Source organism: Pseudomonas ficuserectae (assembly GCF_024584585.1).
Taxonomy (GTDB): Bacteria; Pseudomonadota; Gammaproteobacteria; order Pseudomonadales; family Pseudomonadaceae; genus Aquipseudomonas; species Aquipseudomonas amygdali.
Genome location: NZ_CP085684.1, coordinates 1,497,523 through 1,728,208, shown reverse-complemented (window position 1 = coordinate 1,728,208; position 230,686 = coordinate 1,497,523). Strand labels below are relative to the sequence as shown.

The window sequence follows — 230,686 nt, the reverse complement described above, 5'->3', positions numbered from 1 at the left end:
CATGTCCATTCGCGGCGGTCAACGTAAGCAGACCAGCCGTCACCTGGGTAGCGAGTTCACCACTCCGGATGGCCAGCCGTACTCACCGGACTTCGAAGCACTTGGCAAAGCGTTCGGGCTGAAGTCGTTCAAGGTCAACAGCAACGAAGAACTTGAGCCGATTCTGCAGCAGGCACTGGAAGCGAACGAAGCCGTCCTGATTGAGGTACCAACCGACCGTGACGCCGCCGGCCCGTGGGTTCCAGGCTGGTGGGACTTCCCGGTACCGGAATACATCACTGACGAACGTCAGGATGAATACTGGCAAATCCGTAATACCGAACAGCACCTGTAAGCACTAGGGCAGAAAAGATGAGCAGCGATCTGATCTCAACTCATTCAGCTTCTGCCCCTCTGGAAGGAGCGCCGGCCAGCCGGCGCTTCATTCAGACCGCGGAGCCGGATGAACATGGCAAAATCGAATGCGACGTCCTGATCATCGGATCAGGCATGGGTGGGTCTACCCTGGCCCACGCCTTGGGACAAAAAGGGATCAATGTCCTGATCGTCGAGCGGGGTGATTTTCTGCCCCATGAAGTACAAAACTGGGAAGCGGAATCGGTATTCGGCCAAGGCCGCTATCGAAACGCCGAGCAGTGGCTAGACCGGGACAACAACCCCTTCTCTCCTGGGGTGTTCTACTACGTTGGCGGAAACACCAAATTTTACGGGGCAATGCTTCCTCGCTTTCGCGAGGCGGACTTTTTGGACGTACAGCACGCTGAGGGTGTAGCACCAGGTTGGCCGATCTCCTATGCGGAGATGGAACCCTTCTACTGCCAAGCCGAAGCGCTGTACAAGGTACATGGTAATGCTAACCAGGATCCGACTGATCCGTGGCGTTCCGAACCGTATCCGTGGCCCGGACTGACTCATGACCCCGCGTTGGCACGACTCGAAACGTCGATGCGCCGAAGCGGCCTGCGTCCTTTCGCTATGCCAGCGGCAGTGGATTACGGCGCGGATCGTGGCTGCGTTTTGTGCTCCACGTGCGACGGCTATCCTTGCATGCTCGACGCGAAAGCCGACGCCGAGATGTCCGCGCTCAGACCCGCGCTGAATCAAAACAACGTGCAGCTGATCACCCGTACCAAGATCGATCGCCTGGTCACCTCTGAAGATGGCAAACGAGTCACCGCTGCCATGGGCCAGCGGGATGGGAAAGCGATTCATATCGTGGCGAGGCGTGTGGCTGTGGCTTGCGGGGCAGTTAACACTGCAGCACTGTTGTTCAAGTCTCGCACGGAGCAGCACCCCAACGGATTGGGCAACAGCTCTGATCAGTTGGGCAGGAACTACATGGTGCACAACAGCACGTTCATGATCGCAGTCGATCCGCTTCGCAAGAACAACGTGCGCTTCCAGAAAACGCTGGCCATCAACGATTGGTACCACGCTGGCTCAGAGAACGCCTTCCCGCTCGGAAACGTGCAGATGCTCGGCAAGATTCGGGAGCCGATGATCAGCCCGATGCGCCCCTGGATTCCAAAGATCGTTTCTCAGTTCATTACCAATCACAGCGTTGACCTGTACCTGACCTCGGAAGACATCCCTACGCAAGAAAACCGCGTGGTTTATGACGAGAGCCGGAATTCGATCAAGGTTCATTGGACACCGAACAACCTTACCGCGCATGAGCGCCTGGTTGAGAAAACTACCGCCGTGATGAAAAAGGCGGGTTACCCACTGGTTCTTACTGAACGCATGGGTATTGCCACCAATTCACACCAGTGCGGGACTGCAGTGATGGGCACGGACAAATCCAAAAGCGTTGTCGACACCAACTGCAAGATGCACGACCTCGACAATGTCTGGATTGTGGACAGTTCGTCCTTCCCATCATCGGCAGCCGTGAACCCTGCGCTGACGATTGCCGCGAATGCTCTGAGAGTGGCTTCCACATTCGAAGGACCCGAATAAACAACTGACCGGCGATTTCCGAGTGTGAGCTCAGGTAACAGACAAGGCATTTCAGCTAGGAACTATCAACATGACTACAAGAGATAACGCTCTGGTCACACCACGCATCCGCCGCGCGCGGATTGCTACGTTCGCCGGCTTCATGATGGTCGGCGCCATGATGTACATCTGGTCGACTGGTGTGACTGCATTCCGCGAACAGCTGGGCTTGAGCGGAGACGCCGGCGACGTTGACTTTGGGATCATCGCCTTCGGGATCGGCGTGGGCAGTGCTGCAGGCTCATTTCTGATCGGGAAATTCCTGGACGTTTTCGGCTCCAAGAAGGTGATCTACGTGACAGCGGTCGGGTACCCGCTGTCCATCATCCCGCTCGGCTTCGCAACTGGCTTTCACTTTGCCTTGGGTTGCGGAATCGTGCTTGGCCTTCTGCGAGGCGCCATTGATACCGCGTTCAACACCCACGGGGTACAGGTGGAGCGCTTCTATCGCCGCCCCATCATGTCAGCGTTTCATGCCTTCTATTCGCTGGGAGGCTTTCTCCTGGGGATGATTGGTAGCGCCTTCGCCGAGCACTTCACCAACAGCGCTCAAGTACCGTTCAGCGTGCTGGGCGGGGCCATGCTGGTGATCGGTCTGGTCGTAGGACACTTCATGCTCGACAAACATGATGTCGCGCCTGAGTTCTCCGAGGAAAGCGCACCGGTTCAACAGCCCTCCTCCAGCACTGGTACTCAAGCAAAAGCCATTATTCTGCTCATGATCGGCTTCGGGGTTCTGTTGCTGGGAAGTATGGTTGGTGAGTCTGCCATTGCGGACTGGGGGCAGGAGTATATTCGTCGAGTGCTTGAAACGCCAGTCTCCACAGCCGGCATGGCCGTCTCGGTGTTTATCGGCGCAGAGTGCTTCGGTCGCCTCATCGGTGATCGTCTTGCTGAGAAGATCGGTGCCTCAAAGGTTGTGTTGCTGAGCGCTGTCCTTGCGATCGGGGGACTGATCATCACTGTGGTTGGTCACAGTGTCGTCTACGGCGTCATCGGGTTCGCGCTTTTCGGCCTTGGCCTGTCCTGCATCGCCCCGCTGATGCTATCCAGCGCTGGACGTAAAGACCCGCTCAATGCAGGTCGGAACATCGGCATCGTGAACTGCATCGGGTACTCAGGCATGCTATTGGGGCCTGCCGCGATCGCTACGGTCGTGAATTTCTTCGGTATTGAGCGCTTGCTGTTCTTCCCGATGGTGTTGCTCGTACCGCTTGCGCTTTTTGGCCCGGTGCTGATGCGCAATCACTTGAAGAGCGATAGCCAGGCGAAAGCGGCCAAGGCTTCGATACCAAACCCCAATCGCTAAGGAAACTCTGAAAAAGACTTCCTAATTTGGCAAAATCTCCGGACACCAGTCGCCGAGCTTTTCGATGATGAAACAGATGACCTTCGCCGACGCCGAGTATGCCGGCAAGCGCAAGCAGACCCGTAAGGAATTGTTCCTGATCGAGATGGATCAGGTGGTGCCCTGGAAAGGTTTGATTGCCCTGATTGAGCCCTATTATCCAAAAGGAGAAGGTGGCCGGCCCGCCTACCCACTGATGGCGATGCTGCGTGTTCATCTGATGCAGAACTGGTTCGGCTACAGCGATCCGGCGATGGAAGAAGCGCTGTATGAGACGACCATCCTGCGTCAGTTTTCAGGCCTGAGCCTGGAGCGAATTCCAGACGAAACCACCATTCTCAACTTCCGTCGTCTGCTGGAAAAGCACGAGTTGGCGACCGGGATTCTCGGCGTAATTAATGGTTATCTGGGCGACCGTGGCTTGTCGTTGCGTCAAGGCACCATCGTCGATGCCACGCTGATTCACGCGCCCAGTTCGACCAAGAACAAGGATGGCAAACGCGATCCTGAGATGCATCAAACCAAGAAAGGTAACCAGTACTATTTCGGCGCCAAGGCTCACATCGGCGCCGACGACGAGTCAGGCCTGGTGCACAGCGTGGTAGTAACAGCGGCCAATGTGGCAGACGTCACGCAGGTTGCCAAACTGCTGCACGGCGAGGAAAACGTAGTCTGCGCCGACGCAGGTTACACCGGGGTCGAGAAGCGCGAAGAACACGCTGGGCGCAAGGTCATTTGGCAGATTGCCGCCCGCCGCAGCACTTACAAAAAGCACGGAAAACGCAGTATTTTGTACAAGGCGATCCGCAAAATCGAGAAGGCCAAGGCCCAGGTTCGCGCCAAGGTCGAGCATCCGTTTCGGGTCATCAAACGCCAGTTTGGCTATGAAAAAGTGCGCTTTCGGGGCTTGGCCAAGAACACCGCGCAGATGGTGACGTTGTTCGCCCTGTCAAACCTGTGGATGGCCCGTCGACATTTGTTGGCGAGCGCAGGAGAGGTGCGCGTGTAATGCAGGAAATGGTTACCGCAAAAGGCTTTGCAGCGGCCGAAAGAGCTAAAAAGCGAAGATAATTGAGCAAATTTCGACATGCATCGTTTTTTGAAAAGTGCTGAGGACTCGGTAGCCGGAAAACATCCGGCTACTTCAGACCTTCCTTAAAGGACGCAGATGGTTTTGTACAGCCTGATGCACGCGCTTACAACAATGCGACCGACATGGATGCTGCGCGCAGTCTTTATCGGAAAGCGCAGGAGCTTGGCATTCCACTTCGTATAGTGACAAAGGAGGCGGCCTATAAAACGGCGGTTTCGCCTTCATTTTACGAAGGGATAGCGGGGAGCGGACATCCAGTAGGCCACTACCTGAGAGACGTTCAGAAGAGTGCGTTGAAAGGCCTCTGGGAAGGTATTCAAGCTGGATTGCTTCCCGGGTTGGATGACTCATGGTTCTTTCGGACGTTCATGCCGAATGCACAGATTGAAGCAGCACAACTGGATAAAAATAAAGAGAGTTCGTTTGAAGATATCTGGCCTAAGGTGACGAAGCTAAACCTGTATGATCCTCTGACATTACTGGCCTCAGTGCCAGGGGCGGCAAAACTGCTATTTAAACCAAAAGCTATACACACAGAGGGATTTGGTGTTGTAGAGCAAGTAGGTCCAGATGATGTGACGCATCCAGAGAAAGCAAAGTTATTGATGTCCGCTTTAGCCAAATCTGCGCTTGTCCAGTCGACGGTAGCCCCAGATTGACCCGTAGTGCCGACAAATGTGGGAGCATCCGCGATGGCGAGGGTAGCACGGTGAAAAACCATGCTACCCGCCTGACTGCTGCTCGTGAAGTCCAGTAGGTCGCGTCGACTATGATTCAGGGTGCGGGCTGCCGCGACGTGTCGGGCACAGCCAGGTCTTGATACGGAATACGTTCGGCCAATGGAGCCTCACCGTATCCAAGCTTCCGAACCAGGGCGGGAATTGCCTCAAAGCTGGCATTCATGCCGTTGACAATCGCAGATCCCACATGGCGCAGGAACTCGCTCCGGGGAGCCAGCATTTGATGTAGCTCCTCTGCGGAAATGTCACGGTCTCCAGCTTCCATGTGCTGGCTGGCCCGCGCAAGGATGGTTTGTGCCACGCGTGCATGCTTGGCATTGTCGGAATCAAATAGCCCGGGAACGTTGACACGCCCGCCAAGCGCCAACGCGTTCAGAGCGATGGCTTCGATTGGATTGAAGACGGCGCTCCGGAAAATACGCAGTACCTGTTCCGACAGCAGCCCGGTTGCCTTGTTGCTGGCAATCAGTGGAATCATCCCGACAATCGATGCGAGCCCCATAGACTTGACAGCGGTGCTTTCGCCCGGAGCGATATCCAGCGCATGGCGCGTCATCCGCTCAATCGTCTTTTTGGTGTCCGCCCCCTCGCCTGGATGAGCCATCACGCCGTCCTTCATGCTCTGGAATAAGCCAGCACGCATCAGCTCTTCACTTTCCTTGACCTCGGGTGGAATACCGGAGGCGGCGCCAAAGATGGCCGCTTCAGTTGTCATTGAGTTTGCCGCAAGATCGCCGACTTTGGATTTGAAACCTGCGTACTGCAAAACATTATTGGGGAATGACACCACCGAGGAAATGGCACCGGCCTTCAACGCCTTGGGAAGTAGATCGCTCATGGACCACTCCTCACCTTTCATGCCCTTGATGATGGCAAGTACGCACATGGTGTCCATGGACTCGATAATCAAAGGAGGCACTGAATCGATTCCAGCCAATTGCAGGGCATATTGGCTCGGTGAGAAATTTTTGCCGAAGATGGCATTTTTCAACAGCTCAGAAGCGCCAAGCTCCCATGCCGAGCCGAGTATGCTGCTGACCCCGATGCTGCCGGCTAGACCGCCGAGCTGGAATTCCTTCTTGGTGGCTACATGCAACAATTCCTGTGCGCCCAAGCGAACTTGAAGATCGTCATCCCCCTTGAGTTTCTGGTTGATGAACTCGGAGAGGAAATCGTCATTGGACGTGATCTTGGGAGCACATGAGGCGAGAAACGCTTTCGCGCTATTCCGGTCGATCGATGCGTTTGGACCAAATGCCGCAGCCCCCCGCTCGATGGCCTTGAGCAATAAAGGGATATGGATGTCTGCGTTGACATCCTCATCTACCCGCTCCGACGAGTTGGTACCGGACATCAGTTGCGCCTTCTCCACCGTGAAGGCGCCTTTGAATTCCTCAAGTGCTTTCTCAATATCCCGACGTGGCCGCATTTCCAGCTGGACCCCGGCAATGCTCGCGGCCTGTGGTGGAAATGCCTGGTCGGCCTGCGCAAACGATAGCAGGGCCTGTACTACCGGGTTATCGGAAACAAGGCTACCAGAGTCCCTGCGGACCGACCCGATATGCACGGGCTTTGGCTGTGATGGCGGACGAGAATGGTCTGGCGAGCTCGGAGTTTCCAGGCTACTGCTGTCTACTGCATCTTGTGAGAGAACGCGACTCATACCTAGATGGGTCCGTTCACTCAAGACAGAAGATGCTGAACCATGTGCGGGCGGGGGGCTGGGTACGTCGAAGGATATGGCTTTCGAAGAGCCATGCAAATGTGCGCTGACGATGTCGTACTCCGATTGATCATTTAATCGGGCCTTAACCGTCAGTTCGTTATTAATCAAGTGGTCGGTTCTCACGGTATCGGTGTCAGCTGGCAGACAGATTGACGCTTTATAGGTTACTTGCGTGTCGTTACTGGATTGGAATTGAAATGTGCCATCCTGCAGAGCGTTGCGTACCAGTGATGCAAGGCGTTGGTGTTCGGCATTAGCTGAAAGGCGTTCTAGAGCCTGGTGAGCGCTTTGGCTCAATTGAGAAGGTGAAATCCTTTCAGGATGGGATTGCTGGGCCTGAGGGCCCACCGCGTCTAATGGCTGACCGCCACTGATTGGGGGAGTTGTAATGTTGTGTTGAATAGATTGTAGAGGATTCATAGCTCTATTAGCTGTCCCGGATGAATTAATCGGATCCATTGTGTGGTCGCAAGGGCTCTTGGGTTCCAAAGACAGACTCAAAACCGGCGAATGCGTCGAGTGGGAAGCACACCACTGACATGGACACACTGCGCGACGAAATGCTCGCGGCGGATTTGCCGATCTGCCCCGCTCATTTTCACTCGCAGCTAATGTGAGTTGCCAGCGATGTAATGCAAGCAGACGCAGTTGAATGCAAGCTCGCTCGCAACTAATTTGAGCCAGAGGGCTGCGTCAGTCGCAGTTAATCTGAGCCGAAAAGTGTGCTGATTGCGAGCACGGTCGTTTTCGATTGCAAGCCGCTACATCTAGGCTCCCCTATTAGACGCGTGGTGGCGGGCTGACTGTCTGCTGAAAACCGCCACCCTCCGGCAACTGGCTCGGTACCTTGAGTGCATCCCTTGCCTACACGCAACGAGCCAGAAAGGGCCCATAAACGCGAGCAAGCGGGTTTTCGATTGCAAGCCGCTACAATTCCTGTCGCCCATTAATCCAGTCCATCAGCATGAGCGCAGCACGCCAAGGCGCAAGTGTTGAAGTATCCAGGCAAATATGGTTGATGGCCTGTATGGACGCCGCATAGTTATTGTTATCCCGCAAAATGTCCTCAAGGCATGTCCGACTGTTGACCTTTCTGAATGCTCGTCGGTCTTCATTCTCCGCCCTATCGAGCAGATGCTCGTTGGCAGCCGTAAGCTGAACAAAATAGGGAATCGTCTGGTATTTCTGGCACAGCACCTTCAGGGCGTCGATGTACCAGTCGTCATCAATACCACGGTAACAAAAAGTTGTTACGACAACCCTGTCGTCGCATTCGAGCAACAACTCCATCGCGCTAAGCCGAAGCCTGCACGTGAACCGCTTGCAGTCCTCAAAGCTGCTGTCCGGCGGGAGCAAATTGGCGACCACGTCGAATATCAAGTGGTTGTGAAAAAGAATCGCGGATAGGTGCTGCGTCAGCTCCTTGCTCACGGTCAACTTGCCAACAGCGGGCGGGCCATAGAGAAGAACCAGTTTTTTAGCATCACGTGCTTTATGGGTCGTCATCACTGAACGGTACTCGTTGTGCCCGGCTCGTAGTAGGTAATGTTAAGCGTATTGCGGGTAACAACTTCTTTGCCCGACAAACGCGTCACCTCATGCCACGTGTCCTCGTAGTGTCCGTCGCGGACTATCATGCTGGCATTGCCAACCAAAGGAAAAACGGTGTGATGGGCTTTGCAATGATCGCAAGGATCGAGAATGCGGAACAATCCACCCCAGTCTGCCTCCCAGCGTGCATTGAAATAGACGATCAAACGAAAACCGCGAGGCAGCGAAGCATCGACGTGCGGCAAGTAGTGCGCATCGCGCCCGCTGCGAAACGCAACGGCTTCCATCGGATAGTCAGTGAGATCAACTCCGCAAAACTCGGTCATGGCCGCCCGAAACGAATCAGATAAAAGTTCGTTACTCATATCGACCCATGCGGCAGATAAGGTCGCTGGTTCGCGAACGTGGTGCGATGCAAGTGGAATAATAGTACGTCGGTAGAAGTGGCCTCCGTTACGTTCCCGATAACTGAAACCCTCAGTCGGGAAATCGCCAGCAAGCTTATTCGCAATAGTGTCGTCACACCATATGTTGCACAGCTGTCCCCACCTGAACGGCACGTCATGTAGAGTGCCATGTGCAATCCGTTTTAGCGCCAAGTATCCAGACACTTGGAACCTCCTTTATTACTATCAGAACCTGGGAGCTTACTGTTGCGAAACACTGCGAATTGAGCTGACCAGGCGATCGGTCAACTCGTCCGCTTCGGGTTCGCTGATCAAGAACGATGGCGCCAACTTCAGATGCCGATCGGCGGCCCCCACAATAACCCCCTGTCTGCGAACGGCAAGTTGGGCGCGGGTGCACGCTTGCGACGTTTCGAATGTAATCGACAACATAAGCCCTTTCCCCTGCACGCTCACGATACTGTTCGTCGTCTGCAAGTTCTCGCGAATTCCCTGCAGCAGTCGCGAACCACCCGCAGCCACTACCTCATAACTACGATGACTGTCTAGATAATCGATAATGAACAATGCTGCACGACAGCCAAGGAGATTGCCTGACTGCGTATGCCCATGCCTGAAAAGTGGCATAGATTGCGCAGCAAAACTGTCGGTCATGTCAGCCGTCGTCACCACTGCGGTAATCGGAAAACCGCCACCAAGGCACTTGCTCAAAATGACAATATCCGGGCTAGCACCTTGGTTAATGGATTCACAAAATGCACCTGTGCGCCCTACCCCGCAATACACCTCGTCACAGATAAACGGGATATCGTACTTCTTTGCTAGCGCAGACAATTCCCGTAGAAACCCATCCGGAAACTGCCGGGTCCCGGCCATCGCCATAACAGGCTCGACGACGATTGCAGCTATGGTCGTTTCCTGTTCGGCCAGCAGCGCACGCCAGTGTGAAATATCCTCAAGGCCTGATGGAATAGGCATCGCAATCGAGTGAGCGGCAAGTAACGGCGCTGCCCCTTCATTGATGAATTCACGACGCGTGGCTATCATCGCACCCAGCGTGCAGCCGTGGTACGCACCATCAATCGCAACGACTTTGGTTCGCTGAGGGCACCCGCGGTTAATCTGATACTGCCACGCCATCTTGAGGGCGGCCTCGACACCTTCACTTCCACTCATGACGAGAAACGTATGGACAAGTCTGGCCTTCACCAGTTTGCCACTGATTCTCTCGGCAAGCGCTTCGGGGAGTACCGTATTTGAAGAAATATTACACGCATGAACGAGTGTATCAACTTGCTCCTTCACCGCCGCGATAAGCCCGAAGTGCGAGTGTCCGAGGCAATGATTATAGCTACCAGAGATACCATCAATATAGCGTCGCCCCGTATCATCGTAGAGATAAACCCCCTCACCACGAACAATGCTCGGCCTGCAATCATCCATTTTCATCGGTGTGTAGGGAGGCCAATACAGTCGCGGCGTATTAGATATAGCTCTCATATTTAGTACCTGAAAGTTCTGACTTCAATTGATCGATGTTGTTGACCACCGCCGAAACCGGCGCCTTCTCCTTCTTACCTGTTCCGGACTGAAGCATTGCAGCTGACACACCAAGAAACTTGAGCATACGGGCGTGCACAACTTCTGGAGTCGCGAGTAACTCTTCGTAAGTGATCGGCAATATGTCGTGCCCGTGAAAGTGGTCGCAGAATTGCGCCCGATTTACAAGATCGCGGTCAATGAAGTCGACGAGTTCATGAAGCGGAACCGACAGTTCCACATGCGGCCTCAACCTCTTATCTTCACGGCCAACGTACCAAACGTGATCGCACAGGCTTTTCTTTAGCGACACAAGTCGCTCCAGCCGGTTGCGTCGGTCGAGCAGGATTATTTTTAGGTCGCGGACATCTGCTAAGGCACCCCACACGTTCTGGCCTGCCCAATGGGTGTCGAGATCGCGAAAGAGCACGAAACCGACGGCTTCGACATATTCGAAATACGGTCGAAATAGATGCCTTTCAAGAACCCCGGCTGCCGTCGTGTCCTGCACCGAATAAGGCAAAAGGTGCTGACCGAATCGATTAAACGCCTCACCGTGGACCTCAATACACGGATGCGAGCCAAGCAGCGTACGCAGCAGATGTGTTCCTGAACGCGGCGTAGATACGATGGCAAATCGCCGATATTGCAACTGCGCTGCCATGACATTGCTGTCTAAGCTGCCGCCCATCCATTTATCTTTCTCTGCCTGTGCGATCTTCGTACGAACGAGTTCAAACAGTTCAGGGGCGGTATCCCTGACGCCGAGCATTGGCGCCATGACCTCGTCGCCGCGCATTCCCCTCTCGCTCCAGCCCCGACCGCCCCTCCGATATTCGCGAACAAATTCAACGATGACCTGTTTCATGTCGTCGCTTAATGAGTAGGCGTTAAGGTCGGTCTGGATCCGCGACTTAAGCTGACTGGCGCGACACGATATCCATGAGGCCCACTGCGCCCCCGCAGCTTGCTCCGGCATATGTGACATCCCCTCAGTCAAGATTGGCTACCTCGGGTACAGACCAAGTCTGTTGGTGCACCAGAATCGCATGGTGAGGACAGAAAGAGTCCTCGAAACAGGATTCGAGGCCTGGCAGGGTCGTCGACATATGAGCATCGACCATGCGACAGCTGGTCGTTTCGTATAATCAGCACCTGCCCTTTATGCAACCCAAACTTCAGAGTGTAATCGCTGTTTTCGGAGGCGAGCCGGATGAGATACGCCGCTGCGTCAATCACCCGTGCGTCCATACGACGCGAGTATTCCCAGTCAGCCGTGATATCGAGCGTGAAGCCGCCAACAATATCTCCGTCTTCGCGACGAAGAAACATCGGCCCAATGTGTTGATACTGCCTACCCGAACGCGTACTAGTAGATCGGCGCCTGAACACATTATCGGCGAGCAAGGACCGAGCAAGATCAGGATGATCCTCGCTCAGTGCTCGAAATGCCGACACGCTATCGAACAGAATGGACTCCCCGCCGAGAGCCGCAGATTCTCTACAAAAGAGGATCGACGTCTTGATGGTGCCTATAGGTAAATAGGAACCATCGGTATGAAGCGGCACGTCTGTAGCGCCGTTGAACACGACATGGCTGCCGCTCGACAGACCTCCGACCTGGTTAATTCCCGATGATGCTATACCTTCTGCATGCTCAAGCCGGTTGAAATCCGACTGGTACATTGGGCCCAAGCCGTAAAGTGCGGCCATGCGGTCAAAATCAGACGCATCGAATCTCCATTCCCCCGAAACGATCGCGAAACCAAACTGATCAATATGTCGACCAACCGCTGCCGTATCATCCACCTCAAGAACCTGCATTGACCATCCATTGAATCGGCTTTGCATACCTATCCCATATAAAAAAGTTAGTTTAGAAGCGCTTGCATGGATTGCCTCATGATCGAAAACCATTAATTGAGTGCTCGTTCGCTTTCGTAGGCTCCAAAGGCCAAGCACGCGAGTACCGACTCTATTTACACCCCTCTGGAATAAAGTCCCTGCTTGGTCATCACGCTGTCATATGTCAGCTGAGCCGGTGACGGGGCATCTGATTTTTCTAGCTGCTCTCCCACTGACCCCGGAATCCCTGGTCAAGATATTTTCCATTGTACGTCGCTTCCGCTATCGAATTGGGTGGAACATTCATGCCCATCAAACTAATTTCAGCCCCTGAGACCTTTATTATTAGGGCATGACCATGCTCTAGAAGGCAGGAAGTCTGTCGCACCCCTAACATGTGGTGAGCAAAAAGTGCCACAATACCTCCATGAGAAACAACAATAACCCGGCCTTGGTGATTATTTTTAATAGTATGTATTCCACGGACAAAACGCTCCAACGCTGAACGACCCGACTCCCCTCCGGATGGGGTATACTCAAGTGTTATTAACTTTCTCGATAATTCAGGATCAGCAGATATAAGAAGCTCCTTAGACTTACCGTCCAGTGCGCCCAAGTGGCGCTCCGAAAAGTCTGTGGAAACAAATCTTCTCAAGTTAACGTCAACTGTCAAAAGATTTGCGGAAACCAGTGAGCGTTTATAGTTAGAGCTATAAATAGCATCCCACTTCTCATTCTTAAGCGTTCTGGCAGTTTCCTTGAACCGATCTATCCCTACGTTATCCAGCTCAGGATCAGACTGTCCCTGAAAAACGCCAAGCAAATTTTGTGGCGTTTCACCATGTCGGATAATGACAATGATCATCGAGCGTCGTCACTTAGCATTATTATTAGATGCACAGAACTTCTATATGACGCGCAGTTATCAAAGCCTTCATTTGTGACCTCAAAAGACGACAGAGCGTTTCCCAAGGCGGCAATACGAATGTTCATGTTGCACCCCTATGTACTATTCGCGAAATAATCTACCTATGATGTATAGAATAAGCTACTGATAAAGTTTAATTTTTTCGGGAATCAGCAGCTGTTTTTCCGAAAATATACTAAAGGGGTGATAGATGCGCAACTGAACTAGAAAGGGTGATACCATTCATATATCCAGCCACTTCCGCTACTCGCCAGCTTTTATCCTTTACTGAAACAATATTAGCACGCTTTAGTTCGGTTACTAGTAATCGAGTCGCCGCTATGCGCTTTGCGGGATTCTCGGCGATAATATTCAAGCTCCTCATCCATAAGGTGTTTGATTCACCACGAGTCAAACCAACGAGTTTATAAAGAAGTGCTTGCGCTATTTGTGCGTGACTGACAAGTGAATCTACGGGGTTCATAATGTTAGGGTAATTAGCCTCGATTCCGCCAGGTGAAAAATGGCGCTCTTTATCATAAGCGACAAAAAGTGTTGATATGGCGTTGAGTGGCGAGTAAAAAATAATATCGTCGATGAATTGAGTGCGATTTTTAAAATGTAGAGAATAACAAATTTTCTCGGCACTATCCTTAACGGTTTCGATTTCGTGAGCGGCTGCCATGATGACCTCCAACTGAACTGTCATCGTGCCAACGTTACCACCGAAAATTAAATACGCATCGCCTTGGGAGTCCAATCCTTGGCTTTCTTTAGTTATTTTCGCATTGATATTACGTAGATCTTCTTCAGGTTTATTTCCGGCCTTGATAGATATTCTTTTCACCCAGCAGTGGTCAATGCTTTTGAAGCTATTCAGTAGAATACCCTGGGTTAAATTAGTTGAAATTGTCAATGCGCCAATGGTGCTTAAGTGCGGTACTAGTTCACTACTACCGTTCTTTTTTGACCAATTGGCTGGGTAGCTAAGAGTTATATTTGCGTCCACTGCACTTTCGGTGAGGTTAACATGTCTAGCACTATACTCCACATGTTTGAAACCATCGCCAAAGAAACGATCTTTAGCGGGTCCTAAATGATTTTCTATATTGCTAAAACTAAGGTCTTGCATGGATACATTCCTTATAAACCATTCTTTGCTGCTTTTGAAGTTTTTCGACTGCGGAAGCTATACAGCTACCAATTTTTATAAAAATGTTGGCTCTGTGTGGCCTTTGGGACGGATTTGGTTCCATGCAAACGTAGGTCAACGCCAAAGCTTTATTTGGCGCAGTCCCCCGGTGTCAGCATAGTTGTCGCCTCTCCGGTTTTTCCTAAAAAAGCATATCGGGGGCGGAAAGAGACTGATCGTGCCGTACTATTCACCTGAACGCAGAGCCGCATTGCTCAAAATGCTGCTTCCCCCGCTGAACCTGTCGATGGCCGAGGTTTCTCGCCGTGAAGGGGTCAGTGAAATGTCTTTGTCCAACTGGCGCAAGCAGCTCGGTGCCGAAGGAAGTGCAGTGTCTGAAAACAAGCCGTTGACCGAGAACTGGTCAGCCGAAACCAAGTTTGCTGTCGTGCTTGAAGCCGCCGGTTTGTCCGAGATCGACCTGGGTGAATACTGCCGCCGCAAAGGCCTTTACCCCGAGCAAATCAAGGCCTGGCGACAAGCCTTCATCACCGGCCAGAAATCGGAAAAGGCCCTGCAAAAAGAAGAACGAGACCAGGCGCGCAAAGACAAGAAACGCATCCAGGAACTTGAGCGCGAACTGCGCCGCAAAGACAAGGCGCTCGCTGAAACAGCCGCGTTGTTGGTGCTGCGAAAAAAGCTCAACGACTATTGGGGGACGACCGACGACGAGGACAACTAACGTCTCTGCCAGAGCGGCAGCTACTCGTGGCCTGTCTGGGCGAAGCGGTCGCGGCGGGAGCCAGAAAAATCAGGGCCTGTCGGGAAGTTGGTCTGTCGCTGCGCACCTTGCCACGGTGGACTCAAACAGACGCTATCCAGACCGATGCGCGAACGACTGCCAGACGGCCAACGCCGCCAAATGCGCTGAACGAGGCAGAGCGACAGACCATTGTGATGCTGTGCAACAGCCCGGAGTACGCTCACCTGCCGCCGAGCCAGATCGTGCCGCGCCTGGCCGATCAAGGGCGCTATCTGGCGTCGGAAGCGACGTTTTATCGCGTTTTGCGAGCGACGTGTTGCCGCTGATGCAGAATTGACCCTGCTGCCGACTTGGCGTTGCCCCATAAGTATTAAGTCCAAAGTAAGACCTGCTAACGCTTTACGAAGTATAAGCTTGGGTCAGCGAAATTTCGGCAGCAGGGTCAATTCTGCATCAGCGGCAACAGACCGAGCTCTAAACTGGTCAATACGCATGGTTTCTGGAGCTATGGTAACTGTTAAATCATTTTTATCTCATAGAAATCAATTGCTTACTAAACCTAATTCTTTCAGTTTTTTTTAGTGCATATTTAGAGAACAAATCGCCGCAGGTCGAGACGACGCTCGACCATACGGAGGCCAGATTAATATCCCTGACTGCGCTTTGCGTGAAAATCTTTCACCTCATCCCACGTCATCTTGATTGCCATGTTTCTCGCAGCCGACTCATCGACGAGGTAGACCTCCACATCAGGATCACTGATAGGCGATACAAGCCTAAAGGGGTGTTCCAAACGGCCAGCGCCCACCATCCCATCTTGGCTAAAGATTACCGCTGGACAATGGTCTCCATTTTCAAATAGCGCCTTGATACCGGACTTGAGCCACTCCCAATCTATCCATACATGAAAAGGGGGGCGTGTCGTATGGAGTACAACAGGGATAACTGAATCTACACCTCTGACGATTGCCCCGCAGAATCCTGAGAGAAGTTCTTTGTCATCAATGGCATCAATCAGCACACTTACTGCTTCATCATCTCCAAGGTCTATGCCAGAGCTTAAATGCGGTTCTAGGAATGCCATGAACTCGAGGAACCCTGAAGATTGAAACATCTGGCCCTGACTATCCTCCGCACGTGCTAGCACGCCCTTGAGGATGCTACGCACGATAAAAGCCGCTGCCCTCGGTTCTTCCGGGCTGAGGCGATCAATGGCTTGCTCACTAAGTAGGTTGAAGAGCAACGCATGACGGTAGCCAAGGTCGAAGCAGGCCTGGTGAAAGGGATGACGTCTACTGATCAGATCAGTCCTTACCCACTGGGCAAGCTCTTCCGTGGCCTGCAATCGCTTAGCAGGATCATTGGACAGCATCGGCATTGGCGTCACGACTTCCTCAGTGATGTCGTACATTTGCTTCATCTCAATCGCAAAGCGCAGCGCCTCCAATTGGGCCCATTCAACCATGGGCTCAATCCTTGCGGCATGCTCTCTGTCGGGAGCGGCATTGAAGGCGGCGACGGCTAGATCCCCAAGTACTCGCCCAACTAAAAAAGCATCGCTGCATTTGATTACACCTCTAGGAAACGGTGCGCCGAGCGAGAGGTTGGCTACTAACGTCATCGCAACCGCAGGATCAGTCCAATCCAGCTGATTAAGACCAACGAATGGCATGTAGTTATTGCGAACGGACGGGTTGCAAACAAATTCTCGGGCATGCTGCCCGAGGCTGCCCCAGAAATCGAACCGAGTAGGCACGACTCGATTTCGGTACTGACTAACCTTTAACTGCCAGTGGTAATCGCCGCAAAACTCAGGATCGAAATGCTCTTTCAGCAGAGGAAATGCTGTTTTAGCAATGTCGTACACCGTCTGCGGGGTCTGCCCTAGGAGGTCATCTCTTCGATTGTGCAGGAAAGACGCAGCCTCGGACTCCCTCTGCGACAGCCCATGATCACGGCACCATGCGTGCATTGCGTACGGGTCAATGGCAGTTAGGGTAATGCACCATCGACCACGGCCAAAGCCGTTAACTTCACGCCAGAGCATCATAAAGCCATGCGAGCCTGCTCTGTCCCCCTCCCGAGCGATCACATCCATGGCGGTAATTACTATTTTCGGAGGCCAGCGTTCGTAGCCTTCATTTTGACCATCCGAGTCGGTCTCTTCGAGGTTTCTTTCGGGATCATCAATCCCTTTATAAGCTAGATAGAGATCAATCGACGGGAGCGCTTCGACTGGAAGATTGGTACTACCGGTCAGGTGCCAAGCCTCAGGTAGGTGCGCTAGGAGTCCAAACCCTGAATCATCGCTGGTCAACTTCAGTGCTAGGCATTGCTTACCCGACCATGCGTTCATGCTGCCGACGGCATGAGCCAGAAGCGTCGACCAATCTGCCGCGACTACTACGAAGCAAACGTCGAAATTACCCAAAAAAGGGAGCATATTCCGGAGTTCCTGCTCATAGCCAGCAAGCTCCGTGACAGTCTGTCGCTCCGTTTCGCTGGCCCTTTTGACCTCAAAAACTACGAGCGTCTTCGTCTCACTATTGAAACAAAGTATGTCTGGGCGCAGCACCTCTCCTGTGGTCATTGAGATACTGGTGTTGATCGAGACGATCTCCAATACGCTCAAACGACCCAGTACATGCTCTGCCGCCTCTGCTGAAGCACGTCGAGAGATGTAATCAATACCGAAGGATGGAAGGAAATTCTCCTGTTCTACCGAGTTCGTCAAAGAGGTGATAGCTTCTTGCCCTTGGATCGACTCAAGCAGTTCCTCCTTTTCAATGAGATGTTGTAGCCAGGATACGACTTCGGATTCTGGGGGAAACTTGGTCTTGTGTAGTGGTCTAATGGTTCCGGACACTCATTTAGGCGAGAATATCGCCAGATAGAGGTGTCTGATGACCAAACAACGCCGTACCTTTTCCGTTGAATTCAAACGCGAGGCCGCAGGCCTCGTGCTCGATCAAGGCTATAGCCATATCGAAGCCTCCCGCTCGCTTGGGGTGGTCGAATCTGCGCTGCGTCGCTGGGTCAACCAGCTTCAACAAGAGCGCAACGGTGTCACTCCACAGAGCAAAGCCCTCACGCCCGAGCAGCAAAAAATCCAGGAGCTCGAAGCCCGGATCGCCCGTCTTGAGCGGGAGAAATCCATTTTAAAAAAGGCCACCGCGCTCTTGATGTCGGAAGAGCACGAGCGCATGCGCTGATTGATCAGCTCAGTGTCCATGAGCCAATCGAATTGCTGTGCGAAGTGTTCGAGGTACCTCGCTCGTGCTACTACAACCATTGCCTGCGGCGTCGGTCTCCAGACGCCGAGCGGGTTCGTTTACTTAGCCGAGTCAATGAGCTGTTCGGGCAAAGTCGAGGCGCTGCCGGCAGCCGCAGTATCGTGTCGATGATGCAGGCGGATGGCGAGCAAATCGGTCGGTTCAAGGTGCGTAGCTTGATGCGGGAGCTGGGATTAATCAGCAAGCAACCAGGCTCGCATGCTTATAAAAAAGCAACAGTGGAGCGGCCTGACATTCCGAACATTTTGAATCGGGAGTTCGATGTACCCGCGCCCAATCAGGTCTGGTGTGGCGACATCACCTACATCTGGGCGCAAGGAAAATGGCATTACCTGGCGGTGGTTATGGATCTTTACGCGCGTCGGGTGGTGGGCTGGGCGTTTTCGAACAAACCGGATACGGACTTGGTGATCAAGGCGCTGGACATGGCTTATGAGCAACGCGGCAAGCCTCAGGGCCTGCTGTTTCATTCCGACCAGGGCGTCCAATACGGGAGCCGACAGTTTCGCCAGCGGCTTTGGCGATACCGCATACGCCAGAGCATGAGCCGCCGGGGTAATTGCTACGACAACTCGCCGATGGAGCGTGTGTTCCGCAGCTTGAAAACTGAGTGGATACCGACCGTGGGCTACATGACGGTCCAAGAGGCTCAGCGGGATATCAGTCATTACCTGATGCATCGTTACAACTGGATTCGGCCACACCAGTTCAATGATGGAATGGCGCCCGCTCAGTACGAGAAAAACCTTAACGTCGTGTCCGGGATCAGTTGACCACTACACTTGGCCATAAATCTTCCTTGAGTTGGATACAGTTGCAAGCAATGCTAGATTGGCCTAGCCACGTGGTCTTCTTATAGATAAATCGATCACTGTACGGTCGTTCATTTTTGACTTGAGTGTACTGTTCTCGTCCACTAACACCTCATTGAGAGAGGCGAGATTGGATATCTTGGCTCGCAGTTCTGCGATCTCCTGACGGTAAGCTGCTGATTTCTCTCGCTCGGCAATCAAGTCCTGATGTTTCACGTCCCGCATTGCACGACTGGAGCGTCCCTGAGCCTCGCGGATAGCCTCGGCGATGTTCGGGTAGTGGTTATGTATCAATGCTGTCGATACCCCGGCTTCGCGAGCTACCGCGGAAATGGTTACCTTGATTTCCCCGGTGCGCGCGCGGCCCTTCTGAATGCGATAAAGAGCAAGCCTCAACTCCTTTTCGCGAGCATCAGCGGTTTTGTATTTGACGGGCTTCTGCTTAATCGTCATGCAATTCGTGTCTCCGGGTCAATGCCAAGCTGGATCAGTACGTCGCGGCTTCGCGCCATGTCGCGTAGGATGCGCTGGCGGCCACCCTCGCCAATGCCGGGGCAGTCCAGCAATCCTTTCAGATCGTCGTACAGCCGCTGGTAGATGCCTGAATGGCTGTGGCCGATCACCGCATTGTCGCAGTCGCCGCAGCGAGTGCGCTCAAGGGTGTTGCCTACGCAGCCGTCATTGTCGGCTGTGCACCAAGCATGGCCGTTGCTGCGGATTGAGGTGCTCTCTGCAATCGACTTCACCATGGCAGCGTGGTCTTTGAAAATGGCGAGATTCTGCGGATCGCGCTGCCAGTCCTTGATGGAGCGACCGTAGCCACCAGCCAAGATGTCGTCGCCCATCCAAACCTCGGCCACGCCGAGCTTGATGTCGTCCAGTTCGTCCTGAATATCCAAGAACAACTCAGCGTCGAGGTGCTCGCCCCAAGAGGCATCCATCGCATAGCCCAAAGTCATATCCAACGACCAGTGAGCGTAGTGTTCCTTAAGGTAGCGCAGGTCGCCAAAGCGGCTGTGCGCAGCGTAGTTGGCGAACTTTCGGCGGAACTGGTGGCTGGCTAGATTCCAGTCCAGCCCACAATCCCTGGCGAATGCCTTTAGGTTTTGGTTCCATCCCTTATTAGAAAGTGCCCGCGCTTGCTTACCCTTCTTCAAAGACACACCGAGAAACAGCGTCTGGCGGTGCTTTTGCGCCTCAGTGATCTGCGGGTCATGTGGGTTGGCCCGGCGCAACTCTGCGAGCTCGACAGCGATCATGCTCTGATAAGGCGCAGCCCAGCGTTCCATTAGCCGGAGGGCGCGTACGGATGTCTCGGGGATCATCCAGTCATGAATGCCGGCATCGGTCTTATCCGACCTTGAGCGCATCCAGTGGTAGACGGTGCCTTCATCGTCATGGGTACGGAGGTGCGCGTTCGACTGGACGTTGGCTAGTTCGTGGTTGCGGCAGCCGGAGGTGCTTGCCAAAACGATGTAGCAGGCAGTGCGCAGTTCAACCAGCGCATGGTTGAACGCGTCTAGGCCGCCCACCCGTCCATGGGCGGCCAAATAGCTGTTCTTGGCGGCCCAGACAGTCCATTTTGTCTGCGTCTTAAGCTGTATCGCGATTGCATCAATTGCGTCCCGCAGGTCGATCAGGGCCTTGCCGCACTCCACGATCCGATGAGCCCGCTCGAACAGGGCGCAGAATACGGCATCGGGGATCAATGGCGTCTTGCCGCTCTGATTGTGAGGCGAACCACTTCCGACGAGTCCAGCCATTGCCATTGCAGAGGTCTCGGGCCATGGGTGCTGTGGCATCATATCTTCTGTGTACTGGCTCAGTTCATAAAGTGCTTCCACAGCGACTAAGCGCTTGCGAAGTACATCTTGAGACAGTGCTTTGCCTATGCTCCGGCCTGTTTGTCGGTGCGCCCGGCAGGCTTCTACGTAGCTAGCGCAGGCGAAGGGTGTCGCCGCACCCAAATGATCAACTCCGAGCGTCAGCAAGTGACGTAGAAAAAGCTGCGCGTTGTGGAAGCTTCCGAACGCCGTCGCACCTTTAAGCCGCTGCTGGCCTGCACGGCCTCGCCTCAGGTAGCGAAAGAACATGGCCTTCATCACCGCTCGAAACGCCTCCGGCACAGCACTGAAGTCAAGCCGCCTCCTGTGGACTTGGACATTGCTTGTGAAGCCGTCGAGTTCCCAGATGTCATCACTGTATTGGCTAAGGATGACCCACTGCCCATCGACCTGTATGGCGGTGATGATCAGGGCGTTGCGCTCGGATTCGGGCAATCCGCGTACATCGCCGGGCTGCAAGGCGAGGCGAGCCCAAGGTAGCGCCTGTACGGTATTGTCGCTCATGCAAAGACCTCCAGACTGTCGATCAGGTCAACCGACCAGAATGGATGCGGTTGTGAGCGAGCACGCTCTCGGTTCGCGTCCACGTCAGCGGACTTGAAGGTGCTGCGTCGCAAGCCCTCGGCGACGATGTAATTGTCGATCAACCGGGGGATGTGTGCGTACTCTTGTACCCAGCGCCGCTTGTCCATGCGCGAGCGTTCGGCCAGTACGCGAAAGTAGAAACTGAACAGCTTGTACAAGTCGTCGGCGGTCACCGCGTAATGTTTGCAGCGCAGGCAGTTGGTGAAGGCGAAGCAGGACGCCCCATCTCGCTTGGGCGCGTATTGGCCTGCTATCGGGTCAGCGCAGCGCCCCATTGGGGTTTCCGTGTAGGTCGCCCCGATGGTCTGAGACAGCAACTCCTGTACCAGTAGCTCCCCCATGAACCGCCAGTTACGGCGAGTGTCCTCGCCGGGCGCTAGGTAGTTGCGGTCGGCCACTTTCGGGGTATTGCCCAGCGCAATGGCTGTAGTCGCCAGATCGCCGTCGGCTAGTTCGTAAATGCGGTTGCCGAAGGTTTTGCGCAAGCGCGAGATATTGATGCGCAGCGGCTGGTCGTTGCTGTCGGTAAGCTGATGATTGGCCACGAGCCGCTTGATCGCTACGTTCAAACTCCGGGGAATTAGCGTCGTGACTTGGTCGACATTTCCGCTGCTACGACTGCGATACAGCCACACGCGCCCTTTGATGTCAGCAGGGGCCTCTGCATTCAGGGGTTCGGTTAGAGTCAGCACGCGGCAGATCAGGCGTTCGACGTTGGTTCTCACTGTCGGGGTGGATTCCAGGACGCGTTCGGACTCCGACTCGGCACGCAGTGCCACTTTGCTGCTGTTATGTCCGCGCCGCTTCCACAGCACCAGGAAGACGTTGTTGTCCTTGGGGTGTGGGCGCAGGCAGTCGCGCCGCATTTCCAGCAGCGGTGTGGTATTGCGCCCGGTGTGCAAGGCCACCATCATCAGGGCATAGACCAGCAACTCGCTAGTCAACTGAACCCCATCGCACCATAGCGGTATCAGTGCCTGCCTGAGCGTCGCCGCAAACGCCTGACGCTCGTGCTTATTCAGGGCAGTCTCGCCCTTCATCTTGCGGTTGCTGTTCGGGAAGGGATTTCGCGGGAAGGTAGCAGCATCGCCCGAGGCGATCAGGTTTATCAGCCCGCGTCTCCCCAAGGCGAGCAGTACCGACTTAGCCCCATTGTAATTGTTCCTCTGGCTGGTGGGGTTTACGCCCAATCCGGCCAGATGCCCCAGGTAACCGTCGATTAGGTTGCGATCCAAATCGGTCAGGGTCAAATCACGGCCGAAGGCAGTCGCCCGCAGTATGGAGTAATCAAGGAAGTGTCGTAGTCCGCTGTGGCAGAAGTTCGTTACCGTGCTGGCTTCGACAGCACCATCCATCCCGGCCAAGAAGCGCCTGATCTGCTGTTGGCAGGCATAAGTGATGGCGTCGATATAGGCACCATACCAAGGCGCGAAGTCGAAGGTTCGGCATGAAGAAGCATTGCGACCGAACTCGACCGTCGTGTTCGCTGGTGGTATTGCCTCTGGTAGAACTACGACATTGCCCGCTGCGTCACGACTGTGCTCTACCTGGGGGATACTGAGGTCGGTCTTGGTGAATAACTTGCGCCTACCCATCAGACCTCCTCTGCCAAGTCGTTGAGTTCATCGCTGTAGGCCAGCACAACATCGTCGGCCAGTTCGTTGACCAGGTGCAGGTAAACCATGGTCGTCTGGATTGAGCTATGGCCGAGTTGGCGCTGAAGGAACACGAGCGGCTCTATCCCGCTACCGGGGTTGCTCCGAAGACTGATTAAGGTGTAGGTGGCGTATGTATGACGCAGCATATGGGTGTGGGCTTTGACGTTGGCCCGCTTGCCGGTGTCGCGGATGATGCGGCAGAGACTTTTGCCATCCTCGGCGTAGGGCTCCCCGAACTGATTGAGGAACAACGGCTGGTGAGGGGTTTTACTCAGAGAGGCGCGTTCACCGCGACGCTGCACGACGTAACGGTGGAGGTCGGTCATGAAACGTCGGCTGACGTAAATGTACCGAGGCTTGCTGCCCTTCGTGCACATGCCGCTGCCATCGAACGGATTGAGATGAATGCGGTAATTGCGCTCGTGCCTGCCCGCCTTGTCCGGATCGAAGACGCAGGCTAGTGGGAACGAGGCGATTTCCTCGCGGCGCAGTCCTGTATGCAGGGCCAAGAGCATCATCATCCGATGGTGGGGATTCTCTGCCGCCCTCAAGAGCGCATTGACCTCCGCCATGGTGAGAAACTTGGGCAGGGCCTTGTGAACTCGGGGCATCACATCGTTCGCCATGGCCTTGCCTCCACTAGCATTGACATGGGCAAGGAAGCTGGTTTCGCGCTTGACGGTGCGCTCGTCCTGGCAAAAGGGTAACCGGCTCACCCACCTCTGGCTCAACGCGTACTCGTAGAACTTGCAGATGTAGTGCAGGCGCTGCCGGATGGTGGTCGGGGCCAGCTAAGCAGAAGTCGCGATAGGCTGCCACAAGGCTCTTGGCCTCGCCACGATCAACGTCACGCCACTCAAGTTCATGGGCTTGGAGGAAGGAGAAGAAGTCGTACAGTGCGCGTCCGGTGCTGGGCCAGGATTTCTTTGAACCAATGGCACCACGTAGAAGGTAGTGGCGAAAGAACTGATTGGCTACGACGCAACTCTCCATTGAGTCCCACAGCAGAATCGGAAACCCCGTATAGGGTTGCCCTGCGATCACCAGGTCATCACTAGACCAAACAAGCTCCACTGACTTCATCCCCCTGCACTTATCAGACAAACCGTTCCCTTTGACTCGCTCATGCAAACTCAAGGGTGTTTCCAGCACGCATCGGAGGCATTGTTTTCAGACCAATGAATTGGTAAGTGCTTGTCTATAAGCTAGCTAGAATCTAACAAGATTCAAGCCCCGTAACACAAGGGGCAAGCCTTTGAACTGGCGTTCAAGCACCGTGAGGTTAATTGTAACGACCTGCAATCGAAATGGCCCCGACCTGCAATCATCGCGTTTTTCGACCGGGATTGATTGCGTCTATCCGAGCCAGCAAACCGGGATTATTTGCGAATGAACCTGCGTTCATCTGGTTCGACCTGCAATCAACCGTCATGAACCGGAATTATTTGCAAGTGATTGCTCGCCGTTGATGTCTCAGTTAAGTACACCCTTGTGAGACGTATGGCCGAGACGCTTTTTGCGTCTCAATAGGGCGGCTTTTAATTTTTGATACAGTACGCTCACAAATTCTAGAGTCTAAAGAGACAAACTTGACGATGGCACCTTACGGAGGTAAGAGGTTGGAGCTTCCAACAGCAGCGCTACCGGGCTACCGGACTGAATCGTGTGATCGCAGTACAGGGTGCGGAGCAATGAAACAGAAAGTGCACTAAGCCGAGTGCATCCGCGTAAACCCCGCTAAAATCATTGGTTTTCAGTCGCATTTAATCCTGGTCGGCCGCTCTCGATTGCAGGTCGAAGTGGGTGGGTGCAGGTTCGTTTGCAGTCAATGCTGGTTCGCGGTGCCGGATAGACGCAATCAATCCCGGTCGAAAAACGCGATGATTGCAGGTCCGGGCCATTTCGATTGCAGGTCGTTACAGGTAGCCGTTAATGACCTCGAGGATTGCAGGTGCGAGCTGATGCCTTTCCAGCAAGTGCCGGAAGTTCATGATCGTGGTGTCTTCCGGCATCGGCGCGCTCAACGTCAATCGTGCGAACTGGCGCATGGGCGTGATTTCGTAGAGCGCTTCTTCCATGGCTGGATCGCTCAGGGAGAACCAGTTTTGCAACAGGTGAATGCGCAACATGGTTTCCAGCGGGTAGGGTTTTCGACCGCCACCGGCCTTGGGGTAGAACGGTTGGATCAGCCCCAGCAGACCCTTCCAGGGTACAACCTGATCCATTTCGGCAAGGAAACGCTCGCGGCGGGTTTGCTTGCGTTTGCCTGCGTACTCAACGTCGGAAAAGCTCATTTGGCTCATGGGCGGCTCGGATCAGGTGGTCAGGCGATTTTCGCATATTTGAGACTTGTTCGGAGGTTCCCTAGGTCGCTCCGTGTGGGAAGATAGTTACATCCTCAATAGGCTCGTTTCAACAGAGCCGCTGTCGCCTTGGCTGCTCGCAGGTCAATTAGCCCTGTAACTGTAGCGGCTTGCAATCGAAAACGGCCGCGCTCGCAATCAGTGCAAGTTTAGGAGCAGATAACTGCAACTTTCTTTGACTTATATTAATAGTTGGTTGATCTTGGCTAGCGGACATTAACCATCCAGAGCGATGGCAACATAATCAATCTGGACGCACTCTGGACTGGAGTTGGAGGGTGAGGAAAATTCATTGTGGAACTCTACGCTTGGCGACGACCACGTATAGCTTTGTAAAACCATCTAAGGAAACTCTGAAAAAGACTTCCTAATTTGGCAAAATCTCCGGACACCAGTCGCCGAGCTTTTCGATGATGAAACAGATGACCTTCGCCGACGCCGAGTATGCCGGCAAGCGCAAGCAGACCCGTAAGGAATTGTTCCTGATCGAGATGGATCAGGTGGTGCCCTGGAAAGGTTTGATTGCCCTGATTGAGCCCTATTATCCAAAAGGAGAAGGTGGCCGGCCCGCCTACCCACTGATGGCGATGCTGCGTGTTCATCTGATGCAGAACTGGTTCGGCTACAGCGATCCGGCGATGGAAGAAGCGCTGTATGAGACGACCATCCTGCGTCAGTTTTCAGGCCTGAGCCTGGAGCGAATTCCAGACGAAACCACCATTCTCAACTTCCGTCGTCTGCTGGAAAAGCACGAGTTGGCGACCGGGATTCTCGGCGTAATTAATGGTTATCTGGGCGACCGTGGCTTGTCGTTGCGTCAAGGCACCATCGTCGATGCCACGCTGATTCACGCGCCCAGTTCGACCAAGAACAAGGATGGCAAACGCGATCCTGAGATGCATCAAACCAAGAAAGGTAACCAGTACTATTTCGGCGCCAAGGCTCACATCGGCGCCGACGACGAGTCAGGCCTGGTGCACAGCGTGGTAGTAACAGCGGCCAATGTGGCAGACGTCACGCAGGTTGCCAAACTGCTGCACGGCGAGGAAAACGTAGTCTGCGCCGACGCAGGTTACACCGGGGTCGAGAAGCGCGAAGAACACGCTGGGCGCAAGGTCATTTGGCAGATTGCCGCCCGCCGCAGCACTTACAAAAAGCACGGAAAACGCAGTATTTTGTACAAGGCGATCCGCAAAATCGAGAAGGCCAAGGCCCAGGTTCGCGCCAAGGTCGAGCATCCGTTTCGGGTCATCAAACGCCAGTTTGGCTATGAAAAAGTGCGCTTTCGGGGCTTGGCCAAGAACACCGCGCAGATGGTGACGTTGTTCGCCCTGTCAAACCTGTGGATGGTCCGCCGACATTTGTTGGCGAGCGCAGGAGAGGTGCGCGTGTAATGCAGGAAATGGTTACCGCAAAAGGCTTTGCAGCGGCCGAAAGAGCTAAAAAGCGAAGATAATTGAGCAAATTTCGACATGCATCGTTTTTTGAAAAGTGCTGAGGACTCGGTAGCCGGAAAACATCCGGCTACTTCAGACCTTCCCTAATGGCCAGAAGCACATAGGATACCTAGATTATGCAAATAAAGAACAGTCATCTCTCTTCAGCTTCAAGAATGGTGCAGAATACTTTTAATGCATCGCCTAAGATAGAAGCAACTAATACAATAGCAAAAAATAATGAACCCGCTGCGCTGAGCGCTACGCAAACCGCAAAGACACACGAAGGCGATTCAAAAGGCCAATCCAGCAATAACTCTAAATTGCCCTTCCGCGCCATGAGGTACGCTGCATACCTTGCAGGCAGCGCCTACCTCTACGATAAAACTGCCAATAATTTTTTTCTTTCTACCACTTCTCTGCATGATGGCAAATGTGGTTTTACCAGCGATGCCAGGCTTAACGATGCACAAGACAAAGCGCGAAAGCGCTACCAAAGCAGCACTCTTGAAAATAATAACTCGCTTTTAAGCCCGCTTAGGCTTTGCGGAGAGAATCAATTTTTAACGATGATTGATTATCGTGCGGCAACTAAAGAGTACCTATCTGACCTAGTCGACACCGAACAAGCGCACTCATCAATTCTGAAGAATATTATGTGCCTGAAAGGTAAACTTACCAATGAAGAAGCAATAAAAAAACTCAATCCGGAAAAAATACCAAAAGACTTTGACCTTACAAATAGCGAGGCCTATATAAGCAAGAACAAATATTCTTTGACTGGCGTTAGAAATGAGGAAACGGGATCTACTGGTTATACATCTCGCTCTATCACAAAGCCATTTGTGGAAAAAGGCCTGAAACACTTCATAGAAGACACTCATGGCGAAAAAGCTCTCACGCCCAAGCAGTGTATGGAAAATCTTGATAACTTACTTCGAAAGAATATCACGCTCAACAGTGATTCCCAATTCGCAGCAGGCCAAGCACTTTTGGTTTTCAGACAGGTCTATGCGGGTGAAGACACTTGGGGTGATGCGGAACGGATCATATTGAAAAGTCATTATAATCGAGGCACTGTACTCCAAGACGAAGCTGATAAAATAGAACTAAGTAGGCCGTTCTCAAAGCAAGATTTAGCAAAGAGTGTGTTTAAGAGGAATACCAGCATTGCAGGACCGGTGCTCTACCATGCATATATTTATATACAAGAAAAAATCTTCAAGCTACCCCCCGATAAAATAGAGGATTTGAAACATAAATCAATGGCAGACTTGAAAAACCTACCTTTAACTCATGTAAAACTTATTGATTCAGGGGTAGGATTTGAAGACGCCTCTGGATTAGGAGACTCGTTTACAGCTCTCAACGCGACGTCCTGTGTTAATCACGCAAGAATAATGAGTGGTGAGGCCCCCTTGTCAAAAGATGATGTTGTGATTCTGATAGGTTGCCTAAATGCCGTATACGACAATTCGAGCGGAATCAGGCATTCTCTCCGCGAAATTGCGCGAGGGTGCTTTGTGGGTGCTGGTTTTACTGTCCAGGACGGTGACGATTTCTACAAACAGATATGCAAAAACGCCTCTAAGCAGTTTTACAACGGCTAAAGTGTGGGGACGGTCGACAGAAAGAATGCCGATAGTCCCGCCGGTCTCAGGATGGTTGTCGCCTCTCTGGTTGGGGGGCCCGCAGAATTCGGAAAAAATCGTACGTTAAGTGTAGCGGCTTGCAATCGAAAACAGCCGTGCTCGCAATCAGCGCAATTTTCGGCTCAGATTAACTGCGACTGACGGAGCCGTCTGGCTCAGATTAATTGCGAGCGAGCTTGCATTCAGCCGCATCGACTTGCATTCCATCGTTTCCGGCTCACATTAGCTGCAACTCGAGACATCACCGTGAACAGGGCAGCCTGCGGCTGCAAATTGTGGGATTTTGAAATCGGTTATCATAGCCGAAATGGAGTCGATCCCTCCTCAGCACAGGCTTACACATGGCGTCAGAAACCAAAAAACGTAAACGGGCGAGCCGGGCAAAAGCCAAGGCAAAGCAACCCGTCTCCAACGCGCCGGGCATACTACCTTCGTGTCCGATACCGACTTTTCCTTCGATATCGATCCTTTCGGTGATGTCGATCTTTGTAGTTGCTGCCAGACAACGTATCTGAACGACAGGTTTCCCGACGCTTCTTGCGTAAGCGTTTCGATGAGAGAAGGGCCAGGCGGATTCGCCATCACCGCCGTCATTCACCACGATGAGGAGCCTCCCTGCTGACGTGGCCTCTGCACCGCCTGTTTACACACCTCGACCGCTCAAAAACCTCTTCACGGCCAACGGCTGCTGGGCAGATTTGCTGGAAGCCGGCGGTCTGCGCCAAATCGAAGTGGAGTCGATCAGCAAAATGCTCGCCTGCGGCACCTCGATACTGGGCGTCAAACACTACACCTGTGGCAATGAGCATTGCCCGCACGTCAAATACCTGTGCAACACCTGCCATTGCCGGGCCTGTCCCTCCTGCGGCAAAAAGGCCACCGACCAGTGGATCGCCGTGCAAAACAACCGTCTGCCCGACTGTCCCTGGCAGCATCTGGTGTTCACGCTGCCCGACACGCTGTGGTCCCTGTTCTTCTACAACCGCTGGCTGCTCGATGCGCTGTTTCGTCTGGCGGCCGATAACCTGCTCTACACCGCCAAACGGCGCGGTTTGCGGGTCGGGATTTTCGGTGCGCTGCACACCTATGGCCGGCGGCTCAACTGGCATCCCCACGTCCACCTGTCGGTGACCGCGGGCGGCCTGGATGAGCAGGGCGTCTGGAAAAATCTGTCGCTCCACAAAGAGGCCCTGCGGCGGCGCTGGATGTGGTTGGTGCGCGATTACCTGCTGGGACAGCCGCTTTCGCAACTGACGATGCCGCCTCAACTGGCCCACATCCTCTGTGAACGCGACTGGCGCCGTTTGATACTGACCGCTGGCGGCCAGCACTGGCACATCCACTTGTCGAAGAAGACGGAAAACGGGCGAAAGACCGTCAATTACCTGGGCCGCTACCTGAAAAAACCGCCGATCTCGGGCAGTCGTGTGGCGCATTACACCTGCGGGGCCACGTTGAGCTTCACCTACCTGGATCACCGCACGCAGACCTATCAGCAGGAAACGCTAAGCCAGGCCGACATGCTGCGCCGGGTGGTGCAGCACATCCCGGAGAAGCATTTCCGGATGATCCGGTATTTTGGTTTTCTGGCCAATCGGGTCTGCGGGCAGTACCTGCCAAAGGTCTATGAAGCACTGAAGATGGCGACGCCAGGACCAACACCGAAGCTGTATTTTGTGCAGATGGCCAAAGCCTTTCTAAACGTCGATCCGTTCCGTTGCGTGGCTGTGTGGCGCGCGGATGGTATACACGGCGGCAATCAACGGGCTGACGGTGCAGGGACTGATCCTCAACGCTCAGGCGATTGCGCAGATAAGGTACGTGAAGCCCTGACAGGGGGTAGGTGCGTCCGCACCTAGGCTTCGCGGTGAAATAACCTGCATTAACGCTTACTGATAGGGATTTTCACTGCATCAGCGCTTCCTACACATCGCTATGAAGGCATGACGCCTCCTTCCATAGCGTCAGCCTGATGCATAGGCATTTTGAAATTCCTATGCATGAACTTGGTGACGGTCTCACCCGTCTTTGTAGTGGTCAACTGATCCCGGACACGACGTTAAGGTTTTTCTCGTACTGAGCGGGCGCCATTCCATCATTGAACTGGTGTGGCCGAATCCAGTTGTAACGATGCATCAGGTAATGACTGATATCCCGCTGAGCCTCTTGGACCGTCATGTAGCCCACGGTCGGTATCCACTCAGTTTTCAAGCTGCGGAACACACGCTCCATCGGCGAGTTGTCGTAGCAATTACCCCGGCGGCTCATGCTCTGGCGTATGCGGTATCGCCAAAGCCGCTGGCGAAACTGTCGGCTCCCGTATTGGACGCCCTGGTCGGAATGAAACAGCAGGCCCTGAGGCTTGCCGCGTTGCTCATAAGCCATGTCCAGCGCCTTGATCACCAAGTCCGTATCCGGTTTGTTCGAAAACGCCCAGCCCACCACCCGACGCGCGTAAAGATCCATAACCACCGCCAGGTAATGCCATTTTCCTTGCGCCCAGATGTAGGTGATGTCGCCACACCAGACCTGATTGGGCGCGGGTACATCGAACTCCCGATTCAAAATGTTCGGAATGTCAGGCCGCTCCACTGTTGCTTTTTTATAAGCATGCGAGCCTGGTTGCTTGCTGATTAATCCCAGCTCCCGCATCAAGCTACGCACCTTGAACCGACCGATTTGCTCGCCATCCGCCTGCATCATCGACACGATACTGCGGCTGCCGGCAGCGCCTCGACTTTGCCCGAACAGCTCATTGACTCGGCTAAGTAAACGAACCCGCTCGGCGTCTGGAGACCGACGCCGCAGGCAATGGTTGTAGTAGCACGAGCGAGGTACCTCGAACACTTCGCACAGCAATTCGATTGGCTCATGGACACTGAGCTGATCAATCAGCGCATGCGCTCGTGCTCTTCCGACATCAAGAGCGCGGTGGCCTTTTTTAAAATGGATTTCTCCCGCTCAAGACGGGCGATCCGGGCTTCGAGCTCCTGGATTTTTTGCTGCTCGGGCGTGAGGGCTTTGCTCTGTGGAGTGACACCGTTGCGCTCTTGTTGAAGCTGGTTGACCCAGCGACGCAGCGCAGATTCGACCACCCCAAGCGAGCGGGAGGCTTCGATATGGCTATAGCCTTGATCGAGCACGAGGCCTGCGGCCTCGCGTTTGAATTCAACGGAAAAGGTACGGCGTTGTTTGGTCATCAGACACCTCTATCTGGCGATATTCTCGCCTAAATGAGTGTCCGGAACCATTAGACCACTACAAAGTGCTACCGCGCATCACTATTTGACTTGAGAGTCCCTTTCTTCGAGCGCGTCTAAGGCCAAGCTCATTAGATCACCAAGGACTCTGATGCCGCGTCTTTCGGCCATCTCATAGAAACGATCATGACAAGCTTCTGTCACCTTGATGTTGAGCTGTTTTTTTGGCGAACTGGAGTTAAACCGTGCACGCTTTGCAGGCTTGGCTTCCGGCGCCGCCCGCGAAGGAAAATTGTTATCTTTAGATATCTTTTCGATAACCTCATTGTCTACCGGACGCTGCTCCTCCCCTTTCGGCTTGAAATTACCCAAGTTCGCAAAAGGGTCGATTCGTTTATCAGTCATCACTCACCTCGCCCACCGGCTGGAGTTTTGATACGAGTTCTGCAGCGAATGCATCAGCGTTAGCGACAGCCTTATCGATGCCTGGTACCTCAGAAGCATTCAAGTCACCCAAAGGCTGTTGAAAGGAGAACATCGCTCGAAAGGCTTCACGCTCTGTCATTACCGTTTCGAACATAGGAATCTGCTTCTCCACAAGACTCCTACGTAGATTGGACATAGTTCGGGTTTGATAGGCAGGGGGTGTGCGTGTCAGCAGAATTGAGAATGGCAGGCTATAGCCTGGCAGATGCCTTCTCATAGCTAGCTCTTGATCGTGTATCAGAGAAACCGCCCTGCCCGCCTGCTCTGCGTCCAGTAAAGACCCTTGCATCGGCACAACGACAAAATCTGCCTCCTGTAACGCTAGCACCACAATTTTGGCGGCAGTACCTTCCAGGTCGACAATTACGAACGGATCGAGATTGGCAGCTTCACGAATTTTGCTCGCGATGTTGTTTTCCGTCACTCCGGAGATAACTGTCATATTGGAAGGACAATGCCCACCCGCCGCCCATTTGGCGATCGGGTAGTTAGGGTCAGCGTCGATTACTGTCACACCTACTCCTCTGGCGGCTAGCTGGGTAGCCAGAGCTAGGCATGAGGTGGTTTTACCTACCCCACCCTTGGGGCTGACAAAAGGGATTGTTGGCATATCGATATCTCCGGATACCTGTGGCTATCAAAAGCTATCTAATGATAGATATTCAGCCAAGCATAACAAGATACCTGGAAGTATCACAAGATATCCGAAGCTATCTCAAGGTAGGAAAAGATATCAAGACGTATCACCTAGCTAACTGAGCGTAATGGACTACCAAGGGCTGTAGAGGCAGACTCGATGGTAACCGCACTGGCCACACTGCTCAGGATTAGGAAATGGGGTTTGGGGAGCAACGGAGCAAAATACCAACGTAAGACCTGCCTCGGGCGTTCGGTGTGGCTCAAAAGGGTAGCTCACCCCGAAATGGCTCTTTAGGATTGCTTTTAGACCAAGTGAGCCATGGCTGATAAGCTCGGCTTATTTGGGTATACTCGAATGAGACAGAAACGGCGTGCGCTCACTCGCAGCCAATTCCGGTTCATGACGGTCGATTGCAGGTCGAATCAGATGAATGCAGGTTCATTCGCAAATAATCTCGGTCTGCTGGCTCGGATAGACGCAATTAAACCCGGTCGAAAAATGCGATGATTGCAGGTCGAGGCCATTTCGGTTGCAGGCCGCTACAGCTACTGATAGTCGCAATTAATGCGAGCCCGCGGGTTTTCGATTGCAAGCCGCTACATCTAAGGAAACTCTGAAAAAGACTTCCTAATTTGGCAAAATCTCCGGACACCAGTCGCCGAGCTTTTCGAGGATGAAACAGATGACCTTCGCCGACGCCGAGTATGCCGGCAAGCGCAAGCAGACCCGTAAGGAATTGTTCCTGATCGAGATGGATCAGGTGGTGCCCTGGAAAGGTTTGATTGCCCTGATTGAGCCCTATTATCCAAAAGGAGAAGGTGGCCGGCCCGCCTACCCACTGATGGCGATGCTGCGTGTTCATCTGATGCAGAACTGGTTCGGCTACAGCGATCCGGCGATGGAAGAAGCGCTGTATGAGACGACCATCCTGCGTCAGTTTTCAGGCCTGAGCCTGGAGCGAATTCCAGACGAAACCACCATTCTCAACTTCCGTCGTCTGCTGGAAAAGCACGAGTTGGCGACCGGGATTCTCGGCGTAATTAATGGTTATCTGGGCGACCGTGGCTTGTCGTTGCGTCAAGGCACCATCGTCGATGCCACGCTGATTCACGCGCCCAGTTCGACCAAGAACAAGGATGGCAAACGCGATCCTGAGATGCATCAAACCAAGAAAGGTAACCAGTACTATTTCGGCGCCAAGGCTCACATCGGCGCCGACGACGAGTCAGGCCTGGTGCACAGCGTGGTAGTAACAGCGGCCAATGTGGCAGACGTCACGCAGGTTGCCAAACTGCTGCACGGCGAGGAAAACGTAGTCTGTGCCGACGCAGGTTACACCGGGGTCGAGAAGCGCGAAGAACACGCTGGGCGCAAGGTCATTTGGCAGATTGCCGCCCGCCGCAGCACTTACAAAAAGCACGGAAAACGCAGTATTTTGTACAAGGCGATCCGCAAAATCGAGAAGGCCAAGGCCCAGGTTCGCGCCAAGGTCGAGCATCCGTTTCGGGTCATCAAACGCCAGTTTGGCTATGAAAAAGTGCGCTTTCGGGGCTTGGCCAAGAACACCGCGCAGATGGTGACGTTGTTCGCCCTGTCAAACCTGTGGATGGCCCGCCGACATTTGTTGGCGAGCGCAGGAGAGGTGCGCGTGTAATGCAGGAAATGGTTACCGCAAAAGGCTTTGCAGCGGCCGAAAGAGCTGAAAAGCGAAGATAATTGAGCAAATTTCGACATGCATCGTTTTTTGAAAAGTGCTGAGGACTCGGTAGCCGGAAAACATCCGGCTACTTCAGACCTTCCCTAAGGATAGCGTCTAGTGAAAGAACATAGTTTATCTGCACTGTTTTTCGAGCTTACCCTGAAAGATGCTCGGATCGTGATTGATAGGATCTCTGATTCCTCAAACGAACAGGTTCTAGAAACACAAGCTGCATATGCAGCTGGGTATCTACATTGTGCGCAAGATCAGATGCTGATCACAGTTGATCAATGGATGGCCTTGCTCGACGAAATTGAGACTAAGAAGCATTTTTGGAAACGTCGTCGAGCCTGCCAAGAACAGTAAAAGCATTCCATGCCCATGAAACTGCGGCCCCAATAACTGAGCGGCTTTCTCTGGCTGGCCCCGTCGCCCTAATGCATATGGTGACGGCTGTGCGAGCGTGGTATAAATCAATAGCATTTTTGGCAAGGCAAGTTCGCAGAGCGCTTATCGGCTGCTCAAAAGCCGTTGAAGCAACATCACCAACCGCGATCCTGTCGGTACTTCTGCGGCGAGAAACGTTGAGATATTTTGGCCACGTCCAGTGAGCCCATGATACCGTATACGGAACGATTCAAAAGAAAGCTTTATCTGATAGGACGCACATGAGATTTTCCAATACCAACCCAGATAAACCTGTGATCACCGCGGCCGAATTCTCCGCTATCGCTGAAATTGAAGCGACTACTAGCACATTGCAATTGGTCAGCCGCCTTACTCAGATGAGATTCGTGTCCATTGCCAAGTTTACAGAAAGCGACTGGATTGCGTGTGCAGTTCATGATGCCGTGCATTTTGGCATCGCACCAGGTGATGCTTTTGCTTTGGAGGAGAGCCTTTGCAATGCAATGCGTTTTGATCACAAGACTCTAGTGATTCCGAGGTTGAGCCAAGATCCGAAATACCGCGATCATCCGAACGTGAGCCTGTTTGGCTTCGAAAGCTACGTAGCAATACCTATATTTTTTTCTAATGGAACGCTTTTTGGGAGCCTGTGTGCCATAGATTCACAGCCAGCGCTGCTTGATGACCCAGATGTAATTAGCACTTTGGAAATAATTGCCAAGCTGATCGGCGTGATTTTTTCTATGCGTATAAACCAACAAGAACATGCGTCGTAGCCATGGCGAAAAAGTTCATCTTTACAGCACGCTGAGACTGATTTTTCTCCTCGCAGTACATAGTCCCGGAATAACAGTTAGCAGCTTAAGAAGGCGGCCAGACAGCAATACTGGCGGATCAGCTCTCGTTCTGTTCGTCCGAAACGGAGACTTATAAATGCTGAGCAATCCAGTTCTTCATGTACTCCAGCACTCGAGTCGCACCTTCATCAGATTCAGCGAGTTCAATTGGTCGCTTATCGTCTAAATAGGGTTGGGCTTTTCCAACCATTTGAAAGCTGCAACCTTACTCCCGCGCACAGGATTCGCCAATTTCAGGATTTCCTGCAGCAGTTCAGGTTGCCCGTACCAAGATTCTGGCTTGGTTGTCGGCTTACTGTTTTGAACGACGCGAGGCAACTGGCAAGCAGCGAGTTCGCTTGCGTTGACTTACTCTCGCTTCCAATGTGCGAGCTTCACGAGATCAGTATTTGGTGGCCGAGTCTGATCAGTAGTTGGCACGACCACGCCAATCAGCACGTTGGTATGGGCTCTGATCATTTCTAGGGCCGCTGCCCTCCAGGCCGGGCGCGAGCTAAACCAACTGGCTCTAAGTTACACATTTGGCGATCGCAGCGACCAACGTCGGCATATCGAAGGGTTTGACCAGCACCAGCGTGTCTGGCGGGAGACGTTTCTCCAAGTCGTCTCCGGCATAACCGGTGACAAGCAATACGGGCATATCGTCGTACAGCACTCGGCATTGATAGGCCAACTCGCAGCCATCCATTGGGCCGGTCAAGCCGATATCGCTGATCATCAAATCGAAGGATTCAGCAGCTTCGCGCATGCGCTCTAGTGCACCGGAAGCGTCGCTGGCGACGATAACCTCATGACCCAACTGCTTTAGCCAGGTCGCCATCGTTTCACGCACTTCAAACTCATCATCTTGAATCGCCCCGGGTTTCGTAGACACCTCCATGCCTTAAACTGAGGCCAATCAGGAGGTGCCATGAGCAACCCACGTTATCCCGAAGAATTCAAAATCCAAGCGGTCAATCAAGTGACCGAAAAGAAGCTGCCTGTCGCTGATGTGGCGGCGCGTCTTGGCGTGTCGACGCATAGCCTCTATGCCTGGATAAAGCGCTACAGCAAACCTCAGGCAGAACGGCAGCAAGACGATGATCAGCACGCTGAACTGCGTCGTCTGCGAGCGGAACTCAAGCGGGTCACTGAAGAGCGAGACATCTTAAAAAAGGCCGCCGCGTACTTTGCCAAGGAGTGCGGCTGAAGTACGCCTTTATCAAGCAGCGCGCGGGCGACTACTCCATTCGACGGCTTTGCCTGACGCTGAAAGTCCATCCCAGTGGTTATTACGCTTGGTTGTCTGAGCCGCAATCTGCACGCGCTAAAGACGACCAGCGATTGCTGGGTTTGATCAAGCACTCGTGGCTGGAGAGCGGCGGAGTTTATGGCTATCGCAAAATCCATGACGACCTGCGCGAGGTCGGTGAAGATTGTGGTCGGCATCGTGTGGCGAGGTTGATGCGTCTTGAAGGTCTGCGCTCTCAGACAGGGTATCGACGTCGCCCTGGAAAGTACGGCGGTAAGCCAGCGGTCGCCTCACCCAATTTACTGAAGCGCGAGTTCGATGTCGTGGAACCCAACAAGGTTTGGGTCACCGACATCACCTACATTCGTACGTATGAAGGCTGGCTGTATTTGGCGGTGGTGCTGGATCTGTTTTCTCGTCAGGTCGTTGGCTGGTCAATGAAGTCGCAGATGACCAGTGATTTGGCCATTGATGCGTTATTGATGGCGGTTTGGAGGCGAAAACCGAAACAAGAGGTGATGGTTCACTCCGACTAGGGCAGCCAGTACAGCAGCTCCGATTGGCGCAGTTTTTTGAAGGCAAACAATTTGGTTGCCAGCATGAGCCGCCGAGGCAATTGTCATGACAACGCCGTGGCTGAGAGCTTTTTCCAGCTTCTGAAACGGGAACGAATCAAGCGGAAAATCTACACCTCACGGCAAGATGCTCGTAGTGATGTGTTCGATTACATCGAGATGTTCTACAACCCAAAACGCCGCCATGGTTTCAACAATCAGCTGTCACCGGTAGAGTTTGAAAAACGTTACGCAATGAGCTTGCAAGGTGTCTAGAGAATCCGGGGCGATTCACTTCTACGGCCCTCGTAACCGGTTTTACCTCACCTGCATCGGCGCAACGCTAAAGAGGTTTTGTCAGAGCTTGGATCAAGAGCTTTTACACGCTGTACGTTCGGTACAGTGCCCGTCTGCTCAACTGTATAACTGGCTGGCTCAGGGGGATCGCACGCGTCGGCTGCAAGCCTTGAAAGCGCAACCTGTACTCATTCCAGTGCTGGTCATTGGCCGTGGCATGCCCTGGCCGAAAATTGCAGACAGCCTCCTTCTTGAACAGTGTCCATGGAGAGACCTGCAGGAGTACTGCGGCTCTTGGGATGATGACTGCACCAGGGACGGATCTGGCTTCCTGGGACACGCAGCGGATACGGGTTTGCCTTTGAACAAGGTGCTAGCGTGGTTATTTTCCACCCCCATGTCTGCCATCCGCTACCTTGGCCAGCAGCGGGTGTACGACACCGGAAGTGCGCTGAGCCGCTTGAATGCTGAGGGGCTTGAGGCCGGCTGGGGCGATTTGATAGCGGGTGCTCGACTAGGTAATCGTCGCCCGAGCACCAAAGCCCAATGGCGCTCGTTTTATACATTTAGGTCGGCAATCCCGTGGTCATTGCTTCGAGCATTACCTGACATGAACGCTCTTTTGGCGGGCTGCCCAACTGACTGGGCGGATCCTGCCTGGTCGAACATGGCAGCCAAATTGGTCGACCTTAGAGAGATGTTCGGCAGCCTCGACAGGGCTGGCAGTCGTGCCGCGATAAACACGAAGAAGCGTCTATATGCATTTGTGGGTGGCTTGAGCTTTCGTCAGATATCAAATGTGACCGATGCTTTCCACGACGAACTCGAAGCGATCAGGGCCAGGCTGGAGAAGGTCATCCCACCTGAGCCGTCGGATGCCTTCACTCGCTGGCCGGGGCTGATGCCCAACACGGACACCATCACCTGCTGTGAAACAGGCCTACACATCGTCGAATTACGCTGCGCTGATGACTTGGACCTAGAGCATCGCGCCTTGGGTCATTGCATCGACACATACGACTACCACGCCTTTTTAGGTAACTGCCGACTCCTGTCGATCCGCTCGAGTGGAATCCCCATGGCGTCGGTCGAGCTCACACTCAGGGCACACGGTCGTGAACACAAGACGGAACAATCGGGTAAATGGACTCCAAAGCATCTGCACGTTGTTCAAATCAGAGGCCACCACAACGAAACCCCGGACACCCTCTCACCGGTGATGATAGCTTTCGAGAGGTTCATCGCAAAAGTAAGAAGCGGTCGTATTCCGGTGAACCTTGAGTGGCCCAACATAGCGGTGAAGATGGATCGCTACGCCGACAAAAACTCACTCTACAATATCCGATTCGGGGAAGAGGTTATCGGATGGGCTGAGCGATTTATGGACAAGGGGCTCTGATCATGACCGCGCCCAGACTGATGAACAAGCGACCGGTCCTGCTGCGTAAAGCCGTCTACGATGGCTACGACTTCGGGCTTTCCCTGAGTTATCTTGAAGGTGCCAACAAGCTGTTGTTACGCAGAGGTGGATTTTTCATACGCCGGTCTGATCACCCCTTGAATCAGTTCTGGCGCGTGCCCAAGGCCAAGCTGCTCGATGACTTGGACGTGCTGTATAGCGAACTGGCGGAGCTCGCGGATGGCAAACACATCGAAAGCTGGCAAGCATTCAGGGACAGGATTACCGGTGCCCAGTCAGACACTCACCGTGACGCATTCACTTGGGGGATGAAGTTCCGGCTCGCGCCGCTGGCTGAAGGCGGGGTGATCCTGTCAGGAGATTTTCATCCGGGTGCTGTCGCTATCGCGAAACGCATGCGTGGGGTGTTCCTCTCGGCAGGCAAAGCCTGGCGGGTAACAGGCACTGCCGAGTTGGTGCGTAGCAACCTGATTCTGGAACTGGGCTTGGCGGAGGATCAGTTCGAGATTCTGGATACCCTGCAAGAGCTGCTTGCCGACGGGTCGGTTTCGGCGGTGCGTGAGGTCACCAGCATCAGTCTAGGCGGTTACTCTCCGGAGTCGACGAAGACTGGGGAAGAAGTTTCAGATTCAGGTATCTACCTGGCATCTGTCCCATCCATCAAAAACACCGAACTGACCAGCGCCGATATCGATAAGGCGCTGGGAGGGTTCTCGCTGATGGAACATCAGCCGGCAGGTATCAGGCACCTGCTGCAGCGCACGAGTGCGCTGCTAGCCGACGATATGGGGCTGGACAAAACTCGCCAGGCGGTGATTGCAGCTGGTATACGCGCCCGGGGCAAACCGGTGCTGGTGATTGTGCTCAACAGCCTGATCATCAACTGGCAGCGCGAGATCCTCATGGTGTTTCCCCAAGCTCAGATCGCCATGCAAACCTTTGATGCCAGTGCTGGCTGGATCATCGTGAACTACGAGAGGCTGGGTGATTTTGTCATGCACGCGAGCCGTTTCGCGGTGATGGTCATTGACGAGGCTCACCGACTCAAGGAACCCACTGCAGCGTGGACACGCCACGGCTTCGACATTGCTGCCCAGGTACAAAACCGCTACCTGTTGACGGGCACGCCAGTGCTCAATCGCGAAGCGGAGCTGCACACACTGCTGAGGCTTTCGGGCCATCCAATCGGACAACTGCCCCTCAATGAGTTCTGCGAGCGATTCGCCGGCAGTCCTGAGTTTCGCAAAACGCTTAGAGATGAAATATCTGACTGGATGCTTCGACGCCGCAAGGATGTGCTGCCCAACCTGAAGGGGAAGCAGCGCCAGACTGTGCCGGTGATACTCAGCCAGGTAGAACGTGACGAGTACAATCAGATCATGCGTAGCGACCAGCACCGATTCGCAAGGCTGGGCGCACTGCGCCAACTGCTCGAGCGCGTGAAGGTACGGATCCTCGCGGATCTGATGGCCGAGCTGGACGTGGACGGCAAGGTGATCCTCTTCTGCGAGTATCAGGAGTCCGTGGCCACGTTGCGTGAGCACTGCCTCAAGATGGGCGTGGGGTGCGTAACGTTAGTAGGTAGTGACTCGCCCAAGAAGCGACAGAAGGCGATTGATGCTTTTCAGCAGGACCCGGACTGCAGGGTGTTTATCGGCACCCGGTCGGCCGCCGGCACTGGTTACAACCTGACAGCCGCGAACTATGTCTTTTTTCTGGGGCTTCCATGGACACCGGGGCTGCAGGACCAAGCTGAGGATCGAGCCTATCGCAATGGGCAGTTGCGCGTGGTTGTCGTCAAAATTCCCCTAGCTGAGGACACCATCGACCAGCAGCTGTGGCAGATGCTCATGGACAAGCGCGCCCTGGCCAGCGATCTGATCGATCCGGACGCGGAAGAGTCGAGTAAAAGGCTCTTGCCGAGATTCTCTGAGTGATGCGTGCGGCACCATGGCGGGCGATTCCAAAGCAGCTACATGCGTAATTGCATGGATTTGACCACCCATTTGCACTCGACTTGACCAGTTGTTTGCATCGAATTTGACCAGCCCACGGGTTCAGCTTTGATTGTATGGTGCTAATCCCGAACCGCACTGCTCACCATTGCCGAGTATGAATACTTTTACGTGCGAGCCAAGGACATTCTGGTACGCAGCGATATTTTTCACGCTTATCGAAAAGAGGGATTTCAGCGATTCCTCACAGCAACGCAGCTGGAACGCCAGATTGAGAATTCATCATCGCCCTTGGCCCCACCCCGTCGCGGGATCATGAGCGCGGCTAATATTTTATTGAAATCAATTCGTTTTTATTCATACAGGCTCCCCGCATAAAATGCGCCCAGCTCTTCACGACCGGCAATCTAAAAGCCGTTGCGTGAGAAAACGGAACGATAGCCGCATCTGAAAAGCAATCAGCAGATTCAGATCTGGCGCGACGAACAGGGTGCTAGGCACGATGAACAAAGAATTCACTTTTTCCATCAACAGCATCAGCTTTGATGAACACTACACTCCTTCCGACAATACTCGGATCACGACCAACTTCGCCAATCTGGCCAGAGGTGCGAGCCGTGAGGAGAACTTGCGCAACACGCTCAAGATGATAGATAACCGCTTCAACGCTCTGGCGCATTGGGACAACCCGACGGGGGATCGTTACACGGTCAAGCTAGATATCATTTCCGCTGAAATGAACATCGATGCGCAAAGCCGTGACCATGTCATTCCGTTGATTGAAGTGCTGAAAACGACGATTGTCGATCAAAAAACTGGCGAGCGAATCAACGGCATCGTCGGTAACAATTTCTCCTCTTACGTGCGGGACTACGATTTCAGTGTGCGGTTGCTGGAGCACAACAAGAACCAGTCCGAGTTCAGTACGCCAGAAGATTTTGGCGATTTGCACGGCAAGCTGTTCAAGTCGTTCGTCAACTCAAGTGCCTACAAAGAGCATTTTGACAAGCCGCCTGTGATCTGCCTGAGCGTGTCGAGCACCCGAACCTACCATCGCACAGAGAATCAGCATCCTGTGCTGGGCTTCGAGTACGAGCAAGACGCGTACTCGTTGACCGATGAGTATTTCAAGAAGATGGGCTTGCAGGTTCGCTACTTCATGCCGCCCAACAGCGCTGCACCGTTGGCCTTTTACTTCTCGGGCGATTTGCTGGGTGACTACACCAACCTTGAGCTGATTGGCACCATCAGCACCATGGACACCTTCCAAAAGATTTACCGGCCTGAGATCTACAACGCTAACTCGGCGGCTGGAAAATCCTATCAGCCGAGCTTGCAGAACCAAGACTTCTCGTTGACTCGAATTGTGTATGACCGAGAGGAACGTAGTCGGCTGGCTGCCGAGCAAGGAAAGTTTGCGGAAGAACAATTCATCAAGCCTTATCAAGCCGTGCTTGAGCAGTGGTCGCTTAGCTGCGCTCTTTGATTATTTAGAAATTAAGGACTTTACGCATGAAAAAACTGTTGCCCACTTCGACAGCTGGCAGCTTGCCTAAACCTTCCTGGCTTGCTCAACCCGAGACACTCTGGTCACCCTGGAAATTACAAGACGATGAGCTGATTGAGGGCAAGCAAGATGCGCTGCGCCTGTCGCTGCATGAACAACAGCTGGCCGGAATCGATATCGTCAGCGACGGTGAGCAGACTCGTCAGCATTTCGTAACGACCTTCATTGAGCACCTTTGCGGCGTTGATTTCGAAAACCGCGAGACGGTCAGGATTCGTGATCGTTACGACGCCAGCGTGCCGACTGTGGTGGGCGCCGTCGCTCGGAAAAAGCCGGTCTTCGTTGAAGACGCCAAATTCCTCCGTCAGCAAACCTCACAGCCTATCAAATGGGCTCTGCCTGGCCCGATGACGATGATCGACACCCTTTACGATGCTCATTACAAAAGCCGTGAAAAACTGGCTTGGGAATTTGCCAAGATCCTCAACCAGGAGGCCAAAGAACTGGAGGCTGCTGGCGTCGATATTATTCAATTCGATGAACCGGCCTTCAACGTGTTCTTCGATGAAGTGAACGAGTGGGGCGTTGCCACGCTGGAAAGGGCAATCGAAGGGCTGAAATGCGAGACAGCCGTGCACATCTGCTATGGCTACGGCATCAAGGCGAATACTGACTGGAAAAAGACCCTGGGCTCAGAGTGGCGGCAGTACGAAGAAGCCTTCCCCAAGCTGCAAAAATCCAGCATCGATATCGTCTCGCTGGAGTGTCACAACTCCCACGTGCCCATGGATCTGATCGAACTCATCCGAGGCAAGAAGGTAATGGTCGGCGCCATTGACGTGGCCAACCATACCATTGAAACGCCCGAAGATGTCGCCAATACCTTGCGAAAGGCACTGCAATTCGTCGATGCCGACAAGCTTTATCCATGCACCAACTGCGGTATGGCGCCCCTGCCTCGTCGAGTCGCCAGCGGCAAGCTGCACGCGCTGAGTGCCGGCGCAGAGATCGTCCGTAGAGAGCTTTTGAACGGACGCTAATCCGCACTGCGCGGTGTCGTACACAGCTTGTGTGAGCGTGAGGCCTCTTTTGATCAACGGTTCACTTCCCGGGGACTGTCAGAAATTTTGTGTTCGGGCATCACATGCGTTTAAGGTGCATGACATGCCTAGCAAAAAGACCCCGGCCGGCAAGGCCAAGAAAGACCTCCCTGAAATCCCCAAGGAGCTGGTCGAACAGTTCGTCAAAGGCCCGATGACAGCCGAGGCGATTCAAGACATCTCGATGGCCTTCAAGAAGGCGTTGGTCGAGCGCGCACTCGGTGCCGAGCTTGGCCATCATCTCGGCTACCCGCCAGGTGCGGAGCGCCCCGAAGGCATCGAGAACCAGCGCAACGGCAGCAGTGGCAAGACTGTCCTGACCGACGATGGCCCGCTGAAACTGGATATTCCTCGAGATCGCGATGGCAGCTTTGCCCCGATCCTGATCCCCAAGCATGAGCGCCGCTTCACCGGTTTCGACGACAAGATCATCGCCATGTATGCCCGTGGCATGACGGTGCGCGAGATTCGCGCGTTCCTGTTGGAGCAATACGGCACGGACGTTTCCCACGACTTCATCAGCTCGGTGACTGACGCCGTGATGGAAGAAGTGGGTGCGTGGCAACAGCGGCCGCTCGAGCCGATGTATCCCGTGATTTTCTTCGACGCCCTGCGCGTGAAAATCCGCGATGAAGGCATGGTGCGCAACAAGGCGATCTACTTGGCACTGGGTGTTTTGCCGGATGGTACCCGCGATATTCTGGGCATCTGGATCGAAAATACCGAAGGCGCCAAGTTCTGGCTCAAGGTGTTCAATGACCTGCGCAACAGAGGCGTCGAAGACATGCTGATCGCTGTAACCGATGGCCTCAAGGGCATGCCGGAGGCGCTGGCAGCGGTTTACCCTGAAACGACCCTACAGACCTGCATCGTCCATTTGATCCGCAACAGCCTTGATTACGCCTCCAGGGACAAGCGCAAGGGCTTGGCCAAGGCGCTGAAGCCGATTTACCAGGCACTGAACGCAGAGGCTGCGGAGCAAGCGCTGAACGACTTTGAGTCCGGGCCTTGGGGGAAACAGTATCCAACCGTCGTTGCCGCGTGGCGTCGGGCTTGGGATCGCGTAATCCCGTTCTTCGTGTTCCCGCAGGCGATACGCAAAGTGATCTATACCACCAACGCCATCGAAAGCGTGAACGCGCAACTGCGCAAGATCATCAAGACGCGCGGGCACTTCCCGAATGACGAAGCGGCTACCAAGTTGATCTGGCTGGGGCTGCGTAATATCACGGCCAACTGGAGCAGAGCCGCGCATGATTGGAAGGGTGCGATGAACCAGTTTGCGATCCTTTACGGAGATCGCTTCACCAGGCCCGCCTGGTGATTACAGTGTCCGTCAGGTGACGGGCGTTAACCGCCCGCACACAAAAAATCTGACAGTCCCCTTTCGAAGATGCCAGCCGCTCGTTTTATTTAGGATCTGTCATGTCACTTCTTGGTAATGCCATTGACCCTCTGACGGCGAGCCTCAGAAGGTGCCACCCACATCGCTTTTTTAGCTTAACAACACTGCGTGCTTCGGGTGGTCAAATCCGATGCAAGCAGATGGTCAAGTGCAATGCGAACGCTTGGTCAAGAGAGGTGCAATTTCCCAGCTGAAGCCTGTACCTCGCTGAAGAGCGCTATGCTCTGATCAACTGGCGGGCTGACTGATGAGGAGGGTTCCTGTATCCCCACGCCTTCTCAAATAACCAGAATCGATCCGTTAAGGGTTTAGCAGTGCTTTGCAACCTGAGCGCTGGCACCTTGGCCACCATCAAGAAATGGGGTCAAGGCACACATGATCAGGCAGCTTTCCACACTTTCCATACTCGCGCTGTTCGCCGGATGCACATCTGTAGCGGACAAACCGGTTGGGCCTGCTTTCGACAGCAGCCAGAATCCTGAGCTGCTCTCGCCAGACCTGTACTCAAGCGGCGCAAAGTCCGGTCAGGAGCCGATGGTCCGCTATGGTCGATACGCTCTGGTGAATACCGCCCCAGAAGCCGAACAGCGTGACCTGATGGCCCAGATCATCGATGTCAGCATTCCGGCCAATATGCATCCGTCCGTCCAGGATGCGATGCAGTATGTGGTCAGCCGCTCAGGCTACACCTTGTGCCCACCGAGCACCGGTCACGTAAACATCTTGTTCACACGCCCTCTTCCTGCTGCCCAGTACAAGCTCGGACCAATGAGCCTGCGCAACACGCTGCAGGTACTGGCCGGTCCGGCATGGCAGGTCAAGGTCAACGAAGTCACGCGCGGTGTCTGTTTTGTACTGCGGCCAAGTTACCAACTGCCGGAGACGTCTAAGCCCGTGGCACTGGCTCAACCTGCGCAACCGGCGAGCACTGGATCAACCTCGGTAGCCAGCACCTCCCCAGCCGTTACCGTTGTAACTGCCCCGGCAACAGGAACCCCATTCAGCAAGGACACATCCCCTGCAGGGCAACCGCAAACCACGGTCGTCACGCAGGCAAAAGCGCAACCAGCTGCATCCATCAGCACCCCAGCCAAGGAAGGCCCCCCTACACAGCAAAAGCCGACTCCTGTGAGCGCGGCTCCGGCGACGGCCACATCTCAGACCACCGTCACCAAGAGCATCGCTTCGACCAGCCAGGCTCCGACAAAACCTGAACCTGCAGCGAAACCCGTCGCAACGGTTGCGTCACAGCAAACGTGGAACGCGCCTGTGGGCAGTACCTTGCGTCAATCGGTCGAAGACTGGGCCAAGCGGGCAGGCTGGCAGGTTATCTGGGTGCCGGAGGATCTGGACTACCGCATCGAAGCACCGTTGAGTTTTACAGGCTCCTTCACCTCGGCAGTCAGGCAGATATTCCCACTGTACGACAACGCCAAACGGTCCTTTGTGGTGGACGGTAATGAAGGAAATGGTCAGCAGGTTCTGCACGTATCGGAGAGGAAAAAATGAGCATGCCCTTCATGCGTCAGACCGCTCTGTGCCTCGCTGTTTTGTCGGCATCAGCCTGCTCAGTCCAACGGGTGGATGAAGCTGCTGCACGGGCAGAGGCTACCGCCGATTCTGCCGGCCGTTACGCAGCTATCCAGCGTAACAAGCAGCAGCAGGAACGCCGCGACACAGTGATATTCAGTGATAAACCCTGGGTTTCAACGCAGCCAGTTGTTGCGAGACGAGGCATCCCATCCAAGTATGACTGTGAGGTCGCCTACCGGCCTGCTGGCAGTGTCGGAATCGCTGAAATTGCCCAGTACATTTCCAGCCAGTGCGGCATCCCCGTACTTGTCTCGCCGGATGCGCTCAATCCTGGCCTGCTGAACGCCAATGCACCTGCCCAAGGCAACAATGCTCCTCCGATCAGCACAGCCCCCAACCCTGACAGCCTGGCCGGGCTTTTGCCTGCTGGCATTACAGGCGACTCCAACCTGGAGCAGGCCTCTCAGGGCAGAAGCTCTGACTTCGCATCGATGCTGACACCGAATCTCGTCAGTGGGTTGCGCTACTCAGGGAAAGCTTCGGGTCTGCTGGATGACGTCACCGCGCGGCTGGGACTCACCTATCGATTCAATCCCAACTCACGGTCAGTGCAGGTCAGCTATTTCGATACCAAGGTGTTCGACGTCTACGCATTTGGTGACGTGCAGGAAATCAAAAGCACCGTCAGATCCGGTATGACCACCTCCTCAGGTTCGGGCAGTGGTTCGTCGAGCGGATCGTCCTCAGGAAGCAGTTCTTCGGGCGTTTCAGGTGACTCGGGCAGCAACCAGAGCACGACAGTCACACTCAACACATCGATCCTGACTGACATCCAGAGCAACGTGAGGGCAATGCTGAGTACCTCGCCGCCTGGTCGCATGTATCTGTCACCGTCGACAGGGACGTTGACCGTGACGGACCGGCCTGACGTGCTTTCGAACGTTGAGACCTATCTGGCCAAGACCAACCACGCGCTCACCCAACAGGTGCTGTTCAATGTGAAGGTGTTTGAGGCGACTCTGACCGACACCGATCAACTGGCTTTGAACTGGGCGGCCGTCTACAACTCGCTGAGCACAAAGTGGGGCCTGTCTCTGTCGAATACTGTGCCAGGCATCAGCTCCAGCGCTATCTCCGGCTCGGTAGGCATTGTAGATACAGCCAACTCCGCCTGGGCAGGTTCCAACGCGATCATCCAGGCAATCGCAGAACAGGCCCGGATCTCGAATGTTCGCTCGCCGTCCGTGACCACATTGAATCTGCAGCCTGCTCCACTGCAGATCGGTAACGTTCAAGGCTACATCCCATCGGTTCAAACCAACACCACTGCATCAGTGGGCTCCAGTACGGCAATTACTCCAGGCACGATCACCTCCGGCTTCAACATGACGCTGCAACCACGCTTGATGGACGACGATGAGATGCTGCTCATGGTTTCGATCAACATGAGCTCCAAACCTACCTTCGAGCCATTCACCAGCAACGGCTCCAGCGTTCAGATCCCCAACTACGATGCGAAAAGTCTGTCGCCAAAAGTGAAGCTCCGCAGCGGTCAGACATTGATCCTGTCGGGCTTTGAGGAGCTCAGCGACAACACGGACAAGATCGGCACAGGTTCACCTGGATTCTTCGGTCTTGGCGGTGGTCGTAAGCGCACCTCGTCAAAGAGCATTCTGGTGGTGCTGATCACCCCGATTGTGACCAACTGACATGGCGAACCCGTTCTCTCTGTTCCGAAAGCGCGCCCCGCGCGCTCAATTGCCCAGCGACGGCAAAGTTCAGATTCTGACTTATCACGGTAGATCTTTCGTGACAGGCCTACTGTGGCACCCGTTGGGTAGCCTTACTGGCTACATGAAAGAAGCACGACAGTTCGGTCGCGCCCAAGAAATGGACATTGTCGCCATCAGGCATACCGAGTTGGTGATTCAGGCCGGGTTCGTTTCGCAGAATGACGGCGCAGTCAAAGGCATGTATTCCCTTGCAGCATCACTCGCTGGGCAACTGGGCGCATCGTGGCTGGCTGCCTGGAGGATCGAGGACGCCGATGACAGATACGCCTTGGTCGCAGTGTACCGAGGCGCGGTCATCCCGGGAGCAGACCTGGTAGGCAGCAGTGAGGAAATAAAAAAGAAGGTGGCTCAGCAGCTGAGCCGCTCGATGAGCTTCGACAAAATCTTTCTCCCGCCGGAGTTTGCTCGCGGTGGCGAACGATTCGACCCAGATACATTGTTGCAACCTTCAAATCTGAAGCGCGAATACAAGCTGACACCGCTGGCATTCGGCCTGTCCAGACAGGAACTACTGAAAGCCGCGGTGATTGGTTCGTTGGTCGTGGCCGGCCTGATTGGGTGGCAGCAATGGAACGAACATAAGCTGCAACTTGCTCGCCAGGCGCAGGAAGCGGCAGAGGCGGCAAGGCAAGCTGAACTGGATGCACTGAACCAGCGAACAAACTCACCAGTTGTGATCGAGGCGCTTGTGCATCCGTGGGTAAAACAGCCTTCTGTCCCAGTTTTTCTTGAAGGTTGTAACGGCGCAATCGACCAGTTACTACCGGCAATCGAAGGGTGGCTATTCGTCTCCGCTAAATGCGACGGGACGCTGATGTCGGCCAACTACAACCGCACTGGCAACAGCACCACGATGGCTTTCACCGCTGCTACTGCGGGCTACTTTGCTGATACGCCCGCGTTCTACGACGAGGGCAACATGGCCGCTGTGAAGCTCACCTTCGAGCTGCCGCTTGCGGGTGATGACGTTCTGAATCCTGCAACGCAGGCCTTGGACAGCATCACTTCATGGCTGCAAGCCCAAGACCTGCAGCCCAAGATCACGGAAGTACCTGTGACGGTTGTCCAGCCACCAGCGTTGCCTGGCCAACCAGCGCCTCCACCACCACCGCCCCCGGATTATCGACACTTCGAAATCCGCTACACGAGCCTGTTGCCGCCAGCGATTGTTCTCCAAGGCGTGCAAAGCACTGGAATGCGCCTGCGTGAAATCAAAACCGACTTTCAAGACGGCAAATTAACCTGGAACGTCATAGGTGACCTCTATGTGCATTAACACTCGCGCTTCAATTCTGCTGACCTTTCTGTTGTCCTGCGTAGCCGCCGGCAACATGGCTGTCGCGGCCGATCCATCTCCCACCGACATCAGTCGGATCAACATTGGCGAGCTGTCCCAGGTGCAGAGTGAAACCCTTCTCTTCAAAGCACAGGCGGCGCGAGCTCGTGCCAAGGAAGACATCGTAAACGGGGGCAAGACATCTACGTCTGCGCCGGTTCAAGTAACGCAGACCGCTTACACGATGCCCGCCCCGGTCAGCAATACCGCACCGCAGTTGCCGGTGGTCAAGACCGTGTTCAGGACGAATAACGCCCTGTATGCCACGTTGCTGTATGGAAGTGGTTTCGAGGTCGATGCATCAGTTGGCAATGCTGAGCTGCCAGGCGGATTCAAGGTAATCAGCGTGTCCCTCGACAGCGTTGTACTGGGCCATGACGGACGCCGATATCCCCTAGGGTTCTCGACCAGGGCACCCATTGGTTCGGTTGACGCGCCCCAAATGTCACTGCAGACACTCAAGCCTATAACTCCCGGCCAGCCCTCGGCTATGAGTCCGCTGTCCAGCATGTCGCAGGAGTTACAGCGATGAGCGGCGCGGTACGAATTGAGCCAGAAATTGAGGCTGATCCGTTGGCACATCAGGTCACCCGACCGACTGCGCTCGTGCAACCGATAACCATCGCCATGCAGTCTGACGTGGTCGGAACGGTCCTGACTGCGGAGGGACAGCGGTTGGGGGATATCACCAGCGAGTTGCGTCAGCTGGTTGCCCTGTTAGCACCTGCCACTATGGCCGAGGAAGCAGAACTGCTCGTGTCGTCTCAGCACATGCACGACCCTTATGTGATGGCATTTATGGACCGCCTTGACCGAGCCGGAGTGCCGTTTCAGATCATCAGCAGCACGCTCAGCGAGATAAAGTCGCTGTACCAAAACGCCGGCAAAGCTTTCGCCGGATCTGTAGACAGTACTCAGCGCCAGCAAGAGGTGATTCGTATCATTGGCGCGGCCCATGCACGACGCGCTTCCGACGTGCATTTCATCGTTGGCCACGAAATCACCTACATCAAGTTCCGTGAGGACGGTCTCTTGCGGGAGTACGGGCAGATCCAGAGCGCCGTAGGAAATGAGCTCTGTTCTTCACTCTTCAACTCAATGTGTGACGTCAAATCCGAGGGCTACTATCAACCGGAGTTGAAACAGGATGCGCGCATAGCTCGCACCTTCCTCGATCAGTTGGGACTGTCCGGAGCCCGTGTAGCCACACGCCCTTTGGTCGACGGGCCCCTAATGGTGCTGCGTCTGATCTATGACGATCAGGAGAAACAGTCAGTAGACGATCTGGGGTTTCTGCCACAACAGAATTTGCTGTTCAAGAGGCTTCGAAGCCTCCCTTACGGCGTGATCATATTGACAGGGCCGACTGGATCGGGGAAATCGAAGTCGCTCCAGGTGCAGATCAACCTTCTGGCTGAAGAATGCAAGGGCACGAAACATATCCTTACCGTTGAGGACCCGCCCGAATATCCGATGCGTGCAAATCAGTCCCCTCTTGCCAGCAATGAGACATGGGGAGAATCCATTACAAACTCCGTGCGACTCGACCCCGACATACTTATGTACGGGGAGATTCGCGATCTGGAATCTGCTCAGGGAGCATTGCGCGGTGGTATGACTGGCCACCTCGTTTTAACAACTTTACACACCAACAACGCTGTAGCAGCAATCCCTCGGCTGATCGACATGGGGGCTGATACAAGCCTGGTCACCGACCCAACACTCATCGTCGGCCTTATCAACCAGTCTTTGCTGCCTACGTTGTGCAGGAAGTGTCGCGTGCCTGCGCACAGCCAGATCAGTACCTTGGATCCGCAGCTGGTCGAGCGGCTTGAAAAGATGACCGTGCTGGATCAGGTCTATCTGACCGGGCCTGGTTGCTCTCTATGCCGTGACGGGGTGAACGGCAGGGCCGCTGTCGCAGAAATTATTCTCCCGACCCACCGGTTCATGGAGGAGATCCGAAAGAATGGCCCAAGCGCTGCGCGTCAGTATTGGGTCAAGCACATGGGTGGTATCACGAAGGTTGCTCACACGCTCATCAAGATTAATGCGGGGCTGATTGACCCGCGTATGGCGGAGGCCGTAGTAGGTCCACTGGATTTTGACAGCTACATGCTGGATGCCGAGTCAACCGAGGCAGAAGCCTATGCTCAGTAAGGTGATGGACGCTTGGACTGGGTTTGTAGATAGCTTTTACAGAAACCAGTTCGGAGGCAATGAGCGTATCCGGCTGTACGACAGCATGACCGCTTTGCTGGAGAATGGGGTGCCACTCGACCTGGCCCTTGATCGTATTGGATCAATCTACAGTGATGGTGGCCGCCGTGCTCGACATCCGATCGCCCTTGCCAGCTATGGCATAGGCAAAGCTGTGGACGGCGGCAAGACGCTGGCCCAGGCATGCCTTAACTGGGTGCCTTATCAGGAGCACGCCGTCATCAGCGCCGGTGAGAAGTCAGGGAACTTGATCCAGGCATTCAGCGACTGCGTGCGCATCATCGAGGCTCGGCAAAAAGTGATGAGCCTGGTGCTCTCAACGGCCTTGTACCCGATATTTGTCTGGAGCTTGATGGCCTACTTGCTAAACGTAGTCGCCACTCGGGTGGTGCCTGCCATGAGCCGCTCATCCAACCCAGAAGCCTGGTCCGGCGCACCAATGGTTCTGAACATGATCGCCACCTTTGTGACTAACTGGGGGCTGCTGACTTTGTGCCTTGTAGTGGTCCTGGTTGTCACCAGCGTCGTCACTCTGCCTTATTTCCGTGGGCCTTGGCGGACACGGCTGGAGATCTTGCCTCCTTGGTCAATCTACAAAGCGCTCCACGGCTCAACTTTCCTCCTCAATATCGCGGTCATGCTGCGAGCAAATATCGATCCGCTCGGAGCGTTGGACACGTTAAAGCGCGGGGCAAATCCGTGGCTGCGTGAACGCCTGGAAGCCGCTCACTATGGGGTTCGGATGGGTAAAAACTTCGGCGAGGCTTTGGATCTTTCCGGGCATGAATTTCCAGGCCACGAAGCGATTCAATTCCTGATTGTTCTCTCCACCACGCAGAGCTTCTCAGCAGCAGTGCACCGCTACAGCCTTCGCTGGTTGGAGATATCACTGAAACAGGTCGAGCGTTACGCAAAGACACTGTCCCTCGTATCCATGGTTCTGATCGGCCTGTTGATGATGCTGGTCATGGTCGGAGCATACAGCATGACCGGCAATGCCACACAGGGCATGACGCACTGAGCACTACACCCGTTACCCACATACCCAGGACCACACACATGCAAAACATCACTCAATCCGCTCGGGCGAACCAGATCGGCTACATAACGGTTGAATTGCTATTCGCTCTCATCGTTATTCTGATGGGGATGGGCTACGCCCTCTACAACGGTTGGAGCGCGATGGGCAGTTCGGACGTCAACAACGAGCAAGGTAACGTCGGTCAACTGATCGCCAACACTCGCAAGCTCAAAGGGAGTGCCGGTTACGGAGCGTCAGGGACCGATCTGATCGCCCAGCTCAGCTCTATTAAGGGCCTTCCTAATATGTCCTTCTCCGGCGGCAAGATTTACAACGCCTGGAGTGGGCAGGTCACTGTGGTTGCCAATGGCATGACCTTCACAGTCACCGAATCGGGCTTGCCCCAAGATGCCTGCGTAACGCTGGCCACGACGATTGGACGCGGGCATAAGGTCACCACCGCTATCAATGGCGGCACGGCTGTGAGCGGCGAGGTGAGTTCTGCTAATGCTACTAGTGGCTGCACTACAGACAGCAACACCCTCGCTTGGACGGCCTACTGAGCATGAGCCCGATCATCGACACGCCCTTTGTAGACCTCTATCTGGGGCCGGATTTCACGGACGTAAAAGGCCTGGATGGCCAGAGCGGACGTGTCGAGGCTCCGGAGAACTGGAAAGAAAGCGCCCAGCTTTTACGAGAGGAATGCTCCAAGCATTTTGAAGTGCATCAGGATCCTGAGTTCTCGTTGATCAAAGACGGGACGGTGCTTCGCGTCACTCAGATACCCGATGCCTTCGGCCAGGCTGTCTTCGTACTGCGCAAATCAAATGCGCAGGTGCGGCAGTTCGACCAGTTGGGTTTTCCAGAAGACCTGGTCGAATCGTTGCTTACAAAGCATGTGCGCGGCCTAGTGATTTTCTGTGGCGAGATGGGCACTGGAAAGACCTCAAGCGCGGCTTCGCTAATCATCGCCAGGCTAATTGCGTGTGGTGGGATAGCGTTGGCTGCAGAGGATCCTGCCGAGACAGATTTGAACGGTCGTCACGGACCTGGTCGCTGCATCCAGATGCAAGTTTCAAGACGCAATGGGGGTTATGAGGAGGCTCTGATGAGGGGCCTTCGCTCTGGCGCGGACATGATGCTTATCGGGGAGATCAGAGACACCCCGACAGCAGTTCAGGCGGTACGAGCGGCGATCAACGGCCTGTTTATCATCACCACAGTCCACGCGGGAACCGTACCGCAGGCGATTGAGCGAGTAGCAACTCTTGCGGAGCCGGCAATCAGCAACGTCCGATCAATCCTGTCGCAGGGTTTGGTGGCGGTAGTCGCGCTTGCCCTTGAAGGTGAAGGTGCAATGAGGCATCTGAAGATCCAAAGCCTTTCACTCACTGGACATGACGGCCCTGGTATTCGCGAGAAGATCCGATCGAATCAAATCGCAATGCTTAGCCAGGATGTGGATCAGCAATCGAACAGGAGCATCTGGGGATGAATCTTTTCAAGCCCGGCCGGACCAGAACAAACGGTTTCGTGATAGTCGAGCTGCTCTTCGGCTTGATCATTTTTGCCATTGCGTCGGCCATTGGCGTTTCGCTGGTCGCAGACAGAATGGATGCGCAGAACTATCAGATCGCAGCTCAGCAACAGCAGCAGATCGCAGAGGCCGCTTCTAAATACCTAAAGGACAATTTCTCAACGGTCTATGGATCCGCGGGTACAACCACACCCGCAACGATTACTCCACAGATGCTACGGAACACCAACTATCTGCCAGCCAGCTTCAGTGACACAAATGCATTCGGTCAGCGCTTCGTGGTACTTGCCCGAAGGGTAAACGTCAACCAGCTAGAATCCATCGTGATCACTACCGGCGGACAGGCTATCGATGAGATCGGTACACGGACGATTGCGGAAAATATGGGCGCGCCGGGTGGCTTCATCCCGTTCAACAACACCGGCGTTATTCAGGGAGTACGAGGCGGCTGGCAACTTGCGCTGAGCAACTACGGCATCAACCCAGGTGTTGGCCACACTGCGAGCGCCTTGTTCCTCCAGGATGGCACTCTCTCCAACGACTACTTGTACCGCAACGCCATCCCAGGCAAGCCCGAACTCAATCGCATGAACACGGCGCTCAGTATGGGAGGAAACAATGTCAACGATGTGGCTGCATTGAACGCCTCTGGAACAGTGACAGTTGGGGGGAATGTCGACACTGCTGGATCAGTGAACGCCACTGGTAATGTGAATGCGTCGGGATCTGTCACAGCCCAGGGCAATGTGAGTGCGTCCGGGAGCGTCACAGCTCAGAGCAACGTTGTCGCCGCAGGCGATGTGTACGCCCAGTCGGTGAATGCCTCGGCCAACCTCACGGGCGCTGCTGCCCGAATATCAGGCGAGACTGTCACAGGCGGCTGGTTTCGCACTCAGGGCGACACTGGCTGGTACAGCGAAAAATGGGGTGGTGGCTGGTACATGAGTGACTCGGACTGGGTCCGGGTCTACGGCGACAAGAATCTCTACACAGCCGGGAACATTCGGGGTGGGACAGTGACATCGGAGGGTCGCGCGACCGTCGGTGAGTACCTGCAGCTCAATGGCGTGGCGACTGCCGGCACAGCCTGTGCTGCAAACGGTATGGTTGGTCGCACCAGTACGGGTCGGTCGCTTTCATGTGATAACCAGGTCTGGGTGGTGAACGGTTCCAGTGCCCCTACCTGTACAGCGAAGACTATCAACGGTTACGACGCAAACGACGCGACTACCTATTCCTGCCCAGTCGGCTACACGAAAGTCGGGTGGGACACCACTGGCTCCGGCCAGCGGAACAGTAGTACCCCGGGAATCGTGATAGGCCAGAACGACTACGCCACCATTTTCTGTTGCCAGTTTTGAGCAGGCTCATAGCAGTCATCGAGGACGTGGAGTGAACATTTACTGGCTTGCAATGGTGGTCATCACAGCAGTGCTCGGAATGGTTTATGAGAAGACCCACAAGGCAGAACAGAGCTCCCAGACCGTGGAAATATCTCTGATTGCTCATAACATCCTCGTCTACAGAAATGCCTTGGCCGAGTATGCATACACTCACAAAGCTGAGTCAGGCACGGTAGCCGATAACCAGTTGGATCTGCCCACTTGGTACGCTCGTTACCCTGGAGTGAATGGAGTGATCGATGCTGGACGAAGTTACGCTTTCTTCGGATCCCCCCCTCCTGGTCTTGTTTCAACGATGATCGAGTTGACTGGGGGCTCGCTGGCTATCGGCACAGCTTCCTCAGGTAGCCTGCTCACACCAAGCGCGGGCTACGTGGGTGTCACTCTGCCTGCGTCAGTTCCAGTTGGAGCAGCTATCGCTTACCAATGAGGAAGTGTGACATGCCCCCTGACCATCACAGGCCACCAAGCCGAATACGCGGTAGCATTTTCCTATATCACCGCATAAGCACCGGCGATAGGTCCTCACGGAGACCTACTGCTGACTCTCGTTGGAACGACAGCGAGTTTACGCCAATCCTGATAGAGAGTCCCATGACAGCCAAGACCCGTCGTGCGCCATCCCTTCGACCTAGTCAATTCTCGCCGTGCTCGAATGACTCATCAAGTTAGGGAGCAATACCTTGTGCTTTTCGGCGCCGGATGCATGATACCGGGAGCCCTGAATGCCTCGAGCAACGAGCGGCTGGAAGCATGCATTGGTTCAGCAAGCGCATCGCCACCTAGGCAACAAGCATGAACACGATGGTCCTCTAATGGGACTAGCAGTGTGGCAACAATACGCCGGACGACTCGCTAACCAGCCATAGGAAAATATTCTAGTGTAGCCAAAACTCAGAAGTTCGATCTGTCGACATGCGGAGCAGTCCAGCCTCGCAGAAATAGTAATTTGAAAATCCCTTGAAAATTATTTTCATAATGAGCGGTTGTAACAAAACACTCAGATACGTATCGCCTTGTAGTTTCGCGCTATAGAGGCAAAGAAAAACAACCGCCTGTCGGATTGCAAAAAAAAACCTACAGAAAAACTAAATATGTCCGACACAAAAGACACTGGCCATGGATTGGCATTCGCGCCTTTCTAAGAGTTATTGCCCATGGCTAACACACGCCAGCTTGCGTATCACAACCTCCGTACCCACTCAAGAAATCGATCTCAGTCAAGATCGCCCGAAAGGGCAGCCTATATGTATGACTGAGAATTTCCTCAGTTAATCGTTATCATTCATATCTTTTTTTGACTCTGAGATTTCTGATACCAACCTTCTTTAAAGGATGCACTCAGCTTGTTATTTCATGCTTGTATATCGGCGGTTTTTTAACAGCCCGGTATAGAAAGCGGTTCTCTACAAATGACTATAATTGAAATAGGAAAACAAATGCCCAACGCCAAATCGAGTTTACTTAGCAACATGACAGTCCGAGCTAAATTATTCCTGGGCTTTTCTCTGTTGATATGCATGGTTCTGTCAATGGCCTATACCGGGTGGAAAGCAACAGAGGTTTTGAGAGATCGGAGTGAGAGAATTGGGGACATATCTCTCTTCAGCTCGATGGCTCGGGATATGCGTATCGAAAGGTTAGTTTATTTCTTAAAAGCAGATGACGCCCAAGCGGCAAAATGGATGGCAGCGTTAGAGCGTACAGAATTGCAATTAAAAACTATAGCTCCTCGTTTTAACTCGGCAGCCAATGTCGCTTTGCTCCAAGAAGCGGAGACAACGATGCAGCGCTACCGCAGCTTTTATGACCAGGCAGTGGGAGCTACGCGAAATCGGGAGAAATTGCGTATTGTTGCTGCTGCGGCCGAGTCTGCTAATGAACTTCTCATAAAAATTGCAGACTCCGCAAACGCTGAGAATGGAGTGGTTGAGGAGCGTCGGCGTCTAACTCTACTCTTCATCTCCGTTCAAAAAATGCGTACAAGCTTTCGCGCTTACACGGCCGCTCCCAATACTAACGCTGAGGAGACTGTTCGTCAGGCTATAGGTGAAGTAATTGCTCAAACTGATGAGTTCAAGAATGTAAGCATGTCAGATGTAGCCGTTCAGAAACTAGCAAGCGTATTTTCCGATTATGGCAAGCAATTAGAGGCGTTGGTTGCGGCCCAAGCTAACGTTGATGAAGCACAAGCAGGTATTACCTCATCCATTACTAAAATACTCGATATATCGGATGAAATGACTGCAATTCAAAACGAGTTCCGGGTGTCCGACGCGAGTGACGCTCAGAACAAGATTATGCTTTGGCTTGTTTTGTCCATTGTGTCCGGAGTTCTAGCCGCGCTGCTGATTACTCGCTCAATCGTTCAACCTCTCAAAGAAACGGTAGCGATCGTTGAAATCGTGGCTCGGGGTGATTTTACCTACAATGCGTCGGTTTCACGCAAGGATGAACTGGGTATCTTACAGGGTAGCATGCTGCATATGACTTCAAGACTTCGAAATCTGATCGGAGAAATAAAAGATGGCGTTGTTCAGGTGGCAAGCGCTGCAGAGGAGCTTTCCGCAGTCACAGAGCAAACTAGTGCTGGAGTAAATGCTCAGAAGTTGGAAACCGAACAGATCGCTACCGCTATGCAGCAAATGACAGCGACCACGCATGAGGTCTCTCGAAATGCTGCACATGCTGTAAATACAGCACAGAACGCCAGTAGTTTGGCTGTTAAAGGTGGACAGGTCGTTGATAAGACCCGTGTTCAAATAGAATCGCTTGCTCTTGAAATGGATACTACTAAAACGGCAATGGCTGCGCTTAGAGGAAACGCCCAAAGCATCGGTGGAGTATTGGATGTCATAAAAGCGGTGGCTGATCAAACCAACCTCCTGGCGCTTAACGCCGCTATTGAGGCCGCCCGGGCGGGTGAAGCCGGACGCGGCTTTGCAGTGGTTGCAGACGAGGTTAGGGGGCTTGCTGTGCGAACCCGAACTTCGACGGATGAGATCGCTGTTCTGATCAGCGAGTTGCAGGTCAGTACAGATCATATGACTCAGGTTCTGGAGCAAAACCTGCAATTGACTGACAGCAGTGTCGACCTCTCAAGGCAAGCCAGTGAAATGCTTCAGAGCATTACCACATCAGTTCATGAGATTGAACTGATGAATGAACAGATAGCCGTTGCTACCGAGCAGCAAAGCAGCGTTGGTGAGGAAATAGGGAAAAGCGTAACCAATGTCCGGGATATTTCAGACCAAACTGCTGCGGCTGGCGAGGAAACAGCGACCTCAAGTATTGAACTTGCTAAAGTCAGCGCCCGTTTACAGGAGATGACCAGCAGATTTACCGTATAAGCTAGTTACGCGACCATGCACAGCTAAGGAAGGTCTGAAGTAGCCGGATGTTTTCCGGCTACCGAGTCCTCAGCACTTTTCAAAAAACGATGCATGTCGAAATTTGCTCAATTATCTTCGCTTTTCAGCTCTTTCGGCCGCTGCAAAGCCTTTTGCGGTAACCATTTCCTGCATTACACGCGCACCTCTCCTGCGCTCGCCAACAAATGTCGGCGGGCCATCCACAGGTTTGACAGGGCGAACAACGTCACCATCTGCGCGGTGTTCTTGGCCAAGCCCCGAAAGCGCACTTTTTCATAGCCAAACTGGCGTTTGATGACCCGAAACGGATGCTCGACCTTGGCGCGAACCTGGGCCTTGGCCTTCTCGATTTTGCGGATCGCCTTGTACAAAATACTGCGTTTTCCGTGCTTTTTGTAAGTGCTGCGGCGGGCGGCAATCTGCCAAATGACCTTGCGCCCAGCGTGTTCTTCGCGCTTCTCGACCCCGGTGTAACCTGCGTCGGCACAGACTACGTTTTCCTCGCCGTGCAGCAGTTTGGCAACCTGCGTGACGTCTGCCACATTGGCCGCTGTTACTACCACGCTGTGCACCAGGCCTGACTCGTCGTCGGCGCCGATGTGAGCCTTGGCGCCGAAATAGTACTGGTTACCTTTCTTGGTTTGATGCATCTCAGGATCGCGTTTGCCATCCTTGTTCTTGGTCGAACTGGGCGCGTGAATCAGCGTGGCATCGACGATGGTGCCTTGACGCAACGACAAGCCACGGTCGCCCAGATAACCATTAATTACGCCGAGAATCCCGGTCGCCAACTCGTGCTTTTCCAGCAGACGACGGAAGTTGAGAATGGTGGTTTCGTCTGGAATTCGCTCCAGGCTCAGGCCTGAAAACTGACGCAGGATGGTCGTCTCATACAGCGCTTCTTCCATCGCCGGATCGCTGTAGCCGAACCAGTTCTGCATCAGATGAACACGCAGCATCGCCATCAGTGGGTAGGCGGGCCGGCCACCTTCTCCTTTTGGATAATAGGGCTCAATCAGGGCAATCAAACCTTTCCAGGGCACCACCTGATCCATCTCGATCAGGAACAATTCCTTACGGGTCTGCTTGCGCTTGCCGGCATACTCGGCGTCGGCGAAGGTCATCTGTTTCATCATCGAAAAGCTCGGCGACTGGTGTCCGGAGATTTTGCCAAATTAGGAAGTCTTTTTCAGAGTTTCCCTAGAGCATCAATCCAAGATTGCGTGTTTGGAGCATATTGGTAAAGATTTTCCCCACCCAACAACCCAATCGGATCCTGCGTTATAAACCGCCCAATCTCCGGGTCATAATACCTAAACGTGTTGTAGTGCAGTCCCGTCTCGACATCAAAATACTGCCCCTGAAACCGCAGGTTCTGCTCAACCTCGTTCACCACCATCTTCTCAACCGCACCCCAGGCCCGGTACTTCGCCTGCCAGACGATCTGCCCTTCGGCATCGGTCATTTCCAGCGGTGTGCCGATCTGGTCGGTGTGGAAGTAGTAAACCTTGTTTTCGACTTCGCCTTCTTTCTCGTCAACACGGGCCAGAGGCGCATAGCTGCCGGGTTCGTAAAGGTACAAGCTGCTCTGGCCCGGACTTTCCTCACGCAGCATGCGCAAGCCTTGCCAGAGGAAGCGTTTGTGAGCGGTCTGGCCTTTGATCTCGGACTGTTTGGCAACGCGTCGGCCCAGGCTGTCGTATTGGTAGCTACTGGTGCTTTCCACCTGCGTGTCGGCCATGGTTTCGGTTTTGACCAGGCGGTTTTCGCAGTCGTAGGTGAAGGTCTGCCAGCGCACGATGCCGACGACTTTTTCGATCAGGTTGCCCCACACGTCATATTTGTACTCGTGGTTCGCCCACTGTTTGAGGCGGTTGTCTTTGACGTGGTCGAAGCGGCTGGTGTTGAAGTTCAGTCGGTTGGCGGCGGCGTCGTAGCGGAATTCTTCGCCGTCGACTACTCGACCGGTGTTACGCGCCAGCAACTGGCCGTTGGCTTCATACTCGTACTGGGTTTCGCCGCGCAGTTTGTCGAGGGTACGGCTCAGTTCGCCGGCCGGGTCGTATTCGTAGCGGCGGTGAATCGGGTTGTAGGCGTGTTCGACGTAGCGCTCGGGCTTTATGAGCGGGTTCTGGATCTGCGACAGTTTTTCTGCAGGCAGGGTTGTGGCGTACTGCCAGGCCTTGCGGACCATGCTGTCGTAGCCGAAGCAGCTCGTGAGTTTGCCCTGGGTGCGGTAGACCTCGCGATGCAGGTCGTCGCGCTCCACGTCGCTGATCAGTTGGCCTACAACAAGAGACATGTAGCGCAGGCTCGCCCAGACACCGCTTCTTAAAGCTTCTGACCTCGTTCTTTAAGAAGCGGCAACCGAGCTCAACTGTAAAACCACCAAGTTTTTAAAAAGCAGTAATCCGACATACTCGCCTAGCCGGATAGTACCCACTCACTACTACCTAACAATTAATCACGCTGTGTGCAAAAAACAGCCCACTGCCTGAGCCATCTTTTTTCAAAAGAAGACATCCAACAGCATCAGTAAAATAAAGTATATCTTTAAATAGGTTGTAAAAAATTTTGCGGGCGACCTGCTCAAAGAAAATATTTGGTAGTTGATGAAAAAGTGGCTGCGTTATGGTGCGCAGCCACTTTGAAATATATAACTTTTAAAGAGCAAAATAAATGCAAAAGTTAATCTGTTATTCAGTCATATTTTTTGGATTCTCCTCTTAAACGGTTGCTCTCCACTCTTCGAATTCAACTGCCTCACTTGTTGGGTTTAAAGATCTAATCCAAGAGGTTTCTAGGGATATGTCGTCGAAGTCAGTAACAGCAAAAACAAATATTGAATCATTAAATCTATGCTTGAATTCTTTAAGAATAGTTACGCAGCTTTCGAAAACTTCTTTCCTATAGCGCTCAAAGCTTTCGCCCTCTCCAACGGACTCACTAAGATTTTCTAGTTCTTTTGATACGTCGTCAAAGAAATCAGCACGATAAAACTCATGACTCCACTCAGCTGGTGACCATTTATAATAGGCCTTATCTTCCGGATCCTCAGCCTGCATACTATTTAAATGAGCTTTCAGGTTAAACGAAGGTGCTAACGTTCTTGCATCAGAATCGGAATAAAGAGCAAACGCGCATATTTGGTCTTTAGGGAACTCAGATAAGATCTGATCAATGATTTTATCAACGGCTATCCTGATATTTTCTTTTAATGCGTCAATACCTGGCTTATTCATAAATATACTCTACGGTAGAATATCAATCGTTTCGTCGGCAAAATGCTGACCCATTTTTCTAAGAGCAGATACAACGTCAGATCTAGTGCCCAGTCCACCTGCGTCAGCATTTTCTAAAGCGTCGTATACTTTTTTAGCATTTGCTGTAGTGTGGCCTTTATTTGGCGCCCAGATTAGATTTTCTTTGCCTTTGTACCAATCTATATCGTGCTTTTCTAGGATTGCTTTACTTTTCGAAAGATAAGCCTTCATCAGCTTGCCGCGGCCCTCTTTAAATACTATATGATGCGCATGAGGGTTGCGCATACCCGCAGGTGCGGCGCCACCACCAATTTTCCTTAGGTGATTACCCCACTTGACGTTATCACCACATAACCCCCATGGATCAACCCAAACATTAGGGTTAGATGCGTAGATATATAAATTATCCCCACCCAACAACCCAATCGGATCCTGCGTTATAAACCGCCCAATCTCCGGGTCATAATACCGAAACGTGTTGTAGTGCAGCCCCGTCTCGACATCAAAATACTGCCCCTGAAACCGCAGGTTCTGCTCAACCTCGTTCACCACCAGCTTCTCAACCGCACCCCACGCCCGGTACTTCGCCTGCCAGACGATCTGCCCTTCGGCGTCGGTCATCTCCAGCGGTGTGCCGATCTGGTCGGTGTGGAAATAGTAAACCTTGTTCTCTACCTCGCCTTCTTTTTCATCCACGCGCGCCAGCGGCGCATAGCTGCCGGGCTCGTAGATATACAGGCTGCTCTGTCCCGGGCTTTCTTCGCGCAGCATGCGCAAGCCTTGCCAGAGGAAGCGTTTGTGGGCGGTCTGGCCTTTGATCTCGGATTGTTTGGCGACTCTTCGGCCCAGGCTGTCGTACTGGTAGCTACTGGTGCTTTCCACCTGCGTGTCAGCCATGGTCTCGGTTTTGACCAGGCGGTTTTCGCAGTCGTAGGTGAAGGTCTGCCAGCGCACGATGCCGACGGCTTTTTCGATCAGGTTGCCCCACGCGTCGTATTTGTATTCGTGGTTCGCCCACTGTTTGAGGCGGTTGTCTTTGACGTGGTCGAAGCGGCTGGTGTTGAAGTTCAGGCGGTTGGCCGCGGCGTCGTAGCGGAATTCTTCGCCGTCAACGACTCTACCGGTGTTGCGTGCCAGCAGCTGACCGTTGGCTTCGTATTCGTACTGGGTTTCGCCGCGAAGCTTGTCGAGGGTGCGGCTCAGTTCTCCGGCCGGGTCGTATTCGTAGCGGCGGTGAATGGGGTTGTAGGCGTGTTCGACGTAACGCTCTGGCTTTATGAGCGGGTTCTGGATCTGCGATAGCTTTTCCGCGGGCAGGGTTGTGGCGTACTGCCAAGCCTTGCGGCCCATGCTGTCGTAGCCGAAGCAGCTGGTGAGTTTGCCCTGGGTGCGGTAGACCTCACGGTGCAGGTCGTCGCGCTCCATATCGCTGATCAACTGGCCATCCAGGTTCAACTGGTGCAGGTGACCGCTGCCGTAATACAAGTGGTTCAGGTGCTGGCCGGTAGGAAGGGTCAGTGTGGTCAGGTTGCTGAGCGGGTCGTACTCGTAGGCCAGCGCGCCTTGGGGTGTGGTCTCTTTGACGAGGCGGCCCAGCAGGTCGTAGACAAACTCCAGTTTTTCGGCGGTGACGCCGAGTTTTCTGCCGGTGTCCGTCGGTTTGCGCTCGATTGACAGCAGTCTGTCGCCGTCGTCGTAGGCGTAGTCCTGACGCGCATCGTCGTTGAGTTTGGCCAACAGGCGACCAATCGGGTCGCGCTCCAGATGGGTGCTGCGCCGTGGCTGTTCGCCTTTCTCGCCGTAGCCGATTTCCTCGACCTGTGTCAGGTGTCCGCCGAGGTTGTAGCTGAAACGGCGGGTCAGGTTGTCGATGCGCTTTTCTTCGATCAGACGGTCTGCGTTGTCGTAGTCAAATCGGTAAGTGGCGTCGTTTTCGTTGGTCAGGGCGACGAGGCGAATGGCCTTGTCGTATTCGTAGGTGATGGTTTGCCCTTTGGCATCCTGTCGCCATTTGGGCAGGCCACGGCCATTGCGCAGCAGCTGGGTGGTCTGGCCTTTGCCATCGGTGTGGGTCAGGACCTGGCCCAGTTCGTTGTAGGTAAAGGTCTCGTGGGTGCCATCCGGGTGGTTGATGCGCAGCACTTCGCCGTCGGGCTTGCGTTCCAGCGTGGTGGTGTTGTTCAGGGCATCGGTGACGGCCACCAGGTGGTGGCGCTCGTCATAGCGGTAATGCGTGCTTTTGCCCGAGCAGTCCTGAAAGCGCTGCACTTGCGCCAGGTTGTTCCACCACAGGTATTTGGACTTGAGCGTCGGGTCGACGATGGTGTGCGGCAAGCCGTCCTCGCCGTTGAGGTATTCGGTCTTGTGGCCCAGCGCATCGATCTCGGCGACGAGATTGCCTTTGGCGTCGTAGCGGGCTTTCCAGGTACTGCCATCCGGGTAATCGACCTGAGTGATCAGCGTCGTCAGGTGGTGGTACTGGTAGCGAATACTGCGGCCCAGCGGATCGGTCTCCTTGAGCAACCGGGCGAACTCGTCGTACTCGAACGCCAGCTGGTTGCCATCGGGCAGGGTCAGCCCGGTCATGTTGCCGGTGTCGTCGATCTCGATGACGTAGTGATCGCCGCTGTAGTCGCGGCTCGAGGTGACGCGGTGGTCCTTGTTGTAGTGAATCTCCAGCTCGCGTCCCAATACATCGGTGACCCACGTAGTACGGGCCTCGCGGTCGTAGCGGAAGAGGAAATGCTCGCCGTCGCTGGTCTGGTGTTCTACGACACGTGGCTGGCCGTCGATGGTTTCCCAGCGGTACTCGCAGGTCAGGCCCAGTGCGTTGCTGTGGCGGGTCATGACGCCGTCGGTGTAGCTGAAGCGGCGCACGGAATCGCCGTTGCGGTTGAACACTTCTGCGAGCTGACCGTTGCTGTCGTAGTGGTATTGGACCAGGGTTTCGACAGCCTCGTTGTCGACGATGCGCTTGACCGAGGTCAGGCGCGTGGTCACTTCGTCGTAATGCAGGTGCACACGCACGCCGCCCGTCGCGCTGATGTCGGTCAGCGTGCCTTGTTCGGTGCGGGTGAAATGCAGGAAGTGACCGAGTGCGTTTTCGATACGATCCAACGGAACCGGTTTGTTGTCGTCAGGCACTTCGCCGAAGTAGAAGAAGATGTTGTCCAGCGTCTGCAGCAGGTAGTGACCACCCTGCGTGCAGACCAGATAAACCTGTTCGTGAGGGTTGTAGATGCGCTGGCCGGGCGCTATGTCCACGAACGGTACGGTGCGGCCCTGGTTGTCCGTAAGGTAGAGGAAGCTGCCGCGCTTGCGCAGGCTTTGCTCCCACGGCAGCACCCAGCCTTTGCCGAGCACGCTGTCGACATTCAGGTTGCTGGCGTAAAAACGCGACCATTCGATGGGCATCAGGCCCGGCAGGCTGAAGTCGATCTCATCCGGGATCAGCTTGCGGCCAGTCGTGGTGTCGACCGGATTGCCGCTCAGGCCGCCGATGGCACTGCGCATCACAGGCTCAACCACGTAGCGACTGCCCACTTCGCCGGCGACGAAACCTGCGGTGAACTTCATGGCGCAGGGCAGCACGGCTTTCATGCCTGCCTGCGTACCGGCTTTGATCAGTTGGGCAATACCGCCCGCCGCGCCGGCCACCGCCATCAGCACATCGACGGTGGTGCGCAGCCAGCCAGGAATTTCGTCGTCTACCGGCAAATAACGGTATCTGCCGCCGCCGATGAACACGTTGTTGGAGCCGCTGGAGATGGTCGCGCCGCAGGTGAGTTTGTCACCCTTGCGCGCCGCCGCCACGCTGTTGATGAAGACGTTGGTCGAGCCTTCGGCAATCCTGATCGGCCCCGGATGCTTCTCGCAGGCACCGATGCTTTTTTCAACATGCGCCGCCTTGCGGTTGTTGATGTACACATTGGGCGAGGCCGTGAGAATCGTACCGGAGGGGGAGGAAAACATACTCCCTATGGCCTCTCCTGCGGCGGTGAGCAGGCTACCTCCGACGCCTGCTGCAAGTCCTGCCAGAAGAGCCACGCCGAACCCGCACGTGAAGGTCGCGATCGCCACCGTCGCGATGAGCGCAATACCGAGCACAGCTCCGATCAGGAAGCCTCCCAGGGCGCTGGAGTGTGATATTTCGTCACCGAAGCGTGCTGCTTCAAACATCGCGCCTACTCCCGCCAGGCCGGAACAGAAGAAACAATGAGGCAGCCCGATGGGCTGATGATGTATTGCGGCGTTTGATAGTCCATGTACGTTGTCTGTCCTTGAACTCTATCGGTCTACGGTCGGTCAGCGTCAGGCCAACTTCATCTACTGCGACATACTTTACGCGACTGACCCACTGGATTTCTGCGACACAGTTCGAAAAAGATACAACAATCGCATCGTGCCTACTCGAAAAAATGCCATTTCCTACGCTTCAGACCCACACTCTTGCCACCCCACCCTCACCACGCTAACCTCCCCGCCGTTCGCTGCCAAATCAGCGGCCGGATTTGACGATCTGAATCGCCCCGGATTCTCTAGACACCTTGCAAGCTCATTGCGTAACGTTTTTCAAACTCTACCGGTGACAGCTGATTGTTGAAACCATGGCGGCGTTTTGGGTTGTAGAACATCTCGATGTAATCGAACACATCACTACGAGCATCTTGCCGTGAGGTGTAGATTTTCCGCTTGATTCGTTCCCGTTTCAGAAGCTGGAAAAAGCTCTCAGCCACGGCGTTGTCATGACAATTGCCTCGGCGGCTCATGCTGGCAACCAAATTGTTTGCCTTCAAAAAACTGCGCCAATCGGAGCTGCTGTACTGGCTGCCCTGGTCGGAGTGAACCATCACCTCTTGTTTCGGTTTTCGCCTCCAAACCGCCATCAATAACGCATCAATGGCCAAATCACTGGTCATCTGCGACTTCATTGACCAGCCAACGACCTGACGAGAAAACAGATCCAGCACCACCGCCAAATACAGCCAGCCTTCATACGTACGAATGTAGGTGATGTCGGTGACCCAAACCTTGTTGGGTTCCACGACATCGAACTCGCGCTTCAGTAAATTGGGTGAGGCGACCGCTGGCTTACCGCCGTACTTTCCAGGGCGACGTCGATACCCTGTCTGAGAGCGCAGACCTTCAAGACGCATCAACCTCGCCACACGATGCCGACCACAATCTTCACCGACCTCGCGCAGGTCGTCATGGATTTTGCGATAGCCATAAACTCCGCCGCTCTCCAGCCACGAGTGCTTGATCAAACCCAGCAATCGCTGGTCGTCTTTAGCGCGTGCAGATTGCGGCTCAGACAACCAAGCGTAATAACCACTGGGATGGACTTTCAGCGTCAGGCAAAGCCGTCGAATGGAGTAGTCGCCCGCGCGCTGCTTGATAAAGGCGTACTTCAGCCGCACTCCTTGGCAAAGTACGCGGCGGCCTTTTTTAAGATGTCTCGCTCTTCAGTGACCCGCTTGAGTTCCGCTCGCAGACGACGCAGTTCAGCGTGCTGATCATCGTCTTGCTGCCGTTCTGCCTGAGGTTTGCTGTAGCGCTTTATCCAGGCATAGAGGCTATGCGTCGACACGCCAAGACGCGCCGCCACATCAGCGACAGGCAGCTTCTTTTCGGTCACTTGATTGACCGCTTGGATTTTGAATTCTTCGGGATAACGTGGGTTGCTCATGGCACCTCCTGATTGGCCTCAGTTTAAGGCATGGAGGTGTCTACGAAACCCGGGGCGATTCAATCCGCTCTATCCAGGCGTGTCAGCGCCCCACCCACTGCATCAAGCCAGACTTGAGGCACGTGCTATGGCGGCTGTGCGTCGGAGACCCTCGGGTCTGCCGGTTTCCTGGATACCGGTTCGTCAACCTTCGCACAGCTGCCACCCATTCGTTTGACGACGTCTTGTGGCAGTCTCATATCCAGGAGCTGCACCCATGTTCAACGTAACCCCCTGTACGCCACGAACACCCCACTTCGAAGCCACCCTATTCCTCCGTCACAGCCGCATGCTGCGCGCCATTTTTACCGACGCCCAGGCATGGTTTTGCCTGGCCGACCTTGCCCGTCTGATGGGCAAGGCGCTGGACGAGCGTGCCACGCTCAAGCTTGATGCCGATCAGCGTCGCGAGGTCTGGTTGCAGGCCAATGGCGAATGCCAGCGGCAGCTGATGATCAGCGAATCCGGCGTGCTGGCGTTGCTGGTTCATCATTACGTGCCGGAAAACCGCGCGTTGCGTCATTGGCTGACGCATGAGGTGCTGACGGTGTTGCATGATCAGCAGAACGTGACGCTGGACAACCCCAGAATGAGTCAATTGCAGTGGCCGGGCACCTCGCTGAGCGTGCTGCACTGGCGCAGTGAAACCTGGATTCGCTTACGGGACATGCCGAATGTGGTGACCGAAGCAACACCCCGGCCGAAGTGGGCGCTGTGGCGCAGGGTCTTGAAGCGGATTAGCCACAAGCGTTCTGCGGCCTGACACCGGACAAACAGCGTTGACACCCCGCCCGCCAAAAAACATGATGCATCCACCCTCAAAAACCGGAACGCACTCATGGGCGACAAGAAAAAGCTGTTGCTGACTGGCGCAAGCCGGGGGATCGGTCATGCCACTGTCAAGCATTTCAATGCCGCAGGCTGGGAAGTGTTCACGGCGTCCAGGCAGAACTGGGTGGATGACTGTCCGTGGGCTGAAGGTCTGCTCAATCATATCCATCTGGACCTGGAAAATATCGACAGCGTCAGCGAGAGCATGGCGGCGATCAAGGACAAGCTCGGCGGGCGTCTGGATGCACTGGTGAACAATGCGGGAGTTTCGCCGAAGACTGCGGAAGGCGGACGCATGGGCGTTTTGGAGTCTGATTACAGCACCTGGATCAAGGTGTTCAATGTCAACCTGTTCTCCACGGCGCTACTGGCTCGCGGGCTGTTTGACGAGTTGAAAGCGGCCAAGGGCAGCATCATCAATGTCACCTCGATTGCCGGCTCGAAGGTTCACCCGTTTGCCGGGGTCGCCTATGCCACGTCCAAGGCGGCACTGTCGGCGCTGACCCGGGAAATGGCCTTCGATTTCGGCCCGCATGGGATACGGGTCAATGCCATTGCGCCGGGTGAAATCGACACGTCGATTCTGTCACCCGGCACCGCCGAGATTGTCGAGCGGCTGGTGCCGATGCACCGGCTGGGCAAGCCCGAGGAAGTCGCTTCGCTGATCTACTTCCTGTGCACGGCTGGCGCGTCGTACGTGAACGGTGCGGAGATTCACGTCAACGGCGGCCAGCACGTCTGACTCAACGCGTGCCGGAAACGCTCTCCGGCACACGCCGCACGCCCAGGCGACTGATCCACACCGACGCCACGATCACCCCGCCACCAATCAGCAGGCGGGTGAAGTCTTCATGCTGGTTCCAGATCAGCAGATTGATCAGCAGTCCCAGTGGCACATGCAGGTTGTTCATGACTGCCAGTGTGCCTCCATTGACCATGCACGCGCCTTTATTCCACCAATACATGCCCAGCGCCGTCGAACACAGGCCGAGAAACAACAGTACGATCCATTGGGTCGGCGCTTCGGGCAGGTGTTGCGGGTTGCCGAACATCAGGAACGCGGGCAATACCACCGCCAGTGCGCCCAGGTAGAAATAGCCGAAACGTCGGTAATGCGGCAGATCGCTGGGGTGGCGCGCCACCAGATGTTTGTACAGCACCTGCCCGGCGGCGTAGGTGAAGTTGGCCAGTTGCAGTAGCAGGAAACCGCCGAGGAAGTCGCCGTCCAGACCGTCGTAACGAATCACGCCCGCACCCAGCACAGCGACCATCGCCGCCAGCAAGGCCCAAGGATTGAGTCGCCGGTTCAGCGCGTCTTCGATCAGTGTCACGTGCAGTGGCGTGAGGATGGTAAACAGCAATACTTCGGGCACGGTCAGCACCCTGAAACTCAGGTACAGGCAGACATACGTCACGCCAAATTGCAGCGCGCCGATCAGCAGCATGCCCCGCATGAATCGCGGTTCGACCTGACGCCAGCGGGTCAGCGGGATGAATACCAGACCGGCGAGCACCACGCGGATCAGCACCGCGAAATAACTGTCGACGTGCCCGGCCAGATAGACACCGATCAGGCTGAACGAAAACGCCTGAATCAGTGTGACGATAAGTAGATAACCCATGCCTGCCCCCATTTTTGAAGGGCGCGACCATAGCGGTTGCGTCACTCACTGTCCACTCGACGGCCGCCGCTTTTTGACGCCAACCCGTCGCCGCGCCCCGCGTTACCCGTCACAAATATGACAGCCGTATTTTTGACGCACATGTCGTCGGTTTCGCCGAAAATATAGCCTATATCACGCAACTTTTCCTTAATGGAGGGTCTTACTCCGGGGCGCTGCAATATTGACTTCATCACCTAAAATCCTCGTCGCCCGGAGTAACACCATGATATTCAACACAAAAGACTTTGGTGCAGTGGGCGACGGCGTCACGGACGATACAGCAGCCATTCAGGCCACTATTGATGCAGCTGCAGCGGCGGGCGGTGGAGAAGTTGTGCTGGCAGCCGGGACCTACATTGTGTCCGGTGGCGAGGAGCCTTCCGACGGCTGTCTGATGCTCAAAAGCAACGTGACCCTATCGGGCGCGGGCATGGGCGAGACAGTCATCAAGCTGGCGGATGGCTCGGACACCAAGGTCACCGGCATCGTGCGTTCCGCCTACGGCGAAGAAACCCACGACTTCGGCATGAAAAATCTGACACTGGACGGTAACCGGGACGCCACCACCGGCAAGGTGGACGGCTGGTTCAACGGCTACATTCCAGGTTCTGACGGCAAGGATTCGAACGTTACGCTCGACAGCGTCGAGATCAAGGACTGCTCGGGCTATGGCTTCGACCCGCACGAGCAGACCGTCAACATGGTGATCAAAAACAGCGTATCCCATGGCAACGGCCTGGACGGTTTCGTGGCCGATTACCTGAGCGACAGCGTGTTTGAAAATAACATTGCTTATAACAACGACCGTCACGGCTTCAACGTGGTGACCAGCACTCACGATTTCACCCTGAGCAACAACGTCGCCTACGGCAATGGCAGCACCGGCATCGTGGTGCAGCGCGGCAGTGAAAACATCCCCTCGCCTGCCAATATCACCATCACCGGCGGCGCGGTCTATGGCAACGGTGCTGAAGGCGTGCTGATCAAGCTGTCCAGTCAGGTCTCTGTCAGTGGCCTGGACATTCACGACAATGGCAGTGCCGGTGTGCGCATCTACGGCAGTTCCGGGGTGGATGTCTTTGATAACACCCTGAGCAACAACTCCCTCGGCGCCCCGGTGCCGGAGATTATCATCCAGTCTTATGACGACACTTCGGGCGTTTCCGGCAAGTATTTCAACGGCAGCGACAACCTGATCCGCGGCAACGTGATCACCGGCAGCGACAACTCCACCTATGGCGTTGCCGAGCGCAACGAAGACGGCACAGATCGCAACAGCATCGTGGGCAACACCATCAGCCACACCAGCAAAGGCCTGACGCTGGTTTATGGTGACGGCAGTTTTGCAGGCGATTCGTTTCCGCTGATCACCGTGCAGGGTACCGACGCCAACGATGCGATCACCGGTGGCGCAGCCAATGAAATGATTCTCGGTCTGGCTGGCAAGGACAAGCTCAACGGCGCTGCGGGCGACGATATTCTGGTCGGCGGTGCGGGAGCCGACAAGCTCACCGGCGGCGCGGGTGCCGATACTTTTCGCTTCGACCAGCTGACCGATAGCTATCGCACGGCGACCACCAGCGTCACCGACCTGGTCACTGACTTCGACGTCAGCCAGGACCGCATCGACCTGTCAAACCTGGGTTTCAGCGGGCTGGGCAGCGGCAAGGGTGGCACGCTGAACATCAGCTACAACGCCACACTCGACCGCACTTACGTCAAATCACTCGACGCCGATGCAAGCGGCAACCGATTCGAGCTGGGCCTGAGCGGCAACCTGAAAGACACGCTCAATGCCAGCCATTTCATCTTCCAGCGGGTCATCGAAGGCACTGCGGGCGGCGATACCCTGACCGGCACCGACGGCAACGACGTGATGAACGGCAACGCCGGTACAGACCGCATCAATGGCGGTGCCGGTGCAGATCTCATCAATGGCGGGGCTGATGCCGATATTCTGACCGGTGGCGCGGGCGCGGACCTGTTCATCTACAACTCGCGTCTGGACAGCTACCGCAATTACAACGCCAGCGGCACTAAGCAAAGCGACACCATCACCGACTTCAACCCGGCCGAAGACCGGATCGACCTGTCCAGCATCGGCCTGCGAGGCCTGGGCGATGGCAGTGCCAACACTATCTATCTGTCCATCAATGCCGACGGCAGCAAGACCTATATCAAGACCAATGCGGTCGACACCACCGGCAATCGCTTCGAGATTGCACTGGAAGGCAACCTGCTCGACAAACTGAGCGCGTCCAGCTTCATCTTCTCTACAGCCTCAGCCACCAATCAGGCCCCGGTACTCAATACACCGCTGATGGATCAGAACGTTACCGAGTTGAAGGCGTTTTCCTACGCGGTACAACCGGGCAGTTTCAGTGATCCGGACAGCAACACGCTGACCTACAGCGCGACCCTGGCCGATAACAGCGCCCTGCCCGACTGGTTGAAGTTCGACAGCAAGACCCTGACCTTCAGCGGCACGCCGGGCGGCACGGCATCCGGGCTTTACTCGGTATTGCTGACCGCAAGCGATGCCACCGGCGCTTCGGTGGCCGACAGTTTTGCCATCACGGTAGGCAACGTTACACCGGGCGTTCTGACCGGCACCGAAAATGCGGAAGCGCTGTATGGCACCGAAGGTGACGACACCATTCTCGGGCTGGGTGGCGACGATACGCTGCGTGGCGATACCGGTGCCGACATCATCAACGGTGGCGCTGGCCGCGACGCATTGTACGGTGGAGACGGTGCCGACACGTTCGTCTACAGCACACTCACCGACAGCTACCGCGATTACGATGCTGGCGGGCTGACGGCCACCGACACAATCTATGACTTCACCCCCGGCCAGGACAAAATAGACGTCTCTGCTCTGGGTTTCCTGGGGCTGGGCAACGGTGAAGATCACACCTTGTACATGACCCTCAACGAAGCCGGCGACAAGACCTATGTCAAATCCGCCACGGCGGATGCCGACGGCAATCGCTTCAAAATCGCCCTGAGCGGCAACCTGATCGACACCCTGACCGATGCGGACTTCGTGTTCGGCCAGCGCGAGGCTCAGGAGATTCTCTATCTGCCGACGCTGGGCCAGTCCAACGCGCGCCTGCTGCGCATGACCGAAGACGACAATCAGTCCGGCACCTCGGAAATGGTCAAGGACCTGGCCCATTACACCGATTACGACGTGCGCAGCCAGTTCACCGACGCCAACGGTGATGGCATCGACCTTGCCGTAGGCGGCAGCACCGTGGTCGGCTATTCGACCGGCACGCAGGAAGAACAGCGTGTTTCGTGGTGGCTGGTGGATACCGATCAGCCAGGCCCTGCGCTGCTGCGTGCGACCGAACTTCTCAAGTCGCAACTGGCGTCGCTGACGGCTATCGATAAAGTGACCACCGGGATTATCTGGGGTCAGGGTGAAGAAGCCGCGCAGGAAATAGCCCGCGCCACGGACAAGCAGGCTGCAGCCGACCTGTACAAAACCTCGACCCTGAAGGTGTTCGATTACCTGCACGCGCAGATAGGCGACTTCACCGTGTACATGGCCGAAACCGGCCACTATCAGACCGAAGCGGCCAAGGCGCGCGGCTACACCGAAGAAAAGATCAACGCTATTGTCGAGGGTGCCGGATACGTCAGAAACGCTCAGGAAGCCATCGCCAATGAGCGTGCCGACGTCAAGCTGGCAGTTGACTACACCGACCTGCCCTTGCGTTACGAGGTCAACCCGCTGGTCTACCCCGATGACGTCTGGCACCTGCACGAAGAGTCCGCCGAAATCGTCGGTCAGCGCCTGGCCGACTTCATTGCCGATGACCTGGGTTTTCGTGGCGATGCCAGCGACAACAACGACCCGGCCGCCATTTTCGAGAGTGGCCAGAATGAAGGCGGCAACATCTTCGGCACCAGTGATGACGACACCCTGGTGGGCAGCGCCGGCAATGACGTGCTGGATGGCGATCAGGGCGCAGATGACATGACCGGCGGGGACGGCAACGACATCTATGTGGTCGATAACGCACTCGATACCGTCACCGAGAGCAATGATTCGCCATCACAGGTTGATACCGTGGTGTCTTCCGTCAGTTGGCAGCTGGGGGCGAACGTGGAAAACCTGCTGCTTACCGGCGTATCTGCCATCAACGGCACCGGCAATGCGCTGAAAAACGTCATCACCGGCAATGCCAGCAACAATATTCTCGACGGCGCAGCGGGTGCCGACCTGCTGACCGGCGGCGACGGATCGGACAGTTATTACGTTGACGATGCAGCCGACCGAGTGGTCGAGACCAACGCAGATCAGCAGGTAGGCGGCATCGACACGGTGCTCAGTTCGCTGGCCAGCTACACGCTGGGCGCCAACCTGGAAAACATCGTCATCACCGGCACAGGGGCGGCGAACGCAACCGGCAACACCCTTGATAACCTGATCTACGCAGGCGCTGGCGACAACGTCATGGACGGTCGTGACGGCAATGACACGGTGTCTTATCTGTTTGCCACGGCAGGCGTTACGGTTGCGCTGAACACCAGCGCTCAACAGGCCACCGGCGGCTCCGGGTTGGACACGCTCAAGGGTACAGAGAACCTGACTGGCAGCCAGTTTGCCGACACGTTGACCGGCAACAAAAACGCCAACGTCCTGAACGGCGGCAGTGGCAATGACACCTTGTCCGGCGGCGCGGGTGACGACGCACTGATCGGCGGGTCAGGCGCTGATACGCTGATTGGCGGCACCGGTGCAGACCGTTACGTGTTCAACAACAGCAACGAGACAGGCCTGGGCGGCCTGCGCGACATCATCAACGGCTTCAAGGCAGCCGAAGGCGACAAGCTGGACTTCACAGGCTTCGATGCCCGACCGCTGACCGATGCCCACGATGCGTTCGTGTTCATAGGCAACGCGGCGTTCAGCGCCAACAACACCGGCGAGCTTCGCTTTGCCGATGGGGTGCTGTACGGCAATCTCGATGACAACATCGGCGCGGACTTTGAAATCCAGCTGACTGGCGTGCAGAGTCTGCAAGCGGCCGATATCATCGTCTGATTGTGCCCAGCGTATTGCACAAGTCCTGAAAGCCCGGAACAAGTAGCTTTCAGGCTTCTGCCCCAAGGGCGTGGGAACGAAGCGGCGACGCTTCGCCTGTTCGCGAAGACGGTATTTCAGCCGATGCATTTTCGGCGATCATACCGGCCCTTTCGCGAACAAGTTCGCTCCCACAGTCTCCGGCCACAATTGCGCATAACGCAACGCGGACCCCGTTATAAATCGATTTATCGATTAAAAACTTCAAGCCCCTTGCCTGACCCATCCATAAATTTGTTTTATCCATAAGAGCGCTCTACTCTCAGGCTGGCTGGCAGGTGAGCCTGATTCGCAACTTGATGATGCTGCGATTGAACGTGGATGAAGCGTCGACACTCTGACCTGCGCCAACCTGCACACGCCGGGTTCGCGGCGCCTCTGGCCCGTTGACGAACACCACCGAACATTTGGCGTCTACATCCCCGTAGTTGCTGACGGTGATTGACCCGATGTTGTGATAAACGTCGTGCGTCACGTAATCGATCTTCACGCCCTGATACTGCTTTTCGACCTCGATGGGGTACGCAAAAGCCGTCACAGGCAACATGACCAGCAGTACACAGCACAGTCGATTCATTCGGCGATCTCCGAAGCGGGATTGTCAGAGTAGAACAAATAGCCAGCACATTAAGAGGAATTACAGCATGAAAGCGCCCCGCGTGACTCTCGACCAGTGGCGCACATTACAAGCCGTAGTCGACCACGGTGGCTTTGCTCAGGCCGCCGAGGCTCTGCACAGGTCGCAGTCATCGGTGAGTTACACCGTGGCGCGCATGCAGGAACAACTCGGCGTGCCGCTGTTACGCATTGACGGACGCAAGGCTGTGCTGACCGACGCCGGTGGCGTACTGCTGCGCCGTTCACGGCAACTGGTCAAACAGGCCAGCCAACTGGAAGACCTCGCCCACCATATGGAACAGGGCTGGGAGGCAGAAGTGCGGCTGGTGATTGATGCGGCCTATCCTTCGGCACGCCTGGTCAGGGCGTTGACCGCGTTCATGCCGCAAAGCCGAGGCTGCCGGGTGCGGTTGCGTGAAGAAGTGCTTTCGGGTGTCGAGGAGGTGTTGCTGGAAGGCGTCGCGGACCTGGCCATCAGCGGCTACAGCATTGCCGGGCATCTGGGCACCGAGATGAGCTCCGTCGAGTTCGTCGCCGTCGCTCATCCGGACCACGCCCTGCACCAGGCCAATCGCGAACTGACCTTTCAGGATCTGGAAAGTCAGCTACAGGTAGTGATTCGCGACTCAGGCAGACAGCAACCGCGGGATTTCGGCTGGCTGGGCGCGGAGCAGCGCTGGACGGTCGGCAGCCTCGGTACAGCCGCCACCTTCGTCAGCAATGGCCTGGGTTTCGCCTGGCTGCCTCGCCACATGATCGAGCGTGAACTGCGCGAGGGGCTGCTCAAGCCGCTGCGCCTGGACAAGGGCGGCAGCCGCAACCCGACCTTCTATCTTTACTCCAGCAAGGACAGGTCGCTGGGCCCGGCCACGCAGATTCTCATCGATCTGATCCGCACGTTCGACACCGCACCACTGACCACGGCACTCACTGCTCCACAACACGCCTGACAGGAGTAGGCACATGGCTTTTCTCGAACACGACGACTGTTCGCTGCACTATGAAGAGTATGGTCTGGGCGAACCCGTCCTGTTGTTACATGGCCTGGGTTCCAGCTGTCAGGACTGGGAATATCAGATCCCGGCACTGGCCAGTCAATACCGCGTCATCGTCATGGACATGCGTGGCCATGGTCGCTCGGACAAACCCTACGGGCGCTACAGCATTCAGGCCATGAGCAATGACGTGGAGGCGTTGATCGAACACCTTCGTCTGGGTCCGGTACACCTGATCGGCCTGTCGATGGGCGGGATGATCGGCTTTCAGTTGGCGGTCGATCAACCGCACCTGCTCAAGAGCCTGTGCATCGTCAACAGCGCGCCACAGGTCAAGGTCAGAAGCGCAGGCGACCTTTGGCAATTGGCCAGACGCTGGACCCTGTCACGCATCGTCAGCATGCAGACCCTGGGCGAGGCGCTGGGCAAGCTGTTGTTTCCAAAGCTGGAACAGGCCGACCTGCGGCGCAAGATGGCCGAGCGTTGGGGCAAGAATGACAAGCGCGCCTATCTGGCCAGTTTCGATGCCATTGTCGGCTGGGGCGTGGAAAACAAACTGGGGCGCATTACCTGCCCGACGCTGATCATCGCGGCCGAACACGATTACACACCGGTCTCGCTCAAAGAGGCTTACGTCAAACGCCTGCCCAATGCGCGGCTGGTAGTCATCAACGACTCCCGGCATGCCACGCCGCTGGACCAGCCCGAGCAATTCAATCGCACGCTGCTGGAATTCATGGCCAGCATCGGAGTCTGAAAACCTTGTGCAGCACCATAGGTGCGCTGGCTGATGGCATGAAGCCGCGCAAACCCTCTAACGCGCTGGGCAAAGAACGCCAAACGTGGTTACCTTGCCAGCCACAGTCGATATCTCTTACCGAAGGACCTGTTGCCACATGCTGAAAAAAATCGCCCTCACCGCCTGCTCCGTATTGTTCGCCGCCAACCTGATGGCTGCCCCGGATAAAGCCACGCACGTGGTACTCGATACCAGCTTCGGCCAGATTGAAATCGAACTCGCAGACACCAAGGCACCGGTCAGCACCCAGAACTTTCTGGGTTACGTCGACAGCGGCTTCTACAGCAACACCATTTTTCACCGAGTGATTCCGGGCTTCATGGTGCAAGGTGGCGGTTTCACCCAGCAACTGGTTCAGAAGCCGACCAAGGACCCGATCAAGAACGAAGCACAGAACGGTTTGCACAACGTGCGTGGGACCATTGCCATGGCCCGTACTTCGGACATTAACTCGGCTACCAGTCAATTCTTCATCAACACCAACGACAATGCCATGCTCGACAACGGCACACGTGACTTCGGTTACGCGGTGTTCGGTAAAGTCGTCAAGGGTATGGACGTGGTCGACAACATCGTCAACGCCCGCACCACTACTACGAAAGGCATGCAAAACGTGCCAATCGACCCGATCCTGATCAAGTCCGCCAAACGCGTCGACTAAGCAGGAAAACTGCACCGCATAAAGCCTTCGGGCTTTGTGCGGGCTGGACGGGAGAGCCTCCACTTATCAAGGAGAACCCACGTCGCGTGGGTGTGATAGCCAATGCTTTATCGTCGTTTTGAAAAACTGATCGATATCTTCAAAGACGCCCCTACCCCTGCCCCTCCCAACACCGTCTTCGCGTTTTACATTTATTACCTGCGTCAGGTATGGCCGACGTTTCTCGCGCTTCTGGTCGTGGGACTGATCGGTGCGCTGATCGAGGTGTCGCTGTTCAACTACCTGAGCCGCATTATCGACCTGGCGCAAACCACGCCGCCCAAGGATTTTTTCAGCGTTCATGGCCCGGAACTGATCTGGATGGTGGTGGTGGCCCTGCTGCTGCGCCCGATCTTCGTCGGCCTGCACGACCTGCTGGTGCATCAGACCATCAGCCCCGGCATGACCAACCTGATTCGTTGGCAAAACCACAGCTACGTGCTCAAACAGAGCGTCAACTTCTTCCAGAACGATTTCGCCGGGCGTATCGCCCAGCGCATCATGCAGACCGGCAACTCGCTGCGCGACTCGGCGGTGCAATCGGTGGATGCGCTGTGGCACGTACTGATCTACGCGATCAGCGCCATGGTGCTGTTCGCCGAGGCCGACTGGCGCCTGATGATCCCGCTGGGCACCTGGATCGTGGCGTTCATACTCTCGCTGATGTACTTCGTCCCCAGGGTCAAGCAACGCTCGGTGGAGTCGTCCGATGCGCGCTCCAGGCTCATGGGCCGGATAGTCGACGGCTACACCAACATCACCACATTGAAACTGTTCGCGCACACCAATCATGAGCAGCAATATGCGCGTGAAGCGATGCGTGACCAGACCGAGAAAAGCCAGCTGGCTGGCCGTGTCGTCACATCGATGGACACCACCATCACCACCATGAACGGCGTGCTGATTGTCACCACCACCGGGCTGGCCCTGTGGTTGTGGACCCAGTCGATGATCTCGGTGGGGGCCATCGCGCTGGCCACAGGCCTGGTGATTCGTATCGTCAACATGTCCGGCTGGATCATGTGGGTGGTCAATGGCATTTTCGAGAACATCGGCACCGTGCAGGACGGCCTGGAGAGCATCTCGCAGCCTGTCACGGTGAATGACCAGCCCGGCGCGCTGCCGCTGAAGATCGAAAACGGCGGCGTCCGGTTCGATGGCGTTGATTTCCATTACGGCAATGGCAACGGGATCATTCACAACCTCAACCTGGACATCAAACCGGGCGAGAAAATCGGTTTGATCGGGCCTTCAGGCGCCGGCAAGTCGACGCTGGTGAACCTGCTGCTGCGCATGTATGACGTTCAAGGCGGCAGGATCCTGATCGACGGTCAGGATATTTCCGAGATTACCCAGGAAAGCCTGCGTGCGCAGATCGGCATGATCACTCAGGACACGTCGCTGCTGCACCGTTCTATTCGCGAAAACCTGCTGTATGGCAATCCTGACGCCACTGACGAACAGCTCTGGGAATCGATCCGCAAGGCCCGTGCCGAAGAGTTCATCCCGCAGTTGTCGGATTCCGAAGGCCGCACCGGTTTTGATGCCCATGTGGGAGAGCGCGGCGTCAAGCTGTCCGGTGGTCAACGCCAGCGTATTGCGATCACCCGTGTGCTGCTCAAGGACGCACCGATCCTGATCATGGATGAAGCCACCTCGGCACTTGATTCGGAAGTTGAAGCAGCGATTCAGGAAAGCCTGGAAACCTTGATGCAAGGCAAGACCGTCATCGCCATTGCCCACCGCCTGTCGACCATCGCCCGCATGGATCGTCTGGTGGTACTGGAAAAAGGCCAGATCGCCGAAACCGGCACCCACACCGAACTGCTGGCCCGCGGCGGGCTGTATGCGCGGTTGTGGCAGCATCAGACCGGCGGGTTTGTGGGGGTGGATTGAGGATGGGGAGATTGCTGGCCTCTTCGCGAGCAAGCTCGCTTCCACAGGATCTTCAGAGGCCAGTGATCTACCCGCTGCCGTGCCTGACATCCACTTATGACTATCGTGCCGATGCTCCACGCGCGAAGGCCTATCCCCCGCTACTCCGTCTGCCGATACGGCAACGCACTCCTCGCCTCATCGGCATACGCCAGTACGCCGACGCGTTCCTGCTCGAGAAACTCGCTGACCGCGTCTTTCAACCCTGGGTGCATCAGGTAATGCCATGACCGGGTGATCTGCGGTTCGAAGCCACGAATCAATTTATGCTCACCTTGAGCGCCGGCATCGAATCGTTGCAGACCATGGGCGATGGCGTAGTCCATGCCCTGATAGAAACAGGTCTCGAAGTGCAGTCGGTCAAACTCGGCCAGGCAACCCCAGTAGCGCCCGTAGAAACTATCGTCACCGATCAGGCTGAAAGCCATCGCCACAGGCCGTGAGCCCTGCAAGGCGATGACCACGCGGATCGATTCGGGCATACGCTCGGCCAGCAGACTGAAAAATTCGCGTGTCAGGTATGGCGCCTGCCCGCGAATTTCGTAGGTATTGGAATAGCAGGCGTAGACGAAGTCCCACAGCACTTCGCTCATCTGCGCGCCTTCGAGCCATTCAAACTCGATGCCCTGCCCCGCCACCTGTTCACGCTCCTTGCGCATCTGCTTGCGCTTGCGCGAACTCAATGCGTCCAGAAAGTCCTGAAAGTCGCGGTAACCCCGGTTATGCCAATGAAACTGACAACCAAAGCGCTGCAGCCAGCCCGGTTGCGATTCAAGCAAGGCATCGGCAGCCGGGTCGGTGAAATTCACATGGGCGCTCGACAGCCCCTCGCTCTGCAGATAGGCTGGCAGCTCGCTGAGCAACTCCATGCCGCCTTGAGGCGTTGCCGACAGGATGCGTGAGCCGCCAACCGGGCTGAACGGCACCGCGACCAACAGTTTGGGGTAATAGGCGATTCCGGCACGACGGCAGGCGTCTGCCCAGCCGTGATCGAACACATATTCGCCGTACGAGTGCCACTTCCGGTAGGCCGGCAATGCCGCAACCAGTTGATCGTTTTCGTAGTGCAGCACATGTTCGGCACGCCAACCGGAGCGTGGCCCGAGGCTGCCGCTGTCTTCCAGTGCGCTGAGAAAGGCATGCCGCAGGAACGGCTGATTGCCCGGCACCAGTGCGTCCCATTGAGCAGGCGCAACGGTGCTTAGGTTGTCGATAACGTGAACGGGCATGCAGATTCCCCGGATTGTCAGGCGTTATGGAGAGTATCCCTTATTGAGGCCCTGCGTTCACAGCATCCGAAAGCTGTATGGAAAGTTTGATCGCACACGCCTTGATCGCACGCATGCGTTCCTTGGTGATTTGTTTTAGCCGGTCAAGGTATTGTTGATCGGATTGCATGTCCGGCGACAGCTCATCCAGAACGGCGAGACGCTCAGCAAAAGGGCGCTTTACCGGCTCAAACTCGTGGGCGTAGCGGATTTCCAAATAATCCATCCAAAACTCCCTGGCAATCAGTGACTCGAAAAACGCAGGAGTACTTTCACGCGCAATTATCTCGCGGTAGGCGGAATCCAGATCGGCGTCACTCACCCCCGCCAGAGTCCTGAACAGCATGGATCTGGACCGGCTGGCCAATCCAAGCCGTACCTGCAAACCCGTTCGATAGGCCAGTCGTACTTCGGCTTCATCTACCGTTTTATTGCTTGTCATCCGAAGAGCAATATCGCGACGGGCAATTTTTTCCACCTCATCGAGACGGTCGAGACTGCGGGTCATCTTGAACAGCTCCAGTGGCCGTGAGGCTTCCGGCGTGGATGACGTAATCGCGAACACCCCAACGCGAACTTCCATGTCCCCGAATATTAACGCCAGACCATCGCCACAGGTTTGAGGATGGGCGGCAAGATCAAACAATTGCCGACGCAGCTCCCCATTTTCAGCAGCCGCTTCCATCATCGTCCAGACCCGTGTCGTGAGCGCTTTACGATCGTTGAAAAAGTCTGCTGAAGTGGTCAGGTCGCTCAGCACCTGAAAAAAATCTGTAGAACCGGAACAGTCCTGCACGTTATGCCAAAGCTCTGTCCGTGCAGCCAGTTGCTCACCACTCGCACTGCCAAGCCAGGTCTTAAGGGCAGGCGTTTCCTGATGCAACAAGCGGTTATGGCTGATACCCAAACGGGACTGATACCTTTGCTCACGCAGCACTCTGATCCGTTCATGCGTCTGCACACTCAGCGGATTACCATTCAAATGTATATTCAGACGATTATCGCTGAGGGAGCGATCAATAAGGGCGAGCGCCTGGGTGGTTATGTCCGAGATATGGTTGTCACGAAGGTCGAGAAGCATCAGATCAGAACTGCGCCAGTTCCACTCTGGCACCCTTTCAATACCTGTAGAACGTAAAAAAAGCATGCGCAGTGCGTTGAGCGGACTCAGCCGCGTGTTCCGCCCAAGCGAGCAAAAACTGAGGTCCAGAACTTCCAGTCGGCTCAGATTTCGCAAACCGGCGTTGCACTGGTCGGTCCAGACCAGCGGGTTGTGTCTGAGTGACAACTCTCTGAGTCGAGTCATCCGCCCTATCGACTCTGGCAGGGATTGCAGCGCATTGAAATCCAGGCTCAATGAATGCAGGTTGCTGAAATGCTTAAGTAATACATCAGCCTGTGAATGGGTAAGCCGCATGTTTCGAGCGTTTAAAACCGCCACATGACTGAAGTCAGCCAATACCTCCGGCATGTTTCCTATCCGTAGACCCTCCAGATCAAGCGAATACCCCAAAAACTCACCCTGATAGTTTCTGCAGTGAGCGCTCAGGCGCCTCCAGCAATTGCGAATTCGCAACGCCGCGATTGCCCTCGGTCTAAGCAGTGACGAGGGCTCAGCTTGCAGTACCCAATTGTCCAGGCCGGTTTGCAAAGTGCTCAGTTCCTGAGCGAGGCCTTGCAGCCTTTGTCGAACAAAGTTCGTCAATTGCGAGGCAGAACCTGTGTGCTCTGCACGCAGAGCCTGAAGAAACGTCGTAACCTGCTCTTCGGAAAAATCCGGATACAGGCTTTTTACCGCAAGCTCTGGCGAGTGGCTGGGCGCACCAATCCCAAGCCTGCGGAAGAGGCCACGCAAACGTCCGCTCAGGGGATAACCCACACGGCCATCGTGCAGTCGTTGCGGCCATTTGATGCCAGGCTTGATCGGCTGCAACTGCAGGATTTCCGCTATCCGGTCGCGTCTGTCAGATGCGATACGACACAAAAGACTGCGCAGGTGCTGCTCATCCGCATTCACTGGCAATTCGATGTTGACTCGCACGTCATCAGGAAGCGCGTTCAGCAGAGCACTGAAAAAGCTCTGACCAGCCTCACCTATAGACTCACCCAACTGATTGAAGGGCTGAAATACTTCTTCGGTTCTGATCAGAACCCGATGCACGACAGTCGTCTGGTCACTTTCAAGGCTCGCGATCTCATCGCCCTCCAGCGTGTCTTTCAGCAGATCGATTGAAACGTCGCCACGCCAGCCCGGCGTGTACGGCAACATGCCAAGCCCAGTCGCACAGGTGTCCGGATTACCCGACGAGCGTCGGTAGAAGCCTTCGATGGCCCTGTTTATTCGCAGTTGCTGCTGATACTCACGAGCATGCTCGGCAAGCTCAAGAGGGATACGTTTTTCCGAGGTCATCCGTGCGGTGTCTGCATCGCTCGCCATCTCGATGAGTTCCAAAGCGATGCTGTCCGGCACACTGCTGAAATCGCGTTGAATCAGCTTGACCAGCGGCTCACTGCTGCGGTTGTGCAGTGCATAAACCTCGTCAAGCAACGGCCCCATGTGAAGTTGCGCACAGTCGGCCAGATAACGTTTGAAACCTTGAACCTGCGAAGTTTTATCTGCACCGCTGGTTCCCGTCAGATGACTGACTTCATCGGGTGTCAGCCCTTCCAGCAATTGGCCGAGCGCCTGCGTGAGGTCTTCTGTCGCGCCCACGACACTGGATGAAAATGTCATATGCGCCCCCACGTTCCAGGCGTCGAGCATGGTTCCGTCTGCGTCTAACACTAACAACCCTCGGCTCTTGTGCCAGTGCGGCGACGACACCAGCAGCTTCATCCATGGCTCGATATGAGTGACAGGCACTGGCGAGGACTCTTATGCCTTGAGGGCGTCTATGCAGGCTTGCAAGCCCCGCTCGATTTCCATGCGCTGGATGGCATCTCTCAGCAGAGCTGGAAGCGGGTGACTTTCGACATGTATCTGACGCAACAACGCCTCGTTGCTGCCCGTAATGCTCAAGACCCGCGAGATCTCTTCTTCGGTGAACGCATCACACGTCACATTAAGCCGCCTGAACGCTGTGACTTCATCCCAGCCCATGGGGTTTTCCCACTCGTGACGCCAGGCACCGGCCCCGTTGTGCTCAAGCTTAGGCGAGTAGGCGTGCTGATCCTGCGGGTGCCTGATACGCCAGTTTTTTCCGGTTGCGTCTGCTTCAACGCGGTACAGCTTGCCGTTCATTGGCAGCCACGTCTTGCTGTCGAATTCGTAAAGCCCCAGCGGGTTGGCACGCAAACCGTCAGGCACCGTAACCGTATCCGCATAACCGCCAACAGTCGGCTTTCCAAGACGAACCGATCCATCCACCCTCTTCTGCACCAGGCTTTCGATAAACATCGACGGTTCCAGCCGATCGAGCGCGCCAATGACGCTGCCCACCACTACTGTCTGAGCGACGTTTTCGGCGATGTTATAAACATGTTGCATGGCCTCTTCCACTTCCCCGTGCGTCCAGTCTTCGTAGGCAACGAACGCTTCGCGGACAAGCTGATAGAGAGCAACCACGGCCATGACTTCACCCAGCACAGGCACAAAGAGTCCGGCCGCATTGAGTATGTCCATGCCACTGTTTTTCAGGTTGTCGAGCAGCGCATCCCTGGCTAGCTGATCAGCCTCACCGCTATGGTCCGTGAATCAACGTAGGTTTTGGCCAGCAGGTGCTCGTAAAGCAACTCGAATGGTGGCTTGGAAAATGGCTGCGCCTGCAACACCAGGTCGGCATTGACGTCCAGCGTGTGTTCCTGGACCGGGTAGAGCCGCGATTTCAGCTTCGCAAAAAACTCCGGACTTTGGCCAAGGCTGACGAAGCGGCTGAAATAGCGCCTGTAACTGTCACTGTCGAGCGCTGCCACGAGGCTGTCGTTGAAAGCCCGGAGTGAGGCGAACTGTTTGAGCGGGTGTGACGGCTCTGAAGGCATATAGACAAGACAAGGCCCACTGTCAGGGTCAGCAATATCCTGCTGAATCAGCAAAGCCCCGTATAACAGGCAGCCCGAAAAAGCGTAGGTATCGAGCATGTGCAACTGACAATAGCGCAACCCCCTGCCCCCCCATTGCGCATGGACGTGGGGCTTCACTACGCTCAACAGCATCTGGTAAGCGGCTTCGCTGATATCGCCCTTCATCATGGCAATGTGCGCAAGCACCTCGACAGCATCGCGCTCACCGTCGATAAAAACAGCGGCAACCGCTTTCGCAGCGCCTGGCGTGGAAGGCTTGAATACACTGTCCAGATGCGTCTGATACTGGCCACCAAGATCCAGTTCATGACAAAAATCAGCGAATTGCTCAAGGTCGATATCAAGACGGTCCTTGTATTCCACCTTGTACCTGCGCTGAGCACTGTCGATAAGCCAGTAACGCAGACCTCCAGTACGAAGTATTGCCGAGTACGGATCGAAGCGGCTTCGGTTACTGGAGGCGAAGTTCTGCAAGGCGGCCTGCAACAGCGTCTGTTCAAGGGGATTCGGCTTCCAGGAACCGTCATAACGCCAGGTCATCAGTTGAAAGGCTTCGACATCCAAGGGACGTTCGAAGCGTTCGAAAAACGCTTGCGTCAGCAGAGGCGCTGCGAATGCTTGTGCTGATAAAAGACGATTGCGAACGGGCCCGAGCGCATGCTTGGAACGCAGGGTTTTCTGATGACTGGCGTGCAGTGCCTGGCGCAAGGTCGCCGGGGCGTTCAAATACCAGTCAGGCAGGCTGCCTCTGATGAATCCGGCATTTGGATGCTCAACGTCGAATGGCGCAGAGTCGAGTTGTCGTGAGGAAGGCAGGGAACCAGGCGAGGCTGGCGTTCCAGACGTGGTGTAGGCGGTAAACATGATCGATACCCGTGATGGCTTGGTAAAAAGCCAACACGATAAAGATCCGCCGGGGTGCAGGTGACATAACGGGATATGACAGGCAGCGTCTGATATCCAGACGCTGCCCATAAAGCGCTATCAGCGCTTGCGCAGAATCACGCTGCCAATCGAGTAACCGGCACCGAACGAGCTGAGCACGGCCAGCGCGCCCTCGGGCAAGTCATCCTGATAGGTATGAAACGCAATGACCGAGCCTGCCGAGCTGGTGTTGCCATAAGTGTCGAGAATCACTGGCGCTTCCTCTACGGTGGCATCACGACCCAGCAGCTTCTTGACGATCAACTGGTTCATGCTCAGGTTGGCCTGATGCAGCCAGAAGCGTTTGACGTCGGTGATGTTGATACCGTTGTCCTGCAAATGCGCCGCGACCAGCTCGGCGACCATCGGGCAGACCTCGCGGAACACCTTGCGGCCTTCCTGCACAAACAGCTTGTCCGGCGCATTCTGGCCCTCGTCCGAGGTACGGTTGAGGAAACCGAAATTGTTGCGGATGTTGTTGGAGAATTTGGTCAACAAACGAGTACTGACGATATCGAACTGGTAAGGCGAGGTGGCGAGATCCGCGCGCTCGACCACAACGGCTGTGGCCCCGTCGCCAAAAATGAAATGGCTGTCACGGTCACGGAAATTAAGGTGCGCGGTGCAGATTTCCGGACTGATCACCAGCAAGGCGCGGGCCTGCCCCAATTGCACGCTGTTGCAGGCTGCCTGGATACCGAAGGTGGCCGAAGAACAGGCCACGTTCATGTCGAAACCATAGCCCGCGACACCCAGCGCTTCCTGAATCTCGATGGAAATCGCCGGATAGGCGCGCTGCAAGTTGGAGCAGGCAACGATTACACCGTCGATATCGGCAGCGGTTTTGCCTGCACGTTGCAAAGCCTGTTCGGCCGCAGCAACCCCCATCTGGCAGAGGATCGACCGTTCATCATTGCCGCGCTCCGGCAGGTTGGGCTTCATGCGCTGCGGGTCGAGAATGCCTTGCTTGTCCATGACAAAGCGGCTTTTGATGCCCGATGCTTTTTCGATGAACGCGGCGCTGGATTCACTGAGTGCTTCCACTTCACCACGTTCGATAGCCGCTGCGTTGTCGCTGTTGAACTGTGCGACATAGGCATTGAAAGACTGCACCAGCTCTTCGTTGGAGATGCTGTTGGCCGGGGTAAACAGGCCTGTGCCACTGATGACGACGTTGTGCACGGTCGTTCCTCTCTTATTGAGTTGCAGGTAAACACCTGCTCAGGCACGGTGTTCGGAGGCCCTCTGTTTTTGGGACCAACGTACCAGTGCGACTGTAAAAGCTGCCCGCAACAGAGAGCAGCGTTTCATGACACGGTGAAGACAGGCGCGGAGTGTGCCACAGAGCCCGGTTTTGGCGCTATCGGGCCAATGAATATAGGCCTGATAGCGACAATTGACTGTGCTGAAGGCCGACGCAGGATCAGCCCTCCACCTGACTCCACTGCTTGCTCAACCGTTTGTCCGACACCGGCATTTTGGTGCCTAACTGCTGAGCGAACAGCGACACGCGATACTCCTCCATCCACCAGCGATACAGCGCCAGTTCCGGGTCGCGCTTGCCTTCCTGGGCGTGCTTGTCGGCACGTGTCTGGTATTGCGTCCACAGGCCTGCCAGCTCGATGCTCCACACCCGGTCTTTCTGCACCTGACCTGGCAGTTTTTCCAGACGCATCTCGATAGCCTTCAGGTAGCGCGGCAGTTCCTTGAGCCACACCGCCGGGGTTTCACGCACGAAACCGGGGTACACCAGTTTGCTCAGTTGCGCCTTGATATCGTTGAGGGCAACCGCCTGCGACAGGTCAATCTTGCCTTTGAAGCGCTTTTGCAGTCCGTGCCACAGCTTGAGAATCTCCAGCGTCAGCTTCGCCAGCCGTTCGGCGTGTTCGGTCCAGTCGGCGCGCTTGCGCTCAGCCAGCGACAACAGGCCGGCACCGTCGCGCGGCAACTCGGCTTCACCTTCCAGCACGCAACTGTCGAGGCTGGCCAGCAGGATGTCCTCTATCAACGCATCGATGCGGCCCAGCTCGCGGTGCAACAAGGCCAGCTCGGTCTGCCCCGGCAATTTGTTACGCAGGAACTTCGCCGGTTCAGCCAACTGTTGCAGCAGCAAACGCTGCAAAGCACGGCGATGCTGATATTCAGCTTCGGCCTGTGTGGAGAACCGGCCTTCCTTGACCGCTCCGCCCTCTTCGACCAACGCGGGATAAACCGTCATCGACAACCCAGCGATGTTCTGCTGAGTCTTTTGCGCCACCGCAGCAAAGGCCTTGGCCTGCACCGGCTGCTGGCTTTTCGCGGTTTGAGGTACGGCCAGTGCGGCCTGGCTAGCCTCGGCAAAGCGCGCCGTCAGCTCGGCCAGATCACGCCCCTCACCGAGAAACTTGCCGCTGCCATCGACGATTTCCAGGTTCATCTTCAGGTGGCCTTCAAGCTGCTGCGCGGCTTCAGCCCAGCCCTCGTCGCTGACCCGCACGCCGGTCATGCGCAGAAGCTCACGCCCCAGCGCCTGGGGCAATGAGCCCTCGCCGAAGGTAATACGTTGCAACGCGGCCTTGATGAAATCCGGGACCGGCACGAAGTTCTTGCGCACCGCCTTGGGCAGGTTGCGCACCAGCGCAATGCTCTTGGTCTCGAGCAAGCCCGGCACCAGCCACTCCAGGCGCTCGGCAGGCAGCGACAGCAACAGGGGCGCAGGGACGCGCAAGGTCACGCCGTCACGTGGGTGGTTGGGCTCGAAGTGGTAACTCAGCGACAGACTGAGGTCGCCCAGGTGCAAGGTATCCGGATACTGCGCGGCGGTAACTTCACTGGCCTCGCGGGCCAGCACGTCCTCTTCGCGCATGATCAGCAGTTGCGGGTTCTTCTGGCTTTCAGTCTTGTACCAGCTGTCGAACGTGGCCGTCTGATGAATCTCGGCCGGGATTCGCGCTTCATAGAAGCTGAACAAGGTGTCTTCGTCAGCCAGAATATCGCGACGTCGAGCCTTGGCCTCCAGCTCATCGAGCTGCTCCAGCAGGCGGGTATTGGCACTCAGGCATTTGGCCCGCGACAGGATGTCACCGCGCACCAGGCCTTCGCGAATGAACAGCTCACGCGACACCACCGGGTCAATCGGCCCGTAATGCACCGGACGGCGACCAACCACGATCAGGCCGAACAGCGTAATCTGCTCGAACGCTACGACCTGCCCGCGCTTCTTCTCCCAGTGCGGCTCGAAATGATTTTTCTTGATCAGGTGGCCAGCCAGCGGCTCGATCCAGTCCGAATCGATCTTGGCCACCATGCGCGCGTACAGCTTGGTGGTTTCCACCAGCTCGGCGGTCATCAACCACTGCGGGCGCTTCTTGCCGAGCCAGGAAGACGGGTGAATCCAGAAGCGCCGCTGCCGTGCGCCAAGGTAGTCACCCTCGTCGGCCTTTTGCCCGATCTGACTCAGCAGACCAGAAAGAATGGCCTTGTGGAATTTCGGGTAATCGGCCGGTTCCTTGTTGACCGTCAATTGCAGATCGCGGCAGATCAGGCTCAGCTGTCGATGGGAATCACGCCACTCGCGCAGGCGCAGGTAATTCAGGAAATTGCGCCTGCACCAGTTACGCAGCGGGCTGGCCGTCAGGGTCTGGCGCTGCTCTTCAAAACCACGCCACAGATTGACCAGCCCGGCGAAGTCCGAGTCGGCGTCTTTCCATTGCGCATGGGCCTGATCAGCCGCCTGCTGACGCTCGGGTGGACGCTCACGCACATCCTGCACGGACATGGCACTGGCCACGATCAAGACTTCCTGCAGGCTGCCCTGCCTCGCAGCTTCCAGAAGCATGCGACCCATGCGCGGGTCCACTGGCAGGCGCGCCAGTTGACGGCCCAGCGGGGTCAGCTGATTTTCGCGATTGACCGCCGACAGCTCCTGCAACAGGTTGAAACCGTCGCTGATCGCTTTGCCATCCGGCGGCTCGATGAACGGGAAATCGGTGATCTCGCCCAGACGCAGGTGCAGCATCTGCAGGATGACCGCTGCCAGGTTGGTGCGCAGTATCTCGGGGTCGGTGAATTCAGGTCGACCGTTGAAATCCTCTTCGCTGTACAGACGCACGCACAAACCGGGCTCGACACGCCCGCAACGGCCTTTGCGCTGGTTAGCGCTGGCCTGCGATACCGCCTCGATCGGCAGGCGCTGGACCTTGGCGCGATAGCTATAGCGGCTGATGCGCGCAGTACCGGTATCGATCACGTAGCGGATGCCCGGCACGGTCAGCGAGGTTTCGGCCACGTTGGTGGCCAGCACCACACGACGACCCGGATGGGACTGAAAGATACGCTGCTGTTCGGCAGGCGAAAGGCGTGCGTACAGCGGCAGAATTTCGGTGTGCCTGAGCTGCGCCTTGCGCAGTACCTCGGCGGCATCGCGGATCTCGCGTTCGCCGGGCAGAAACACCAGCACGTCGCCCGGGCTCTTGCGCTCGCTACGCTCAAAGGCCGCCAGCTCATCCAGCGTGGCCAGAATGGCCTGATCGACTGTCAGGTCTTCCTCGACGCTGTTACCTTCCTCGTCCTGCTCGCTGGTCAGCGGGCGATACCAGAGGTCGACAGGGAAGGTACGCCCGGACACTTCGATCACCGGAGCATCGTTGAAGTGCTCGGAAAAGCGCTGCAGGTCGATGGTCGCGGAGGTGATGATGACCTTCAGGTCCGGGCGACGTGGCAGCAGGGTTTTCAGGTAGCCGAGCAGGAAGTCAATGTTCAGACTGCGTTCATGAGCTTCGTCGACGATGATCGTGTCGTAGCGTTCCAGAAAGCGGTCATGCTGGGTTTCGGCCAGCAGAATACCGTCGGTCATCAGTTTGATCAGCGTGTTGCTGTCGCTCTGATCTTCAAAGCGCACCTGATAACCGACCAGCGCGCCCAGCGGTGTGCCCAACTCATCGGCCACCCGGCTGGCCACGCTGCGTGCGGCGATCCGGCGCGGCTGGGTATGGCCGATCAGACCGTGCTGGCCGCGACCGATTTCCAGGCAGATTTTCGGCAATTGGGTGGTCTTGCCGGAGCCGGTTTCACCGGCAATGATCAGCACCTGATGCTTGAGCAAGGCCTCCTTGATCTCATCGCGTTTGGCGGCGATGGGCAGGTTGTCGTCATAACGGATCGTCGGCACGCTCTCACGCCGCGCCGTCACCTGCGCACAGGAGGCTTGAACCCGCGCTACCCATTGCGCCAGCTTCGCCTCGTCAGGCTTTTTGCGCAGGTCATGCAACTGACGGCGCAGGCGATGACGTTCGCTGATCATCGCTTGGTCGAGGTTTTTCAGAAGTTGGTCGATAGAGGGCGATTCGTCGGTCATCAGGCGCGCAGGGTCTTTTTTCAAATGGCAGGTGCGGATTGTCGCAGATTGTGGCGGGTCGTGACGAATGGCCTGAATGCCAGGCTATCCATCGCGGCCATGGTTTGCCGGCAGCACGGCTCAATTACAACAAAGTATGAGGTACGAAATACCGGACGCTCCGCGTCCTTTTTGCGACGCAGAGCGTCGAGACCTGCATTCCCACGCTGGAGCGTGCGGAACGATAATCTCAACTATCGTGCGGCGCTCCAAGTCGCATGCCTTTCCGGACGCTCCGCGTCCTCATTGCGACGCAGAGCGTCGAGACCTGCATTCCCACGCTGGAGCGTGCGGAACGATAATCTCAACTATCGTGCGGCGCCCCGCGTCGCATGCCTTTCCGGACGCTCCGCGTCCTTTTTGCGACGCAGAGCGTCGAGACCTGCATTCCCACGCTGGAGCGTGCGGAACGATAATCTCAACTATCGTGCGGCGCTCCAAGTCGCATGCCTTTCCGGACGCTGCGCGTCCTCTTGCGAAGCAGAGCGTCGAGACCTGCATTCCCACGCTGGAGCATAGGGGACGATAATCGCAACTATCGTACGGCACTCCGCGTCGCATGCCTTTATGGACGCTCCGCGTCCTTTTTGCGACGCAGAGCGTCGAGACCTGCATTCCCACGCTGGAGCGTGCGGAACGATAATCTCAACTATCGTGCGGCACTCCGCGTCGCATGCCTTTCCGGACGCTCCGCATCCTCTTGCGACGCAGAGCGTCGAGACCTGCGTTCCCACGCTGGAGCGTGCGGAACGATAATCTCAACTATCGTGCGGCGCTCCGCGTCGCATGCCTTTCCGGACGCTGCGCGTCCTCATTGCGACGCAGAGCGTCGAGACCTGCATTCCCACGCTAGAGCGTGCGGAACGATAATCTCAACTATCATGCGGCGCTCCGCGTCGCATGCCTTTCCGGACGCTGCGCGTCCTCATTGCGACGCAGAGCGTCGAGACCTGCATTCCCACGCTGGAGCGTGGGAACGAGAATCCAACTATCGTGCGGCGCTCCGCGTCGCATGCCTTTCCGGACGCTGCGCGTCCTCATTGCGACGCAGAGCGTCGAGACCTGCATTCCCACGCTGGAGCGTGCGGAACGATAATCGCAACTATCGTGCGGCGCTCCGCGTCGCATGCCTTTCCGGACGCTCCGGATCCTCTTGCGACGCAGAGCGTCGAGACCTGCGTTCCCACGCTGGAGCGTGCGGAACGATAATCTCAACTATCGTGCGGCGCTCCGCGTCGCATGCCTTTCCGGACGCTGCGCGTCCTCTTACGACGCAAAGCGTCGAGACCTGCATTCCCACGCTGGAGCGTAGGGGACGATAATCGCAACTATCGTGCGGCGCTCCGCCCTACTTCTTCACGCCCAGGTTCTTCAATTCCTCATCACGCAGCTCGCGACGCAGGATCTTGCCGACGTTGGTAGTGGGCAGGACCTCCCGGAATTCCACGCTACGCGGCACCTTGTAGCCGGTCAGGTTGGCGCGCATGTGCTCCATGACCTGTTCCTTGGTGAGGGTAACGCCCGGTTTGGCCACGACGAAAACCTTGATGGTTTCGCCTGACTTCTCGTCCGGCACGCCGATCGCCGCGCATTGCAACACGCCCGGGAGCGTGGCCAGCACGTCTTCAAGTTCGTTGGGGTATACGTTGAAACCGGAGATCAGAATCATGTCTTTCTTGCGATCGACAATCCGGATGTAGCCATCGGGCTGGATGATCGCGATGTCACCGGTCTTGAGCCAGCCATCACTGTCGAGCATTTCATCGGTGGCTTCCTGGCGCTGCCAGTAGCCTTTCATGACCTGAGGGCCCTTGATGCACAACTCGCCGGTTTCACCGAACGCCAGCTCGTTGCCAGCATCGTCGATAACCTTGCACAGCGTCGACGGCACAGGAATACCGATAGTGCCCATCTGCACGTCTTTAGCGGGATTGACCGTAGCCACCGGGCTGGTCTCGGTCATGCCATAGCCTTCGCAGACCTGGCAGCCAGTGACCTGCTTCCAGCGTTCGGCAGCGGACTGCTGCAGGGCCATGCCGCCGGAAAGGGTAACTTTCAACGCCGAAAAGTCGAGGTTGCGGAAACCCTCGTTATTGCATAAGGCCACAAACAGCGTGTTAAGGCCGACAAAGCCGCTGAACTTCCATTTCGAAAGCTCCTTGACCATCGCTGGCAGATCACGCGGGTTGCTGATCAGGATGTTGTGATTGCCGAGCAGCAGCATCGCCATGCAATGAAAGGTGAAGGCGTAGATGTGATACAGCGGCAGGGGCGTGATGATGATTTCACACCCGTCGCCAAGGTTTGAAGCCATCAGCGCCCGGCACTGCAACATGTTGGCGATCAGGTTGCGATGAGTCAGCATTGCGCCCTTGGCCACACCGGTGGTGCCGCCGGTGTATTGCAGCACAGCAACATCGGCGCTGCCGGGCGACACGTCGGTCACTGGCTGGCCACGCCCCTTGCCGAGCACATCGTTGAATTTGACGGCTTTAGGCAAGTGATAGGCCGGGACCATTTTCTTCACGTACTTGATGACGCTGTTGATCAGCAAACGCTTGAGCGGCGACAGCATGTCAGCCACTTCAGTGACGATGACATGCTTGATCTGCGTTTTGGGCACGACCTTTTCGGCCAGGTGCGCCATGTTTGCCAGACACACCAGCGCCTTGGCGCCGGAGTCATTGAACTGGTGTTCCATTTCCCGCGCGGTGTACAGCGGGTTGGTGTTGACCACGATCAGCCCGGCGCGAATGGCACCGAAGACGGCAATCGGGTACTGCAACAGGTTGGGTAACTGCACAGCGATGCGATCACCCGGCTGCAGGTCGGTATGTTGCTTGATCCAGGCGGCGAACGCGCCGGACAGCTCATACAGTTCGCCGTAGGTGATGGTCTTGCCCAGATTGCTGAACGCCGGTTTGTCGGCGAAGCGTTGGCAGGACAGCTTCAGGACAGCCTGGACATTGGGATACTCGTCAGGATTGATATCGGCGGGGATACCAGACGGATATTTGTCCTTCCAGAAGTTTTCAATCATTCAGTCGGCTCCGTAGCGATAGCGAATTCTTCACATCGCCTGAAGCGATGATTTTCTTGTGCTTGGAATTATGCAGTAGACGCTTTTTTCGCTTTATGACTGATCAAAAAGCGCGCCGAGAGTAGCAGCTTTGCCAAACGTCGACTAGAGGCATAAGAAGGCCACGCAGTCACCAAAAAGACCATAATCTATAAATCAGTCATTTTAAAAACATTAAAAGAATATTAATTACCACCTCGAAAGCACCGGAACAGAGCGGTCAACCTCATAATTAGCGGCTTTTCAAAAAAAAGACCCCGCATGCAGCACTCTGCAAACGGGGTCATTTACACAATTCGAGACGATTAGGGGGAATCAGGCAATGTCACGAAGCTCCCGGCGCAGAATCTTGCCTACCGGCGTCATCGGCAACGATTCCCGCAGGACAATATGCCTGGGTACCTTGTAAGCCGTGAAATTCGCCTTGCAGAAGGCCTTGAGCTCTTCAACGCTCAACCCCGGCTCTCGCGCCACCACAAACAGTTTTACGGCCTCCCCCGAACGCTCGTCCGGCACGCCGATACAGGCGCAGTTGGCGACTTTCGGGTGGGCCATGACCACGTCTTCGATTTCGTTGGGGTAAACGTTGAAGCCGGACACGATGATCAAGTCTTTCTTGCGGTCGACAATACTGACGAATCCGTCGGTGCCAATCACCGCAATGTCACCAGTCTTGAACCAGCCTTGCGCATCCAGTGACTCGGCGGTGGCAGCCGGCTGGTTCCAGTAGCCCTTCATGACCTGCGGCCCTTGGATGCACAGCTCGCCTCGCTCGCCGAAGGGCAATTCGGCACCGTCGTCGTCAATAACCTTCATCGCAGTGCCCGGCACCGGAATACCGACCGTACCCAGACGAGCCAGAGCACCGTAAGGATTGGCACTGGCGACAGGCGAAGTCTCGGTCAGGCCATAACCCTCGACGATTGTGCAGCCGGTGATCTGCGCCCAGCGCTCGGCCGTGGCCTTGACCAGCGCAGTACCACCGGAATTGGTGCTTTTCAGCGCCGAGAAATCCAGACTCCTGAACTGTGGATGATTCATGAGCGCCACGAACAGTGTGTTGAGGCCGATCATGGCGGTGAACTTCCACTTGCCCAGCTCCTTGATGAAGCCGCCGATATCGCGAGGGTTGGTAATCAGGATGTTGTGATTGCCGCTGATCATCATGCACATACAGTTCGCCGTGAATGCATAGATGTGATAAAGCGGCAACGGCGCGATCATCACCTCTGTGCCCTCTTCAAACAGCGAGCCGCCTTCGGGACGCTGCTGGCGCATGCAGGCATAGACTTGCTGCATGTTGGCGACCAGATTGCCGTGAGAGAGCATCGCGCCCTTGGCCAGCCCCGTGGTGCCACCGGTGTATTGCAGCACGGCAACGTCGTCCAGACCTCGTGGTACGACCTGCATACGGCTATCACGCCCCAGGCGAAGCGCACGCTTGAAGCCGACGGCTTGAGGCAAATGGAATGACGGGACCAGCTTTTTGACCTTGTCGACGATGGTATTGACCAGCCATCCCTTGGCAGGTGACTGCATGTCGCCCATTTTCACTTCGATCAGGTGTTCGATTGCAGTGTCGGGGAGCACTTCCTGCACCAGCTTGCCGAACAAATTGAGGTACACCAGCGCCCTGGCACCAGAGTCCTTGAATTGATGGCGCATCTCGCGTGCGGTGTATAACGGATTGGTGTTGACCACGATCAGACCTGCACGCATCGCACCAAATACGGCAATCGGGTATTGCAGGATATTGGGCATCTGTACGGCAATACGGTCACCCGGCACCAGTTGTGTATGCTGCTGCAGATAGCCTGCGAAAGCGGCAGAGTGACGCTCAAGTTCGGCGTAGGTCAGAGTCACGTCCATATTGCTGAATGCAGGTCGGTCTGCAAACTTTCTGCAGCAGCGCTCAAATACTTCAATGACCGACTGATAGGTCTGTAAGTCCACCTCGGAGTCGACACCTGCCGGACGCTTGTCATCCCAGAAATCACTTTGCATTATTTTTATCCTCTTCCCTGCGTAGGCCTGGCCCGACGTTAGCAGTTAAAACGTCTCAGGCAAATAATCGGCCGAGCGTCATCAGCAGCATGAATCTTGCCTCCGTTCAGACTGAAATCTGCCGACGACGATACACTTCCAATTGCAGATGGCCTGCTAATCAACAGACTCTCGATACCGCAACAGCAGTATTCTCATGACATTCGCTTATTATTTGCCTTGAATGTGATCCGGGCAGCCCCGGCAAGCGTCTGAATGATCTTGTCCGCGCAATGGCGGCGGCAGGTCATCAAGTGTTACAAATCAAGGCTAAGTCGGATTGCACGAACCGGCCCGCTTCAATCCATTTTATTGTCAGGACAGCCACATGACTCAAGTCACCAACACGCCTTACGAAGCCCTTGAAGTCGGTCAGACCGCCAGCTATAGCAAGACAGTGGAAGAACGTGACATTCAACTGTTCGCCGCCATGTCCGGCGACCACAACCCGGTTCACCTGGACGCCGAATATGCCGCCAAGACCATGTTCAAGGAGCGCATCGCTCACGGCATGTTCAGTGGTGCGTTGATCAGTGCGGCCGTTGCGTGCGAGCTGCCTGGGCCGGGCACTATTTACATCGGTCAGCAGATGACTTTCCAGAAACCGGTAAAACTGGGCGACACCCTGACTGTGCGCCTGGAAATCCTGGAAAAACTGCCAAAGTTCCGAGTGCGCATCGCAACGCGCGTTTTCAATCAGAACGATGAGCTGGTTGTAGACGGCGAAGCCGAGATCCTCGCCCCGCGCAAGCAGCAGACCGTCGACCTGACCGTATTGCCCGAGATCACCTTCGGCTGATACCGCGCATGGGCGTGCGCCACACAATGCGCACGCCAGACTCGCCAGTGGCCTGAACAAAAAAACTCATGATGCATCCGGAACTGCTTTGCTGCGCTTTCCACTCAGGAAACCAGCGGCACTCTCTATCCGGATCACGAATTGTTCATCCTACAGGCGGGGAAATCAGCCATGAATATGATCAACAGAAACTATTACCCCGTCTCCGGGATTCCTGCGCAGGATGCCACTGCACAGACCGATCAAGCACAGTCGCAAGACCAAGGCATCAAGCCGGGCCACAATAGCAACCTGATCGACTTCGGCCTGACACAACAGGCCAATGGTCCGCACTCCTCGCTGAACACACTAAGCTCCAGAGTCCAGCCGACTGACACAAGCGCATTTTCAAACATGCTGGGCGGTAACAGTGAGCAAGTACTGAACAAACTTGTGGAAGCCATTCGTAACTTCCTCAAGGAACTGTTCTCTCTCTTGCGCGGCAATCAGCAACAGGACGTTACGCCGCCTGCACAGACTCAACACGAACAGGCGCCGACGCTCGCTCAATCGCCCTCTTCCTCATCGTCATCGTCGTCTTCAACGCCTCAGGGCAACGCAGAAAAACCCTTTGTAGTGCAGAACGATCACCCTTCAGAAAAACCTGTATCACTGCAAAAAAATACAGAGTCGACGCCCACCGCACCTTCACAAATAGCACCTTCACAAACACCACCGTCACACACAGCCCCCCGCACCGCCGAGCGAAGCAGTGCTCCTCCAGAGACACCGACCAGGCCCGATGCGGTAAAACCAGCAGTGGTCCATGAACCTGCGTTGCCGAAAACCTCGACCGCCACCACCGCCACACCGGATAACACGGTTAAAGCAGCAAAAACCGCCACACCGGCTGCGCACGGCCAGGGCGCGGACATGTCGGGCATCGTGGGTTTCGCCAAAGACGCTGGCACGACCGGCGGTAACGGCGGTCAAGTGGTCACTGTGAATACCGTGGCGGAACTCAAGAAAAACATGGAAGACGACACGGCTCGTACGGTGCGTCTGGGAGCCAACCTGTCTGCCGACAGCAAAGTGACCATCAATTTCGGAGCCAACAAAACCCTGTTGGGCACCGATAAGGGCAACACCCTGCACAATATCTATCTGGCCAGTGGCAAAACCGCGAGCAATGATATTTTCCAGAACCTCAACTTCAACCATGACAGCCGTTACCGTGAAAACGGTGACATGCAAATGTTCATCAGCAGCGGCAAGAAGTACTGGATCGATCAGAACACCTACACGGGCACCAAGGATCAGGACCCCAAAGGGCTGGATAAGCTGCTCTACGTTGGCGGGACGGCAGATAAAGTCAGCCTGACCAATTCAAAATTTCAGAACAACGAATATGGGGTGATTCTGGGCAAGCCCGATGATTCTGCGGCGGCCAAAGCCGCCTACAAGGGTTATCCGCAAATGACCATTGCCAACAACGTCTTCAGCAACCTGGATGTCCGGGCCCCCGGCCTGATGCGTCACGGGCAATTTGACGTGTTCAATAACTCCATCGACAAATTCCACCTCGGCTTCACTGCGACGGGGGATGCAACGATTCTGTCGCAGTCCAACTATTTCGCAAAAGGCGTGGATGTCTCCAACAAGGCAAGTAACTCCGGCGTGCTGGATGACTACGGCGACGCCCACTTCAAAGACATCGGCAGTAACGTCAGTTTCACTCAGAAATCACCGCTGACCGCTTGGTCACCGAGCTATAACCGGGACGTGAAAACAGCCGAAGAGGCCAGAGCCTACAACCTGACTCATGCAGGCGCAAAAACAGTGGCCTAAAGGCCTGGGTTGAAATACGGACGAAAAAAAGGGCGACCTGGGTCGCCCGAAATGCCTTGCGTGCTCACTGACAGAATGACTGGCCCTGGCCAGTCGTTCTTTTTGTGCCGCCGATACTGCGCTGGCGACGACTGGCTGGTCGTCATGTTGCGCCGTATTCGATGGCATCAGGTTAAACGCAGCTGCACGAAGGCACCTTGACCCAGATCAATGATGCAAAAAGGAGTTATCAGCGTTTTTTAGGCTTTTTCTTTGGCTTTTTGCTGCTTAAAGGCATCGCCTGTTCGAAGGCATTGCGCACTTCGTTGAGGCGTTTGTCGTTCAAATCGTGAACGCGTCTGGCGCGCTCTGCGCCCAGGTCGATCAATTTTTCATCGTCGCTCATGGCTTGCCGCTCTCGAACACTGGAAATCAATGCCAATAATGCTTAATCGCAGCGGCCATGACCAGCGAAGAACCGGGCTTTCCCGCTTATCAGATCTGAATATCCACCCAGAGACCCTGACGCGGCTCGTCGTCGATGAGCGGTACGACAGGAACGGTGTTGTCAGCGTTCAGAGAATCCCCTGGAACGACCAACCCCTGATATTCCTCGGCCTCTTCAGAGGTTCGACCCTGCTGCTGTTGCTGACGCTGCTGTTCTTCGCGCAACAGCAACGCGCTGCGTTCGGTATCTTCGTTGCGCAGGTCGATGGAGGTCTCGTTGGAGCTTTGCTGCACCGGTGCGACAGGCGGGATGTCCGGCATGCGTTTGGCCGGGTCCATCTGTGATGTCACAGGCACCACACTTAGCGGAAGCATAGGTTGCAGCATGATTTTATCTCCTCTTACCGGGGTGTCGGCCGTGCACGAGGCAACTTGAACCGGGCTAAAATAGTCAGCAAATGTTTATAAGATCTTTTTCGACCGCTGACAGTGAAATTAGTGTCATGGAACTAAAAATTCGATGGGTTATCAGCGCTGAAGATGAGTTTTTTCACGCTGCCTTTGGCCTTCGGTGCGCGTTCCGTTAACATACTCAGCTTTTTCAAGCGGGAGACAGGCAGCATGGCGCAGCAGTATCAACCGGGGCAACGCTGGATTAGTGACAGCGAAGCCGAGCTGGGTTTAGGCACCGTTCTGGCACAGGACGGCCGCTTGTTGACCGTGCTCTATCCGGCCACTGGCGAAACACGTCAGTACGCACTGCGTAATGCGCCGCTGACTCGCGTGCGCTTCTCCCCAGGCGATGTGATCACACATTTCGAAAACTGGAAGATGACCGTACGCGAAGTCGACGATGTCGATGGCCTGCTGGTCTACCACGGCCTGAACGCGCAGAACGAAGTGGTGACACTGCCGGAAACCCAGCTGTCGAACTTCATCCAGTTCCGCCTGGCTACCGACCGTCTGTTCGCTGGCCAGATCGACCAGTTGTCCTGGTTTTCGTTGCGCTACAACACGCTGGAGCACACCAGCCGCCAATTGCAGTCCTCGCTGTGGGGCCTGGGTGGCGTGCGGGCACAGCCTATCGCCCACCAGTTGCACATCGCTCGCGAAGTCGCGGACCGTATCGCGCCGCGCGTTCTGCTGGCCGACGAAGTGGGTCTGGGCAAAACCATCGAAGCCGGTCTGGTGATCCATCGCCAACTGCTGTCGGGCCGCGCCAGCCGCGTGCTGATTCTGGTCCCGGAAAACCTCCAGCACCAGTGGCTGGTGGAAATGCGTCGCCGCTTCAACCTGCAGGTCGCGCTGTTCGACGCCGAGCGCTTCATGGAAAGCGATGCAGGCAACCCCTTCGAAGACACCCAGCTTGCACTGGTTGCCCTGGAATGGCTGGTCGAAGACGAAAAAGCCCAGGACGCCCTGTTTGCGGCAGGCTGGGACCTGATGGTAGTCGACGAAGCCCACCATCTGGTCTGGCACGAAGACAAGGCCAGCCGCGAATACTCGCTGGTCGAACAACTGGCCGAAGTCATTGCCGGCGTACTGCTGCTGACCGCGACCCCGGAGCAACTGGGTCAGGACAGCCACTTCGCCCGCCTGCGCCTGCTGGACCCGAACCGCTTCCACGACCTCAAGGCCTTCCGCGCCGAAAGCGAGAACTACCGTCCGGTGGCTCAGGCCGTTCAGGAGCTGCTTGATAAGGGCAAGCTGTCCGCTGCGGCACAGAAAACCATTCATGGCTTCCTGGGTGCCGAAGGCGATTCCCTGCTGGCGGCCGTGAATACCGGCGACGACGAAGCCAAGGCGCGCCTGATTCGAGAACTGCTGGACCGTCACGGCACCGGCCGCGTGCTGTTTCGCAACACCCGTGCCGCCGTGCAGGGCTTCCCGGAGCGCAAGCTGCATCAATACCCGCTGCCCTGCCCTGTGGAATACCTTGAGTTGCCGGTTGGCGAACACGCCGACCTTTACCCGGAAGTCAGCTTCCAGTCGCAGTCGGAAGTCAGCGAAGAAGAGCGCTGGTGGCGCTTCGACCCACGCGTCGACTGGCTGATCGACACACTAAAAATGCTCAAGCGCGTCAAGGTGCTGGTCATCTGTGCCCACGCCGAAACCGCCATGGACTTGGAAGACGCGCTGCGCGTGCGTTCCGGCATTCCAGCCACGGTCTTCCACGAGGGTATGAACATCCTTGAGCGCGACCGCGCGGCTGCTTATTTTGCGGACGAAGAATTCGGCGCTCAGGTCCTGATCTGCTCGGAAATCGGCAGCGAAGGCCGCAACTTCCAGTTCTCTCACCATCTGGTGCTGTTCGACCTGCCGTCGCACCCGGACCTGCTGGAGCAGCGTATCGGACGTCTGGACCGGATCGGCCAGAAGCACACCATCGAGCTGCACGTCCCCTTCCTGGAAACCAGCCCGCAGGCACGCCTGTTCCAGTGGTATCACGAGGCGCTCAATGCGTTCCTCAATACCTGCCCGACCGGCAACGCCCTGCAGCATCAGTTGGGCCCGCGCCTGCTGCCGCTGCTGGAAAGCGGTGACGACGACGAGTGGCAAAGTCTGATCGACGAAGCCCGCACCGAGCGCGAACGCCTGGAAAGCGAACTGCACACCGGTCGCGACCGCTTGCTGGAACTCAATTCCGGCGGCGCCGGCGAAGGCGAAGCGCTGGTTGAAGCCATTCTGGAACAGGACGATCAGTTCAGCCTGCCGATCTACATGGAAACCCTGTTCGACGCCTTTGGCATCGACAGCGAAGACCATTCGGAAAACGCTCTGATCCTCAAGCCAAGCGAGAAAATGCTCGACGCCAGCTTCCCGCTCGGCGACGACGAAGGCGTGACCATCACCTACGACCGCAATCAGGCGCTGTCTCGCGAAGACATGCAGTTCATCACCTGGGAGCACCCGATGGTTCAGGGCGGTATGGACCTCGTGCTGTCCGGCTCGATGGGCAACACCGCCGTGGCACTGATCAAGAACAAGGCGCTCAAGCCGGGCACTGTCCTGCTGGAACTGATCTACGTCAGCGAAGTGGTTGCTCCTCGCTCGTTGCAGCTGGGGCGCTACCTGCCTCCTGCCGCGCTGCGTTGCCTGCTCGACGCCAATGGCAACGATCTGTCGAGCCGTGTGTCGTTCAACACCCTCAATGATCAGCTCGAAAGCGTGCCTCGTGCCAGCGCCAACAAGTTCATCCAGGCGCAACGTGACCAGTTGACCCCGAGAATCAATGCGGGCGAAGAGAAAATCACCCCAAGACACGCAGAACGCGTGGCCGAAGCACAGCGTCGTCTGGCAGCCGACACTGAAGAGGAACTGGCTCGCCTGACGGCATTGCAAGCGGTCAACCCGACCGTGCGCGACAGTGAACTGGTCGCCCTGCGCAGCCAGCGCGAACAAGGCTTGGCCATGCTTGAAAAAGCAGCCCTGCGCCTGGAAGCGATCCGGGTACTGGTTGCGGGTTGAAGCCTTGATACGCTCCGCGTCCGGTCTTGAGTGTGCGGCGCGGCGCAGATTTGTGACGCAGAGCGTCACGCACGGCATTCCCACGCGGGAGCGTGCGGAACGATGACCTTAACTATCGTGCGACGCTCTGCGTCGCATGCCGTTCTGGACGCTCCGCGTCCAATCCTGCGTTTGCAGCGCGGCGCAGATTTGTGACGCAGAGCGTCACGCACGGCATTCCCACGCTGGAGCGTGCGGAACGATGACTTTAACTATCGTGCGACGCTCTGCGTCGCATGCCGTTCTGGACGCTCTGCGTCCGATCTTGCGTTTGCAGCGCGGCGCAGATTTGTGACGCAGAGCGTCACGCACGGCATTCCCACGCGGGAGCGTGCGGAACGATGACCTTAACTATCGTGCGACGCTCCGCGTCGCATGCCTTTCTGGACGCTCTGCGTCCGGTCTTGAGTGTTCGGCGCGGCGCAGATTTGTGACGCAGAACGTCACGCACGGCATTCCCACGCTGGAGCGTGCGGAACGATGACCTTAACTATCGTGCGACGCTCTGCGTCGCATGTCGTTCTGGACGCTCTGCGTCCGATCTTGCGTGTGCAGTGCGGCGCAGATTTGTGACGCGGAGCGTCACGCACGGCATTCCCACGCTGGAGCGTGCGGAACGATGACCTTAACTATCGTGCGACGCTCTGCGTCGCATGCCGTTCTGGACGCTCTGCGTCCGGTCTTGCATCAGCGCGATCACTGCCTGGCCACCACAATCCCCTGCGCCAGCTCCTCCACCGGCTCGTCAGCCGCCATTCTCGCCTTCATCCGCTCGGCATCCCGGCTGAAACAGCGCGAAGCCTGATACAGGAACAGCAAGGTCAGAAACAGCGCTGCCGGAATCAGGTACATGGCATCGTGCAAACCGATGGCTTTAAAGCTTTCGCTCATCACCTCGACACCTGCAACGCCCATCGCAGCATGGGCAAAGTGATCAGACAGCAAACCGACCACCACCGGCCCCAGCCCTCCACCCAGCAAATAAAGCCCGGCAAAGAACAGCGCCATGGCCGTGGCCCGCAGGCGCGGTTCGATTACGTCCTGAATAGCGGTGTAAACGCAGGTATAGAAGTTGTAAGCGAACAGCCAGCCCAGACTGAACACCCCCACGACCACACCGATCCCAATCTGCCCTGCATGCAGCGCATAGCCTGTGGCCAGTGCGGCGATCAACATGCTGATGGTCGCAAACAACAGCCGTCCATTGGAAAAGCGCTGATGCAGTTTGTCGGCTATCCAGCCCCCAAGCGTCAGACCGATCAGCCCGGTTACGCCGACAATAACCCCGGTCGCCACTGCAGCTTCCTGCAAGGGCAGCAGAAAATAGCGCTGCATGCAGCATCGGCACCATGAATGAATTGCAGGCGTAAGTCGCAAAGTTGAAGGTCAGACCGCCCAGCACCAGCCAACGAAAGGTCGGAATCGACAGCACACGGCGGATCGGCTTTTCAATCTTCGCCTCTGACATCCGCACGCTTTCAGCCGCGCCGCGCCTGGGCTCCTTGATGAAAAAGATGAACACGGCCAGCAACAGACCAGGAACCGCAGCGATAAAGAACGGTGCGCGCCAGCTGTCAAACGCCTTGACCATAGCGCCGATGGTAAAGAACGCCAGTAGTAGACCCAAAGGCAGACCCAGCATGAAAAGCCCCATGGCCCGCGCACGCCGATGGGCTGGAAACAGATCACCGATCAGTGAGTTGGCAGCAGGCGCGTAGCTGGCCTCACCTATGCCGACGCCCATGCGCACCAGCAGGAAGGTCCAGAAACTGCCCACCATGCCATTGACCGCAGTCAACCCGCTCCAGACCGCCAGACCGCAGCCCATGAGTTTCTTGCGCGACCCGTTATCGGCCATGCGCCCCAATGGCAGACCAGCGAAAGCGTAGACCAGCGTGAATGCGGTCCCCAGCAACCCCAGTTGAAAGTCACTCAAATGCCATTCCAGACGAATGGGCTCGACGATAATCGCCGGGATGGTGCGATCAAAGAAGTTGAACAGATTGGCCAGAAAAAGCAGGAACAGCACGCGCCAGGCATTGGCAGCCTGAGTAGCGTTTTCAGCCTGGAGCGTGTTCATAAGGCATCCATCCCTTGACTCTCAGTCACTTCAATCTAGAAGCAGAAGCGCTATCTGTCTGTAAACATTCGTAACTACGCATAGGACATGATGGCCTTTTATAACTATTCGTTATTGAGTCAATATCAAAATGGCCGCTCGCAGGGGTGGCAGGTTGTAAACAGCTTCTATACTCAGCTCAAATCGCCAGGTCCTGAGGCTTGGCGCTCTTGTAGTGAGAATAGGGCGCGCTATGGAGTGGCTGGGTTTGAACGTATTCGCTGGCCCCCCAGCGGACGGGCAATTATTAATCGACTGCAGTCATAACCTGTTTCTGGTAGCGCTGGCTTACGGTGTGGCTTGCGCCGCATCCTTCGCCACGCTGGATATTGCCGACCGCGTCATTCAGGTCGACGCCATCAAGAGCCGTCGCCTGTGGAAAGCACTGGGCGCGTTATGCCTGGCGGGCGGCGTGTGGGCGATGCATTTCATCAGCATGCTGGCGTTTGAGGCCCCGCTGAAAATCTCTTACGACCTGACCGTCACGCTGGCTTCCCTGCTGATCGTGCTGATCACTGCACTGGTGGCCATGAGAGCCCTGACCATCCCAGAGCTGACGCTCAGGCGCTGTCTGATCAGTTCGCTGGTCATGGGGACCGGCATCAGTGTCATGCACTATCTGGGCATGTCGGCGATGCGCTCCGCTGCCACGCAGTACTACGAACCACGGATGTTCGCGCTGTCGATCGTGGTTGCCGTCCTTTCCAGCATTGCTCTGCTGACACTGTCCCGGCATCTGCGTCAGTACAACGGCATGTTTCATCAGATGTTCCGCTACGGGGTGAGTCTTCTGCTGGGTGCGGGTTTGCTGACCATGCACCTGATGGGCATGAGGGCACTGCGACTGGTCATGCCCGAAGGCGCTGCGCTGCACATCCCCGGCACCGAAAACAGCCAGCAGCTTGGGCTTACCATTGCCGCCATCACCCTGCTTATCATCGCCGGCAGCATCAGCGCGGCAATGGCCGACAAGAAACTGCAAGGCAAGGAGCACGACCTGCAACGCGTCAACGCGCTGCTCAGCCAGCTGGATCAGGCCCGCGTCTCGCTTCAGCAGGTGGCCCATTACGACCCGTTGACCAACCTGATCAACCGCCGGGGCTTCAATCAGATATTCGCCGAAAAGCTGCAGGAGCACACCTACAACAACGGCATGCTTGCAGTGATGTTTCTGGACATCGACCACTTCAAGCGCATTAACGACAGTCTGGGCCATGACGCCGGTGACGAACTGCTCAAGGTGATTGCCGAACGCATCCGCAGCGCCACCCGTGTGCAAGACGTGGTCTCCCGTTTCGGGGGCGATGAATTCTGCATCCTGCTGAGCATTCCGGACTACGAGGAGGCACGACACCTGGCCTATCGGGTCATGCAAAAAATGAAGGAAACCATCGCGCTGGCAGGAAGGCGCATGGTCATGACGACCAGTATCGGTATCGCCGTGTTCCCGCGTGACGGTTCGACCTGTGATGAACTGCTCAAACACGCAGACCTCGCGCTTTACCAGTCCAAGGGCAACGGACGCAACAGGGTCAATTTCTTCAGCCCCGCGCTCAAGACCAGGGCCAGCCTGGAGCTGCATCTGGAGGAGGAACTGCGCAATGCCCTGCGCGAAGAGACCGGCCTGCAGGTCTACTATCAGCCTATCGTCGACATGCGTACTGGCCACGTTGCCAAGCTGGAGGCACTGGTGCGCTGGAATCACCCGCAACACGGTTTGCTGGCTCCCGGGCGCTTCATCGGTATTGCCGAGGCCAACGGGCTGATCGCCGAGCTGGATAACTGGGTGCTGCGCCGCGCCTGTCACGACCTGCGCACACTGCGTCAGGAAGGGCTGGAACAGCTGATCATCACGGTCAACTGCTCGGCACTCACGCTGGGCCGCGACGAACTGGTCGAAGAGGTCGAGCAGGCACTGGCCGACGCCGACGTTGCACCTGGCCGACTGGAACTGGAGGTGACCGAAAATGCGTTGATGGGCAATATCAGCAATACCATTCTGATGCTCAAGCACATTCGCAGCCTGGGGGTCTCCCTGTCGATTGACGACTTCGGCACCGGCTACTCATCGCTGGCCTATCTCAAGCGGCTGCCACTGGACACGCTGAAGATCGATCGATCATTCATCATTGATATTCCCCAATCTCCACAGGATATGGAAATCGTCCAGGCGATTCTCGTCATGGCTCATACCCTGCACCTGAAAGTCGTCACGGAAGGCGTGGAAACCCCGGCTCAACTTGAGTTTCTCAGCCGGTTCGGCAGTGATTATGTACAAGGCTATCTGTTCAGCAAGCCTCAGCCACTGGAGCGAATCCTGCCCCTTGCCAGACAGATGAACGAGCGCGAACCGACTACCCGTTGGTCTGCCCTGCCACCACCGCACATGCACGGCCCGGACATCGACGTTTCAGAACCTGCCGATGTGTTTGCCGACCTGACCGACAATGACGAATTTGCCAGTCACAGGCCCGTCCGTACCTGACGCTACGCTCTGTAGTCACTGGTCGGCAGGTGTGGTTTTACGCTACGTCGACGCCGGGACAGTTACCTTCCAACTCACTCCGGCAAATCTTCAGGCACCTCAATGGTGCGTAAATCAATCCTGCGCTCTGTTTTGAATCAGAACCCAAGGTGCCACCACTACAGCCCAGAGCGAAGGATCGGTCTCCACCAGCTCAAGCGCCTTGCTTTCCGAGACCTTGCCGACCTGTCCTTCAGCCAGCCATGCAGACACCCTCACTGCATCATTTTCGGCCACGGCCTCGGCAACTTCGATCAAATCCAGAGGCAGCTCGACCCACAACAGGGCACCCTTGGCAAAGAATGGTTGCAATTCAGTCCAGGTGATTGATGCGGTTTCGCCAAGCAGTTTGGCATAGAGGGTGCTAGGTTCTTGCGTCATGGGTTTTCACCAGAAAGAAAATCGGCGCAATGATAGCGCTGACTTTCCCATCGGCAAGCCCAGAAGCAGGTGATTTATCGCGGGAAAGTGCAGATAACCTTATGGATCTGAAGCGATTTCAGGGCTCAGGCGGTTTGATTCTGTAACTTTCTTTCGATTAAGCGACACGCATCGGTTTGTCCCCAAACGCCCGGCTTTCCAAGCCAACGAGAGGCACTCTAAACTGTTCCGGTACAGTTGGCGGCGTGGGAGAACCGGTGATCGAATCCGGTCCTGGAGCCTTGGCCATCAGGATTATAAAAACTACAACGCAAGAGTGGAGCATCATGACTAAGGGTACCAATAAGCTTTCAAGGCTGTTTGCCGCACTGGTTATGGCGGGGGTTGCCAGCCATTCGTTCGCAGCTGACACCATCAAGATCGGCATCGCCGGCCCCAAGACCGGCCCGGTTGCCGAATACGGCACCATGCAGTTCAACGGTGCCAAAATGGCCATCGAGCAGATCAACGCCAAAGGCGGCGTGGATGGCAAAAAGCTTGAAGCCGTCGAATACGATGACGCCTGCGATCCGAAACAGGCCGTTGCGGTCGCCAACAAGGTGGTCAACGACGGCGTGAAATACGTGGTCGGTCACCTGTGCTCCAGCTCCGCCCAGCCAGCGTCCGACGTTTACGAAGACGAAGGCATCATCATGGTGACCCCGGCTGCCACCAGCCCGGAAATCACCGCACGCGGCTACAAACTGGTATTCCGCACCATCGGTCTCGACAGCGCCCAGGGCCCGGCCGCAGGCAACTACATTGCCGACGTCGCCAAGCCGAAAATCGTTGCTGTGATTCACGACAAGCAGCAGTACGGCGAAGGTATCGCGACAGCAGTCAAGCAGACGCTGGAGAAAAAAGGCGTCAAGGTTGCTCTGTTCGAAGGTATCAACGCAGGTGACAAGGACTTCTCGTCGCTGATCGCCAAGCTCAAGCAAGCCAACGTCGACTTCGTCTACTACGGCGGCTACCACCCGGAGCTGGGTCAGATCCTGCGCCAGTCCAAGGAAAAAGGCCTGAACGCGAAGTTCATGGGACCTGAAGGCGTGGGCAACGAGTCCATCTCGCAGATCGCCGGCGATGCTTCGGAAGGCCTGCTGGTCACCCTGCCAAAATCCTTCGACCAGGACCCGGCCAACCAGGCGCTGACCGAAGCCTTCAAGGCCAAGAAAGAAGACCCGAGCGGCCCGTTCGTCTACCCGTCCTACTCCGCCGTTCAGGTCATTGCTGATGGCATTGCCGCCGCCAAGTCCGAAGACACAGCCAAGGTGGCTGCTGCCATCCATGCTGGCACCTTCAAGACCCCGATGGGCGAGCTGAGCTACGACGACAAAGGTGATCTGAAGAACTTCCAGTTCGTGGTTTACGAGTGGCACTTCGGCAAACCGAAGACCGAAGCCGCCAAATAAGCTGCTTGCGTTAACCCTCAAAGCCCACTGCCAGCGCAGTGGGCTTTGTTTTACGAATCCAGGCCCGTACGCACGTTTCGGCCACCCGAACTGCATGCACGAGGCCCCCTGAAAATCTTAAAACCGTCAACAGCGGTTCCCTGACAGCGCAACAGGCTACGCATCGACAGAATGCCACCCCGGCGCAGGTCAGAGAAATGCAGATCAGGTTTTTAGGAGCGCGGTAAATGCCCGAGTTATTCCACTACATGCAGCAGCTGGTCAATGGCCTGACCATTGGCAGTACGTATGCATTGATCGCCATCGGCTACACGATGGTGTACGGCATCATAGGAATGATCAACTTCGCCCATGGCGAGGTGTACATGATCGGTTCCTATGTAGCTTTCATGGCGCTCGCCGGTCTGGCGATGCTGGGTATTCACAGCCTGCCGTTGCTGATGATTGCCGGTTTCGCCGCAGCCATCGTCGTAACCAGTGCCTACGGATACAGCATCGAGCGTGTGGCCTACCGTCCGTTGCGCAACAGCAACCGTCTGATTCCACTGATTTCTGCAATCGGCATGTCGATCTTCCTGCAGAACTCGGTTCAGCTTTCTCAGGGCTCCGGCAACTTCGCCATCCCCAACCTGCTGCCCGGCAGCCTGTCGTTCGGGCCCGGTGGCGCTCAGGAAGTGCTGATCTCCTACATGCAGATCGTGGTCTTTGTCGTCACCCTGCTGGCCATGACCGGCCTGACACTGTTCATCTCCCGCTCACGCATGGGCCGTGCCTGCCGTGCCTGTGCCGAGGACATGAAAATGGCCAACCTGCTGGGGATCAACACCAACAACATCATTGCCCTGACCTTCGTGGTCGGTGCTGCACTGGCTGCCGTCGCGGCGATGCTGCTGAGCATGCAGTACGGCGTGATCAACCCGAGCGCCGGCTTTCTGGTCGGCCTGAAAGCCTTCACTGCTGCCGTACTGGGCGGTATCGGTTCGATCCCGGGCGCTGTGCTCGGTGGCCTGGTACTGGGCGTCGCCGAAGCCTTCGGTGCCGACATTTTTGGTGATCAGTACAAGGACGTCGTGGCCTTCGGCCTGCTGGTTCTGGTGCTGCTGTTCCGACCGACCGGCATCCTGGGTCGTCCGGAGGTTGAGAAAGTATGAGCAAGTCTTTCAAACAGGCGCTGTTCAGCGCCGCACTGGTCTGGGCCGTGGCCTACCCGGTGTTCGGCCTGAAACTGGCCTTTTCCGGCGTCACCCTGCAAGTGCAGAACGCCAGCCCGCTGACCCTGACCATCATTGCCTTCTGTTCGGTCATGCTGTTCTTGCGCGTACTGTTCGCAGAACAGATCGGCAGCATGCGCCGCGGTACCGAAAAGCCGTTGATCTCGCAGAAGACCAGCGATTTCCTGACTCAGCCGAAAACCCAACGCTGGGGTCTGGCCGCATTGATCGTGCTGGCGTTCATCTGGCCATTCTTCGGGTCGCGCGGTGCGGTGGACATCGCCACGCTGATCCTGATCTACGTCATGCTCGGCCTGGGCCTGAACATCGTGGTTGGTCTGGCCGGTCTGCTGGACCTGGGCTATGTCGGTTTCTATGCAGTCGGTGCCTACAGCTACGCCTTGCTGTCGCACTACTATGGGCTCGGCTTCTGGATCTGCCTGCCGATTGCGGGACTGATGGCGGCGCTGTTCGGGTTCTTGCTGGGGTTCCCGGTGCTACGCCTGCGCGGTGACTATCTGGCCATCGTGACGCTGGGGTTCGGCGAGATCATCCGCATCTTCCTGCGCAACCTCACCGAGCTGACCGGTGGCCCGAACGGCATCAGCAACATCGACAAGCCGACGTTCTTCGGCCTGACGTTCGAGCGCAAGACCGCCGAGGGCATGCAGACCTTCCACGAGTTCTTCGGCCTGCCTTACAACTCGATCAACAAGGTCGTCTTCCTTTACCTGATCGCCCTGCTGCTGGCGCTGGCGGCACTGTTCGTCATCAACCGCCTGCTGCGCATGCCGATCGGCCGGGCCTGGGAGGCGCTGCGTGAAGACGAGATCGCCTGTCGCGCGCTGGGGCTGAATCCGACCGTGATCAAGCTCTCGGCGTTCACCCTTGGCGCTGCGTTCGCCGGTTTCGCAGGCAGCTTCTTTGCCGCACGTCAGGGTCTGATCACCCCGGAATCGTTCACCTTCATCGAATCGGCAATCATCCTCGCCATCGTCGTGCTCGGCGGTATGGGCTCGCAGCTGGGCGTGATCCTGGCCGCCATCGTGATGATTCTGCTGCCTGAACTGATGCGCGAGTTCAGCGACTACCGCATGTTGATGTTCGGCGCGCTGATGGTGCTGATGATGATCTGGCGCCCTCAAGGCTTCCTGCCCATGCAACGGCCTGAAATGAAATTGAAAACGGAGCTGCCGAAATGAGCCGCCCATTACTGCAAGCCACCGGCTTGAGCATGCGTTTTGGCGGCCTGCTGGCGGTCAATGGCGTTGCCCTGACCGTCAATCAAGGGCAGGTCGTGTCGATGATCGGCCCCAACGGCGCGGGCAAGACCACCGTTTTCAATTGCCTGACCGGTTTCTACCGGCCAAGCGCAGGCACTATTCTGCTGGACGGCGAGCCCATCCAAGGCCTAGCCGGTCACCAGATTGCTCGCAAGGGCGTGGTGCGTACGTTCCAGAACGTGCGCCTGTTCAAGGAAATGACCGCTGTAGAGAACCTGCTGGTTGCCCAGCATCGGCATTTGAATACCAACTTCCTGGCCGGTTTGTTCAAAACCCCGGCGTTCCGTCGCAGCGAACGCGAAGCCATGGACTACGCCGAGCACTGGCTGGAAGCCGTCAACCTCAAGGAATTCGCTAACCGCCCTGCCGGTACACTGGCCTACGGTCAGCAACGCCGTCTGGAAATCGCCCGCTGCATGATGACGCGCCCGCGCATTCTGATGCTCGACGAACCGGCAGCCGGGCTGAACCCCAGAGAAACCGACGACCTGAAAGCCCTGATCGGCGTGTTGCGCAGCGAACACAATGCTACGGTCCTGTTGATCGAGCACGACATGAAACTGGTGATGAGCATTTCCGACCACATTGTGGTGATCAATCAAGGCACGCCTCTGGCAGACGGAACGCCGGAACAGATTCGTGACAATCCTGATGTGATCAAAGCCTATCTGGGGGAAGCGTAAATGCTGCAGTTCGAAAACGTTTCCACTTTCTACGGCAAGATCCAGGCGCTGCACAGCGTCAACGTTGAAGTACGTCAAGGCGAAATCGTCACCCTGATCGGCGCCAACGGCGCAGGCAAGTCCACGCTGCTGATGACCCTGTGCGGCTCACCACGCGCGCACAGCGGCAGTATTCGCTACATGGGCGAAGAACTGGTCGGGCTGGAGTCGTCGATCATCATGCGCAAGAGTATCGCCGTAGTACCGGAAGGCCGTCGCGTGTTTGCGCGTCTGACCGTTGAAGAGAACCTGGCGATGGGCGGTTTCTTCACGGAAAAGGCTGATTATCAGGAGCAGATGGACAAGGTCCTGCAGCTCTTTCCGCGCCTCAAGGAACGCTTCAATCAGCGCGGCGGCACCATGTCCGGTGGCGAACAGCAGATGCTGGCCATCGGTCGTGCGTTGATGAGCAAGCCCAAGCTGCTGTTGCTCGACGAGCCTTCGCTGGGCTTGGCTCCGATCATCATCCAGCAGATTTTCGAGATCGTTGAACAGTTGCGTCGCGATGGTGTGACGGTGTTTCTGGTCGAACAGAACGCCAATCAGGCGCTGAAAGTCGCCGACCGCGCTTATGTACTGGAAAACGGTCGTGTGGTGATGCAAGGCACCGGCGAAGAACTGCTGGTCGATCCGAAAGTGCGGGATGCGTATCTGGGCGGGTAAGCGCTGCGAAGCGCATTAACGTTCAGAACCAGGATGGGCCACGATGATTCTCATTACCACGCTCTGCGTGGTAATGCCTTTCGTGACGCTCCGCGTCACACTGCGGCGCAGGTCTGGCCGTTCCCCCTTGTGATGCACCTCCAGTCTGAGTAACGTGGCGACACTTGTCTGGAGACCACACCATGTTTGCTGCCCGTTCCGTCCTCGTATTTGCCCTTCTGCCACTGTTCGCCGGGTGCCAACTGCTCGGCAAACAGACCGAGGAACCCAAGGTTTCCACGGCAGGCATGCTCCGTATGCAGGGCGACCTGACGGGCAGCAATGGCCAGTTGCTGTTCAAACCGTGCAACGAGCAGCGGCGCTATGTGGTCAAGGATCGCGGCAATACCGGCATCTTGCAGGAAGCTGCTTCACTGGCAGACAGCAAGGGCACGGTATTCGCCGATCTGCGCGGTAACTTTGTTGCGAGCAAAGCGGCCAACAGCGATGGTCAGCTGGACCTGCATCAGCTGTACCGCGTCGAGCGTCCCGGCCAAGCCTGTGAAGACGCCAATTTCAAACGTCTGACCTTGCACGTCAATGGCAATAAACCCGCCTGGAACGTCAACGTCAGTGGCAAGGGCATGGTGCTGGAGCGCGAAGGTCTTGCACCGCTTGCCTTGCCTTACGTGGAAGAGAAACTGCCCGACGGCAGCTTCAGCGTCAGCAGCGAAGCCAACAACCAGCGCATCGAGATCTGGGTGGCGCCACAACGCTGCGTTGACAGCGTCAATGGCTCGGTACAACACCTGACGGCCGAACTGCGTATCAACGGCCAGGCCCAGCGTGGCTGCGGTTATTATGGCGGTTCGCGCGACGAGTGATCAGGCAGGCTCGCCGCCAAAGGGGTTCAGCGCTTATAATCGCCGGTCTTGTAGTGCTGTCGGGCTGAACCTGCGGCCCGAAAACTGGACCCCTTAATGTTACGAATCACCGAACTCAAGCTGCCGATCGATCACCCGGAAGAAGACCTGCGCGTTGCACTCTTGCAGCGCCTGGGCATCGACGGCAGCGAACTGCTGGACTTTACCCTCTTCAAACGCAGTTACGACGCGCGCAAAAAGTCATCCGAACTGTGCTTTATCTACACCATCGACTTTCAGGTCAGTGATGAACAGGCACTGCTGCGCAAACTGGGCGATGACCGCCACGTCGGCCCTGCACCTGATGTCAGCTATAAAGTGGTCGGTCACGCTCCCGAGGGGCTGACAGAGCGCCCGATCGTCGTGGGTTTCGGCCCATGCGGTATCTTTGCCGGGCTGCTGCTGGCGCAGATGGGCTTCAAGCCGATCATCCTCGAGCGCGGCACCGAAGTTCGCCAGCGCACCAAGGACACTTGGGCACTGTGGCGCAAAAACGTGCTCAACCCAGAATCCAACGTGCAGTTCGGTGAAGGCGGTGCCGGGACCTTTTCCGACGGCAAGCTTTACAGCCAGATCAAGGACCCGAAGTTTATTGGCCGCAAGGTGCTGCACGAGTTCGTGAAAGCCGGTGCACCGGAAGAAATCCTCTACGTCAGCAAGCCGCATATCGGCACGTTCCGTCTGACCGGCGTGGTCGAGAACATGCGCCATCAGATAGAAGCGCTGGGCGGCGAAGTGCGCTTTCAGCAGCGCGTGACCGACCTGATGATCGAGGACGGCCAATTGCTGGGCGTCCAGCTCGACAGTGGCGAGCAGATCGAATCCCGGCACGTCATTCTGGCGCTGGGCCACAGTGCCCGCGACACCTTCCGCATGCTGCATGGCCGTGGCGTGTTCATGGAAGCCAAGCCGTTTTCGGTGGGGTTCCGTATCGAGCACCCGCAGTCGCTGATCGACCGCGCGCGGCTGGGCAAATACGCCGGGCACCCGAAGCTGGGTGCAGCTGACTACAAACTGGTGCACCACGCCAGCAACGGTCGCTCGGTCTACAGTTTCTGCATGTGCCCTGGTGGCACTGTCGTAGCCGCCACTTCAGAGCCGGGGCGCGTGGTCACCAATGGCATGAGCCAGTATTCGCGCAACGAGCGTAATGCCAACTCGGGCATTGTGGTCGGTATTTCTCCGGAACAGGATTTCCCCGGCAGTCCGCTGGCCGGTATCGAGTTGCAGGAACGCCTGGAGTCTCATGCGTATCTGCTCGGCGGCAGCAGTTATGAAGCGCCGGCGCAGTTGGTCGGCGACTTTATCGCTGGCAGGGCCTCGACAGCACTGGGCAGCGTTGAGCCCTCATACAAGCCGGGCGTGAAACTGGTGGACCTGGCCGACGCCCTGCCCGCCTTTGCCATTGAAGCCATTCGTGAAGCATTGCCTGCGTTCGACAAGCAGATCAAAGGCTTCTCGCTGCACGATGCGGTGCTGACCGGCATCGAAACCCGTACCTCGGCCCCGCTGCGCATTACCCGCGGACCGACCCTGCAAAGCCTGAACACCAAAGGCCTTTACCCGGCCGGTGAAGGCGCTGGCTATGCGGGCGGGATTCTCTCGGCTGGCGTAGACGGCATTCGGGTTGCCGAAGCATTGGTGCGGGACATGCTGGGGATTGAGGGCTGACCTCAGAATGACCATCGTTATACATAAGTCTTGTGGGAGCGAGCTTGCTCGCGAAGAGGCCGCGACACCCCCAAGAAATAGGGCGTTCGATACATCGTATTCGTGAGCATTGGCACGATATTCACGCCTGGCAATAAAAAACCCCGAGCATTGCGGCTCGGGGTTTTGCTGTGCGGTGCTGCAAATCAGTGAGTGACGCGGCTTGTGCCGTTGACACTCATGATGCGTACGCGCTCGCCGACACGGAAAATCTCGTTTTCCTGAACCTGCTGCACATAGGCACGCATGCTGCCGTCATCTTCACGCACGGTGATTTCAACACCCTGCGTACGGGTCAGGCCTTCTTCGGTCGCTGAACCCAGCAGACCACCGGCCACCGCGCCGATTACCGCAGCCACGATGCTGCCGCGACCGCCACCGATAGCGCTGCCACCTACGCCGCCGACGACCGCACCCGCAGCCCCGCCAATCGGAGTCTTGGTGCCTTCGATTTTAACCGGACGCAAGGATTCGATAGTGCCCATGCGGACGGTCTGTACGGTCCTGGCCTCATCGCGGGAATAGGAATCACCGGTCAGGTTTGAGGCACAGCCGCCCAGCATCAATGCCATGGCAGTGAACGAAGCAACCAGAAGAGCGGACTTGCGCATAAGGGAATCTCCAGAGGAATCAGTGGCCATTAGACTACCTGACAAAGGTGCTGTCACGGCCCCGATCCTGCAATTTAAGTTCATTCAGGCGGCATACAGCGGCCCACCTGCATAACGCTCAGACGATGGCCCGGACGAATAATTCAATCAGGGCGCAAGGCGCTCGCGCGTCCACCTGCCGTCTACCGAACGATAGTTCAAACGGTCATGAAGTCGACTGGAGCGACCCTGCCAAAACTCGATTCGCTCAGGCAAAAGGCGGTAGCCCCCCCAGTGCTCGGGGCAGTGTGGCTGGGTGTCTGCGAAGCGTTGTTCCGTCTGTCTGATCAGACCTTCCAGCTCGTCACGATCTGCGATCACGCGACTTTGGGGTGAGGCCCATGCCCCCAAACGGCTGCCCAGAGGACGCACCTGGTAATAAGCATCGGACTCCTGCGCGCTGACTTTCTCGACCCGGCCTTCGATACGCACCTGACGCTCCAGCGTTGGCCAGAAGAACGTCATGGCCGCGAATGGACGTGCAGCCAGTTGCTGGCCCTTGGCGCTTTCGTAGTTAGTGAAGAACGTGAAACCCTGCGTGTCCAGCCCCTTGAGCAGCAAGACACGGCAATGCGGACGTCCTTGCTCATCAACCGTTGCCAGGGTCATGGCATTGGCCTCGACAGGTGGTTGTTCGGTCTTTACAGCGTCGTCAAACCAGGTATGGAAGAGCGCGAAGGGCTCGTCCGGTGATTGCGCTTCGGTCAACCCGTCGCGGGTGTAATCACGGCGCATGTCGGCCAGGGTCTGAGTCATGGTTTCATTCCTGCGCAGATATCATGAACGTTAGCTAACTCTCGTTACGAGGCTCGGCGCTCGCCGTTATCACACATTCGTTTTTGATTCTGGCCGAAGGCCGTGGGAGCGAACTTGTTCGCGAAGACGGTGATTCAGACGATACGTTTCGGAGACTGTACCGACCTTTTCGCGAACAAGTTCGCTCCCACGCCCTCCGGGCAGAAGCCTGAAAGCCTTGTTTTTCAGGCTATTCAGGACTTGTGCACAACGCAAAGCGCGGAGCGTGGAGACGAAAGTCGTGAGGTAACCGGGCCTCAGTTACTGGCCTGGCTGTCATCTTTCTTGGCGGGCGCCTTGGCCGAGGCCTTGGTCGCTGCCGGTTTTTTAGCTGCTGCGGTGGTCTTGGCAGGCGCGGCCTTTTTGGCAGTGCTGGCCTTGGCCGGCGCTTTCTTGGCCGTGTCTTTCTTCGCCACGGCGGCTTTCTTGGCAGGCGCGGCAGCAGGTGCTGGCGCTACTGGCTTGACGTCCTGGGTGGCAACCATGACTGGAGCAACCGGCGGCAACGCATAACGGGCCATCAGCGCGCGCATGGTGTCCTGCGGCGTCATGAGGATTTCAACACGACGGTTGAGTGCACGGCCTTGCAGGCTGTCGTTGGCGGCACGTGGCATCACGGCACCCATCCCACGCTGGCTCAGACGATTACGCTCCAGGCCACTGAGACGGAAAATCGCGGCAACAGACTGCGCGCGTTCCTGGCTGATCTTCTGGTTGGCTTCGGTAGGTCCCGATGTGTCGGCATGACCGAGAATCAGCACGGCAGTTTTCTGATCGCCTTCGACCACCTTGGCCAGTCGCGTGATCGGGCCCAGCGTGTTGGGCAGCAGCATCGCAGGACGGTCAGGGTTGAACGAGCTGTCGACCGGTGCAGTGATTGCCAGCAGGTCTTCGCGACGCTCCAGCTGGAACGGGCTGTCCTTGATTGCAGCGCGCAGACGCGGCTCGTACTCGTCCAGCCAGGCCTGGGTCACTTTCGGATCAGGCATCGGCAGCGCTTTAGGCTCGTCCTTCTTGCCCTCGCTACCGAACGGCCACCACCACTTGCTGTCGGTTTCCGACTTGGCTACCAGCGCAGGCGCAGCTGACTTGTCGGCAGGCTTGTCGGCCACGGCATCAGGTTTGACCTGCGCGTTATCTTTCGAGCCGAACGGCCAGTACCAAGGCGCGCTGTTTTCAGCGCCAGCGGCAGGTGCTGCTGGTGCCGCAGCGGCCTTGGCGACCGGAGCAGGTGCCGGGCTTGGTGCCGGAGCCTTTGCAGCAGTACCAGCAGAGTCGGATTGAGGGGTTTGAGCACAGCCGGTAACGGCGATACACAGGGCGAGAACGAGGCTTTTATTAGACGACATGGATAACCCGCAACGGTTTTGATCAGACAGAAGGACGTGACTACGCCGGTATAACATGCATAAAGATGCAGTTGGAAAAAGAAACCGTCGTACGGTTCCTGTTACAGCCATTTAACTGACAGTCGGTATGAAACAAGCACTTATGGCCGATACTTACTGCAAACACTCACGCAGGATTCCGACCAGTTTCTGCGCACGTGGGTCCATCAGAATGTACGGCCCCAGGGTGTTGGTAACGAAGCCAAAAGCAACCTCGTAATCAGGATCGGCGAACCCGACCGAACCGCCTGCCCCGGGATGGCCAAACGCCTTGGGACCAAGACCATAGGTCGCATTGGCAACGGTCGGTTGGTCAAGCATGCAGCCCAGGCCCAGGCGGGTCGAGGTCAGCAGAGTCCTGTCCTGACCGAGGCTGTGCTCACGGGTCAGCTCGTTGAGCATGTCTGCTTCAAGCAGGCTGCCATCCAGCAAACCGTTATAGAAACCGGCAAGACTGCGCGCATTGCCGTGGCCGTTGGCCGCCGGTTGCTGCATGCGGCGCCATTCGGGTTTGTTGGTGCTGGTCATGATCGACGGCGGATTAGTGAACGCCTTGGCAGTGATGGAGGCTGGCTCACGCATCGTCGCCTGCAACACGCGCTGGGCAGCGTCGTCACCGGCATTGCCTTTGCCGCGCGCGATATGGGCGACACGATGAAACTGGTCATCAGCCAGGCCCACATGAAAATCCAGCCCCAGCGGGCGAGAAATACGCGCGGCAATGGATTCCCCAGGGCCTCGACCGTCGGCCCGACGCAGCATCTCGCCCACCAGCCAGCCATAGGTGATTGCCGCGTAACCGTGACCCTGCCCCGGCGTCCACCAAGGTTCTTCGGCCGCCAGCGCCGCCGTCATGGTGTCCCACTGGTAAAGCGCTTCGGCAGGCAATTGCTCGCGCAGCGCAGGCAAACCGGCCTGATGGCAGAGCAGCTGACGCAAAGTGATCGATGCCTTGCCCGCCGCGGCGAATTCGGGCCAGAGCCTGGCGACGGGTTCGTCCAGCTTCAACTTGCCTTCTTCAACCAGCTGCAATACCGCCACGCTGGTAAAGGTCTTGGTGCAGGAGAACAGGTTGAGAATGGTGTCGGTGTGCCACGCCTCGGCACCGTCCTTGTCGGCCGTGCCCGCCCACAGATCAATGACGGTCTGGCCGCCGACCTGAATGCACAAGGCAGCGCCGCGCTCCTGAGGGTCGTCAAAGAGCGCCGCAAAGGCTTCACGTACTGCTTCGAATTGAAGTTCGTAATGACCCTGAATCTGCAACGGTTGACTCCTGACTGGCAACATGAGCCTGACGACAGGCTAAATGGCGCGTATTGTTTCAGCGATCGAGCGCTTTGGGAACAGATGTGAAACGCTCTTCATCTTTGGCTCAGGTTATTTCCCGGCGGAACGGTGGCAGCGCATTGAGAATCGCCTTGCCATAGCGCTGGGTGACGACACGTCGGTCCAGCAACGTGATAGTGCCGCGGTCTTCTTCGGTACGCAGCAGGCGGCCACAGGCCTGTACCAGACGCAAAGAGGCATCCGGCACGGCGATCTCCATGAACGGGTTGCCACCACGCGCTTCGATCCACTCGGCCAGAGCGGCCTCGACCGGGTCATCCGGCACCGCGAACGGAATCTTGGCGATGACCACGTGCTCGCAGTACGCACCGGGCAAGTCCACACCCTCGGCGAAGCTGGCCAGTCCGAACAGTACGCTGGACTCGCCGCTGTCGACCCGCGCCTTGTGCTTGTTGAGGGTTTCCTGCTTGGACAGGTTGCCCTGGATGAACACCTGCTTGCGCCAGTCCCGGTCCAGGCCGTCGAAAACGTCCTGCATCTGCTTGCGCGACGAATACAGCACCAGCGTGCCTCGCGAACCTTCCACCAGCCCGGGCAGGTCGCGAATGATCGCTGCGGTATGGGCCACCGAGTCACGCGGGTCGGCCTTGAGGTCCGGCACGCGCAGCACACCAGCGTCGGCGTGATGGAACGGGCTTGGCACCACGGCGGTAACAGCCCCTTTGGGCAGACCCGCACGCATGCGATAGCGGTCGAATTTGCCCAGCGCGGTCAGTGTCGCAGAAGTCACCAGCGCCCCATAGGCGATGTTCCACAAGTTGCGACGCAGCATTTCCGCCGCCAGGATCGGGCTGGCATTGACCTCGATATCGAACATTGCACCGCTGTCGGCCAGGGTCAGCCAGCGCGCCATGGGCGGGCTGTCTTCCGGGTCTTCGGCGGTAAAGGCGGTCCACAGTTCCCAGTTACCGTGGGCGCGGGCCAGCAGGCTGCCGAACAGCGGGTACCACTCTTCAGCCTGATGGCTGGCGATACCGATGTTGACTTCGCCATCCATGCCTTCCTTGAGCAGCTCGGTCAGGCGCGTGAACAGATCGTCCAGGCGCGCAAAGCCCTTCTTGAGCTCGATGCCCATCTCGCGGATGTGCTCGGGGATCATGCCGCCGACAAAGCGGTGACGGGGCCGCTCGCGACCCTGCATGTCTTCACCGGCGCGGAAATCTGCCAGTTGCTCGCAGGCACCGAACATGAACTGCTGATGCCCCTTGATCTCGCGGGCCAGCTCCGGCACCTGCTCGATCAGCTTGCCCAGATCGCCGAGCAGCGGGTGTTGGGCCAGCAGCTTGGCGAGGTTCTTGGCTGTCTGTTCAAGCCAGTCAGCGGTGGACTTCAGTCGGGTGTAATGAGCGAAGTGGCCGATGGCCTTGTCGGGCAGGTGATGGCCTTCGTCGAACACGTACAGCGTGTCACGCGGGTCGGGCAGCACGGCGCCGCCGCCCAGCGCGAGGTCCGCCAGCACCATGTCATGGTTGGTGACAATCACGTCAACCTTACCCATGCCTTCGCGCGCCTTATAGAAAGCACACTGTTGAAAGTTGGGGCAATGCCGGTTGGTGCACTGGCTGTGATCGGTGGTCAGCCGCGCCCAGTCCTGATCGGCGAGTTCCTGAGGCCAGCTGTCGCGATCACCGTCCCACTTATTGCCCGCCAGCTTCTGCAGCATGCTGGTGAACAGCTTCTGACTGGCTTCATCGACCTCGATCTTGAAGCCTTCTTCCTCGAAAAGCTGCGCAGTCGCGTTGGTCGCGTCGCTCTCCTGCAGCAACGCGTCGAGTTTCGACAGGCACATGTAACGGCCGCGGCCCTTGGCCAGAGCGAAGGTAAAATTCAGACCGCTGTTGCGCATCAGGTCCGGCAGGTCCTTATAGACGATCTGCTCCTGCAGGGCGACGGTCGCGGTGGCGATCACCAGCCGCTTGCCTGCCGCCTTGGCAGTGGGAATCGAGGCGATGGCATAGGCCACGGTCTTACCGGTACCCGTCCCGGCCTCGACGGCCACTACCGCAGGATCGCCCGAACGACGGCCCTCTTCATCGGTGTCAATGTCCCCCAGCACCTTGGCGACTTCAGCGATCATCAATCGCTGGCCATAGCGCGGCTTGAGGCTTTTGGCTTCGAGGAAACGCGAGTAAGCGCCCTGGATCTGGGTTTTGAGTTCGGTACTGATCATTGGCTTCGGTTCGGGGGCACGGCTAAAAAGGCTGGATAAATTTTCAGTAGTTCTGAGTGGGCGCTATCATAGCGCGCTAAATCCATCCGCGCAGAACGGAGTGTCCGATGACCGCTTTTTCTACTGTCTATACGCTGCATCTGCTGGCTGCCCTGGTGTGGGTTGGCGGGATGTTTTTCGCCTGGATGGTCTTGCGTCCAGCAGTCATTGCAGCACTTGAAGGCCCTTCTCGCTTGAAAGTGTGGGTCCAGGTGTTTCCACGCTTCTTCGTCTGGGTCTGGGCAGCCGTGGTGCTGCTGCCGATTACCGGCATCGGCATGATCCAGCTGAACTTCACCGGCTTTGAAACTGCGCCGCGCTATGTGCAGATCATGATGGGCCTGTACGTGGTGATGGTTGCGCTGTTCCTGCGTATCCATTCATTGCAGTTGCCGGAGTTGCGTCGCGCCGTGGACGCCGAACAATGGGCCGAAGGCGCAGCAGCACTCGGTCACATTCGCCGGCTGGTCGGAATCAATCTGATTATCGGCCTGGAAGTGGTGATATTGGCAGCCGCCCGTCCGGGCCTTTGAGGCAAAACGGAACATCGCGGGGCACTGGCGGTGACACCGCGCACAGCTTGCGGGCAGTTTCCTGCCCGATCGGTCATCTTCTGTGCCTGATATCCAAGCCATTCAACATCTTGAAACACTTTGGCATGGGCTGTGCAAACGTTTGCGATCAGCAGTACGCGCCCACGAAAAGGAGCTTCAATGCCACAGCCGCCATTCACTCGATCCGCAACGCCCTCAAGATTCCTCATGCCTCTGTTGTTCGCCGCCGCTGCGGCGTTGCCATGCACCAGCGTCCTGGCACAGCCCGCCGCCGAAGACTCGGCTCAAGGCGAAGCACTCAGCCCGCCCGCCTCGCCCAAGGAAGGCAAAGGCGCGTACTTTTCAGACTGGTTCAACCAGGACCTGACGCTGATCGGCAGCAAGGACATCAGCTTCGGCCCCAAGCCCAACGATGACATTTATCTGGAGTACGAGTACTTCGGCCGCAAGGGGCCGTTTGAGCTCTATGGCTATGTCGACGTGCCGAAGATCCTCGGCATCGGCAATGATAATGACAAAGGCGTCTGGGATCATGGCTCGCCATTGTTCATGGAGCATGAGCCACGTATCTCCATCGACTATCTGGCCGGGCGCAGTCTGGCCGTCGGGCCGTTCAAGGAATGGTACGTCGCCTTTGACTGGATCTACGATCACGGCAGCAACTCGGCCAACCGTGCAAACACCCTGTACAGCGGCCTTGGCACTGACATCGACACCCACTCGCGGGTCAATCTGTCGGCCAATTTCTATGGCCGCTACCAGTGGGAGAACTACGGTGCCAGCAATGAGTACTCGTGGGATGGCTATCGCGCCCAGCTCAAATACATCGTACCGATCAGCAAATTCGACAACGGCGCTTCGCTGACGTACATCGGCTTCACCAACTTCGATTTCGGTTCGGACCTCAAGAACGATCCGGCACGCACTGGCAACTCCACAGTCGCCACCAACGTGCTGCTTTACGCCTTCACGCACCTGCGCTTCACCCTGGTGGGTCGTTACTTCCACAACGGCGGCAACTGGCAGGACGGCAGCGAGCTGAACTTCGGCGAAGGCAACTTCCGTGCGCGCTCCGACGGCTGGGGATATTACGCAGGCGTGGGTTACCAGTTCTGAAACTGATTATGACGACAGGAGTTTTCATGAAACACATCACCCGCAACACACTTGGCGCCACACTGGCCCTGCTTAGCCCTGCCCTCTGGGCAGCCACCGCGCCGGTTACGCCAGTCACGCCCAAGGTCATGCTGGTCGCCATGTTTGCACCCGAAGCGCAGAACTGGATCGACCGGCTGCATCTGACCAAGGAGATCCAGGTGCCCGGCCTTGCCGCCGAGTATCCGGCCATCCGCTGCAACGCTCAGGACGTCTGCCTGATGGTCACCGGCATGGGTCAGACCAATGCCGCAGCATCGACTCTGGCCCTGGCCCTGTCGCCGCAATTCGACCTGCGCAAGACTTACTTCATCGTCGCGGGCATTGCCGGCATCAACCCGCACCACGGCACGCTCGGCACCACCGCGTGGGCGCATTATCTGGTGGAGTTCGGCACGCAGTGGGAAATCGATTCGCGCGACGTGCCCAAGGACTGGCCGACCGGTTACCTGGGTATCAACACCAAGGGTCCGAACGAAAAGCCGCCGCTGGACTACAAGACTGAAGTCTTCGAGCTGAACCCCAAACTTCAGGCCAAGGCCTTCGCCCTGTCGCAAAAAGTGACGCTCAGCGAGAGCAAGGAATCCGCCGCCTGGCGCGTCAAGTACCCTTACGCCCCAGCCAATCAGCCGCCGCAGGTGACGCAGTGCGATACGCTGGCGGGCAACACATGGTTTTCCGGAACGCGTCTGAGTGAGCGGGCGGAAGTCTGGACCAAGCTGCTGACCGACGGCAAAGGCGTGTATTGCACCACCCAGCAGGAGGACAACTCGACGTACGAAGCCCTGTTACGCGCCAGCAAGGCAGGCAAGGTAGACGTCAATCGACTGGCCGTGGTGCGCGCAGGTTCCGATTTCGACCGTCCGTATCCGGGTTACAGCGAGGTGGACAACCTGCTCAAGTACGCCGATCAGGGCGCCTTCGTACCAGCACTGGAAAATCTGTACCGCACCGGTAACCCGCTGGTGCAGGCCATTGTCGGTGATTGGAAGAACTGGGAAAAAGGCGTGCCGCAGTAAGCGCGCTGCCGTAATGACTGCCCGGATCATGGCCTTGCGCCTGATCCCGGGCAGTCTCTAGAAGGACGACAGCTGGTGAGGTTACAGGCGCTGCAGAATCAAACTGCCTGCTGGCCCTGCAACGCCTGGCAGACCAGGTTCGCCCGGTCTGCCAGGCTTGCCGCCATCCGCGCGGTAGACGATGCAGCCCTTCGAAGCGCCGCCCTTGCCTGCCTTGCCGCCTTCACCTCCCTTGCCTGCCGCGCCACCCGCAACATTCACCTTGATACGTTCGGCCGGAAAGCTCTGTGGCAGCTCAAGACGAACCTGCGCACCTGCTGCGCCGTCGTGGCCGTTGCCGCCACTATCGCCGTTGTAACCACGCCCAGCCTGGCCCCAGGTACAGCCTGGCTCTTCGCCCGTGCCGCCATCGAGCCCGGCGTAGCCTGGGCTGCCCGCGCCGCCGCGTGCATCGATCGACAGTTGTTCGGCATTCAGGCTCTGTAGACGCAGGGTCAGATTGCGCCCCGGCAGTGCCGGCTTCTCGAAGGTACCCGGAGCGCCTCGCGCAGTGATCTGGCTGCCGGTGCCGAATTCACCATGCACCACGACGAGGTTGAACGCCTGTACACCGGGGACGATGGCAATCCGCGCTTCGTGCCCTAGCACCAGTTCGCCGATCTTCACGTCATCGATACCGGCCGGGATCAGCAGGGTGCCGTAGTCGGCCACTTCAAGGCGCTCGACCTGCAGAACGCTGCTGTTGCCAGGCAGACGCATGAGCGAGTGTGGCGCGACGATAATCGCCTGAGCCATGGCCAGAGGGCTGAACAGTGCTGCCAGCAGAACGAGCTTACGCATGAGAGTGCCCTGTGGCCGAACGGCCGATGGATTGAACATGAAAAATGCCGAACAGGATGATTTTGCCCCGGTCGCGTCAGGGATGCCTGCGACCGCGCAGGCTGCCGTTGAACAGGATCAGTTCGAGCAAGTGAGTCAACAACAGTACGGCACCCGCCATGTCGATCATCACGCCAAACGGGCTGGGCGCTTCAATGACCGCATTGGCCAGGACTACCAGCCAGAAGCCCAGCATCAAGATTTTTCCCAGCCCCCAAAACACCTTCATCGCCTGCCCCCCTTGTCATGATCCGTTACGAAAGCGCAGTCTGCGCGCGCTTTTCGTCGCCGCACAGTAGACGTGCTGTACGCCGAATATGCCAGCAGTGTATTGAAAAAGATCAAGCATAGATCGTTGTCGTCAGTCTGTGGGCGTTCGCCTGATACTGACGGCTGTTCAGAGCGGGTCCGGCAGGCTAGTCTTGTCAGTCAACCAGAGGACTTTCGATGACCGTCGGCTACTCATCCCGCACGCCGCAGCAAGCGCTGGCGGCCCTGCTCGACCGTTACGCCCCCCAGCGTCTGCTGTTGATCGGCGCTCAGGCGTTCCCTGCGTTGCAAGCCTTTCAGGAAGCACACCCGCAGACCGAGGTGGCGCTGGCCGAACCCGGCCCCCTGCCCGCAAATCTGGCGGCGCAACGTTTCGACCTGGCGCTGGTGGTCGATTGCCTGGAGCACATCCCCAAGCGCACCGGTCTGGAGCTGCTGGGCGGTATCCGCAACCTTAACGCCAGCCGCATTGCGGTGCTGGCCGACTTGCAGGCCTGCGGCTGGCAGGAGACCGACTTTTTCTCGCTGGCCCTGCAATCCAGCGAACGCTTCACCCGCGACGAACAAGTGCTGAACCTGTTCACCTACGACCTGCGCGAATACAAACAGGTGCATGACTGGCTGAACGCGAAGTATTGGGCCAACCCGGAGAATTTTGGAAAGTATTGGTGGTGACCTATGAGTAGTGCTATTTGCCCGTGCGGCAGCGGCGATCTGTTGCTGGCCTGCTGCGGTCGCTATCACGCAGGTCAGCCTGCGCCTTGCGCGGAAAAGCTGATGCGCTCGCGCTACAGCGCCTACGTGCTGGGGCTGACTGATTATCTGGTCCAGACGACGCTGCCTGTTCAGCAAAGCGGGTTGAACCGTGAGGCCATTGCCCAGTGGAGCGCGCAGAGCACCTGGCTGGGGCTGGAAGTAGAAAGTTCGGAGGTATTCGGCGGCAAGCCCGAGCATGCCTTTGTGACCTTCACTGCCCGCTGGCACGACGGTAACGGTGAACACAGCCACAAGGAACGCTCGTCGTTCGTGCAGAATCAGGGCCGCTGGTATTTCATCGATTCCACGGTCCCGCTCAAGGCCGGCCGCAATGACGCGTGTCCGTGTGGCAGCGAACAGAAATTCAAGAAATGCTGCTCGCCTTACGTGGTTTGAGATAGTCGAGATGATCGTTCCGCACGCTCCAGAGTGGGAATGCCGTGGGTGAGCCCTGCGCCGCACCGTCACGCTCAAGACCGGACGCAGAGCGTCCAGAACGGCATGCGACGCGGAGCTTCGCACGATAGTTGAGATTATCGTTCCTCACGCTCCAGCGTGGGAATGCCGTGCGTGACGCTCCGCGTCACAGATCTGCGCCGCACCGCACAGTCAAGATAGGACGCAGAGCGTCCAGAACGGCATGACGACGCGGAGCGTCGCACGATAGTCAAGGTCACGCTCCGGTGGACACAAGTCGACCTAGAACTCCAATTGCGCCGAGAACGCTACAGTACGCGGGTCGCCCAGGTAGCTGCTGTTGAGCCAGTATTCCTTGTTGGCCAGGTTGCTGACGTTGACCCGCAGGGTCAGGTCGTTTTCCGAGACGCGCATGCGGTAGCGGGCACCGGCGTCGAAGGTGGTAAAGGACGGCAGGTCGTTTTCGTTGCTTTGGTCGGTGTATTGCTTGCCGGTATAAAACGCTCCACCGGTTACCGCCAGCCCAGGCACCGGATTGATGTCGTACTCGGCATAGACCTTGGCCAGTTGCTTGGCGACGTTGGTCGGTGCGTTGCCTTCATCCGCGGCGATGCCGGTTTTCTTGATCTTCGGGTCCAGCAAGGTAAAGCCGCCGACCAGTGTCAGCTCCGGAACGACTTTGCCGGTCACGCTGAACTCCAGACCATTGTTTTCCTGACGCCCGTCCACTACGTAAATATTCGAGGCCGTGGTGTAGCCGTTGGGCTTCTCGATGTTGAACAGCGCCAGGGTAAACAGGGTTTCACCCAACGTCGCCTTGGCACCGATTTCATATTGCTCGCTGACTTCCGGTGCGAATGCCTGGCCGGCATTGGCTGCGCCGCTCGGTGCGACACCGCCGGATTGCAGACCTTCTATATAGGTGGCGTAAGTGGTCAGCCACGGCAGTGGCTTGTAGACCAGCGAGATATTCGGCGAGGTCTTGCTTTCGTTGTATTTGGTCTCGGTCTCTGCGGAGCCGAAAGCCTTGGCGTAAACGAATTCGTTGGCGTAAGTCTTGATCTGCGTGTTGGTCACGCCAAGAATCGCCGACCATTGCTCGTTGAAGGTAATGATGTCGCCGATCAAAAAGTTATTGCTCTCCGAGCTATTGGCCAGACGCTGGTTGCCGTGGCCAATCGAGTACGACGGTTTGCCGACCTGAGGTGTCTGGTCGAGCGGTATCGTGCCGACTGGCGAGGTGTATTGCGGACCAGGCTGACCAGGCGTGTACGGGATGTGGTCTTCGTACTGCTTCTGGCGAGATGTATTGCCCTGGTACCCCATCGTGACTTTGTGGCCGAGAAAGCCGGTATCGAATGCTGCATCCAGAAACAGCGAGCCGGTCTTTTCTTCGGTTTCGATCGGTGCGAAGGCGTACAACGGCTGCGAATACAGACCCGCGCTGTAAACCGTCGGCCCGGTGTAGGTGTTTTCCGAAGTGTACTGCTGGGCTGCAAAGGCCGCGCGCAAGGTGAATGTATCGTTCAAGCGCCATTTGGCGCGTACGCCCGCCTTGTCGGATTCATAATCGGAAAACGACCACTTCTGGCTGTAGAGTTTGTCGTTGTCCAGCGAGGCTGCGCTTGGGCGTAATGACTGATCACCAAAGTACCAATAGCTGGTCAGGCCGCGAATTTCGGTCTTTTTGTGTGAAGCGTCGAACTGCACCAGCAGGTCGTCGGAGACGTTCCAGTCCAGCGCCAGGGAAATCATTTCGCGACGACGCTTGTTCATGTCGACAGCGGTTTCGCCATCCTGAGTCAACACGTTCAGGCGATAGGCAAACTTGCCCTCACTGTCGATCGGCCCGCCGAAATCGCCATGCAGGTAGTAGTTCTCGCCACCGGCATTGCCCAGCGTGACGCTGTTATAGCGTTCGTAAGTGGGGCGCTTGATGACGTAGTTGACCAGCCCGCCTGGCGAGGCCGGGCCATACAGGAAACCGGTCAGGCCGGTGATGACTTCCAGCTGTTCCATCTCTTCAATGTAGTTGCTGCCATCAGCACCATTGGTAAAGCGCAAGCCGTCATTGGCGATGTTCAGGCTGCCCGCGCTGCTGAAACCACGAATGTTGACGGCGCTGGCATAACCGGCGCTGGTCGGCGAGTACATCTGGGTGAACGGGTTGTGCTTGATGACATCGTCCAGCGAGGTGGCCTGAATGTTTTTCAGTAGAGCCTGAGGCGTCACGCTGATGGAATAAGGCGCGTCCTGCAGTTTCATGCCGCCCAATGCACCGACGCTGCTGATGTTCTCACTGCGATAACCGGCTGCTTCCGAACCTTCGGCGGGCGCGCTGTTGGCATTGATGTTCACATCCGACAGGTTCAAGGCGTTTTGTTCCATGACCATCAGCGTGTAGGTCCCGGCGCTGCTCTGCACCAGTTGCAGGCCGCTGCCACGCAACGCCTCACGCAAGGCTGTCGCAGCGTCGAAATTCCCCTTTACCGCCGCGCTTGTTTTGCCAGCAACCAGCGCAGGATCGAGGCTCAATGCCAGACCACCCTGGCTGGAAATCTGGTTCAGCGTGGTCGCCAGAGGGCCTGCAGGCAGGTCATAGGCAACCACGCTGGCCTGCTGCGCGGCCATCAGCAGCGGGCTGACCAGAGGCGTGCACAGTGCAATCGCCACGGCCAACAGACTGGGACGCAGAAGGGTGTCTAACGAACGGGACATCGGGCAACTCCTGATGGAATATTTCTCAATGCCTGTTAGCCGAGCGAAAGTTCGAAAGTAACAGAGCTGATTGAAAATAATTCCGTTTCAGGATTCAGTTGGCCTGCGGCATTACTCCGCAATGACCTTCAGGTGAGAAGTATCGGGAGCAGCTTGTGACTCGGGCCTTTCGACATGGCCCATGTCGCTGCCCACCGGTGCCAGGCTAAATCGGGAAAGATCCAGCAGCGGCGCAGCGGGCCGAGGTTTGGCAGGCAACAGGTCGACCCCCGCTTCGGCCACCGAATAATCCGGCGCATCGACACTTTCGAAAGCAGCCATATACGCGTCACGCGGTTTGATCTGCAGACGGCCCGTACCCGACTGCGGGGTGGCCTGGGATTTACGCAACCAGGTAGGAGCGTCGGGCGGCGGTGCCAGTTCGACCTCTTCCATGGGCAGCGGGGTATTCATTTCCAGCACATGGACCCGTGCGCCTGCACGCTCCAGCGTTGCGCGGTATTTTTCAGCGGTTGCCGCGTCGAGATTATTTTTCAGGACCAGTCGGCGCCCGGAGAACAGAAGCTCCAGACGCTCGGCATCGGCATTGAATAGCTTGCCAAGGTTGGCCCTGACCTTCTCGGGCTGGGCTCCGGCGACCAGTTCGGCACTGAAGACAATTTCGTAGACACTCATGGAGACACCGGTAAGCACGTCAATAAAAAGTATGGCGTAGCGTCAGACAGCGCAACAAGCGCGTTACCCTTGACCGTCGAGTTGGTAGACTCAGGCGTCAAACGGAGCACATCCATGTTTTTTCAGGCGCACATTACAAGAATCATTAGCCTCGCGCTGGTCATGTTCGGTCTCAGCGGATGCTCGTTACTGAGCTTTGACAGCGTCCAGGATCCGGAAGTGCATTTGCTCAAAGTCCAGGTGGTCAAGGCAAGGCTGACACAACAGGATTTCAAGCTGTATTTCGAGGTCGATAATCCCAACGACTCGGACCTGTTCGTGCGCGGCCTGAACTACAAGATCTCGCTTAATGACGTTGTGCTCGCAGACGACCAATTCAGTGATTGGTTTTTTGTCGATGCGCATAGCCGGAAAACCTTTGTGGTGCCTGTTCGTACCAACCTTTGGCGGTACGCGAAATACATCGCTCAACTGCTGAAAAAACCTGATGAGCTGATCCATTACCGGCTTGAAGGCAAGCTCAAGACCGGCATGCTGTTCAGGCACAACGTACGGATCGGCAAAACCGGCGATGTTGCACCAGAGGAGCTGATTCAACGCAAATAAGCAGGCGGCCTAACCGCCCAGCTTGCCCTTGATCAGCTCCAGCAGAAACTTCCAGATATCCGCCGCCCACAATGCGCGATTGATTGCGCTGATCAGCGCTCCACCAAACGAGCCCAGCAGAAAGCCCACGCCTGTGGTGTTGCGAGGGTCGGCCACGCCCAGATAATCACTGGCAATGCCGGTGAGAAACACCGCACAGGCCACGCCAGTGATCAAGAAAACCAGCCAGGCACGCCAGTCGAGCAAGCCTGCCTTATGCCACCAGCCAGAGATGATTGCACCCACCAGACCGGCGACCAGCCATTCGCCCCTGTCTGCCAAACCATTCAAGATATCCATCGGACCTGACTCCGCTCAAGAGATACAGCCGTTCACGAACACAGAAATTCAGACGCTGAGAGCCTGCCATTCGAATGGCAGGGAACGGGTTGATGAGGGTCATCCTGGTTGACGTTCGGGCCCGCCCTGCCCTTGATCGCTTCCTTGCGCGTATTGCGGGTCGATGCGGCGGCGGTATGTGAAGCTGGAACCAAAAATTAAGCATGCTTAAAAATAAAGTGAAACGCTTGCCATCAAACGTGGAGCAGTACCTTATAAACCCTCAGTTATCGATATAGCGCTGCCAGCCGATCCTTACCGAACCGTCTGGCTGAGGATCGACCTCGATACCTTCGGTTTCTTGGATTTCCCGGAGCACCACGTTCCAGCTGTCCTCAGGTTCATCGTCGCGTCGGGCTACGATGACCCACTGGGTCTTTTGAACATTCGGCGCAGATACCAGCCGTTGAATGCGCTTGCCGATCTGTTCATAAGACGACGCGCCCGTCGGCCCATTACGAGTGCCAGTCATGACTGCCTCCCGGAAATAACTGTATATAAATACAGTATTCCAGCTGCAAGACCTGCGCAAGCACTTCGTAGGACGCGCTCCGCTTCACGTCGCGACGGATAACGTCCGCAAGCCTTGTACAACAAGGCTCATAGCCTGGCGGTCATTCTCACGGCTACGCCAATGATGCGACAGTCGGCACCGCACTCGATCATTTTGTACGCAGGATTCAAGGGCTTCAGGTAACGCGTGCCGCCGTCCTCGACCAGCTTCTTGAAGGTCGCCTCGTTGCTGGCGGGCAGCTTGGCGATAACGAGCTTGCCGGGCTGCACGTCGGCTTCTGTATCAACCAGAATCATCATCCCCTCTGGCACGCTGACGCCAGTGGGTGCAGTCATCGAGTCGCCCTTGACCTCAAGCCAGAATGCCGGCCCCTTGGAGTCGTAATCGGAGATTTCATAGCGATCGGAAAAACCGTCGGGGTAAGGCTCGACGGCTTCCTCCCAGGAACCTGCCGACACCCAGCTGATTACCGGATAACGAAAGGACATGTTGGGTTGATCGATCAGAGCAACGTTGGCGTCAAAGGGGGCGTCCTTTTCAGGCCCTTCGCCAATCGCCAGCCATTCGGCACGAAAGCCCGTGGCCCGCGCCAGTGCATAGAGGTTTTCTGGCCGCAGGCTTTTGCTTTCGCCGCTGATCCATTGAGTGACGGCAGAATTGGCAACGCCGCACTGTGCGGCAATTTCCCCTTTCTTCATGCCGCTGGCGGCAATTGCCCTGGCAATACGCTCTTGTCGGGTCATAAGGTTGGCTCTGCGCATGAAAATACAAAGACGCTGAAAAACGCCCGAAAAAAAATAAGCATACTTAAATTTGCAATCATATGTGAATCGAAATATGCCGATACTGCTTCGTCCCGATTTGCTGGATAATGCGCGCCAGATTTATTTGCGGAGTAAAACCGATGAACCAGCAAGCCCATGTTCATGGCCCCGATTGCAACCACGACCATGATCACGATCATCACGACCACCAGCATGGCCATGTGCACGGTCCGAACTGCGGGCACGCCCACCAGGAACCGGTGCGCAACACCCTGAAAGATGTGGGTCGCAACGATCCTTGCCCGTGCGGCAGCGACAAGAAATTCAAGAAGTGCCACGGCGCGTAAAGCGTTGAGCGTTCTTCTGACGGCCTGCATAAGCAGGCCGTTTTCATTTGCGCGCATCTTCAAACGCGGCGGAACAAGAGGCGTGTGGCCAGCTTCTGCAAAATCCTGAAATAAACTCGCCCTCCCCGCTTGCGCGCTGACGGCCTGCTCTCTAACGTAGCGACTTTTGTACGTTACCCCTCCAGGAGCTTGCCCATGGCCTCGCCAGCCCTTCGTCATTTTCTACCCCGATTCGGCGCTGCCGCCGCTGCGGCGAGTTTCCTGAGCCTTGCCGGCTGCCAGTTGGGCGGCGGTGATCCCGAGACCGTACTGCCTGCTTCCGGGACGTTCCCGCTCAAAGGGCTGGCGCAAAACGTTTCCGTGCGCCGCAACAACATGGGCATGCCGCTGATAGAAAGCAGTACGTACCACGATGCGCTGTTCACCCTCGGATACATCCATGCCGGTGATCGCATCGGTCAGATGCTCGGAATGCGCCTGCTTGCGCAGGGCCGTTTGTCGGAAATGGCCGGGGCGGACGCGCTGGAAGTCGACCGTTTGATGCGCTCGGTCAACCTCAAGCAAAACGCCAGCGACCTGTATAACGCCGCCTCGCCTCGCTTGAAGCGCTTCTTCGACGTTTATGCGCGCGGCGTTAACGCTTACCTGTTCCGCTACCGCGACAAGCTGCCGGCCGATGTCGCCAGTTCGGGCTACAAGCCGGAATACTGGAAACCGGAAGACTCGGCGCTGATCTTCAGCCTGCTCAATTTCAGCCTGTCGGTGAACCTGCAGGAAGAGCTTTCGGCACTGGTGCTGGCGCAGAAAGTCGGGGCAGACAAACTTGCCTGGCTGCTGCCGACCTACCCTGACGAAGAACTGCCATTTGCCGAAGCCGACAAGCTCAAGGGCCTGAACCTGAATAATCAGGTCAACGACCTGAGCGACCTGAACAAGATCGCCTTGCAGCTCTCGGACCTGAACATGCTGGGTGTTGCAGCCTCCAGCAACTGGGCCATCGCGCCACAACGCAGCCGAAGCGGCAAGAGCCTGCTGGCCAGCGACATGCAACTGCCTGCCGGGCTCAACTCCGCCTGGAGCTTCGTGCAGATCCGGGCACCGAAATATCAGGTGTCCGGTGTTTCCATCGCAGGCTTGCCGCTGGTCCTGAGCGGTTTCAACGGCAAGCTGGCGTGGAGCATGAGCAACGTCAAGGGCGACAACCAGGACCTGTTTCTGGAGAAGATCAAGCGCGAAGGCAACCGCGTCTCTTATATGGCTGACGGCAAATGGCTGCCTGCCACTGCCCATCAGGAGACCTTTCTCGTCAAAGGCGGTAGCCCGCTTCGCGAAACCGTATACGAAACCCGCCACGGCGCGCTGCTCAACGCATCCGCAACGCCACCGGGCAATGGCTTGAGCCTGGCGCTGCAAGTGCCGAACTTCAAGGACGACAAGAGCCTGGACGCATTCTTTGATCTGTCCCGCGCACCTAACGTCGAGAAGGCGTTCGACACCAGCCGCGAAATTCGTGCGATTACCCTGAACATGATCTTCGCCGATGCCTCGAATATTGGCTGGCAGGTCACCGGCCGCTTCCCGAACCGCCGTGAAGGCCAGGGCCTGCTGCCTTCGCCGGGCTGGGATGGCAAATACGACTGGGACGGTTTCGCCGACTCAATGCTCCATCCTTACGACCAGGACCCGCGTCAGGGCTGGCTCGCGGCGGCCAACCAGCGCACGATTCCGAAAGGCTACGGCATGCAGCTCTCCAACTCGTGGGGCTACCCGGAGCGCGCCGAGCGCATTGCCGAACTGGCCAACAGCGGCAAGCAGGACCTGCGCAGCACCGTCGCCATGCAGTACGACCAGACCACGACATTCGCAGCCAAACTCAAGACCATGTTCCAGGCACCGGGCATGAGCAAGCCGCTCAAGCAGGCTATCGACGCCCTGCCGGAAGCGGATCGCAACAAGGCCCGCGAAGCGTTCACGCGCCTGATGGCATTTGATGGCAAGCTCAGCGCAACGTCGGCTGACGCTGCGCTGTACGAGCTGTTTCTGCAGGAAAGCGCCAAACAGATTTTCCTTGATGAGCTAGGCCCGGAAACCAGTCCTGCCTGGCAGGCGCTGGTGGCCAACGCCAGCTCGTCGTATTCGCCGCAAGCCGACCATTTGCTGGGCCGTGATGACAGCCCTTACTGGGATGACGTCAAAACTCCGCAGAAAGAAGACAAGCCAGCCATCCTAGCGCGCAGTCTGGCGGCTGCTGTCACCAGTGGCGACAGCCTGTTAGGCAGCGATCACAAGGCCTGGCAATGGGGCAAACTGCACCGCGACAACTGGACCTCGACCAGCCCGCTCGCCAAACAGTTGGGTGGCGGCGAGTTCAATCGCGGTGCCTCACCGGCAGGTGGTGACCACAGTACGCTGAACGTGTCCGGTTTCGAGTGGGGTAAAGGTTTCGATACACACGTGGCCCCCGGCCTGCGCATGATCGTCGACTTCAGCCTTGTCGAGCCTATGACCGGCCTGATCAGCACCGGCCAGTCCGGCAACCCGGCCAGCCCGTATTACGCCAACAGCATCGAGCCGTGGCAGAAGGGGCAATACATGTCGATCCCGCTGCAACAGCAGAACTATGAGAAGGGCTACGGCAAGCAACGCCTGACGCTGACGCCGGGCAAGTAAGCGCCGAAAACCGGACGCGGAGCGTCCAGAGCGGCGTACCTACGCGGAGCAGGCTCCCGAACGCCTATCGTTCCCACGCTCCGCGTGGTAATGCATTTCGTGACGCTCCGCGTCACACCGTTCTGCGATTCAGTGAGATTCAGGCTCGACTTGAGTCACCTTTTCGCCCCTCGGCGACCTACTTTGATGGGGCCAAAGTAGGCAAATCCCCTCGCTCCTGTTTCCGGCCCGACTTCGTCGGGTTCCTTCGCCCTGACACTGATCCGGGGGTCGCCGCAACGGGCCATCCATGGCCCGGTGCGGCTAGCCTGGCGTCCTGCCAGGCTACCCCCGGATCAGCGCCAGGGCTCAGCCGTCACTAAGGTCGCACTCTGCGTCGTCAGTGCCATCGTGATAAAAAAGCGCTTTTATGCACAACAGTGCTCTCCAGAACATCATCTCCATACCAGAGCATGGTGACGGTAGCGAGCTGTTCTCTCGTACACATGTCGCGACTCACGCTCCGCAGCCCTCACGCAAACTCCCCGAACTTCCCGCCCTGCCCCGGCTCATAGCTAACAAGCCCATCCATACGGTTGCCTCATGGATCTTGTCGTTGCTCGTCCCGAAGGTTTGTACTGCCCACCCGGTGATTTCTATATCGACCCGTGGCGCCCGGTCGAACGGGCCGTCATTACCCATGCGCATGGCGACCACGCCCGTACCGGCAATCAGCATTACCTGTCGGCGGCCAGTGGCGAGGGCATTCTGCGTTCGCGCCTTGGCCAGGACATCAACCTGCAGACCTTGGAATACGGCGAAACCATCACCCATCACGGGGTAAAACTCAGCCTGCACCCGGCCGGGCATGTGCTGGGGTCGGCGCAGGTGCGGCTGGAGTACCAAGGCGAAGTCTGGGTTGCTTCCGGGGATTACAAAGTCGAACCCGACGGCACCTGCGCGGCGTTCGAACCGGTGCGCTGTCACACCTTTGTTACCGAATCGACCTTCGGCCTGCCGATCTATCGCTGGGCACCGCAGTCGCAGATTTTTGAAGGCATCAACCAGTGGTGGCGTGGCAATGCGGCTCAGGGCAAGGCCAGCGTGCTGTTCGCCTACTCGTTCGGCAAGGCGCAACGCATTCTGCATGGCATTGATTCGCAGATCGGGCCGATTCTGGTGCATGGCGCTGTCGAGCCGTTGAACCGGGTCTATCGCGAAGGTGGCATTCGTATTCCGGAAACCCAATACGCTGGCGATTTCAAAAAGACCGATCCGGCCCTGCGTCAGGCGTTGATTCTCGCCCCGCCCTCGGCCGGTGGCAGCAGCTGGATGAAGCGCTTCGGCGAATACAGCGATGCGTTTGCCAGCGGCTGGATGATGCTGCGCGGCACGCGACGTCGGCGTGGCGTGGATCGCGGCTTTGTGCTATCCGATCACGCTGACTGGCCGGGCTTGCTGTGGGCCATCGAACAGACTGGTGCCGAGCGGGTCATGGTCACCCACGGTTCGGTCGGCATATTAGTGCGCTATCTGCGCGAACTGGGGCTGGATGCGCAAGGCTTCAGCACCGAATACGGCGATGAAGAAGACAGCAATCCGGCGACGGCAGAGCCTGAGGCGGTAACTGCGGGGGAGGCTCAGTCATGAAAGCCTTCGCGGAGCTCTACGCACAACTGGACGCAACCACATCGAGCAACGCCAAACTCGCCGCGATGCGTGACTATTTCGAGAAAGCGGCTGCAGAGGATGCTGCCTGGGCCGTGTACTTCCTGTCCGGTGGACGCCCCAGGCAATTGGTGCCGACCCGAGTGTTGCGCGAGCAGGCAATGACTCTGGCGAATCTGCCGGAGTGGCTGTTCGAAGAAAGCTATCAGGCGGTCGGCGATCTGGCGGAGACCTTGTCGCTGTTGCTGCCCCAGGCCGATCACAGCAATGACGAGGGCCTGGCCACCTGGATGGAAGACAAGCTGCTGCCGTTGCGCGCCCTGCCGCCCGAAGAGCTGGCAGCACGCCTGCCGATGTTCTGGTCGCAACTGGACCGCAGCAGCCTGATGGTCTGTATAAAACTGATTACCGGCAGTTTCCGGGTTGGCGTATCGAAACTGCTGGTGACGCGCGCACTGGCTGCGCTGGCGGACATCGACAGTAAGCGCGTCGCCCAAAGGCTGGTGGGCTATACCGACCTGTCGCATCGGCCCAGCGCAGAGCGCTACCTGAAACTGATCGCGCCCGAATCCGAAGATGAGCACGCACAACGTGGCGGTCAGCCCTATCCGTTTTTTCTTGCCCATTCCCTGCAACAGCCCGCCGACCAGTTCGAGGAGTTGCTCGGGGCGGCCGAGAACTGGCAGGTGGAATGGAAGTGGGACGGTATTCGCGCACAACTGGTCAAACGTGACGGACGCTTATGGATCTGGTCGCGTGGCGAAGAGCTGGTCACCGACCGTTTTCCCGAGCTGCACAGCCTGACGCAGTGCCTGCCTGACGGCACGGTGATAGACGGCGAAATCGTCGTCTGGAAAGCTCCCGAGCCGAGCCCCGATGGCAGCGCTGAATTTGCGTTGAACGGTAATGCCACCACAGCTTCACCTTCGGTTCAGCCCTTCGCCCTGTTGCAAAAGAGGATTGGCCGCAAGACACTCGGCAAGAAGATCCTCGCCGACGTTCCCGTGGTAGTGTTGGCCTATGACCTGCTTGAATGGCAAGGCGATGACTGGCGCAGCCGGCCGCAACATGAACGTCGCACGCAACTGGAAACCTTGATCGAAAGCGTCCAGAGCGAGGTGCTGATGCCCTCCCCGGTACTCACTGGCAAGGATTGGCTTGATCTGGCGACGCAACGTGAAGCCTCTCGCAGTCTGGGCGTCGAGGGCATGATGCTCAAGGCCCGCGACTCGCTGTACGGCGTCGGTCGCACCAAGGACATGGGCGTGTGGTGGAAATGGAAAATCGACCCGTTCAGTGTCGATGCCGTGCTGATCTACGCGCAACGCGGCCACGGCCGACGTGCCAGTCTGTACAGCGACTACACCTTTGCGGTGTGGGACGGCCCGCCCGACGCCAGTGAGCGCACGCTGGTGCCATTCGCCAAAGCCTACTCAGGGCTGACCGACGAGGAAATGCGTAAGGTCGACGCCATCGTTCGTAAAACCACCGTGGAAAAATTCGGCCCGGTGAGCAGCGTCACGCCGACGCTGGTATTCGAACTGGGCTTTGAAGGCATTGCCTTGTCAAAGCGCCACAAGAGCGGCATTGCGGTGCGCTTCCCGCGCATGTTGCGCTGGCGGCAGGACAAGCCGGTGGCCGAAGCCGACAGCCTGGCGTCATTACAGGACCTGCTGAACTGACGCACCGAAGAAGTGCGCGCAAATTGACGTGCACCTTTTTAAAACACTGCCTGCCACCAGGGTTTGCCTGCCCGCAACAACCGTTCTCTTTCGTTACCATTCTGCCGCTCGCCGCGAGCCTAATGGGGGTGTGGTTTAAGTCACAGAGAACAACATCCCGCCCATAAACATGCCAAGGCGGCAGATTGCCAGCCATTTATACGAAATAGCGACAACGCCTTACATTTCAAACGCACGTTCATCGCTCTGGTTCGGAAATTGCTACCTTCTGCCAGTCTGGCACTTGCCGGTAGCAAGCTTCGCGTGTTCCCAACGCCCCATTTAAGGTTTTAAGGACTGAACAATGAAAAAAGCATGGCTGACTCTTTCTGCACTGGCTCTGTGCCTCGCCGCCGGTAATACGATGGCCAAGGAATACAAGGAACTGCGCTTCGGCGTTGATCCGTCCTATGCGCCGTTTGAATCCAAAGCCGCCGACGGCACCCTGGTCGGCTTCGATATCGATCTGGGCAACGCGATCTGCAAAGAGCTGAAGGTCACCTGCAAATGGGTTGAAAGCGATTTCGACGGCATGATTCCCGGCCTCAAGGCACGCAAGTTCGACGGCGTGATTTCCTCGATGACCGTGACCCCTGCTCGCGAAAAAGTCATCGACTTCTCCAACGAACTGTTCTCCGGCCCTACTTCGCTGGTGTACAAAAAAGGTGCAGGCTTTACCGCCGACCCGGCCAGCCTGAAAGGCAAGACCGTTGGCTATGAGCAAGGCACTATCCAGGAAGCCTACGCCAAGGCCGTACTGGACAAGGCCGGTGTATCCACCAAGGCCTACGCCAACCAGGATCAGGTTTACGCCGACCTGACTTCCGGTCGTCTGGACGCTTCGATCCAGGACATGCTGCAAGCCGGACTGGGTTTCCTGAAATCGCCAGCCGGTGCTGATTACGAAGTCAGCAAGCCTATCGACAGCGAATTGCTGCCAGCCAAAACCGCCATCGGCATCGCCAAGGGCAACAAGGAGCTGAAAGCGCTGCTGGATAAAGGCATCAAAGCGATGCACGACGACGGCACCTACGCCGAAATCCAGAAAAAGCACTTTGGCGACCTGAACCTGTACAGCGGCAAATAACACCCCGACGCCCATCGATTTCGGCGATGATTCGCCGCCCAATCGATGGGCGTCTCTGTTTTTGAAAGCAAGGCCTATCCATGCTCGATGCACTCATGCAAAACCTGGGACTCTCGGCGTTCAGCCTGAAGGGCTTTGGCCCGCTGTTGCTGGAAGGCACCTGGATGACCATCAAACTGGCTGTGCTGTCCCTCGCACTGAGCATCCTGCTCGGGCTGATCGGGGCAAGTGCCAAACTGTCGAGCTCGGCGCTGCTGCGCGTGCCGGCACAAATTTATACAACACTGATCCGCGGTATCCCGGATCTGGTGTTGATGCTGTTGATTTTCTACAGCCTGCAAACATGGCTGACCATGCTCACCGACGCGATGGAATGGGAATACATCGAGATCAACCCGTTTGGCGCGGGTGTCATCACTTTGGGCTTCATTTATGGGGCATATTTCACCGAGACGTTTCGCGGCGCGATTCTGTCCGTGCCTCGCGGTCAAGTGGAAGCGGCAACCGCCTACGGCTTGAAGCGCGGCCAGCGCTTTCGCTACGTTGTGTTCCCGCAAATGATGCGTTACGCACTGCCGGGGATCGGCAATAACTGGCAGGTACTGCTCAAGGCTACGGCGCTGGTATCGATCATCGGCCTGGCTGATCTGGTCAAGGCCTCGCAGGACGCCGGCAAAAGTACCTATCAGTTGTTCTACTTTCTGGTGTTGGCGGCATTGATCTACCTGCTGATCACCAGCGCCTCGAACTTCGCCCTGCGTTGGGCTGAACGGCACTATGCCGCAGGCAGTCGGGAGGCACAGCGATGATCGAATTGTTACAGGAATACTGGAAACCCTTCCTTTATACAGACGGCGTAAATATCACTGGGCTGGCCATGACCATGTGGCTGCTCAGCGCCTCTATCGCCATCGGCTTCTGCGTGTCGATCCCGCTGTCGATTGCACGGGTGTCGAAAAACCGCTGGGTACGCTGGCCAGTGCAGTTCTACACCTACCTGTTTCGCGGCACGCCCCTCTATATACAGTTGCTGATTTGCTACACCGGCATTTACAGCATTGCTGCGGTGCGTGAACAGCCGATGCTGGATGCGTTTTTTCGCGATGCGATGAACTGCACACTCCTGGCCTTCACCCTGAACACCTGCGCCTACACCACGGAGATCTTTGCCGGAGCGATCCGCAGCATGGCCCATGGTGAAGTCGAAGCGGCCAAAGCCTATGGCCTGAACGGCTGGAAGCTTTACGCCTACGTGATCATGCCATCGGTGCTGCGCCGGTCGCTGCCGTACTACAGCAATGAAGTGATCCTGATGCTGCACTCGACCACGGTGGCCTTTACCGCCATGGTGCCGGACATATTGAAAGTGGCGCGGGATGCCAACTCTGCGACCTTCATGACCTTCCAGTCCTTCGGTATCGCCGCCGTCATGTACCTGACCGTGACGTTCATTCTGGTCGGGCTGTTCCGCCTTGCCGAACGCCGCTGGCTGGCCTTTCTCGGCCCGGCCCATTAATCAGGACTGAACATGCACCATCACACCCATGACTTACTGTCGCCAGTGCCAGGCACTGCCCGGCAGGTCCACAGCTTTCACTACGGCCCGCAAAACGGTTCCGGCAAGGTTTATATCCAGGCTTCGCTGCATGCGGACGAACTGCCGGGCATGCTGGTTGCCTGGTACCTGAAGCAGCGTCTGGCAGAACTGGAAAGTGCTGGTCGCCTGCTGGGTGAAGTCGTCGTGGTGCCGGTCGCCAACCCGATTGGTCTGGAACAGGTCCTGATGGACACACCTTTGGGCCGCTACGAGCTGGAAAGCGGCCAGAACTTCAATCGCTGGTTCAGCGACCTTGGCGCGCAGGTCGGCGATGATATCGAAGCCCGGCTGACTGCTGATGCAGAGCACAACGTCGCACTGGTGCGGGGCAGCCTGAGAGCGGCGCTGGATGCCGTACCCGCAAACACCCAATTGCAATCGCTGCGCCTGACCCTGCAGCGCCTGGCTTGCGATGCCGACATGGTGCTGGACCTGCACTGTGATTTCGAATCGGTCGAGCATCTGTACACCACGCCCGAAGCCTGGCCGAAAGTCGAGCCGCTGTCGCGCTACCTGGGCGCGCAAGCCAGCCTGCTGGCGACCGACTCGGGTGGCCAGTCGTTCGACGAATGCTTCACGCTGGTCTGGTGGCAATTGCAGCAACGCTTCGGTGAGCGCTTTCCGATCCCCATGGGCAGCTTCTCGGTGACACTGGAGTTGCGCGGGCAAGGCGATGTAAACCATGCCCTCGCCAGCCGTGACTGTCAGGCCATCATTCATTACCTGATCGACGCTGGCATCATCGACGGCGAACGCCAGCCGCTGCCCGAACTGCTCTACCCCGCGACGCCATTGGCAGCGGTCGAACCGGTGACCACGCCAGTCGGCGGCCTGCTGGTGTTCTGCGCGATGCCCGGCGAACACGTCGAGGCTGGCCAACTGATTGCCGAGGTCATCGACCCGATCAGCGACACCGTGGTCTGCATCCATGCCTTGAACGCGGGCCTGCTGTACGCCCGCTCGCTGCGCCGCATGGCGACTGCCGGCATGGTCATTGCGCACATCGCTGGCACCCAGGCCTATCGCAGCGGCTATCTACTTTCTCCTTGAGGACCTGTCATGTACAAACTGACCATCGATGGCCTGCACAAAAGCTATGGCGACAACAAAGTGCTCAAAGGCGTATCGCTCAAGGCCAGCAGCGGTGACGTGATCTGCCTGATCGGCGCCAGTGGCTCCGGCAAGAGCACCTTTCTGCGCTGCATCAACTTTCTCGAACAGCCCAATGACGGGGCAATGAGCCTGGATGGCAAGCAAGTGCGCATGGTCAGCGACAAGGACGGCATGCGCGTTGCCGACGCGGATGAACTGCAGCGCATCCGCACGCGGCTGGCGATGGTGTTTCAGCATTTCAACCTGTGGGCGCACATGACCGTGCTGGAAAACATCACCATGGCGCCGCGCCGCGTACTGGGCGTGCCCAAGGCCGAAGCCGAGGCGCGCGCGCGCAAGTACCTGGAGAAGGTCGGGCTGCCGGAGCGCGTCGCCGATCAGTACCCGGCGTTCCTGTCCGGCGGCCAGCAACAGCGCGTGGCCATTGCCCGTGCGCTGGCAATGGAGCCGGAAATCATGCTGTTCGACGAACCTACCTCGGCACTGGACCCGGAACTGGTCGGTGAAGTGCTGAAGGTCATTCAGGGCCTGGCCGAGGAAGGCCGAACCATGATTCTGGTGACACACGAGATGGGCTTTGCGCGCAAGGTTGCGAGCCAGGTGGTGTTCCTGCACCAAGGCCAGATCGAAGAATCCGGCCACCCGGACGAGGTGCTTAACAATCCGAAAAGCGAGCGCTTGCAGCAGTTTTTGAGTGGAAATCTGAAGTAGCGCTTTTTGTGTATGAAGCCGGAAACGCCTGGTAACCGGAACTGAAATATCCACGACTATAGTCCCCACGCCAGCGTGGGGATGCAGTGCTAGAGGCTCTGCGTCGCCAAGAGGACGCGGAGCGTCCGGAAACGCATGCGACGCGCAGCGGCGCACGATATTGAGATCATCGTTCCGCACGCTCCAGCGTGGGAATGCAGGTCTCGACGCTCTGCGTCGCCATGAGGACGCAGAGCGTCCGGAAACGCATGCGACGCGCAGCGCCGCACGATCGTTGAGATTCCGCATGCTCCAGCCATATAACCATTTAAAACTATTACCCTTTCTTCGCTGTCTCTGACTTAACGCCACTCAGAGCACACGCAAACGGATGAGCAGACCCACCGATTTCGCTCGACGATGGTTTCTCGCCCGGGGCTGGAAGCCGTTCGCTTTTCAGAAGGAGGTCTGGGCGGCGGTGAAGAAGGGTGAGTCCGGCCTGCTGCATGCCAGTACTGGCTCGGGCAAGACCTACGCCGTATGGTTCGCCGCGCTCAACCGCTTCGCCAAAGCCAATACGCTCACCGCTGACAACAAACCTCGTAAACGCAAACCGCCCGCTGAACCGCTGAGTGTCCTGTGGATCACGCCCATGCGCGCCTTGGCCGCCGATACCGCCAGAGCCCTTGAAGCACCATTGGCCGAATTGGATATCCCGTGGTCGGTGGGCTTGCGCACCGGCGATACCAGTGGCAGCGAACGCGCCCGCCAGAGCCGGCGGCTGCCCTCAGCGCTGATCACCACCCCAGAGAGCCTGACACTGCTGCTGACCCGTGCCGACGCTCAGGTCGCCTTGTCGACACTGAAGATGGTGGTGGTGGACGAATGGCACGAGCTGATCGGCAACAAGCGCGGCGTGCAGTTGCAACTGGCCCTGGCGCGCCTGAGGCGCTGGAATCCGCAACTGATCGTATGGGGCATTTCCGCGACGCTGGGTAATCAGCAACATGCGCAGCAGGTGCTGATCGGCGACGGCGGCGTGACCGTGCAAGGCAAGATCGTCAAGGACTTACAGGTCGATACGCTGTTGCCGCCTTCCATCGAACGCTTCCCGTGGGCCGGGCATATGGGCTTGCGCATGTTGCAGCAGGTCGTCACCGAGGTGGACAGCAGCGCCAGTTGCCTGGTGTTCACCAACACACGGGCACAATCGGAAATCTGGTATCAGGCGCTACTGGAAGCTCGCCCCGACTGGGCCGGGTTGATTGCCCTGCATCACGGGTCGCTGGCGCGAGAGGTCCGAGACTGGGTCGAGCGCGCGTTAAAAGAAGGCGCACTCAAGGCTGTGGTGTGCACCTCCAGTCTGGACCTGGGCGTGGACTTTCTGCCGGTCGAGCGCGTGCTGCAAATCGGCTCGCCAAAAGGCGTCGCACGCCTGATGCAACGTGCCGGACGCTCAGGCCATGCGCCGGGCCGCCCTTCGCGTGTCACGCTGGTGCCGACCCACAGCCTGGAACTGGTCGAAGCAGCCGCCGCCCACGACGCCGTCGCCGCGCGGCTGATCGAGCCACGCGAATCGCCGCAGCAGCCGCTGGACGTTCTGGTCCAGCATCTGGTCAGTATCGCACTGGGCGGTGGCTTCCTGCCCGATGAACTGCTGACCGAAGTGCGTAGCGCCTGGGCCTATCGAGACCTCAGCGACGAGCAATGGCAATGGGCGCTGGCCTTTGTGCGCAACGGCGGTCACTCACTGACGGCCTACCCCGATTACCGCCGCGCCGAACCGGATGAACAGGGTGTCTGGCGTGTACCCGATGCGCGTCTTGCCAGGCGACACCGCATGAGCGTCGGCACCATCGTCAGCGAAGCTACCGTTAACCTGAAGTACTGGAAAAAAGGCGGCGGTGGCGGCTCGTTGGGCAGTGTTGAAGAAGGTTTCATCGCCCGGCTCAAGCCTGGTGACGGCTTTCTGTTCGGCGGGCGCTTGCTGGAGCTGGTCCGAGTGGAAAACATGACCGCCTACGTCAAGCGGGCTACTGGCAAGAAAGCCGCCGTGCCACGCTGGAACGGTGGGCGAATGCCCCTGTCCAGCGAACTGGCAGACGCCGTGGTGGAGAAGTTCGATGCGGCGGCGCGGGGTGAATTCACCAGCCCTGAAATGCAAGCCATCAAACCCTTGCTGGAGGTGCAGCAACAATGGTCCGGGCTACCGCAACGTGACACGCTGCTGGCCGAAACACTCAAATCCCGCGAAGGCTGGCACCTGTTCCTCTACCCGTTCGCCGGCCGACACGTGCATTTGGGGCTGGGCAGCCTGCTGGCCTGGCGCCTGAGCCGGCATCGGCCGCTGACCTTTTCCATTGCCGTCAACGACTACGGGCTGGAGTTGCTCAGTGCCAGCGAGATCGACTGGGCCCAAGCGTTGCGGGCTGACCTGTTCAGCGAGACGGATCTTTTGACCGACATTATTGCCAGCCTGAATGCGGGCGAACTGGCACTGCGGCGCTTTCGCGAAATCGCTCGCATTTCGGGGCTGGTGTTTTCCGGCTACCCTGGCGCGGCCAAGAGCAATCGACAGCTTCAGGCATCCAGCGGACTGTTCTTCGAGGTATTCAAGCAATACGACGCTGACAACATGCTGCTGACCCAGGCCGAACAGGAAGTGCTACGCCAGGAGCTGGATCTGCAGCGTCTGGAGCTGACATTACGCCAGATCAACAGTCGCAGGCTGGACCTGCATGCGATAAAACGCGCAACCCCGCTGGCGTTTCCACTGCTGGTCGAGCGCTTTCGCGAAAGTCTCAGTTCGGAAAAACTCGCTGACCGCATTGCGCGCATGGTCCGTGATCTGGAGAAAGCCGCAGGTCCGGAGCATGAGCAATGAAACCGTACGTCGCGATAACACTGGCGGGAGAAGAGCTGTGGCTGCTGGCCGACAAGGCCATCTACTACCCCGCAGAACGATCCTTGCTGATTGCCGATGCGCACTTTGGCAAGGCAGCGGCCTACCGCAAGCTGGGTCAACCAGTGCCACACGGCACCACTCAAGCCAATCTGCGACGACTGGACAGCCTGCTCGATGCGTATGCCTGCGATCATCTGATCTTTCTGGGCGACTTTCTGCACGCGCCGGAATCACACGCAGCGGGCACGCTCGCGGCACTGGAACAATGGCGGGGCGAACACCCGGCGTTGCGCATCACTCTGATCCGCGGTAACCATGACAAACGGGCGGGCGACCCGCCCGCCTATCTGGGCATAGATGTAGTTCCCGAACCCCTGACGCTGGGGCCCTTTGCCTTGCAACACGAGCCTGACCCACACCCGCAATTGCACGTACTGGCCGGGCACGTTCACCCGGTTTACCGGCTGCACGGGCGTGGCAGGCAGAGCTTGCGACTGGCGTGCTTCTACCTGGGCCAACGCGTCAGCCTGCTGCCAGCGTTCGGTGAATTTACGGGCGGGTTTCAGATTCGTCCGGCGCAGGACTGCTCAGTTTATGTGACAGGCGGTGATGCCGTGTGGCGAGTGGTATAGCGTCGCTAGCCGCCGCATACGAGGCCCTGCCCCTCACAAGGAGAAGCAGGGAACTGGTAATCAGGCAACCGGCGCAGGTGGCGGCTCGTCAGGAACGGTAGGTCCACCTGGCTCAGTGGGCTCCGGATAGGGAGTATCTGGCCCTGGATCACCCGGAATGCCACCACCGACCACATTAAGCTCGGGAAGCAGATCCGAATGAGCCATCAATGACCAGGCAAGCAACCCGATCTCGTTAAGCGGAGATTGAACCTGTTCAGAGATTTTGAAAGTAGTCTTCATAGGGCACTCCAGATCAAAGGCCGTCGCGCATATCGATTATGCGAAAGCATGTGAGCAGATAGAGTGCGAAATAGAGTATTAATTCAATTCCACTAATCACCTGACCGGCAAATCAGGTACGTGGCAGGGTGACGCCACGCTGGCCCTGATATTTGCCGCCTCGATCCTTGTAGGACACTTCACATTCCTCATCGGACTCGAGGAACAGCATCTGTGCCACGCCTTCGTTGGCGTAGATCTTGGCCGGCAATGTCGTGGTGTTGGAGAACTCCAGCGTCACATGGCCTTCCCACTCTGGCTCAAGCGGCGTGACGTTGACGATAATGCCGCAGCGCGCATAGGTGCTTTTGCCCAGGCAGATGGTCAGAACGTTACGCGGAATGCGGAAATATTCGACGGTGCGTGCCAGCGCGAACGAGTTGGGGGGGATGATGCATACGTCGCTCTTGATATCGACGAAGCTTTTTTCATCAAAGTTTTTCGGATCGACAGTGGCCGAATTGATGTTGGTAAACACCTTGAATTCGTCTGCGCAACGCACGTCGTAGCCGTAGCTGGACACGCCGAAGGAGATCACCCTGTCAGCTCCTTCGCCACGTACCTGGCGCTCGACAAAGGGCTCGATCATCCCGTGTTCCTGCGCCATGCGGCGAATCCACTTGTCCGATTTGATGCTCATGGCGGTGTCCTGAATAGCGAGGTAAAAAATATATCCGGCATCTTACCGGGCCGGGGCCGACGGTTCAAAGGCAACAGATAGCGAGTTTGTGTGACGAGCCGGGCTCTTTCGCTGCGAATGGAAATAATCATCAGCAGACCATTGGCACGTTCGGAAAAAAGGGTTAAGGTGGCGTCACTGTGTTGCTTGTGTCACTGAGAATCTCTACACGATGTTGAATTTCGATCCAACCATCTCCATGAATTTTCCAGCTCTTTGCACTCAGTCTCGGCCAGGGCTCTTCCTACGCCGCAGTTAACTTTGTCCAAGGAGATATACTATGTCCAATCGCCAAACTGGTACCGTTAAGTGGTTCAGCGATGAAAAAGGCTTCGGCTTCATCACTCCACAATCCGGTGACGACCTGTTCGTGCACTTCAAAGCTATCCAATCCGACGGCTTCAAAAGCCTGAAAGAAGGCCAACAGGTTTCTTTCATCGCTACCCGCGGTCAGAAAGGCATGCAAGCTGAAGAAGTTCAAGTTATCTAACTTTGTACTGATTCGCTTAAAAACCCCGCCCTTAAAAGCGGGGTTTTTTATTGCCCGTCTTTTGACCTCTCGCCGACTGAGCACCTGCTGTACAGCTGACCGGGACGAGAGAAGCAAAGCACCTCCCCCGCCCGATCATCGCTATCCAATCAGTCGTCGCTTACCGAAATGGTCGGCATGGCTGGACTTGCAGCTTCCTGCAACACGATCCGTGCACCGACATGACGTGCCAGCTCTTGATACACCATCGCAATCTGACTTTCCGGCTCGGCAATAGCGGTAGGCTTGCCGCCATCTGCCTGCTCGCGAATCAGCATCGACAACGGCAGTGATGCCAGCAACTCGACATTGTACTGCGACGCCAGCTTCTCACCGCCGCCCTCACCAAACAGATGCTCCGCATGGCCGCAATTGGAGCAGATGTGTACCGCCATGTTTTCCACAACGCCCAGCACCGGGATGTTGACCTTGCGGAACATCTCGACACCCTTCTTCGCATCCAGCAAGGCCAGATCCTGAGGCGTGGTGACAATCACGGCACCGGCAACCGGGACCTTCTGCGCCAGCGTCAACTGGATATCGCCCGTGCCGGGCGGCATGTCGATAACCAGATAGTCGAGATCATTCCAGGCAGTCTGCGTGACCAGTTGCAGCAACGCCCCTGACACCATAGGCCCGCGCCAGACCATAGGCGTGTTGTCATCGGTCAGAAACGCCATCGACATCACGTCAATGCCATGAGCCTGGACCGGCACGAACCACTTCTGGTCCTTGATCTTCGGCCGCGTGCCTTCGGCAATACCGAACATCACACCCTGACTCGGCCCATAGATATCAGCATCGAGAATACCGACCCGTGCGCCCTCGCGAGACAGTGTCAATGCCAGATTGGCCGCCGTGGTGGACTTACCGACACCGCCCTTGCCCGACGCAACGGCCACGATGTTTTTCACATTGGCCAGACCGGGGATCTGGCTCTGTGCCTTGTGCGCGCTGATCACGCTTTTAATGGCAACCGTGGCCGAGCTGACGCCGTCCAGGTTCTCGATGGCGGTTTTCAGCACTTGCGCCCAGCCGTTCCTGAACAGGTCGGCGGCATAGCCCAGTTCGAGTTGCACGCTGACCTGTGCACCCTGGATATCGATGGACCGCACGCAACCGGCACTGACCGGGTCCTGATTCAGATAAGGGTCGGTGTACTGGCGAAGAATCGTCTCCACCGCTGCGCGATTGACTGCGCTCATGGGCTTACTCCGTAAAAGACTGAGTGAAACAGCCGACTATCGTACCTGTTCTGTCCGTAGCCGACATGATTTCACTGAACCCTGCCCAACCACTCAGGAGTATTCCCATAACCGAGCGGGGTGAAAAAAATCGCTCAGACCTTTATAGTGGCCGGTCTCCGTTTCACTTCAAGTAGCCGAGCCCCATGTCCGAGCCACGCAAGATTCTCGTTACCAGCGCCCTGCCCTATGCCAATGGCTCCATCCATCTTGGCCACATGCTCGAGTACATCCAGACCGACATGTGGGTGCGCTTTCAGAAGCACCGCGGCAACCAATGCATTTATGTCTGCGCGGACGACGCTCACGGTTCGGCAATCATGCTGCGCGCTGAAAAAGAAGGCATTACGCCAGAACAGCTCATCGACAACGTCAAGGCCGAACACAGCGCCGACTTCGCCGACTTCCTGGTGGATTTCGATAATTTCCACTCGACGCACTCGGACGAAAACCGCGAGCTGTCGAGCATGATCTACACGCGTCTGCGCGACGCAGGTCATATAGCAACCCGTTCGGTGACCCAGTATTTCGACCCGGAAAAGAAAATGTTCCTGGCCGACCGCTTCATCAAAGGCACCTGCCCGAAATGTGCGGCTGAAGATCAGTACGGCGACAACTGTGAAAAGTGCGGCGCAACCTATGCCCCGACCGACCTGAAAAACCCCAAGTCGGCAATTTCCGGGACCACACCGGTACTCAAGGACTCGAAGCACTTCTTCTTCGACCTGCCTGCATTCGACGCGATGCTGAAAAGCTGGACGCGCAGCGGAACCCTGCAGGACGCCGTCGCCAACAAGATCGCCGAATGGCTGGACAGCGGCCTGCAACAGTGGGACATCTCCCGCGATGCGCCGTATTTCGGCTTTGAAATCCCCGATGAGCCAGGCAAATACTTTTACGTATGGCTGGATGCGCCGATCGGCTACATGGCCAGCTTCAAGAACCTGTGTGCACGTCGTCCGGACCTGGACTTCGACGCGTACTGGGGCAAGGGTGCGACCACCGAGCTCTATCACTTCATCGGCAAGGACATCGTCAATTTCCACGCCCTGTTCTGGCCAGCCATGCTGGAAGGTGCAGGGTTGCGCACACCGACCGGCATCAACGTTCACGGCTACCTGACCGTAAACGGACAGAAAATGTCGAAGTCACGTGGCACCTTTATCAAGGCACGCACCTACCTCGACCATCTGCCACCCGAGTACCTGCGCTATTACTACGCGTCGAAACTGGGTCGTGGCGTCGACGACCTGGATTTGAACCTCGAAGACTTCGTGCAAAAGGTCAACTCTGACCTGATCGGCAAGGTCGTGAACATCGCCAGCCGTTGTGCCGGGTTTATTCACAAAGGCAACGCCGGTGTGATGGGCGAGGCCAATGCAGCGCCCGAATTGACCGATGCATTCCTGGCGGCCGCGCCGAGCATTGCCGACGCCTACGAAGCCCGCGACTTCGCCCGCGCCATGCGTGAAACCATGGCTCTAGCGGATCGCGCCAACGCCTATATCGCGGAAAAAGCCCCGTGGGCGCTGGCCAAACAGGAAGGCAAACAGGATGAAGTCCAGGCAGTTTGCTCGCTGGGTATCAATCTGTTCCGCCAACTGGTCATTTTCCTCAAACCGGTATTGCCGAATCTGGCCGCCGACGCAGAGAAGTTTCTCAACGTCGAACCATTGACCTGGGAAGACCACAAGACCTTGCTGGGCAATCATCAGCTCAACCCGTTCTCGGCACTGATGACCCGCATAGATCCACTCAAGGTAGAAGCCATGGCTGCTGCTTCCAAGGAAGACCTGACCGCTACCGACGCTACCGCGAGCCGTGCGCCTGCCGGTAATGGCGAACTCGCCAAAGACCCGCTGTCGGCGGAAATCGACTTTGACGCTTTTGCCGCTGTAGACCTGCGCGTTGCCCTGATTCTCAAGGCCGAACATGTGGAGGGTGCCGACAAGTTGCTGCGCCTGACTCTGGACATCGGCGACGAGCAACGTAATGTCTTTTCCGGCATCAAAAGCGCCTATCCGAACCCGTCCGAGCTCGAAGGCCGTCTGACCATGATGATCGCCAACCTCAAGCCAAGGAAAATGCGTTTCGGCATTTCCGAAGGCATGGTGATGGCGGCAGGCCCTGGCGGCGAGGAGATCTATCTGCTCAGCCCGGACAGTGGTGCAAAACCCGGCCAGCGCATCAAGTAAATCCGGACAAGGCCCGGTATCCAGCCATCAGGCGGATACCGGGCCTTTGCGCATTCGCAAACCTCCCGATCTGTCCGATAATGCTGCACCCTCGATAGACAGAACACCTGTTGGTCACCTGGCAAGATCATGACTGAATTGATTCGCCTGCTTCCCGACGTGGACCTTATCCGCAGCATCGACGCCCTTCTGCCGCAGACTCAGTGCGGCAAGTGCGGCCACCCCGGCTGCAAGCCCTACGCAGAGGGCATTGCCGGCGGCGAAGCCATCAACAAATGCCCACCGGGCGGGGACGAAACAATAGCCCAACTGGCAGAGCTGCTTGCTGTTCCGGTTCTGAGGCTGGATATGGAACGCGGTGCAGCCCCTGCGCAGGTTGCGTTCATTCGCGAAGCAGAGTGCATTGGCTGCACCAAATGCATTCAGGCCTGCCCCGTGGACGCCATTGTCGGCGCTGCAAAGTTGATGCACACCGTGATTGTCGATGAGTGCACTGGCTGCGATCTGTGCGTTGCGCCATGCCCGGTAGACTGCATTGAAATGCATCCGCTGCCGCTGGCGAGTGTCACGCCCATCATAGGCGGCCTGGCACCCACCCCTGATCTGCAAAAAGCTCGTCTGCGCAAGCGTACCCACGCCCGGCTGCGTTTCGAAGCACGCAATGCACGCTTGTACCGCGAGCAACAAACCCGGCTGGCCGAGCGTATCGCCCGGTCACAGCGCGCTGAACCAAGTCGTGACGCTTTACAGTCCGCCGCCAGACACGCCCAGAACGACAAGCCTGCCACGCCGGACGAGGCCCTGAAAAAAGCCCGGATTGCCGTGGCCATGAGTCGTGCGCAGCTCAACAAGTCGCTCAAGGCTTTCGGCCATCCGCCGATTGCCGAGCAGGCCGCCAGGCTCGTGGAGTTGCAACGCGAATATGAAGCAGCCGAACAGACACTTGCAGCGCTTCTGCAAGCCCCCGCACAGACTCATCCTGAGGAAAATCTCCGCCCATGAATGCTGCAAAACGTCAGGAAATCTTTCGCAGGCTGCATGAGGACAATCCGGACCCGAAAACCGAACTGGCCTACACCACGCCTTTTGAGCTGTTGATAGCCGTTATCCTTTCTGCCCAGGCCACTGACGTGAGCGTCAACAAGGCCACGGCGAAGCTGTACCCGGTCGCCAACACGCCACAAGCCATATATGACCTGGGCGTTGAAGGGCTGTCCGAGTACATCAAGACAATTGGCCTCTACAACAGCAAAGCCAAAAACGTAATTGAAACCTGCCGGATGCTGGTGGAGTTGCATAACAGCGAAGTACCGCAGACCCGAGAAGCGCTCGAGGCCTTACCGGGCGTAGGGCGCAAGACTGCCAATGTCGTGCTCAACACCGCTTTCCGTCAGGTCGCGATGGCTGTAGACACTCACATCTTTCGCGTCAGCAACCGTACGGGCATCGCACCAGGGAAAAATGTGGTGGAGGTCGAGAAGCAATTGATGAAATTTGTGCCCAAGAACTATCTGCTCGATGCGCACCACTGGCTGATCCTGCACGGACGCTACGTTTGCCAGGCACGCAAGCCCAGATGCGGCAGTTGTCGTATAGAAGACCTGTGCGATTACAAGGAGAAAACGTCCGACGATTGAGCCAGCCAGGTAATTGCTGCCCTGTCGATTGAAAAAATCTTTTTTACCCGCTTGTGGATTGTCGATATAAGAAGCGCCAGAGAGCCCAAGCCCTGGAGTCGACTTCATGAGCACTGACAACGAGCAACTGGATGTGGACGATGACCTTGTTGCCGTCGATACGGACGAAACCGAAACTGCGACCGTAGAGCCGGCAAAGACCAATCTGAGCAAACGACGCACCATCGACAACCTGCTTGAAGAGCGGCGCTTGCAGAAACAACTGGCCGATTACGATTTCGACTTCTAGACAAGCGCAAAACCTCGCACCGGCTTCCTGGCACCTAACGTTCGACTCTGGCATTTGAAGCCTCTCGCAGAAGAGGCTTCAATACGTGAGATGGCTGCTCGTCACTCGCTCCACACACGTGGACATCAGGCACACGCCCTTCTCAAACAGGCCGACTACTCAGACCAGCCCGTTACGCTGGGCGAGCTCGATCAGATCGACCAGTGAATGCGCGTTGAGCTTGAGCAGCAAACGCGTTTTGTAGGTACTGACGGTTTTATTGCTCAGAAACATACCGTCTGCAATTTCCTTGTTGGTCTTGCCTCTGGCCAGTTGTTGCAGAACCATCATCTCCCTGCCGGAAAGTCGGTCAACCATGTCCGACTCGCTCGCGTTGCCCATACTGGAGCGAACAGTATGCAACGCCTGATTGGGAAAGTAGCTGTACCCCGAGAGTACCGCCTTGATAGCGCTGAGCAGCTCGGTCAGGTCCTGTTGCTTGCAGACATATCCGGCGGCCCCTGCCTGCATGCAGCGCATGGAAAAGTGGCCGGGTGCCTGAGACGTCAGAATCAGGACCTTGAACGGCAATGTCATGGCTGACAGGCGGGCAATGACTTCCAGCCCGTCGAGCTTGGGGATACCAATATCAAGAATGACGATATCAGGAAGGTGCTCACGAGCCAGTTGCAGCGCATCCACACCGTTGTCAGTCTCCGCGATGACCTCATAGCCATGACGCTCCATCAGCATGCGTACAGCAAGGCGAATGACGGGATGATCATCCACGATCAGCACTTTATTCATGGGCAGTCCATTTTTCGCTATTCGAATTTTCAGAGCCAGCACAATAACTTAGTCGTTTACTGCTTTGCATGGCGCTCACCCTTGTGGACTGACAGCCAAAGACCATTCCTACAATTACAGCAGAAACTTCCTACAAAACTCGGCAGGAACGTACATTTTTTATTAATTTTCACAGAGCCTTCCTTTTCGGAATCTGGTGATTTTTTATTGCTGGCGGCTACGGCATAAGCATCGCAGCGCCAGTCAGTAAATGCATGCAGCAAAACCCGGCCAAACTTTTACGTTCAAAAATGACCTTGCTGCATCTGTTAAAAGTATCGCCACACTATTTTTGCATCACCGTCAGAACACGCCTGACACATGGCTTATCGCCAGCAAAAACAGCTGAAAACCCTTGAGCTGAATCATTTGAAGGCAGGCCACTACCTGTACGCCAGGAAAATGCAGGACTGCCATCAGTTTTCATCGATCTTTGTCTCGCCGCTCGCACATCGATATAGGGCGCTGGCAGGCATTACAGCCTTTATCCAGATAGCCAGCCAACTATAGAGGCCTTGCATCCGGATGCCTTACCCGAAACCCCATGATGGAAAATCAGTGAATACACACCACGCATTACATACGTAAACGGGGATTAAAAATTACACATCCATTACGGAATTTCGTACAAATATTTATTTAAGGACACACCCTACAGGCCTGAAAGAAAAGTCCTACAACGGAAGCGCACAACATAAACGCGGCCTGCCATATTGGGCCACTGTCGACAAACGCTAAATAATGGTAATCCACCAACCTTTGCACTGTCACAAAATCTTACACACACCATAGCATAACCCTACATCATTCAAGACCATAAGTAGCTCTTTCGGCAAGTAGCAAATACCATTTTTTATTTCAGGTCCAGACACAGGGAATCGAATAGGAAACGTACTACAAAATTCACGGACGCAACATTACAACACGTAAGACTTTATAAAGAACGACACATCAATTCTGGAGACACGCCATTTTTCACTTGCAAATTTTATTACCAGTCGTTACTTTTTTAACAGAAACTTTATTATTTACTGCCATTAACTATGTGCAGCCCTATGAAACCCTAGGAAACTCTGAAAAAGACTTCCTAATTTGGCAAAATCTCCGGACACCAGTCGCCGAGCTTTTCGATGATGAAACAGATGACCTTCGCCGACGCCGAGTATGCCGGCAAGCGCAAGCAGACCCGTAAGGAATTGTTCCTGATCGAGATGGATCAGGTGGTGCCCTGGAAAGGTTTGATTGCCCTGATTGAGCCCTATTATCCAAAAGGAGAAGGTGGCCGGCCCGCCTACCCACTGATGGCGATGCTGCGTGTTCATCTGATGCAGAACTGGTTCGGCTACAGCGATCCGGCGATGGAAGAAGCGCTGTATGAGACGACCATCCTGCGTCAGTTTTCAGGCCTGAGCCTGGAGCGAATTCCAGACGAAACCACCATTCTCAACTTCCGTCGTCTGCTGGAAAAGCACGAGTTGGCGACCGGGATTCTCGGCGTAATTAATGGTTATCTGGGCGACCGTGGCTTGTCGTTGCGTCAAGGCACCATCGTCGATGCCACGCTGATTCACGCGCCCAGTTCGACCAAGAACAAGGATGGCAAACGCGATCCTGAGATGCATCAAACCAAGAAAGGTAACCAGTACTATTTCGGCGCCAAGGCTCACATCGGCGCCGACGACGAGTCAGGCCTGGTGCACAGCGTGGTAGTAACAGCGGCCAATGTGGCAGACGTCACGCAGGTTGCCAAACTGCTGCACGGCGAGGAAAACGTAGTCTGCGCCGACGCAGGTTACACCGGGGTCGAGAAGCGCGAAGAACACGCTGGGCGCAAGGTCATTTGGCAGATTGCCGCCCGCCGCAGCACTTACAAAAAGCACGGAAAACGCAGTATTTTGTACAAGGCGATCCGCAAAATCGAGAAGGCCAAGGCCCAGGTTCGCGCCAAGGTCGAGCATCCGTTTCGGGTCATCAAACGCCAGTTTGGCTATGAAAAAGTGCGCTTTCGGGGCTTGGCCAAGAACACCGCGCAGATGGTGACGTTGTTCGCCCTGTCAAACCTGTGGATGGCCCGCCGACATTTGTTGGCGAGCGCAGGAGAGGTGCGCGTGTAATGCAGGAAATGGTTACCGCAAAAGGCTTTGCAGCGGCCGAAAGAGCTAAAAAGCGAAGATAATTGAGCAAATTTCGACATGCATCGTTTTTTGAAAAGTGCTGAGGACTCGGTAGCCGGAAAACATCCGGCTACTTCAGACCTTCCCCTATCATTAGGTAATACAGCTTTGCAGTTCATGAGCGGCGCGTTTACACGAACTCGGTGTATTACGCGAACCGGCTGAATTCAGGTGTTACGTACACGGCTCATCACGCGAGCTGCTGCGTGACAAACACTGAGTGCCTGGCAACTCTTTTGAATGGGCTCTGTGTATAACCATGTTCAAAAAGGGACACACCATGAATACTAGATATGCGCGCACGCGCTCATCAATACCCACCGCCTCTGAGTTAATCACCGCTGTGGAAAACTTTGTTGCCAAAGGCGGTATTATTGCAGTCATACCCGATGGAGAGGTGGCAGGCGCATCAAACCCTTCCTCAACTGATACAGCACCAACCCTGCCAGACGGGCCTGAACACGCTGGCAAGCTTGAACAACTCAAATACCTGGCCGCCAAGGGCGCAGGCTTCACAGCGCTGCAATATTCATTACGCATGAATAAAAAAGACGTTCGCCAACTGGCCACCGAAAACGGTGTGACGATCGCTGTCAGTCAGCCCATGCTCACCACCCGCAGGGACGCCCGTCATGACACTACGGATATCGACGACGTGGTGGCCGGCCACGCCATGCATTACTCGGCGCTGGGCTATACCGCAGCCGAGATTGCCCAGGTACTGGACCTGAGCCTTCGCCAGGTATGGAATATCGGCAAAGCCTATCGATTCGAGTTCAGGCAGCAACGCGAGAGCGACACGCCCTGAGGCCAGACTCTAAAACAGGTACCGAGTGCATAAGTTTCGACTGCCACGCAGAAAGCACCAGGGCCCCTGCTTTTAACTTCGACAGCTACTGTAGGAAAAAACCAAAAGCACACCTGCGCTTTTCGCCATGAACGGTAAGAACGGATTTAATGAGTACATAGGCGGTGGTACATGATCGCCTGCACCCGGCTAAAGACTTCTTACATGACTTGCCGAAGGAAATACGCTGTCAATATCAAACGCGCACTGCAACACCGAAAACACATTGAGTGTCCGGCAGGACGGTTTCGAAACACTCATGAACAATGAGTAACTTGTCAGGGAGCCTGAATTCGAGAAATGGCTACAGGCGTTGACGCTTTACAGGCGTGACGGGGAACCCGGGTTTAAAGTGCAGCCCCGCAAGGGCTGCACTCATCGAATAACCAGCAGCATCAGAACAGCTTGCGGCCTTTATTCGCAGCAATACGCATACGCAAGGCATTGAGCTTTATGAAGCCTGCCGCATCAGCCTGATCATAGGCGCCTGCGTCATCTTCAAAGGTAGCAATATTGGCATCGAACAACGAATCGTCCGACTTGCGACCGGTGACGATCACATTGCCCTTATAAAGCTTCAGACGTACAACACCGTTCACATGGGCCTGAGACGCGTCGATCATCTGCTGCAGCATAAGACGCTCCGGGCTCCACCAGTAACCGGTGTAGATCAGGCTGGCGTACTTGGCCATCAGTTCGTCCTTGAGGTGGGCGACTTCACGGTCCAGGGTGATCGATTCAATAGCGCGGTGAGCGCGCAGCATGATGGTGCCGCCCGGTGTCTCGTAGCAGCCACGGGACTTCATGCCCACGTAGCGGTTTTCAACGATATCCAGACGTCCGATGCCGTTTTCGCCACCTATGCGGTTCAGGGTCGCCAACACAGTGGCAGGCGTCATCTCAACGCCGTCCAGCGCAACGATGTCGCCATTGCGGTAGGTCAGCTCCAGATAAGTTGCAACGTTCGGCGCGTCCTCAGGGGACTTGGTCCAGCGCCACATGTCTTCTTCGTGCTCGGTCCAGGTGTCTTCCAGCACGCCGCCCTCATAGGAGATGTGCAGCAGGTTGGCATCCATCGAGTACGGGGATTTCTTCTTGCCGTGACGCTCGATCGGAATGTTGTGCTTCTCGGCGTAGTCCATCAGCTTTTCACGAGAGAGCAGGTCCCATTCACGCCACGGAGCAATCACTTTGACCCCTGGCTTGAGCGCGTAGGCACCCAGTTCGAAACGCACCTGATCGTTGCCTTTGCCGGTGGCACCATGGGAAATGGCATCAGCGCCCGTTTCGTTGGCGATCTCGATCAGGCGCTTGGCGATCAGCGGGCGAGCGATGGAAGTGCCCAGCAGGTACTCGCCTTCATAGACGGTGTTGGCACGGAACATCGGGAACACGAAATCACGCACGAACTCTTCGCGCAGGTCATCGATGTAGATTTCTTTCACGCCCATGGCCTGAGCCTTGGCGCGCGCCGGCTCGACTTCTTCACCCTGACCCAGGTCAGCGGTAAAGGTCACCACTTCGCAGTTGTACGTATCTTGCAGCCACTTGAGGATTACCGAAGTATCCAGGCCACCGGAATACGCGAGAACTACCTTGTTTACGTCCGCCATGCCATCACTCCACCGGGTTGTACGGAAAACCGCTGATTCTACCGTTCAAACCGGCAAATTTACAGGGGCGCGACAGCTTGTGACGACAAGGCGACGTTTGGCAGGAGCGTTATGCAGCCCTCAGGACGTGTGCGCTGCACTGACCGCAGAGGCTACAGGTACCGGACGCTCATCGGGCGCAACACGCTCCAGATGCACGTTCACGCGGCGGTTGCGCGCACGATTGGCCTCATTGGTGTTGGGCACCAGCGGGTAGCGTTCGCCGTGAAACCGCAGGGTGATTTGCTGCTCGGGGATACCCTGAGCCTTGAAGTAGTCCATGACCGCCAGCGCACGGCGGCGGGAAAGATCACGGTTGGTGAGTCGATTGCCACTGTTATCCGAATGGCCGTCAAGCTCGATACGGTTAACCGTCGGGTCGGCCTTCAGATAGGCCACCATATTGTCCAGACGCGCCTTGGCACGGGCATCCAGTTCAATACCGCCACCGGGAAATCCTACTTCAGCCTGTTTGACCTGATCGAAGTTCATCGGCAGAAGTTTGGCTGTGCACGCCTGGTAATCGCTGAACGCCTTGCTGAACTTGACCGGTAGCAGGCGCACTTCCATCTGGCCACCGTCACGGGTGTAGTGACGGATAAGCGGGCTGCGACCGTCCATCAGACCACTGATCAGGCGCCCGGCCTGTGCCTGGGAAGTATTGAAGGGTATGTCGCCATTGCTGACGCGCACCGAACCCAGATTGATATCACCGCGCCCCGGCTGCCACGGTGCTGCGGCGGCCAGCAGCGTTGCGGAACCGTTGCCCAGCATGTTGTATGAAGCCTTGAGGCGAAACGTCGCCTGCTCACCGGCACGGCGCACGAACTCACCGGCACCGAAGTCGGTGATCGGCTGAGTCAGGCGGCATTCGAACTGATCGCCTTCGACCTTCCACTCGATGCTCTCCAGACGTGTCTGGAAACTGATAGCCATCGCCGGGAGGCTGGCAAACATGCTGAGCAAGGCTAAATATCGCTGGCGCACGGGAGGCTCCACTGGAAATAAACGCGAAACAAAAAATGACTGACTGACAAGGGGGCTATCGGTAACTTCGTGCAAAACTTGATAGCGGATGCCTGAGAGAGTCTTTTCCGGTAGCATTCCCAGCGAGTTTGACCCGCCTGGAATCCCCAATGTCTGACCGCCTGACCCTCCTGCGTCCCGACGACTGGCACATTCACCTCCGTGACGGAGCTGTCTTGCCTCATACCGTTGCTGACGTAGCGCGAACTTTTGGCCGCGCAATCATCATGCCCAACCTCGTGCCTCCGGTGCGCAACGCGCAGCAAGCCGATGCCTATCGTCAGCGCATTCTGGCTGCACGCCCGGCCGACAGCCGCTTCGAGCCGTTGATGGTGCTGTACCTCACCGACCAGACCACGCCTGAAGACATCCGTACCGCGAAAGCCAGTGGCTTCGTGCACGCCGCCAAGCTGTATCCGGCCGGTGCAACCACCAACTCCGATTCCGGTGTCACCAGCATCGACAAGATCTTCCCTGCCCTCGAAGCCATGGCTGAAGTCGGCATGCTCCTGCTGGTACACGGGGAAGTGACGCGCGGCGAGATCGACGTATTCGATCGCGAAAAGGTTTTCATTGATGAGCACCTGCGTCGTGTAGTCGAACGCTTCCCGACGCTAAAAGTGGTGTTTGAACACATCACCACCGGTGAAGCGGTGCAGTTCGTCAATGAAGCATCGGCCAATGTCGCGGCCACCATCACCGCGCATCACCTGCTGTACAACCGTAATCACATGCTGGTTGGCGGCATTCGCCCGCACTTCTATTGCCTGCCCATTCTCAAGCGCAATACGCATCAGGCCTCCCTGCTCGACGCCGCCACCAGTGGCAGCGGCAAGTTCTTCCTGGGTACGGACTCGGCACCGCACGCCCAACACGCCAAGGAAAACGCTTGCGGTTGCGCCGGTTGCTACACCGCCTACGCGGCCATCGAATTGTATGCAGAAGCTTTCGAGCAGCGTAACGCTCTGGACAAACTGGAAGGCTTCGCCAGCCTTCACGGTCCGGCGTTCTACGGCCTGCCCGCCAATCAGGACACCATCACGCTGGTGCGTGACGAGTGGACCGCCCCTGCCAGCCTGCCGTTTGGCGAGTTGACCGTTATCCCGCTGCGCGCTGGTGAAAAACTGCGCTGGCGTCTGGAGGAACACGCGTGAGTGAAGATCATTTTGACGACGAACACGAAGGCCACGGCGGTGGCGGCGGTTCTCGTCACCCGATGGCAGCACGCTTTCGCGGCTACCTGCCCGTGGTCGTCGACGTAGAAACCGGCGGTTTCAACTCAGCCACCGACGCACTGCTGGAAATTGCTGCCGTGACCATCGGCATGGATGAAAGAGGCTTCGTGTTCCCGGAACACACCTATTTCTTCCGCGTAGAGCCGTTCGAAGGTGCCAACATCGAAGCCGCTGCGCTGGAGTTTACCGGTATCAAGCTGGATCACCCGTTGCGCATGGCGGTCAGCGAAGAAACCGCAATGAACGACATCTTCCGCGGCGTGCGCAAGGCTCTCAAGGCCAATGGCTGCAAACGCGCCGTGCTGGTCGGCCACAACGCCAGCTTCGACCTCGGTTTCGTCAATGCCGCTGTCGCGCGAATGGACATGAAGCGCAACCCGTTTCACCCGTTCTCAAGCTTCGACACCGCTACCCTCGCAGGCCTGGCCTACGGTCAGACCGTGCTGGCCAAGGCCTGCCAGGCTGCCGGAATCGACTTCGACGGCCGCGAGGCCCACTCGGCTCGCTACGACACCGAGAAGACTGCAGAGCTGTTCTGCGGCATCGTCAACCGCTGGAAGGAAATGGGCGGCTGGGAAGACTTCGACGACTAACGTCGGCACGCCAGTGAACGGACCGGCTTCGCGCCGGTTTTTTCATGCCTGTCTGGAACGGGATATCTGGATACGCTGACTCTGAAAACAACCACTCATCGTTCTACCTGAATCGAACCTAAAACAGTTTTGACAAGCATTCTCATTAACATTAAGCTCCTCGGCACCAAGCAATAAACCAGCGACGGTCAATAGCTTATGTATGTTTGTCTTTGCCAAGGTGTCACAGACGGTCAAATCCGGGATGCAATTCTGGAAGGCTGCTGCAGTTATCGTGAAGTCCGTGAAACGCTGGGTGTTGCGAGTAAATGCGGAAAATGCGCCTGCCTTGCGAAGGAAGTGGTGCGTGACACGCTGACAGAACTGCAAACCACTCAGGCATCGCTGGCCTATCCAGCAGAATTTTCAGCCGCCTGAATACCCCTCTTTTAAAGAACCGGGCACCCTGCCCGGTTTTTTTATGCCTGTAATTCAAGCGCTTAGCGTCAAGATGCGGAACTCAAACATTCTTATTCCTATTTAAATTCACTTATTATTCAACAACTTAGGTTTGACAGGCGTTTAAGCGCGGCTCACACTCGGCGCTTATATACACAAGCCACCGGCAGGACCTCGAACATGAAAGGCGACATTACAGTCATCCAGCATCTCAACAAGATCCTCGGAAACGAGCTGGTCGCCATCAATCAGTATTTCCTGCATGCGCGCATGTATGAAGATTGGGGTCTGAAAAAGCTCGGCGGCCATGAGTACAAAGAATCCATCCATGCGATGAAGTATGCCGACAAGCTGATCAAGCGCACGCTGTTCCTTGAAGGGCTGCCAAACCTGCAGGATCTTGGCAAGATCCTGATTGGCGAGCACACCAAGGAAATGCTGGAGTGCGATTTGAAGATCGAGCAAAAAGGTCTGGCCGATCTGAAAGCCGCGATCGCTCACTTTGAGACAGTTGGTGACTTCGGCAGCCGTGAGCTGCTGGAAGACATCCTTGAGCCCAAGGAAGAGCAAATCGACTGGCTGGAGACTCAGCTGGGGCTGATCGTCAAAGTCGGTATCGAGAACTACCTGCAGTCGCAGATGGGCGACTGATTTACCGGTTGCGCCGCAATGAAAAAGCCCGCCTCAATCGAGAGCGGGCTTTTTCTTGTGCGTAAAACCATGCTTGAGCGCAAGGCACGATAATCTCGACGATCGTGCCCACGCTGCAGCGCAAGGCTTTACTCGGCTTTGGCGGCCGATGCTTCCTTGACCAGCGTTTGCAGCGAACCATCAGCCATCATTTCGGTGATGATGTCGCTACCGCCGACCAGTTCTCCAGCCACCCACAGTTGCGGGAAAGTCGGCCAGTTGGCGTACTTTGGCAGGTTGGCGCGAATTTCAGGGTTTTGCAGAATGTCGACGTAGGCAAATTTTTCGCCACACGCCATCAATGCCTGGGAAGCCTTGGCCGAAAAGCCGCATTGAGGGGCATTCGGAGCGCCTTTCATGTAAAGCAGAATGGTGTTGTTGGCAATCTGCTCTTTGATCGTTTCGATGATATCCATGGAGCACCTCGGCTGAAATATCCGACTCAGTTGTCGGCACGGTGGCGCATTGTAACGAAATCCCGAGCATGACGCTCTGTCTTGAGCCTTAACAGGCAGCCACCTGTACCGGCACACCGTTCAACGCCGCATTGCCGGAGAGTACGTCGAGTTGCCGTTCGTCGGTCAGGTCATTGGCGCTCACCCCTGGCTGACTCCGGGCAATATCCATTTTCACCCCCGCACGCGAATGCCCCCAGCCATGCGGCAGGCTGACCACTCCGGGCATCATGTCCAGACTGCCCAACACCTGCACCTCGATCGTCCCGACCCGGGAGCTGACCCGAACCTGCTGGCCATCGCTCAAACCACGACAGGCAAGATCGTCAGGGTGCATCAGCAATTGATGCCGGGGCTTGCCTTTTACCAGCCTGTGATAGTTATGCATCCACGAATTATTGCTGCGCACGTGTCGACGACCAATCAGCAACAATGCTCCGGAATCGGGAGCGGGATAGGCAGCGAAGCGCGCCAGGTCGGCCATGATGACCTCTGGGGCCGCCTGAATCCGCCCATTGGCGGTTTTCAGGCGCTCGGTGAGGTTAGGCTTCAACGCGCCCAGATCAAGCCCATGCGGGTGGCTGGCCAGCGTTTCCAGTGACAGTTTGTGCGGCGATGCATCGCCATAGAAGCCTGCGCGCAACCCGCGATCAATCATCTGCGCGGGTGGCAGGGTCGGTTTGAGTTCACGCTGCGCCTGGGCTGCAAATGATCTGGCCAGACCGACAAAGATCTCCCAGTCATGCAGCGCACCTTCGGGCTTGTCGAAAATGGCCTGATTGAAGCGAGTGACGTTGCGCACTGCCAGGGTATTGAAGGTGGTGTCGTAGTGATCGTTTTCCAACGCTGAGGTGGACGGCAGGATCAAGTCGGCGTGGCGGGTAGTTTCGTTGATGTACAGATCAATGCTGAGCATGAACTCCAGACCTTCGAGCGCCTGTTCCAACTGACGGCCATTGGGGGTGGACAGAACCGGGTTACCCGCGACAGTCACCAGCGCGCGAACCTGCCCTTCCCCGTCCACGAGCATTTCCTCGGCGAGCGCTGAAACCGGCAACTCGCCGCCGTACTCAGGCAGGCCGGACACCCGGCTTTGCCATAGATTGAAATGGCCGCCCGAAGTCGAACTGACGAGGTCAACTGCGGGCTCCGTACACAGCGTTCCGCCCACGCGATCCAGGTTGCCGGTCACCAGATTGATCAGTTGCGCCAACCAGTGACACAGCGTGCCGAAGGCCTGGGTCGACACCCCCATTCGGCCATAACAGACCGCCTTGTCGGCTACAGCAAAATCCCGCGCCAGTTGCCGGATCTGCTCGGCAGCAATGCCGCAGCGTGGGCTCATGGCCTGCGCAGTGAAACCTGCAATGGCGTGTCGCACCTGATCCAGGCCATCGATAGGCAAGTGACTCTCGCGAGTCAGGCCTTCTTCAAACAGAGTATTGAGCAGCCCGAACAGCAGCGCTGCATCACCGCCCGGACGCACGAACAGGTGCTGGTCGGCGATGGCCGCCGTCTCACTGCGGCGCGGGTCGATGACCACGAGTTTACCGCCGCGCTGCTGGATGGCTTTCAGACGCTTCTCAACATCCGGCACGGTCATGATGCTGCCGTTGGACGCCAATGGGTTGCCACCCAGGATCAGCATGAAGTCGGTGTGATCGATATCCGGAATCGGCAACAGCATGCCGTGGCCATACATCAGAAAACTGGTGAGGTGATGCGGCAACTGGTCAACCGAGGTCGCCGAGAAGCGATTACGAGTCTTGAGCAGCCCGAGGAAGTAATTGCTGTGGGTCATCAGCCCATAGTTGTGCACGCTGGGGTTACCCTGATAAACCGCTACCGTGTTCTGCCCATGGCGCTGTTGAATCGCGTAAAGCCGCTCTGCCACCATATCGAACGCGGCCTGCCAGGCAATCGGCCGCCATTGATCACCACTGCGCAGCATCGGCTGACGCAAGCGGTCGGGGTCGTTCTGGATGTCTTGCAGCGCAACAGCCTTGGGGCAGATGTGGCCACGGCTGAAAGTGTCCAGCGGGTCACCCTTGATCGAGGTGATGCGCGGGGCAGAATCCGGCTCGGTAACGGTCTCGATGGCAAGACCGCAAATGGCCTCGCACAGGTGGCAGGCGCGGTAGTGTTCAGTCCGGGTCATCACAGCCTCAGATCTTGTCGTGGCAATCCGGTTGATTGCCTGACAAGCACTATGGCCGCTGCCAATACCCCGCGCCACTGACGTTTGTCATGTGAATCGGGGAGCATCAGGCGCGCCGATGAGTAGACCGTATCAGCCGCCGATAGGCGTGACGACCTTGCGCTGCAGCTGGATTTCAGTGACGGTTTCGACCTGCTCCTGAGCCAGGTGAACACCGGTCAGGTCACCGATCAGGCGCCAGTGCTCGTCGAGCCCCGAGCTGATGGTCGCCATGCGATCAATCATGCGCCGCCCCGCATTACGCGTGACTTCGTCCTCGCTGCGCAGCAACTCAAAGGACATCGAGGTCATTGAGGCGGTCAGATGGGTAAGCGTGCGGGCGGTCAGCCCGAGTAACTCCGTTAGTTGACGCTCTTTTGAGTCCATTCCCCACCCCTCGATCAGTAATGTATCGGCAACGATTTATAACCTACGCCCGGCATTAAAGAAACGGTCCTTGTTTCCAGCCCGTGAAGCGGGTCGCATTCAGCGCACCCGCGCAAACCCGGACTGTTGCAGGATTGGTACTAATTGCCAAGCGCTATTTGAGCAGTGTACAAATGCTGCCTTCGGAAAAAGCAGAGATGGCTATTGGCCTCATCAGCTTAGCCAGTTTTTAACTCGTCAACAAAGAATAACAGTGCCCCCTGAAAGGGAGCGCCAGTGACATCGGTGTTTCAGAAAACAGCATGCTATTGGTAAGACGCGACATTTTTTTATACTATCGCGCCTTTCTTATTCGTCGCCTCGTGCGGCTTCCGCCGCAGGTCTCGCCCGTTTTCCCGATAAAAACCGGCTTTGATAACCTGCGGTCTGTTGCAAAAAAGGTAGTTAATCATGAACGCCAGGCACTTTCTCTCGATGATGGATTACACCCCAGATGAACTCCTGGGCTTGATCCGTCGTGGCGTAGAGCTCAAAGACCTGCGAAATCGCGGTGAGCTTTTTGAGCCGCTGAAGAACCGGGTATTGGGGATGATTTTCGAGAAATCCTCGACACGTACCCGTCTTTCTTTTGAAGCAGGGATGATTCAGTTGGGTGGCCAGGCCATCTTTTTATCCCATCGCGACACCCAATTGGGCCGTGGCGAGCCAATTGCCGACAGCGCAAAAGTGATGTCACGCATGCTCGATGCGGTAATGATCCGTACCTACGCGCACAGTAATCTGACCGAATTCGCCGCCAATTCCCGCGTTCCGGTTATCAATGGTCTGTCGGATGACCTGCACCCATGCCAGTTGCTGGCCGACATGCAAACCTTTCTGGAGCATCGCGGCTCGATCAAAGGCAAGACCGTCGCCTGGATCGGCGATGGCAACAACATGTGCAATAGCTATATAGAAGCGGCCATTCAGTTCGACTTCCAGTTGCGCGTGGCCTGCCCTGCCGGTTACGAGCCGAACCCCGAGTTCCTGGCGCTGGCCGGTGAGCGAGTGACCATTGTTCGCGACCCGAAAGCAGCGGTCGCCGGTGCACACCTGGTCAGCACCGACGTGTGGACCTCCATGGGTCAGGAAGAGGAAACCGCTCGGCGCATGGCGTTGTTCGCACCGTTTCAGGTAACGCGCGCCTTGCTCGACCTGGCCGACAAGGACGTACTGTTCATGCACTGTCTGCCTGCCCACCGTGGCGAAGAAATCAGTGTAGATCTGCTGGATGATTCGCGTTCGGTCGCGTGGGATCAAGCTGAAAATCGCCTGCACGCGCAGAAAGCGTTGCTGGAGTTTCTCGTCGCGCCGTCCCACCAGCGCGCATGAGTCAGTTGCTGCTGAACCTGCGCAATCTGGCGTGCGGCTATCAGAATCAGCGCGTGGTGCAGGAGTTGAATCTGCACCTTAACGCGGGTGATATCGGCTGCCTGCTGGGTTCATCGGGCTGCGGCAAGACCACCACACTGCGTGCGATTGCCGGTTTCGAGCCGATACATGCAGGGGAGATAACCCTGGCGGGCGAAGTCATTTCCCGTCCGGGCTGGACTCTGGCACCGGAGAAGCGCCGCATCGGCATGGTGTTTCAGGATTACGCGCTGTTCCCGCACCTGAGCGTCGCCGAGAACATCGCATTCGGCATTCGCAATCACCCGCGCCTTGATCAGGTGATCGCCGAGTTGCTTGAACTGGTCAACCTCGGCGCCTTGGGCAAACGCTACCCTCACGAGTTGTCCGGCGGGCAGCAACAACGAGTGGCCCTGGCCAGGGCGCTGGCACCGGAGCCACAACTGTTGTTGCTCGATGAACCCTTCTCCAACCTGGATGGCGAGTTGCGTAGACGTCTGAGCCATGAGGTGCGCGATATTCTCAAGGCGCGTGGCACCAGTGCCATTCTGGTGACCCATGATCAGGAAGAGGCTTTCGCGGTCAGCGATCATGTCGGCGTATTCAAGGAGGGTCGCCTGGAGCAGTGGGATACGCCTTACAACCTGTATCACGAACCTCGCACACCCTTTGTTGCCAGCTTCATTGGACAGGGGTATTTCATTCGCGGGCAGATGATAGACCCCGAATCGGTGCGCACCGAACTGGGTGTTCTGCGTGGCAACCGGGCATATCCGGGCGTCAGCGGCAGCGCCGTGGATGTCTTGCTGCGACCTGACGATATCGTCTACGCGCCGCAAAGCGACCTGAAAGCGCGGGTAATCGGTCGAACATTTCAGGGCGCATCGACGCTGTATCGCCTGCAGCTGTCTACCGGTAGCCAGCTTGAAGCCATTTTCCCCAGTCATGCCGATCACAGCCAGGGCGAGGAAGTCGGTATTCGGGTGGCAGCTGACCATCTGGTGCTGTTTGCAGCGCCAGGCAGCGTCGCGGCGCATACGGTCAATCACTGAGCCCCAGCTTATTCCCTGCCAATCGATGCGAAGCGAGCCTGCGTATGCTCGGCCAGCACGGCTGCCGAAAGCTCAACCTCCAGCCCCCTCCTCCCGGCGCTGACGTAAATACTCTCAAAACCCTGCGCTGTGTCGTCAATGAACGTACGCAGGCGCTTCTTCTGGCCCAGTGGGCTGATGCCACCCAACAGGTAGCCCGTTGAGCGCTGCGCCGCCGCGGGGTCAGCCATTTCGGTTTTTTTCGCCCCGGCGGCCTGTGCCAGAGCCTTCAGATCAAGCGTTCCGACGACCGGCACTACGGCGACCAGTAACTCGCCCTTTTCGGTACTGGCCAACAATGTCTTGAAAACCCGCGCGGGCTCCAGCCCCAGCTTTTCCGCTGCTTCCAGCCCATATGACGCTGCTTTGGGATCGTGTTCGTAACTGTGGATACGATGTTCGGCGCGAAGTTTTTTCAGTAAATCCAGTGCAGGGGTCATGCAACGCTCCTTAGGCTTCCGACTGCCTGCCACTTTAAGCCAAGTAAAGTGAACATGCCTTGATTCACGCCACCTGCAACACTGATGGCTTTTTGGTAACAGCCATAAAATCCCGGTATAAAGCGGCTGTGCGGGCTCGTATCCACTCCATGACCGTTCGGTTCCGACCTTTGACAGCGTTGTTTCTTGTCTATATTTTTTCGTTTACGAATATTATCGAAAGCGGTTTTTCGGTATAACTCGCACCAGCGATCAGAAATGGGGTTTTTCTGATACGCACGAATAACGAGCACCCATGCCTGTCTCAGGGTGCCGAGACAAAAACAAAAATGAGGTATCCATGACCATCGCACTAAAACAACCGACACTCACCGGGCAATGTGTAGCTGAATTTCTTGGCACAGCCCTGATGATTTTTTTCGGCACAGGATGCGTTGCAGCGCTCAAGGTCGCGGGAGCCACTTTCGGCTTGTGGGAAATCTGCATCATCTGGGGCATGGCCGTCAGCATGGGGATCTACCTCAGCGCCGGTATTTCAGGTGCCCACCTCAACCCGGCCGTCAGCATCGCGCTGAGTCTGTTTGCCGGTTTCGAAAAACGCAAATTGCCTTTTTATATCTCGGCGCAAATCGCAGGCGCGTTCTGCGGAGCTGGCTTGGTATACCTGTTGTACATCAGTCTTTTTTTCGACTTCGAACATGCGCACCACATCATTCGCGGCAGCGAACAGAGCCTTGAACTGGCGTCGGTGTTCTCGACCTATCCAAACCCTGCCATTTCCGTGGGGCAGGCATTTCTGGTCGAAGTGGTCATCACCACCATTCTGATGGGCGTCATCATGGCTCTGGGCGATGACAGCAACGGTTTGCCGCGCGGCCCGCTGGCACCCTTGCTGATAGGCCTGCTGGTGGCGGTGATCGGCAGCTCGATGGGCCCGCTGACCGGTTTTGCCATGAACCCGGCGCGCGACTTCGGTCCAAAGCTGATGACGTTCTTCGCTGGCTGGGGTGAAATAGCCTTCACCGGTGGTCGTGACATTCCTTATTTCCTGGTTCCGATTTTTGCGCCCATCCTGGGTGCCTGCCTTGGTGCTGCTGGCTATCGCGCGCTGATTGCGCGTCATCTGCCGAGTGCCGATCCTGTTGAAAACGAAAAAAATGCTCCAGTGGTTCGCGGCAAAGTTCAGGCTTCATCTTGAATTTCACTCAATTTGAATCTCACCCAACTGAATCCCACCCAACAATGCAAGGCAATCGACATGACTGACACACAGAACAAGAACTACATCATTGCTCTTGACCAGGGCACCACCAGCTCGCGCGCCATTATTTTCGACCGCGATGCCAACGTGGTGAGCACTGCCCAAAGCGAATTCGTACAGCACTATCCGCAGGCAGGCTGGGTCGAGCATGACCCGATGGAAATCTTCGCCACTCAGACTGCATGCATGACCAAGGCGCTGGCGCAGGCTGATCTGCACCATAACCAGATCGCTGCAATCGGTATCACCAACCAGCGCGAAACCACCGTCATCTGGGAGCGCGATACCGGCCGCCCTATCTACAACGCAATTGTCTGGCAGTGCCGACGCAGCACCGAGATCTGCCAGCAGCTCAAGCGTGACGGTCTTGAGGAGTACATCAAGGACACTACAGGCTTGGTGATTGACCCGTACTTCTCCGGCTCGAAGGTCAAGTGGATCCTGGACAACGTCGAAGGCAGCCGCGAGCGCGCCCGCAAAGGCGAACTGATGTTCGGCACCATCGATACCTGGCTGATCTGGAAATTCACCGGCGGCAAGGTGCACGTTACCGACTACACCAACGCCTCGCGGACCATGCTGTTCAATATCCATACGCTGGAATGGGATCAGCGCATGCTCGACGTGCTGGACATCCCGCGCGAGATACTGCCAGAGGTCAAAGCCTCCTCCGAGGTCTACGGTCACAGCAAAAGCGGCATCCCGATTGCCGGTATCGCAGGCGACCAACAGGCGGCGTTGTTCGGCCAGATGTGTGTCGAACCCGGCCAGGCCAAGAATACCTACGGCACCGGCTGCTTCCTGCTGATGAACACCGGCAAGAAAGCCGTGAAGTCGGCGCACGGCATGCTGACCACCATCGGCTGCGGCCCGCGTGGTGAAGTGGCCTATGCACTGGAAGGCGCGGTCTTCAACGGTGGCTCGACCGTGCAGTGGCTGCGCGACGAACTCAAGCTCATCAACGACGCGCTGGACACCGAATACTTTGCCAGCAAGGTCAAGGACAGCAACGGCGTGTATCTGGTGCCGGCGTTCACCGGTCTGGGTGCGCCCTACTGGGACCCGTATGCACGAGGCGCACTGTTCGGCCTGACCCGTGGCGTGAAGGTTGATCACATCATCCGTGCAGCGCTGGAATCCATCGCCTATCAAACCCGCGACGTACTTGATGCGATGCAGCAGGACTCCGGCGAACGCCTCAAGTCACTGCGCGTGGACGGCGGTGCCGTGGCCAACAACTTCCTGATGCAGTTCCAGGCGGACATTCTCGGCACCCACGTCGAACGCCCGCAAATGCGTGAAACAACAGCCTTGGGCGCCGCGTTCCTGGCCGGTCTGGCGAGCGGGTTCTGGAGCAGCCTGGACGAGTTGCGCAACAAGGCGGTGATCGAGCGCGTGTTCGAACCTTCCTGCGAAGAGGCCCACCGCGAGAAACTCTACGCGGGCTGGCAAAAAGCCGTCGCGCGCACCCGTGACTGGGAACCGCACGAAAACGAAGAGTGATACCCGCTGTTGTGCGGAGGGGACAGGATTCCGGCTGACAGGTCACACTTGCCTGCGGCATGATGGGCGCCATTTGCAGAGGGCGCTCAAGGAAAAACAATGAACCTGCCTCCCCGCCAACAACAGATCCTCGAACTGGTCCGTGACCGTGGTTACGTCAGCATTGAGGAAATGGCGACGCTGTTCGTCGTGACCCCACAAACCATCCGCCGTGATATCAATCAACTGGCGGAAATGAATCTGCTGCGTCGCTACCACGGCGGCGCGGCCTATGACTCCAGCATCGAAAACACCGCCTACGCCATGCGTGCGGATCAGATGCGCGACGAAAAACAACGGATAGCCGAGGCCATCGCCGCGCAGATCCCGGACAACGCCTCGTTGTTCATCAATATCGGCACCACCACCGAATCCATCGCCCGCGCCCTGCTCAACCACAACAACCTGAAGATCATCACCAATAACCTGCATGTGGCATCGATCCTCAGTACCAAGGATGATTTCGAGGTCCTGATAGCTGGCGGCAATGTGCGTCGTGACGGCGGCGTCGTGGGCCAGGGCAGTATCGACTTCATTACCCAGTTCAAGGTGGACTTCGCCCTGGTCGGCATCAGCGGTATCGATGAAGACGGCAGCCTGCTGGATTTCGATTATCAGGAAGTACGGGTTTCCCAGGCGATCATCGCCAACGCACGCAAAGTGCTGCTGGCGGCTGACTCCAGCAAGTTCGGGCGCAATGCGATGGTCCGCTTGGGGCCAATCACCCTCATCGACTGCCTGGTAACCGACCAGCCCCCTGTGCCCGCGCTGCAGCAGTTGCTGAATCAGCACAAAATTCGTCTGGAAGTAGTGTGATTGTCAGGAACGAGTGGTTTCCGCGATTACACATGCCGTTCTGGACACTCTGCGCCCTATCCTGAATATGAGGCGCGGCGCAGATGTGTGACGCAGAGCGCCGAATATCGTGCGAGGCTCCGCGTCGCATGCCTTTCTGGACGCTCTGCGTCCTCGTGCGGCCAGAGCGTCGCGATCTGCATTCCCGCTGGAGCCTGAGACACGAGAGGTGTCTAGGCTGGCACGTGCAGAACGAAAAGCATCAGAAATTACGATCATCCCGCGCATAACATCCCGCCCTACAATGTTCATTTTTGTTCTTTTCCTGACTCCACCATCAGTATTTTCAATCGATACGTGCTGGCAAGGGCAATTTTATTGAGCTATTATTTTCGAATCTGAACATTAATGTTCAGATTCGCCTTTCGAGCTTTGCTCACGAATTGTCCAGGAGGCCACCAATGCCCCACACTACCGTGCCAACCCAACCCCTCTCCGAGGTTTACGACATCGCCGTTATTGGCGGTGGCATCAATGGTGTCGGTATTGCGGCGGATGCCTCCGGTCGCGGCCTGTCGGTTTTTCTTTGCGAGAAGGACGACCTAGCCAGCCACACGTCCTCGGCCAGCAGCAAGCTGATTCATGGCGGCCTGCGCTATCTTGAGCACTACGAATTCCGCCTGGTCCGCGAGGCACTCGCAGAGCGCGAAGTGTTGCTTGCCAAGGCGCCGCACATCGTTAAACCCATGCGTTTTGTCTTGCCGCACCGCCCGCACCTGCGTCCAGCGTGGATGATTCGTGCCGGCATGTTCCTGTATGACAACCTCGGCAAGCGCGAAAAGCTGCCCGCGTCGAAAACCATTCGTTTTGGTGCAGACAGCCCACTGAACTCAAGCATCACCCGCGGCTTCGAATACTCCGATTGCTGGGTCGACGACGCTCGTCTGGTGGTGCTCAACGCCATGGCAGCGCGTGAAAACGGCGCGCACATTCATACTCAGACTCGCTGTGTCAGCGCCCGCCGTATCAAGGGCATGTGGCATCTGCATCTTGAGCGCAGCGACGGCAGCCTGTTCTCGATCCACGCCAAGGCATTGGTCAATGCGGCAGGCCCGTGGGTGGCCAAGTTCATCCGTGAAGACCTCAAGCTCGATTCGGCTTACGGCATCCGCCTGATTCAAGGCAGCCACCTGATCGTGCCGAAACTGTACGAGGGTGAGCACGCGTTCATTCTGCAGAACGAAGACAAGCGCATCGTGTTCACGATTCCGTACCTGGAGCACTTCACCATCGTCGGCACCACCGACCGTGAGTATCAGGGCGATCCGAATAAGGTGGACATCACCGAAGGCGAGATGGATTACGTGCTGAAAGTGGCCAACGACCACTTCAAGAAACAGCTGAGTCGCGCAGACGTGCTCCACACATTCTCTGGCGTGCGCCCGCTGTGCAACGACGAGTCCGATAATCCGTCTGCCATTACCCGTGATTACACGCTTTCGTTGTCAGGCGGCGCGGACGAGGCGCCAATTCTGTCGGTGTTCGGCGGCAAGCTGACCACCTACCGCAAGCTGGCCGAATCGGCGATGACGCAGTTGGCACCATTCTTCAAACAGATGAAACCGAGCTGGACGGCCAAGGCAGCACTGCCAGGCGGCGAAGACATGACCACGCCAGAAGCCCTGGCAGCAGAAATGACCCGTCGCTTCAATTGGCTGCCCGCGCCTATCGCCAAACGCTGGGCGATTACCTACGGCAGCCGCAGCTGGCGCTTGCTGGAAGGCGCGCAAGGTCTGGAAGACCTCGGCCAGCATCTGGGTGCAGGTCTGTACACCCGAGAGGTCGATTACCTGTGCGACCAGGAATGGGCTACCAGCATCGAAGACATCCTGTGGCGCCGTACCAAGCTTGGCTTGTTCACCACGCCTGAAGAACAGGCCGCTGTGCGCAGCTATCTGGAAACCGTTGTGCGCAACAAGGCCGCTATCGAGGCTGCCTGATAGCTCGCACACCACCTGTTCGCCCATCGCGCGGCGAACAGGTTTGTTCCTCTGCACCGCCCTCCCCCTGAATACTCCGTTGCATTCGGTTTTCCGAACATTTCGCTCTGCCTGATTCGGCTTCCCGGACGCTTCGATTCCGGGCGTCGCACTCAAGCACGAATAAAACCCTTTAAATTCATAGCCTTGATTGATTCAAGCTGCTTGGCACGACTCATGCTCTACACTCTGAACCGAGCGTTTCGACAGGGCGTGTGTCTGGATCTGGACGCCGTTGAAGCATTCGCCAAGAAGCGGGCTGCCTCCCATTGCGGCCCCATCAATAAAAATGAAATCAAGGATTCATCAATGCGCATCGTTCCCCATCTGTTGGGCGTAGCAATAACTGCCGCTCTGATCAGCACCCCGGTTTTCGCCGCCGAACTTACCGGCACCCTGAAGAAAATCAAGGAATCCGGCACCATCACGCTGGGCCACCGTGACGCGTCCATTCCGTTTTCCTACATCGCAGACGCTTCTGGCGTACCGATGGGCTACTCGCATGACATCCAGCTGAAAATCGTCGAAGCCATCAAGAAAGACCTCGACATGCCTGACCTCAAGGTCAAGTACAACCTGGTAACGTCTCAGACCCGTATTCCGCTGGTTCAGAACGGCACCGTCGACGTTGAATGTGGTTCGACCACCAACAATGTCGAGCGTCAGCAGCAGGTCGACTTCTCCATCGGCATCTTCGAAGTCGGCACGCGCCTGCTGTCGAAAAAAGACTCCAGCTACAAGGACTTCGATGACCTGAAAGGCAAAAACGTCGTGACCACCGCGGGCACAACGTCCGAGCGCATCCTCAAGGCGATGAACGCCGACAAGCAGATGGGCATGAACGTGATCTCGGCAAAGGACCACGGCGAATCCTTCCAGATGCTTGAGTCTGGCCGTGCGGTCGCATTCATGATGGACGACGCGCTGCTGGCCGGCGAGATGGCCAAGGCCAAGAAGCCGGATGACTGGGCAGTGACCGGTACTGCGCAATCCTACGAAATCTACGGCTGCATGGTCCGCAAGGGCGATGCCCCGTTCAAGAAGGCAGTGGATGACGCCATTGTTGCCACCTACAAGTCTGGCGACATCAACGCCATCTACAGCAAGTGGTTCATGTCCCCCGTCCCGCCTAAAGGGCTGAATCTGAATTTCCCGATGAGCGACAAGCTCAAGGAACTGATTCAGAACCCGACCGACAAGGCCGCAGAAGACAAGAAAGCCTGAGCAACCGGTTCAGCCAGCCTGAACTGATCGCATCCTGAGCAGGCAAAACCTGTTCGGGACCGGCTCCTCACTCTCGAAGTCCGACAGTGCGTGCATCTCGATATAAATAGAAAAATAGGGGGAGACCCTGATGAATTACAACTGGGACTGGGGCGTGTTCTTCAAGTCCACCGGCGTCGGCAGCGAGACCTATCTGGACTGGTTCATATCCGGCCTGGGCTGGACCATCGCCATTGCTGTCGTTGCCTGGATCATTGCCCTGATACTGGGTTCGGTACTGGGCGTCATGCGCACCGTACCAAGCCGTCTGGTATCGGGTATTGCCACGGTATACGTGGAAATTTTCCGTAATGTGCCACTGCTGGTGCAGCTGTTAATCTGGTACTTTCTGGTGCCCGACCTGCTGCCGGAAAACCTGCAGGAGTGGTACAAGCAGGACCTCAACCCGACTACCTCCGCGTTCCTGAGCGTGGTGGTCTGCCTGGGTCTGTTTACCGCTGCTCGGGTCTGCGAACAGGTGCGTACCGGCATTGAAGCACTGCCAAAGGGCCAGGAATCGGCCGCGCGTGCAATGGGCTTCAAGCTGCCGCAGATCTACTGGAACGTGCTGTTGCCACAGGCTTACCGGATCATCATTCCGCCGCTCACTTCCGAATTCCTGAACGTGTTCAAGAACTCGTCGGTAGCGTCGCTGATCGGCCTCATGGAACTGCTCGCGCAGACCAAACAGACCGCCGAGTTTTCCGCCAACCTGTTTGAAGCCTTTACGCTCGCCACCCTCATCTACTTCACGCTGAACATGAGCCTGATGCTGCTGATGCGCATGATCGAGAAGAAAGTCGCTGTACCCGGACTCATCTCGCTGGGGGGCAAATAATGGACTTCACTGGAATCGTTCCGGCCATTCCCGGCCTGTGGAACGGCATGGTCATGACCCTCAAGCTGATGGCAATGGGTGTTGTCGGCGGCCTGGTGCTTGGCACTTTGCTGGCGTTGATGCGCCTGTCATCAAACAAGCTGCTGGCCAATGTGGCTGGCGCTTACGTGAACTACTTCCGTTCGATCCCACTGCTGCTGGTGATCACCTGGTTCTACCTAGCAGTGCCATTCGTGTTGCGCTGGATTACCGGTGAAGACACGCCCATCGGGGCCTTCGCCTCATGCGTCGTGGCCTTCATGATGTTCGAAGCCGCGTACTTCTGCGAAATCGTACGTGCGGGCGTGCAGTCGATTTCCAAAGGACAGATGGGCGCAGCCCAGGCGCTGGGCATGAATTACTCGCAGATGATGCGACTGATCATCCTGCCCCAGGCGTTTCGCAAGATGACGCCGCTGTTGCTGCAACAGAGCATCATTCTGTTCCAGGACACCTCTCTGGTGTACACCGTGGGCCTTGTGGATTTTCTCAATGCATCGCGCTCCAGTGGCGACATCATCGGGCGCGCCAACGAGTTCCTGATCATTGCCGGTCTGGTGTATTTCACGATCAGCTTTGCCGCCTCGCTGCTGGTGAAGCGTCTGCAAAAAAGGTTTGCCGTATGATTTCCATCAAAAACGTCAACAAATGGTATGGCGACTTCCAAGTGCTGACCGATTGCAGCACCGAGGTCAGCAAAGGTGAAGTGGTTGTGGTGTGCGGGCCCTCCGGTTCCGGCAAGTCGACCCTGATCAAATGCGTGAATGCGCTGGAACCGTTTCAAAAAGGCGACATTGTCGTCGACGGTACATCGATTTCCGACTCGAAGACCAACCTGCCAAAACTGCGCTCGCGGGTCGGCATGGTGTTTCAACACTTCGAACTGTTCCCGCACCTGAGCATTGTCGAAAACCTGACCATCGCGCAGATCAAGGTACTGGGTCTCAGCAAGGCCGAAGCGACCGAAAAAGGCCTGAAATTGCTGGACCGCGTCGGTCTGTCCGAGCATGCGCACAAGCATCCCGGGCAGCTTTCCGGTGGTCAGCAACAGCGTGTTGCCATCGCTCGCGCCCTGGCGATGGACCCGGTGGTCATGCTGTTTGACGAACCGACGTCTGCGCTGGACCCCGAAATGGTCAACGAAGTGCTCGACGTGATGGTGCAACTGGCGCACGAAGGCATGACCATGATGTGCGTGACCCACGAAATGGGCTTCGCTCGCAAGGTCGCCAATCGGGTGATTTTCATGGACAAGGGACAGATTGTCGAAGACTGCGAAAAAGAAGAGTTTTTCGGTGACGTCAGCGCACGTTCGGAACGCGCTCAGCAATTTCTCGCCAAGATTCTCCAGCACTAGGTAATGCCGGCTGCCTGCGCATTCGCGGGCAGCTGTTCGGTTCAGGACGACTGTGATGAAATGCGACCCCACTCTGTATCGCGCCGCGCCGCCATCACTAGCCGTGAAACCTCGTCTGATACGCCAACTGTTTTTACCGCCACTGATCCTCATGCTGATGATCGGACTGGGCTATATCGCCTACCTGATAAGCGAACACAGCGGTATCAAGAGCCTGCGCGAGACCGGTGAGCGCCAGCTGGAGCTGCATGCCCGCACGGTCGAGAGTGAAATCAGCAAATACACCTATTTACCCAGCGTGCTGGAGCTTGAATCCAGCGTGTCGCAGTTGCTCAACGAGCCAAGTCCCGAGCTTCAGCAGCAGGTCAACCGTTATCTGGAAGGGATGAACCGACGCAGCGGCAGCCGCGCCATTTATGTGATGGACACCACCGGCCGAGTGCTGGCCACCAGCAATTGGCGTGATTCCGACAGCTATCAGGGTGAAGACCTGTCCTTCCGTGCCTATTTTAAGGACGCTGTGCGCGGCCTGCCTGGCCGTTTTTACGGCATCGGCACCACCACGGGCGAATCGGGCTACTACCTGGCCCACGGGCTGGAAGACAAAGGCCGGATCATCGGCGTCGCCGTGATCAAAGTACGCCTTGAAGCACTGGAAGAACGCTGGCAGCGTGCTCGCCTGGAGGCGTTTGTCAGCGACGAGAACGGCATCATCATCCTCTCGAGCGACCCGGCTCGGCGCCTGAAGTCAGTACGACCGCTCACCCCGCAGGTCAAGGAACGCCTGGCCCGCAGCCTGCAATATTACTGGTGGCCGCTTAACGAACTGGTGCCACTGGAACGGGAAACCCTCTCCGAAGGCGTCGAAAAGCTTGTTTTCCCGGCCAACGTCAGCGTCGATCGGGAGCACAAGCAGGTCAGTTATCTGGCCCAGAGCCGTCCGCTGAGCGATACCGCCTGGCACCTGACGCTGCTTACGCCACTGGAAAACCTGCGCCGTGAAGCGGCCAATCAGGGCATGCTGGTAGCTGTGGCCTGCGCGCTAGTGACCTTTCTGCTGATTGCCTGGAACGAGCGGCGCAAGGTGATCTCGACCCGACTGGCGGCCAGAGAGGCGCTGCAGGCTGCGAACAATGAGCTGGAACGCAAGATCGCCGAGCGTACCGAACACCTGCGAGCCAGCAACGAACGCCTCAAGGCGCAGATTCGCGAACGAAGACAGGCTGAAGACACCCTGCGCAGAGCCCAGGACGAGTTGGTGCAAGCTGGCAAGCTGGCAGCCATCGGCCAGATGTCGACCAGCATCGCTCATGAATTGAACCAGCCTCTGGCGGCATTGCGCACCTTGTCCGGCAATACCGTGCGTTTTCTTGAGCGAGGCGCGCTGGACACCGCCAGTGCCAACCTGCGCACCATCAATGATCTGGTCGACCGCATGGGCCGCATTACCGCCAGCCTGCGCGCATTCGCCCGACGCGGCGACGATCAGGGCCAGGCGCAACTGAGCAAGGCCGTCGAGACGGCGGCGCAGTTGCTGGGCGTACGCCTGGAGCAGTCTGGCCTGACGTTACACCGAGACTTCGTCGACGCCACCCTGAGCATCGACCAGACCCGCCTGGAACAGATCCTGGTCAATCTGATCGGCAATGCGCTGGACGCCATGTTCAACCAGCCAGCGCCCGAATTGTGGCTCACCGGGTCAATTGAAGACGGGCGTTATCGCTTGCGGGTACGTGATAACGGGCACGGCATCGATGCCGAAACCCGCAAGCACCTGTTCGAACCTTTCTTCACCACCAAACCCGGCGAACAAGGCCTGGGACTGGGCCTGACCCTGTCGGCGAGCCTCGCCGCCGCAGCCGGGGGCAGCCTGAGCGCAGAGCACCCAGGTGACGGCGGCACAACATTTGTCCTGAGCCTGCCGTTTGTCCCCGATGCCCCGACCGACAATCGCCCGAGCGGCCCCGGCCCAGGTGGACTGACATGAGACGACACCCATGAGCATCAACAGCGACCTGACCGTGCTGATCGTCGAAGACGACCCGCATGTGTTGCTCGGCTGCCAGCAGGCGCTGGCGCTGGAAGACATTGCCAGCGAAGGCGTATCCAGCGCCGAAAACGCCCTCAAGCGCATCGGTGACAATTTTGCCGGTATCGTCATCAGCGACATTCGTTTGCCGGGTATCGACGGGCTGGAATTATTGAGCCGCCTCAAGGCGCGTGACAGCAGCCTGCCGGTGGTGCTGATCACCGGCCACGGCGATATCACCATGGCCGTCAACGCAATGCGCGATGGTGCTTACGATTTCATGGAGAAACCCTTTTCTCCCGAGCGCCTGGTCGACGTCACCCGGCGCGCGCTGGAGCAGCGCGGGCTGGCCCGTGAAGTCTGGGCGTTGCGCAAGCAACTGGCCGAACGCGATTCGCTGGAAGGCCGGATCATCGGCCGCTCCCCCGCCATGCAAAACCTGCGCGCATTGATTACCAACGTCGCCGATACGTCGGCCAATGTGCTGATCGAAGGCGAGACCGGCACCGGCAAGGAGCTCGTCGCGCGCTGCCTGCACGACTTCAGCCGACGCAAGGACAGTCAGTTCGTGGCACTCAATTGCGGCGGGCTGGCAGAAAGCCTGTTCGAGTCGGAAATTTTCGGTCACGAAGCCAATGCATTTACCGGCGCGGGCAAGCGGCGCATCGGCAAGATCGAACACGCCCACAATGGCACGCTGTTTCTCGATGAAGTGGAAAGCATGCCGGTCAACCTGCAGATCAAACTGTTGCGCGTCCTCCAGGAACGAACTCTGGAGCGGCTTGGTTCGAACCAGAGTGTTGCAGTGGATTGCCGGGTCATTGCGGCGACCAAATCCGACCTCAATGCACTGAGCAAGACCAGTCAGTTCCGCAGCGACCTGTATTACCGTCTGAACGTCGTCACGCTGGAGCTGCCGCCATTGCGTGAGCGCCGCGAAGACATTCTGCAACTGTTCGAACACTTCCTGCAGTTGTCGTCATTGCGCTTCGACCGTGAGCCGCCGACGCTGGACAGACAGACCAGTTCAAGCCTGATGAGCCACGACTGGCCGGGTAACGTGAGGGAACTGCGCAACGTAGCCGAGCGGTTTGCCTTGGGTCTGCCGGCGTTCAAACAGGCAGGCACGGTCAGTGAAAATCAAAGCCTGGGGTTTGCCGAAGCGGTTGAGGCCTTCGAACGATCCCTGCTCAGCGAAGCCCTGCAACGCAGCGGTGGCAACCTCAGCCAGGCCAGTCAGGAACTGGGCATGGCCAAGACCACCTTGTTCGACAAGGTCAAGAAATACGGGCTTTGAGCACTGTGTCCAATCTTGAGTGTGCGGTATCGCGCAGATCTGTGACGCAGAGCGTCACCCACTGCATTCCCACGCTGGAGCGTGCGGAACAATAGGCGTCCGCACGACACCGATCCTGCACAGGCAGTACCTTACTTCGACTCGCTGAGCATCTGCCGGATCGCGCTGACGAACACTTCAACCGGCTGCCCGCCCGATACCGCGTACTGGTCGTTGAAGACCATGGTCGGCACGGAGGTGATACCGCGGGATGTCCAGAGTTGCTCGGCTTCGCGGACCTCTGCGGTGTACTCGCCGCTGTCGAGGATGGCCTGAGCACGCAAACGGTCCAGGCCGACCTTCTGCGCTACGTCTGCCAGAGTCTGGTGGCTGGACGGGTCTTTCAGGTCACTGAAATAGGCTTCGAACAGCGCCTGCTTCAATGCGTACTGCTTGCCTTGTTGTTCGGCCCAGTGCAACAGGCGATGAGCATCGAACGTGTTGTAGATACGTCGCTCGCCCTTGGCAAAGGTGAAGCCCAGCTCGGCACCGCGCTCACGAATCGTCTCGTGAATACCTTCGATCTGTTCTGGCGTAGAGCCATATTTTTCGGCGATGTGCTCTTTGATGTCCTGCCCTTCGGCAGGCATGTTCGGGTTCAACTCGAAAGGCTGGAAGTGGATGTGCGCTTGCACTTCTTCACCCAGCGCCTCCAGCGCCTGATCCAGCGCGCGCAGGCCGATGACACACCAGGGGCAGGAAACATCGGAGATGAAGTCGATCTTCAGTGCAGTCGTCATGTCGGCCCTTTTCAGTCAGCAGATTCAATAAGCAAGGGCCATACGATACACCTCTGTCAGTGCCTGACAACCGGGCAGGGTTTACAGTTGGGCAAGGCTGCGACCGTCTTCATGCTGGGCTTTCAGGTACGGCAGCACCGCCCCGAGCAACGGTGCCTTGAAGGCTTCCTGAAAACGGTGCGCCAGCCCCGGAATCAGGCGCAACTGGCTGCCCTGAATATGCGCGGCCACGTGCACACCATGCATGACCGGCAACAATGGATCAGCCGTGCCATGCACCACCAGAACCGGCAGGCGCAGACGGTTCAGCAACTCCACCCGGCTCGGCTCGGCCAAAATCGCCATGATCTGACGCTTGACGCCCTCGGGATTGAAGGCCCGGTCGTAGGACACCGCAGCCTGATGCAGCAATTGCTGGCGATCATCCTTGACCTGCGGGCTGCCCAGCGCTGCAAGCAGATCAGCCTGTTGCTCGATGGCCATTTCCCGGTTGGGTGCGCCGCGCCGCGCCAGCAGTTGCATCAACGCCGCACTGGGCATAGGCAAGCCCTGCGCACCGGAGCTGGTCATGATCAACGTCAGGCTTTCGACCCGCGACGGGGCCAGATCGGCCAGGTGCTGGGCAATCATGCCGCCCATGCTCGCGCCAAGAACGTGAAACTGGCGAATCTGCAAGGCGTCCATCAGGCCCAAGGCATCATCGGCCATATCGGTCAGCGAATACGGCGCAGAGACCGGCAGGCCCAGCTTGTAGCGCAGCACTTCAAAGGTCAGGTTGGCCTCGGCTGGCTGTTGCACCCAGGTAGACAGACCGACGTCGCGATTGTCGTAGCGAATCACCCGGTAGCCCTGCTGACACAGCGCAACCACAACCTCGTCCGGCCAATGAATCAACTGCCCGCCAAGGCCCATTACCAACAGCAAGGCAGGGTCGGATTCACTGCCGATGCTTTGATAGGCAATTCGTACCTCTTTAAGGTCAGCATGCTGTACAGGAACATCGACATCACAACGATCGGCCGCAAAAGACGGCAAGCCGCACAGAAGCGCGGCCAGAAAAATTAAAACCCGCATGAAAAACACCAAAAAACAGATCCCCATTAGGCCGCGAGTCTGATGATGTTTCGTCAAGCGCGCTGCCACACTTGCGTGACAGTTTGATGAATGGCGCTGAGTGGTCGTTAATCGGGTGTTGCGTTACGCGGCGAACTGATCCGCCACCATCAGGTTTTCCCCAAAACGGGCGCGCGCTTCGAGGAGGGACTCCTGGTGCCAGCCCGAATGCGTGTCGCACTCGCCCAAGGACAGGACCTTGTAAACCGGCAGACGATCAAACACCGGAGCCAGCAGCTCCGGTTCGGTCACGCTGTCCAGATGCAACCCTGCAACCGGCAACAAGGCCGCGACACCCAGGTTGGGCCGCAGGTCACCGTGATAAAGGCCAATGAGCTTCTTCAACGGCGAATACTGAAGAATGTGATAGGCACGTTCGAAGGCGTTGCTCCATGCCAGCGGCAGGTCGAGCGCCAGGATCGGTTCGTCGATCTGAATCCACTCGACACCGCGCGCCGCCAGACGCCCGAAGATCTCGCCATACACCGGCAGCAGATGCTCCAGCAGGTCGAGGCGGTCGACCTCGTCACCCTGAACGTCACTTAGCCAGAGCAGTGTCAGAGGACCGATCAATGCGGGCTTGCGGCCTTGCTCACACGCTTCGGCGACGCTCGCCAGCAGCGGTGCCCAATCAGGCTGAAAACGCTGGTCGCGTTTCAGGTGTGGCACCTGCTGCGGGTAACGCGCCATCAACCAGCTGCGCAGTTCGGCGTCAGTTGTCGCAACACCCTGATCCTGTTTCCAGAAAGCCTGCAGAGCGTGCTGCAATTCACGGTCTGCGCCAATGTGAAAATAGTCAGGGTGTTGAGTCAGGGCCACGATGCGTCCTCCATAAAAGATGGGTCTATTGTCGACAGCTGACACAACATGAGACAAACTCATTTTTTTCGTGTTGATCACAAATACTGCTCATGGAGCACTGACGGTGCTTGAAATACGCCACCTCAAAACCCTGCACGCCCTGCGCGAGGCCGACAGCCTTGTGGAGGCCGCCGAACGCCTGCATCTGACGCAGTCGGCGCTGTCCCATCAGTTCAAGGAACTGGAAGAGCGCATGGGCATGCCGCTGTTTGTGCGCAAGACCAAACCGGTACGGTTTACCAGCGCCGGTCTGCGCCTGCTGCAATTGGCCGATTCCATGCTGCCGCAACTGCGCAGTGCCGAGCGTGACATCGCCCGTCTGGCAGGCGGCACTGCGGGAAGGCTGCACATGGCAATCGAATGCCACAGCTGTTTTCAATGGCTGATGCCGACCATCGACCAGTTCCGCGATGCCTGGCCCGAGGTCGAACTGGACCTGTCTTCCGGCTTCTCGTTTGCACCATTGCCCGCGCTGGCGCGTGGTGACCTGGACCTGGTGGTGACGTCCGACCCGCTGGAATTGCCCGGCATCACCTATGTGCCGCTATTCACCTATGAAGCGATGCTGGCGGTGGCCAATCAACACGCGCTGGCAAGCAGGCCTTACATCGTCCCGGAAGACTTGCTGACTGAAACGCTGATCACTTACCCGGTGGAACGCGACCGGCTGGACATCTTTACCCGTTTTCTGGAGCCCGCCGATATCGAGCCTGCACAGGTACGAACCTCGGAATTGACGGTGATGATGATGCAACTGGTCGCCAGCGGACGCGGGGTCTGTGGCATGCCGCACTGGGCGCTGCATGAATACAGCTCACGCGGCTATGTGAAGGCCAAGCGCCTGGGTGAGAAAGGGCTGTTCGCAACACTGTATGCCGGTATTCGCGCCGACATGCTCGACGCACCGTACATGCGCGATTTCCTGCTGACCGCCAAGGACACCTCGTTTTCGACGCTGGACGGAGTTAGCGTGGTTCGCTGACAGTATCGTCCTGTGCCAAGGCACAGGACGACACGGGTTCAGTTCGCTCGGGTTTGCCGCTGGCGGTACAACGGCAGGATCAGGTCGCGTGTCAGCGGAGCCAGATGCACATCCGCAAGACTGTCTGCGCCGACCCAAAGCACTTCTTCGATCTCGGCGGCGGGCAGAACCTGGGCATCAGTTCTGACCTCGTAAAGCTGACAACACACCTCAAAACCCGGCTCATTGGCAGCCGGTGCAACGAACTCGCCGAGAAACAGCGCCTGCTGCGGATCGATGATCAGCCCGAGTTCTTCTTCAAGCTCTCTGGCCAGCGCCCGCGGTGCCGGTTCGCCAGGTTCGATCTTGCCGCCCGGTTGCATGAATGCCTGAGTGCCGCGCTTGCGCACCAGCAGGGTCCGGCCGTCTGTGCCGATCAGCAGCGCCGCCGCGATGCGGATTATCTTCATGCAAAGATTTCCGTTTTCAGCAAACGTGCCTGCTCAGCGCGCTCAAGGGCCAGCACGATCAGGCGATGGATCAGTTCGGCGTAGGTCAGACCGCTGGCCTGCCAGAGCTTGGGGTACATGCTGATGGAAGTGAAGCCAGGCAGCGTGTTGACCTCATTGATGATGATGTCACGCGTGTCGGTAACGAAGAAATCGACCCGCGAAAGCCCTGCGCAACCCAGTACCTTGTAAGCCTGCAACGCGACTTCACGCACCTGATCACTCAGATCGGCAGGAAACTCGGCGGGTATCGCGATGCGCGCCTGATCACCATTCAGGTACTTGGTGTCGTAGGCGTAGAACTCGTCGTTGGCAATCACTTCGCCACAGACACTGACCTGCGCATCGAAGTTACCCAGTACCGCGCACTCCACTTCCCGGCCGACTATGCCCTGCTCGATCAGCAGCTTGTGGTCAAATTCGAAACCCAATGCCAGTGCAGCCACGAAGCCGGCCTCGTCAGACACTTTGCTGACGCCCACCGACGAGCCTTGATTGGCCGGTTTGACAAACATCGGCAGGCCCAACTGCGTGGCTGCATCGGCGAACGACAGGGTTTCCCCACGGCTGAGCACCATGAACGGCGCGACAGCAATGCCTGCATCGCGCAGCAGACGCTTGGTCACGTCTTTGTCCATACACGCCGCCGAGGCGAGTACGTCAGCGCCGACAAACGGAACGGCCAGCATGCGCAGCACGCCTTGCAACGCACCGTCCTCACCAAACGCGCCGTGGATCAGCGGAAATACCACGTCAATGGCTGCCAGTGGCTTGCCTGTCTCGACCTCGACAAACTGGCCACCAGTGCTGCCAGGCAACAGCGACAACTGCTTGCCGGATGCACTCAATTTGATCCGCGCAGGATCATTGGCATTGAGCAGGTAGTCGGCCTCGTCGAAGCGCAACCAGCGGCCCAGCTTGTCGACGCCGATCAGGGTCAGCGTATAGCGTTCACGATCAATCGCATTGATCACGTTGCGTGCCGACTGCAACGAAACCTCATGCTCGCTGGATTGCCCACCGAAAACGATGGCGACTGACTTTTTCAAAGCGGTTACTCCTGTTTTTCAGGCCGCGAAGATAAAAGCAATGTTGGCTGTTAGTCCAGCAGATGATTGGCCATACGCCTGGAATTCAGGCAAAAAAACCCCGGTGGTGGGCAATCCATGCGAAATGCCCATCACCGGGAGGTCAGACAGCTCATTGAGCCGCTGCGGTTTCTTTCTTGCCGCCAGAGCCAAAGGTGGCGAAACGCTTGTTGAAACCCGCGATCCGGCCCTCGTTGGTGGTCTTGCGCTGCTGCCCGGTATACATCGGGTGCGAGGCGCTGGACACGTCTAGCGCGACATAAGGATAGGTGTTGCCGTCGGTGTGCTGCTGCGTACGGTCTGTGTCTACGGTCGAGCCGATCAGGAAGTAGACGTCGGCAGCGGTATCGTGGAACAGCACAGTACGGTAAGCGGGATGGATGTCGGGTTTCATGATTAGCTCTCCAGTGAGTTGACTGCAATCGTTATACAGTAACATAACAGAAGATGAGAATGATTGCTGTTGATTGCTATCATTGGCGAGCTTGATCGAACGCGCGCGTGCAGCAACTGTCGTCCTGAAACCGCCAGAACCAGCGCGCCAGAGACATTCTGTAATAGCGTGCTTTTGCAATCGGGCCGAATTAACGGCACCCTGCCGCGCCGCCGAACGTCACTGGTCGCTGGCCTGGAACCTGAGCCTCTGTGGCCGATCTTTACTCATTAGCACTTTCAAGAGTCCACCGTTATGACTAACGGACGCGATCATCGAATCGACTTCTTTCGCGGCCTGGCGCTGATCTTCATATTCTGGGATCACGTGCCGGACAACCCGCTCGCGCAGTTGACCGTACGCAACTTCGGCTTCAGCGACGCAGCGGAAATCTTTGTCTTTCTTGCCGGTTACGCATCGATCCTGGCCTATGGACGCATCGCCCGGCGCGACGGCATGCTGGTGGCTGGCGTGCGGATCCTGCGCCGCACCTGGGTGCTGTATGTGGTGCATATCTTTCTGCTGACCCTGCTGATGGGCATCGTCTTCGTCGCCAACAATCATGTCGAGACGCGCGACATGGTCCAGCAGATGGGCCTTGAATACTTCGTCGGCAACCCGCAACAGGCATTGGCCGATGAACTGTTGCTGCGTTTCAAGCCCAACCTGACCGACCCGTTGCCGCTGTATATCGTGCTGTTGCTGACCTTGCCGCTGACCTTGCCATTGATGCTGCGCAAACTGGAACTGGCGGTCGGCCTGTCGATTGCCCTGTACCTGATGGTGCCGTTGCTCGGCTGGAACCTGCGTGCCTATGAAGGCGGTGGCGTGTGGTATTTCAATCCGGTGGCCTGGCAGTTGCTGTTCATTCTCGGCGGTGCCTGTGCATTGCGCAGCGAAACAGCCACACCCGCCGTACGCTCTCCGTTGCGCCAACAACCGCTGTTCCTGATGGCCGCCATCTACGTGTTGATCGCCGGGATGCTGACCTTCAGCGAAAAATGGCCCGGCCTGCACACTGCAATGGTCTCGACCCTGCACCTCGACGCCCTGTACCCCATCAGCAAGACCGACCTGGCACCCGCGCGCCTGCTGCACTTCCTTGCACTGGTCTACGTCGTCGCCCGACTGCTGCCAACCTCAAGCGCCTGGCTCGAAAACTGGCCCGCCCGCCAGACCTGCCGCATGGGCCGTTATTCGCTGGAAGTATTCTGCCTGGGCGTATTGCTCGCGCCACTGGCAGACATGGCAAACGCACTGGCAGGTGATACATGGCCTATGCAGGTGACTACCGCGATTGTCGGGCTGGGCTTGATGATGTTGATGGCCAATGGGCTGGAGTTGAATAAGCGGCTGGGGAAATCGCCCCGCTTGTTAACTACTTGAGAACAGCGTCACGTTTGCACGTCCTCTCGGAAATCTCCTACTGGTTTATCAGGCCAAGTTTTTCAGGAACTGGCCGCTATTCGTTATGAGACCAAAGGGAGGGTAACGTTTTGAACATTAATGGCATTCCGAATCAGGCAAACACCCTGCAACAAACGGCGCTGATACCTGGCACCAAAAATGGCGATCCGACAGAAGATGCTGGCTTGGAAAAGGCCATTGCATCCGAAGCAAAAAAGACAGAAGAAAATGTATTTTATGAATACCAGAAAGAGCCGTGGTTGTTGGAGTCGATCAACGAGCACATTACAAATCGGCTCGACTACGTGGCGCATAAAAAAATAGTCGACGTACTGGAGCTTGCGTTGATCAATGTCACCTACGACAGTTTTCGTAAGGACCTGCAAGAAACGCACCCCGAAATCGCAAGTAAAAAATTTGGTTTTACACTGAACGAAAGCGCGTCCATCAAGATAATTGACTACGATAACAGCCTGACTGAGAATGACAAATCAGTGCTTACCCATGCCATTAACGGGTTCAGAGAGTTCAAAGAGCAAATACAGCAGCACGCAAAGACGGTCATGACCTTGGTTGACCATGATCATGAAACATTCGGTGGTCGATATAAACTGGATATCGGTAATTTTCAGGATGTGATCGATTATGGCAAGATCATAAGCACCAGCGTGCAAAAAATGCAGGACGAATGGATACAACAAGTCCAGAGCAATGCTGAAAAGCGAGATTTTTCCTATATTTCTTTGGCGGTATGAGAAATCAGACTGGCGAGACAAACGGCTCGCCAGACTGAGCTAAATGTTAACCACGAGGAGCGACAGTTCGCAGAACGGTCTGTGTACAGATATGCCCCATGTAAAAGATACGAGGGGCCGCTGTCATTGGTCCCAATGAAAAATTGTGTACTGTGTAGCCAGCAACTTTATAGTGACTCCTCCATGTATTGAAACCTCTTTGTGTGTGCACAAAATCCTGGGCCTCCACGCCACCGTAACAGCGTCCAAACTCGATACGCCGAGAGGCAAAGCCGGTAGCATCACTGACTGCAATATGCTCAATTGAAGGTTCTGCTTTGCCAAAACTCAGATCAAGAATCGCCATACCGCCCTCCAAAGGCGAGCCTTTAGTGTCGGTAAATCTCGCCTCAAAAACAGCCTCTTTATAAATCTGGGTGGCTAACCAATCAGGATTGGTATACCCACTTGGAATCCTTATCACTCCCGGCTCGTCAAGCAGCTCGTAGCTTTTTAGAACAGGGTAGGAACCAAATCTAACGATGTATGGGAGAGTGCTCCCTACTAACGGGTTTCTTGGCGTGATTCTGACAATTACCTCTGCCTCGGGAGTCAGATTTGTAAAAACCTTGGTCTCAAGTGTCTGAGCAACCCACTCACCATTTTCATAATACTCGATCTTCCACTCGTTAGTGAACGGGTCACCAACAGGCGCATAGAGAAGTACATCTTGCCCACGATGCGACACAAAACCGTAGTAGTGAACAGGATGTTTAACTGTCAACGCATCTGCTACCGAGTGCAGCTTATCCAGCATGACGGTGAATCTTGGTTCGGAAACCTCTTGAACGGCTTCAGCCAAAACGGTTTCGTTGGTTTTATTATTTGGTGCGCCGGCCGGTTCCTCACTACCTGTATTGGCGTAAGCGCCGGAAGCCGACGCCATTACCACGAAGATGGACAACAAGCAAAAACCAGCACATTTTTTCCCGTAAATATTCATAGATATTCTCGCAGATTACGCAGAGGCGGGTTGCCACTGACAAAATCGACGTAATAGAGCGCTGAACACTTAGTCAACCATCATATTGAAATTAAGGAAATCCCCTACAAAAATAATAACCACGTGAAATCCAGGAAAAATCCTACATTCATATCAGGCCAAGTTTTTCAGAGGACTGCCGCTAGAGAGTTATCACTAACACCAAAGAGCGCCTAATATGTATATAAACCCCTCCGCTTTTACGTCACAAAATCAACAGCGCATTCTCTCGGGTTCAACCCCCCTCATTCCATCTGCTGCTCCGCTAGGCAAGATCCCTCAGGCACTTGATAAACCGCGTGACCCGAACGCTGAATTTTACACCTCCGAGGAAACACCTTGGTTTTCCAGCTACAAAAATTCGGCGGCAGGACGCGCTATTTTAGAGAACATGCCTGAGAAGCAAGCAAAAGAGATCCGAGGCAGGTATCTGGAAAACCACATTAAGGATTTTGACCAAACCATATGCCGTATGTACGACAATTTCCACGATTTCAAGCAGCAGCTTTTTTACCTCAATACAGAGCTGTCAAAAAAGCATTTCGGCTTCACGCTGGGCTTTAATCAGGACATTCAGGTGACCGACCCGGACGAGGTACTCACGCCGGCGGAGTTCACGTACCTGACCGAGAAGCTGAACGAACGTCAACAACTGAAAGAGGATATGCGTGCACACGCAAAAATTGTGATGACGCTACTCGACCATTACACGGAAAAATTCGGTAACCAGCACACCCTCAATCTGGAGAGTTACAGCAAAATCATCAACTACGGACAGATCTTCAGCCGCAACCATATTGGCAATTTCATGGACACGATTATTTACCAGATCGAGCGCTATGCGCCGAAGCGTGAGGAAGAACCAAAACCTCTGGTTGATGTGCACGTTTGATGAATGCAAATACAGGCCGTTGATATTTCGCTCGGAATAACCAGTGGCATGCCATTGTTTCGTGACGCAGATCACACAAAGCCTGTAAGCAGGAATTATCCCACAGTTTTATCAGCCCAAGAATCTCGTTCATTTACCGATAACAAGAACGATACAATTATTCAGCAAGGAGCAGAAAATGTACATTAGCACTATTACTTCCGACTTTTTACTTCCTCCATCACGTCCCTTGAAACCCCTCCAAACAGAACCCCTCACACGATCGCCTGAGGATAAACCGGCACTGAGTAAAAAAGAAGAGTTTGCAAATGCTTTCTACACGCGTGAGGAAGAGCCGTGGCTGCAATTCACCTCCAATCATCCCGACGAGAAAGACCCGACTAAAAAAGTCATTCGCCCAATGACAAAAGAGCTTTATCTAGAGCACCTTAATGTGGATGCATTGCTCATGTCGGAATTACAATCCTGTTTCTACCAGGAGTTCAGAGCGGAGCTTATAGATTTGCGCCCCGACCTGACGGGTAAAAATTTCAGCTATACGATAGGCGATGATGCCGAGCTTAAAATAATAGACCTGGACGATAAGTTAGGCATCAATGAAATCAAGTATTTATCAGATGCCATCAACCAAAAAACCCACCTCAAGGATGCTGCGATCACGCATGCCAAAATCCTCATGACGCTGGCTGACCATGACACAGACACATTCAAAGGAACCTATAAACTTGACCTGCTAAATTTTCAAAACATCATTGATCTTGGAAAAATAGCACTCAGCAAAAAAGATGACCCTAGTGAAATCTGGATAAGTCAGATCAAAGAAAAAGCAGAAAAAGGTTCGACACACTTGATCGATACAAGGGCCTGACGGTCAGAAAACGCTCTGTAGCGCCTACGACAGACAGAGCGTTTTTTAAGTCAGCTCCTTGACCAGTTGATCAGCCAGCGATTGCAAATCAGCCCCAAATTGTACACATGAGGTTTATCCGCCAATTGCTCAGCGAGCCGATTATTAGCCCAATACTTTTTTGGCTCGTAGCGAGTACTCCAGGTTTCTCGCCCGTTTTCACTCAGGTGAGTGAAATTATCAGCGAGCAAGCCGCCCTCGCAGCGTTTAAACGTTACCCGCTGTATTATTTTCCCCGAACTGTCCGAGGTGTATTGTCCGTTAGGGAAGGTCTGAAAAAGCCTTTTCTTCAAAAGTCGAAGCCAGTAAATACAGGCGCTCCAGCCCGGTTCCTCTCCAAAAAAATGGACTTTTTCAGAAGATACTTAGCCTGGTGATGTTTGATACTGAGCTCGAAATCAAATACACCGCCCTCCAGCGGAAAAGCCTTGCTGTCGGTAAACGTAACCTCGAGCATTGCCTCTGTGAGCGCTTGAGTCGCCAGAAAAGCGGGGTTGGTGAAACCATACGGAATCAACCTGAAGCCCTCTTCGTGGTGCAAGTCATAACGCATATGAGGAAACGAGCCAAACACCACGCTGTAATCAGTGGTATCAAACCTGGCACCGTCAGTCGCGACAATACGTATATTGACTTGTGAACCAGGATTAAGCCCTTCGATTCTCTGCGCCGACGAATGACGCTTGGGCTGCCACCCGCCGCCATCAACCTGATACTCCAACCTCCATTTCTGGTCGTAATCCGAATCCGGCGTTGTAATCAGTACATTCTGGCCGCGCGCAGCGGTGAAATTATACTGATGAACTGCCGAGGTATTCTCCAGAATATGACTGATCTGATGAATCTTGTCCGACAGCACCACAGGATTCGAATGGCTTGGGTTTTGTACAGCCTGTTCCTGCAACATTGGTTGTTGACTGACTATAGGAGCTCCTTCTACTTGACCTATGGCGTGATAAGACATTGCCAAGAGCAATCCAGACACAAACGCACGACCTGCCTTGTTTTTCTTGTTTTTCATTTTGTTGATCTCGGCAGGGATTAACTAATCAGGGCATCATTGCCACTGACAAAACCGAACGTAATCACCTGTTTAATTCGAGATCAAGCGTTGGAAACAATTATCGGAAACGTCCTACAAATAACCAATAATATTTTATAAGTCCAACGCCTGGATTTATAAAGAATGCTTTTCAGGCGCTTATCTATGACTGATATTTTTTCAGTCAAACCCTGTGCTTAGACGAAAAAGCATACAAGCCATGCCAGTCCAGGCATCGTCTCAGCCAATCTCGAAAACCACCACACAATTCCCCCCACATTCCCATCCAGCGTCTAAGCTTGGGTCAGGTGCGTTGACAGGATGACCGGACAATCGACTATGGGCGTATTTCGGCATTCCGATAGCAAGCATGAAGCGCTGTCAGCTGACCGCCAGGATGACCCACGCGCGCCAAAGCGTCCGCGTCGCAAGCGATACGGATGGCGGGTGTTTTGGGTGATTGTGGTGCTGGCCTGCATTGCGCTGGGTGTTGCAATAACCGTGGAGAGCCGCAGTTCAAGGCTGCAGGCGCGGGAGTTCAGCCGCTTTGCCGCGAGCCTGAGTTATTCAATGCAGCCTGGGCCGAGCCATGACGTGGTGTATCCCGGTGACGGGCCGTTCGACAGGCGCCTGGGCTATTCGTCGCTGGATGATTTCCTGCAGCGCCTGCTCAAGCGCGATTATGTGATTACTCGCCAGACCCGTTTCTCTCCAGAGCTGATGCGCTACGTTCAGCATGGCTTTTTCGTGCCTTACGAGGAAAAGACCCAGGCTGGCCTGTCGATCACTGATTGCCGAAACGAACCGTTGTATGAGTTCAGATACCCGCAGCAGTTTTACCCGACCTTTACCGCTATTCCGCCACTGCTGGTGAACAGCCTGCTGTTTATCGAAAACCGCGACTTGTTGGACCCGCAGCAACCCTTGGCCAACCCGGCAGTGGACTGGCCACGCTTCGTGAAGGCCGCGTGGTCGCAACTGGCGAAGATGTTCGCCCTTCCCGGCCAGTCGGCTGGCGGCAGTACGCTTGCCACTCAACTGGAAAAATATCGCCATTCACCCGACGGGCTGACGCTGTCGGGTTCAGAGAAGTTGCGGCAGATGATTTCCGCCAGCGTTCGCGCTTATCAACCGGGCACCGAGACCCTCGCGGTACGCCAGCGGGTGGTGCGTGATTATCTGAACAGTGTGCCGTTGTCCGCTGTGCCGGGGCACGGTGAAGTGCATGGGCTGGCCGAAGGGTTGCGGGTGTGGTTCGGTGCGGATTTTGCCAAAACCAATGACTTACTGGCCTCCAGCGCCACAGACAAACAGCGGCTGGCCGACAAGGCGCTCGCCCTGCGCGAAGTGCTGTCACTGGTCATTGCCCAGCGTCGTCCGTCGCACTATCTGGCCAAGGGCCGCCTGGAACTGGCGGACCTGACCGACAGCCATCTACGTCTGCTGGCCCAAGCCAATGTCATTGATCAACCGCTGGCCGATGCCGCGTTGGCAGCCCAGGTCACCTACCGCGACTGGGCGCAGCAGCCGACCATTCAGCCTATCGAAACCAATAAAGGCATCAGTGTCGCGCGCACTCGTTTGTCGAACCTGCTCAATCGCCCGCTTTACGACCTGGACCGTCTTGATCTGTCGGCCACCAGTACCCTGCATGGCGAATTGCAGCGCAGCGTCAGCCAATACCTGCGTGACCTGGCCAACCCTGAGTTCGCTGCGAAAACCGGTTTGATGGGAGAGCGGCTGCTGACCCCGGCCAGTACCACCCAGGTACGCTATAGCTTCACGCTGTTCGAACGCGGCGTGGATGGCTCGCGGGTCAGGGTGCAGACCGACAGCACTGATCAGCCGTTCGACATCAACGAAGGCAGCAAGCTGGAACTGGGTTCGACCGCGAAGATGCGTGTGCTGACCACTTACCTGGAGATCATCGCCGAGCTGCACGGGCGGTATGGGAATCTGAGTACCGCGCAACTGCGCAAGGTGCCTGTCGAAGAACCTGACCGGCTGACTCGCTGGGCGGTGGATTACCTGCTGATTAACAAGGACCGTGATCTGGCGAAAATGCTCTCGGCCGCGCTGGATCGCACCTATTCGGCCAGCCCGGCAGAGGCGTTCTTCACCGGTGGCGGCATGCACCGTTTCAATAACTTCAGGCGCGAAGACAACGAGCGGATTCCCACCCTGCGCGAGTCGCTGCGTGAGTCGATCAACCTGCCGTTCATTCGCCTGATGCGCGATGTGGTGCGCTACAGCACGTATCAGGCGCCCAACAACAGCGCCGAGTTGCTCAAGGATGACGACAACCCGCGCCGTCAGGAATACCTCGCGCAATTTGCCGACCGCGAGGGCACGGTGTTCCTGCTGCGCTTCTGGAAACGCTACAAGGAAAAGACCACTCAGGAACGCCTCGATACTTTTCTGGACGGTATCCATCCCACGGCCATCCGCTTGGCTGCCGTGCATCGCTACTTGCTGCCTGGGGCTGATCAAGCGACGTTCAACGCGTTCATCCGTGCGCATCTGGATGAGCCGAAAGCAACCTCGAAGCTGACCGACAAGCGTCTTGCCGACTTGTACAAGGGCTATGGGCCGGGCACTTACGACTTGCCCGATCAAGGCTACATCGCCCGCGTCCACCCGCTGGAACTGTGGCTGGTGGGCTACCTGCTCAAACACCCTGAAGCACAATTCAAGGACGCCGTGGCCGCCAGTCGTTACGAGCGTCAGGAAGTCTACGGCTGGCTGTTCAAGAGTCGCCACAAAAGCGCTCGCGACAGTCGCGTAAGGACCATGATGGAGGTCGAAGCGTTTCTGGATATCGAACAGCGCTGGCAGCGCGTGGGCTATCCGTTCGACCATCTGGTGCCATCGCTGGCAACGGCTATCGGCAGCTCGGGTGATCGCCCGGCGGCGCTAGCCGAGCTGATCGGCATTATCCAGAACGACGGCATCCGTTTGCCGCCCGTGCGCATCGACAGTCTGCATTTTGCCGCTGGTACACCTTACGACACCGAACTGACCATCAACCCGGAGCTGGGCCAGCGCGTGCTGCCAGCAGAAGTTGCCGCGGCAATGCGCGAAGCCTTGTCGCAGGTGGTGGATGGCGGCACCGCCAAGCGTGTGCAAGGCACCTTCAAGATGCAGGACGGCAGCGTGCTGGCGATGGGCGGCAAGACTGGCACGGGTGATAACAGGATCGAGAGCATCGGCGCAGGCGGACGCATTCTCAGTTCCAGGGCGATCAATCGCACGGCGACCTTTGTGTTTTATATCGGCGACAACCACTTCGGCGCATTGACCGCGTTCGTACCGGGACGCGCCGCCGAAGGCTTTCGCTTCACCTCGGCATTGCCGGTACAGGTACTCAAAGGTATGGCTCCGATCCTGACCCCGTACCTGGAGAACCACGGACAGGCGATGTGCAATGCCCCGCTTGCCGACCCGCCCAAGGGTGTTTGACCGGCAATGACCGCTCGTCTGCCAGCTCTGTGATTACAATAAGATATATCTTAAGGTATATCTAAATTGTAACCAGAGATCAAAAACATGCGTGAAGATAAACACCCTCCCCACCATCGTCCGCCGCATCTTCGTGAACCAGGTGAAGATCGCGACGGTTTTGAAAAACGCCCAGGCCGTGAACGCGGTGGACGTGGCCCTCGGGTTTTCGCCCCTGGCGATCTGAAATTACTGCTGTTGGCACTGATCGCCGAACAGCCCGCACACGGCTATGACCTGATCCGCAAGATCGAAGGTCTGTTCGAGGGTGCGTACTGCCCCAGCCCCGGCGTTATCTACCCCACCCTGACGTTTCTTGAAGAAAGCGAAATGGTGGTCGGCGATGCCCAGGCTGGCAAGAAGCTCTACACCATCACCGATGCGGGTCGCCAATCCCTGGAAGATCAGGCCGTGGCGCTGGAAGGTGTGCGCATGCGCATCGATGTCAGCAAGCGCTCACTGCGCGGCCACGATCGTCCGCCGGAAATCCACGAAGCGGTGCACAACCTGCGCCACGCGCTGCAGATGCACCACGGCCGCTGGACCCCGGAAGAAATTCTGCGGGTCAGCGAGTTGCTCAACAGCACGGCCAAGGCTGTCGTCGATGGGCCTCAACCTACCTCGGAGGAGTCGGCATGAATTCGCCCCAGTCAATCCATCGCGTCATGCATGAAATCAAGCGTCGCAAACTAAAAGTGTTGCGAGTCACAGAGCTGACTCCGCTGATGCGCCGCATTACCTTGCAGGGCCCGGAACTGGCAGGCTTCATCAGTCTGGGCACAGACGACCACGTTAAACTGTTTTTCCCGCAGACAGCGCAAGAACAGGCTGCCCTGGAAGACCTGGCCGCTACCAGCGACAAGGACGCACCACGTCCACCGATGCGCGATTACACCCCGCGTCGCTATGACGAAAGCAGCGGTGAGCTGGATATCGACTTCGTTCTGCACGGCGAAGGCCCGGCTGCCACCTGGGCGGCTCAGGCTGAACCGGGGCAATTTCTGCACATCGCAGGGCCAAAGGGTTCGATGGTGGTGCCGGACATGTTCGACAGCTACCTGCTGATCGGCGATGAAACGGCGATTCCCGCTATCGCTCGACGCCTGGAATCGCTGCCCGCCAACCGTGCAGCGCTGGTGGTGGTCGAAGTGGCCAACCCGCAGGAACAGCAGGTGTTCGACAGCGCCGCACAGGTCGACGTGATCTGGATCGTACGCGGCGAGCAGAATCTGGTGGATGTCACGCGTCGCCTGGAGATGCCCGAGGGCAAGCTGTACGCGTGGGTCGCGACTGAATCCGCGCTGTCACGCAAGCTGCGTCGCGTGCTGCTCGATGAGTTCGGCCTGCAAGAGGATTTCGTCAAGGCCGCTGGCTACTGGAAGCTGGACGGCACTGAAGAATAGGCAAGCCTGGGCGACTCACATCGTGCGACGAGCCGCCCATCTGTCGACCCCAAGCAGCAACAGTGCAACCAGCAAGAACCCGAGCAGCACGCCCAGCGCGTTGATAAATGCCTTTGGAAAACCGATCGTGCCGACATCGATGAATGGATACAGGTAGTCACCAAGCATGTGGCCACGCAGCAGGACGTAGGCGAAGTAGATGATCGGATAGATCGCCCACAGCGGCACATGGCGCAAGCGCAACGCGCCTTTGGGCACGTACAGCCACCAGTACAGTACGAACGCCAGCGGCATTATGTCGTGCAGCAACTCATCGGCCACCCACTGCCAGCCTTGCGGGTGCCACAGATGGCGCAACAGAATGTTGTAAGCGATGCCCACCAGCGCAATGCTCACCGCAATGCCGCCGCATACCACCGGGTGCCGGAAAAAACGGTGGCCTGCCGACTGCCGCGACGTCAGGGCACAACTCAGCGCGACAGCTGCCAGGGTGTTGGTCAGTACGGTAAAGAAACTTAAAAACCGCACCAGCCCGCCCAGCAGACTGGCGTGATCGGCATAACGGCCAATGAAGATCAGGTACAGCTGGATGACCAGCCCCGACCAGCCGAGGCAGGCTGCAACAAGGGTGTAATAGCGCTGTCCCTGCGCAGTTGAATGTTCGCGGTGCATCAATCGTTATCCTTGAGTTCCAGCGTCCATGCCGGGCTTTTCTGGCGGGCCTGTTACCAGCCCTTGCCGCGATGCAACTTCACATACAACGCTTCAACCTTTTCACGCGCCCAGGGCGTCTTGCGCAGAAAAGTCAGACTGGATTTGATGCTCGGATCGCTTTTGAAGCAGCGAATGTCGATGCGCTCGGCGAGGCCGGACCATTCGTAATGTTCGACCAGAGCCCTGAGAATCTGCTCCAGCGTGACACCGTGCAGCGGATCGGAATTGGGTGTTGTCATGATGAGCCTTGAAGCTGATGAAGAGGGATAGCAGCCTGAACAGCTTCCTGGAGCGCGCAGGTCTTCCCGAAAAGTCTGCCATTGTAAGCGCCGCGCTTTCATAAAACACAGTCGACTTGAGCCACTGTTGCCGACCTTGCAATGATCCATGTCAGGTTTATCGCTTTTAGAAAAATCGTTAGCGTCCTATCATTGCGCGTTTAAGGACTTCAGGTTTCCTTTCTGAAGAGGCTCCGCTGAATAAACACCTATGCACGAATTCGGGCGGCAATGGTCTACGAATCAATGACCGGGCCGCGCTGAATGGGCAACCGTGTTCTGTGTGATGTTGAATTCGACCGTCGGTGATTCGTTTCAATAAACAGCCTCAAGGAATGCTGCCAGGGTCGGCGGCGTACATGAAAACAAGATATCAACTACTTACTTCTCGCGGAGATTCGCATTATGAGCACTGACAGTGCTTCAAATAGAAATCGCCTGTTGCCGACCCTGCTCGGGCTGGTGATCCTGTTGATGGGGCTGGCCTTGCTGGTCGGTGGTGCCCGACTGCTGCAACTGGATGGCTCGTTGTATTACCTGTTGGCCGGTATCGGCTTCGCCGTGACCGGCGTGTTGCTGATCACTGGTCGCGCGGCTGCGCTGGGCCTTTATGCACTGCTGCTGTTCGCGAGCACTGTATGGTCGTTGTGGGAAGTCGGACTCGATTGGTGGCAATTGGTACCACGCCTAGCGCTGTGGTTCGCACTGGGCATCGTCCTGCTGCTGCCGTGGTTCCGCAAGCCACTGCTGCGCAATGGCCCGGCGCGCCTGGGCACTGGCGCATTGAGCGTTGCTGTCGTGCTGGCCGGTCTGACCGCGCTGGCGAGCCAGTTCACCAACCCTGGCCGTATCGAAGGCCAGCTGGACCGCGAAACTGCCGGCACCACCAACACCGCTCCGGCCATGCCTGACGGCGACTGGCAGTCCTACGGCCGTACCGCATTCGGTGACCGCTACTCGCCTCTGGCGCAGATCACCCCGGAAAACGTCAACAAACTGGAACCGGCCTGGACCTTCCGCACTGGTGACATCCCTGGGCCGAACGACCCGGGTGAAACCACTGCCGAGAACACACCGCTCAAGGTCAACGGCATGCTCTACGTGTGCACGCCGCACAGCCAGGTGATCGCACTTGATCCGGATTCGGGCAAGGAAATCTGGCGCTTCGACCCGAAACTCAGCACCCAGAATGCGAAAAACTTCAAAGGCTGGGCGCACATGACCTGCCGTGGCGTCACTTATCATGACGACGCAGCCTATGCAGCCAGCGCCCCGGCACAAAGCCCGGCAGCACCGGCCGCAGCCAGCGCCACTTCAAATGCATGCCCACGCAGAATCTTCCTGCCGACTGCCGACACCCGTCTGATCGCGCTGAACGCCGATACCGGCAAAATGTGTGAAGACTTCGGCAACAAGGGTTCTGTTGACCTGACTGCCAACATGGGTACGTTTGCTCCGGGCGGCTATTATTCCACGTCGCCACCGGCAGTGACCAAAGACCTGGTGATCATCGGCGGCCACGTTACCGATAACGTCTCTATGGACGAACCGTCCGGCGTGATCCGTGCCTACGACGTGCACACTGGCCGTCTGGTCTGGAACTGGGACAGCGGCAACCCGGAAGAGACTGCGCCGATTGCCGAAGGCAAGATCTACACGCGCAACTCGCCGAACATGTGGTCCATGTTCAGCGTCGATGAAAAGCTCGGCATGATCTACCTGCCGATGGGTAACCAGACGCCTGACCAATGGGGCGGCGATCGTACGCCGGATTCCGAGAAATACAGCGCGGGCCTGGTTGCGCTGGACATCGCGACGGGTCGCGTACGTTGGAATTACCAGTTCACCCACCATGACCTGTGGGACATGGACGTGGGTGGTCAACCGACCCTGCTGGACATGAAAACGGCTGATGGCGTGAAGCCGGCGGTATTGGCATCGACCAAGCAGGGCAGCATCTACGTGCTGGACCGCAGCACCGGTCAGCCCATTGTGCCGATCAACGAAATACCGGTTCCGCAAGGCGCTGTTGCAGGCGATCACACCTCGCCGACCCAGCCCAAGTCCGACCTGAACTTCATGCCGCCGCCGCTTAAAGAGCGCGACATGTGGGGCGTGACGCCATTTGACCAGATGATGTGCCGGATCGACTTCAAGTCGCTGCGCTACGACGGCCCGTTCACGCCGCCATCGCTGCAGGGTTCGATTGTTTATCCGGGTAACTTCGGTGTGTTCGACTGGGGCGGTATTTCCGTCGACCCGGTTCGTCAGATTGCCTTCGTCAACCCGAGCTACATGGCGTTCCGTTCAAAGCTGGTGCCTGCTGCCGAAGTCGAAGGCGGCCCTGGCCGCAAGAGCGAAACCGAAGGCGTGCAGCCGAACAAGGGCGCACCTTATGGCGTGATCCTCTGTCGCCAATGGGCCTGCCGTGCCAGGCACCGGCGTGGGGTTACGTGGCGGCGGTCGATCTGACCACCCACAAAACCATCTGGATGCACAAGAACGGTACCGTGCGTGACAGTTCGCCAATCCCGATCCCGCTGACCATGGGCGTTCCAAGCCTGGGTGGCCCGATCACAACGGCGAGCGGTCTGGCCTTCCTGAGCGGTACGCTTGACCAATACCTGCGCGCCTACGATGTACGTAACGGCAAACAGCTGTGGGAAGGTCGCCTGCCAGCAGGCGCCCAAACCACACCGATGACCTACACCGGCAAGGACGGTCAGCAATACGTGCTGGTCGTGGCGGGCGGTCACGGTTCACTGGGCACCAAACAGGGTGACTACGTGATGGCATTCAAACTGCCGAAGTGATGCATTAGTGCGGTAAATGGAAAGCGGCTATCGAGAGGTAGCCGCTTTTTTTGTTGCCATTGAAACCTTGTCTCGGCTGCATTTGCTACCGGACAAGGCTGTAGATCTATGACGCGGAGCGTCACGAAGTGCATGCCAACGCGGAGCATTGGCACGATAGTGTTCTCGCGGAAGTGCCCTGCCGGAAGAGCCTTTCCAGACGATTATCGTTCCGCACGCTCCAGCGTGGGAATGCCGTTCTGGACGCTCTGCGTCCTCTCTTGAATGTGCGCCGCGGCGTAGACCTGTGACGCGGAGCGTCACGAAATGTATGCCAACGCGGAGCATTGGCACGATGGTGCTCTGACGATTATCGTTCCGCACGCTCCAGCGTGGGAATGCCGTTCTGGGCGCTCTGCGTCCTCTCTTGAATGTGCGGTGCGGCGCAGACCTGTGAGGCGGAGCGTCACGAAATGCATGCCAACGCAGAGCATTGGCACGATGGTGCTCTGACGATTATCGTTCCGCACGCTCCAGCGTGGGAATGCCATTCTGGACGCTCTGCGTCAGCTCTTGAATGTGCGGTGCGGCGCAGACCTGTGACGCGGAGCGTCACGAACTGCATGCCAACGCGGAGCATTGGCACGATGGTGCTCTGACGATTATCGTTCCGCACGCTCCAGCGTGGGAATGCCGCTCTGGACGCTCTGCGTCAGCTCTTGAATATGTGGTGTGGCGTAGACCTGTGACGCGGAGCGTCACGAAGTGCATGCCAACGCGGAGCATTGGCACGATGGTGCTCTGACGATTATCGTTCCGCACGCTCCAGCGTGGGAACGCCGTTCTGGACGCACTGCGTCCGCTTTTGAATGCGTGCCTAACGCGCTTTGGCGCTGCTTTTGCCACTGGCGCGCAGGATATCGTTCCAGCGGCGGACCAGGTAGTTGTGTTCGTTCATGACCGAGTTCCACACCGCAATGTGGCCCATGCGTTCCTCGTAGGAACCGCCGTCGCGGATCTCTCCGGCGTCGATCAGTGGCAGGCCGTCGCTGCCGAGCAGTTGCTCGCGGGCGGGCAGACCGGCGTACCAGTAATCCCATTCTGCGGCACTCAGATGATCACGACTGCGCGCCGGATTACCGATGTAATACCCCTGCCGCGCCATCACTGCGCCCGGCCAGCCGGACAGCCACCAGTTCAAGTAGGCGTAGGCTGCATCCAGCACCGGGCCTTTGGCGTGGCGCGATAAAGACAGCCCGCCGAACCAGCCGCGATAACCCTCTTTGGGCACTGCCACGCGGTACTTAACACCCGCGCGGTGCAACCTGACCAGGGTCGGTGACCAGAGGCTCTGAATGTCGATGGTCGGGCTGAGCATCAGTTCGGCGGCTTCTTCGTCGTCTGACCAGAACGCGCCAAAATGCCCTTGCTGCTGTTTACGCACCAGCACGTCGGCCAACACGTCGATTTCTTCGATGCTCATGTTGCCGATGTCCTTGAACGCAGCCAGCCCAGCGCCCTGCACAGCCAATGCGGCATCCAGTGCGCCGATAGCAGCGTCGCTCTGCAAGGCGATGCGCCCACCCCACACAGGGTCGAGCAACCAGCCCCAACTTTCCTCAGCAGGACTCAGCCCATCCGGCAAACGCTCGGGGCGATAGGCAAAACTGTCGGCGTTGTGAGTCAGCGGCAACATACTGATGCGCTCAGTCACCGCACTGCCCAGGCTGCCATCGTGCTGCACGAACAGACGTTCGCTGGGCACACTGCCGCTGCCCGGTTGATCGGTGGGTCTTAGTCGCCCCTGTTTGGGCAGGTCGTTGATTTCGTGCCAAAGCGCGATGCGCCGCGTGTCGATGGGTTGAATGGCCCGCGCAGGCCAGACGAAATCAACGTTATGAAACCACTGATCGTAAAGGTCGTAGCTGTCGGGCTGCATGACCGCGATGCGTTGCGCAGTCTGCACGTCATGGATCTGATAGATCAGCTTGATGCCCAGTTCCTGCTCGGCCCGCTCACGCAAGGACTCCAGCAAGGTCACGGACGTACCCAGCACACGCAAGGTAATGGTCATGCCGCAGACTCGCTGAGTGATGGCGCGAAGCTGCTGGAAAACACTTCGAATGAACGACGCAGCAACTCGGGATCAAGACCGCGCAGGATGAACACCAGCCGGGAAGTACGATCCTCTCCTGGCCAGGCTGCAAGATGCACCGGCGCATGCAGGCAATGCTGCACACCATGAATCACGATGGGAGCCTGGTTGTCGTTCACGTTGAGCAGTCCTTTGACACGGAGGATTCGTTCACCGTGGCATCTTAACAGCATCGACAGCCACACCCCGAAACCGACCCAGTCCAGAGGCCGCTCGAACGTCAGGCAACAGAACTGCGCATCACCATGCCGCGCGGAAGTCGACAGCACCCGATGCAGTTGCCAACGCGTCACTTCAGCGGCCGGTTCGTCGCTGCGCATGCCCTCGCCCAGCAACAGTTGATCGCCACTGTGGATCTGCGCCGTATCCCGCAGCGGTGCAGAGAAATTCAGCGCTTGCAGGTGCTGACGAAGCGCGTCCAGTGCGGGCTGATCGACCAGATCGGTCTTGCTCAATAACAGCCGGTCCGCCGCCGCGATCTGAGCCAGCCACTCCGGATGCAGACGCTCTTGCAGTGTTGCGTGGCAGGCGTCCACCAACGTGACGATCAGGCCGATATGAAAACGCCCGCGCAGTTGCGGGTCATTGCTCAGCGTGGTGAGAATCGGTGCGGGATCCGCAAGGCCGGTGGTCTCTAGGATCACCCGGCGAAACGCTGGAATCTCGCCACGATTACGTCGCTCCAGAAGGCCGAGCAACGCATCTTTCAGCTCCCCCCTGACGGTGCAGCAGACACAACCGCTGAGCAGCAGAACGGTATCCGGAGCAACCTCTTCAACCAGCAGATGATCGATACCGACATCGCCGAATTCGTTGATCAACAGCGCAGTTTCGCCCATGTCTTCATCGGCCAGCAGGCGTTTGAGCAACGTGGTCTTGCCGCTGCCGAGAAAGCCGGTAATCACATTGAGAGCAATGCTCATGATGACCTCTGCAGATGGTCGAGCAAACGGGAATCCAGCGGGTCGAGCGGGCGACCAATCAGTAACTCGGCTTTCTGCCAGAGCTGCTCCAGGCCGGTCGCCAGTTCCTGCTTGCCGGTGGCCCCCAGCAGAAGGTAGGAAACGCCCTGAAAGTCCTCGACCTTAAGGCGAAAAGGAGCCACCACCTTGTTGATCGCGGCAATACGCCGCAAACGCTCACGCCGCCGGGGCAGTTCGGCAGCCAGTGGGTCGCTCCAGTGCACATCTTCGCCCAACAGCCCGCACAATCCACACATCAGGTGTTCTCCAGCAGTTTGCTCATGGCATGACGTCGCCGGAATTGGGGCCTAGCGTCTGGCCGACGAACAGGTTGCCACCCGGCTCGCTGGCCAAGAGCACCGCCACCGGCGCAACTTCCTCGGCCAGACCGAAACGCCCCAGCGGCAACTCGGCAGCCTTGGCGGTTTTCCACGCGCTGCTGATCCCGGCGACCAGCGGTGTTTCGATAGGGCCGGGAGCGATGGCATTGACCAGCACGTTGTCCTTGGCGACTTCCAGCGCAAGGGATTTGCTGAAACCGATCACCCCGGCCTTGGCAGCAGCGTAATGGGTCAACTCGGCACCGCCTTTGATGCCCAGTTGCGAGGCAACATTGATGATGCGTCCCCAACGCTGGGCAATCATGTGCGGCAAGGCGCGCTGGCTGGCCACAAATACGCTGGTCAGGTCGACGCGCAGCATGTCGTTCCACATCTCGATGCTCAGGTCGACGCAACGTGCCTGGGTCAGCATGCCGGCGTTATTGACCAGAATGTCGATGCCGCCAAAATGCTCGACACAGGCATCGACACTGGCCTGCGCCCCCTCGACGCTGCCGACGTCGGCCACGCATTCCTGCACCTGCGCGCCGAGCTGACGGCAGTTTTCGGCAACCTTGGCCAGAGTGACCGAATCACGATCGCCCAGCACCAGATGCGCACCTTCACTCGCGTAGGCAAGCGCGATGGCAGCACCAATGCCGCTGCCTGCACCGGTGATCACCGCACGTTTTTGTTTGAGCTGTTGCATGGGTCGGGTTCCTTGATTGAATTTGCGCGATCTACCCCGGCCAGCGCACGGTCAGGCCGCCGTCGATCACGATGCTTTGCCCGGTCAGGTAACTGGCTTCGTCGCTGCACAGAAAACGTACCAGCGCAGCGACTTCGTCCGCTCGGCCTACTCTACCCAGCGGAATGGCCTTGGCCGCCTGCGCCAGACCCTCAGGGCCCAGCGAGTTCTTGCTGTCCAGCGACTGTGGCGTTTCGATCAAACCGGGAATCACCGCATTGCAGCGAATGCCCTTGGGCGCCAGTTCCACTGCCAGCGAGCGACACAGCCCTGGCACACCCGCCTTGGCGGCGGCGTAATGGGAATGGTCCTGCCAGCCGTAGACACCACCGGCAATCGATGAGATCGCCACCAGCGAACCGCCCTCGCCCATATGCCGGGCGGCGGCGCGGAAAGTACGCATCACCCCGGTCAGGTCCACGTCGAGCATTTCGTCCCAGCGTTCGTCGGTCATTTCCAGCAAGGGCGCACGACGCAACAGTCCGGCATTGGCCACTGCGTAGTCGATTCGGCCATAGGCCTTGATCGCAGCCGCAGCCAGATCGTCGACCGACTCGGTGCTGGTCACATCCAGCGGCAGCATCAGGCATTCGCCACCCGCCGCCTCCACCAGCCTGCGGGTTTCATTCGGATCATGCGGGTCAGCCGGATAGAATCCGCCTGCCACCGCCACACCGTGCCGGGCAAAAGCCACTGCCAGCGCCTGGCCGATGCCGCTGGCGGCACCGGTTATCACTGCAACTTTACGCGTCATGTGCTGCTCCTCATTTCACCGTTTCAGGTCGCACGTGTTTAGCGGCGAACATCAGTGCACCCGACAGGAAGCAAGGCACTGCGCCGAAGTACAACGCCGAGGTCTGCCAGTCGCCGCCTGCGCTCAGTACCGATGTGGCGCCGAAGCCTGCGACCACAGCACCGAGCGGGCCCATGGCATGGATGATTGCGCCACCCGTGGCACGAATGCTGGTCGGGAAGCTTTCGCTGATGAAGAACAAGGCCGCCGAGTACGGGCCGATCAGGAAGAACAGCCCCAGGCTGTACAAGCCGACCACCGTCACCATGTTGCTTGGCCCGTAAAGCATGCCGGCAAACGCCAGGCCGCCGAGCATCCAGCCAAGGCCGATGACATTGCGGCGACCGATCCGGTCACCCATCCAGCCGTGACACAGGTAGCCGCAATAGCCCACCAGGTTGGACAGCACCAGAATGATCAGCGAGTTCTCGAACGAGATGTGGTGGACGCTGCCGATCACCGTCGTACCCAGCACACTGAATACCTGAATCGCCGCCCAGTTGAGCAGGATCGCAGCACCGATCACCAGCGTGGCGCGGCACGAAGAACCGCGGAAGGCAGCACCGATCCCCGCTTTGCTGTGCTCGTCGTAATCGACCCCGTAGGTTTGCGCCACAGCCTGTGCCTGGCTCACGTCGCCCTTCTTGCGCAACTGAGTAATACGTTGATGGATCTGGAACTGCGGGCTCTCTTTGAGCTTGCGCGCCAGGATCGCGATGACGATGGCCGGTATGGCCGCGAACACGAAGCAACCCTGCCAGCCAATGATCGGCAGCAGCACAGCGGTCAGCCCTGCTGCGATCAAAGCGCCGACCGGCCAGCCGCCCTGCACCAGGCTGTAGATGAAGCCACGGCGCTTGGCCAGACGCGGGTCGTCGGATGCCGCGTAGATTTCGCTCAGGTAGGTCGCGTTGACCGTTTCTTCGGCATAACCCAGACCGCCCAGCGAACGAATGAGGATCAGGGGCGACTTGCCCCATGCTCCGCCGATGGCCGTGAGCGCCGAGCAGATCGCCGAGCCACTCACGGTGAAAATGATACCCACGCGCCGTCCCAGGCGATCTACCAGCGGGCCGATGGCCAGAGCCACCACCGCGGTGCCGACCGCGACCCAGGTCGCGATTTCGGCCTGTTCGACCTCACTCCAGCTGAAATGCCGACCGATTTCCGGTAACAGCGTGCCAAACAGAATGAAGTCATATACCGCAAACACCCACGCGAAAAACGCAATCCATGTGGCGAACCGTACTTGCTCCGGAGTCAGTTGCTCAGGTTTCCAGCCGGTCAGGTCGAGCTTATTGTAAATGGACATGAGTGACGCCTCGGACAGGGCAATGAATCAGCGGGTACGGGGATTGCGACGCACGAAATCGTCGGCAATCTCGTCGAAAGTGACGAACTTGACGCCAGCATGGCTCTGAATGTGCTCGATCAAGCGCTCCAGCATCAGCAGCACTTGCGGGCGACCAGACACGTCCGGGTGAATGGTCATGGTGAATACAGCGTGTTCGTGTTCGCGATAGACCCAGTCGAACTGGTCGCGCCACATCTCTTCCAGATGTCGAGGGTTGACGAAACCGTGGCTGTTCGGTGCCTTCTTGATGAACATCATTGGCGGCAGATCGTCCAGGTACCAGTTGGCAGGAATTTCCACCAGATCGGTTTCTTCGCCACGTACCAGCGGCTTCATCCAGGTATCCGGATGCTGGCTGTAATCGATTTTGGTCCATTTGTCGCCCACCCGAACGTAGTAAGGGTGGAAGTCGTTGTGCATCAGGCTGTGGTCGTACTTGATGCCTTTCTTGAGCAGCAGCTCGTTGGTGACGTTGCTGAACTCCCACCATGGCGCGACATAGCCGGTCGGGCGTTTGCCGGTCATTTGCGTGATCAGGTCGATGGACTTGTCGAGGACGATCTCTTCCTGCTCCGGGGTCATGGCAATCGGGTTTTCATGGCTGTAACCATGCACACCGATTTCATGCCCGGCATCCGCCACGGCTTTCATCTGCTCGGGGAAGGTCTCCATGGAGTGCCCCGGAATGAACCAGGTGGTGCGCAGACCGTAACGCTCGAACAGCTTGAGCAGACGCGGAGCGCCGACTTCACCGGCGAACAGGCCGCGGGAAATGTCGTCCGGCGAATCCTCGCCGCCATAGGAGCCCAGCCAGCCAGCAACGGCATCCACATCCACACCAAACGCACACAGAATTTCTTTGGCCATCGTTGTTCTCCCACGGGTTAATCAGATCGGCTTCGCGCTGTACGGCACGCGGGCCGGTTTGCACTGCAAAACGTATTCAAGGGGCTGCGATCAATGACTCCACGGTCAGCGCCGCACGCAGCAGCCGTGCGTCTTCGCCTGCCGGTGCGCTGAGCAACAGCCCGGTGGGCAAGCCCGAGGCATCGCGGCCGCTGGGCAGTGACACGCCGGGCATGTTCAGCAGGCTGCCGGGCATGGTCAGGCGCAGCGTGGCGAGGTTGGTTTGAATGAACAGCTCTTCGTCGTTCAACAGGGGCGCGAGCGGCGGCGCCACATGAGCAACAGTTGGAGTAATCAGCAGCGCGCCATCGAGTTCGAGGGTCAATTGCTCCTGCAAACGTTCGCGGGCGGCGTACAGATTGACCAGCAGGCTGGCGGGCATATGCCGTGCGGCCTCCAGGCGCTTGCGCACTCTGGGGTCGAGCTGGCTGGCGGCGTCGCTGTCGAGCAACGCCTGATGCAGCGCGAACGCCTCGGCGGCACCAAGCCAGCCGTGTTGCTGGGTTAACAGCAACGTGGCCTGAAATGCCTGGCAAGGCTTGACCTCGATCAGCGCACCGCTTGCACGCAAGGCTTCAACAGCACGCAACAGGTTGTCGCGGACGGCCGGCGTGACTCGTTCGTCTTCCAGCACCGCCTGATCGAGCAGGAAACGTTGACCGGCCAGGCTGCGTGGTATCAACGATGAAGGTTTGCTGCGCGCACAGAGCAGATCGTCGATCACTAGAGCGTCGCGCACACTGCGGGTCAGTGGCCCGACGCTGTCCAGCGTCAGCGCCAGCGGGAAAACGCCGTCGCGGCTATAGCGGCGGCTGGTGCTGCGAAACCCCACCAGACCGTTGAGCGCTGCCGGCACACGAATAGAACCGGCGGTATCGGTACCCATGGCGATCGGTACGGTTCTGTTGGCGACGGCGACTGCCGAACCCGAAGACGAACCGCCAGGAATACGTGGCGAGCCGTCGCTGTTGGGGTTGATCGGCGTACCGAAATGCGGGTTCAGGCCCAGCCCTGAATAAGCGAATTCACTGAGATTGGTCTTGCCCAGGCTGACCATCCCGGACCGTGCCAGCAGCCCGACACTCGGCGCATCCAGCAGCGCGGGCGACAGGTTGTTGCGCACCGCAGCACCGGCGGTTGTGACGCTGCCTGCCACGTCGAAAAGATCCTTCCAGGCGATGGGCACGCCGTCGAAGGGGCTCAATGGCTGCCCTTGCTGCCAGCGGGCCGCAGACGCTTCGGCTTCCCTGCGTGCCCGTTCGATACTCATGGAAATGAACACATGATCGGCGCGTGCCGCCTGTTGCAGCGCCTTGTCCAGAGCCTGCACAGGGTCACTGCGCCCTTGAGCAAAATCCTCGGCCAGTGCGCAGGCATCACCGGTAACGCTGTGACTCCCGGTATCGGTCATGGACATCACACCCTCAAAAATGTACTTATTAATAAAATGTACATTTAACAAAGGCGGGTTCCATGCCAATCTGCATGTCGCGACGCCCTGACCCGATCAAGCTGACGGCCCTTTCGCGCTGGAAACGCCGTACTAGAAACCTTTTTGCAAAGGCATCAATCAGTTGCGATAAGGCGTCGTGGACGAACAGGATCGTCATAAAGAAATAATGTATCTTTTACAAAAGATACATTTTAGTGCAAAAAAGTAACGGTGGCCCCATGAGCGAGCATCAGGACGTGGCCCAGGGTGACAACGGCGCATCTGTGCGAGAATTGCCCGTCAACCGCCAGAAGTGTATGAAACCGATGTCAGAAGAGGACACGCGCACCGCGTCGCGTTACGCCACGATCCGTGAGGTGTTGCGTAACGCAATCGTCTCGGGTGCGGCTGCCAATGGACTGGTGCTGCTTGAAGCACCGTTGGCAGAACTGTTCGGCACCAGCCGGGTGCCGGTGCGCAAGGCGCTCAACCTGCTGCATGAAGAAGGCTTGATCAGCCGTTTCGATGGCCGGGGTTATCTGGTCAATCCTGACGCCGGGGAAGTCGAGCCGTTGCGGTTGAGCCTGAGCCACAAGCAGTTCGGGCTGGACAGCAGCGAAGAGCTGGTCGACACCCGCCCACTCGGCGAACGTATTCATGACGAGATCGGCGCGGCGCTGTCGGCCTGTATCGCCTTTGGTCATTATCGGCTGGATGAACAAAGCGCCGCGCAGCACTACGGCGTCAGCCGCGCGGTGGTTCGCGAGGCGCTGATGCGTTTGCGTGATCGCGGCCTGGTGGAAAAAGAGCCTTACTCACAGTGGCTGGCAGGGCCGCTGACGGCCCGGGAGATCACCGAAGACTACGAACTGCGCGCCTGCCTTGAGCCCGAAGCCCTGCGCCAGACCGCGCCGCAGCTGAGTCGCGAAACTCTGGAGGCCATGCTGGCCAGAGTCATTCAGGCGCAAAATGCCGAACAGTGCAGCCTGGAGGAAATAGAGCGCCTTGAGGACGACCTGCATCAGCAGTGTCTGGGCGGCCTGCAAAACCGCAAGATCGCTACTCTGATCAGTCAGGCGCAGAGCCCGATGATCATCAACCGGATTTTCTACCGGTTGCTGGAAATTGGCGCGGATGAAGCGATGCTGGCCGAGCACCGGCTGATCATTGAGTTGCTGCTGCACGGTGCTTTCGACGCCGCGGCCTTGAACCTCAAGGAGCACCTGCAACGCGCTCGGCAGCGCATGCTCCAGCGCCTGAAAGTGCTGTCGGTACTGCCGGAGCAGGAAGTGCCGGGGTACCTGACGCGGTTGAGTTGAGGCGAGGCTGGAAGTTTCATTACACACGCTCCAGTGGGAACTCTGTTCTGGATGCTCTGCGTCCAATCCTGAGCGCGCGGCGCGACGGCGATTTGTGACGCTGAGCGTCACCAACGGCATGCCAACGCGGAGCATTGGCACGATAGTGTTCTCGCGTAAGTGCTCTCCCTGAAGATTATCGTTCCGCACGCTCCAGCGTGGGAATGCCGTTCTGGACGCTCTGCGTCCGATCCTGGACGCGGAGCATTGACACGATAGTCAGACTGCACTTAAAGGCTACGAATTACTTACCGACCACGTCGCCACGCATTGGCGCCAACCGGGCGATCAAACGGTTCTGGACCGGAACCGGGACGTTCTCGGTGTCCATCGCTGCGATCAGGTTTTCAACCAGCGCGTTGAAATCGCTGGGGGTAAGGTTCTGACCCTTGTGCGACTCGGCCATGCTGTCACCGGTGTAACGGCACGGGCCGCCCGCTTCGACACAGAGTTGCTCGACCAGTTTGTCGCGCAGACGCACGATGTCGACTTTCTTGAAGCGCTCGACAATCCGGTCATCCCTGGCCACGTTCATGAGCATGCCTTCGACGATGCGCTGGATGCCGGCACGCTGGCCAAGGTCTCGATAAAGACTGTCATCCTTGGGGGGCTGTTGCTGTTGGGCGCAACCGGCCAGTACCGTCAGCATCAGACAGATCAGCAAGCGTCTCATCAGAAACTCCCCTGAACAGACAGATAAGTGCCGTTCTGGTTATCCAGCGTGGCGATTTCGCCCAGACGGGCGTAGGCCAATACAACGGACAGATGCTTGTTGGGGAAATAACCGAGAAACACATCTGCCCAGTCGCTCTCGCCAGCAAACGAAAGATTATCCGGCTTTTCGCGATATTCGACGCCAAGCGCCCAGCGAGGATTGAACAGCACCGCTACCGAGCCCTCCTTGAGCAGACTGCGACTGTCACGCCGGTCCCCGCCAAACCCGAGCAGACCGGTTTCGTTGGCGCGGCTATAACGCATGCCACCGTTGACCACGACGTTGTAGCCAAACGCCGCGCCCATGAACAGCCGACTGGCCGTCAGATACCCTTCGACATCCGAATCACGCTTGGCCCCCACCAGACTCGGGATCAGGAAATCGTTCTGATGCTTGTACTGCACGCCCAGCGAAACCTGCGGCAGGCTTTCATAGATCAGGTCGCCGAACAGGCGCACTTTGACGCCGAACACGTCCTGGCTGAGGTTGTCGTCCGGCAAGCTGAGCCTGTGCTGCAGGTTGCTGATATCGAAACGTTGGTGAGCATAGGAAAACTCGACGCGGTTGCCATAGGCGACGGCGAGGCCCGCCACATCAAGGTTGTAGTCCGGCAGATTGATGTGCGTGGCGAAGGCTGTCGCCCCCCACTCACCTTGCTCGCTGTAACCGGTGATCACCGCCCATGGGGTGATACCGCCACCGGCGCTGCCCTCAATACTGGTTGCGCCACCTGTGGCGATAAGTCGGCCGTTGTCGCCCAGCGAGAGCGTCGGGGCAACCCCTGCCACACCCGCCAAAAGATAACCCAACAGTAATGATGTCTTGTAGGACATGGATTAATTCACCATAAGACTGGGTGATGCCTGATACGTAGCAATCCATGCCTCGAATGCTGACGCCGTCAGCGGCCGACTAATCAGGTAACCCTGGGCCGTATCGCAATGCCAACGCCGGAGCAGGTCCAGACTGTGTTGGTACTCGACACCCTCTGCCACCACCTTGAGTCCGAGGTTATGGCTCATTTCGATGGTCGACCGCACGATCACCGCGTCTTCGCTGGTTTCATCCAGGTTGCGCACGAAAGACTGGTCGATTTTCAACTCCTGCACTGGCAGACGCTTCAAGTGGGCCAGTGACGAGTAACCGGTGCCGAAGTCATCGACCGACAGGCTGATACCGCAGTCGCGTAGACGATGCAGAACCACCAGGGCTTTCTCCGGCTCGCTCATGACCGCGCTCTCGGTTATCTCGAATACCAGTTGTTCGGCAGGCACCGCGTATTGCTTGAGCAGTTTCATGACATAACCGGCCAGATCGTCGCCCAGCAGGTCGTCGGCGGAAATGTTGACCGATACCTGCAGCACCAGACCGCGCTGGCGCCATTCGGCCAACTGACGCATTGCCTCTTCGATAACCCAGTTGGTCAGCAGGTTGATACTGCCGGTGCGCTCGGCGAGCACAATGAATTCGGCTGGCGAAACATTGCCAAAGCGCGGGTGAGTCCAGCGCAGCAGGGCTTCCGCCTGACGAACATAGCCCTGACGGATATCCAGTTTGGGTTGGTAATGGAGCATCAGTTCGCCATTCTGCGGAGCCTTGCGCAGGTCGCGAATCAGACATATCTGACGCTGGTGAGCGAGGTCACGTCCGTCCTGGTAGATCTGCAGGCGACCGGGAATGAACGCTGCGTCCTTGCGTGCAATCGCCGCACGGTTGACCAGTTCCTGAGCCGAATCACCGTGTTCCGGATAAACCGTGATGCCTATGCAGCACTCAAGCATCAGATCATGGTTGTCGATACGTTGCGGCTCGCTGAGCAAACGCTGCACGGCGTCGGCCATGCCCACCGCGCCGTCACTGGCAGTGTTGTCCAGCAACAGCAAGAACTCGTTGGCACTCAGCCGTGCCACCGTGTCGCCAGACCGCAAATTGCCCTGCAAACGCTGCCCCAACTGGCGTAACAGTTGCTCAACGCCTTCGGCACCCGCACTTTCGTTGATCGTGGCCAGGTTCTCGATGCCTAGGTACAGCAAGGCGACCGTGCGATTTGCCGCAATCAAACTGCCAAGACGTTCCATCACCAACGCTCGATTGGGCAGGCCGGTCAGGTTGTCGTGCAGAGCGTTGTGAGCCAACTGCCCTTCGCGCACTGCGATGCCCTGTTGCATGGTGTTGATCGCGTCGGCGAGCATGCCCAATTCGTCACTGCGCACCAGGGTTACCGGCGTTTTATAGTCGCCATCGCCAATACGTTTGGCCGCAATAGCCAACTCCTGCACCGGCAGCGACACGCTGCGGGCCAGCGCCAGCGTACCCAGCAGCGACGCCAGCAATGCGATCATGGAAATCCAGAAAATCTTTTCATTCAGCGGTGCAAACGCTTGATAAGCCTTGTCCAGCGGGCTCTGCAACAGCGCGATCACTTGTCCGTCGTCGCCATTGCTGCTTTTGGCCAGCATCAGCGTTTGACTGAGAAAGTTGAGGTTCGCTTGCTCGGTCAGCAGCATCTGCCCTTCAGAGGAACTGCGCATCAGCTCGATCAGACCAGCGTACAAGGCTTTCGGCTGGGTGCTGATCAGTTCCCCGGACTGACCGTTTTCCACCGTGAGAAACGACACTTCCAGCCCACTGAGAGAACGCAGCTCTTCGGCAATGCCACTGTCGATGGTGAAGCCCATCACCACGCGGCCTATCGGCAACGGCGCAAGCACTGTACTTTCCACCAGCAAATGAGGTATTCCGCCACCCGGAATAATAAGCACTGACTGACCGGCACGCTTGGCGTTGCGCAGCGCCTGGTCATAGACAAACCTGGACCCCTCCGGCACCGCTGTCTCGGTACTGGCAACCACCACGCCATCCATGCCCAGCAGGAACATATCGCTGGCGTTGATGCGTTTGCCATGATTGAGCAGTACCGATCGAATGGTCGATGAATCGGCACTCGCTACAGCATCACGAAACCCGAAGTCGGCCGCCAACAGTTGCACGGCGTCACGCAGACGCTTGCCGCGCAGATCAATCAGCCGCTCGAACACACGGCTACCCACTTCCAGCTGCGCCTGGGCCTGAGTGCGCACCGCGTCGTCGGTCGCAACCTTGACCGCGAGAAAGACTGCGCCCACGACAATCAGCAACAGGGCAATCAGAACCCCGGCGATGCGCGCCTGAAAGCTGGCTTTAAATTTCATTCATGTGCGGCCTTGTGAAAAGCGTCGCCGAAACCGCCGGGGGCCGGCTTGCCGGGTTTATCCTCGGCTTTCACTTCGACCGCGAGGTTGAAACGCTGGGTGAGGCCCGATGCGGGTACATCGAATTCACCGCCCGATACAGGCTGCATGTCTTCAATTTGCGGATGCCAGAGCGTGGCAGCGTAGTGTCCGGCTGGCACCTGATCGAGTTTGAGCAGGCCATTGCTGTCCGTCACGCCGAACCAGGGTTCGTCCGTGACATAGATGTAGCCGACCATCCAGTCATGGATGTTGCAGCCCAGCACCACCACACCGGGTTTGTCGAACAACAGTGGATCCGAGGGAGTGCCCTCGTAAAGTCGCAACTCGAAACGCTTGGCCGGGGAAAAGGAATAAACCTGATGGCGGATGTTGTCGCTGTTGGGAAATTTGACCTGCGTGCCGGTGTGTACCGCCAGCACATGCGGTGCAAACTCCTGGTCGCGCTGGTCCATGGCAGCCTTAAGCACTGCGGGCGACGGATCAGCCGGGCCTTTGAGCGTCACTACTGCATCTGCGAGGGGCTTGCCCTGCTTGTCGAGTACCTGCGCGGTAAAGGTAGAAGCCGATGCATTCGCAGCCGATGCCATCCATAGTCCAGCCAGTAATGCCGAAATAAATACGTTGGTCATACCTGATTCAACCCATAACGGCAGCGCCGTAAATGAAATAAGCCAGCGCTGGCCAGCACGGACTGGACCAACAACTAATAAATGACAGTTTTGCAACCGCTTTACAGACTATCGACCAAGACTATTGAAACCTGAGGGCTGCTGCCCCATCTAAGAAGCATGTTCAACTTCTCAGGTGCCCCATGAGCGACCAGCAGACAGACTCGCCAGATTTGCCCGATGACGCAGACGAGCACGACGTGTCTCTGAGCTCCGACAGCACCTCGCTTGCCTTGCCCGGCCAGAACCTGCCCGACAAGGTTTACATCATCCCGATCCACAACCGTCCGTTCTTTCCGGCGCAGGTCTTGCCGGTTATCGTCAACGAAGAACCGTGGGCCGAAACGCTGGAACTGGTCAGTAAGTCCGAGCACCATTCGCTGGCGTTGTTCTTTATGGACACTCCTCAGGAAGACCCGCGCCACTTCAAGACCGATGCGCTTCCCGAGTACGGCACTCTGGTCAAGGTTCACCACGCCAGCCGCGAAAATGGCCGGTTGCAGTTTGTGGCGCAAGGCTTGAGCCGTGTGCGCATTCGTACCTGGCTCAAGCATCACCGCCCACCGTACCTGGTGGAAGTTGAATACCCGCAGCAACCCAACGATCCGACCGACGAGGTGAAGGCTTACGGCATGGCTTTGATCAACGCGATCAAAGAGCTGCTGCCGCTCAACCCGCTGTACAGCGAAGAGCTGAAGAATTACCTCAACCGCTTCAGCCCCAATGATCCTTCGCCGCTCACCGACTTCGCCGCGGCCCTTACCTCGGCCACCGGCGTCGAGCTGCAAGAGGTACTCGACTGCGTGCCGATGCTCAGGCGCATGGAGAAAGTCCTGCCGATGCTGCGCAAGGAAGTCGAGGTCGCCCGCCTGCAGAAGGAAATTTCTGCCGAGGTCAATCGCAAGATCGGCGAGCATCAGCGTCAGTTCTTCCTCAAGGAGCAGCTCAAGGTTATTCAGCAGGAGCTGGGGCTGAGCAAGGACGACCGTAGTGCCGACATCGAACAGTTCGAACAGCGACTGGAAGGCAAGACCCTGCCACCGCAGGCGCGCAAGAAGTTCGACGAAGAAATAGGCAAGCTCAAGGTGCTGGAAACCGGCTCGCCGGAATATGCCGTGACGCGTAATTATCTGGACTGGACCAGTTCGTTGCCGTGGGGTGTCTACGGCGAAGACAAACTGAACCTCAAGCACGCTCGTAAAGTGCTCGATCAACACCATGCCGGCCTGGATGACATCAAGGCGCGCATTCTCGAGTTTCTTGCAGTGGGTGCCTATAAAGGCGAGATCAGCGGCTCGATCGTCCTGCTGGTGGGCCCACCGGGTGTCGGCAAGACCAGCGTCGGGCGCTCGATCGCCGAGTCGCTGGGGCGACCATTCTATCGACTGAGCGTGGGCGGCATGCGCGACGAGGCCGAAATCAAGGGCCACCGCCGTACCTACATCGGCGCCCAGCCAGGCAAGCTGGTGCAGGCGCTGAAGGATGTAGAAGTCATGAACCCGGTCATCATGCTCGATGAAATCGACAAGATGGGCCAAAGCTACCAGGGCGACCCGGCGTCTGCGCTGCTGGAAACCCTGGACCCGGAACAGAACGTCGAATTCCTCGATCACTATCTGGACCTGCGTCTGGACCTTTCCAAAGTCCTGTTCGTGTGCACCGCCAACACTCTGGACTCAATCCCCGGCCCGCTCCTTGACCGTATGGAAGTGATTCGCCTGTCCGGCTATATCACTGAAGAGAAGCTTGCGATTGCCAAACGCCACCTGTGGCCAAAGCAATTGGAGAAAGCCGGTGTTGCCAAAAGCAAGCTGAGCATCAGCGACAGCGCCCTGCGCGCCGTCATCGAAGGCTACGCTCGCGAAGCCGGTGTGCGGCATCTGGAAAAACAGCTGGGCAAGCTGGTGCGCAAAGCGGTGGTCAAACTGCTGGATACGCCCGACTCGGTGATCAAGATCGGCCCGAAAGACCTTGAAGCGTCATTGGGCATGCCGGTGTTTCGCAGCGAACAGGTGCTGTCAGGCACCGGTGTGATCACAGGCCTGGCCTGGACCAGTATGGGCGGCGCGACGTTACCGATTGAAGCAACGCGCATTCACACCCTGAATCGCGGCTTCAAACTGACCGGGCAACTGGGCGATGTCATGAAAGAGTCGGCTGAAATTGCCTACAGCTACGTCAGCGCCAACCTGTCGAAGTTTGGCGGCGATGCGAAGTTCTTCGATGAGGCGTTTGTACACGTACACGTTCCCGAAGGTGCAACCCCGAAAGATGGCCCTAGCGCGGGCGTTACCATGGCCAGTGCCCTGCTGTCCCTGGCGCGTAACCAGCCGCCGAAAAAAGGCGTGGCCATGACCGGCGAACTGACCCTGACGGGGCACGTATTGCCTATCGGTGGGGTACGCGAGAAAGTCATTGCCGCGCGGCGTCAGAAGATTCACGAACTGATCCTTCCGGAGCCTAACCGTGGCAACTTCGAAGAACTGCCGGACTATCTCAAGGAAGGCATCACCGTTCACTTTGCCAAGCGCTTTTCAGATGTGGTGAAGGTGTTGTTTTAAAGATTGATGCGGGGGCACGTCTCACACTGACTCGCTCCCGCGCCCTTCGGGCAGAATCAAAAGCGGACGTGTGTTTAACGCTGAATGATCTGACCCACAACGGGGCTTCTGCCCGCAGGGCGTGGGAGCGGACAAGTCCGCTCCCACGCCCTTGACTATCTGATCTGATCAACTGATTCCGATCCTGAGCGGTATACCTGCCGTACTCCCCCCTAAAACCCTGATCGGTTATCCTTGCGCCTCGTCTCGCAAAACCGGAACTTGCCATGACCCCTGTTCGTTTTCTTGCACCGTTGAGCCTTGCGCTGCTGACGGCCTGCGCGCAAACACCGAAAAACATCGTGTCCATCGAGGCTGAAAACGACTGCCCACTGACGCTCCAGAGCGGACAGACGCTGATCCTCACCCTGCCCAGCAACCCGACAACCGGCTTTCGCTGGCTGACCCAAAACCCGGCGCAGAACATCCTGCGCAGCCTCGGGCCGGAGGTGTATGCCAACGCCGAGAGCAAGGAGATGGTCGGCAGCGGCGGGCAGTCAGTCTGGCGCTACAAGGCAACCGACGCAGGGACCGGGCGACTGGTGATGACCTACCAGCAGCCGTGGGCTCCGGAAGTGGCGCCGGAGCAGACTTTCGAATGCACAATCACGGTGAACTGACCGTTTGCCCGCGGCTTGTCCGAAGGCACCCGCTGCACCATGCATCACAGCGACAACTTGGCTAGAATGCCCGCTTTTCAAAGCCTTCGCCGGAACCGCCGTGAGCAAAGAAACCGACCGCATTTTCGCCCAGCCACTGGCCCAGGTGCCTGACTTCGCCTTCAACGAAGACGTGGTGCGGGTTTTCCCGGACATGATCAAACGCTCGGTGCCCGGCTACCCGACGATTGTCGAAAACCTCGGCGTACTTGCCGCGCAGTTCGCCCAGCCGGATACCGTACTTTACGACCTTGGCAGTTCGCTGGGTGCCGTGACTCAAGCCTTGCGTCGCCATGTACGCAGCGAAGGCTGTGAAGTCATTGCGATAGATAACTCCAGTGCGATGGTCGAGCGCTGCCGTGAGTACCTCAATGCGCAGAACTCCATGTTTCAGGAGCTGTTGCCGGTGCAGGTCATCGAAGGTGACATTCTGGCGCTGGAGTTCAAGCCCGCGTCGGTGGTCGCGCTTAACTTCACCCTGCAATTCATTGCCCCCGAGCAGCGCCTGACATTGCTCGGGCGCATTCGTGATGCGCTGGTGCCAGGCGGCGCGTTGATCCTTTCGGAGAAACTGCGTTTTGATGACGAACAGGAGCATGCGCTGCTGACGGATCTGCACATCGCTTTCAAGCGCGCCAACGGCTACAGCGATCTGGAAATTGCCCAGAAGCGCAGTGCCATCGAAAACGTGATGAAGCCCGACAGCCTGGAAGAACATCGCCAACGTCTGCTCGCCGCCGGTTTTTCCAAGGTGGTGCCCTGGTTTCAATGCCTTAACTTCACCTCGTTGATTGCCCTGCCATGATTGATCTCGCTCCTCTTGTCCGCCGTCTGGCGGGAACCCCTCTGGCGGATTGGGCAAACGGCTTGCAAGCCCAGCTTGATACGAAAATGGCCAAGGGTCATGGTGACTTGCAGCGCTGGCAAAGTGCGCTGGATGCGCTTCCAGACCTGCAACCCGAGCGAATCGATCTGCTCGATAGCTTTACCCTGCAAGCCGAGTGCAACGGCGAAACCCGAACCGTGCTGCGCAAGGCGTTATTAGGCCTGTCGCCTTGGCGCAAAGGGCCGTTCAATGTGTTCGGCGTACATATCGACACCGAATGGCGCTCGGACTGGAAGTGGTCACGGGTATCGCCGCATCTGGACCTGAAGGGCAAACGGGTTCTGGATGTTGGTTGCGGCAACGGCTATTACCAGTGGCGCATGCTCGGTGCCGGGGCTGACAGCGTGATTGGTGTTGACCCCAACTGGCTGTTCTTCTGCCAGTTTCAGGCCATGCAGCGCTACCTGCCTGACCTTCCTGCCTGGCATCTGCCCTTCGCACTTGAGGACTTGCCAGCCAACCTGGAAGGCTTCGATACGGTGTTCTCAATGGGGGTGCTGTATCACCGCAAATCGCCCATCGACCATTTGCTGGCCTTGAAAGACTGCCTAGTAAAAGGCGGCGAGCTGGTGATGGAAACTTTGGTAGTGCCGGGCGATGTTCATCAGGTGCTGGTGCCGGAGGACCGTTACGCACAGATGCGCAATGTCTGGTTCCTGCCGTCGGTGCCCGCGCTGGAACTGTGGATGCGCCGCGCCGGTTTCACGGATGTGCGCTGCGTCGACGTCAGCCATACGACGATCGAGGAACAGCGCAGCACCGAATGGATGCGCTTCCAGTCACTGAGCGACTATCTGGACCCTGCCGATCACAGCAAGACCGTCGAAGGCTTGCCAGCGCCGATGCGCGCTGTGATTGTGGGGCGCAAGCCTTGATCAGGACGACTACCGAGCGGCCGCCACGATCAGCGCTTTCATTTCTGCCACCGCCGCTTTGAACCCTACGAACAGAGCATGAGCCACCAACGCGTGGCCGATGTTCAGTTCGTTGATGCCCTTGATCGCGGCGACTGCTTCGACGTTATGATAATGCAGGCCGTGACCGGCGTTGACGATCAAGCCCTGAGCTACGCCGAACGCTACTCCATCGGCTATTCGCTGCAGTTCTTCGGCGACTTCAGTCGGGGTCTGAGCATCGGCATAGCGACCGGTATGCAGTTCAATGGCAGGTGCACCGACGCGCTTTGAAGCGGCGATCTGGCGCTCATCGGCGTCGATAAACAACGAGACCTCGCAGCCGATTTTCGCCAGCCGCTCGACCGCTGACTTGATCCGCGCTTCCTGGCCCGCGACGTCCAGCCCGCCTTCGGTAGTCAGCTCTTGGCGTGTCTCCGGCACCAGGCAGATATGCGCAGGACGAATGCGCTCGGCAAACGCGAGCATTTCTTCGGTCACGCCCATCTCGAAATTCATGCGGGTCTGCAGCACGTCCTTGAGCAGCAAGACGTCACGTTCCTGAATATGCCGACGGTCTTCACGCAGGTGAACGGTGATGCCGTCGGCACCTGCCTCTTCGGCGTCCAGTGCTGCCTTGACCGGGTCCGGATAGCGCGTGCCACGAGCCTGACGCAAGGTGGCTACATGGTCGATATTCACGCCGAGAAGGATGCGAGTGCTTTGGGTCACGGTGGTCTCCAGAAAAATGAGCGAGCTGGTCGAAGCAGGCTGTAGAGAATAAAGCCTGATCAAGGCTTGCGAAACAGTTCACGACTGACTAACGGGCGACCGCCCAAGTGTACCGCCAACGCCTGACGCATCAGACGCTTGGCAGCAGACAACGCACCGGGGACGCTCCAGTCCGCTTCGGACATGGCCAGCAATTCTGCGCCTTGAAACAGGCCGGGCTGAAGCAGGTAAACACGCTCAAGCCCGGCATCCACTTGCAGGCGGTACATGCCATCAATTGCCAGCGGCTCGCCGTTGATGTCGGCGTCCATGGCAAAGCCGTAGCCCAGATCATCCAGCAACCGCCATTCGAACGAACGCAGCAACGGTTCCAGCGGACGGCCCAGTGCGAGGGCCAGCAATGTGGCGGCGTAATGTTCGAATACGGCTGGATGCGGATCTTCGGCAGGCAACAGGCGAATCAGCAGTTCGTTGAGGTACATGCCGCTGAACAGCGCCTCGCCGGTCATCCAGGTAGCAACGCCTGCGCTTTCCATGCGGCCGACATTCTTGAGTTCGCCACGCCCTCGAAACTCGACTTCAAGCGGCACGAACGGACGTGCCAGCGAGCCTGCCTTGCCTTTGGCACTGCGTAGCACTGCACGTAGCCGCCCTTGGGGCGTGAGGAAATCGACCAGCGCGCTGTTTTCGCGATACGCACGGCTATGGAGCACATAAGCAGGTTGGCCGGTGGGCGCGCTCATCAGGCTGGCTCGAAAGAGAAGTGTTCGCCCAACCGCAGAGGGTCAGGCGAAAGGGCAGCTTAGAGGTCGCCGTAGCCGAGCGAGCGAAGGGCGCGCTCGTCATCGGACCAGCCACCTTTGACCTTGACCCACAGGTTAAGCATGACTTTGGAGTCGAACAGCAGCTCCATGTCGCGACGCGCATCACTGCCAATGCGCTTGATACGGTCGCCCTTGTCGCCAATGATGATTTTCTTCTGCCCGTCACGCTCGACGAGAATCAGCGCATGGATATGCAGGGTGCGGCCCTGCTGCTTGAACTCTTCGATCTCGACAGTGATCTGGTACGGAAGCTCGGCACCCAACTGACGCATGATCTTCTCGCGAACCAGCTCGGCAGCCAGAAAGCGGCTGCTGCGATCAGTGATCTGATCTTCCGGGAAGAAGTGATCATTTTCGGGCAGGTGCGAGGCAATCACGCTTTCCAGCGCTTCCAGGTTGTGGCCATGCTGCGCGGAGATAGGCACGATGCACGCATTCGGCAGTTGGCCTTGCAGCCACTCCAAGTGCGGCATCAGATCGCTCTTGTCTTCAATGCGATCGGTTTTGTTGATCGCCAGAATGACCGGGCCTTGCACGTACTGAACACGCTCCAGAACCATCTGGTCTTCGTCGGTCCAGCGGGTGCGATCCACGACGAAGATCACCACGTCGACGTCTTTCAACGCAGCCGAAGCAGTCTTGTTCATGTAGCGGTTGAGCGCTTTCTCGCCATTCTTGTGCATGCCGGGAGTGTCGACATAGATCGCCTGCACGGCACCCTCGGTCTTGATCCCGAGCATGTTGTGACGCGTGGTCTGCGGCTTGCGCGAGGTGATCGCCAGCTTTTGACCCAGAATATGGTTGAGCAGCGTGGACTTGCCTACGTTGGGACGGCCGACAATGGCAACATAGCCACAGCGTGTTGCGGTTGTATCATTCATGACCGTTCTCCACGCCCAGGGCAATAAGTGCTGCTGCTGCGGCTACCTGTTCGGCAATCCGGCGGCTGACACCCTGTCCTCGGCTTTTTTCATTCAATAGGTTGATCTCGCATTCGACGAAAAACGTCCGGCAATGCGGTTCACCCTGGATATCCACCACCTCGTAACGCGGCAGCTCGCAGGCCCGCGACTGGAGAAATTCCTGCAGTCGGGTCTTGGGGTCCTTGTTGGTGTCTACCAGCGTCAGGCTATCGAACTCGGTCGTCAGCCAGGCCAGAACGCGCTCGCGCGCAGCCTCCATGCCAGCGTCCAGGTAGATCGCCCCGATCAGCGCTTCAAGGGCGTCGGCGAGAATCGACTCGCGACGGAAACCACCGCTTTTCAGCTCGCCGGAACCCAGACGAAGGTACTCGCCCAGATCGAAACCACGGGCCAGCAACGCAAGGGTTTCACCCTTCACCAGGCGCGCACGCAAGCGCGACAACTGGCCTTCGCGGGCCTGAGGGAAGCGTTCGAACAACGCCTCACCCGCCACGAAGTTGAGAATGGCATCACCGAGAAATTCCAGACGCTCGTTGTTGCGACCGGCAAAACTGCGATGGGTCAGGGCCAGGACCATCAGTTCCTGATCCTTGAAGGTATAGCCGAGCTGACGCTCAAGGCGGCTCAAGGATACGCTCACGGTTTACCCACACTGAATTGCTTGTCGAACTTCATCACCAGATCGATGTTCTGGAACCACGGTTCACGCTGCTCATAGTTCAAATGAGCCTTGAACGCATTGTTCTCCACCGTCACTTTCAACGCCTTGTTCAAATCTATATCCCGAATGCTGTTGACCTGCATGTTCTTACCGACATAACCGTAGAAATCGTCGACCGTGGTAATGTCCAGGGCCTGATTGGTGTCGACCGTTTCGATGATTTTCTTCATCGTCATATAGTCGAGGTAATGCGGGACCAGCTTGAAGGCCGTGCTCGTCGCGAACGCGACAAGCGCCAGCACCAACAGCCATCCCACTAGCGAAAAACCTTTTTGAGAAGTAGAGAACGTCATGTTCGACTTCAACCTCGAGAGTTCACTGCCTGCCCGACCGGGTCGACTCAGGGTTCAGAGGCGTTTCCAGTCAGCCCAAATGACATACGGCGCTGCTCCAGGCAGCGCCGCATCGATTACTTGATCAACCCTACGCGTGCAAAATTAGGGAAGTGGCTCAATTTCGGCTCCGGCCAGCTCATCCAGACGGCGAACGCCTTGCCTACGATGTTCTTGTCCGGGACCATGCCCAGTTCGTCCTTGGGAATATTGGGATCATCCCAATAACGGCTGTCATTCGAGTTGTCGCGGTTGTCGCCCATCATGAAGTAGTGCGCCGCAGGCACCGTCCATTCACTGTCAGGCGGCGCGCGGTATCGGCTCATTTCCTGACGGATCTGATGTTCGACTGCGCCCAGTTGTTCTTCGTACAGTTCTGCACTGCCCAGTGTACCGGGCTCGGTGCCGATCAGCTTCTTGGCAACCAGCTCACCGTTGATGAACAACCGCTTGTCGCTGGTATAGCGAATGCGATCACCCGGCAGACCGACGACACGCTTGATGTAGTTGACGCTTGGGTCGCTTGGGTAGCGGAACACCATCACATCGCCACGCTGCGGATCACCGAGCTGGATGACCTTCTGATCCAGTACCGGCAGGCGGATGCCATAAGCGAACTTGTTGACCAGAATGAAATCACCCACATCCAGCGTCGGCTTCATGGAGCCCGAAGGAATCTGGAACGGCTCTACCAGAAACGAGCGGAGCACCAGCACGATAAACAACACCGGAAAGAACGATTTGCCGTACTCAACCAGCAAAGGCTCTTTGTTCAAGCGCTCTACGACAGCAATGTCAGGTTCGCCGACGCTTCCCTGATAGTTCGAAATGGCAGCCCGGCGACGAGGCGCCAGGATGACCAGATCAATCAGTGCAAGCACGCCACAGACGAACACAGCGATGACCAACAACAGCGGAAAATTTAGTGACATAGGACCTGACTATTCCAACCTGAGCACTGCGAGGAAGGCTTCCTGTGGAATTTCCACGTTACCGACCTGCTTCATGCGTTTCTTACCGGCCTTTTGCTTCTCCAGCAATTTACGCTTGCGGCTGACGTCGCCGCCGTAGCATTTGGCCAGTACGTTTTTTCTAAGCGCCTTGACGGTTGTCCGGGCCACGATCTGACCGCCAATGGCGGCCTGAATTGCCACGTCGAACATTTGTCGAGGGATCAGCTCTTTCATCTTCTCGGTCAACGCACGCCCTTTGTAATGAGCGTTGTCGCGGTGAACGATCAATGCCAGGGCATCGACCTTCTCGGCGTTGATCAGAACGTCGAGCTTGACCAGGTTGGCCGACTGGTAACGATCAAAATGATAATCCAGGGAAGCATAACCGCGGCTGACAGACTTGAGACGATCGAAGAAGTCCAGAACCACTTCGTTCATCGGCAAATCGTAGCTCACCTGAACCTGGGTGCCGAGGAACAGCATGTCGTGCTGTACACCACGTTTTTCGATGCACAACGTAATGACGTTGCCCAGGTGCTCCTGCGGCACAAGAATATTTGCGCGAACGATAGGCTCGCGCATGTCTTCGATGGACGACAGGTCAGGCAGTTTGGACGGGTTATCGACATAAATCGTTTCGCCGGTCTTCAGCAACAGCTCGAAGATTACGGTTGGCGCGGTGGTGATCAGGTCGAGATTGTATTCACGCTCAAGACGCTCCTGGATGATCTCCATGTGGAGCATGCCGAGGAAGCCACAACGGAAGCCGAAGCCCAGTGCATCGGAGCTTTCCGGCAGGTATTGCAGCGAAGAGTCATTCAGCGTCAGCTTTTGCAGGGCTTCACGGAAGTCTTCGAAATCGTCCGAGCTGACCGGGAACAGGCCGGCGTATACCTGAGGCTGGATACGCTTGAAACCGGGCAGCACGTCTACATCGGGCGTGGTGCTCAGGGTCAGGGTGTCACCAACCGGCGCGCCGTGAATGTCCTTGATGCCGGCAATGATAAAGCCCACTTCGCCGGCTTTCAGATCAACGGTTGCCGTGTGCTTGGGGTTGAACACGCCAACGCTGTCGACCAGATGCAGCTTGCCGGTGGACTTGACGAGGATCTTGTCGCCTTTCTTGACGCGACCGTGGCGCACGCGCACCAGAGACACGACGCCCAGGTAATTGTCGAACCAGGAATCGATGATCAACGCTTGCAGCGGATCTTCGATGTTGCCGGTCGGTGCGGGAATGGTTGCTACCAGACGCTCGAGGACCTCGTCCACGCCCATGCCGCTCTTGGCGCTGCACGCCACGGCATCGGTGGCGTCGATACCGATGATCTTCTCGATCTCTTCCTTGACGCGGTCCGGATCGGCCTGCGGCAAGTCCATCTTGTTCAATACCGGCATGACCTCTAGGCCCTGCTCGATGGCGGTGTAGCAGTTGGCGACCGATTGAGCCTCGACGCCCTGCCCTGCATCGACCACCAGCAATGCACCTTCGCACGCGGCCAGCGAACGGCTGACTTCATAGGTGAAGTCGACGTGCCCCGGGGTGTCAATGAAGTTCAACTGGTAGGTGATACCGTCTTTGGCCTTGTAATACAGGGTAACGCTATGGGCCTTGATGGTGATCCCGCGCTCGCGCTCAAGATCCATGGAGTCGAGCACCTGGGCTTCCATTTCGCGCTCGGACAGCCCGCCGCACATTTGAATGAAGCGGTCGGCCAGCGTCGACTTGCCATGGTCAATGTGGGCGATGATGGAGAAATTGCGGATATGACTCAAATCACTCACGGATCAACACTCAAAAAGGTTGCAGGCAGATTGCCCGCCGAAAAATAGCCGGGAATTGTACCTGAACTAAGCAAGAGGCGTCACGCTTACAGGTACCCGGATAGGCGCAAGGTAAACAAACAGGTACAAAAAAGGGTGGCCGCAGCCACCCTTCCCGGTCAAACCGCCCTGTTACTCGGACAGCTTGAAGGTGATGAAGGTCGCACGGCCCTGACGCAGAACACGCATCGAAACAGAGCGATCCTTGGGCAGGCTTTTCGCCACCTCAGTGAACTGCTTACTGGACGTAATCGCCTGGTTGTTCAGATGAGTGATCACATCACCCGGCTGCAGGCCAATCAGCGAAGCCGGACCACCTGTGACTTCCTTGATGGCCACACCGCCCTTGAGGTCCAGGGATTTCTTCTGCTCGGCAGTCAGTTCGATCACCGACACGCCCAGACGGTTGCTGCTGCG

Annotated in this window: 178 protein-coding genes and 14 pseudogenes (2 of these 192 running past the window's edge); 104 read left to right on the top strand and 88 right to left on the bottom strand. The window is 57.1% G+C overall.

All coding sequences use genetic code 11. The features are described 5' to 3' along the window. The 5 genes and pseudogenes from LJU29_RS07650 to hopQ1-1 form a co-directional block, all read left to right on the top strand. Nucleotides 1–334 carry the final stretch of a thiamine pyrophosphate-binding protein gene (locus tag LJU29_RS07650; protein ID WP_257111980.1) on the top strand. Its footprint begins 1,454 nt before the window's first position, so 334 of the gene's 1,788 nt are visible here — the last part of the coding sequence; its start codon lies beyond the left edge, outside the window; the stop codon is at nt 332–334. A 17-nt stretch (nt 335–351) separates the two neighbouring features. Next, nucleotides 352–1,959, top strand: a complete 1,608-nt coding sequence (locus LJU29_RS07645; RefSeq protein WP_257111979.1) for a GMC oxidoreductase — start codon at nt 352–354, stop codon at nt 1,957–1,959. 70 nt (nt 1,960–2,029) lie between these two features. After that, entirely contained in the window at nt 2,030–3,307 is a 1,278-nt protein-coding gene (locus tag LJU29_RS07640) for an MFS transporter (RefSeq protein ID WP_057423489.1), read from the top strand. Between the two features lie 67 nt (nt 3,308–3,374). Further along, nucleotides 3,375–4,355 carry an IS5-like element ISPsy2 family transposase gene (locus tag LJU29_RS07635; RefSeq protein WP_054078085.1) on the top strand — a complete coding sequence of 327 codons (981 nt, stop codon included), beginning with the start codon at nt 3,375–3,377 and terminating at the stop codon, nt 4,353–4,355. Between the two features lie 146 nt (nt 4,356–4,501). Next, nucleotides 4,502–5,098: pseudogene (gene hopQ1-1, locus LJU29_RS07630) on the top strand (type III secretion system effector HopQ1-1); the annotation flags it as partial. Nucleotides 5,099–5,213: 115 nt separating this feature from the next. On the opposite strand, the gene hopD1 reads toward hopQ1-1, so the two are convergent. The 8 genes from hopD1 to LJU29_RS07590 all read right to left on the bottom strand — a co-directional run bounded on the left by hopD1 (nt 5,214) and on the right by LJU29_RS07590 (nt 14,286). Next, a complete protein-coding gene (gene hopD1 / locus LJU29_RS07625; RefSeq protein WP_257111978.1) occupies nt 5,214–7,325 on the bottom strand; it encodes a type III secretion system effector HopD1 in 2,112 nt (703 codons plus the stop codon). Between the two features lie 507 nt (nt 7,326–7,832). Continuing rightward, complete coding sequence (locus LJU29_RS07620) at nt 7,833–8,411, bottom strand: ATP-binding protein (RefSeq protein WP_005734277.1); 579 nt, start codon at nt 8,409–8,411, stop codon at nt 7,833–7,835. Continuing rightward, the gene (locus tag LJU29_RS07615) at nt 8,411–8,743 is read right to left on the bottom strand and encodes a 2OG-Fe(II) oxygenase (RefSeq protein ID WP_005760572.1); all 333 of its coding nucleotides are present in this window, start codon (nt 8,741–8,743) and stop codon (nt 8,411–8,413) included. Before LJU29_RS07615 ends, LJU29_RS07620 begins: the two co-directional genes overlap by 1 nt. Before the next feature lie 360 nt (nt 8,744–9,103). Beyond that, a complete protein-coding gene (locus LJU29_RS07610) occupies nt 9,104–10,306 on the bottom strand; it encodes a class-III pyridoxal-phosphate-dependent aminotransferase (protein ID WP_080438688.1) in 1,203 nt (400 codons plus the stop codon). Between the two features lie 40 nt (nt 10,307–10,346). After that, nucleotides 10,347–11,381, bottom strand: a complete 1,035-nt coding sequence (locus tag LJU29_RS07605) for a sulfotransferase family protein (RefSeq protein WP_005760576.1) — start codon at nt 11,379–11,381, stop codon at nt 10,347–10,349. A 17-nt stretch (nt 11,382–11,398) separates the two neighbouring features. After that, nucleotides 11,399–12,253: a TauD/TfdA family dioxygenase gene (locus LJU29_RS07600; RefSeq protein WP_327506118.1), complete on the bottom strand. Its 855-nt coding sequence runs from the start codon at nt 12,251–12,253 to the stop codon at nt 11,399–11,401. 211 nt (nt 12,254–12,464) lie between these two features. After that, nucleotides 12,465–13,112 (bottom strand): histidine phosphatase family protein, encoded by a 648-nt coding sequence (locus LJU29_RS07595; protein WP_005760579.1) that lies wholly within the window; start codon nt 13,110–13,112, stop codon nt 12,465–12,467. A gap of 238 nt (nt 13,113–13,350) precedes the next feature. Continuing rightward, nucleotides 13,351–14,286, bottom strand: a complete 936-nt coding sequence (locus LJU29_RS07590; protein ID WP_057422897.1) for an AvrD family protein — start codon at nt 14,284–14,286, stop codon at nt 13,351–13,353. A gap of 238 nt (nt 14,287–14,524) precedes the next feature. Between LJU29_RS07590 and LJU29_RS07585 the strand changes: the two are divergent. After that, nucleotides 14,525–15,360: pseudogene (locus LJU29_RS07585) on the top strand (transposase); the annotation flags it as partial. A 332-nt stretch (nt 15,361–15,692) separates the two neighbouring features. Here the strand turns inward: LJU29_RS07585 and LJU29_RS07580 are convergent. Continuing rightward, complete coding sequence (locus LJU29_RS07580; RefSeq protein ID WP_257111977.1) at nt 15,693–17,915, bottom strand: hypothetical protein; 2,223 nt, start codon at nt 17,913–17,915, stop codon at nt 15,693–15,695. Between the two features lie 37 nt (nt 17,916–17,952). Here LJU29_RS07580 and LJU29_RS07575 point away from each other — a divergent pair. Next, nucleotides 17,953–19,115 (top strand): IS3 family transposase gene (locus LJU29_RS07575; protein WP_122320854.1). Its coding sequence is split into 2 segments (ribosomal slippage): nt 17,953–18,208 and nt 18,208–19,115, totalling 1,164 coding nucleotides; the frame shifts between segments, so codons are not numbered across the junction. Between the two features lie 63 nt (nt 19,116–19,178). Here the strand turns inward: LJU29_RS07575 and LJU29_RS07570 are convergent. From LJU29_RS07570 to LJU29_RS07550, 5 genes and pseudogenes are all read right to left on the bottom strand, one after another. After that, nucleotides 19,179–19,607 carry a TetR family transcriptional regulator gene (locus LJU29_RS07570; RefSeq protein ID WP_122323100.1) on the bottom strand — a complete coding sequence of 143 codons (429 nt, stop codon included), beginning with the start codon at nt 19,605–19,607 and terminating at the stop codon, nt 19,179–19,181. Beyond that, on the bottom strand, nt 19,604–21,502 hold the full coding sequence (locus tag LJU29_RS07565; protein WP_257111976.1) for a site-specific integrase: 1,899 nt from the start codon (nt 21,500–21,502) through the stop codon (nt 19,604–19,606). The genes LJU29_RS07570 and LJU29_RS07565 overlap by 4 nt, the downstream gene beginning before the upstream one ends. Then, entirely contained in the window at nt 21,499–23,178 is a 1,680-nt protein-coding gene (locus LJU29_RS07560; protein WP_257111975.1) for a site-specific integrase, read from the bottom strand. Before LJU29_RS07560 ends, LJU29_RS07565 begins: the two co-directional genes overlap by 4 nt. Beyond that, nucleotides 23,178–23,867 (bottom strand): tyrosine-type recombinase/integrase, encoded by a 690-nt coding sequence (locus LJU29_RS07555; protein ID WP_257111974.1) that lies wholly within the window; start codon nt 23,865–23,867, stop codon nt 23,178–23,180. Before LJU29_RS07555 ends, LJU29_RS07560 begins: the two co-directional genes overlap by 1 nt. A 1,293-nt stretch (nt 23,868–25,160) precedes the next feature. Continuing rightward, a pseudogene (locus LJU29_RS07550) lies at nt 25,161–25,544 on the bottom strand (transposase); the annotation flags it as partial. A gap of 473 nt (nt 25,545–26,017) precedes the next feature. On the opposite strand from LJU29_RS07550, the gene LJU29_RS07545 reads away from it, so the two are divergent. From LJU29_RS07545 to LJU29_RS07535, 3 genes are all read left to right on the top strand, one after another. After that, nucleotides 26,018–26,998 carry an IS5-like element ISPsy2 family transposase gene (locus LJU29_RS07545; protein WP_257112697.1) on the top strand — a complete coding sequence of 327 codons (981 nt, stop codon included), beginning with the start codon at nt 26,018–26,020 and terminating at the stop codon, nt 26,996–26,998. Nucleotides 26,999–27,177: 179 nt separating this feature from the next. Continuing rightward, nucleotides 27,178–28,650 (top strand): XopAG/AvrGf1 family type III secretion system effector, encoded by a 1,473-nt coding sequence (gene xopAG / locus LJU29_RS07540; protein WP_257111973.1) that lies wholly within the window; start codon nt 27,178–27,180, stop codon nt 28,648–28,650. A 644-nt stretch (nt 28,651–29,294) separates the two neighbouring features. Then, nucleotides 29,295–30,525 (top strand): IS91 family transposase gene (locus LJU29_RS07535; RefSeq protein ID WP_257111971.1). Its coding sequence is split into 2 segments (ribosomal slippage): nt 29,295–30,416 and nt 30,418–30,525, totalling 1,230 coding nucleotides; the frame shifts between segments, so codons are not numbered across the junction. A 204-nt stretch (nt 30,526–30,729) separates the two neighbouring features. Here LJU29_RS07535 and LJU29_RS07530 read toward each other — a convergent pair. The 3 genes from LJU29_RS07530 to LJU29_RS07520 all read right to left on the bottom strand — a co-directional run bounded on the left by LJU29_RS07530 (nt 30,730) and on the right by LJU29_RS07520 (nt 32,988). Then, nucleotides 30,730–31,892, bottom strand: a protein-coding gene (locus LJU29_RS07530) for an IS3 family transposase (protein ID WP_122320854.1) whose coding sequence is annotated in 2 segments (ribosomal slippage) — nt 30,730–31,637 and nt 31,637–31,892 — 1,164 coding nt in all. Because the reading frame shifts where the segments join, the coding sequence is not laid out codon by codon here. A gap of 81 nt (nt 31,893–31,973) precedes the next feature. Next, nucleotides 31,974–32,297, bottom strand: coding sequence for a hypothetical protein (locus tag LJU29_RS07525; RefSeq protein WP_005734861.1), 324 nt, complete (start codon nt 32,295–32,297; stop codon nt 31,974–31,976). Then, the gene (locus LJU29_RS07520) at nt 32,290–32,988 is read right to left on the bottom strand and encodes a ParA family protein (RefSeq protein ID WP_005759928.1); all 699 of its coding nucleotides are present in this window, start codon (nt 32,986–32,988) and stop codon (nt 32,290–32,292) included. Before LJU29_RS07520 ends, LJU29_RS07525 begins: the two co-directional genes overlap by 8 nt. 703 nt (nt 32,989–33,691) lie before the next feature. Here LJU29_RS07520 and LJU29_RS07515 point away from each other — a divergent pair. The 3 genes from LJU29_RS07515 (at nt 33,692) to LJU29_RS07505 (ending at nt 35,901) form a co-directional block, all read left to right on the top strand. Then, the gene (locus tag LJU29_RS07515; RefSeq protein ID WP_054078085.1) at nt 33,692–34,672 is read left to right on the top strand and encodes an IS5-like element ISPsy2 family transposase; all 981 of its coding nucleotides are present in this window, start codon (nt 33,692–33,694) and stop codon (nt 34,670–34,672) included. Between the two features lie 162 nt (nt 34,673–34,834). Further along, nucleotides 34,835–35,083: a hypothetical protein gene (locus tag LJU29_RS07510; RefSeq protein ID WP_005734825.1), complete on the top strand. Its 249-nt coding sequence runs from the start codon at nt 34,835–34,837 to the stop codon at nt 35,081–35,083. Nucleotides 35,084–35,385: 302 nt separating this feature from the next. Then, complete coding sequence (locus LJU29_RS07505) at nt 35,386–35,901, top strand: GAF domain-containing protein (protein WP_005734824.1); 516 nt, start codon at nt 35,386–35,388, stop codon at nt 35,899–35,901. A 589-nt stretch (nt 35,902–36,490) separates the two neighbouring features. Here the strand turns inward: LJU29_RS07505 and LJU29_RS07495 are convergent. Further along, nucleotides 36,491–36,856, bottom strand: coding sequence for a response regulator (locus tag LJU29_RS07495; RefSeq protein WP_257111968.1), 366 nt, complete (start codon nt 36,854–36,856; stop codon nt 36,491–36,493). A 36-nt stretch (nt 36,857–36,892) separates the two neighbouring features. Between LJU29_RS07495 and LJU29_RS07490 the strand changes: the two are divergent. From LJU29_RS07490 to LJU29_RS29540, 18 genes and pseudogenes are all read left to right on the top strand, one after another. Then, nucleotides 36,893–38,043, top strand: a pseudogene (locus LJU29_RS07490) (IS3-like element ISPsy29 family transposase). A 16-nt stretch (nt 38,044–38,059) separates the two neighbouring features. Next, nucleotides 38,060–39,463: pseudogene (locus LJU29_RS07485) on the top strand (PcfJ domain-containing protein); the annotation flags it as partial. 2 nt (nt 39,464–39,465) lie between these two features. Beyond that, the gene (locus LJU29_RS07480; RefSeq protein WP_257111966.1) at nt 39,466–41,421 is read left to right on the top strand and encodes a DEAD/DEAH box helicase; all 1,956 of its coding nucleotides are present in this window, start codon (nt 39,466–39,468) and stop codon (nt 41,419–41,421) included. 520 nt (nt 41,422–41,941) lie between these two features. Continuing rightward, nucleotides 41,942–42,925 carry a DUF1852 domain-containing protein gene (locus LJU29_RS07475; protein ID WP_054097068.1) on the top strand — a complete coding sequence of 328 codons (984 nt, stop codon included), beginning with the start codon at nt 41,942–41,944 and terminating at the stop codon, nt 42,923–42,925. 26 nt (nt 42,926–42,951) lie between these two features. Next, nucleotides 42,952–43,986: a methionine synthase gene (locus LJU29_RS07470; protein WP_122322852.1), complete on the top strand. Its 1,035-nt coding sequence runs from the start codon at nt 42,952–42,954 to the stop codon at nt 43,984–43,986. 124 nt (nt 43,987–44,110) lie between these two features. Continuing rightward, complete coding sequence (locus tag LJU29_RS07465; RefSeq protein ID WP_005753810.1) at nt 44,111–45,370, top strand: IS256 family transposase; 1,260 nt, start codon at nt 44,111–44,113, stop codon at nt 45,368–45,370. Between the two features lie 456 nt (nt 45,371–45,826). Further along, nucleotides 45,827–46,960 (top strand): PFGI-1 class ICE element type IV pilus protein PilL2, encoded by a 1,134-nt coding sequence (gene pilL2, locus LJU29_RS07460; RefSeq protein WP_122389921.1) that lies wholly within the window; start codon nt 45,827–45,829, stop codon nt 46,958–46,960. Further along, nucleotides 46,957–48,693 carry a PilN family type IVB pilus formation outer membrane protein gene (gene pilN, locus LJU29_RS07455; protein WP_257111959.1) on the top strand — a complete coding sequence of 579 codons (1,737 nt, stop codon included), beginning with the start codon at nt 46,957–46,959 and terminating at the stop codon, nt 48,691–48,693. Before pilL2 ends, pilN begins: the two co-directional genes overlap by 4 nt. A gap of 1 nt (nt 48,694) precedes the next feature. Beyond that, entirely contained in the window at nt 48,695–50,053 is a 1,359-nt protein-coding gene (gene pilO2 / locus LJU29_RS07450) for a type 4b pilus protein PilO2 (RefSeq protein WP_257111957.1), read from the top strand. Further along, complete coding sequence (pilP, locus tag LJU29_RS07445; protein ID WP_005734842.1) at nt 50,043–50,645, top strand: type IV pilus biogenesis protein PilP; 603 nt, start codon at nt 50,043–50,045, stop codon at nt 50,643–50,645. The genes pilO2 and pilP overlap by 11 nt, the downstream gene beginning before the upstream one ends. Then, nucleotides 50,642–52,273 carry a GspE/PulE family protein gene (locus LJU29_RS07440; protein ID WP_257111954.1) on the top strand — a complete coding sequence of 544 codons (1,632 nt, stop codon included), beginning with the start codon at nt 50,642–50,644 and terminating at the stop codon, nt 52,271–52,273. Before pilP ends, LJU29_RS07440 begins: the two co-directional genes overlap by 4 nt. After that, nucleotides 52,263–53,354, top strand: a complete 1,092-nt coding sequence (locus tag LJU29_RS07435; protein ID WP_257111952.1) for a type II secretion system F family protein — start codon at nt 52,263–52,265, stop codon at nt 53,352–53,354. Before LJU29_RS07440 ends, LJU29_RS07435 begins: the two co-directional genes overlap by 11 nt. Nucleotides 53,355–53,392: 38 nt before the next feature. Beyond that, nucleotides 53,393–53,917 carry a type 4 pilus major pilin gene (locus LJU29_RS07430; RefSeq protein WP_257111950.1) on the top strand — a complete coding sequence of 175 codons (525 nt, stop codon included), beginning with the start codon at nt 53,393–53,395 and terminating at the stop codon, nt 53,915–53,917. 2 nt (nt 53,918–53,919) lie between these two features. Continuing rightward, nucleotides 53,920–54,852 (top strand): ATPase, T2SS/T4P/T4SS family, encoded by a 933-nt coding sequence (locus LJU29_RS07425; RefSeq protein ID WP_046832657.1) that lies wholly within the window; start codon nt 53,920–53,922, stop codon nt 54,850–54,852. Further along, nucleotides 54,849–56,255 (top strand): shufflon system plasmid conjugative transfer pilus tip adhesin PilV, encoded by a 1,407-nt coding sequence (pilV, locus tag LJU29_RS07420; RefSeq protein ID WP_257111948.1) that lies wholly within the window; start codon nt 54,849–54,851, stop codon nt 56,253–56,255. Before LJU29_RS07425 ends, pilV begins: the two co-directional genes overlap by 4 nt. A gap of 31 nt (nt 56,256–56,286) precedes the next feature. Then, the gene (gene pilM, locus LJU29_RS07415; RefSeq protein ID WP_032701935.1) at nt 56,287–56,727 is read left to right on the top strand and encodes a type IV pilus biogenesis protein PilM; all 441 of its coding nucleotides are present in this window, start codon (nt 56,287–56,289) and stop codon (nt 56,725–56,727) included. A gap of 982 nt (nt 56,728–57,709) precedes the next feature. Then, a pseudogene (locus tag LJU29_RS29545) lies at nt 57,710–58,789 on the top strand (methyl-accepting chemotaxis protein); the annotation flags it as partial. Next, nucleotides 58,775–59,647: a methyl-accepting chemotaxis protein gene (locus tag LJU29_RS29540; protein ID WP_371321909.1), complete on the top strand. Its 873-nt coding sequence runs from the start codon at nt 58,775–58,777 to the stop codon at nt 59,645–59,647. The pseudogene LJU29_RS29545 and the gene LJU29_RS29540, both read left to right, overlap by 15 nt. Before the next feature lie 173 nt (nt 59,648–59,820). Here LJU29_RS29540 and LJU29_RS07405 read toward each other — a convergent pair whose 3' ends face one another. From LJU29_RS07405 to LJU29_RS07385, 5 genes and pseudogenes are all read right to left on the bottom strand, one after another. Continuing rightward, complete coding sequence (locus LJU29_RS07405) at nt 59,821–60,801, bottom strand: IS5-like element ISPsy2 family transposase (protein WP_054078085.1); 981 nt, start codon at nt 60,799–60,801, stop codon at nt 59,821–59,823. A 65-nt stretch (nt 60,802–60,866) separates the two neighbouring features. Then, a pseudogene (locus LJU29_RS07400) lies at nt 60,867–61,937 on the bottom strand (RHS repeat domain-containing protein); the annotation flags it as partial. Nucleotides 61,938–62,394: 457 nt separating this feature from the next. Next, nucleotides 62,395–62,910 (bottom strand): DUF4303 domain-containing protein, encoded by a 516-nt coding sequence (locus tag LJU29_RS07395; protein ID WP_005747395.1) that lies wholly within the window; start codon nt 62,908–62,910, stop codon nt 62,395–62,397. A 9-nt stretch (nt 62,911–62,919) separates the two neighbouring features. Continuing rightward, nucleotides 62,920–67,110, bottom strand: coding sequence for an RHS repeat-associated core domain-containing protein (locus tag LJU29_RS07390; RefSeq protein ID WP_257111944.1), 4,191 nt, complete (start codon nt 67,108–67,110; stop codon nt 62,920–62,922). A 359-nt stretch (nt 67,111–67,469) separates the two neighbouring features. After that, nucleotides 67,470–68,620, bottom strand: a protein-coding gene (locus LJU29_RS07385) for an IS3-like element ISPsy29 family transposase (protein WP_086004489.1) whose coding sequence is annotated in 2 segments (ribosomal slippage) — nt 67,470–68,386 and nt 68,386–68,620 — 1,152 coding nt in all. Because the reading frame shifts where the segments join, the coding sequence is not laid out codon by codon here. A gap of 256 nt (nt 68,621–68,876) precedes the next feature. Between LJU29_RS07385 and LJU29_RS07380 the strand changes: the two genes are divergently transcribed. Together LJU29_RS07380 and LJU29_RS07375 are read left to right on the top strand one after the other, a co-directional pair. Further along, the gene (locus LJU29_RS07380) at nt 68,877–69,422 is read left to right on the top strand and encodes a BRO-N domain-containing protein (RefSeq protein WP_060407129.1); all 546 of its coding nucleotides are present in this window, start codon (nt 68,877–68,879) and stop codon (nt 69,420–69,422) included. Between the two features lie 75 nt (nt 69,423–69,497). After that, complete coding sequence (locus tag LJU29_RS07375) at nt 69,498–70,232, top strand: SDR family NAD(P)-dependent oxidoreductase (protein WP_010217371.1); 735 nt, start codon at nt 69,498–69,500, stop codon at nt 70,230–70,232. 1 nt (nt 70,233) lies between these two features. Here the strand turns inward: LJU29_RS07375 and LJU29_RS07370 are convergent, their stop codons facing one another. Next, a complete protein-coding gene (locus tag LJU29_RS07370) occupies nt 70,234–71,112 on the bottom strand; it encodes a carboxylate/amino acid/amine transporter (protein WP_057454118.1) in 879 nt (292 codons plus the stop codon). A gap of 265 nt (nt 71,113–71,377) precedes the next feature. Between LJU29_RS07370 and LJU29_RS07365 the strand changes: the two genes are divergently transcribed. After that, a complete protein-coding gene (locus LJU29_RS07365) occupies nt 71,378–76,210 on the top strand; it encodes a M10 family metallopeptidase C-terminal domain-containing protein (protein WP_257111942.1) in 4,833 nt (1,610 codons plus the stop codon). Nucleotides 76,211–76,511: 301 nt separating this feature from the next. On the opposite strand, the gene LJU29_RS07360 is transcribed toward LJU29_RS07365, so the two are convergent. Further along, nucleotides 76,512–76,826 (bottom strand): hypothetical protein, encoded by a 315-nt coding sequence (locus tag LJU29_RS07360; protein ID WP_005743256.1) that lies wholly within the window; start codon nt 76,824–76,826, stop codon nt 76,512–76,514. Between the two features lie 67 nt (nt 76,827–76,893). Between LJU29_RS07360 and LJU29_RS07355 the strand changes: the two genes are divergently transcribed. The 4 genes from LJU29_RS07355 to LJU29_RS07340 all read left to right on the top strand — a co-directional run bounded on the left by LJU29_RS07355 (nt 76,894) and on the right by LJU29_RS07340 (nt 81,257). Further along, on the top strand, nt 76,894–77,817 hold the full coding sequence (locus tag LJU29_RS07355; RefSeq protein WP_002554785.1) for a LysR family transcriptional regulator: 924 nt from the start codon (nt 76,894–76,896) through the stop codon (nt 77,815–77,817). A 13-nt stretch (nt 77,818–77,830) separates the two neighbouring features. Continuing rightward, nucleotides 77,831–78,619: an alpha/beta fold hydrolase gene (locus tag LJU29_RS07350; protein WP_257111939.1), complete on the top strand. Its 789-nt coding sequence runs from the start codon at nt 77,831–77,833 to the stop codon at nt 78,617–78,619. A 139-nt stretch (nt 78,620–78,758) separates the two neighbouring features. Further along, a complete protein-coding gene (locus LJU29_RS07345; RefSeq protein ID WP_005755571.1) occupies nt 78,759–79,322 on the top strand; it encodes a peptidylprolyl isomerase in 564 nt (187 codons plus the stop codon). 102 nt (nt 79,323–79,424) lie between these two features. Beyond that, nucleotides 79,425–81,257 carry an ABC transporter ATP-binding protein gene (locus LJU29_RS07340; protein WP_257111937.1) on the top strand — a complete coding sequence of 611 codons (1,833 nt, stop codon included), beginning with the start codon at nt 79,425–79,427 and terminating at the stop codon, nt 81,255–81,257. 140 nt (nt 81,258–81,397) lie between these two features. On the opposite strand, the gene LJU29_RS07335 is transcribed toward LJU29_RS07340, so the two are convergent. The 6 genes and pseudogenes from LJU29_RS07335 to fadD2 all read right to left on the bottom strand — a co-directional run bounded on the left by LJU29_RS07335 (nt 81,398) and on the right by fadD2 (nt 97,965). Next, complete coding sequence (locus tag LJU29_RS07335) at nt 81,398–82,525, bottom strand: GNAT family N-acetyltransferase (RefSeq protein WP_005755566.1); 1,128 nt, start codon at nt 82,523–82,525, stop codon at nt 81,398–81,400. A 40-nt stretch (nt 82,526–82,565) separates the two neighbouring features. Then, a pseudogene (locus LJU29_RS07330) lies at nt 82,566–87,448 on the bottom strand (NEL-type E3 ubiquitin ligase domain-containing protein). A gap of 120 nt (nt 87,449–87,568) precedes the next feature. After that, nucleotides 87,569–88,690, bottom strand: coding sequence for a beta-ketoacyl-ACP synthase III (locus tag LJU29_RS07325; protein ID WP_004657547.1), 1,122 nt, complete (start codon nt 88,688–88,690; stop codon nt 87,569–87,571). Nucleotides 88,691–88,931: 241 nt separating this feature from the next. Continuing rightward, the gene (gene hrpA, locus LJU29_RS07320) at nt 88,932–92,843 is read right to left on the bottom strand and encodes an ATP-dependent RNA helicase HrpA (RefSeq protein ID WP_257111936.1); all 3,912 of its coding nucleotides are present in this window, start codon (nt 92,841–92,843) and stop codon (nt 88,932–88,934) included. Between the two features lie 1,387 nt (nt 92,844–94,230). Continuing rightward, complete coding sequence (gene fadD1 / locus LJU29_RS07315) at nt 94,231–95,922, bottom strand: long-chain-fatty-acid--CoA ligase FadD1 (RefSeq protein ID WP_257111935.1); 1,692 nt, start codon at nt 95,920–95,922, stop codon at nt 94,231–94,233. 354 nt (nt 95,923–96,276) lie between these two features. Next, the gene (fadD2, locus tag LJU29_RS07310; protein WP_057423702.1) at nt 96,277–97,965 is read right to left on the bottom strand and encodes a long-chain-fatty-acid--CoA ligase FadD2; all 1,689 of its coding nucleotides are present in this window, start codon (nt 97,963–97,965) and stop codon (nt 96,277–96,279) included. A gap of 367 nt (nt 97,966–98,332) precedes the next feature. Here fadD2 and LJU29_RS07305 point away from each other — a divergent pair, with 367 nt between their 5' ends. Then, entirely contained in the window at nt 98,333–98,803 is a 471-nt protein-coding gene (locus LJU29_RS07305) for a MaoC family dehydratase (RefSeq protein ID WP_005743244.1), read from the top strand. A 171-nt stretch (nt 98,804–98,974) separates the two neighbouring features. Beyond that, nucleotides 98,975–100,630, top strand: a complete 1,656-nt coding sequence (locus LJU29_RS07300) for a pectate lyase family protein (protein ID WP_257111932.1) — start codon at nt 98,975–98,977, stop codon at nt 100,628–100,630. Nucleotides 100,631–100,859: 229 nt separating this feature from the next. Here the strand turns inward: LJU29_RS07300 and LJU29_RS07295 are convergent, their stop codons facing one another. Continuing rightward, nucleotides 100,860–101,015 carry a hypothetical protein gene (locus LJU29_RS07295; protein WP_005743242.1) on the bottom strand — a complete coding sequence of 52 codons (156 nt, stop codon included), beginning with the start codon at nt 101,013–101,015 and terminating at the stop codon, nt 100,860–100,862. An 89-nt stretch (nt 101,016–101,104) separates the two neighbouring features. Next, on the bottom strand, nt 101,105–101,443 hold the full coding sequence (locus LJU29_RS07290) for a hypothetical protein (RefSeq protein ID WP_005743241.1): 339 nt from the start codon (nt 101,441–101,443) through the stop codon (nt 101,105–101,107). A 234-nt stretch (nt 101,444–101,677) separates the two neighbouring features. Here LJU29_RS07290 and rapA point away from each other — a divergent pair, with 234 nt between their 5' ends. Further along, nucleotides 101,678–104,524 (top strand): RNA polymerase-associated protein RapA, encoded by a 2,847-nt coding sequence (rapA, locus tag LJU29_RS07285; RefSeq protein WP_257111931.1) that lies wholly within the window; start codon nt 101,678–101,680, stop codon nt 104,522–104,524. Between the two features lie 735 nt (nt 104,525–105,259). Here rapA and LJU29_RS07280 read toward each other — a convergent pair. Continuing rightward, nucleotides 105,260–106,643 (bottom strand): annotated as a pseudogene (locus LJU29_RS07280) (spinster family MFS transporter). Between the two features lie 232 nt (nt 106,644–106,875). Here LJU29_RS07280 and LJU29_RS07275 point away from each other — a divergent pair. Next, nucleotides 106,876–109,167, top strand: coding sequence for a putative bifunctional diguanylate cyclase/phosphodiesterase (locus LJU29_RS07275; RefSeq protein ID WP_057423701.1), 2,292 nt, complete (start codon nt 106,876–106,878; stop codon nt 109,165–109,167). A 114-nt stretch (nt 109,168–109,281) separates the two neighbouring features. Here the strand turns inward: LJU29_RS07275 and LJU29_RS07270 are convergent, their stop codons facing one another. After that, a complete protein-coding gene (locus LJU29_RS07270) occupies nt 109,282–109,587 on the bottom strand; it encodes a DUF2288 domain-containing protein (RefSeq protein ID WP_002554802.1) in 306 nt (101 codons plus the stop codon). A gap of 29 nt (nt 109,588–109,616) precedes the next feature. Here LJU29_RS07270 and LJU29_RS29285 point away from each other — a divergent pair. The 8 genes and pseudogenes from LJU29_RS29285 to LJU29_RS07235 form a co-directional block, all read left to right on the top strand. Further along, nucleotides 109,617–109,837, top strand: a pseudogene (locus LJU29_RS29285) (hypothetical protein); the annotation flags it as partial. A gap of 76 nt (nt 109,838–109,913) precedes the next feature. Beyond that, nucleotides 109,914–111,038: a branched-chain amino acid ABC transporter substrate-binding protein gene (locus tag LJU29_RS07265; RefSeq protein WP_002554803.1), complete on the top strand. Its 1,125-nt coding sequence runs from the start codon at nt 109,914–109,916 to the stop codon at nt 111,036–111,038. 227 nt (nt 111,039–111,265) lie between these two features. After that, a complete protein-coding gene (livH, locus tag LJU29_RS07260; protein WP_002554804.1) occupies nt 111,266–112,189 on the top strand; it encodes a high-affinity branched-chain amino acid ABC transporter permease LivH in 924 nt (307 codons plus the stop codon). After that, entirely contained in the window at nt 112,186–113,451 is a 1,266-nt protein-coding gene (locus LJU29_RS07255) for a high-affinity branched-chain amino acid ABC transporter permease LivM (RefSeq protein WP_005755540.1), read from the top strand. The genes livH and LJU29_RS07255 overlap by 4 nt, the downstream gene beginning before the upstream one ends. After that, complete coding sequence (livG, locus tag LJU29_RS07250) at nt 113,448–114,215, top strand: high-affinity branched-chain amino acid ABC transporter ATP-binding protein LivG (RefSeq protein ID WP_002554806.1); 768 nt, start codon at nt 113,448–113,450, stop codon at nt 114,213–114,215. Before LJU29_RS07255 ends, livG begins: the two co-directional genes overlap by 4 nt. Continuing rightward, a complete protein-coding gene (locus LJU29_RS07245; protein WP_002554807.1) occupies nt 114,216–114,917 on the top strand; it encodes an ABC transporter ATP-binding protein in 702 nt (233 codons plus the stop codon). Between the two features lie 182 nt (nt 114,918–115,099). Beyond that, on the top strand, nt 115,100–115,780 hold the full coding sequence (locus tag LJU29_RS07240; RefSeq protein WP_005755536.1) for a COG3650 family protein: 681 nt from the start codon (nt 115,100–115,102) through the stop codon (nt 115,778–115,780). 96 nt (nt 115,781–115,876) lie between these two features. Then, entirely contained in the window at nt 115,877–117,490 is a 1,614-nt protein-coding gene (locus LJU29_RS07235; RefSeq protein WP_122322417.1) for an NAD(P)/FAD-dependent oxidoreductase, read from the top strand. A gap of 185 nt (nt 117,491–117,675) precedes the next feature. Here the strand turns inward: LJU29_RS07235 and LJU29_RS07230 are convergent, their stop codons facing one another. The 5 genes from LJU29_RS07230 to dinG form a co-directional block, all read right to left on the bottom strand. Next, on the bottom strand, nt 117,676–118,140 hold the full coding sequence (locus LJU29_RS07230) for an outer membrane lipoprotein (protein WP_004657512.1): 465 nt from the start codon (nt 118,138–118,140) through the stop codon (nt 117,676–117,678). A 147-nt stretch (nt 118,141–118,287) separates the two neighbouring features. Next, nucleotides 118,288–118,935 (bottom strand): pyridoxamine 5'-phosphate oxidase, encoded by a 648-nt coding sequence (gene pdxH / locus LJU29_RS07225; RefSeq protein WP_004657510.1) that lies wholly within the window; start codon nt 118,933–118,935, stop codon nt 118,288–118,290. Between the two features lie 296 nt (nt 118,936–119,231). After that, a complete protein-coding gene (locus tag LJU29_RS07220; protein WP_257111929.1) occupies nt 119,232–120,323 on the bottom strand; it encodes an OmpA family protein in 1,092 nt (363 codons plus the stop codon). Between the two features lie 153 nt (nt 120,324–120,476). Continuing rightward, nucleotides 120,477–121,625 carry a serine hydrolase domain-containing protein gene (locus tag LJU29_RS07215; RefSeq protein WP_046835229.1) on the bottom strand — a complete coding sequence of 383 codons (1,149 nt, stop codon included), beginning with the start codon at nt 121,623–121,625 and terminating at the stop codon, nt 120,477–120,479. 109 nt (nt 121,626–121,734) lie between these two features. Next, nucleotides 121,735–123,879: an ATP-dependent DNA helicase DinG gene (gene dinG, locus LJU29_RS07210; RefSeq protein ID WP_257111927.1), complete on the bottom strand. Its 2,145-nt coding sequence runs from the start codon at nt 123,877–123,879 to the stop codon at nt 121,735–121,737. A gap of 107 nt (nt 123,880–123,986) precedes the next feature. On the opposite strand from dinG, the gene LJU29_RS07205 reads away from it, so the two are divergent. From LJU29_RS07205 to LJU29_RS07195, 3 genes are all read left to right on the top strand, one after another. Beyond that, nucleotides 123,987–124,451 (top strand): CopD family protein, encoded by a 465-nt coding sequence (locus LJU29_RS07205; protein ID WP_257111924.1) that lies wholly within the window; start codon nt 123,987–123,989, stop codon nt 124,449–124,451. A 228-nt stretch (nt 124,452–124,679) separates the two neighbouring features. Continuing rightward, nucleotides 124,680–125,588 (top strand): nucleoside-specific channel-forming protein Tsx, encoded by a 909-nt coding sequence (locus tag LJU29_RS07200; RefSeq protein WP_369812041.1) that lies wholly within the window; start codon nt 124,680–124,682, stop codon nt 125,586–125,588. Nucleotides 125,589–125,614: 26 nt separating this feature from the next. Next, nucleotides 125,615–126,646 carry a purine-nucleoside phosphorylase gene (locus LJU29_RS07195; protein ID WP_005732255.1) on the top strand — a complete coding sequence of 344 codons (1,032 nt, stop codon included), beginning with the start codon at nt 125,615–125,617 and terminating at the stop codon, nt 126,644–126,646. An 81-nt stretch (nt 126,647–126,727) separates the two neighbouring features. On the opposite strand, the gene LJU29_RS07190 is transcribed toward LJU29_RS07195, so the two are convergent. Next, nucleotides 126,728–127,486 carry a hypothetical protein gene (locus LJU29_RS07190; protein WP_002554817.1) on the bottom strand — a complete coding sequence of 253 codons (759 nt, stop codon included), beginning with the start codon at nt 127,484–127,486 and terminating at the stop codon, nt 126,728–126,730. After that, nucleotides 127,479–127,754, bottom strand: a pseudogene (locus tag LJU29_RS07185) (DUF1145 domain-containing protein). Before LJU29_RS07185 ends, LJU29_RS07190 begins: the two are co-directional and overlap by 8 nt. A 218-nt stretch (nt 127,755–127,972) precedes the next feature. On the opposite strand from LJU29_RS07185, the gene LJU29_RS07180 reads away from it, so the two are divergent. Beyond that, complete coding sequence (locus LJU29_RS07180) at nt 127,973–128,470, top strand: DUF6231 family protein (RefSeq protein ID WP_257111922.1); 498 nt, start codon at nt 127,973–127,975, stop codon at nt 128,468–128,470. A 3-nt stretch (nt 128,471–128,473) separates the two neighbouring features. After that, a complete protein-coding gene (locus LJU29_RS07175; RefSeq protein WP_004664098.1) occupies nt 128,474–128,947 on the top strand; it encodes a YchJ family protein in 474 nt (157 codons plus the stop codon). Nucleotides 128,948–129,250: 303 nt separating this feature from the next. Here the strand turns inward: LJU29_RS07175 and LJU29_RS07170 are convergent, their stop codons facing one another. Beyond that, nucleotides 129,251–131,686, bottom strand: coding sequence for a TonB-dependent receptor (locus LJU29_RS07170; RefSeq protein WP_257111921.1), 2,436 nt, complete (start codon nt 131,684–131,686; stop codon nt 129,251–129,253). 111 nt (nt 131,687–131,797) lie between these two features. Further along, nucleotides 131,798–132,361, bottom strand: coding sequence for a hypothetical protein (locus LJU29_RS07165; protein ID WP_057422353.1), 564 nt, complete (start codon nt 132,359–132,361; stop codon nt 131,798–131,800). A 114-nt stretch (nt 132,362–132,475) separates the two neighbouring features. Between LJU29_RS07165 and LJU29_RS07160 the strand changes: the two genes are divergently transcribed. Continuing rightward, entirely contained in the window at nt 132,476–132,967 is a 492-nt protein-coding gene (locus LJU29_RS07160; RefSeq protein ID WP_005755521.1) for an LEA/WHy family protein, read from the top strand. A gap of 9 nt (nt 132,968–132,976) precedes the next feature. Here LJU29_RS07160 and LJU29_RS07155 read toward each other — a convergent pair whose 3' ends face one another. From LJU29_RS07155 to LJU29_RS07145, 3 genes are all read right to left on the bottom strand, one after another. Then, nucleotides 132,977–133,306 (bottom strand): hypothetical protein, encoded by a 330-nt coding sequence (locus LJU29_RS07155; protein WP_002554823.1) that lies wholly within the window; start codon nt 133,304–133,306, stop codon nt 132,977–132,979. A gap of 262 nt (nt 133,307–133,568) precedes the next feature. Further along, nucleotides 133,569–133,817 carry a DUF1654 domain-containing protein gene (locus LJU29_RS07150; protein ID WP_005743217.1) on the bottom strand — a complete coding sequence of 83 codons (249 nt, stop codon included), beginning with the start codon at nt 133,815–133,817 and terminating at the stop codon, nt 133,569–133,571. Nucleotides 133,818–133,945: 128 nt separating this feature from the next. Continuing rightward, on the bottom strand, nt 133,946–134,602 hold the full coding sequence (locus tag LJU29_RS07145) for a LexA family protein (RefSeq protein WP_054996890.1): 657 nt from the start codon (nt 134,600–134,602) through the stop codon (nt 133,946–133,948). A 161-nt stretch (nt 134,603–134,763) separates the two neighbouring features. On the opposite strand from LJU29_RS07145, the gene LJU29_RS07140 reads away from it, so the two are divergent. From LJU29_RS07140 to pdeM, 11 genes are all read left to right on the top strand, one after another. After that, nucleotides 134,764–134,970 carry an SEC-C metal-binding domain-containing protein gene (locus LJU29_RS07140; RefSeq protein ID WP_002554826.1) on the top strand — a complete coding sequence of 69 codons (207 nt, stop codon included), beginning with the start codon at nt 134,764–134,766 and terminating at the stop codon, nt 134,968–134,970. 195 nt (nt 134,971–135,165) lie between these two features. Continuing rightward, nucleotides 135,166–137,640, top strand: coding sequence for a penicillin acylase family protein (locus LJU29_RS07135; RefSeq protein ID WP_257111920.1), 2,475 nt, complete (start codon nt 135,166–135,168; stop codon nt 137,638–137,640). A gap of 582 nt (nt 137,641–138,222) precedes the next feature. Beyond that, the gene (locus LJU29_RS07130) at nt 138,223–139,269 is read left to right on the top strand and encodes a ligase-associated DNA damage response exonuclease (RefSeq protein ID WP_257111919.1); all 1,047 of its coding nucleotides are present in this window, start codon (nt 138,223–138,225) and stop codon (nt 139,267–139,269) included. Further along, the gene (locus LJU29_RS07125; protein WP_257111917.1) at nt 139,266–140,969 is read left to right on the top strand and encodes an ATP-dependent DNA ligase; all 1,704 of its coding nucleotides are present in this window, start codon (nt 139,266–139,268) and stop codon (nt 140,967–140,969) included. Before LJU29_RS07130 ends, LJU29_RS07125 begins: the two co-directional genes overlap by 4 nt. 343 nt (nt 140,970–141,312) lie before the next feature. Further along, entirely contained in the window at nt 141,313–142,095 is a 783-nt protein-coding gene (locus LJU29_RS07120) for a transporter substrate-binding domain-containing protein (RefSeq protein WP_257111916.1), read from the top strand. An 80-nt stretch (nt 142,096–142,175) separates the two neighbouring features. Continuing rightward, nucleotides 142,176–142,904, top strand: coding sequence for an ABC transporter permease (locus LJU29_RS07115; protein WP_002554830.1), 729 nt, complete (start codon nt 142,176–142,178; stop codon nt 142,902–142,904). Further along, nucleotides 142,901–143,611, top strand: a complete 711-nt coding sequence (locus LJU29_RS07110; RefSeq protein ID WP_257111914.1) for an ABC transporter permease — start codon at nt 142,901–142,903, stop codon at nt 143,609–143,611. The genes LJU29_RS07115 and LJU29_RS07110 overlap by 4 nt, the downstream gene beginning before the upstream one ends. Before the next feature lie 12 nt (nt 143,612–143,623). Further along, nucleotides 143,624–144,742, top strand: coding sequence for a succinylglutamate desuccinylase/aspartoacylase family protein (locus LJU29_RS07105; RefSeq protein WP_005755508.1), 1,119 nt, complete (start codon nt 143,624–143,626; stop codon nt 144,740–144,742). A gap of 9 nt (nt 144,743–144,751) precedes the next feature. Then, the gene (locus LJU29_RS07100; RefSeq protein WP_002554833.1) at nt 144,752–145,516 is read left to right on the top strand and encodes an ABC transporter ATP-binding protein; all 765 of its coding nucleotides are present in this window, start codon (nt 144,752–144,754) and stop codon (nt 145,514–145,516) included. Nucleotides 145,517–145,886: 370 nt separating this feature from the next. Continuing rightward, nucleotides 145,887–148,379, top strand: a complete 2,493-nt coding sequence (locus LJU29_RS07095; RefSeq protein WP_257111912.1) for a ligase-associated DNA damage response DEXH box helicase — start codon at nt 145,887–145,889, stop codon at nt 148,377–148,379. Next, nucleotides 148,376–149,032 (top strand): ligase-associated DNA damage response endonuclease PdeM, encoded by a 657-nt coding sequence (gene pdeM, locus LJU29_RS07090; RefSeq protein WP_005743206.1) that lies wholly within the window; start codon nt 148,376–148,378, stop codon nt 149,030–149,032. The genes LJU29_RS07095 and pdeM overlap by 4 nt, the downstream gene beginning before the upstream one ends. 60 nt (nt 149,033–149,092) lie before the next feature. Here the strand turns inward: pdeM and LJU29_RS07085 are convergent, their stop codons facing one another. Both LJU29_RS07085 and dcd read right to left on the bottom strand, forming a co-directional pair. Next, on the bottom strand, nt 149,093–149,314 hold the full coding sequence (locus tag LJU29_RS07085; protein WP_002554835.1) for a hypothetical protein: 222 nt from the start codon (nt 149,312–149,314) through the stop codon (nt 149,093–149,095). 112 nt (nt 149,315–149,426) lie between these two features. After that, nucleotides 149,427–149,993: a dCTP deaminase gene (dcd, locus tag LJU29_RS07080; protein ID WP_002554836.1), complete on the bottom strand. Its 567-nt coding sequence runs from the start codon at nt 149,991–149,993 to the stop codon at nt 149,427–149,429. 319 nt (nt 149,994–150,312) lie between these two features. Between dcd and LJU29_RS07075 the strand changes: the two genes are divergently transcribed. After that, complete coding sequence (locus LJU29_RS07075; protein WP_257111911.1) at nt 150,313–150,522, top strand: cold-shock protein; 210 nt, start codon at nt 150,313–150,315, stop codon at nt 150,520–150,522. Nucleotides 150,523–150,671: 149 nt separating this feature from the next. Here LJU29_RS07075 and apbC read toward each other — a convergent pair whose 3' ends face one another. Beyond that, the gene (gene apbC, locus LJU29_RS07070) at nt 150,672–151,766 is read right to left on the bottom strand and encodes an iron-sulfur cluster carrier protein ApbC (protein WP_257111910.1); all 1,095 of its coding nucleotides are present in this window, start codon (nt 151,764–151,766) and stop codon (nt 150,672–150,674) included. A 185-nt stretch (nt 151,767–151,951) separates the two neighbouring features. On the opposite strand from apbC, the gene metG reads away from it, so the two are divergent. The 4 genes from metG (at nt 151,952) to LJU29_RS07050 (ending at nt 155,926) form a co-directional block, all read left to right on the top strand. Continuing rightward, complete coding sequence (metG, locus tag LJU29_RS07065; RefSeq protein ID WP_257111909.1) at nt 151,952–154,000, top strand: methionine--tRNA ligase; 2,049 nt, start codon at nt 151,952–151,954, stop codon at nt 153,998–154,000. A 129-nt stretch (nt 154,001–154,129) separates the two neighbouring features. Then, nucleotides 154,130–155,002 carry an electron transport complex subunit RsxB gene (rsxB, locus tag LJU29_RS07060; protein ID WP_005755481.1) on the top strand — a complete coding sequence of 291 codons (873 nt, stop codon included), beginning with the start codon at nt 154,130–154,132 and terminating at the stop codon, nt 155,000–155,002. Continuing rightward, nucleotides 154,999–155,637: an endonuclease III gene (nth, locus tag LJU29_RS07055; protein WP_002554841.1), complete on the top strand. Its 639-nt coding sequence runs from the start codon at nt 154,999–155,001 to the stop codon at nt 155,635–155,637. The genes rsxB and nth overlap by 4 nt, the downstream gene beginning before the upstream one ends. A 106-nt stretch (nt 155,638–155,743) precedes the next feature. Then, entirely contained in the window at nt 155,744–155,926 is a 183-nt protein-coding gene (locus LJU29_RS07050; RefSeq protein WP_002554842.1) for a PA3496 family putative envelope integrity protein, read from the top strand. A 159-nt stretch (nt 155,927–156,085) separates the two neighbouring features. Here LJU29_RS07050 and LJU29_RS07045 read toward each other — a convergent pair whose 3' ends face one another. Further along, entirely contained in the window at nt 156,086–156,712 is a 627-nt protein-coding gene (locus LJU29_RS07045) for a response regulator transcription factor (RefSeq protein WP_002554843.1), read from the bottom strand. Between the two features lie 1,172 nt (nt 156,713–157,884). On the opposite strand from LJU29_RS07045, the gene LJU29_RS07040 reads away from it, so the two are divergent. Both LJU29_RS07040 and LJU29_RS07035 read left to right on the top strand, forming a co-directional pair. Then, nucleotides 157,885–158,865 (top strand): IS5-like element ISPsy2 family transposase, encoded by a 981-nt coding sequence (locus LJU29_RS07040; RefSeq protein WP_054078085.1) that lies wholly within the window; start codon nt 157,885–157,887, stop codon nt 158,863–158,865. A 340-nt stretch (nt 158,866–159,205) separates the two neighbouring features. After that, complete coding sequence (locus LJU29_RS07035; RefSeq protein WP_044294429.1) at nt 159,206–159,733, top strand: hypothetical protein; 528 nt, start codon at nt 159,206–159,208, stop codon at nt 159,731–159,733. Between the two features lie 434 nt (nt 159,734–160,167). Here the strand turns inward: LJU29_RS07035 and LJU29_RS07030 are convergent, their stop codons facing one another. Both LJU29_RS07030 and LJU29_RS07025 read right to left on the bottom strand, forming a co-directional pair. Beyond that, nucleotides 160,168–161,385, bottom strand: coding sequence for an argininosuccinate synthase (locus LJU29_RS07030; RefSeq protein WP_003412906.1), 1,218 nt, complete (start codon nt 161,383–161,385; stop codon nt 160,168–160,170). 120 nt (nt 161,386–161,505) lie between these two features. Further along, nucleotides 161,506–162,411 carry a flagellar protein MotY gene (locus tag LJU29_RS07025; protein WP_004658181.1) on the bottom strand — a complete coding sequence of 302 codons (906 nt, stop codon included), beginning with the start codon at nt 162,409–162,411 and terminating at the stop codon, nt 161,506–161,508. Between the two features lie 149 nt (nt 162,412–162,560). Here LJU29_RS07025 and pyrC point away from each other — a divergent pair, with 149 nt between their 5' ends. The 4 genes from pyrC (at nt 162,561) to bfr (ending at nt 165,367) form a co-directional block, all read left to right on the top strand. Continuing rightward, the gene (gene pyrC / locus LJU29_RS07020) at nt 162,561–163,604 is read left to right on the top strand and encodes a dihydroorotase (RefSeq protein WP_057423732.1); all 1,044 of its coding nucleotides are present in this window, start codon (nt 162,561–162,563) and stop codon (nt 163,602–163,604) included. After that, entirely contained in the window at nt 163,601–164,278 is a 678-nt protein-coding gene (rnt, locus tag LJU29_RS07015) for a ribonuclease T (protein ID WP_002554849.1), read from the top strand. Before pyrC ends, rnt begins: the two co-directional genes overlap by 4 nt. Before the next feature lie 198 nt (nt 164,279–164,476). Then, on the top strand, nt 164,477–164,695 hold the full coding sequence (locus LJU29_RS07010) for a bacterioferritin-associated ferredoxin (protein WP_002554850.1): 219 nt from the start codon (nt 164,477–164,479) through the stop codon (nt 164,693–164,695). A gap of 201 nt (nt 164,696–164,896) precedes the next feature. After that, entirely contained in the window at nt 164,897–165,367 is a 471-nt protein-coding gene (bfr, locus tag LJU29_RS07005; RefSeq protein ID WP_002554851.1) for a bacterioferritin, read from the top strand. Between the two features lie 128 nt (nt 165,368–165,495). Here the strand turns inward: bfr and grxD are convergent, their stop codons facing one another. From grxD to plzR, 3 genes are all read right to left on the bottom strand, one after another. Further along, nucleotides 165,496–165,822: a Grx4 family monothiol glutaredoxin gene (gene grxD / locus LJU29_RS07000; protein WP_002554852.1), complete on the bottom strand. Its 327-nt coding sequence runs from the start codon at nt 165,820–165,822 to the stop codon at nt 165,496–165,498. Nucleotides 165,823–165,910: 88 nt separating this feature from the next. Beyond that, on the bottom strand, nt 165,911–168,019 hold the full coding sequence (locus LJU29_RS06995; protein WP_122322492.1) for a molybdopterin oxidoreductase family protein: 2,109 nt from the start codon (nt 168,017–168,019) through the stop codon (nt 165,911–165,913). Nucleotides 168,020–168,151: 132 nt separating this feature from the next. Then, nucleotides 168,152–168,445 carry a PlzR type 4 pili assembly inhibitor gene (gene plzR, locus LJU29_RS06990; RefSeq protein ID WP_002554854.1) on the bottom strand — a complete coding sequence of 98 codons (294 nt, stop codon included), beginning with the start codon at nt 168,443–168,445 and terminating at the stop codon, nt 168,152–168,154. Nucleotides 168,446–168,895: 450 nt separating this feature from the next. Between plzR and argF the strand changes: the two genes are divergently transcribed. Next, the gene (gene argF, locus LJU29_RS06985) at nt 168,896–169,816 is read left to right on the top strand and encodes an ornithine carbamoyltransferase (RefSeq protein WP_002554855.1); all 921 of its coding nucleotides are present in this window, start codon (nt 168,896–168,898) and stop codon (nt 169,814–169,816) included. Then, entirely contained in the window at nt 169,813–170,886 is a 1,074-nt protein-coding gene (locus LJU29_RS06980; RefSeq protein WP_054076915.1) for an ABC transporter ATP-binding protein, read from the top strand. Before argF ends, LJU29_RS06980 begins: the two co-directional genes overlap by 4 nt. A gap of 8 nt (nt 170,887–170,894) precedes the next feature. Here LJU29_RS06980 and ybaK read toward each other — a convergent pair whose 3' ends face one another. Then, on the bottom strand, nt 170,895–171,365 hold the full coding sequence (gene ybaK, locus LJU29_RS06975; RefSeq protein WP_005755458.1) for a Cys-tRNA(Pro) deacylase: 471 nt from the start codon (nt 171,363–171,365) through the stop codon (nt 170,895–170,897). A gap of 340 nt (nt 171,366–171,705) precedes the next feature. Here ybaK and LJU29_RS06970 point away from each other — a divergent pair, with 340 nt between their 5' ends. From LJU29_RS06970 to aauR, 10 genes are all read left to right on the top strand, one after another. Further along, entirely contained in the window at nt 171,706–172,563 is an 858-nt protein-coding gene (locus LJU29_RS06970) for an MIP/aquaporin family protein (RefSeq protein WP_005732236.1), read from the top strand. Between the two features lie 60 nt (nt 172,564–172,623). Beyond that, complete coding sequence (gene glpK / locus LJU29_RS06965; RefSeq protein ID WP_257111902.1) at nt 172,624–174,129, top strand: glycerol kinase GlpK; 1,506 nt, start codon at nt 172,624–172,626, stop codon at nt 174,127–174,129. A gap of 99 nt (nt 174,130–174,228) precedes the next feature. Then, a complete protein-coding gene (locus tag LJU29_RS06960; protein ID WP_003363617.1) occupies nt 174,229–174,984 on the top strand; it encodes a DeoR/GlpR family transcriptional regulator in 756 nt (251 codons plus the stop codon). A gap of 440 nt (nt 174,985–175,424) precedes the next feature. After that, on the top strand, nt 175,425–176,963 hold the full coding sequence (gene glpD, locus LJU29_RS06955; protein ID WP_057452872.1) for a glycerol-3-phosphate dehydrogenase: 1,539 nt from the start codon (nt 175,425–175,427) through the stop codon (nt 176,961–176,963). Nucleotides 176,964–177,311: 348 nt separating this feature from the next. Further along, a complete protein-coding gene (locus LJU29_RS06950; RefSeq protein WP_004664079.1) occupies nt 177,312–178,226 on the top strand; it encodes a glutamate/aspartate ABC transporter substrate-binding protein in 915 nt (304 codons plus the stop codon). Nucleotides 178,227–178,356: 130 nt separating this feature from the next. Continuing rightward, a complete protein-coding gene (locus LJU29_RS06945) occupies nt 178,357–179,103 on the top strand; it encodes an amino acid ABC transporter permease (protein ID WP_005755451.1) in 747 nt (248 codons plus the stop codon). Continuing rightward, the gene (locus LJU29_RS06940; RefSeq protein WP_170947361.1) at nt 179,100–179,768 is read left to right on the top strand and encodes an amino acid ABC transporter permease; all 669 of its coding nucleotides are present in this window, start codon (nt 179,100–179,102) and stop codon (nt 179,766–179,768) included. The genes LJU29_RS06945 and LJU29_RS06940 overlap by 4 nt, the downstream gene beginning before the upstream one ends. After that, complete coding sequence (locus tag LJU29_RS06935; RefSeq protein ID WP_257111898.1) at nt 179,765–180,499, top strand: amino acid ABC transporter ATP-binding protein; 735 nt, start codon at nt 179,765–179,767, stop codon at nt 180,497–180,499. Before LJU29_RS06940 ends, LJU29_RS06935 begins: the two co-directional genes overlap by 4 nt. 55 nt (nt 180,500–180,554) lie before the next feature. Further along, nucleotides 180,555–182,486, top strand: coding sequence for a two-component sensor histidine kinase AauS (aauS, locus tag LJU29_RS06930; RefSeq protein WP_257111897.1), 1,932 nt, complete (start codon nt 180,555–180,557; stop codon nt 182,484–182,486). 10 nt (nt 182,487–182,496) lie between these two features. Further along, nucleotides 182,497–183,825 carry a two-component response regulator AauR gene (aauR, locus tag LJU29_RS06925; RefSeq protein ID WP_257111896.1) on the top strand — a complete coding sequence of 443 codons (1,329 nt, stop codon included), beginning with the start codon at nt 182,497–182,499 and terminating at the stop codon, nt 183,823–183,825. Nucleotides 183,826–183,956: 131 nt separating this feature from the next. Here the strand turns inward: aauR and LJU29_RS06920 are convergent, their stop codons facing one another. The 3 genes from LJU29_RS06920 to LJU29_RS06910 all read right to left on the bottom strand — a co-directional run bounded on the left by LJU29_RS06920 (nt 183,957) and on the right by LJU29_RS06910 (nt 186,536). Further along, complete coding sequence (locus LJU29_RS06920) at nt 183,957–184,604, bottom strand: DsbA family oxidoreductase (protein WP_057423729.1); 648 nt, start codon at nt 184,602–184,604, stop codon at nt 183,957–183,959. 81 nt (nt 184,605–184,685) lie between these two features. Then, nucleotides 184,686–185,678 carry an alpha/beta fold hydrolase gene (locus LJU29_RS06915; RefSeq protein ID WP_080164866.1) on the bottom strand — a complete coding sequence of 331 codons (993 nt, stop codon included), beginning with the start codon at nt 185,676–185,678 and terminating at the stop codon, nt 184,686–184,688. 123 nt (nt 185,679–185,801) lie between these two features. Continuing rightward, nucleotides 185,802–186,536: a uroporphyrinogen decarboxylase/cobalamine-independent methonine synthase family protein gene (locus LJU29_RS06910; protein ID WP_005755443.1), complete on the bottom strand. Its 735-nt coding sequence runs from the start codon at nt 186,534–186,536 to the stop codon at nt 185,802–185,804. 106 nt (nt 186,537–186,642) lie between these two features. On the opposite strand from LJU29_RS06910, the gene metR reads away from it, so the two are divergent. Next, nucleotides 186,643–187,560, top strand: a complete 918-nt coding sequence (metR, locus tag LJU29_RS06905) for a transcriptional regulator MetR (RefSeq protein ID WP_003431263.1) — start codon at nt 186,643–186,645, stop codon at nt 187,558–187,560. 38 nt (nt 187,561–187,598) lie between these two features. Here the strand turns inward: metR and LJU29_RS06900 are convergent, their stop codons facing one another. The 3 genes from LJU29_RS06900 to LJU29_RS06890 all read right to left on the bottom strand — a co-directional run bounded on the left by LJU29_RS06900 (nt 187,599) and on the right by LJU29_RS06890 (nt 189,530). Beyond that, a complete protein-coding gene (locus LJU29_RS06900; protein WP_002554873.1) occupies nt 187,599–188,009 on the bottom strand; it encodes an NUDIX hydrolase in 411 nt (136 codons plus the stop codon). Next, nucleotides 188,006–189,097 carry a D-alanine--D-alanine ligase gene (ddlA, locus tag LJU29_RS06895; protein ID WP_005755439.1) on the bottom strand — a complete coding sequence of 364 codons (1,092 nt, stop codon included), beginning with the start codon at nt 189,095–189,097 and terminating at the stop codon, nt 188,006–188,008. The genes LJU29_RS06900 and ddlA overlap by 4 nt, the downstream gene beginning before the upstream one ends. 151 nt (nt 189,098–189,248) lie before the next feature. After that, on the bottom strand, nt 189,249–189,530 hold the full coding sequence (locus LJU29_RS06890; protein ID WP_002554875.1) for a type B 50S ribosomal protein L31: 282 nt from the start codon (nt 189,528–189,530) through the stop codon (nt 189,249–189,251). Nucleotides 189,531–189,824: 294 nt separating this feature from the next. On the opposite strand from LJU29_RS06890, the gene LJU29_RS06885 reads away from it, so the two are divergent. Together LJU29_RS06885 and LJU29_RS06880 are read left to right on the top strand one after the other, a co-directional pair. Next, a complete protein-coding gene (locus tag LJU29_RS06885; protein ID WP_057423656.1) occupies nt 189,825–190,955 on the top strand; it encodes an OpgC domain-containing protein in 1,131 nt (376 codons plus the stop codon). A gap of 110 nt (nt 190,956–191,065) precedes the next feature. Beyond that, nucleotides 191,066–191,731 (top strand): hypothetical protein, encoded by a 666-nt coding sequence (locus LJU29_RS06880; RefSeq protein ID WP_005755435.1) that lies wholly within the window; start codon nt 191,066–191,068, stop codon nt 191,729–191,731. 46 nt (nt 191,732–191,777) lie between these two features. On the opposite strand, the gene LJU29_RS06875 is transcribed toward LJU29_RS06880, so the two are convergent. Beyond that, entirely contained in the window at nt 191,778–192,527 is a 750-nt protein-coding gene (locus tag LJU29_RS06875) for a hypothetical protein (protein ID WP_257112695.1), read from the bottom strand. Nucleotides 192,528–192,930: 403 nt separating this feature from the next. On the opposite strand from LJU29_RS06875, the gene LJU29_RS06870 reads away from it, so the two are divergent. After that, entirely contained in the window at nt 192,931–193,644 is a 714-nt protein-coding gene (locus LJU29_RS06870) for a hypothetical protein (protein ID WP_257111894.1), read from the top strand. Between the two features lie 178 nt (nt 193,645–193,822). Further along, nucleotides 193,823–194,512 carry a hypothetical protein gene (locus tag LJU29_RS06865; protein ID WP_005755426.1) on the top strand — a complete coding sequence of 230 codons (690 nt, stop codon included), beginning with the start codon at nt 193,823–193,825 and terminating at the stop codon, nt 194,510–194,512. Between the two features lie 50 nt (nt 194,513–194,562). On the opposite strand, the pseudogene LJU29_RS06860 reads toward LJU29_RS06865, so the two are convergent. Next, a pseudogene (locus tag LJU29_RS06860) lies at nt 194,563–194,814 on the bottom strand (hypothetical protein); the annotation flags it as partial. Between the two features lie 104 nt (nt 194,815–194,918). Next, nucleotides 194,919–195,572 (bottom strand): annotated as a pseudogene (locus LJU29_RS06855) (hypothetical protein); the annotation flags it as partial. A 360-nt stretch (nt 195,573–195,932) separates the two neighbouring features. Between LJU29_RS06855 and LJU29_RS06850 the strand changes: the two are divergent. From LJU29_RS06850 to LJU29_RS06840, 3 genes are all read left to right on the top strand, one after another. After that, nucleotides 195,933–199,052, top strand: a complete 3,120-nt coding sequence (locus LJU29_RS06850) for a transglycosylase domain-containing protein (protein WP_183137985.1) — start codon at nt 195,933–195,935, stop codon at nt 199,050–199,052. A gap of 87 nt (nt 199,053–199,139) precedes the next feature. Then, nucleotides 199,140–199,730, top strand: a complete 591-nt coding sequence (locus tag LJU29_RS06845) for a PadR family transcriptional regulator (RefSeq protein WP_004658215.1) — start codon at nt 199,140–199,142, stop codon at nt 199,728–199,730. Then, a complete protein-coding gene (locus LJU29_RS06840) occupies nt 199,727–200,494 on the top strand; it encodes a siderophore-interacting protein (RefSeq protein WP_054078355.1) in 768 nt (255 codons plus the stop codon). Before LJU29_RS06845 ends, LJU29_RS06840 begins: the two co-directional genes overlap by 4 nt. Nucleotides 200,495–200,509: 15 nt before the next feature. Here LJU29_RS06840 and LJU29_RS06835 read toward each other — a convergent pair whose 3' ends face one another. Together LJU29_RS06835 and LJU29_RS06830 are read right to left on the bottom strand one after the other, a co-directional pair. After that, nucleotides 200,510–201,166 carry a Pr6Pr family membrane protein gene (locus LJU29_RS06835; RefSeq protein ID WP_005755420.1) on the bottom strand — a complete coding sequence of 219 codons (657 nt, stop codon included), beginning with the start codon at nt 201,164–201,166 and terminating at the stop codon, nt 200,510–200,512. Nucleotides 201,167–201,219: 53 nt separating this feature from the next. After that, nucleotides 201,220–201,447 carry a VF530 family protein gene (locus LJU29_RS06830; protein ID WP_004658220.1) on the bottom strand — a complete coding sequence of 76 codons (228 nt, stop codon included), beginning with the start codon at nt 201,445–201,447 and terminating at the stop codon, nt 201,220–201,222. A gap of 444 nt (nt 201,448–201,891) precedes the next feature. Between LJU29_RS06830 and LJU29_RS06825 the strand changes: the two are divergent. Further along, nucleotides 201,892–204,299 (top strand): annotated as a pseudogene (locus tag LJU29_RS06825) (glucose/quinate/shikimate family membrane-bound PQQ-dependent dehydrogenase). An 856-nt stretch (nt 204,300–205,155) separates the two neighbouring features. Here the strand turns inward: LJU29_RS06825 and LJU29_RS06820 are convergent. From LJU29_RS06820 to LJU29_RS06785, 8 genes are all read right to left on the bottom strand, one after another. Further along, nucleotides 205,156–206,352 (bottom strand): ABC transporter substrate-binding protein, encoded by a 1,197-nt coding sequence (locus LJU29_RS06820; RefSeq protein WP_057422592.1) that lies wholly within the window; start codon nt 206,350–206,352, stop codon nt 205,156–205,158. After that, complete coding sequence (locus LJU29_RS06815) at nt 206,349–207,356, bottom strand: CobW family GTP-binding protein (protein ID WP_257111893.1); 1,008 nt, start codon at nt 207,354–207,356, stop codon at nt 206,349–206,351. The genes LJU29_RS06820 and LJU29_RS06815 overlap by 4 nt, the downstream gene beginning before the upstream one ends. Beyond that, on the bottom strand, nt 207,353–207,652 hold the full coding sequence (locus LJU29_RS06810) for a hypothetical protein (RefSeq protein ID WP_003431302.1): 300 nt from the start codon (nt 207,650–207,652) through the stop codon (nt 207,353–207,355). The genes LJU29_RS06815 and LJU29_RS06810 overlap by 4 nt, the downstream gene beginning before the upstream one ends. 22 nt (nt 207,653–207,674) lie before the next feature. Further along, nucleotides 207,675–208,424, bottom strand: coding sequence for an SDR family NAD(P)-dependent oxidoreductase (locus LJU29_RS06805; RefSeq protein ID WP_005755416.1), 750 nt, complete (start codon nt 208,422–208,424; stop codon nt 207,675–207,677). A 31-nt stretch (nt 208,425–208,455) separates the two neighbouring features. Continuing rightward, the gene (locus LJU29_RS06800; RefSeq protein WP_005755414.1) at nt 208,456–209,217 is read right to left on the bottom strand and encodes an SDR family NAD(P)-dependent oxidoreductase; all 762 of its coding nucleotides are present in this window, start codon (nt 209,215–209,217) and stop codon (nt 208,456–208,458) included. A 10-nt stretch (nt 209,218–209,227) separates the two neighbouring features. Beyond that, the gene (locus LJU29_RS06795; RefSeq protein WP_057422588.1) at nt 209,228–210,568 is read right to left on the bottom strand and encodes an MFS transporter; all 1,341 of its coding nucleotides are present in this window, start codon (nt 210,566–210,568) and stop codon (nt 209,228–209,230) included. Nucleotides 210,569–210,595: 27 nt separating this feature from the next. Further along, nucleotides 210,596–211,477 carry a polysaccharide deacetylase family protein gene (locus LJU29_RS06790; RefSeq protein ID WP_002554892.1) on the bottom strand — a complete coding sequence of 294 codons (882 nt, stop codon included), beginning with the start codon at nt 211,475–211,477 and terminating at the stop codon, nt 210,596–210,598. 76 nt (nt 211,478–211,553) lie between these two features. Then, on the bottom strand, nt 211,554–212,927 hold the full coding sequence (locus tag LJU29_RS06785; protein WP_122322937.1) for an amidase: 1,374 nt from the start codon (nt 212,925–212,927) through the stop codon (nt 211,554–211,556). Nucleotides 212,928–213,274: 347 nt separating this feature from the next. On the opposite strand from LJU29_RS06785, the gene LJU29_RS06780 reads away from it, so the two are divergent. Beyond that, complete coding sequence (locus LJU29_RS06780) at nt 213,275–214,267, top strand: GntR family transcriptional regulator (RefSeq protein WP_371217845.1); 993 nt, start codon at nt 213,275–213,277, stop codon at nt 214,265–214,267. A 283-nt stretch (nt 214,268–214,550) separates the two neighbouring features. Here the strand turns inward: LJU29_RS06780 and LJU29_RS06775 are convergent, their stop codons facing one another. From LJU29_RS06775 to LJU29_RS06760, 4 genes are read right to left on the bottom strand one after another with little or no spacing between them, the layout of a single operon-like run. Then, nucleotides 214,551–214,979 (bottom strand): group I truncated hemoglobin, encoded by a 429-nt coding sequence (locus LJU29_RS06775; RefSeq protein WP_004658235.1) that lies wholly within the window; start codon nt 214,977–214,979, stop codon nt 214,551–214,553. Then, complete coding sequence (locus LJU29_RS06770) at nt 214,979–215,854, bottom strand: DUF3034 family protein (protein ID WP_257111892.1); 876 nt, start codon at nt 215,852–215,854, stop codon at nt 214,979–214,981. The genes LJU29_RS06775 and LJU29_RS06770 overlap by 1 nt, the downstream gene beginning before the upstream one ends. A 3-nt stretch (nt 215,855–215,857) precedes the next feature. Further along, nucleotides 215,858–218,212: a bifunctional diguanylate cyclase/phosphodiesterase gene (locus LJU29_RS06765; protein ID WP_005779241.1), complete on the bottom strand. Its 2,355-nt coding sequence runs from the start codon at nt 218,210–218,212 to the stop codon at nt 215,858–215,860. Further along, nucleotides 218,209–218,883: a methylamine utilization protein gene (locus LJU29_RS06760; RefSeq protein ID WP_016980724.1), complete on the bottom strand. Its 675-nt coding sequence runs from the start codon at nt 218,881–218,883 to the stop codon at nt 218,209–218,211. Before LJU29_RS06760 ends, LJU29_RS06765 begins: the two co-directional genes overlap by 4 nt. 182 nt (nt 218,884–219,065) lie before the next feature. Here LJU29_RS06760 and lon point away from each other — a divergent pair, with 182 nt between their 5' ends. The 4 genes from lon to cmoB all read left to right on the top strand — a co-directional run bounded on the left by lon (nt 219,066) and on the right by cmoB (nt 223,942). After that, nucleotides 219,066–221,483: an endopeptidase La gene (gene lon / locus LJU29_RS06755; protein ID WP_257111891.1), complete on the top strand. Its 2,418-nt coding sequence runs from the start codon at nt 219,066–219,068 to the stop codon at nt 221,481–221,483. A 266-nt stretch (nt 221,484–221,749) separates the two neighbouring features. Continuing rightward, entirely contained in the window at nt 221,750–222,142 is a 393-nt protein-coding gene (locus LJU29_RS06750; protein WP_257111890.1) for a protease inhibitor I42 family protein, read from the top strand. A 100-nt stretch (nt 222,143–222,242) separates the two neighbouring features. Further along, nucleotides 222,243–222,986: a carboxy-S-adenosyl-L-methionine synthase CmoA gene (gene cmoA, locus LJU29_RS06745; protein WP_005735111.1), complete on the top strand. Its 744-nt coding sequence runs from the start codon at nt 222,243–222,245 to the stop codon at nt 222,984–222,986. Then, nucleotides 222,983–223,942, top strand: coding sequence for a tRNA 5-methoxyuridine(34)/uridine 5-oxyacetic acid(34) synthase CmoB (gene cmoB / locus LJU29_RS06740; RefSeq protein WP_002554902.1), 960 nt, complete (start codon nt 222,983–222,985; stop codon nt 223,940–223,942). The genes cmoA and cmoB overlap by 4 nt, the downstream gene beginning before the upstream one ends. Before the next feature lie 9 nt (nt 223,943–223,951). Here the strand turns inward: cmoB and pdxJ are convergent, their stop codons facing one another. From pdxJ to LJU29_RS06700, 8 genes are all read right to left on the bottom strand, one after another. Next, complete coding sequence (pdxJ, locus tag LJU29_RS06735; protein ID WP_005779232.1) at nt 223,952–224,692, bottom strand: pyridoxine 5'-phosphate synthase; 741 nt, start codon at nt 224,690–224,692, stop codon at nt 223,952–223,954. Between the two features lie 59 nt (nt 224,693–224,751). Beyond that, nucleotides 224,752–225,435 carry a DNA repair protein RecO gene (gene recO / locus LJU29_RS06730; protein WP_002554904.1) on the bottom strand — a complete coding sequence of 228 codons (684 nt, stop codon included), beginning with the start codon at nt 225,433–225,435 and terminating at the stop codon, nt 224,752–224,754. 59 nt (nt 225,436–225,494) lie between these two features. Next, nucleotides 225,495–226,397 carry a GTPase Era gene (gene era, locus LJU29_RS06725; RefSeq protein WP_257111889.1) on the bottom strand — a complete coding sequence of 301 codons (903 nt, stop codon included), beginning with the start codon at nt 226,395–226,397 and terminating at the stop codon, nt 225,495–225,497. Continuing rightward, nucleotides 226,390–227,079, bottom strand: coding sequence for a ribonuclease III (rnc, locus tag LJU29_RS06720; protein ID WP_002554906.1), 690 nt, complete (start codon nt 227,077–227,079; stop codon nt 226,390–226,392). The genes era and rnc overlap by 8 nt, the downstream gene beginning before the upstream one ends. Further along, complete coding sequence (locus LJU29_RS06715) at nt 227,076–227,453, bottom strand: DUF4845 domain-containing protein (RefSeq protein ID WP_002554907.1); 378 nt, start codon at nt 227,451–227,453, stop codon at nt 227,076–227,078. The genes rnc and LJU29_RS06715 overlap by 4 nt, the downstream gene beginning before the upstream one ends. Before the next feature lie 116 nt (nt 227,454–227,569). Beyond that, on the bottom strand, nt 227,570–228,424 hold the full coding sequence (lepB, locus tag LJU29_RS06710; protein WP_002554908.1) for a signal peptidase I: 855 nt from the start codon (nt 228,422–228,424) through the stop codon (nt 227,570–227,572). A gap of 9 nt (nt 228,425–228,433) precedes the next feature. Next, a complete protein-coding gene (gene lepA, locus LJU29_RS06705) occupies nt 228,434–230,230 on the bottom strand; it encodes a translation elongation factor 4 (protein ID WP_010200891.1) in 1,797 nt (598 codons plus the stop codon). 171 nt (nt 230,231–230,401) lie between these two features. Beyond that, nucleotides 230,402–230,686 carry the 3' end of a DegQ family serine endoprotease gene (locus tag LJU29_RS06700; protein ID WP_257112693.1) on the bottom strand. The gene runs 1,140 nt beyond the window's last position, so the window shows 285 of its 1,425 coding nt (coding positions 1,141–1,425); the start codon falls outside the window, past its right edge; the stop codon is at nt 230,402–230,404.

Coding starts and splice junctions, on each gene's coding strand:
- LJU29_RS07645 (WP_257111979.1), top strand. CDS start 352: ATGAGCAGCGATCTGATCTCAACTCATTCAGCTTCTGCCCCTCTGGAA.
- LJU29_RS07640 (WP_057423489.1), top strand. CDS start 2,030: ATGACTACAAGAGATAACGCTCTGGTCACACCACGCATCCGCCGCGCG.
- LJU29_RS07635 (WP_054078085.1), top strand. CDS start 3,375: ATGAAACAGATGACCTTCGCCGACGCCGAGTATGCCGGCAAGCGCAAG.
- hopD1 (WP_257111978.1), bottom strand. CDS start 7,325: ATGAATCCTCTACAATCTATTCAACACAACATTACAACTCCCCCAATC.
- LJU29_RS07620 (WP_005734277.1), bottom strand. CDS start 8,411: ATGACGACCCATAAAGCACGTGATGCTAAAAAACTGGTTCTTCTCTAT.
- LJU29_RS07615 (WP_005760572.1), bottom strand. CDS start 8,743: ATGGAAGCCGTTGCGTTTCGCAGCGGGCGCGATGCGCACTACTTGCCG.
- LJU29_RS07610 (WP_080438688.1), bottom strand. CDS start 10,306: ATGGATGATTGCAGGCCGAGCATTGTTCGTGGTGAGGGGGTTTATCTC.
- LJU29_RS07605 (WP_005760576.1), bottom strand. CDS start 11,381: ATGCCGGAGCAAGCTGCGGGGGCGCAGTGGGCCTCATGGATATCGTGT.
- LJU29_RS07600 (WP_327506118.1), bottom strand. CDS start 12,253: ATGCAAAGCCGATTCAATGGATGGTCAATGCAGGTTCTTGAGGTGGAT.
- LJU29_RS07595 (WP_005760579.1), bottom strand. CDS start 13,112: ATGATCATTGTCATTATCCGACATGGTGAAACGCCACAAAATTTGCTT.
- LJU29_RS07590 (WP_057422897.1), bottom strand. CDS start 14,286: ATGCAAGACCTTAGTTTTAGCAATATAGAAAATCATTTAGGACCCGCT.
- LJU29_RS07570 (WP_122323100.1), bottom strand. CDS start 19,607: ATGACGATTAAGCAGAAGCCCGTCAAATACAAAACCGCTGATGCTCGC.
- LJU29_RS07565 (WP_257111976.1), bottom strand. CDS start 21,502: ATGAGCGACAATACCGTACAGGCGCTACCTTGGGCTCGCCTCGCCTTG.
- LJU29_RS07560 (WP_257111975.1), bottom strand. CDS start 23,178: ATGGGTAGGCGCAAGTTATTCACCAAGACCGACCTCAGTATCCCCCAG.
- LJU29_RS07555 (WP_257111974.1), bottom strand. CDS start 23,867: ATGGCGAACGATGTGATGCCCCGAGTTCACAAGGCCCTGCCCAAGTTT.
- LJU29_RS07545 (WP_257112697.1), top strand. CDS start 26,018: ATGAAACAGATGACCTTCGCCGACGCCGAGTATGCCGGCAAGCGCAAG.
- xopAG (WP_257111973.1), top strand. CDS start 27,178: ATGCAAATAAAGAACAGTCATCTCTCTTCAGCTTCAAGAATGGTGCAG.
- LJU29_RS07525 (WP_005734861.1), bottom strand. CDS start 32,297: ATGACTGATAAACGAATCGACCCTTTTGCGAACTTGGGTAATTTCAAG.
- LJU29_RS07520 (WP_005759928.1), bottom strand. CDS start 32,988: ATGCCAACAATCCCTTTTGTCAGCCCCAAGGGTGGGGTAGGTAAAACC.
- LJU29_RS07515 (WP_054078085.1), top strand. CDS start 33,692: ATGAAACAGATGACCTTCGCCGACGCCGAGTATGCCGGCAAGCGCAAG.
- LJU29_RS07505 (WP_005734824.1), top strand. CDS start 35,386: ATGAGATTTTCCAATACCAACCCAGATAAACCTGTGATCACCGCGGCC.
- LJU29_RS07480 (WP_257111966.1), top strand. CDS start 39,466: ATGACCGCGCCCAGACTGATGAACAAGCGACCGGTCCTGCTGCGTAAA.
- LJU29_RS07475 (WP_054097068.1), top strand. CDS start 41,942: ATGAACAAAGAATTCACTTTTTCCATCAACAGCATCAGCTTTGATGAA.
- LJU29_RS07470 (WP_122322852.1), top strand. CDS start 42,952: ATGAAAAAACTGTTGCCCACTTCGACAGCTGGCAGCTTGCCTAAACCT.
- LJU29_RS07465 (WP_005753810.1), top strand. CDS start 44,111: ATGCCTAGCAAAAAGACCCCGGCCGGCAAGGCCAAGAAAGACCTCCCT.
- pilL2 (WP_122389921.1), top strand. CDS start 45,827: ATGATCAGGCAGCTTTCCACACTTTCCATACTCGCGCTGTTCGCCGGA.
- pilN (WP_257111959.1), top strand. CDS start 46,957: ATGAGCATGCCCTTCATGCGTCAGACCGCTCTGTGCCTCGCTGTTTTG.
- pilO2 (WP_257111957.1), top strand. CDS start 48,695: ATGGCGAACCCGTTCTCTCTGTTCCGAAAGCGCGCCCCGCGCGCTCAA.
- pilP (WP_005734842.1), top strand. CDS start 50,043: ATGTGCATTAACACTCGCGCTTCAATTCTGCTGACCTTTCTGTTGTCC.
- LJU29_RS07440 (WP_257111954.1), top strand. CDS start 50,642: ATGAGCGGCGCGGTACGAATTGAGCCAGAAATTGAGGCTGATCCGTTG.
- LJU29_RS07435 (WP_257111952.1), top strand. CDS start 52,263: ATGCTCAGTAAGGTGATGGACGCTTGGACTGGGTTTGTAGATAGCTTT.
- LJU29_RS07430 (WP_257111950.1), top strand. CDS start 53,393: ATGCAAAACATCACTCAATCCGCTCGGGCGAACCAGATCGGCTACATA.
- LJU29_RS07425 (WP_046832657.1), top strand. CDS start 53,920: ATGAGCCCGATCATCGACACGCCCTTTGTAGACCTCTATCTGGGGCCG.
- pilV (WP_257111948.1), top strand. CDS start 54,849: ATGAATCTTTTCAAGCCCGGCCGGACCAGAACAAACGGTTTCGTGATA.
- LJU29_RS29540 (WP_371321909.1), top strand. CDS start 58,775: ATGCTGCATATGACTTCAAGACTTCGAAATCTGATCGGAGAAATAAAA.
- LJU29_RS07405 (WP_054078085.1), bottom strand. CDS start 60,801: ATGAAACAGATGACCTTCGCCGACGCCGAGTATGCCGGCAAGCGCAAG.
- LJU29_RS07395 (WP_005747395.1), bottom strand. CDS start 62,910: ATGAATAAGCCAGGTATTGACGCATTAAAAGAAAATATCAGGATAGCC.
- LJU29_RS07390 (WP_257111944.1), bottom strand. CDS start 67,110: ATGTTTGAAGCAGCACGCTTCGGTGACGAAATATCACACTCCAGCGCC.
- LJU29_RS07380 (WP_060407129.1), top strand. CDS start 68,877: ATGTTCAACGTAACCCCCTGTACGCCACGAACACCCCACTTCGAAGCC.
- LJU29_RS07375 (WP_010217371.1), top strand. CDS start 69,498: ATGGGCGACAAGAAAAAGCTGTTGCTGACTGGCGCAAGCCGGGGGATC.
- LJU29_RS07370 (WP_057454118.1), bottom strand. CDS start 71,112: ATGGGTTATCTACTTATCGTCACACTGATTCAGGCGTTTTCGTTCAGC.
- LJU29_RS07365 (WP_257111942.1), top strand. CDS start 71,378: ATGATATTCAACACAAAAGACTTTGGTGCAGTGGGCGACGGCGTCACG.
- LJU29_RS07360 (WP_005743256.1), bottom strand. CDS start 76,826: ATGAATCGACTGTGCTGTGTACTGCTGGTCATGTTGCCTGTGACGGCT.
- LJU29_RS07355 (WP_002554785.1), top strand. CDS start 76,894: ATGAAAGCGCCCCGCGTGACTCTCGACCAGTGGCGCACATTACAAGCC.
- LJU29_RS07350 (WP_257111939.1), top strand. CDS start 77,831: ATGGCTTTTCTCGAACACGACGACTGTTCGCTGCACTATGAAGAGTAT.
- LJU29_RS07345 (WP_005755571.1), top strand. CDS start 78,759: ATGCTGAAAAAAATCGCCCTCACCGCCTGCTCCGTATTGTTCGCCGCC.
- LJU29_RS07340 (WP_257111937.1), top strand. CDS start 79,425: ATGCTTTATCGTCGTTTTGAAAAACTGATCGATATCTTCAAAGACGCC.
- LJU29_RS07335 (WP_005755566.1), bottom strand. CDS start 82,525: ATGCCCGTTCACGTTATCGACAACCTAAGCACCGTTGCGCCTGCTCAA.
- hrpA (WP_257111936.1), bottom strand. CDS start 92,843: ATGACCGACGAATCGCCCTCTATCGACCAACTTCTGAAAAACCTCGAC.
- fadD1 (WP_257111935.1), bottom strand. CDS start 95,922: ATGATTGAAAACTTCTGGAAGGACAAATATCCGTCTGGTATCCCCGCC.
- fadD2 (WP_057423702.1), bottom strand. CDS start 97,965: ATGCAAAGTGATTTCTGGGATGACAAGCGTCCGGCAGGTGTCGACTCC.
- LJU29_RS07305 (WP_005743244.1), top strand. CDS start 98,333: ATGACTCAAGTCACCAACACGCCTTACGAAGCCCTTGAAGTCGGTCAG.
- LJU29_RS07300 (WP_257111932.1), top strand. CDS start 98,975: ATGAATATGATCAACAGAAACTATTACCCCGTCTCCGGGATTCCTGCG.
- LJU29_RS07295 (WP_005743242.1), bottom strand. CDS start 101,015: ATGAGCGACGATGAAAAATTGATCGACCTGGGCGCAGAGCGCGCCAGA.
- LJU29_RS07290 (WP_005743241.1), bottom strand. CDS start 101,443: ATGCTGCAACCTATGCTTCCGCTAAGTGTGGTGCCTGTGACATCACAG.
- rapA (WP_257111931.1), top strand. CDS start 101,678: ATGGCGCAGCAGTATCAACCGGGGCAACGCTGGATTAGTGACAGCGAA.
- LJU29_RS07275 (WP_057423701.1), top strand. CDS start 106,876: ATGGAGTGGCTGGGTTTGAACGTATTCGCTGGCCCCCCAGCGGACGGG.
- LJU29_RS07270 (WP_002554802.1), bottom strand. CDS start 109,587: ATGACGCAAGAACCTAGCACCCTCTATGCCAAACTGCTTGGCGAAACC.
- LJU29_RS07265 (WP_002554803.1), top strand. CDS start 109,914: ATGACTAAGGGTACCAATAAGCTTTCAAGGCTGTTTGCCGCACTGGTT.
- livH (WP_002554804.1), top strand. CDS start 111,266: ATGCCCGAGTTATTCCACTACATGCAGCAGCTGGTCAATGGCCTGACC.
- LJU29_RS07255 (WP_005755540.1), top strand. CDS start 112,186: ATGAGCAAGTCTTTCAAACAGGCGCTGTTCAGCGCCGCACTGGTCTGG.
- livG (WP_002554806.1), top strand. CDS start 113,448: ATGAGCCGCCCATTACTGCAAGCCACCGGCTTGAGCATGCGTTTTGGC.
- LJU29_RS07245 (WP_002554807.1), top strand. CDS start 114,216: ATGCTGCAGTTCGAAAACGTTTCCACTTTCTACGGCAAGATCCAGGCG.
- LJU29_RS07240 (WP_005755536.1), top strand. CDS start 115,100: ATGTTTGCTGCCCGTTCCGTCCTCGTATTTGCCCTTCTGCCACTGTTC.
- LJU29_RS07235 (WP_122322417.1), top strand. CDS start 115,877: ATGTTACGAATCACCGAACTCAAGCTGCCGATCGATCACCCGGAAGAA.
- LJU29_RS07230 (WP_004657512.1), bottom strand. CDS start 118,140: ATGCGCAAGTCCGCTCTTCTGGTTGCTTCGTTCACTGCCATGGCATTG.
- pdxH (WP_004657510.1), bottom strand. CDS start 118,935: ATGACTCAGACCCTGGCCGACATGCGCCGTGATTACACCCGCGACGGG.
- LJU29_RS07220 (WP_257111929.1), bottom strand. CDS start 120,323: ATGTCGTCTAATAAAAGCCTCGTTCTCGCCCTGTGTATCGCCGTTACC.
- dinG (WP_257111927.1), bottom strand. CDS start 123,879: ATGATCAGTACCGAACTCAAAACCCAGATCCAGGGCGCTTACTCGCGT.
- LJU29_RS07205 (WP_257111924.1), top strand. CDS start 123,987: ATGACCGCTTTTTCTACTGTCTATACGCTGCATCTGCTGGCTGCCCTG.
- LJU29_RS07200 (WP_369812041.1), top strand. CDS start 124,680: ATGCCTCTGTTGTTCGCCGCCGCTGCGGCGTTGCCATGCACCAGCGTC.
- LJU29_RS07195 (WP_005732255.1), top strand. CDS start 125,615: ATGAAACACATCACCCGCAACACACTTGGCGCCACACTGGCCCTGCTT.
- LJU29_RS07190 (WP_002554817.1), bottom strand. CDS start 127,486: ATGCGTAAGCTCGTTCTGCTGGCAGCACTGTTCAGCCCTCTGGCCATG.
- LJU29_RS07180 (WP_257111922.1), top strand. CDS start 127,973: ATGACCGTCGGCTACTCATCCCGCACGCCGCAGCAAGCGCTGGCGGCC.
- LJU29_RS07175 (WP_004664098.1), top strand. CDS start 128,474: ATGAGTAGTGCTATTTGCCCGTGCGGCAGCGGCGATCTGTTGCTGGCC.
- LJU29_RS07170 (WP_257111921.1), bottom strand. CDS start 131,686: ATGTCCCGTTCGTTAGACACCCTTCTGCGTCCCAGTCTGTTGGCCGTG.
- LJU29_RS07165 (WP_057422353.1), bottom strand. CDS start 132,361: ATGAGTGTCTACGAAATTGTCTTCAGTGCCGAACTGGTCGCCGGAGCC.
- LJU29_RS07160 (WP_005755521.1), top strand. CDS start 132,476: ATGTTTTTTCAGGCGCACATTACAAGAATCATTAGCCTCGCGCTGGTC.
- LJU29_RS07155 (WP_002554823.1), bottom strand. CDS start 133,306: ATGGATATCTTGAATGGTTTGGCAGACAGGGGCGAATGGCTGGTCGCC.
- LJU29_RS07150 (WP_005743217.1), bottom strand. CDS start 133,817: ATGACTGGCACTCGTAATGGGCCGACGGGCGCGTCGTCTTATGAACAG.
- LJU29_RS07145 (WP_054996890.1), bottom strand. CDS start 134,602: ATGACCCGACAAGAGCGTATTGCCAGGGCAATTGCCGCCAGCGGCATG.
- LJU29_RS07140 (WP_002554826.1), top strand. CDS start 134,764: ATGAACCAGCAAGCCCATGTTCATGGCCCCGATTGCAACCACGACCAT.
- LJU29_RS07135 (WP_257111920.1), top strand. CDS start 135,166: ATGGCCTCGCCAGCCCTTCGTCATTTTCTACCCCGATTCGGCGCTGCC.
- LJU29_RS07130 (WP_257111919.1), top strand. CDS start 138,223: ATGGATCTTGTCGTTGCTCGTCCCGAAGGTTTGTACTGCCCACCCGGT.
- LJU29_RS07125 (WP_257111917.1), top strand. CDS start 139,266: ATGAAAGCCTTCGCGGAGCTCTACGCACAACTGGACGCAACCACATCG.
- LJU29_RS07120 (WP_257111916.1), top strand. CDS start 141,313: ATGAAAAAAGCATGGCTGACTCTTTCTGCACTGGCTCTGTGCCTCGCC.
- LJU29_RS07115 (WP_002554830.1), top strand. CDS start 142,176: ATGCTCGATGCACTCATGCAAAACCTGGGACTCTCGGCGTTCAGCCTG.
- LJU29_RS07110 (WP_257111914.1), top strand. CDS start 142,901: ATGATCGAATTGTTACAGGAATACTGGAAACCCTTCCTTTATACAGAC.
- LJU29_RS07105 (WP_005755508.1), top strand. CDS start 143,624: ATGCACCATCACACCCATGACTTACTGTCGCCAGTGCCAGGCACTGCC.
- LJU29_RS07100 (WP_002554833.1), top strand. CDS start 144,752: ATGTACAAACTGACCATCGATGGCCTGCACAAAAGCTATGGCGACAAC.
- LJU29_RS07095 (WP_257111912.1), top strand. CDS start 145,887: ATGAGCAGACCCACCGATTTCGCTCGACGATGGTTTCTCGCCCGGGGC.
- pdeM (WP_005743206.1), top strand. CDS start 148,376: ATGAAACCGTACGTCGCGATAACACTGGCGGGAGAAGAGCTGTGGCTG.
- LJU29_RS07085 (WP_002554835.1), bottom strand. CDS start 149,314: ATGAAGACTACTTTCAAAATCTCTGAACAGGTTCAATCTCCGCTTAAC.
- dcd (WP_002554836.1), bottom strand. CDS start 149,993: ATGAGCATCAAATCGGACAAGTGGATTCGCCGCATGGCGCAGGAACAC.
- LJU29_RS07075 (WP_257111911.1), top strand. CDS start 150,313: ATGTCCAATCGCCAAACTGGTACCGTTAAGTGGTTCAGCGATGAAAAA.
- apbC (WP_257111910.1), bottom strand. CDS start 151,766: ATGAGCGCAGTCAATCGCGCAGCGGTGGAGACGATTCTTCGCCAGTAC.
- metG (WP_257111909.1), top strand. CDS start 151,952: ATGTCCGAGCCACGCAAGATTCTCGTTACCAGCGCCCTGCCCTATGCC.
- rsxB (WP_005755481.1), top strand. CDS start 154,130: ATGACTGAATTGATTCGCCTGCTTCCCGACGTGGACCTTATCCGCAGC.
- nth (WP_002554841.1), top strand. CDS start 154,999: ATGAATGCTGCAAAACGTCAGGAAATCTTTCGCAGGCTGCATGAGGAC.
- LJU29_RS07050 (WP_002554842.1), top strand. CDS start 155,744: ATGAGCACTGACAACGAGCAACTGGATGTGGACGATGACCTTGTTGCC.
- LJU29_RS07045 (WP_002554843.1), bottom strand. CDS start 156,712: ATGAATAAAGTGCTGATCGTGGATGATCATCCCGTCATTCGCCTTGCT.
- LJU29_RS07040 (WP_054078085.1), top strand. CDS start 157,885: ATGAAACAGATGACCTTCGCCGACGCCGAGTATGCCGGCAAGCGCAAG.
- LJU29_RS07035 (WP_044294429.1), top strand. CDS start 159,206: ATGAATACTAGATATGCGCGCACGCGCTCATCAATACCCACCGCCTCT.
- LJU29_RS07030 (WP_003412906.1), bottom strand. CDS start 161,385: ATGGCGGACGTAAACAAGGTAGTTCTCGCGTATTCCGGTGGCCTGGAT.
- pyrC (WP_057423732.1), top strand. CDS start 162,561: ATGTCTGACCGCCTGACCCTCCTGCGTCCCGACGACTGGCACATTCAC.
- LJU29_RS07010 (WP_002554850.1), top strand. CDS start 164,477: ATGTATGTTTGTCTTTGCCAAGGTGTCACAGACGGTCAAATCCGGGAT.
- bfr (WP_002554851.1), top strand. CDS start 164,897: ATGAAAGGCGACATTACAGTCATCCAGCATCTCAACAAGATCCTCGGA.
- grxD (WP_002554852.1), bottom strand. CDS start 165,822: ATGGATATCATCGAAACGATCAAAGAGCAGATTGCCAACAACACCATT.
- LJU29_RS06995 (WP_122322492.1), bottom strand. CDS start 168,019: ATGACCCGGACTGAACACTACCGCGCCTGCCACCTGTGCGAGGCCATT.
- plzR (WP_002554854.1), bottom strand. CDS start 168,445: ATGGACTCAAAAGAGCGTCAACTAACGGAGTTACTCGGGCTGACCGCC.
- argF (WP_002554855.1), top strand. CDS start 168,896: ATGAACGCCAGGCACTTTCTCTCGATGATGGATTACACCCCAGATGAA.
- LJU29_RS06980 (WP_054076915.1), top strand. CDS start 169,813: ATGAGTCAGTTGCTGCTGAACCTGCGCAATCTGGCGTGCGGCTATCAG.
- ybaK (WP_005755458.1), bottom strand. CDS start 171,365: ATGACCCCTGCACTGGATTTACTGAAAAAACTTCGCGCCGAACATCGT.
- LJU29_RS06970 (WP_005732236.1), top strand. CDS start 171,706: ATGACCATCGCACTAAAACAACCGACACTCACCGGGCAATGTGTAGCT.
- glpK (WP_257111902.1), top strand. CDS start 172,624: ATGACTGACACACAGAACAAGAACTACATCATTGCTCTTGACCAGGGC.
- LJU29_RS06960 (WP_003363617.1), top strand. CDS start 174,229: ATGAACCTGCCTCCCCGCCAACAACAGATCCTCGAACTGGTCCGTGAC.
- glpD (WP_057452872.1), top strand. CDS start 175,425: ATGCCCCACACTACCGTGCCAACCCAACCCCTCTCCGAGGTTTACGAC.
- LJU29_RS06950 (WP_004664079.1), top strand. CDS start 177,312: ATGCGCATCGTTCCCCATCTGTTGGGCGTAGCAATAACTGCCGCTCTG.
- LJU29_RS06945 (WP_005755451.1), top strand. CDS start 178,357: ATGAATTACAACTGGGACTGGGGCGTGTTCTTCAAGTCCACCGGCGTC.
- LJU29_RS06935 (WP_257111898.1), top strand. CDS start 179,765: ATGATTTCCATCAAAAACGTCAACAAATGGTATGGCGACTTCCAAGTG.
- aauS (WP_257111897.1), top strand. CDS start 180,555: ATGAAATGCGACCCCACTCTGTATCGCGCCGCGCCGCCATCACTAGCC.
- aauR (WP_257111896.1), top strand. CDS start 182,497: ATGAGCATCAACAGCGACCTGACCGTGCTGATCGTCGAAGACGACCCG.
- LJU29_RS06920 (WP_057423729.1), bottom strand. CDS start 184,604: ATGACGACTGCACTGAAGATCGACTTCATCTCCGATGTTTCCTGCCCC.
- LJU29_RS06915 (WP_080164866.1), bottom strand. CDS start 185,678: ATGCGGGTTTTAATTTTTCTGGCCGCGCTTCTGTGCGGCTTGCCGTCT.
- LJU29_RS06900 (WP_002554873.1), bottom strand. CDS start 188,009: ATGAAGATAATCCGCATCGCGGCGGCGCTGCTGATCGGCACAGACGGC.
- LJU29_RS06890 (WP_002554875.1), bottom strand. CDS start 189,530: ATGAAACCCGACATCCATCCCGCTTACCGTACTGTGCTGTTCCACGAT.
- LJU29_RS06885 (WP_057423656.1), top strand. CDS start 189,825: ATGACTAACGGACGCGATCATCGAATCGACTTCTTTCGCGGCCTGGCG.
- LJU29_RS06875 (WP_257112695.1), bottom strand. CDS start 192,527: ATGCTGGATAAGCTGCACTCGGTAGCAGATGCGTTGACAGTTAAACAT.
- LJU29_RS06870 (WP_257111894.1), top strand. CDS start 192,931: ATGTATATAAACCCCTCCGCTTTTACGTCACAAAATCAACAGCGCATT.
- LJU29_RS06865 (WP_005755426.1), top strand. CDS start 193,823: ATGTACATTAGCACTATTACTTCCGACTTTTTACTTCCTCCATCACGT.
- LJU29_RS06850 (WP_183137985.1), top strand. CDS start 195,933: ATGGGCGTATTTCGGCATTCCGATAGCAAGCATGAAGCGCTGTCAGCT.
- LJU29_RS06845 (WP_004658215.1), top strand. CDS start 199,140: ATGCGTGAAGATAAACACCCTCCCCACCATCGTCCGCCGCATCTTCGT.
- LJU29_RS06840 (WP_054078355.1), top strand. CDS start 199,727: ATGAATTCGCCCCAGTCAATCCATCGCGTCATGCATGAAATCAAGCGT.
- LJU29_RS06835 (WP_005755420.1), bottom strand. CDS start 201,166: ATGCACCGCGAACATTCAACTGCGCAGGGACAGCGCTATTACACCCTT.
- LJU29_RS06830 (WP_004658220.1), bottom strand. CDS start 201,447: ATGACAACACCCAATTCCGATCCGCTGCACGGTGTCACGCTGGAGCAG.
- LJU29_RS06820 (WP_057422592.1), bottom strand. CDS start 206,352: ATGACCATTACCTTGCGTGTGCTGGGTACGTCCGTGACCTTGCTGGAG.
- LJU29_RS06815 (WP_257111893.1), bottom strand. CDS start 207,356: ATGAGCATTGCTCTCAATGTGATTACCGGCTTTCTCGGCAGCGGCAAG.
- LJU29_RS06810 (WP_003431302.1), bottom strand. CDS start 207,652: ATGTGTGGATTGTGCGGGCTGTTGGGCGAAGATGTGCACTGGAGCGAC.
- LJU29_RS06805 (WP_005755416.1), bottom strand. CDS start 208,424: ATGCAACAGCTCAAACAAAAACGTGCGGTGATCACCGGTGCAGGCAGC.
- LJU29_RS06800 (WP_005755414.1), bottom strand. CDS start 209,217: ATGACGCGTAAAGTTGCAGTGATAACCGGTGCCGCCAGCGGCATCGGC.
- LJU29_RS06795 (WP_057422588.1), bottom strand. CDS start 210,568: ATGTCCATTTACAATAAGCTCGACCTGACCGGCTGGAAACCTGAGCAA.
- LJU29_RS06790 (WP_002554892.1), bottom strand. CDS start 211,477: ATGGCCAAAGAAATTCTGTGTGCGTTTGGTGTGGATGTGGATGCCGTT.
- LJU29_RS06785 (WP_122322937.1), bottom strand. CDS start 212,927: ATGACCGATACCGGGAGTCACAGCGTTACCGGTGATGCCTGCGCACTG.
- LJU29_RS06780 (WP_371217845.1), top strand. CDS start 213,275: ATGTCAGAAGAGGACACGCGCACCGCGTCGCGTTACGCCACGATCCGT.
- LJU29_RS06775 (WP_004658235.1), bottom strand. CDS start 214,979: ATGAGACGCTTGCTGATCTGTCTGATGCTGACGGTACTGGCCGGTTGC.
- LJU29_RS06770 (WP_257111892.1), bottom strand. CDS start 215,854: ATGTCCTACAAGACATCATTACTGTTGGGTTATCTTTTGGCGGGTGTG.
- LJU29_RS06765 (WP_005779241.1), bottom strand. CDS start 218,212: ATGAAATTTAAAGCCAGCTTTCAGGCGCGCATCGCCGGGGTTCTGATT.
- LJU29_RS06760 (WP_016980724.1), bottom strand. CDS start 218,883: ATGACCAACGTATTTATTTCGGCATTACTGGCTGGACTATGGATGGCA.
- lon (WP_257111891.1), top strand. CDS start 219,066: ATGAGCGACCAGCAGACAGACTCGCCAGATTTGCCCGATGACGCAGAC.
- LJU29_RS06750 (WP_257111890.1), top strand. CDS start 221,750: ATGACCCCTGTTCGTTTTCTTGCACCGTTGAGCCTTGCGCTGCTGACG.
- cmoB (WP_002554902.1), top strand. CDS start 222,983: ATGATTGATCTCGCTCCTCTTGTCCGCCGTCTGGCGGGAACCCCTCTG.
- recO (WP_002554904.1), bottom strand. CDS start 225,435: ATGAGCGCGCCCACCGGCCAACCTGCTTATGTGCTCCATAGCCGTGCG.
- era (WP_257111889.1), bottom strand. CDS start 226,397: ATGAATGATACAACCGCAACACGCTGTGGCTATGTTGCCATTGTCGGC.
- LJU29_RS06715 (WP_002554907.1), bottom strand. CDS start 227,453: ATGACGTTCTCTACTTCTCAAAAAGGTTTTTCGCTAGTGGGATGGCTG.
- lepB (WP_002554908.1), bottom strand. CDS start 228,424: ATGTCACTAAATTTTCCGCTGTTGTTGGTCATCGCTGTGTTCGTCTGT.